The sequence below is a fragment of the Pseudomonas sp. 3MAES_34.3B genome (assembly GCF_058145875.1).
The window spans coordinates 3,873,032-4,096,688 of sequence record NZ_CM176960.1; the positions used below are offsets into that span (position 1 = coordinate 3,873,032).

The following is a 223,657-nucleotide window of genomic DNA, read 5'->3' on the forward strand; positions in this document are numbered from 1 at the left end:
TACGCATCCTTGAGCGGCGCGACATCCTTGCCCACGGCAGGACCTTCACCGCCCACGTTGGAGGTAGTGAAAAATACCGGTTCGATCAGGTCGAAGTCCTGCTCTTCCAGCATCCGCTGCATGAGCACGGAACCGACCATACCGCGCCAACCGATCAGACCTACACGTTTCATCGCAACTACACCCTTGAAAAAAGTGGGCCGCCGCCCTTGCAGACGGAGCGGCGGGCCCGAGAGATTACAGATTTCGCAGGGCCGCGACTACTGCGTCGCCCATTTCCTGCGTACCGACCTTCGTGCAGCCTTGCGACCAGATGTCGCCGGTGCGCACGCCCTGATCAAGCACCTTGCCGACTGCCGCTTCGATGGCTGCGGCCGCTTCGGTTTCGTTGAAGCTGTAACGCAGCATCATGGACACCGAGAGGATGGTGGCCAGCGGGTTGGCGATGCCCTGGCCCGCGATGTCTGGCGCGGAGCCATGGCAGGGCTCGTACATGCCCTTGTTGCGGGCATCCAGGGACGCCGAGGGCAGCATGCCGATGGAGCCGGTGAGCATGGACGCTTCGTCGGAGAGGATGTCGCCGAACATGTTGTCGGTGACCATCACATCGAACTGCTTGGGCGCTCGTACCAGCTGCATCGCGGCGTTGTCCACATACATGTGGCTCAACTCGACCTCAGGATAATCCTTCGCAAGGTCCTCGACCACCTCTCTCCACAGCTGGCTGGACGCAAGGACGTTGGCCTTGTCGACCGAGCACAGTTTTTTGCCGCGCACCTGGGCCATTTCAAAGCCTACTCGAGCGATACGGCGGATTTCGCTCTCGCTGTAGGGCAGCGTGTCGTAGGCCTGGCGTTCGCCGTTTTCCAGCTCACGGGTGCCGCGAGGGGCGCCGAAGTAGATGCCACCGGTCAACTCACGCACGATGAGAATATCCAGCCCGGCGACGATTTCCGGCTTGAGCGAAGAGGCATCGGCCAGTTGCGGATAGAGGATGGCCGGGCGCAGGTTGGCGAACAGGCCCAACTGGGCGCGGATTTTGAGCAGGCCACGCTCCGGGCGAATGTCCCGCTCGATCTTGTCCCACTTCGGGCCACCCACGGCCCCTAGCAACACGGCATCGGCCGCGCGGGCGCGCTCCAGGGTTTCGTCTGCCAGCGGTACGCCGTGGCGGTCGATGGCGGCGCCACCGATCACGTCTTCGGTCAGGCTCAGGTCGAGGTTGAAGCGCTCGTTGGCAACATTAAGCACCTTGACCGCCTCGGCCATGATTTCAGGGCCAATGCCGTCGCCGGGGAGAATCAGGATCTGCTTGCTCATGCGTTCCTCTTCTTATGCAAAACGGCACCCCTCGGGGTGCCGGTAAATGTGTGGCGCCTGGGGGGATCAGCGGAACAGCCAGGGCTGCGCTGCCTTGTGCCGGGTTTCGAAGGCGCGGATAGCGTCGGCATCCTGCAAGGTCAGGCCGATGTCGTCCAGGCCATGCAGCAGGCAATGCTTGCGGAATTCGTCGATCTCGAAGCTGTACGCCTTGCCATCGGGACGGGTAACGGTTTGCGCGGCCAGGTCGATGGCCAGCTGATAACCCGGCTCGGCCTCTACCTGGCGGAACAGTTCATCCACGTCGCTGGCATCGAGAATGATCGGCAGCAGGCCATTCTTGAAGCTGTTGTTGAAGAAGATGTCCGCGAAGCTGGGGGCAATCACGCAGCGGAAGCCGTATTCGTCCAGCGCCCAAGGCGCGTGCTCACGGCTGGAGCCGCAACCGAAGTTTTCCCGGGCCAGCAATACACTGGCGCCCTCGTAGCGTGGCTGGTTCAACACGAATTCGGTATTGAGCGGGCGCTTGGAATTGTCCTGGTAGGGCTGGCCCACATCCAGGTAGCGCCACTCGTCGAACAGGTTGGGGCCGAACCCCGTGCGCTTGATCGACTTCAAGAATTGCTTGGGAATGATCTGGTCGGTGTCGACGTTGGCGCGGTCCAGGGGCGCGGCAAGGCCAGTGTGCTGGGTGAAGGCTTTCATGCTGCGCTCTCCTGGGACAGTTCACGGACGTCTATGAAGTGGCCAACGACGGCGGCGGCGGCGGCCATGGCCGGGCTCACCAGGTGAGTACGGCCACCAGCGCCCTGGCGCCCTTCGAAGTTGCGGTTGGAGGTGGAAGCGCAGTGCTCGCCCGATTCCAGGCGGTCCGGGTTCATGGCCAGGCACATGGAGCAGCCGGGTTCGCGCCATTCGAAGCCCGCTTCGATGAAAATGCGGTCCAGCCCTTCCCGCTCGGCCTGGGCCTTCACCAGGCCGGAGCCGGGCACTACGATCGCCTGCTTGATGGTGGCGGCGACCTTACGGCCCTTGGCAACCTCCGCGGCGGCGCGCAGGTCTTCGATGCGCGAGTTGGTACAGGAACCAATGAAAATACGGTCCAGGCGAATATCAGTGATCGGCTGGTTTGCCCGCAGTCCCATGTACTTGAGGGCCCGCTCGATCGAGCCACGTTTTACCAGGTCGGCCTCGGCGGCCGGGTCTGGAACAGCCTGGTCCACCGCCAGCACCATTTCCGGAGACGTGCCCCAGCTGACCTGCGGCTTGATCTCGGCGGCGTTCAAGCGCACCACGGTATCGAAACGGGCGTCGTCATCAGACTTCAGCCCTTGCCACTCGGCAACGGCTTTTTCCCAGTTATCGCCGCTCGGGGCGAACGGGCGACCTTTCACGTAGGCGATGGTTTTTTCGTCGCACGCCACCAGGCCCACACGGGCGCCGGCCTCGATGGACATGTTGCAAATGGTCATGCGGCCTTCAACCGACAGGTCACGGATGGCGCTGCCAGCGAATTCGATGGCATGCCCATTACCGCCTGCGGTGCCGATCTTGCCGATCACCGCCAGCACGATGTCCTTGGCAGTCACGCCGAACGGCAAGGTGCCTTCGACCAGTACCTGCATGTTTTTCATCTTCTTGGCGACCAGGCACTGGGTCGCGAGCACGTGCTCCACTTCCGAAGTGCCAATGCCATGGGCCAGCGCGCCGAACGCACCATGGGTAGAGGTGTGGGAGTCGCCACACACCACGGTCATGCCCGGCAAGGTCGCGCCCTGCTCCGGGCCAATCACGTGAACGATACCCTGGCGCTCGTCATTCATCTTGAATTCGGTGATGCCGTATTCATCGCAATTGTCGTCGAGGGTTTGCACCTGCAGGCGCGACACCTGGTCGGCGATGGCCTCGATGCCGCCCTTGCGCTCGGGGGTGGTAGGTACGTTGTGGTCGGGGGTAGCGACAATGCTGTCCACGCGCCACGGGGTACGGCCGGCCAGCCTTAGCCCTTCGAAAGCCTGGGGTGAGGTCACTTCGTGAACGATGTGGCGATCGATATAGATCAGCGCCGAGCCATCGTCCCGCTGCTTGACCAAATGAGCATCCCAAAGCTTGTCGTAAAGCGTTCTACCGGCCATCGATCGGTTCCTCGTCAGGCTATGACTTGTGGCAGTGGCATGGCGGCGTTTTGTCGCTGCTCGATTGAGGTGCCTCTGCTTGTGATAGGGATGCTATGGCGTTAGATTGAATAACTCAAATTCATAATTTTTATGTTCTGGATAACAACAAGGAATTTCACCGGGTGGATCTGGCAAACCTAAGCGCGTTTATCAGTGTGGCCGAAACCGGCAGCTTCTCTAATACAGGCGAGCGCCTTCATCTCACCCAGCCGGCCATCAGCAAACGTATCGCCGGGCTGGAAGCACAACTCAATACACGCCTGTTCGATCGGCTGGGCCGCGAGGTCAGCCTGACTGAGGCCGGGCGGGCCTTGCTGCCACGGGCCTATCAAATCCTCAACGTGCTGGACGACACCCGCCGGGCCTTGAGTAACCTCAATGGCGAGGTCACCGGCCGGCTGACCTTGGCGACCAGCCATCACATTGGCCTGCACCGGTTGCCGCCGCTATTAAGGGCCTTTACCCGCCGCTATCCCAACGTGGCGCTGGATATCCAGTTTCTGGATTCCGAAGTGGCCTACGAGGAAATTTTGCACGGCCGTGCCGAACTGGCGGTGATCACTCTGGCACCCGAGCCGTACGGGCTAGTGAAGGCTGTGCAGATCTGGGACGACCCACTGGACCTGGTGGCCGCGCCAGAGCATGCGCTGGCGCGTCAGGAACAGGTATCACTCCAGGATATCGCTCGCCACCCGGCGGTATTCCCGGGGGGCAATACCTTTACTCACCACATCGTTCGGCACCTGTTCCAGGCACAGGGGCTTACTCCCAATATCGCCATGAGCACCAACTACCTGGAAACGATCAAGATGATGGTGTCCATCGGGCTGGCCTGGAGCGTGCTGCCGCGCACCATGCTGGATGACCAGGTGACAAGGCTGTCACTTCCGGGCGTGCAACTGAACCGCAAGCTAGGCTACATCGTGCATACGGAAAGAACGCTCTCGAACGCCGCGCGCGCGTTCATGGCATTACTGGAAGCAGAAACTGTCTCTGAATGACAGACACAGGCAATTGCCCGATCAAGGAAGCCCGGCCTCATGCCCAAGAGCCTCAAAGCACGTGCCCGTTTGCCGCGAATACAGGCGGCCGACCCTCGGGAAGCGGAAGCGTTGTGGGAAAGTGCATCGCAACTGCTCGCCGCGCTCAACGGCGCCCGGTTGGGCGCATGGTATTGGGACATCGAGGAAGGGGTGATCAATTGGTCCCGGGGCACCCAGGCTCTGTTCGGCTTCGACCCCCAAGTTCGGCTTGCACAAGATATCGACTACCTGGACCTGCTGCCTGAGGAGGACCAGACCCGCACCCTGCAAGCCTTCGAGGCTGTGCTGCGCGGCGAACCGTTGGACCAGGCCATGCGCCACCGGATTCGCTGGCCGGACGGCAGCCTGCATTGGATAGAAATCAGTGGCAGCCTGGTCAGTGGCCGCGACGGTCGCCCGCACATGGTGGGTGTGGTACGTGAAATTACTCAACAGCGCGAGCGTGAAGCTGCGCTGATCGCGTCGGAAAAACGCTTCGCCACGCTCTTCCAGCTCAGCCCGAACGTGGTGATGCTCACCCGCCGCAGCGACGGGTTGATCTACGAAGTGAATCATCACTTCGAAAAGGTGCTCGGCTGGCCCGCCGACCAGGTGATCAACAAGACCACCGAGGAACTGGCGCTCTGGGCCGACCCGCCAGAACGCACGGAGCTGATGCTGGCGACGCTTTCCAGTAACGAACCCATCGTCACGCAAGTGCGCTTGCGCGCCGCTACCGGGCAATTGCGTCAAGGCATCCTTTGCAGCCAGAACATCGACCTGGACGGGCGCGCGTTCCTGCTCAGCACCTTCGTGGACACCAGCGAACGCATCCGAGCCGAACAATTGCTCAAGGACAGCCAGGAGCGCCTGGACCTGGCGCTGGAATCCGCCCGGCTCGGCACCTGGGACTGGCACATCCCAAGCGGCATGCTCTATGGCTCGCCGCGGGCCGCTCAACTGCATGGGCTGCCCGCCGCGCCCTTCCACCAGAGCTTTGCCGTGTTCTTCCGGCACATCAATGCACAAGACCGCCGGACCATGCGCCACCTGTATCGCCAACTGATCGCCGGGGGTGGCAGCGAGTATCAGGTGACCTACCGCGTGGACGCAGGCCAAGGGGCTATCCGCTACCTGGAAACCCGCGCCCGGCTGCACCGCGACGCAGACCACACGCCACTGCGCATGGCGGGCACACTGCTGGACATCACCGACCAGGTTGAGCGAGAGCAGCGGCTGCTGCATTCCGAAGATAAATTCGTGCGGCTGTTCCAGGCCAGCCCTTACCCGGTGTGCGTGAGCGAGCAGGCCACGGGCCGCTTCGTTGAGGCGAACCCCACGTTCTGCGAGACCTTTGGCTGGACCGCCGGCGAAGTGATCGGGCGCACCGCCGAGGAGCTGGGGCTGTGGAGTGACGAGCATCAACAGGCGATGCTCAAGGAAGAGCTGAGGCGGTTCGCCCGCGTTCGCCATCGAGAAATCATCGCACGGCGCAAGACCGGCGAGCCGCTGATCCTGGAGATCACCCTCGAACCCATCACCCTCGACAACACCCCATGCATGCTGATGACGGCGCGTGACGTAAGCCAGCTCAAGAACGCCCAGGCGCAGATCCAGCACCTGGCATACCACGACCCCCTCACCAACCTGGCTAACCGGGCCTTGCTGATGGACCGCATCAGCCAGCAGGTGACGTTGCTCAAGCGGTATAACCAGCGCGGCGCGTTGCTGTTCCTCGACCTGGACCATTTCAAGCACATCAACGATTCGCTCGGGCACCCCGTGGGCGATACGGTCCTCAAGATTGTCACCGCCCGGCTGGAAGCCAGCGTGCGGCTGGAGGACACGGTGGCACGGCTGGGCGGGGATGAGTTCGTGATCCTGGTGGGCGGGCTGGAAGGTAGCCGCAGCGAGGTCACGGCCGAGGTGCGCGCCCTGGCCGATACGCTGCGCGAACTGCTAGCCGAGCCAATGTCCCTCGATGGCCATCGGCTACGCGTGACACCGAGCATCGGGATGGCGCTGATCCCCGACCACGGCACCAGCCCGGCGGACCTGCTCAAGCGCGCGGACATCGCCCTGTACCGCGCCAAGGATTCCGGCCGCAACACCGCGCAGATGTTTCATAGCGCCATGCAAAAGGCCGCCAGTGAACGACTACGCATGGAAAACGACCTGCGCCTGGCCCTTAGCCGGGGTGAACTGCACCTGTACTTCCAGCCGCAGGTCGATGCGCGCGACGACCGTATCATTGGCGCCGAAGTGTTGCTGCGCTGGATGCATCCGCAGCTGGGGCAGCAATCGCCGGCGCAGTTCATTCAGGTGCTGGAAGAAAGCGGGCTGATTCTGGATGTGGGCAACTGGATACTGGACGAAGCCTGCGGTGCCTGCGCCAGGCTGCTGCAGGCCGGGTTGATCAATGCCAGCGAGTTCAGCCTGTGCGTGAACATAAGCCCGCGGCAATTTCGCCAAACCGATTTCGTCGCCCGCATCGAGCGCAGCCTCAGCCACAACCAGTTGCCGTGTAGCCTGCTCAAGCTGGAAATCACCGAAGGCATCGTGATCCAGAACCTGGAGGACACCATCAGCAAGATGCGCGCGCTGAAAAAATTGGGCGTGAGTTTTGCGATGGATGACTTCGGCACGGGGTATTCGTCCCTCACCTACCTGAAACGGCTGCCGGTGGACACGTTGAAGATCGACCAATCCTTCGTGCGCGATTGCACCCACGACCCCAACGATGCCGAGATCATCCGCGCAATCGTGGCCATGGCCCGTAGCCTGGAGCTGACCGTGATTGCTGAGGGTGTGGAACTGACCGAGCAGCTGGATTTCCTCGACGGGCTGGGGTGCCATTACTACCAGGGCTACCTGTACAGCCGCCCGGTGCCGCTGGAGCAATTCAAGGAGTTGCTGGTGGGCGCGTAGGAGGCCTTTTGCCCCGCCGCTTCCTACAGAATGTCGTCGGTTAATAAAAAAGGGGCGCCCCACCAGGCGCCCCTTTTCACTTCTCGCGTCGAGCGATCAATGTTCCAGCACAGGCTGCGTACCACCGATCGGGATGCGTTTTGGCTTGGCCTCTTCCGGCACTACACGCAGCAGGTCGATGTTCAGCAAACCATTCTGCAGGCCGGCCGCCTTGACCTCGATATGGTCAGCCAGGCGGAAGGACAGCTTGAAGGCCCGCTGGGCAATGCCCTGGTGCAGGTAGGTGATGCTGCTGGTGTCGCCCTCGCGGTTCTTGCCGCCGGTGACGGTCAGCACGCCTTTCTCGACCTGCAGGTCGAGGTCCTGCTCATGGAAGCCTGCCGCGGCCACGACGATGCGGTATTCGTTATCGCCATGTTTCTCGACGTTGTAGGGTGGGTAGGTGCTACCCGACTCATTGCGCAACGCCGACTCGAACAGATCGTTGAAACGATCGAAGCCAACGGAATGACGGAACAGTGGAGCCAAGGAAAATGCAGTGCTCATGACGATCTCCTGAGATTTCAGCGAGTAGTTGATTCCGCGACCCGACTTCGGCATCGCGTACCTAACAGATAGGGGCTCACTTAAAGCTTTCAAGACCGTTCGTCGGCTTTTTTTTACGCGGCTACGGGCGCCTCGAGGCCAAGCATTTCGCTGATGCGCGTGCAGTCGGTTTCCTGCCGCAGCGCGGTGAACAGCTCTACCGCGGCCGGATAAGTGCGGGTGAGCATGGCCACCCATTGCTTCAACCGCCCTGGGGCATAACGGGGCGAAAGCTTGGCGGTGGCCTGCAGCCAGAAGTCTTGCAACAGGGGCAGCAGATCGTCCCACGTCATGGGTACTACCGCCTTGCCTTGCGCCGCTGCAGCGATCTGCAGGGCCAGATCAGGCCGGGAGACCAGCCCGCGCCCCAGCATGAAGTGCTGCGCGCCGCTAACCTCACGGCAACGCTGCCAATCCTCTACGGTCCAGATTTCGCCGTTGGCATACACCGGTACCTTCACCGCATCCTGTACCCTCGCCACCCATTCCCAATGCGCCGGCGGCTTGTAGCCCTCCAGCTTGGTACGGGCATGCACCACGATGCGCTCCGCGCCACCATCGGCCAACGCGCGAGCGCAGTCCATGGCGCTGGAGGGGCTGGCGTAACCCAGGCGCATTTTCGCTGTGACGGGAATGTGCGAGGGGGTGCTGCGGCGCACTTCGCTGACGATCGCGTGCAACAACTCGGGCTCGTTGAGCAACACAGCGCCCCCGCGAGAGCGATTCACCGTTTTGGCCGGGCAACCGAAATTCAGGTCGATCACCGGCGCGCCCAGTTCGCTGGCCACGGCGGCGCTGTCGCCCAGCAGCACGGGATCGGAGCCCAGCAGCTGAACGTGCAACGGCGTACCGGCGCGGGTCTGGCTGCCATGGGCCAATTCGGGCGCCAGCTTGAGGAAGGACGACGGCGGGAGCGCGCGGTCGGACACGCGGATAAACTCGGTCACGCACCAGTCGATGCCCCCCACACGGGTAAGCACGTCGCGCAGGATGTTATCGACCAGCCCTTCCATAGGCGCCAGGGCGAGTTGCATAGGTTCAGTTCTCAGGTGTGGCAGGGGCCGGCTGGATGGCACAGCCATAGCCGTCGATGAATTCGCTCGGCATGCGCTTGGGCCGGCCAGTCGATAGCTCGATGCACACGAAGGTGGTTTGCGCACGCAACAGCGTGGCACCGTCGGAAGGGCGAATGAGCTGGAAGCGGCGGTTCATCTTCAGGCGCTGGTCCCAGTCGATGATCCAGGTGCCCATTACGAGTTCGTCGTCTTCGTAAGCGGCGGCCAGGTAGTCGATTTCGTGGCGTAACACGGCCATGGCGCGGTCCAGCCGACGGTATTCGACCAGGTCCAGGCCAAGATAGCCCGAATGGCGCCAGGCACAGCGCTCGAGCCAGGAAACATAGACGGCGTTGTTGGCGTGGCCGAGCCCGTCGATGTCGTCGGCGCTGACACGGAGGTCGAGGGTAAAGGGTGACGGCAGATCCCAGTTCATATGCTCTCCTGCGCTCACCATAGGGCCGGAAAAACAAAAGGCCCATTCAATAATCGAATGAGCCTTGATTCCCGGAGATCGGGGTAAACGTGGCGTCCCCTAGGGGACTCGAACCCCTGTTACCGCCGTGAAAGGGCGGTGTCCTAGGCCACTAGACGAAGGGGACGCAAACCTTCGAGCAGGCCCGCCGTAGCAGGCCCTGGCAAAATGGTGGAGCTAGACGGGATCGAACCGTCGACCTCTTGCATGCCATGCAAGCGCTCTCCCAGCTGAGCTATAGCCCCGATTTTACGCCTGGCGGCGTGTAACGCCGAAGCGATACAGGTGAAAATGGCGTCCCCTAGGGGACTCGAACCCCTGTTACCGCCGTGAAAGGGCGGTGTCCTAGGCCACTAGACGAAGGGGACAGACCTTCTTTCCGGCCGGTCTGGTAACCGGCCTGCCCGAGGTTTACAACACCTGGGGCGAGGAATTTGGTGGAGCTAGACGGGATCGAACCGTCGACCTCTTGCATGCCATGCAAGCGCTCTCCCAGCTGAGCTATAGCCCCACAGCGCGGCGCCTTGTTTCAGCACCATGTCGTGGACGGGGCGCATATTAAGACGACACCCCTACCCTGTCAAACTAATTTTCAGAAATTTTTAAAAAATTATTCCCGGCATTCAAAGGGTTAGGGTCGCGCCTCGAATTTACGGGGCGAAGGGGCCGCAAGCGCAGCGCCCTTCCCTCCCGTGATCGCGACCCCAGGCTGTCAGCCGATGTCAGCCAGCAGTTTTTCCCACTCCTTGTTTTCTTTCTTCGACACGCCGCCCAGCAGGTCCAGCGCCTGGCGCAAGCGGTAGCGGGTAAGGTCCGGGCCAATGATTTCCATGGCGTCCAGCACCGACACCGAGCTCGCCTGGCCGGTGATGCTGGCGAACATCAGCGGCATGGCGTCGCGCAGCTTGAGCTGCAGTGCGTCTACCACGGCCTGGATACAGGCGGTGATGCGATCCTTCTCCCACTGCCGCAACCCTTCCAGCTTCCAAAGGATCAGCTGGATCACCTGACGAACCTGGTCTGGGGTGAGCTTCTTGGAAGCGAACAGGGCGGGATCCGGGCGCACGCCACCCTCGAAGAAGAAACCACCCAACGGAGCGACCTGGCTGAAGGTTTCTACCCTGCCCTGCACCAGCGGTGCGATCTTCATCAGGTAATCCTGATTGAAGGCCCATTTGCGCACGCGCGCGGCGAACTCTTCTACCGGCAGCTCGCGCAACCACTGGCCATTTAGCCACGACAGCTTTTCGATATCGAAGATCGGCCCGCCCAGCGATACGCGGGACAGGTCGAAGTGCTCGACCATTTCGTCGAGGGAGAACTTTTCGCGTTCGTCCGGCATGGACCAGCCCATGCGCCCCAGGTAATTGAGCATGGCCTCAGGCATGAAGCCCATACGCTCGTAGAACGTGACGGAGGTGGGGTTCTTGCGTTTGGAGAGCTTGGACTTGTCCGGGTTGCGCAGCAGCGGCATGTAGCACAGCTGTGGCTGCTCCCAGCCAAAGTACTCGTACAGCTTCATCAGCTTGGGCGCGGACGGTAGCCATTCCTCGCCACGCAGCACGTGGGTGATGCCCATGAGGTGGTCGTCCACCACGTTGGCGAGGAAGTAGGTGGGCAGGCCGTCGGTCTTGATCAGCACCTGCATGTCCATGCGGTCCCACGGGATTTCCACGTCGCCGCGGAGCATGTCCGGCACCACGCACACGCCTTCGCTGGGCACTTTCATGCGGATCACATGGGGCTCGCCCGCAGCCAGGCGGCGCTGCACTTCTTCCGCGGACAGCAACAGGGCGCGGCCGTCATAGCGCGGGGTTTCACCACGGGCCATTTGCTCGGCGCGCATCTGGTCCAGCTCTTCGGCGGTGCAGAAGCACGGGAAGGCATGGCCGGCGTCTACCAGTTGTTGGGCGTAGCGCTTGTAGATCTCGCCACGCTCGCTTTGCCGGTACGGGCCGTGCGGGCCACCGACGTCCGGGCCCTCGCTCCATTCGATACCGAGCCAGCGCAAGGCGTCGAAGATCTGCTGCTCGGATTCGCGGGTGGAACGCAGTTGGTCGGTGTCCTCGATCCGCAGGATGAATTCACCGCCGTGCTTTTTGGCGAAGCAGTAGTTGAACAGGGCGATGTACGCCGTGCCAACGTGGGGGTCGCCAGTGGGCGAAGGCGCGATTCGGGTGCGAACGGTGCTCATGGAGGGCTCTCGGACAGGACAGTACAAAGCAGGGAATGGTAGCAGGCTGGGCGGGTGGCCCCAAGGGGATACAGAAACGCGAAGGCCGGCCGATCAGCCTATCCCGTGGGAAGCGGGCGCAGTGAGGCGCGCCCTAGAAGTTGGACATCCATCCAACCTCTGGGGTGTATTCATGAGCAAGTACAGTACGCAGTTCAAGCTTTCAGCGATCGGCGCCTTCCTCTCTGGGGCCTACGGTTTTCGCCGCGTTGGCGCCGACTTCGGCGTTGATCCCACGCTGCTGCGCCGCTGGATTGCGGCCTATAGGCAACATGGCGAACAGGGTGTCACGCCGCGTGCGCGCCAGTCGTACACCACCGAATTCAAGCTGATGGTACTGCAAACGAAGTGGCGCGATCACCTATCGCTTCGAGAGGTCGCGGCCCTGTTCAACCTCGGCTGTTCCAGCCAGGTGGGCAGATGGGAGCGTGAGTACTACAGTAGCGCCATCGAAGCCCCGCGCCCGGGGCCCCAGGAATTGCCTGTTGTCATGTCCAAGCCGAAATTTCCAAAACCCCAGACGCCCCTTCCATCCGAGTCGATCAAGGATGAAGACCTGACCCATGACCAGTTGCTGGCCAGGCTGTACCAGGCTCGGGTGGAGAACGCTTACCTAAAAAAGTTGAAGGCGTTAAGGGAGGAAAAGGAAAGGCAGGCGGCAGCCGGGAAGAAAAAGCCCGGATAGTCACCGCGCTGCGGTCGGACTTTGACCTTGATGCGCTGCTCAAGGCGGCCGGGCTGGCGCGCAGCACCTACTACTACCAACTCAAGGCGATTGCTGCCGGGGACATGAGCGCCCCGCTGAAAGCTGCGATCCAGAGCATTCAGGATCAGCACAAGGGCCGATACGGCTACCGCCGCGTGACCGCGACCCTGCGTCACGACGGGCAGCTGGTCAACAGCAAGAAAGTGCGTCGGCTGATGGGCGAGATGGGGCTTCAATGCAAGGTACGACCCAAGCGGTACAAGTCGTACAACGGCCTGATAGGGGTAGCCGCGCCCAACCTGCTGGCCCGGAATTTCAAGGCCGAGGCGCCGAATCAGAAGTGGGTGACCGACGTGACCGAGTTCAAGGTGGGCAGTGAAAAGCTGTACCTGTCGCCCGTGCTGGACTTGTACAACGGCGAGATCGTGGCCTATCAGCTCGCCGAACGCCCACAGTATGCGCTGGTGGGGCAAATGTTGGAGCAGGCTCTGAAGCGCTTGCCGGACGGTGCCACGCCGCTGCTGCACTCGGATCAGGGCTGGCACTACCGCTATCAGGAGTACCGCGACCGGCTACAGGCAGCGGGTCTGGAACAGAGCATGTCGCGCAAAGGTAACTGCTTGGACAACGCGGCCATGGAAAGTTTTTTCGGCACGCTCAAGACGGAGTTCTTCTACCGGGAGCGCTTTACCAGCATCGATCAGCTATGGACGGCGATTGAGGAATACATTCACTATTACAATCATTACCGCATCAAGATGAAGCTCGACGGCCTGAGCCCTGTGGCGTACAGGACCCAGGCCGCAGCAGCCTGATTTACTCGTCCAACTTTATGGGCGCATGCCACAGCTCGCGAAGAGGTCAGGCCAGATTAAAGAAGGTCACCGTCCGGCGCTTCCCGGCGGGTATCCACGCGTATCAGCACGTCATTCTGGAAGCGCCAGTATTTCCAGGCGCCGCCATTGGGGCCGTATACCAGTACATCGGTTTTGGTCGCGCCTTTTCTCGGCACCCCGTTTGGGCGCAGCGCGGGGGGCTGGCTGGCCTGCGCCGCGGGTGGCCCGCAGCGGCTCAGCACTTCACCGAGCCTGGCGCCAGGATTGATCAGTTCCCTGCCGCAGCGGGTGCTCGCTTCGGCAGCGGGGATACAGGCAAGCGCCAACATCCCTATCGCAACGACTCTGATCATATCGCCTCCTTCGACACCTGCCAGCTACCCGCAGGTTACACCGCCAGCAACCGCTCGCGCAGCTTGCCGATTTCATCGCGGGTTTGCGCCGCGGCTTCGAACTCCAGGTCCCGGGCGAACTGGAGCATCTTCTCTTCCAACTGGCGGATGCGTTTGTTGATCTCGCTCGGGCTGCGCAGCTCGGCTTCGTATTTGGCGCTCTCTTCGGCAGCCTTGGCCATGCCCTTGCGCTTCTTGCTCTTGCCGCCGGGGATATTGGCGCCTTCGAGGATGTCGGCGATGTCGCGTACAACCCCCTTGGGCACGATGCCGTTGGCTTCGTTGAAAGCGATCTGCTTTTCCCTCCGCCGCTCGGTTTCGTTGATGGCCCGTTCCATGGAGCCGGTCATGTTGTCGGCATAGAGGATCGCCCGGCCGTTGAGGTTACGCGCGGCGCGGCCGATGGTCTGGATCAGCGAGCGCTCCGAGCGCAGGAAGCCTTCCTTGTCGGCATCCAGAATGGCCACCAGGGCCACCTCCGGCATGTCCAGGCCCTCGCGCAACAGGTTGATCCCCACCAGCACATCGAAGGTGCCCAGGCGCAGGTCGCGGATGATCTCCACCCGCTCCACCGTGTCGATGTCCGAGTGCAGGTAACGCACCCGCACATCGTGATCGGCGAGGTAATCGGTAAGGTCTTCGGACATGCGCTTGGTGAGCGTGGTGACCAGCACCCGTTGATCTAGCGCCACGCGCTTGCGAATCTCGGACAACAGGTCGTCCACCTGAGTAGAGGCCGGGCGGATTTCGATCTGCGGGTCTACCAGGCCGGTGGGGCGAACCACCTGCTCCACCACCCTGCCGGCGTGCTCCTGCTCATAGGGGCCGGGCGTGGCGGAGACGAAAATGGTCTGCGGCATGATCGCTTCCCACTCGTCGAAGCGCATGGGGCGGTTATCCAGCGCGGAAGGCAGGCGGAAGCCGTACTCCACCAATGTTTCCTTGCGGGAGCGGTCACCCTTGTACATCGCCCCGACCTGCGGAACGCTCACATGGGATTCGTCGATCACCAACAGCGCCTCGGGCGGCAGGTAGTCGTACAACGTGGGCGGTGCCGCGCCGGCGGGCCGACCGGAGAGGTAGCGGGAGTAGTTTTCGATGCCGTTGCAGTAGCCCAGCTCCAGCATCATCTCCAGGTCGAACCGCGTACGTTGCTCCAGCCGCTGAGCCTCTACCAGCTTGTTGGCGCCGCGCAGGTATTCCAGCCGCTCTTCCAGTTCAACCTTGATCTTTTCAATGGCCCCGACGATGGTTTCCCGAGGGGTTACATAGTGGGTTTTCGGGTAGAGGGTATAACGCGGCAGGCGCTGGATGATCTCGCCGGTGAGCGGGTCGAAGGACGAGATGTTTTCGATCTCGTCGTCGAACAGCTCGATGCGGATGGCTTCGAGGTCGGACTCGGCCGGGAATACGTCAATCACATCGCCACGCACGCGAAAGGTGGCACGGGCAAAGTCCATTTCGTTGCGGGTGTATTGCAACTCGGCCAGCCGCCGTAGCAGCTCGCGCTGGTCGAAGCGGTCACCGCGGTCCAGGTGCAACACCATGCGTAGGTAGGTTTCCGGGCTACCCAGGCCGTAGATGCACGACACCGTGGTCACGATGATCGCGTCCTTGCGCTCCAGCAACGCCTTGGTGGCGGACAGCCGCATCTGTTCGATGTGGTCGTTGATCGAGGCATCCTTCTCGATGAAGGTGTCCGAAGACGGCACATAGGCTTCAGGCTGGTAGTAGTCGTAGTAGGAAACGAAGTACTCCACGGCATTGTTCGGGAAGAATGCCTTGAACTCACCGTATAGCTGCGCCGCCAAGGTTTTGTTGGGCGCCAGTACCAGCGTGGGGCGTTTTATCTGCGCGATCATGTTGGCGATGCTGAAGGTTTTGCCCGACCCGGTCACACCCAGCAGCGTCTGATGGGCCAGGCCTGCATCGATGCCTTCCACCAGTTGGCGAATAGCCTCAGGCTGGTCGCCGGCGGGCTGGTATTGGGTCACAAGCTGGAATTCGGACATGGGCTACCTCAATCGCCCCGCAGGGCTGTATCCATAAACAGTACTGGGGTGCTATACAGGCGTCAAATATCACCTTACATACGGGTGGCAGTGAAATATGATTATCCGTGTTAAGGGGTGTAAAAAAAAACGAACAAATCGGACACTAGCTGTCGCGAACCCGCGCAACCCTCTCTATACTCATCGACCGTTGGCGCACCGCGTTGGTGCGGATTTTTTCACCCTCCTTTACAGAGCCACGGTCCCTAATGAGCCTGTTTTCCGCTGTCGAATTGGCGCCCCGCGATCCTATCCTCGGCCTCAACGAAGCCTTCAATGCCGACCCCAGGCCTGAAAAGGTCAACCTGGGTGTAGGCGTTTACTACAACGAAGCAGGCAAGATCCCGCTGCTGCGCGCGGTCATCGAAGCGGAGCAGGCACGGGTCGCCCAGCATGCCGCCCGTGGTTACCTGCCGATCGAAGGCATCGCCGCTTATGACAAGGCCGTGCAAACCTTGCTGTTCGGTGCCGAGTCGCCGTTGCTGGCCGAAGGCCGTGTAGTCACCGTGCAGGCCGTAGGCGGCACCGGCGCGCTCAAGCTGGGTGCCGACTTCATCAAGCGCCTGCGCCCCGAGGCGGTAGTAGCAATCAGCGATCCAAGCTGGGAAAACCACCGTGCCCTGTTCGAAACCGCCGGCTTCCCGGTACGCGAATATCGCTACTATGATGCGACCAGCCATGGTGTGAACCGTTCCGGCCTGCTGGAGGACCTGAACGCTCTGCCAAGCGGCTCGGTAGTGGTGCTGCATGCGTGCTGCCACAACCCGACCGGGGTAGACCTCACCCGTGAGGACTGGCAACAGGTGCTGGACGTGGTTCGCGCCAAGGGCCATGTGCCGTTTCTGGACATCGCCTACCAGGGCTTCGGCGACGGCATCCCCGAGGACGCCGAAGCCGTGCGGTTGTTCGCCGAGGCAGGCCTCACCTTCTTCGTCTCCAGCTCGTTCTCCAAGTCCTTCTCGCTGTACGGCGAGCGCGTGGGCGCGTTGTCGATCGTCACCGCCTCGAAAGACGAGAGCACCCGAGTGCTGTCGCAGATCAAGCGAGTGATCCGCACCAACTACTCCAACCCGCCCACCCACGGCGCGATGATCGTGGCCACCGTGCTCAACAGCCCGGAGCTGCGCGCCATGTGGGAAGCGGAACTGGCAGAAATGCGCAGCCGCATCCGCGACATGCGCCTGGGTATGGTCGACCGCCTGGCTGCCCTGGGCACCGCGCAGGACTTCAGCTTCATCAAGCAACAGCGCGGGATGTTCTCCTACTCGGGCCTGACCACTGCACAAGTGCATCGCCTGCGTAACGAGTTCGGCATCTATGCCCTGGACACCGGCCGCATCTGCGCCGCGGCGCTTAACCAGAGCAACCTGGGCGCGGTGACCGAGGCGATCATCAAGGTGTTGTAACGCCTTCAATGCTCCGCGTGTAGGAGGCCTCTAACTCTGTGGGAAGCGGGCGAAAGCTCGCGAAAAAATGACCATTCGCGAGCTGTCGCCCGCTTCCCACAAGGGTCCGCATCACCCTCGCGTCCCGTTGACTTCCTCAACGTTATCAGTAAGATAGCCACCGTTGTTCCGCGATAGCTCAGTCGGTAGAGCAAATGACTGTTAATCATTGGGTCCCTGGTTCGAGTCCAGGTCGCGGAGCCAATCAATGTTTCAGAGGCTGCTGTGCTCGCCTTTGAATCCCGAAAAACCCGCCCTTTGTGGCGGGTTTTTTCGTTTTACGGGGCGGGCACCCTGGGCCGCGCCCTCACCCCTTCCAATATTCGAAGGCTGAGCGCACGGCGTCCACGATACGCTCCGCCCGGCGTTCATCCTCAAGTTGCGGGTACGCCTTTTTCAGCTTGCCGGACACTTGCCAGTGGTTTTCCTTGAGTGAGCGAATGATGCGGTTGGCATCCTGGTCGGGCATTTCCAGCACCTCCTTCATCTGCTCCTGAGCCCGCTGGAAGATCATCAGCACACGCGCTTCCTCGGCCATCTCGGTGCGTACGGTATGGGCGACAACCTGAGCCGTGTACAGCACATGTTCCGTAAGGTCCGGGAAACGCCAGGCAAACAGCGCGTCGGCATAATCATCAAACACCAGGTTGCTCAGCGTTCCGTCTGTGTATTGAACAAGCTCGCCGAAGCGGTATGACCCCGCGTAGCGATGCATGAGCGGCCGGGAAAAGACCTCAAGCGTACGGTCATACCGAGCCCGAAAATCAATAGAGCTGATAATTGTCGCCGACACCGGGAGAATCACGCCGTCGGGCACTGCCTTGTCACGGATCAACGTATCGTTGATCAGAAAACGATGAATTCGGCCATTGCCGTCCCGCATGGGGTGGATATACACAAAGCTGAAGGCCAGCGCTGCCGCACGCACCAATGGTTCAGCGCCGCGGGTGACCTCTTCGAATTGTTTGAGCCCTTCCAGAAGCTGCGGGACCTGTTCGAACCCTGGGGCTACGTAATGCACAATGTTCTCGCGCAACGTTGCTTGCCCCACGAAGACCGGTGACCGCCGCAGCCCTAACCCGATTGCATCATGGCCAAGAATACCTGCCTGCAACGTATGCAGGCTGCTGTCGCTCAAGGGGCCTTCGATGTGCCCGCAATACTGGGCGATGACATGGGCAAATCGCTGGATTCTATCGGCCTGATCCGCTTCCTTCTCAATGAGAAAGCTGGCGCGGGACTCCTTGAACGTCAGCCAGCTGGCTGTGCGCATCAGAATGTCGGGCCCGAAATTACGGTTCAGCTCGCGTAACGCTTCGCCCACATCAAACTGCAGTGCTTCCTGAACGGCAATAGTGCGGCGAATCAAAGGGCAGAACCGAGGCGTGCCTGGAAGGTTGTCCTTGATACGCCAGCGCTGTACACGTACCGGCTTGGACCGGGTCAGATAAAGCTCGGACGAAACAGCGTCAACGTAGCTACCGTTGGAAATATCGGGCACATTCAAGCGTTCTTCCGTCAGCCATTCATACAAAAACCCGGCGCGGCGCGCATATTGCCCGAAGGGCGCCTCCCGGCACCATGCCTCGATGGGCCCAGGGCCGGTGACCGCGAACAAGCGGGCAAGGAACTCCAGATGAAGCTCTTCGTACTTGAGCCCAAACTCGAAATGGCCAGAAAAGTCGTCAGTGGGCTGGTAGCTGGAAGGGTAGGTGTTATGAAGCTGCCTTTCGCTTTCACGAACCATACGTGTGGTGCCGATGACGGATTCAACCCGCAGAGGCTGTACAAGGTCGATACTGTACCGATCAGCGAGGGCCTTGAAGCCTACCTGCATGGATGCGTCTCCTACGGACAGCGAAGCGATGAACAGACACCGATGGTAAGCGAAAAATGGTGACTGAGAGATCGAAAACGCTACCGGCCTCGCGAAAACACTACTAAAACGCGGTTTTCCAACGAAAACGTTAACGGACCGCTGCGTTTTCCTGTTGTGCACTGTCCCTCAGGCGGGAATCATAAGCCTGCCCGCGACAATCGCGACGCATGCCTCGCCCTACCTCACAACAGGAGCGCTCCATGAAACGTATCGGTACTTCCGCACTGCTCGCCCTCGCCTGCCTTGCCGGCGTGGCGCAAGCCGCCGGGCCCGCGACTACGGCGAACACCGCCAGCGGCCCTGCATTGGCCGACAGTAAAGGCCAGGTGCTGTACACCTACGACCAAGACATGACCGGTATGTCCATGTGCAATGGCAAATGCGTGGAAAACTGGCCCGCGTTCGTGGCCGAGGATGGCGCCAAGGCCGAAGGCGACTGGTCGCTGGTCAAGCGCGACGATGGCCGCCAGCAGTGGGCGTATAAAGACAAGCCGCTGTACACCTGGAAAAACGACGCCAAGCCAGGCGAGGCCGGTGGCGATAACAAGGGCGGGGTGTGGCACGTGGCCAAGCCCTGACGGTTACGGGGCCTCGCCGAGCGAATAGAACTCGCCGTCGCTCCATACCCCCAGCAGGCGCTGGCCGTTCACCTCTCGGGTAATGGCCAGGTCCACCAGCTGGTAGAACACGTTACGGTGGATCAAGGCTTCGAGGTTGCCCCGCACCGTGATGTAGGGCGCGGGTTCGCCGGTAACGTCGTCAGTGACTACCCGCAATGGGTGCTCGGGCCCTGCGGTAAAACGGTTCTCGACGTTGTCGGTAAAGTGCAGGCGTTGGTGCTCGCCCTCCCCTTCAACCTCCAGGGTAACCGCCACGAAGGGCGCGTCTTCCACGGTGATCCCGACTTTCTCCACCGGGGTCACCAGGAACCATTTGTCCTCGTCCCGTCGCAGAATGGTCGAGAACAGCCGAACCATCGGTTTGCGGCCGATCGGCGTACCGAGGTAATACCAGGTACCGTCGCGGGCGATGCGCATGTCGATGTCGCCGCAAAAGGCCGGGTTCCACAAATGAACCGGGGGCAGCCCCTGCGCCCTGGGGATCTGCCCCAACAAATCATTGACCGTTGCCGCGCCGCTCATGGCGCCTCCTTACTGGCTCATTCCCAACAAGCGCTGAGCGTAGTCCTCGAACGGTGGGCCAAGCAAATCTTCCGGCTTGTTGTTGTGCAGGGTGAGCAAGCCGCCACGGCTGCGAATGGTCGCGGTATCGATCAGGTAGCGGGTGCTGGTTTCGATCAGCATCATTTGAACAACGCCGCTGTCGATGCCCAGGCGGTCGACGGCTTCCTGGTCAGACCACTCGTCCAGGTTACCAATGCGGTCATCGGCACGGGCGAAGCGGGTGTACAGCACATAGTGGGCGCCCACGCCCCGCGCCTCGCTCAAGGCTTGCTCCAGCCCTTCAGGCTGTTCGGCGCGGCGAACCATCGGGAAGTATTCCACGAAGCCACGGAAGGCCTCTTCAGCCACCACATTGGGCCGCGGGTAGGCGCCGCCTGGCGGGACGAACGAGCCCTGGGCGATGTAGATGAACGAGTCGGGCTGCAGCCGGAAATTGGTGGAACGGCGGGTCTGGCTATGATCGAGCACACCGGCATCGCTGAGCTGGTCCCGGGCCACCACGCCCATGTCGCTGACGCTCATGCACCCGCCCAACATCAGCAGCATTACTACTACACACAACCTTTGCATCGTTCTCTCCGAAAGCCGCGACGGAAACCCGGCGAATACTGGAGCCGATGCAGCTTTTGCGCCAGTTCGGGCAAGCCGCTCAGGGTTTGGAAACCAGCGCCGCTTCTCGCACGGAGTGAAGGTGAAAAATACCCAGCAGCAAAATCTGCGTACGGTCCAGCCACCGGTGTGAACGGGACTGTAGCCGCCGGTTGAAAATCATCATTTGGGCGATGTGCAGCAATAGCAGGAAGGCCCCGGCAAGGTTGACCCAGGCCGAAAAAGGCTTTGGAAAAGGAGACAGCAGGTTCAGCACCACCAGCCACCAGAACACCAGTGTGAGGGCTTTGGCGATGCCGACGGCAAGCCCGGCGGGTGAAGTCATTGAGCGTAGCCTCGCGGCGTATCCAGTAGAGCGCTCACTCTACTAAAAAAGCCGCGAGGCGTCCCCTCAGCGGTTCAGGTGCAGTTCCACACGACGGTTCTGCGCACGGCCTTCCGAGGTGCCGTTATCGGCAACCGGCCGGCTTTCGCCGAAGCCTTCGCTGCTGAGCTTGGCTTGAGACACGCCATGCTCGGTCAGGAAGGTCACCACGCTGGCGGCGCGGCGCTCGGACAGCCCCTGGTTGTAGCGATCCGTACCTACGCTATCGGTATGGCCGTCTACCTTCACGCTCACGATGTCCGCCGCTTTCAACCGATCCAGCAACCCGGTCAACTGGCTTTGGGCCTCGGCCGTCAGGTTGGACTTGTCGAACTCGAACAGCACGTCGCCGGCATCGCTCAAGGTAATCACTTCTTCCTTGGGCGGTGGTGGTGGCGCAGGTGGCTCCACGGCCGCTGGCGCCGGCGCTGCCGGAAGCGGGCAACCGTTGTGCGACACGGGCGTACGTGGCGGTGTGCCCGGGCAGCGATCACGGCGGTCGAATACCCCGTCGCCGTCTTCGTCGCCGTCATGTGCGTAACAGATCAATCCTCCGGCGATAGCGCCGGCCAAACCACCGCCGGCCGCCCACGCGCCGCTTTCCAGCGCGCCCAGCCCCGCTCCTGCTACACCCCCGATGGCACTGCAAATGGGCCAGTTCCCTTGGTTGAGCGGCGCAGTACCATCACTGCGCGAAGCACAACCGCTGAGAACACTGCTGACCAGAAGAACGGGCAACAATGCCCGCACGATCATTCTCATCGTTGAAACTCCTGTGTCTCCGGCTGCTGCCGGTATGTGGATTAAAGCCCAAGGCAGTTCACTCTGCCGTAATACAGGCAGATTGATTGCGCACTAGGCGTTAAGGTTCCGGAAGGCTAGTCTTTGTTTCTTGAAAGAGGACCTGAAGCAATGACCGTTTCGACCCATACCCCCCAGGAAGCGCTTGCTGCCCTGCTCGATGCGCAGCAGCCCGCGCGCCTGTTGGTGGTCGCCGCCAGCCGGTTCCCGGCGCTGGATGCCTTTATCGAAGCCCACCCGAACACGCTACTGGGCTTCGCATTGCCGGGGGCTTTGCCGGCGGAACTGGCCGCGGAGCGCTTCGACCTGGCGGTTGTGGTGGACTGCCTGGAACACCTGGATCGCCGCGCGGGGCAGGAGTTGCTGGGCGGCATTCGCAACCTGAACGCAAGCCGGCTGGCGGTACTGGCGGACCTCGCGGCCAGCCCTTGGCGCGAAACCGACTTCTATGCCCTGGCCTTGCAAAAAACCGCCACGTTCAAGCGGGGGGAGCAAACGCTGGGGCTGTTCACCTATGATCTGCGTGAATATAAACAGGCGCCGGATTGGCTCAACGCTCGCTTCTGGGCCAACCCGCAGCACTTCGGTAAATACTGGTGGTAAACAAAATGATAGCGGTATGCCCATGCGGCAGCGGAAGCGTTCTGGACGACTGTTGCGGGCGCTTCCATGGGGACTTCTCGGCGCCGGACGCCCAGCACTTGATGCGCTCGCGCTACACCGCCTACGTGTTGGGCCTGGTGGATTACCTGATCGCGACCACCCTCCCTGCCCAGCAGGCCGGGCTTGATCGCGCAGCCATGGCAGCCTGGAGCGCGCAGGCCATGTGGTTGGGGCTGGAAGTGGAGAATGCCGAGGTGATCGGTGGCAAGCCCGAACACGCGTTCGTGACCTTCACCGCGCGGTGGCACGACGCCGAGGGCGAGCATAGCCACCGTGAGCGTTCGGCGTTCGTGCAGAACGACGGCCGCTGGTATTTCATCGACCCTACCGTGCCGTTGAGCAGTGGCCGAAACGATCCATGCCCGTGTGCAAGCGGGGAGAAATTCAAGAAGTGCTGCGCGGGTTATCTCAGGGGCTGAGCCACTAGGGCGCGAGCTTGAGGTGCGAGGTATCTGGCGGCGGCGGTGCAGGCTGCGTGCTACCTCCACTGCCCAGGTCTGCCCCCACCGGCGCCAGGCTCATCTGGCTGAGGTCTACCCTGGGCGCTGCGGCAGGCGGGGCTTCAGGCTGCATTCTGGCGCCGGCTTCGGCGATGTCGTACGCCGGAGCGTCCACGTCGACAAAGGCCGCCATGTAATTATCCCGCGGGGTTACCTTGGCCCTTGGGCCACGATCAGGCGCTGCAGCTGGCGGCGGTGCCAGGTCGACCGTTTCTATAGCTTCAATCGCACACACCTCGGCCACAGCCCCTGCGCGTTCCAATGCCTGGCGGAAACGCTCCGCGCCCGCAGCATCCAGCTGGCTTTTAAGTATCAGCCGCCGGCCCGAGAACAGTAACTGAACGCGCTCGGCGTCGGCACGGAACAACTGTGCGACGTTGGCCTTCACGGTTTCCACGGACGTACCGGGCAGGCATTCGCCGCTGAAGGCAATTTCGTACAGCGCCATGTTATGTTCTCCTTCAATTGGGCACGGTGTTTCCTGACAGGGTAGCCTCGCACCAGCATTCGTGACCGGGGTTTTGGGCGGATGCACACACCACCGGAGGCAGTAGATGCGATACGCGCACCACACGCTACGGTTGTTTCTGCTGGCCTTGATGCTTGGGCTTGGAGGCTGCTCCACCTGGCTTACCGGCAATTATGACGATCCCGAGGTGCATCTCAAACAGGTTGAGGTGGTGAAGGCCAAGTTGCTGGAGCAGCGCTTTCGCCTGCATTTCGTGATCGACAACCCCAACGATGAAGACCTCCCCATCCGGGGGCTGACCTATAAGGTGAGCCTGGAAGGCCTGCTGCTGGCCGAAGGTGACGATGACAGCTGGTTCAGCGTACGCGCCCACAGCCGCGCCATTCATGTTGTGGAAGTGCGCACCAACCTGTGGGAGCACCTCAAGCCACTGGCGAAATTACTGCGCCACCCGGACCGCCCACTGCAGTATCGGCTGGAGGGGGAACTGCGCACCGGGGTATTATTCGGCCACAACCTTTCCCTGCGGCGAACCGGTGAGATCACCCCCGCAGGCTTGCTTTCGGAGTAGTAGAAATGTCGCAACAACCTCACGTACATGGCCCGGATTGCAACCATGACCATGACCATGATCATCACGCGCATGACCACGGCCATGTGCACGGCCCGCACTGCAACCATGAGCCGCAAGAGCCAGTACGCAACGCCCTGAAGGATGTAGGCCGCAACGACCCTTGCCCCTGTGGCAGCAACAAGAAATTCAAGAAGTGCCACGGCGCCTGAGCTTTGGCGTGACCCTGCTCCGGCTTTGCCAGGTTCCCCAGGGTGAATCACCAACAAGCTGAACCCCAGAAAACACAAACCCCTGCTCATCGGCAGGGGTTTGTTTTACTCGAGCGCGGGTTTTACTCGGTTTTGCTTTGCACCGCGCCGGCGGTGTTGTCCATCAGGCTCTTGGTGGCCGTCTGGATGAACGCGTCCAGCTTGTTGCGCAGCGCGGGAACGTCCGCGGTTTCCGGGATGACCTCAGCCTTGGGATCGTGGCCCAGCGTATAGCGGTAGAGCTTGGGCTCCATGTCGCGGGATTCGATCAGGATGCGGTCGCCGGTCACGATGGCCACGCTCTGCTCGCTGCCCGAGGGCTTGATCACGCCGAAGCCCTGGTCACCCTGTTGCAGGTTGAGCAGGTCCCGGCCCCAGCACTGGTGCTGCGCTTCGCCACCCAGGCGGCCCATGATGGTGGGCACGATGTCGATCTGGGTACCAACGGTGTGGTTGACCGCACCGAACTTGTCCTGGATGCCAGGGGCGATCAACAGCAAGGGCACGTTGAAACGGCTCAGGTCCATCTCGGTCAATTGGCGCTCGTTGCCGAAGCCATGGTCACCCACGATCACGAACAGCGTCTGGTTGTAGTACGGCGACTGCTTGGCTTTCTCGAAGAACTGCCCCAGGGCCCAATCCGAATAGCGCATGGCGGTGAGGTGCTGGTCCAGGTTGCCGCGCCCGGTTACAGGCTCTACTGGAAGGTCTTTGGGCAACGCGTACGGCGTGTGGTTGGACAGCGATTGCAGCAAGGCATAGAACGGCTTGCCCTGGGCGGTCAGCTTGTTCAGTTCTTCGTTGCCTCGGGCAAACATGTCCTGGTCGGACACGCCCCAGGTAGGGTCCGAGAACACCGGGTTCACGAAATCATCGCGGCCGATGAAGGTGGTCATGCCCTGATTGCTGAAGAAGCCCGACTGGTTGTCCCAGGCGAAGTCCCCGTTGTACACGTAGACGTCGTTGTAGTCCCGGGCGCTGAGCATGGCCGGCAAGCCAGAGAGCTTGTGGCTGCCCTCCGGGGTTTGCATCAGGTATTCAAAGCCCGGCAGGTTAGGGAAGCAGCCCATGGTGGCGAACATGCCCTGGTGGGTATGGGTGCCGTTCGAGAAGAAGTGGTCGAACAGCAGGCCTTCCTTGCTGAGCTTGTCGAAATACGGCGTGATGTTGGCGTCGCTGCCCAACGCGCCTACCGAATGCCCGGCGAAGCTCTCCAACAGGATGACCACCACGTTGCGGATCGGCAAGGTATTGCCCGCAGGCGGGGTGAACACCCGGCGAACCGCAGCGCTGTCGGTGTCTACCAGGCGCTCGTTGGCGGTTACCAGCATGTCGCGCACGGTCCGCGTGGCTTGAGCCTGGGGCAGCGTCGCTTGCCAGATATTGTCACGATCCTCCGACATCCGGCTTTTCGCCGCCGTCGCCAGCGTAAGGGTACCGTTGAGGCCCAACTGGTTGGCGAAGTTCGAATCCGTGGTGTAGGCGTCACCCCAGCGCAGGGGTGGGCCTTGGCGCAGCGTGCCGCGCGCGGCGACCACCGCTACCAGAAGCACTACCACGAACACTGCAACGCGCCCGTACCAGGGGGCGCTGGCCCGTGCCATCAGCACAGCGCCGCGAGGGCGGGTAATGCGGTCGATCCCTTTGAACACCAGGCTGAGCAGCCAGGTGACCAGAGCCCAGGCCAGCAGGTAGCGCACCACCGGGTAGCCGTACCAGATCATGCTCATGACCGTTTTAGGGTCTTCCTTCACGTACTGGAACACCAGCCCGTTGAGGCGCTGGTGAAACTCGCGGTAGAAGTCCATTTCCAGCAGCCCGGCGAACAGCACCAGGCTGGAGGTGATGGTGAGCCAGGCCCGGAACACGCCCCGCGCCGCCATCGCCCTGGCGCTGAGGATGGCGAGCAGCAGCGGCACCAGCAGGTACACCACCACGCGAAGGTCGAAGCGCAGGCCGTTGAGGAAGGCTTCGACCAACGCAGACGTGGAGGCGTCGCCTGCGGACTCGAGGTTGTACGCCAGCAGCGCCGCGCGCAGGCCGCTGAGCAGCACCATGATGGCGAGGCCGCTGAGCAGCGTGTAGGCAAGGTGGGATTTCAAGGAAGGGCGCAGTGAGCGCGTGCTCGCGCGTTCCGGGCTCTGGGCATCCAGGGTGGCCATGTTTCGTCAGGTATCCGTACAGGTGGGCGATTAAGAAGCGAGACGGGCGCGGATTTTGCGGTGAAACAGGTGAAAATTCCGTGCAGGCGCGCGCCCGTTGCCGTGGGGCCGCGCCTGCAGGGTCAGCAAAACCCGATCAACCTTTGCCGTTCAATCGTTGCTCGGCTTGTTCACAGCCTGCAGCACGTACTGCGGCAGCGCGAACGCGCCAAGGTGGATCTCCGGGTTGTAGTAACGGGTGACGATGCCGCTGCCGGCGAAGCGAGCCCGCAGGGTTTCCAGCGGCAGCTTGCGGTATTCCGGCCGGGTGGCACCCCACGCGAAGGTCATTGCCCCACCGATATAGGTAGGAACAGCCGCGTGGTAGAAGTGCCAGTCGGTGAACAGCCCGCGCAAGCGGCCAGCGGTGGTACGTACGCCATCCAGCTGCATAAAGGGAGTGCCGTTCTGAGTGACCAGAATCCCGCCTTCGTTCAGGCAACGATGGCATGCCTGATAAAAGTTTTCGGTGAACAAAATTTCACCCGGCCCGATGGGGTCGGTGGAGTCCGAAATGATGACGTCGAACTTTTCTTGAGTGGTGGCCACGAAACGCATGCCGTCGTCGATCACCAGGTTCAGCCGAGGGTCTTCAAACGCGCCGCTGGAGTGGTTGGGCAGGAATTCCTTGCACATCTCCACCACGGTGCCGTCGATTTCCACCATGGTGATGTGTTCAACGCCGGGATGCTTGGCCACTTCGCGGAGCATGCCACCGTCGCCACCCCCGATGATCAGCACCCGACGCGCCGCGCCGTGGGCGAAGATCGGCACGTGAGTGAGCATTTCGTGGTAAATGAATTCGTCGGCTTCGGTGGTCTGGATCACGCCATCCAGGGCCATCACACGGCCCATCACCGGGTTCTGGAAGATCACCAGGTGCTGATGCTCGGTGCGCACCTCGTGCAGCAGCTTCTCCATGCGAAAACGCTGGCCGTAACCTTCGTATAGGGTTTCCTGGTATTCGTTCATATGCATGCCCCCTGCAAATCGACGGCGGCGCGTGGCCGCCGCAAGAAAGGGGCGCATTCTACGACGTAGGCGCCGGCATGGCGAACGGGAGATCTTAGCGAAGATTTCCCCGTGGGCCGAGGATGGCCCAGATGATCAGCCCCAGCACCGGCACGATAGCGATGAGCAGAACCCACAGCACCTTGATGCCCACCTCCTCGCCGCTTTTGAGAACGTGAAGAATCGCCCAGATATCCAGGGCCAGAACGATTAAGCCGAACAGGCCATTGAATGTTGCGCCCATGATCCACTCCGCGGGAAACGTACCGCCGTTAGGTCGCTTCCTGCGGCTGCGGTTCCGTCACTGCGTGGCAGCGCCTGCCTTGAGTGCTTCCAGCGCCGGCGCCGCATGGATACAGGCTTCCTCGCACAGGGAAAGCACGCGCTCGAGGTCGTTCTTGTAGACCAGCACGGCCTGCAGCTCGGTATCCAGCACGCGGCTGAAGTTCAGCAGCACGTAGCCGCCCATCTCGCGGTTCATGCTGGAGAGCTGGACCTGAATCCGGTTGAGGGCAACCAGCGGCTCGACCTTGGCCAGTTGCTTGGGCTTGATATTGAACGGCACGTCTGGCCCGAAAGACCCCATGATCTGCTCGAGCAGTTCCTGATAGCTGTCGGCCTGGAACAGTACGGTATCGGGAAGGCTACCCACTACTACCCATTCGCCGAGCGGGATCGGGAAGCTGTCGTCGTAGTTGATATCCGGGTTCGCCGTCAGAAACGCGTCCGGGTCCGCGTAGGCTTGCGCCGCCTCGGAGGCGATACGAGCGATGTCCTGTTCGGTCATGCAGCCGGAGCTGATGCAGGTGATGAGTTCGGTCAGAAGGCTTTGCATGGGAGGTTCGACTGGGTGGCAAAGCGGCGCAGCATAGCATTTTGGCCCCACTCCGGGGGCCGACCACGCCGCATCCCACAGCCTACATCAGCGACGACAGCTGGGCGATGGTCTCCTGGGCGCCCATGGCACGGGCGGCGCCGAGGGCGTTAACCCCGGCGATGTCGCGGGCATGCAGGTCCGCACCCTGCTCCAGCAGATAGGTGACGAAGGCGGTGCGGTTGAACATGGCAGCCATCATCAGGGCGGTACGGCCATCGGCCGCAGCACCGTTCACCTGGGCGCCATGGCTCACCAGCAACTGCGCCATGTCGAGGTTGCCCTTGAAGGCCGCGCCCGCCAGTGGCAGCTGGTTCTTGTCGTTGGGGATGTTGGCATCGGCCCCCGCTTCCAGCAGCACCCGGGCAGCAGCCAGGTGGCCGTGGTAGCTGGCCAGCATCAGCAAGGTGTCACCATTCTGATTACGCAGGTTGGCAGGCAGTCCTTTTTCGAGAAGCTTGTGCAATGTGTCGGCATCACCATTGCGCGCCACATCGAATACCTGAGCGGCAAATTCGGCGGCTTCGTCGTCGGTCATGACCTGCGGTTGAGTAGTTTCGGACATTACAGGCTCCAGCTGAACAGTGGCTTTAGTGTTCCTCACCGCCAAACCACCGGTCAACAGCCAGTGTAAATAAGGGTTCAAGACGGAATTAATGGGCAAAATGATGTCAAAGGTTGTACGCCCCGCCAAACTGTGATGTCCATCACGCAAAATGCATCGTGCACCAGGCCCTACCTTGCAGTTTGCACGATCACGTAAAAATCCTTCCTAGCGCAAGTGCCTGAAAAGCAAGGCTTTTTGATTTAATTCAAAGTTGGCACATTCACTGCAACCTCCTCTGCATAGCCTGCCCATTGGATATGCCAAGGAGTCGCCAGATGGAATTTCTCCAAGAAAAATTCGCCAGCCTGTTTTCCGAGTATGACGTTGTCACCCAACCCCGCCCGGACGGTGCCGTACTGCTCACGCTGCGCGGTGCTGACGGCCGGCAAACCCGCCGTTCCATCTCCTATTCCCAGCTCAATACCCCGGAACAGCTTTCCTGGGTGATCAGCGCGATCCGCCGCGATCTCGCCGGTGAAGTTAGCCAGCTGCCAGACATTCACCTGCTGCAAAGCCAGAACCGCTTCGCGCTGCCGACTTACCATTCGGTCTGAAACACGCGCTCAAGCGCTATCGAATTTCGCCGCTGACCTTCCCAAAGCCATGTATTAGTGGGAAGGCCAACGGCGAATTTATGTGTGCGGCAATCAGTATGCCGCCACGTCGATACGGTCGAAGCTGTTGACTACAGGGTGATCTGCTTCCAGCGCCCCTTCCCGCGCCAGCCCACAGGTGGCCATCCCAGCTTCGCGCGCTGCGTCCAGTTCAGCGGTTACATCTGACAGGAAAAGGACTTGTTCCGGCGCCACGTCGATCGCGCTGGCGATGGCCCGGTAGCTCTGAGCATCCCGCTTGCCGCCACTGGTGGTGTCGAAATATCCGCTGAACAGCCCGGTAAGGTCGCCCGCTTCGGAACAGCCGAAGATCAACTTCTGCGCCTGGATCGACCCCGATGAATAGACATACAAGCGGTAGCCCTCGGCATGCCACTGCTTCAGCGCAGCGACAGCATCCGGATACACGTGCCCTTTGAGCTCCCCGCTTTCATAACCTTTCTGCCACACCTGCCCCTGCAAGGCTTTCAGCGGCGTGGCTTTGCGGTCCTCGCGCATCCAGCCAAGAAGGATGTCGATGACCCGGTCGAGGTCGGCACCAGGTTCGCCCGCCTCCGCACGAACGGCTTCGATCTGCACGGCCACTTCGGGGGCCGCCTGGTGTTCGCGGATAAAGCCGGGCAAGCGGCTGGCGGCGAAGGGAAACAGCACGTCATACACAAAACTGACTGCGCTGGTGGTGCCCTCGATGTCAGTGAGGATGGCCTTGATCGGCATGTGAGAAAGATCCTTGTCAGTCATCCAGGCGAGGGAAGCGTTGGGCAATAGGCTCGCCGGTGAACTTCGCCACCCAGCCTTCGGCATTGTTGAAGAGGCGGATCGCCACAAAGTGCGGATGCTCGCCCATGTCGAACCAGTGCGGGGTACCGGCAGGTACCGAGATCAAATCATTCTTCTCGCACAGCACGGCGTACACATAGTCGTCGATATGCAGGGTGAACAACCCGCGCCCGGCCACGAAGAAACGCACCTCGTCTTCGCCATGGCGGTGCTCTTCGAGAAACTTCGCGCGCAAGGCAGCCTTGTCGGGGTGGTCGCTGTTGAGGCTGATCACGTCCACCGTGATATAGCCGCAATCGGTCATCAGCCGGTCGATCTGCTCCCGGTAGGCCTCGACGACCGCTTCCTGGCTGGCGCCGGGCTGGATCGGTGCCGAGGCCTGCCAGCGCTCGAAGCGCACGCCGTGCTCGGCCAGGGTGGCGGCGATGTCCTCAATATGGGTGAGCACCTTGTTCGGAATGTCCGGGGTACTTTCGTGGTAAACGGTCAGGCAGCTCATCAGGCGGCTCCTCGCAACGGCGGTATCAACGCACCGCGCGCAGTTTCAATTCACATTCGAACAGGAACTCGAACGCTTCCACCTGGCGCAAGGCGTCTTGCATGCTCGCCCCCCAGGTATACAGGCCGTGGCCACGGATCAGATAGCCAACGCAATCGGGGTTCGCGTCCAGCCAAGGCTGCACCTTCGAGGCCAGGCGGGCGATGTCCTGGTCATTCTCGAACACCGGCACCAGCACCCGGCTTTCGTGGGTGGCTATCCCGCTGAAGGCTTTTTGCAGCTCGTAGTCCTCGAACACCAGGTGTGGCCCCTGGGTAATGCGCGAGAGCACGGTGGCGTTTACCGAATGGGTGTGCAACACGGCATTGATGCGCGCGTCGCAGTTGTACAGCTGGGTATGGAGCAGGGTTTCCGCCGAGGGGCGCTTGCCAGGTTCCAGGCTGTTGCCCTGCATGTCGGTCGCCAGCACGTCTTCCAGGCCCAGTTGGCCCTTGTGCTTGCCCGACACGGTAAGCAGCGCCTCGCTGGCCGAAAGCCGGGCCGAGTAGTTGCTGCTGGTGGCGGGAGACCAACCACGGGAATAAAGGAAACGGCCGGCGTCGATGATCTGCCGGGCCAGGGTATCGCGATCCGGGATCATACCGGCTCCTTATGCGTGAATAGAACGATCATAACCGCTGCCGCCACCGCGGCGATGCTGGCCAGTGCAAAGGTGCCAAACGGCCCGATGGCTTGCCAGGCATAACCCGAGTACACCGCGCCCAACGCGCCGCCGACCCCGGCGAGCGCCGCATACAACGCCTGCCCCTGGCCTTGGTAACGCAAGCCGAAGGTAACCCGTACCTTTTGCACGGCGGCGGCATGGAAGCTGCCAAAGGTGGCGGCGTGCAACACCTGGGCAACCAGCAGCACCCAGAGCTCACCCGCCAGCCCACCCAGCAGCAGCCAGCGAACCGCGGCCAGGGCGAAACTGACAGCCAGCACCGTGTTCACCGACCAGCGCGCCAACAGCCGAGCCATGGCCAGGAACATCAGCACTTCGGCCACCACGCCCAAGGCCCAGCACAGCCCGATGGCGACGGCGCTGTACCCCAACTGCGCCAGATGAATACTGAAGAAGGTGTAATAAGGCCCGTGGCTGAGCTGCATCAGGCCCACGCAGAGGTAGAAGGTAATCACCCCGGGTTGGCGTAGCCGAGCGAGAAAGCCATCGCCCGGCGGTGGCGCGCTGGTTTCATCCGCCTCACGTGCCGGGGCCGGGACCCAACTGCTGGCCAGGAGAATCCCGGCCATGATGATCATCACCGTCACCGGGTAGCTGCCCATGCCGCGCAGCTCGAACCAGCGCCCCAGCAGAATGACCGCTGCGATAAAACCTACCGAGCCCCACAAGCGCACCTGCCCGTAACGGGTAGGCTGTTGCCGCAGGTGGGCCAGGGTAATCACCTCGAACTGCGGCAATACCGCATGCCAGAAAAATGCATGCAGGGCCATGACCAGCGCCAGCCATGCGTAACTTTGGCTCACCAGCACCAGGCTGAAGCCCAGCAGCGTGGCCGCCGCGCCCAGCCGTACAATTCGCAGGCGATGGCCGCTGCGGTCACCCAGCCAGCCCCACAGGTGTGGCGCGATGCAGCGCATCACCATGGGAATTGCCACCAGTTCGCCGATGCGTGCTGGGGCGAACCCCAGGTAGGCGAACCAGGGTGCCAAGAAGGGCGCGGTCGCCCCCAGCAACGCAAAGTAGAACAGGTAGAAGCCGGACAACCGCCAGTACGGCACCGCCACGCCGGTCACGCCCGACCGGCCGCCTGAGGTGACGTCATGCGTTCTGGCCCAGCACCGGCGTGCTCACCTGTACGTCAGCGTTCTGGCCACGGTGGCGCAGCAGGTGGTCCATCAGCACGATAGCCATCATGGCTTCGGCGATAGGCGTGGCACGGATGCCCACGCAGGGGTCGTGGCGGCCTTTGGTAATCATGTCCACCGGTTGCCCGCTGGCATCGATGGATTGGCCCGGCGTGGTGATGCTGGAGGTAGGCTTGAGCGCCAGGTGCGCGATGATCGGCTGGCCCGAGGAGATGCCACCCAGGATGCCACCCGCGTTGTTGCCTACAAAACCTTCCGGGGTGAGCGCATCGCGATGCTCGCTGCCGCGTTGGGCCACGCTGGCGAAACCGGCGCCGATTTCCACGCCTTTTACGGCATTGATGCTCATAAGGGCATGGGCAAGTTCGGCGTCCAGGCGATCGAAGATCGGCTCGCCGAGCCCTGGCATCACGCCGTCGGCGACTACAGTGATTTTCGCGCCGATGGAATCCTGGTCACGGCGCAGCTGGTCCATGTACGCCTCCAGCTCCGGCACCTTGGCGGGGTCGGGGCAGAAGAAGGCGTTCTGCTCCACCGCATCCCAGCTCACGAAGGGAATCTCGATGGGGCCCAGCTGGCTCATGTAGCCGCGCACCTGAATGCCCCGGGTGGCGAGGTATTTCTTGGCGATGGCGCCGGCGGCCACGCGCATGGCGGTTTCCCGCGCCGAGCTGCGACCGCCCCCACGGTAGTCGCGCACGCCGTATTTATGGTGATAGGTGTAGTCGGCATGGGCTGGACGGAACACGTCCTTGATGGCCGAATAGTCCTTGCTCTTCTGGTCCGTGTTGCGGATCAACAGGCCAATCGGCGTGCCGGTGGTTCGGCCTTCGAACACGCCGGAGAGGATTTCCACTTTATCGGCTTCCTGCCGCTGCGTCGTGTGGCGGCTGGTGCCGGGCTTGCGGCGGTCCAGGTCCTGCTGCAGGTCGGTAATGTCCAGCGGCAGGCCTGGTGGGCAACCGTCGACAATGGCCAGCAAGCCAGGGCCATGGCTTTCGCCTGCGGTGGTAACGGTGAACAGCTTGCCGAAGGTATTGCCAGACATGCGAGACGCTCCGCGAGATGAATCTGGATGAAACATGGGGCCGGCCAGTATACGCAGGGTGGCAAGGCAGTTCACCCTCTCACGAACCCTGCCGGGCCGCTTCGGTCCAACCTTCCTCCTGCCCATATGGTTGATGAAGTTGCGCTTTCCTATCCTCCTTGCTGCCCTGTTCACCTTCTTCGCCCATGCGGCGTCCGGCTCCATCCTGCAACGGCCTATCGACCTGGACACCGGCAGCGGCACTTTGCATGGCAGCCTGCTGCTGCCCCGCTCCACCAGCCCGGTACCGGTTGTACTGATGATTTCCGGCTCTGGCGCCACCGATCGGGACGGCAACAATGCCGACGCCGGGCGCACCGACAGCCTGAAGAAGCTGGCCTGGGCCCTGGCCCGCGCCGGGATTGCCAGCGTGCGCTACGACAAACGCGGCGTTGCCAGCGGGCTGCCCCTCGCCCCTGACGAACGCAGCCTGAGCGTTGAAGGGTACGTGGCGGATGCAGTGGCCTGGGCGCGACAACTCTCCGCTGACCCGCGTTTCGGCCCGCTTACCTTGCTGGGCCACAGCGAGGGAGCACTGATTGCCACGCTGGCCGCCCCGAATACCAAAGCAACAGGGTTGATCTCTCTGGCGGGCAGCGGCCGGCCTATCGACCTGGTGCTGCGAGAGCAACTGCGCGAGCGCCTGCCGCCGGACCTTTATGCCCGTAGCGAACAATTGCTCGACGAACTCAAAGCCGGCCAACTGGACGAGCAAGTGCCCGCGCCTTTGCAGGTGGTGTTCCGGCCTAGTGTTCAGCCTTATCTGGTATCGCTGTTCCGACAGAACCCGGCCCAGGCCTTTGGCGCGCTGGAGATCCCCGCCCTGGTGGTGCAGGGGGAGCACGATATTCAGGTGAGCGTGGCCGACGCCGACGCCCTGGTTGCGGCCAACCCGAAGGCGCGCAAGGTGCTGATCCCTGGCATGAACCATGTGCTGCGCATCGTCCCCATGGACCTGAAGCAGCAGGTTGCCTCGTATGACAACCCCGACCTGCCGCTGGCAGCCGGGCTGGCGCGGGAGCTGGCAGGGTTCATCAAAGCGAACCGCTGAGTGATGCTTCAGGATTTGTATCGGTGGCCGATACCTTGCCAAGAGAGAGGATCGCCGATATGTCTGAAACCCTTTTATCCGAGGCAGCGGCCGCTGCCGATGCCGCCCCGCCCGCCGTGGAAATGCCGTGGGGCGAGGTCGCCACCGAGCACCATGAACTGCTGCGCCTGGCCGCCTTGCCAACCGACCGCACCACGGGCCCCCGCCCCCTGCGCTTCGTACAATACGGCTGGGCCGAGCGCCACAGCGAACGCTGCAGCCTGTTGCGCCTGAGCATCGCGCTGCCCGGCCAGCACGTACGCAAGGAACAGAACTGCCTGGATGTGTGGGCGGACCACCTTGAACGGCGCGTGTGGAGCATCCCGGACGTTCTCAGCACCGAGCCGGCAAACCGCGGCCTGGGGCGCTTCATGCTGGCGCAGGCGGCTGCCTGGGCCAAAGCCCGCTGGCCTGAATACCGTATCGACAGCGCAGAGTTGCCCAACCGCGATGCCTTGGTGGAAGGCACTCGCCTGCGCCGCGATCACGTGCTGCGCACCCACGGCCTGGACGTGGAATACGCCGATGCCCAGCACCTGAAGGGCAGCTACAAAGCCACCCGCGTGAGCGCCCTGCTCACCGACTGGAATGGCGACAAGCTGCAGCGGGTGAACGTGATGGAAAGCGCAACAATGCTGCAAATGGCCGACAAGGCCCTGCAGGAGCAAGAGGTGAAGCTGCGCAAACAGGAAGAGCGGATCGGCAAGTACCGCCGTGAAGATGGCAGCCTGCGTTTCACCATTGCCTGCCTGATTGCCTTTGCCGTGTTCCAGGCCGCGTTGCTAATCTGGATTGCTACCCATCGGTAGCCATGTGGCGCGCTCTTCGCGAGCTACGCCTTCGGCTTCGCCCGGCTCCTATGTATGGACTCGCCCCCACTGTCTACCCGCTTTTAACATTCTGCCCGGCTGCATCTATGTATCAGGCCTTTCGAGGAAGCCGGCTTCGGCTTCGGGCCAACATTTGGTGAGCACGCGGTATGCCGATTACATTCAGGCCTCGAAGGCCGGTAGGAGCCAAGGCATCTATCCGCGTCGGTCTGACCTGGGGTAAATGTTTGTCAGCAGGGACAGGCGCTTGCGCGCCGCGGTGGCAGAACTCGGTGGATCAGAGACTTGCCGCCGCGTGCTGGCTTGTGGCCGGTTGGCGGCAGTAGGTCTGTTCATTCTGTAGCAGCACCCAGAGGATGCGCAGGTTGCGGTTGGCCAGGCGCACCGCCGCCTCCTTCTGGCCCAGGCGGCTGAGCCAGTTGAGCAGGCGCCGATCATCCGGGTGGGGCGAATCTGGCTTTATCTGCCTGAGCACACTATGTGAGCCCTGGATCATCAGGCTGCGCAGGTAGCCGTCGCCGCGCTTGTTCATCTTGCCCAGGCGCACTTTCTCGCCGCTGCTGCGCTGTTCCGGCACCAGGCCGAAATAGGCAGCGAACTGGCGCGCATTGGCGAAGCGTTCAGGTTCGGTCTGCTTGGCCAGCAGCGCCGTGGCGATGATCGGCCCCACGCCGCGCACCGTCATCAGCCGTTTGGCCGTCTTGTCCGCGTTCGCCGCCGCTTCCAGGCGCCCGGTGAGGACGTTGATGCGCTCGCCCAGGTGTCGCCATTCAGCCAGCAACTCGTCGATCAGCTCACGCAGCAGGTCAGGCAGCGGTTGGGTGGCATCCTCCAGCACCAGCGGGACCTTCTGGCTGATCGCCGCCTCGCCCTGGGCCAGCGCCACGCCATGCTCGAGCAACAGCCCCCGCATCTGATTGCTCAGTGCCGTACGCCGGCGGATGTAACCCTGCCGGGCGCGGTGCAGTGCCTGCATGGCCAGGGCGGCGGCGCTTTTGATGGGCACGGCGTGGATGTTGCTGTCGCGCCCGGCGCGCAGGATGGCCAGCGCGTCGTTGCGGTCGCTCTTGGCGCCGCTACGATGGTTGGCCACCAGCTTGGCCGGCAGGATTCGCGCCAGATTGCCCTGCTTTTGCAGCTGCAGCGCCCAGGCCTGAGCGCCAGGGCCGGTTTCCACCAGCACCGTGACGTGCGGCGACAGCTGGCAAAGGAAAGCATAAAAGGCTTCGCGCGATTTGATCCGCTGTTCGAAGCGCACCTGCCCCAGGGCGTCTTCCCCTGCCACCTGGAACACCCGCTTGGCCAGGTCGACCGCCACGGTGGTACAGGCGGACCAATCGGTGGAAGACAAAGGTTGTGGGACCGTCGTATGCTTTTTCATGGACTCGCCCTCGCTGTCGTTGGCTGTTTAGACTGCCACCGTGGCGCACTGACGCCTCGGCCAGGGCGAGTCCATGAAATTACACCCGCACTGTTCAGCCTGTGGGAAGCGGCGGGGCCGGCCACCCGGCGAAGTGAGGCGCGCCCTAGAAGTTGGACATCCATCCAACCTCTGGGGTGTATTCATGAGCAAGTACAGTACGCAGTTCAAGCTTTCAGCGATCGGCGCCTTCCTCTCTGGGGCCTACGGTTTTCGCCGCGTTGGCGCCGACTTCGGCGTTGATCCCACGCTGCTGCGCCGCTGGATTGCGGCCTATAGGCAACATGGCGAACAGGGTGTCACGCCGCGTGCGCGCCAGTCGTACACCACCGAATTCAAGCTGATGGTACTGCAAACGAAGTGGCGCGATCACCTATCGCTTCGAGAGGTCGCGGCCCTGTTCAACCTCGGCTGTTCCAGCCAGGTGGGCAGATGGGAGCGTGAGTACTACAGTAGCGCCATCGAAGCCCCGCGCCCGGGGCCCCAGGAATTGCCTGTTGTCATGTCCAAGCCGAAATTTCCAAAACCCCAGACGCCCCTTCCATCCGAGTCGATCAAGGATGAAGACCTGACCCATGACCAGTTGCTGGCCAGGCTGTACCAGGCTCGGGTGGAGAACGCTTACCTAAAAAAGTTGAAGGCGTTAAGGGAGGAAAAGGAAAGGCAGGCGGCAGCCGGGAAGAAAAAGCCCGGATAGTCACCGCGCTGCGGTCGGACTTTGACCTTGATGCGCTGCTCAAGGCGGCCGGGCTGGCGCGCAGCACCTACTACTACCAACTCAAGGCGATTGCTGCCGGGGACATGAGCGCCCCGCTGAAAGCTGCGATCCAGAGCATTCAGGATCAGCACAAGGGCCGATACGGCTACCGCCGCGTGACCGCGACCCTGCGTCACGACGGGCAGCTGGTCAACAGCAAGAAAGTGCGTCGGCTGATGGGCGAGATGGGGCTTCAATGCAAGGTACGACCCAAGCGGTACAAGTCGTACAACGGCCTGATAGGGGTAGCCGCGCCCAACCTGCTGGCCCGGAATTTCAAGGCCGAGGCGCCGAATCAGAAGTGGGTGACCGACGTGACCGAGTTCAAGGTGGGCAGTGAAAAGCTGTACCTGTCGCCCGTGCTGGACTTGTACAACGGCGAGATCGTGGCCTATCAGCTCGCCGAACGCCCACAGTATGCGCTGGTGGGGCAAATGTTGGAGCAGGCTCTGAAGCGCTTGCCGGACGGTGCCACGCCGCTGCTGCACTCGGATCAGGGCTGGCACTACCGCTATCAGGAGTACCGCGACCGGCTACAGGCAGCGGGTCTGGAACAGAGCATGTCGCGCAAAGGTAACTGCTTGGACAACGCGGCCATGGAAAGTTTTTTCGGCACGCTCAAGACGGAGTTCTTCTACCGGGAGCGCTTTACCAGCATCGATCAGCTATGGACGGCGATTGAGGAATACATTCACTATTACAATCATTACCGCATCAAGATGAAGCTCGACGGCCTGAGCCCTGTGGCGTACAGGACCCAGGCCGCAGCAGCCTGATTTACTCGTCCAACTTTATGGGCGCATGCCAAAGCTCGCGAATAGATTTCGCCCTTATTCGCGAGCTACGCCTTCGGCTTCGCCCGGCTCCTATGTATGGACTCGCCCCCACTGTCTACCCGCTTTTAACATTCTGCCCGGCTGCATCTATGTATCAGGCCTTTCGAGGAAGCCGGCTTCGGCTTCGGGCCAACATTTGGTGAGCACGCGGTATGCCGATTACATTCAGGCCTCGAAGGCCGGTAGGAGCCAAGGCATCTATCCGCGTCGGTCTGACCTGGGGTAAATGTTTGTCAGCAGGGACAGGCGCTTGCGCGCCGCGGTGGCAGAACTCGGTGGATCAGAGACTTGCCGCCGCGTGCTGGCTTGTGGCCGGTTGGCGGCAGTAGGTCTGTTCATTCTGTAGCAGCACCCAGAGGATGCGCAGGTTGCGGTTGGCCAGGCGCACCGCCGCCTCCTTCTGGCCCAGGCGGCTGAGCCAGTTGAGCAGGCGCCGATCATCCGGGTGGGGCGAATCTGGCTTTATCTGCCTGAGCACACTATGTGAGCCCTGGATCATCAGGCTGCGCAGGTAGCCGTCGCCGCGCTTGTTCATCTTGCCCAGGCGCACTTTCTCGCCGCTGCTGCGCTGTTCCGGCACCAGGCCGAAATAGGCAGCGAACTGGCGCGCATTGGCGAAGCGTTCAGGTTCGGTCTGCTTGGCCAGCAGCGCCGTGGCGATGATCGGCCCCACGCCGCGCACCGTCATCAGCCGTTTGGCCGTCTTGTCCGCGTTCGCCGCCGCTTCCAGGCGCCCGGTGAGGACGTTGATGCGCTCGCCCAGGTGTCGCCATTCAGCCAGCAACTCGTCGATCAGCTCACGCAGCAGGTCAGGCAGCGGTTGGGTGGCATCCTCCAGCACCAGCGGGACCTTCTGGCTGATCGCCGCCTCGCCCTGGGCCAGCGCCACGCCATGCTCGAGCAACAGCCCCCGCATCTGATTGCTCAGTGCCGTACGCCGGCGGATGTAACCCTGCCGGGCGCGGTGCAGTGCCTGCATGGCCAGGGCGGCGGCGCTTTTGATGGGCACGGCGTGGATGTTGCTGTCGCGCCCGGCGCGCAGGATGGCCAGCGCGTCGTTGCGGTCGCTCTTGGCGCCGCTACGATGGTTGGCCACCAGCTTGGCCGGCAGGATTCGCGCCAGATTGCCCTGCTTTTGCAGCTGCAGCGCCCAGGCCTGAGCGCCAGGGCCGGTTTCCACCAGCACCGTGACGTGCGGCGACAGCTGGCAAAGGAAAGCATAAAAGGCTTCGCGCGATTTGATCCGCTGTTCGAAGCGCACCTGCCCCAGGGCGTCTTCCCCTGCCACCTGGAACACCCGCTTGGCCAGGTCGACCGCCACGGTGGTACAGGCGGACCAATCGGTGGAAGACAAAGGTTGTGGGACCGTCGTATGCTTTTTCATGGACTCGCCCTCGCTGTCGTTGGCTGTTTAGACTGCCACCGTGGCGCACTGACGCCTCGGCCAGGGCGAGTCCATGAAATTACATCTCACTCCCAACCTGGTAATCACGCCCGCTCGGCAAACAGCGCCTGGTGATCGCGGCACTGCTGGGCGGTGAGGCCAAATACGCCGTGGCCGCCGTGCTCGAACTCGAACCAGGTGAAATCCACTTCCGGGTACAGGGCCTGCACGTGCACCTGGCTATTGCCCACTTCCACCACCAGCAAGCCTTGCTCGGTGAGGTGGTCGGCGGCTTCGGCCAGCATGCGCCGCACCAGGTCCAGGCCGTCATCGCCGCACGCCAGGCCCAGGGCCGGCTCGTGGTGATACTCCGGCGGCATGTCGGCGAAATCCTCGGCATCCACGTAGGGCGGGTTGGAGACGATCAAGTCGAAACGCTGCCCCGGCAACTCCTCGAAACCATCGCCCTGCACGGTGAACACCCGCGCGTCCAGCTCATGCCGCTCGATATTCTGATTGGCCACTTCAAGGGCTTCGAAGGACAGGTCGGCGAGCACCACTTCCGCAGCCGGGAACGCCTGAGCGCACGCGATCCCGATGCAGCCCGAGCCAGTGCACAGGTCCAGGATGCGCGCCGGCGTTGCCGCCAGCCAAGGCGCGAAACGTTGGCCGATCAGCTCGGCAATTGGCGAACGCGGAATCAATACACGTTCATCCACCACGAACGGCATGCCGCAGAACCACGCTTCGCCCAGCAGGTAGGCGGCGGGGATGCGGTCCTTGATACGCCGGCGCAGCAGGTGCTGCACGTGGCTGAGCTCGTCGTCTTCCAGGCGGCAGTCCAGGTAGGCGTCGCTGATATCCCACGGCAGGTGCAAGGCGCCGACAACCAACTGCCGCGCTTCGTCCCAGGCATTGTCGGTACCGTGCCCGAAGTAGAGCCCTTCGGCATGGAAGCGGCTGACGGCCCAACGGATGTGGTCGCGCAGGGTGCGCAGGCGGGTGGTAATCACGGCAGGCTCCTCGAAAAAAGTGCCGTGGATTCTATCAGCCTGCGCTCAAGCCAGCGTGACTTCGCATTACAGTGATTCCCTTAACGGCTTCGGCAGTGGACAATACGCAAAAGCCCTATCCAAAGGAGCCCCTGATGCCCGATGTCAAGACGATGTTCCAACTCAGCGGTCGCGGCTATCCGCCGTTCACCCTGAGCAATGCCACGCTGATCATTATCGATGCGCAGAAGGAGTACCTCAGCGGCCCTCTGGCATTGTCGGGCATTGACGAAGCCGTCGATCACATCGCCCTGCTGCTGGACGCCGCGCGCAAGGCCAACCGGCCGATCGTGCACGTCAAACACCTGGGTATTCCCGGTGGCCTGTTCGACCCTCAGGGCGAGCGTGGGCGCTTTATCGACAAGGCCGCGCCGCTCGAAGGCGAGCACATCATCGAAAAGCGCATGCCCAACGCATTCAACAATACCGGCCTGCACGACCTGCTGCAGAGCCTGGGCCATGTGGACCTGATCGTGTGCGGTTTCATGACCCATTCGAGCATCAGCACCACTGTCCGTGCTTCCAAGGACTACGGTTACCGGTGCACGTTGGTAGAAGACGCCTGCGCTACCCGTGACCTGCCCTACAAGGACGGTGTGCTGAGCGCCGAACAGGTGAAGCAGGTAGGCATGGCCACCATGGCGGACAATTTCGCGGCGGTTACCGTTACCTCGAATGTGATCTAGTTCACAACCCGCACCGCCTGTCGATCAACCCGGCCACCGCAAGCCAATTGCCAGCCATGTCGGAACCCGAACCGCTGAAGCGGGTCGAAGGGCCGATATTCACCTGAGGAACTCCCGATGAAGCTATCCGACGACGGTTTTGACGCCCGCCGGCTTCGCCCTCGCGGTCCAAACCGGTGGCGGATGCGGTTGGGTGCAACCTTCGCGGCATTGCTGGCCACCTTTGGCATCCTGCTGGGCATGGCCGGCGCGGCCAGCCTGCTGGGCCGCCCACCCGCCCTTGAAGGCCTTGATACCAGCACCACCGGCGCCATCATCCAGGTGGTGTTCGGCCTGCTGTTCCTTTACCTGGGGATCATCGTGTGGCGGCGCTGCCGTCGGCGGATGCGGCGCACACAGGACCTGAACCTGGCGCCACACCTGATGAAAAAGCACGACTGACTCGCGTAGACTGGCCTCCTGTTTGGAGGCAACGATGCAAGACGACGATTTTTCCCTGTTCCAATCGGAAGTCCGGGGGGTAAAGCCCATCCGCCACGACCGCGCGGACACCGGCAAGCCACGCGCCGACCGCCAGCGGGTGCAAACTCTGCGCCAGGCGGCAACCGTACGCCAGGACGTGAAGGTCGTGGACGGGCTGTCCGATCAGTTCGTGATCGACGTAGGCCCCGAGGATGCGCTGGACTGGGCGCGGGACGGCGTGCAGGAAGGCCAGATGCGCAAGCTCAAGCTGGGCCAGATTGCCTTCGAAGGCAGCCTGGACCTGCACGGGATGCAAGTAGAAAAGGCCCGGGAGATCCTCTGGGAATTCCTTGCCGAAGCCACCCGCCTCGAGATCCGCTGCGTGCGGGTAACCCACGGCAAGGCTTCGCGCCTGGACGGCAAGCGGCCGATGATCAAGAGCCACGTGAACACCTGGCTGCGCCAGCATCCTCAGGTACTGGGCTTCACCTCGTGCCAGCCCCGCCACGGCGGCACCGGCGCGGTGTATGTGATGCTGCGGCGCACCATGCTCGAAGGGCGGGACGAATAACCGCACCCGCGCCGCCCAAGGCAGACTTGCGGCGCCTCATTGGCGGCCTTACCCTACGCGCCTGCGAAAAATTTTCTTACAGGTAATTTCATGTCCCTGGAACAGCAATACAGCGCCATTCTCGGTCAGATCGGCGAGGACATCTCGCGCGAGGGCCTGCTGGACACGCCCAAGCGGGCCGCCAAGGCCATGCAGTACCTCTGCCGCGGCTACGAGCAAACCCTGGAAGAAGTCACCAATGGTGCCCTGTTCAGCTCCGACAACAGCGAAATGGTGCTGGTGAAGGACATCGAGCTGTATTCCCTGTGCGAACACCACATGCTGCCCTTCATCGGCAAGGCTCACGTCGCTTACCTGCCTAACGGCAAGGTGCTGGGCCTTTCCAAGGTAGCGCGCATCGTGGACATGTATGCCCGCCGCCTGCAGATCCAGGAAAACCTCAGCCGCCAGATCGCCGACGCGATCCTGCAGGTCACCGGCGCCGCCGGCGTGGCCGTGGTGGTTGAAGCCAAGCACATGTGCATGATGATGCGCGGCGTGGAAAAGCAGAATTCCACCATGATCACCTCGGTGATGCTGGGCGAATTCCGCGACAACGCCGCCACCCGCATGGAATTCCTCGGGCTGATCAAATAATAATCAGAGCCACTGCCTAACTTTGTGGGAAGCAACTGCCTTGAGCTGTTTTTTTAGGCTCTTATTCGCGAGCTACGCCTGCGGCTCCGCCCGTCTCCCACAGAGTTCATCCTGACACCCCGCGGGCTCGCTCACACTTGTGGGAAGCGGCGGGGCCGGCCGTCCGGCGGAGCTCGCGAATAGGCGATTAATCCTGCATATGGCCTTTGAACCCATTCGCTAGCTTTGAGGCGCGCCCTAGAAGTTGGACATCCATCCAACCTCTGGGGTGTATTCATGAGCAAGTACAGTACGCAGTTCAAGCTTTCAGCGATCGGCGCCTTCCTCTCTGGGGCCTACGGTTTTCGCCGCGTTGGCGCCGACTTCGGCGTTGATCCCACGCTGCTGCGCCGCTGGATTGCGGCCTATAGGCAACATGGCGAACAGGGTGTCACGCCGCGTGCGCGCCAGTCGTACACCACCGAATTCAAGCTGATGGTACTGCAAACGAAGTGTCGCGATCACCTATCGCTTCGAGAGGTCGCGGCCCTGTTCAACCTCGGCTGTTCCAGCCAGGTGGGCAGATGGGAGCGTGAGTACTACAGTAGCGCCATCGAAGCCCCGCGCCCGGGGCCCCAGGAATTGCCTGTTGTCATGTCCAAGCCGAAATTTCCAAAACCCCAGACGCCCCTTCCATCCGAGTCGATCAAGGATGAAGACCTGACCCATGACCAGTTGCTGGCCAGGCTGTACCAGGCTCGGGTGGAGAACGCTTACCTAAAAAAGTTGAAGGCGTTAAGGGAGGAAAAGGAAAGGCAGGCGGCAGCCGGGAAGAAAAAGCCCGGATAGTCACCGCGCTGCGGTCGGACTTTGACCTTGATGCGCTGCTCAAGGCGGCCGGGCTGGCGCGCAGCACCTACTACTACCAACTCAAGGCGATTGCTGCCGGGGACATGAGCGCCCCGCTGAAAGCTGCGATCCAGAGCATTCAGGATCAGCACAAGGGCCGATACGGCTACCGCCGCGTGACCGCGACCCTGCGTCACGACGGGCAGCTGGTCAACAGCAAGAAAGTGCGTCGGCTGATGGGCGAGATGGGGCTTCAATGCAAGGTACGACCCAAGCGGTACAAGTCGTACAACGGCCTGATAGGGGTAGCCGCGCCCAACCTGCTGGCCCGGAATTTCAAGGCCGAGGCGCCGAATCAGAAGTGGGTGACCGACGTGACCGAGTTCAAGGTGGGCAGTGAAAAGCTGTACCTGTCGCCCGTGCTGGACTTGTACAACGGCGAGATCGTGGCCTATCAGCTCGCCGAACGCCCACAGTATGCGCTGGTGGGGCAAATGTTGGAGCAGGCTCTGAAGCGCTTGCCGGACGGTGCCACGCCGCTGCTGCACTCGGATCAGGGCTGGCACTACCGCTATCAGGAGTACCGCGACCGGCTACAGGCAGCGGGTCTGGAACAGAGCATGTCGCGCAAAGGTAACTGCTTGGACAACGCGGCCATGGAAAGTTTTTTCGGCACGCTCAAGACGGAGTTCTTCTACCGGGAGCGCTTTACCAGCATCGATCAGCTATGGACGGCGATTGAGGAATACATTCACTATTACAATCATTACCGCATCAAGATGAAGCTCGACGGCCTGAGCCCTGTGGCGTACAGGACCCAGGCCGCAGCAGCCTGATTTACTCGTCCAACTTTATGGGCGCATGCCACTTCGCCAGCTTCCTACAGGGTGAACGGCAACTGGCTACTGTATCGCTCAATGTTCCCCTCGCTGTACGGCTTGAATCCGGCAAGGCGGCGGTACCCTTCGTGAACCACACGCAAGGATCCGCCCCCATGCTCAGCGCAGCCCCTCCCCGCCTCCGACCGCTTGCCGACACCTCTGTATCCGCCGTAGTGGCAGGCTTCATTGCGATGATGACCGGCTACACCAGCTCGCTCATCCTCATGTATCAGGCTGGCCAGGCCGCCGGGTTGAGCGCGGGGCAAATTGCTTCGTGGATCTGGGCGCTGTCCATCGGCATGGCGCTGTGCAGCATCGGCTTGTCGCTACGCTACCGCACGCCAATCACCGTGGCCTGGTCCACGCCCGGCGCGGCCTTGCTGATCACCAGCCTGGGCGGCGTGAGCTACCCCGAGGCGATCGGCGCCTATCTCACCTGCGCGGCACTGGTAACGGTATGCGGCGTAACCGGTACGTTCGAACGGCTGGTGCGGCGCTTGCCAGGTTCGCTGGCTGCGGCGCTGCTGGCCGGCATTCTGTTCCGCATCGGTAGTGAAATCTTTATCGCGGCTCAGCACCAGACGCTGCTGGTGCTGGGTATGTTCTTCGCCTACCTGGTATGCAAGCGCGCCTCACCGCGCTACGCGGTGCTTGCGGCCTTGCTGGTGGGCCTGGCACTTGCAGCGGGCTTGGGTTTGCTCAACTTCAGCGGCGTAAGCCTTCAGCTGGCTGTACCCGTGTGGACCACGCCGGCCTTCTCCCTTGGCGCCACCATCAGCATCGCCATACCCCTGTTTGTGGTGTGCATGACCTCGCAGAACATGCCAGGCATGGCCGTGCTGCGCGCCGACGGTTATCAAGTGCCCGCCTCCCCTCTGATCACGGTCACCGGCATCGCTTCCCTGCTGCTGGCGCCCTTCGGCTCCCACGGCATCAACCTGGCGGCCATCAGCGCCGCCATCTGTACCGGGCCCCAGGCCCACGAGAACCCGGCGAAGCGATACACCGCGGCGGTGTGGTGCGGCGTGTTCTATGGCGCGGCCGGCACGTTCGGTGCCACGCTGGCTGCATTGTTTGCGGCCTTCCCGCGCGAGCTGGTGCTCTCCATCGCCGCGCTGGCGCTGTTCGGCTCCATCGTCAACGGCCTTACCCAGGCCATGGCCGAGCCGCGCGAACGGGAAGCCGCGCTGATCACCTTCATGGTCACTGCCTCGGGCATGACGCTGTTTTCCATCGGCTCGGCGTTCTGGGGCATCGTCGCAGGCGTGCTTACCTTGCTGATTCTGAATGCCAACCGGCGCGCAGCCTGAGCCGGGAAGCATAAAGGCGGAACCCTGCTCTTGCGGCGCTCTCAGAAAATGAGCCATTCATTTTTCAGGAGCTGGGCATGTTCAGGTTTGTCGACAAGGTTGTAATCGTTACAGGCGCCGGCTCTGGCATCGGGGCGGCCACCGCGCAGCGGTTCGGTGCGGAGGGCGCGCTGGTAACGCTGGTTGGGCGGGACAAGTCCAAGCTTGAGCGCATCGCCGCGCTGCTGCCGGAAGATAAAACCCTGGTAGTGGCAGCGGACGTCTCGTCCTGGGAAGCCGTGCAGGACGTGGTAAACCAGACCGTGGAGCGCTTCGGCAAACTGGACGTGCTGGTAAACAACGCGGGCGTGGCGCCTTCGGGCTCCCTCACCGATACGCCGATCGAAGACTGGCACAACGTGATGAGCATTGACGTGAACGGCGTGTTCTACGGCTGCCGCGCGGCAATGCCTCATCTGATCGAGAGCAAAGGCTCGATCATCAACCTGTCTTCGGTATCCGGCCTGGGCGGGGACTGGGGCATGAGCTTCTACAACGCGGCCAAGGGCGCGGTGAGCAACTTCACCCGCTCGCTGGCGCTGGAATACGGCCGCCAAGGCGTGCGTGTGAACGCCGTGTGCCCCGCGCTCACCTGGAGCGACCTCACGGCAGAGATGAAGAACGACGAAGCCCTGATGGCCAAGTTCGAAGAACGCATCCCCATGGGCCGCGCCGCCGAGCCTCAGGAGATTGCCGACGTGATTGCCTTCCTCGCCAGCGAGGACGCACGGTTCGTGAACGGCGTAAACCTACCGGTGGACGGCGGGCTGCATGCCTCGAACGGGCAGCCGCCACAGGCGTGAGGCTAGAGGGCCTATTTCTGGCTGGCGGCGGTTGTAGGACCTGCGGGGCCGGCCATCCGGCGTAAGCCAGGGAATGGACTGCCCGATCAGCCCTTGAGCTCAGCCACCACCCGCGCCAAGGCCTCGGCCGGGTTTGCCGCCTGGCTGATCGGGCGGCCGATCACCAGGTAATCGGAACCGGCATCCAGCGCCTGCCGCGGGGTGAGGATGCGGCGCTGGTCGTCCTGGGCGCTGCCGGCGGGCCGGATGCCGGGGGTAACCAGTTGCAGGCCTGGGTGCGCGCCTTTGAGCGCCGGCGCTTCCAGAGCGGAGCACACCAGGCCGTCCATCCCGGCTTTCTCGGCCAAGGCAGCCAGCCGCAGCACTTGCTCTTGCGGGTCTACATCCAGGCCGATGCCGGCCAGGTCTTCGCGCTCCATGCTGGTAAGCACGGTCACGCCAATCAACAGCGGCTTGTGGCCGCCCTTTTGCTCGAGCACTTCACGGCAGGCGCTCATCATGCGCAGGCCGCCCGAGCAGTGTACGTTCACCATCCATACGCCCATCTCGGCAGCCGCTTTCACCGCCATGGCCGTGGTGTTGGGGATGTCGTGGAATTTAAGGTCCAGGAACACTTCGAAGCCACGGTCGTTCAGCGCTTCGACGATGCCTGCCGCGCTGCTGGTGAACAGTTCCTTGCCCACTTTAACCCGGCACAGGGCAGGGTCCAGGCGATCCGCGAGTGCCAAGGCGGCTTCGCGGGTGGAAAAGTCCAAAGCGACAATAACGGGCGACTGGCAGGCAGGCATGTGAGCTCTCGGCGGCAAACAGGAAAACGGCGCGCATTGTAGCGGATTTGCTTCCCCGAGGGAGGGCATTTGGGCGGGAGTACATGCGCCTCGGGCCCTATACTGGAACCAACGCCAGGCGGCGTTACTCGAAGCGGTAAAGGAGGCTCTTATGCCCTGGTATGCGTGGTTGATCCTGTTGGTGGCTATCGGCTCTGTGGTCGGTGGCTTGATGGTATTGCGCCAAAGCGCACAAAAGCTGCCCTTGAGCGAAGCGCAGCTCAAGCGGGTGCATGAGCGGAATGCGGAAATGGACGCGAAAGAGGCGCGCGATCGCTAAGCCATAGCCGCTCAGGGTGATAGAATGTCGCATAACATTTCATCACCCTGGAGCCCTTATGCGATATTCCCAGGACCACAAGGCACAAACCTATCAGCGCATCCTGCGTGAAGCCAGCGCTCGCTTTCGCCGCGACGGCATTGCCGCCACCGGCCTGCAGCCGCTCATGAAAGCGCTGGGGCTTACCCATGGCGGCTTCTATGCACACTTCGCGTCCAAGCAGGCATTGGTAGAAACCGTACTGCGCGAAGCCACCGCTGAAATGGACACGGTGGTCGCCGAAGCTGCGGCCAATCCCACCCCAATCGAAGCCCTGATCGACCGCTACCTGAGCGAAGGCCACCGGGACCACCCGGAACGCGGTTGCCCCTTCCCCACGCTGGCTGCAGAGCTGGGCCAGCGCGGAGAGCCCAGCGAAATCGTGGATGAGGCTATCGAGGGCCGGCTGGCCTTGATTGCCAAACTGCTACCAGACGGAGACGCCGAGGCCCGTGCAACCGTGCTGTGGTCGTCGCTGGTAGGTGCCTTGGTGCTCGCGCGAAGCGTAAAAGATCCCGCCCTTTCCACCCGCATCCTCGAGGATGCGAAACGCTCGCTCAAGGCCAGTTATACCCAACGGTAGTTATCCAGCAAAACCTTGTGTCAACGTGTGGAAAAGCTGGGGGGCGAGCGCTGGAGGCCGCAGCGCTCGTGGCTTTGCAGCCATTGAGCAGTTTACGATCAACTGCTTCAGGGTTGTACACAAAGCGCGGGGACGCTTGTGTGGATAACCGTTGCACAACACCCTGGAAGCCACGGCTGGCATGGCTTGCGGCGATATGATCAATTTTTGATCAGCCAAATCCGCTGTTCATGAGTTATACAGCGATTGCCCTATGTGATTGTAAACCCGGCACTTATCCCTCTAAAACTTGCATGGCGCTGTGCATAAGCTGGGGGAACACCCCGCAAACCCACGGCTGGCGCGGGCTTACGGCAACTGATCAAAAACTGAACAGCCCTGTAGAATTAGTCCATCCAGCGGCGGAAGATTACGCTGGCGTTCACCCCACCGAAGCCGAACCCATTGGACAACGCATAGCTTGTGGATAGCGGTGTAGGTTCGTCCGGCCCCGCTACGTTAAGCGCACCCACTGCCTCATCCGCTTCACAGTAATTTAGCGTAGGCGGCGCTAGCTGATCCCTCAGCGCAAGCACGGTGAAGATAGCCTCCAGGCCACCCGCAGCGCCGAGCAAATGGCCCGTAGCGGATTTCGTGGCCGAGATGGTCAGCTCCGGCGCATCCCCGAACACCGCCTTCACCGCCTGTAGCTCCGCACGGTCGCCGACCGGCGTGGAGGTAGCGTGCGCATTGATATGCCCGACCTGCCGGGGTTCGATGCCTGCCTGGGCCAACGCCGCCTGCATCGCACGCTGCGCGCCGTTTCCGTCGTCTGGTGCTGCCGTGAGATGGTAGGCATCCGCCGAGGTGCCATAACCTACCAGTTCTGCCAACGGCACCGCGCCACGGGCTTGGGCATGCTCGAGCGTTTCGATTACCAGCAGCCCAGCGCCCTCGCCCATCACGAAGCCGTCTCTGTCTTTATCGAAGGGGCGGGAGGCCTCGAGGGCTACGGCATTGGGTGACACCGCCCGGGCAGCAGCAAAGCCGGCAAGGCTCACGCGATCGATGGCCGCCTCTGTTCCGCCGCACAGCGCGATATCCGCTTCGCCGGCGCGAATCATCCGCGCAGCATCCCCTATGGCTTGAACGCCCGCCGCGCACGCCGTTACAGGGGCGCCCAACGGTCCGCGAAAGCCATAGCGGATCGAGACGTTACCCGCGGCCAGGTTAACCAGGAACGATGGAATCGTGAACGGAGACAGCCGCCGAGGGCCGCGCTCGTCCGTGGTGCGCACCGCCTCGGCAATGGTGCCGAACCCGCCGATGCCTGAACCGATCACTGTTGCAGTGCGGGCACGAGCCTCATCATCCGCCGGTGCCCATCCCGCCTGCTTCAAGGCCTCTTCGGCAGCGGCCAAGGCATACACAATGAATGGCGCCATTTTCTTCTGGTCCTTGCCGCTTACCACGGATTCGGGATCGAAGCCGGCGGTCGGGTCTTCATCCCGCGAAGGTATACGCCCCGCTACCGCCACGGACAGCCCTTCCACTGTAGCGGGATCAAGCGGCCGAATGCCCGACTCCCCGGCAATCAACCGGGCCCAGTTGGCTGCTACACCAGCACCCAGGGGCGACACCGCGCCCATGCCGGTTACCACAATGCGAGGCGCGTTCATGGGCGGCCTCCACGGTGCAAGCGAATAAAGTGCAGTGCACGGTTGCAGGTTTCAGACAGGGACATGAAGGGCTCTCCACAACGCTTGGATGACAGTTATCATGCAAAGAGCTTGCGATGCGCAGGCTTAAGATGTCAACCAGCATTTAAAGAGCGGTAGGCCTGCCCTCCTTCATTAGCGAGGGCAAGGCTTGCGGAGCGGTTATTTAACAGCGAGGCGGTCGCGGTTCTTGTCCAGCAGGGATTTCCCGATCCCTTGCACCTCAAGCAGCTCGTCAACTGACGTAAAGGCGCCGTTCTGTTCACGGAACGCGACGATGGCTTGGGCTTTGGCCGCGCCAATACCGGCCAGCTCCTTCTGAAGGGTAGCGGCGTCTGCCGTGTTCAGGTTGACCAGGCTCTGGGCCATGGCCGCAGCGGAAGACGCGGGCGTGGCGCTGGTGGTATTGGCCTGAGCGGCGAGCGGAGTGATAGCCAGTGCAGCGAGGAGAATGGAAGAAAGGATTGTCTTGCGCATGGAATGCTCCTTGACAGGTTGCACGGCACGTCATGAGCCGTGCACCTACCTTAGCGGAGCTGAAATCGAATACCAGTGTATAGCTGTTAGCGAAGTTTTCCGTGTTACGGAAGCACCTCGATCCACAGCGCGCCATCCCCGGATGGGGCCTCGCTCACGCGGGTGATCTTGCCGTGTGGATGAATGCGATAGGTACCTACCACTTTGCTCATCTCACCACAGGCAATCAGCCACTGCCCGTTCGGCGAGATAGCAATATTGCGCGGCTGCTTCTCTTCGAGCTTATGGTTGTCGAGGTATTTCAGCTGGCCACCGTCTGCCACTTCGAACACGCTCACCGAACTGGTGGTGCGCTCGGTGATGTAAAGCAGCTTGCCGCCGGGCACTAGGCGGATGTCCGCGCACCACACGCGGGGCGTGGGGTCATCGGCCAAATTGTTATTGCGGTTGTCGCGCACAAGGCCTTCGCTCAGGTTGAGCGAAGCAGGGATGCCGCTTTCAACGCCAACCTGGGTGAGCGCACCGGTTTGCGCGTCGATAGCAAAGGAGATCACCGTGCCGCTCATCTCACCGACCACGAACATGTAACGGCCATCTTCCGAGAAAGCCATATGCCGTGGGCCGGTGTTCTCATCGACAGTTACAAACCCTTCTCCGATTGGCTGCAGTTCGCCCTTCTGATCGTTCAGGGTGTATTGCAGTACGCGATCGACACCCAGTACGCACGCGTATACGAAGCGGTTGCTTGGGTCTGTACGCACCGAGTGCGCATGCAGGCCGCTGGGGTACTTGCGGATCGACTCAAGTACCTGGAGCTCGTCGTCGATGGGCTGCAGGGTTACCACGTCCTCCCCGTAGGAAGCGCCGAAGAGGAAGCGACCTCGGCGATCGGTGGCCATGTACGACAACCCCGCGCCAAGCGGTGCCTCGGCACGGCGTGTGAGCTTGCCGCTGCCGGCGTCCACGCTGAAGCTCACCACCTGCGGTGGCTGGCCGCGCAGCGCGCCGTACAGGGTGCTGCCGTCCGGTGAAAGCGACAGTGCGTTCACCTTCTCCCCCGCTTCAACCTGCTCAACCAGGCTCAGCTCACCGGTTTCGTCATTGAGGTGGTAATGAGTGATCAGCCCATCGTTGGGGCTGGAAATGTAGGCATAGCTCATGGCGGTCCCTCGGCAGGCAGTCAGATAGGCAGTCATCCTATGACCACTCGGCAACGCACTCAACCTCTGCCGCTGATCCGGGGCGTGTAACAGAAGGTGACGTTTCCATTGCACCACTTTGCAAAGGGGTGTCTAAAGTGAAGGAGAGCGCTAGCCGAAACCAGAACAAGGCCTACCGAACGCCGCTGATTGACGGAGATTCCCCATGAACAACGACATCTATTTGCTGATCGAGCACGGCCGGGAATACGGCGAAGCCTACGTACTGGGCTGGTTCGAGAACGAAGCCACCGCCAGGGAAGCGGCGTTGAAGATGGAATGGGACGCCTACCGTGCCGAGCTGAGGCACCCTTCGGGCTGGTTCAACGAAAAGCCCGTGCCGCCTAGCGAGGCGGATTACAAACGTTACTGGGTGAAGCCGTTGAGCAAGTTTGCGTATGCGCCGGTGGAGATTCCGGCGCAGGTGCATTGAGCCTATCGGCCTGATTCTGAGGAGCTCTAAGGCATGCGAGTGCGCCTTAAGGGGGCTCCTCCTTGCTAAGGGTATGAAAGGTCTCTACTCCTGCAGCGCCTTCAAAACACTACCCTCAACTAGGCATAGCAGGCATAGTGCTGTCATTTTACTGATGAGACGCGGGAAAGATGGACGGCATTATCAAGCAGAGGGCACTAAGCCCTGGATGGCTATTTGTTATTTCGCTCTCGCTGGTCGCCTTGAATTTCCTATGGCAGGGCCACGATGGCTTCAACTTATGGGATGAAGGGTATCTTTGGTACGGGGCCAGGCAAATCAATGCGGGCGAGATCCCGCTTCGCGATTTCATGGCCTACGATCCTGGTCGATACTACTGGTCGGCCGCCTTTCTCGCTTTGGGCAATGATAGCGGCATAATCGCACTCAGAGTGTCAGTAGCGGCCTTCCAGGTTCTCGGGCTTTGGGCGGGCCTATGGACAATTGCACAAAACCTGAAATGGCCAAAACTCCAACAAGTTGTTTATCTATGTATTGCAGCCATTGCCCTTATGGGCTGGATGTACCCACGCCATAAGATTTTTGATATATCCATCTCTATGATGGTTGTTGGAGTACTGGCGTACATGCTGAATCGCCCCGATCGCGGGCGGTGCTTTGTAGCTGGTTTAACCGTTGGGCTTGCTGCAGTCTTTGGGCGAAATCATGGCGTATATGGGGCATTAGCCAGCATATTGGCGATCGCGTGGCTAACTGTTCCAGAATGGCGAACGGAGCCAATTCGTCATCGGCTGGCTGCCTGGGCAACAGGTGTGTTTGTGGGTTTCCTCCCAGTATTGCTGATGTGCCTGATCATTCCGGGGTACGTGTCAGCGTTTCTCGACTCAATTGTTTTCATGCTTGGGCAAGGGAACACGAATCTTCCACTACCTGTCCCTTGGCCTTGGACAGTGGGATGGGGGACAGCTGGAGCTGTGATCGAGGCCAGATGGTTTCTCATCGGGCTATGTTTCATTGCCCTTATCCTGTTTGGAACGGTCTCGCTCATCTGGGCTTTCCGTGCACGGATAAAGGGGTTGGAGGTTAACCCGTCACTGGTAGCAGTTGCCTGTGCAGCGCTTCCCTACTCTCACTATGCCTTCGCAAGAGCCGACGTAGGTCATCTTGCTCAAGGGATATATCCGCTGTTGCTGGGTATATTTCTGATTGCAGCGACTTTGCGTCTGAACATAACCCGCATGGCTACCGCTCTGTTAACTGCTGGGGTAAGCATGTTCATACTTGCGGCTTGGCACCCAGGTTGGCTAGCACGGACCCAGGCGGGTTGGGAACCAATAGATGTTGGTCAATCGCACTTGCGAATGGACCCAAGCACAGCCGAGGCTGTGAAATTGCTGCGAAGCCTGACCGCAGAATACGCGGCTGACGGAAGGTCTGTGCTGGTGCTGCCTTTCTGGCCGGGCGCTTATCCACTTCTGGACCGCCACGCGCCCGTGTGGGAGATATATGCACTGTCTCCCAGAAGCGACGACTTCCAGCGACAAGAGATCGAGCGTATCCGACACGCCAACCCGGGATTTGTCTTGGTTTTCGACATGGCGATGGACGGGCGAGAGGAACTAAGATTTTCAAACTCGCATAGGCTCATAAACGAATATATCATTCAAAACTTCGTGCAGACAGAATCATCACCGGACCCGGCATACAAAATATACAAGGCCCGGAACTAGCCGGGCATGCATTAATCAACTGGGATCTGGGGCTTTCGACGGGCCAGCAAGCATCGGGGCTCGTCTGGAGCCCACGGTGGCGGCCAGAAATACGAAAACAACTACCAAGATGACGACCGTCTGGTAGGAGTCCAAAGACATCCATGGGCCTTGCCGACTGAAATAGTATTGCCAATCATGCCCCTGCAGGCTAGTCCCCGCGGCATACGCTTTATCCACATGCTTTTTCAGACTGAACATTGGCAGCGCAATAATAATTGCTGCGCCGAGCGTCAAACTTCGCTGCAAGACAGACCATCGTTGGAGCGCGAAAAGCGTGACGATAGCGGGCAATATGACAATCCACTGCCTGCTTTCCGAGCCGAACAGTATGAATGGCAGGAACGCAATCACCGCTGATGACAACCCTATTTGCGCAGCGCTTGTGCTTCTCGACAAGAGCCCCCACAACACGAGAAGCACCGCAGGCGTGAGTCCGACAAAATGTGCGATCAATGGCTTAGCGGGAAGGGCCAGAGACTGGTAGCTCATGAATTCTACCAATGGAGGTCCAGTATACCCGCTCGACCAGTTCACTAAAAACGACACAAGATAAGCGCCCAGTGCCGCGACAAAAAGGCCAGCTATCGCAAGCTTGACCCGTAGTGATTGCCAGACCTCCCCGCCTACTAAGCGAGCACAAACGATCCAGGCCAAAAATACGAATTGAAGAACCACCATGGCCGTGGACAACTTCCTCAATTCGATCAGGGAAGTGACACCATTCAGTTGGCTGCTGTGCTGGCTGATAGAGATATCAGGTATGTTCTCCAGCAGTGGCAGGCCCATCCGGGCGGCCACACATACAACTACCAAGGTGAGCAGTACCCTGCAAGCGGTTATCCAGTGACGTCCTTCATTCAATGGCGACAGGGCTACCCCAGGTTTGAATGCAAGCAGCGCCAAAGGCACCAAAAAAACACCCGGCATGATCCAGAATGAAGCTGGAATCAAGAACCACAACAGTAAATCTTTTCGATGAGCCCAACTCCAAATGGCCAGACAGCCCATAAATACGGCTGCATGGTCCGTTAACAGCGGATAATAAGATGGAATTACGAGCACTGGCCAAGCCAGCGCATAAAGCGCAAGAGATATACGCGCGGCGCGCTCTGCCACTTCAAGGCGAATCATGGCGGTGTACAGCAATACCGCGCTCAACGAGATCAGCACCATATTAAATACGGCCTGCCCGAACAGTATCGCGTGAGGGGAAAAACTGGCATACCCTAGAGCCAACCCGAATGCGAGGCCAGGAAGACGAATAGTATGATAAGGGTCAGCAGCAATAGAACCGCCGTTTGCAAGTATGCTAATCAGCCTTAGGTATCCGGCCCCATCCCAGCCCGCCCCGTCATTCACTGGAATGCTACCGCAGACCAAACGACTTACAATCTGCGAAAAAAACACTATCACAAAAACCGAAACTTTCTTTGAAGCATTCATAGGCAAGCTTACTACTCGGCCGAGGAGTCCTATCCATCAGGGTCGTCCTGATTGGTGTTTTGCAAATTATTACGCCCGACATAATCAGTAATAGAAGTTGAAAAATCAAGTCCAACCAGCCGAAACCGGATGAGAATCGCGCTAACACCCTTGGTGCGCTACACTCGCGCAGGACAGCGGCAGACGCCGGCCTTTCTGTAGCCCTTGGAATTTCGACGTGATCAACCTAAGCAGACTCTTCAAGCGGCCCTCGCCGCCGCCCGTAGATACATCACCGTGGGACAGGGACGGCTTTTTGAAGCTGCCCGGCTTTTATTCGCATGCCGAGATCGACCAAGCCAGGGAGGCCCAGGAGTCTGCCTGGCGTGAGCGGCACCCTCGCATTGTCGTTGACGACCTGGTAACCGGAAAAAGGCTCAAGCTTCGGGACGTGGACACCCAAGCCGCGAAAACGCATCGTTTCAAGCTCAATGACCTCTACCTGGAAATTGACGCTATCCGCGGCCTTGCGCTCAATGACCGAATATCTCCGCTACTGAACAAGTTACTTGGAGAGAAGGTTGTTTTGTGCAACTCCCTAAGCTTCGATCAGGGAAGCAGCCAACCGGATCATGTGGACGCTTTGTACATGACCCCACGCACTCCTCATAGCTTGGTTGCTATATGGGTCGCGCTGGAAGATTGCCATATGGACGCAGGCCCTCTTCGCTACTATCCAGGCAGCCATAAGATCCCTGCGTACCGCTTCTCCAATGGATCACTGCATTTCGTGCCTGACGAAATGAACGCATGGCATGCTCACATGGAGCAGCAGATCTCGGAAAGAAATCTTGAAGCTGAAACGTTTGCAGCCAAGAAGGGTGATGTGTTCATCTGGAGCTGCTACCTCCTACACGGGGGCATGCCAATCGCCGACCCCGCTCGCACCAGAAAGAGTCTCGTCTTCCACTACTACACCGAAAGCGACTGTATTGAGAACGAGTGTACGCTGGTTGAAGACGCCGGTGCGTTCTGGATGCACCGCGCCCATCAACCAACGAACGGGGAGCCAGCAGGAGAGCTGCCGCCGTTGCCTGTGAACCGGTGAGTCACTCTGCATCCGAACGCTGCTGCAAGTGAAACCAGTCGACGATAGTATCCTGCGGTTCATATCCAATTACGGTCTGCCGCAGGATCGTTCGCACTTGCTGGAAATCTTCATTTCTCAGAGCCCCTTGCAGGGCTGCCAGCTTGCGCTTCAATTCATCCCAGGCGATGCTTTCTTCATGCGCACACATGATCATGGGGTGGCGCGTCGGGACCACGTCCTCACCGATCAGCAATTCCTCGTATAGTTTCTCCCCCGGCCGCAAACCAGTGAACTCTATGGCAATATCCCCATGAGGATTTCGCTCGGAGCGAACGCTCATACCGGCTAGGCGTATCATTTTTTCAGCGAGTTCGGCGATCAAAACGGGCGGCCCCATATCCAGTACAAATACTTCGCCCCCCCCTCCCAAGCCGCCAGCTTGAATGACAAGCTGAGCGGCTTCTGGAATAGTCATGAAATAACGCGTTATCTTTGGGTGCGTAACAGTGAGCGGCCCTCCAGCACAGATCTGTTTATGGAACAGCGGTATAACAGACCCTGATGACCCTAGAACGTTACCGAACCTGACCATCGCAAACCGTGTTCGATTGACCTGGGCAACATTGGAAGGATCTTCAAATAGAACCGGGGCCGCTTCGCGGCTAAGTCCCTGAAGAATCAACTCGGCCAACCTTTTGGTGCTACCCATGATATTCGTCGGCCGCACGGCTTTATCGGTTGAAATCAGTACAAAGTTAGACACGCCTGCTCGAACTGCTGCCTGGGCCAGATGCAAGGTCCCAAAGACATTGTTCAGTACCCCTTCGGAAATATTTTGCTCTACAATCGGAACGTGCTTATAAGCTGCCGCGTGATAGACCGTTTCCACGCGCCAGGCTTGCAACGTTTGGCGAAGCTTGCCTGAATCCCTTACCGATCCCAGGATCGGAACAACCCGCGTATTCAGGGAATGCCTGATCAGCAATTGCTCGAGCTCCCCACTGATCGCGTAGAGGTTGAACTCGCTGTGATCGAACAGCAGCAGCTGCAACGGCTCCAGAAGAAGAATCTGCCGGCACAGTTCTGAGCCGATCGACCCACCTGCACCGGTCACCAGTACAACCCTTCCACTCACGCACTGCCTCAGTAAATCAGGCTGTGCGGGTACAGGATCGCGGCCAAGCAGATCGGCAACGTCGACTTCCTGAATGTCCTCCACTTTCACCCTGCCACTTGCAAGGTCAGAAAGATTTGGCACGCTGCGAACGTGGAGCGGGAAGGATTCTAAGTATTCAAGGATTTCCCTACGCCGCCCGCGGCTCAATGAGGGTAATGCCAGCAGGACTTCGGTGGCTCCTGTTTCCTCTATCATTCTCTTCATGTGCCTGGGCTTATAAACCTGTAGCCCCGCAATGACTCGCCTGGTCAGGCCTGGATCATCATCAATAAAAGCTACCGGCCGCATGGCCTTGCCCATTCGCAGCGCGGAAACCAACTGGTTACCCGCTACACCCGCACCATATATCACAACCTTGGTATAGCTTTCGTCTCTACCCAGGAATGGTACGTGGCTGGCCCCGGTAAACCAGTCACCGAGAAAGAACTGTCGCATTGCCAATCGAAGCCCACCTAGAATCACAAGGCTGAGCCACCAATAGTTGAAAATAATTGATCTTGGGACGACGGCTTTGTGATTACTGAACCAGAATATTACCAATGCCAGAACAAGTGCGGCGAGACTGACAGCTTTGAATATCGTGACAAGGGCGTCGTTACCAAAGTAACGCATCACCGCACGATACATTCCCAGACGTATGAAAAGCGGGATCGACACAAGGGGAGCGGCGGCAAAGAGCCAAAGATAGTCCCCGACCGGATTGATAAGGTCTTCGATTCCCAGGCGAACTACAAACGCCATCCATAACGCCAGCCAGACAAGCCCGATGTCCACTACTACCTGAATAAGGCGTTTTTGTCGCCTTGGCAGCGCCAACAAAAGTCTTCTTAGTCTGTCCACCAGCGCCCCTGCAATCAACTGTAACTATTTTTGGAACCATTCGGGCCCGGCATTGTCTGCATGCGGTTACGCCCCGATTGGCTGCGAAGAGCACGTCTGTTATGGTGCCCCCGCTTCGAATCACCACGGTCAACACAGACTATGCCAGAAATACAGCCGACGGAAGGCGCGGGTATGCCTCAATGATACAAATCAAGGGAAAGGCGGAATTCGATACGGCGGCCCAGATGACGCCCCAGCCCGCGGGAGAGGCTATCCAGGCTACAACCGGGCCGCAGTCTTCGAGCATTGCAATCTTGATGTGTACCTATAATGGGGAACGCTTTCTTGAGCAGCAGCTCGATTCGATTATTGGTCAAAACCATACAAGATGGCATCTTTATATTTCAGATGATGGCTCGACTGACGCCACCCTTTCGATACTGCAACGCTACTCCTCCCTCCTCCGGGATCGATTCACATTATTTACTGGCCCCAGGATGGGGTTCGCTGCAAATTTCCTGTCCCTGATGCGTAGGGATGAGGTGTATGCCGACTATTACGCATTCAGCGATCAGGATGACATTTGGTATACCGACAAACTGAGCCGGGCGCTTGTGGCCCTATCCGATTGTTCGCAGGGGGCTCTGCTGTACTGTGGTAGAACCCGGCTCGTGGACGAACGCGGCGCCGTGCTTGGTGAGTCTCCTGCCTTCGTCAGGCCGCCCAGGTTCTCCAATGCCCTCGTACAAAGCTTGGCAGGGGCTAATACGATGGTGTTCAACGAAACGACCCGTCGCCTGATAGGCCGAGTAGGCGAAGGCTCAAAGATCGTCGCTCACGACTGGCTCGCTTACCTTCTGGTATCAGCGGTAGGTGGGACCGTCCTCTATGACCCGCGACCTTGCCTGGACTATCGCCAGCACGACGACAACCTGATTGGTGGAAATGCCTCCATCATGGATCGGGTCCGGCGATTGTCCATGATGCTTTCCGGCCGCTTCGCTCAGTGGAACACTGTGAACATCGAGATACTCTCCACGATTGATGAGTTGATAACCTCTGAAAACCGGCAGACTCTAGCGCTTTTTGTCGCTGCGCGCGCCAAAGCGGGCTTGGCCGCTCTGCTGCTGCTCAGGCGCGCAGGCGTCTATCGACAGACCTTCCTTGGAAATATGAGCCTGGCTGTTGCAAGCCTGATAAAACGCGTTTAAAAACAACCCCCTGCCGCAGCGGCAAAGCTGGCAGCTTCGGGCGTACTTGCCCTGACGGGAGGGGTCACGGGAAGTGATAGTGAATATTTCTAAAGGAATGGGTTCCGGCCCCGCAGGTTTCTTGCGCAGCTTCTGGTTGAATCGAGAGCTGATCATTCAGATGACTCGCCGCGAAGTGGTCGGCCGCTACCGAGGTTCGGTGATGGGCCTGGCATGGTCTTTCTTCAACCCGATCCTGATGCTTGTCGTTTATACCTTCGTTTTCTCCGAGGTGTTTCAATCCCGCTGGGCTGGGCAGGAAGGCAAGGGTAACTTCGCCATCCTTCTGTTTGTGGGCATGATCATCCATGGCCTATTTGCAGAATGCGCGAACCGCGCACCCTCATTGATCCTGAGCAACGCAAACTACGTAAAGAAAGTTGTATTTCCGCTGGAGATCCTGCCAGTGATCACATTAGGGGCTGCGCTTTTTCACACAGCAATCAGCGTTGCGGTGTTGCTGTTGGCGCAGTTACTTATAAGCGGCACCCTGGCGGCCACGGCCGGGTTTTTCGTGCTTCTGCTGATCCCCTTGTGCCTGGCAACGCTAGGCCTCTGCTGGGGTTTGGCCGCACTCGGCGTCTACCTTCGTGACGTTGGGCAAATCATCACCGTACTGACAACCGTTTTACTGTTCCTGTCGCCGGTCCTGTATCCCGTGTCGGCTCTTCCACCAGCCTATCGCCCCTGGCTGGCACTCAATCCCCTGACCTACATCATCGAGGAGGGCCGAAACGTGCTCATCTTTGGCCTGTCACCCGATTGGTTCGCTTATGCAAGGGCCGTGGCCTTCGGTCTGGTATGCGCCATAGCAGGTTTCTGGTTATTCCAGCGGATGCGGAAAGGATTCGCCGATGTCCTTTGATTATGCAATACGGGTTCAAGACGTTTCCAAGTGCTTTCACACGTATGAAAAACCGGCCGACCGCCTCAAACAGTTTGTGGTACCCCGGATGCAACGCTGGGCAGGTGATCCACCGACGCACTACGGTCGGGAATTCTGGGCGCTACGCGGAATCAGCTTCGACGTAGCCAGAGGAGAAACGGTCGGCATCGTGGGTCGCAACGGCTCGGGCAAATCGACGTTGCTGCAAATCATTTGCGGAACGCTGTCGCCTACCACCGGACACGTCAGCAAAAGCGGGCGGATAGCGGCGCTTCTTGAACTAGGTTCGGGTTTCAACCCCGAATTCAGCGGGCGCGAGAATATTTATCTCAATGGCGCAGTCTTGGGTTTGAGCCGGGAAGAGATTGAAAGCCGGTTCGATGCAATCGTTGCATTCGCAGATATTGGCGATTTCATCGAGCAACCCGTAAAAGCATACTCGAGCGGCATGGCTGTCCGTCTGGCATTTGCCGTGCAGGCTCAAGTAGATCCTGAAATCCTCATAGTCGATGAAGCGTTATCGGTCGGGGACGCCAGGTTCCAGGCCAAATGCTTCGAACGCCTCAAACAACTGAAGGCAACGGGAACCAGCATCTTGCTGGTCACTCACGCCAGCGAGCAGGTGGTAACACACTGCGACCGCGCGGTACTTCTGGATGGCGGACGGCTTGAAATGGTCGACAAACCACGGCCAGTGATAAACCGTTATCTGGATCTGCTATTCGGAAGAGATTCCGAATCCACGCCCTTACCAGATACATCGCCAGCCTTGGACCCCACTGCCGAAACCCCACCTGCTTTCGAACTGGCATCCGATGCGGACAAGTTCTGTACCAGGCCAGGCTATAACTCCCACGAGTACCGTTGGGGTGACGGCGCCGCTACGCTTCTGGACTACCATTTACGAAGCGCTGGACAGGATTTCCCCACGCAGATCAACAGCGGGGACACGGTCGATTTATGGGTCACGGTCCGGTTCAATCGCCAGGTCATCAATCCCATTTTAGGTCTGGCACTCAAAACGAAAGAAGGCGTTACCCTTTACGGTACCAATACGGAACTTCAACGCTGCGCTGCGATGTCCGAGACCGGACAGCCGCATTCCGTAGCGAGGTTTAAAATTTCCTTCGTTGCTCGGTTGGGCTCGGGAGATTTCTTCATATCGCTAGGCCTGGCCTCCAACGAGGGCGAGGCTGTGGTCCCCCATGACCGTCGGTACGACTCCATCCATTTATGTGTCAGCCCTACCCCACAGATGCTGGGGCTCGTGGATTTGGCCGGCAGCATCAACGTAGAGGCCGCCTCATGAACATGCCAGAAACCCACCAATACGTCCTCGATGCCGCGACAGGGGTATGGGCAAGACCCGATTACGCGAGTATCAACTATAGCGATGGCGATGATGCGGAAGATTATGTTGGCGGAGTCATCAGAAACGCTCACGATCTCACAGCCTTGTCACCGGAGCTTTTCAGTCATTGCAGGGACTGGTCCAGCCTTTACCATCTTTCCCCAGCCCGAGGAAACATTCTTCGCCCCTTTGAAGCCTTACTCAAGGGCTCGGTGCTGGAAATTGGTGCTGGATGTGGAGCGATCAGCCGCTTCCTTGGAGAATGCGGCGCACAAGTACTGTGCCTGGAAGGAAGCCTCAGGCGTGCAAGTACCGCAGCCAGCCGCACCCGTGACCTTTCGAACGTAACCGTGCTGGCTGAAAGATTCGACGATTTCACGACATCGGAACAGTTCGATGCGGTGACCCTTATCGGGGTCCTCGAATATGCAAGCATGTTCAGTACGGCACCCAACCCTGCTCTTCACATGCTCAAGAAAGCCGCGAGCTTTCTGAAGCCCGGAGGACGGTTATTCATCGCCATTGAAAACCAGCTCGGCCTGAAATACTTCGCGGGCGCTCCTGAAGACCATTTGGGAGTACCCATGTATGGTATTGAAGGTCGCTACAATGCAGGCCAGCCGCAAACGTTCGGTCGCGCTGTATTAACCAACCTGTTGAAACAGGCGGGCTTCGTATCGACGGAGTTTCTCGCCCCTGTACCTGACTACAAACTGCCTCACACGATCATTACCGAGCAGGGAATGCTTCACCCTCAGTTCGACGCCGCGAGCCTGCTCGCCCAAAGCGTAGGCAAGGATCCGCAACTTCCCAATGACACCCATTTCGACCTGCATCGGGCATGGCCAGAGGTGATCGAGAATGGCCTGGGGATGGAACTGGCCAACTCGTTCCTCGTTTGTGCCACTACGGATCCTGCCACGCCGGCCATTGACCCAAGTCATTTGGCGTATCACTACAGCACAGGACGCAAGCCTGCCTATTGCAAGGAAGCTTGCTTCACTGAAGTGGGCAGCGTAATCCAGGTTCGTTATCGGCCTCTTGCGCCCCTTGAGAACTCGCCGGAAACTTTCATCTACAAGCTGCCGGCTAGCGCACCCTATATAGAGGGCATATTGCTGAGTAACCGCTTCATCGATCTCGCGGCAGAGCCGGACTGGACCATAGAGAAATTCGCAGAATTCTTTGATACCTACCTGCAGGTACTCCGATCGCTGGCAGATGAGTCTGGAAGCCCTTGCTTCGATTTGAATGTGTACAGCGTACTGCCCGGGGAACTCATTGATGCAGTGCCAAGCAATATAATCCTCGAGCCTTCAGGTCGCGCAGTTTTCATCGATCAGGAGTGGTGCAAGCCAGATGGGATAAAGCTGGGCCATCTACTGGTCCGAGCGATATTGCTTCTGCTGGCCACAAAATCGCCACAGCGTCCCGGAGTCACCCGAGGCACCTTCGTCACTGACCTCTTTGCTCATCTGGGCTTGGCAATTTCCTTGGACGAGGTTGACCGCTTCGTGCAAGAGGAAGCCGAGCTGCAGGAGATCGTAACAGGTCGCTCTCGTGAGGAGTTCGTTGACTGGCAGCCCATGACGAGCCTGGGAGAGCATGCAGCTGTAGAGGCAGCGCCCATTAGTGCGGCATTGTATTGGGCGGACAGCAATGGAGGCTTCAACGAATCCCGATGCACCAGTGCCGTTCTGCTTCCCGAAACCAACACACTGACGCTGACAGTACCTTACCCGATCTCGGTCGACTGCAGCCTGCTGAGATTCGATCCGGTCGATCAGCCGAGCCTTTTCCGCATCGACAGCTTGGTATTGAAAGATGGTGAGAACGAGCTTTGGTCGTGGGACGGCGAATGGCAACACTTGACGGCGATCTCCGGATTAATGAAAGTAGTCGCCCCTGATGGAACAGACGCACTATTAGCCACTGATTCGGACCCCAGTTTTCATATCAGCTTGCCCGCGGGCAGCAAGCCTTCCGACAGCTTGCACCTCGTGGCGCGCATCACATTAGGCTCTGCATTGCGCCCAATGCACGTGCCGTTGGAAAACAGCCCGCCCGTTTCATCTCTCGAAGACATCGTTGCGGACGAAAAGGAATTCAATATGGCGCCTATGGATAGCCAAGCAGCTCTACCCCTCGTTACCGATATTACGCATACCGAGTCACCGCCGGCGGCCAATGACAGCGTTTCGATCGACTCACTGAGCACAGAAGTCGCCAGCTTACGCACTGAGGTTGATCGGCTTCAGGAGGCCCTGACGAATCAGCAGATAGCCAAGGACACGCATATCCATAATCTGAACCTCCATATCATGGCGCTTCAGGGCTCGACAAGCTGGCTGGTGACCGCACCGCTTAGAAAGGCAAGTCGGATGGCGCTGCGCGCGCGCAGGATCCTGCGTATTCTTCCTTCAATCATCCGCCGGGGGGGCGGATTGGCCTCGACCTCCCGCAAGGCTCTTAACGTGCTGCGCACCCACGGCGTCGCTGGATGTGTTGCCAGGATCCGCCGGTTCATCCAAATGGGCACTCCTGAATTCATAGGGCAGGAAAGCCGCCCGGTCCCGGACCGGAACGATTACGCACAGTGGGTCGCTTATTACGACACTTTGGACGATGACAAGCGCTGGAGGATGAAAGAAGACATCCGGGGCTGGAAAGACAAGCCATTGATTTCCATCATAATGCCGGTCTACAACCCGCCTCTGGCATTACTGAACGCAGCAGTCGATAGCGTGCGACGCCAGATCTATTCGAACTGGGAACTGTGTATCGCTGACGATGCTTCCAGCGATCCTGAGGTGTCTCAGGCGCTTCGCGGCCATGCAGCCCAAGACCCTCGTATTAAAGTTGTATTCAGGGAGCAGAACGGCCATATCTCGGAAGCGAGCAATAGCGCATTGCAGCTTGCGAAAGGTGAGTTTATTGCCTTGATGGATAATGACGACCTATTGGCCGAGCATGCCCTGTACTGGGTAGTGAAATCCATCAAGGATCATCCGGATGCGGCGTTATTGTATTCCGATGAAGACAAGATTGATGAGGCAGGCCGCAGATCTTCGCCTTACTTCAAGCCATCATGGAACAAGTTCCTCTTCCGATCCCAGAATATGGTTTGTCATCTGGGCGTCTACAAAACATCTCTTGTTCGCGAGCTACAGGGTTTCCGCGCAGGATACGAAGGCTCTCAAGACTACGACCTCGCCTTACGCTGCATGGACCGAATTGATCCAGCACAGATTGTGCATATCCCGCGTGTGCTCTACCACTGGCGCGTGCACCAGGGCAGTACAGCCCTTGCAGGCAACGAGAAACCATACGCGGCTATCGCCGGCGTGCAAGCGCTTGCCGACCACCTGAAGCGGAGCAGCTGCACGGGCGACGTGGAATTGTTACCAACCGGCATGTATCGGGTGCACTATTCGCTGCCAGAGATCGCCCCGCTCGTTTCCCTGATCATTCCGACGCGCAACGCTCATCTGCTGGTAAAGCAATGCATCGACAGCATTATTGAACTCACTACCTACCCGCGTTACGAAATCATCTTGATAGATAATGGGTCCGATGACCTGGCTGCCTTGGCCTATTTCAGCAGCTTGGAGGCACTGGATAACGTCCGCGTCATCCGCGACAGCCGACCGTTCAATTATTCTGCCCTTAACAATCGAGCGGTCGAGATTGCCCGAGGAGAATTAGTCGCCCTTATCAACAATGATATCGAGGTCATCACGCCAGAGTGGTTGAATGAACTGGTCGCGGTGGCGCTGCAACCTGGCGTGGGCGCAGTCGGCGCCCGACTGTGGTATCCCGACGACCGCCTGCAACACGGCGGAGTTATAGTAGGCGTAGGGGGCGTGGCTGGTCATTCCCATAAGTACCTGCCAAAAGGGGATCATGGATACTTCTGCAGAGCTGAGCTCATTCAGGAATTTTCTGCCGTTACCGCTGCCTGTCTCGTTGTAAGAAAGGTAGTGTTCGAAACAGTCGGTGGCCTTGACGAAGAGCATCTGGTCATTGCCTTCAATGACGTGGATTTCTGCCTGCGTCTCCAAGAGATGGGCTATGTAAACGTCTGGACGCCCTACGCGGAGCTTTATCATCATGAAAGCGCTACGCGCGGTCTGGAGGATACGCCTGAAAAGAAAGCGCGTTTCGCTTCCGAAGTCGCGTACATGAAGCGTCGCTGGCCACGTATACAGGAAGACTACGCCTATAATCCTAACCTGACCCTGGACCACGAAGATTTCGGATTGGCATGGCCGCCTCGCGTGAAAATATGAGGATCGGAGTGGATACCCCTTCGCAATCTCGGGCGATATTTGCCGCTGTTGGCTTTTTCCTGCTAGTCATCGCCTGGTCGGCCATTATCGCCTTCCATGGCGCACCGGATGAATCGACCCATTACTTTTTGCTGGACTACCTTTATACAACGCACCATTTGCCTGTCACGGCTACGATCGACCAACCGTTCCACGGAAAGCTCAGTGGCCATACTTGGCAGCCCGGGGACTTCTGGTATCACGGCCTCCCGTTTCCACATGTTCTCGGTGCGCTGACCACATCTTACTTGCTGTCTGCGCTGCTTCCCCCCGACCTTGGGTTTCTAGCCGGGCGTGTGTTCAACTGGATACTAGCACCGGTCTTTCTCCTCTCGATCTATCAGGTCGCGATGGCTGTCTGTGCCAAGCGGCTAACCGCATTGATAATTGCAATAGCTGTTTGCCTTATACCTCAGGTTACATTCATATTTTCTTACTTCAACAGTGACGCGTACGGGATTACAGCAGTAGCGCTCAGCTTGGCGGCATGCCTCAGGTTTCTGGAGAAACCCAACCTCGGGAGGGCAGTGTTGCTGGGCCTTTCGATCGCCCTGCTACTGCTCGCGAAGTTGTACTTTCTACCTGCGATCGTATTCATCGCCATACGCGTAGTCGCAGAGTGCGTGATCGGACGGAGATACTCACCGCGAAAGCTTGCGATCATTTGCGGGGCAGCATTCATCGCGGCTGCGCCCATGTTGATTGTGACTTATATGAGCTGGGGCGAAATCACGGGCGTATCAGGCCAGGCAGCGTTCGTGGAAATGCACCGAAACGATCCCGGCTCGCTCGCAGGGACGTGCTATGTGGGGTGTCCGGGAGCAGTGGTAAATGTCGCGACATTAGCCCCTTGGCTGAACCTGTCTCTAAAGAGCTATTTTTCAGTCACCGGCTGGATGAACGTTTTCATACCCGGTTTCAATTACACTGTTGCAGCACTTTTGTTCGCGGTGCTGATAGGCATGGCCATGGTTATGGCCATAAAGGCGCTCCCGGGTCAGCCTCGTTCTGCGTATGTCCTTGACGACGCCCTTCCGATATTAATGGCTATAGGCATTTTCCCTGCCATTTTGCTCTTCAGTATCCTTGGCTCCCAGCTCAGCATGCCCCAGCCGCAGGGGCGATATCTTTTCGTCACGATCCCTTTTATTGCGTTCCTGGCCGCCTATGTCGCCGGTAAACGAGTAGATCGACAACCGCGAGTGCTCATGAGCGCTGGTAGTTACCTTGCGACTGGAATACTCGTCTGGCTGGCTGTCGCCAACGCAACGGCAATGGGCCGTACCTTGCAAGCCAGCACTGCGCCGGCCAGAACACCGCTGGTCATGGCGCTTGATGCAGGCACTCACGGTGCACTCTTCAGCGCCTTCAGTGCCGATGTAGCAGGGGCCATAGCAGCACCTGGGCGAGTGGTTCATGACGCTGACGGACTAAAGCTGAAAATAACGCCGGGACCTGAAGCGCAGGGGCACATCGACGAAATCACTTCAGAGCCAGCCGCATTTACCATACGTGGCTGGGCGTACGTGAGCGGTAAACGGTCGTTGGCGGTGGTGGCCGTCGATGGCGGAGGTAGGACGACCCTCGGCAGGATAGGTAGCCAACGGCCAGATGTCGCAGCTGCACTGGGCACACGTGCCGCAGAACGCTCTGGCTTCAGCATCCAGCTGTCACCCGCTAACGGCAGTGCCTGCAACAACTCATTCTTTGTTATAAATTCAGACCTCAGCGTATCGAGGATACCCTCGAGCTGCGCGGCAAATACCATGGACGTGAATAAACTATGAGCACCTCACAGGTTCCCCTGTTTTCGGCCAGTAAAGCTAACGCCAACCTTGATCTGGCGGGCGCTGTCAGTGCTGTGATCGAAAGTCATTGGTATGTATTGGGCAACCAGGTCAAACAGTTCGAGGCAGCTTTCGCGCAGTATGTAGGCGTTTCGGAATGTATTTCGGTAGCCAATGGCTCCGATGCCTTGGAGCTGGCCCTCAAGGGTGTGGGCGTTCAGGCAGGTGATAAGGTCGTTTGTGTAGCCAACGCTGGCTTCTATAGCAGCACGGCCATACATGCCGTGGGTGCGGTGCCTCTGTACGCTGACATCGATCCAGATACGTTGACGCTGTGTTCGAAGTCACTCGCGTCCCTGATTGGCGATGGCCCCAAAGCGATCATTGTCACCCATCTGTATGGATTACTTGCGGACATGACAGCCATCCTTGAAGTGGCTGAGCGAGCCGGTATTCCGGTCATCGAGGACTGCGCTCAGTCTCACGGTGCCCGCAGAAACGGAAAATCCGCCGGCGCCTCCGGGACCGTTGCGTGCTTCAGCTTCTATCCTACGAAAAACCTGGGGGCGTTGGGTGACGGCGGCGCAGTTGCTACGTCGGACGAAGGCGTCGCCTCCCGCATTCGTCAGCTTCGCCAATATGGTTGGTCGGCCAAATACACAGTAGCAGTCCCGGGTGGCCGTAATAGTCGACTGGACGAGATTCAGGCCGCTATCCTGTCCGTCAAGCTGCCTCACCTCGATGCCTGGAATGCCGAACGTCGTCGTATTGCGCTTCGCTACAATGAAGCGTTCGCCCATCTCCCGATACGCTTGCCAGCGTCGACAGGGGCTGATTACGTAGCGCATTTGTATGTGGTTCGTACGCCCCAGCGCTCCAAGCTGGCCGAATACCTGAAGGGTCAGGGAATCACCAGCGACATTCACTATCCTATCCCGGACCACAAGCAACCCGCGTACCCAGTGACGCAGCGTTGCAGCCTTGAACATACGGAACGTGCATGCGAAGAAGTCCTTTCCCTTCCGTGCTTCCCGGGACTTGGGGATGAAGAGGTCGAGCGGGTCATAGCCGCCGTTCAAACCTTCTTTCACAAGGAATGAAACGTGCTGACCCTGGTTATCCCTGTTTACAAGAATGAAGCTTCCATCCCTGCACTGCTCAATGCAATGACAGAAATGGATCAAGCGCTCAATGGTGACCTTGAAGTCGTCTTTGTGGTGGACGGTAGCCCGGACCGCTGCTTCGAGCTGTTGGAGGCTGCATTGCCAAAGCAGCACTGGCGCTCCAAGCTGATTTTGCTGTCGCGTAATTTCGGCTCATTCATGGCTATCCGAACCGGGCTTGAATACGGTGAGGGAACACGCTTCGCTGTGATGGCCGCAGATTTGCAGGAGCCACCCGAACTGGTATTGGAAATGAACCGTGTGCTGCTGACGGAGCCAGTAGATGTTGTGGTCGGTGCCCGGGAAGCGCGGGAGGATCCGTTGTTGTCGCGGCTAGCATCCCAAGCATTCTGGGGCTTTTATCGGCGTTATGTCGTTCCGCAGATCCCGCCTGGAGGCGTGGACATGTTCGGATGCAACAAGGCCTTCCGCGATACCTTGCTAACCCTTGACGAGCGCCATAGCTCACTCATCGCGCAGATCTTTTGGCTGGGGTATCGCCGTAAGTGCATAACGTACGCCAGACGGGAGCGGGAACACGGTAAATCCGCCTGGACCTTCAAGAAAAAGATGAGCTATTTGATGGATAGCATCTTTTCCTTCACGGACTTGCCGATTCGCTTATTGACCCGAGTAGGTGCAGTTGGAGCTACTCTGGCAGCACTAATGGGTATCATCGTGATAATCGCGAAGCTGCATGGCGCTATCGAAGTTCCAGGTTATGCCATGATCATGCTAGCTATTACCTTCCTTGGCTGCGCCAATCTCATGGGGCTTGGAATAGTTGGCTCATATGCATGGCGCACCTATGAAAACACCAAGCAGCGGCCGTTGGCGATTCCGATGCGCGTGCATGATTACGGAGTAAAACCATGACAGATTCAGATAAAGATTACTTCGTGCACAGCCACGCTCTTTGCGAAAGCAAATCTATTGGTAAGGGGACCCGCGTGTGGGCTTTTGCCCATGTCCTGCCAAAAGCTCGGATCGGTGAAGACTGCAACATTTGCGATCAGGTGTTCATCGAGAATGATGTAATCCTTGGCAACCGGGTAACCGTCAAGTGCGGAGTTCAAATCTGGGATGGCATTGAAATAGAAGACGACGTTTTCATCGGCCCCAACGCTACCTTTACCAATGACCGCTTTCCTAGGAGCAAGGTATATCCGGATGAGTTTTCCCGGACGGTAATCCGCCAAGGCGCGTCGCTCGGGGCTAACTGCACGATATTGCCGGGCATTACGATTGAGCGAAATGCCATGATCGGAGCTGGCGCGGTAGTAACCCGCTCTGTGCCTCCAAATGCAATTGTAGTAGGGAACCCGGCCAAGATCATCGGGTACGTGAATGCCAAGCCTGAGGCTGCCAGCAAGCACCTGAACGAGCCCGCAAAACTCGGCGCAGGGGCAAGCAAAGTGGCCGGGGTGTCGCTGCATGTGTTACCTGAAGTCACCGACATGCGCGGCAATTTATCTGTCGGCGAATTCGAGCGCCAAATCCCATTCAAGGCGCAGCGATACTTTCTCGTCTACGACGTACCCACTGCCGAAACTCGAGGCGAACATGCTCACAAGGAATGCCACCAGTTTTTGCTGGCAATCAAGGGAACTGTGCATGTAGTTGCTGATGACGGGAGCAATCGAGAAGAGTTCATTTTAGACAAGCCAAATGTTGGGCTACACTTACCCCCAATGACTTGGGGTATACAGTATCGCTATTCCAGCGATGCAGTCTTGCTAGTGTTTGCTTCACACTATTACGATGCTGCCGACTATATTCGGAAATACGACGAATTCATTCAGTTGAAAAGCCGCTAATGGCAACACGCATTCTTAAAATGATAAGCCGTTTCAGCCTTGCTAGATTTCTGGTGTCGGGTGGCTTCAATACCGCCCTCACCTATCTGGTATACCTGATCGCTTTGAATTGGCTGAACTATGCCTGGAGTTACTCGCTCGCTTATGCCCTTGGCATTGTGCTGGCGTTCATTCTTAACAGGTCCTATGTCTTCAAAAGCGACAGGGGATGGAGATCGGTCATCCTTTTTCCATTTGTATACCTCGCTCAATACCTGATCAGCATGGTGGTACTGAGGGTCTGGATTGATCATTTAGGCTGGCGAGCGGAGCTTGCTCCACTTATGGCAATAATCGTTTCACTCCCGGTTACGTATCTGCTTTCCCGGCTGGTATTTGGCTATAAAAACGATCTATGACCAGCTTTGGCCCAAATTGCTAGAGCGACAAGGGGAGCGTACGCCAGGAGCAGTCCTTGCCAAGCTGCGAAGCTGGCGGTCCCGCTTGTAATTTCCCACCCCACCGGCAATAACCACACCAAATTGATCACCGCTACCGCCGCCGTCACCTTCCCATGCCCCCACCGCTGCGCCGCATGCTGATACGCATGGCTGCGGTGGGCCTCATACACCTTCTCACCCCTACGCAACCTCACCACAAGCGTCCAGGTCGCATCGACAACAAACACTCCCATCAGCACCAACCCTGCCCAGAATACCTGTGGCGCATGCGAGGCTATCTTCAGCCATAGCAGCCCAATCACCAGCCCAAGAAACCCACTACCCGCATCGCCCATAAAGATCTTGGCGGGCGGGAGGTTCCAGCACAGAAAGCCTGCGGAAGCGGCGGCTAGAAGCAGTGCCAAGCCCACGTCAGCAGGCGTGGCGTACAGGTAGCTCAGCCAGGCCAACCCCAGGCACACCGTCACCGCTTGCACCCCGGCAATCCCGTCGATACCGTCCATGAAATTGTAGAGGTTGAGCAGCCATACCAACCCAACCACCAACGGGATCACGAGCCACAGGCCACTCAGGTATACAGACCCGTACAGCGGCACAATCGGCCAGTTGGCCAGCAAGGCGAGGCCAAGCCCCGCGGCGATAAAGTGGCCCAGCAAGCGCCAGCGGGCGGCGATATGGCCATGGTCGTCGGCGAACCCTATGGCGGCAACGCCCAGGCCGGGGATAGCCAGTACGCTTGCATCAGCCGCCGTAAGCAGCCCTAGGTACACCGCAACGGGTAGCCCCAGCAAGAAAGCGCCCACTATCCCGACTCCGCCGCCACGCGGCGTAGGCACCGTGTGTGAGCTACGGTCATTAGGCACGTCCATCAGCTGCTTGCGCAGTGCGTAGTTGCGTACGGCCCCCGTGAGCAGCGCCGACAGCAGGAATACGCCGAGGCAGAGAACTACGGTCACTTCAGCTCCCCTTGGTACGCCTTCGCCGCCAGGCGCAAGCCTTCGCTTTGCGGCAACGGCGGTGTCCAACCTAACCGGACGGTGGTGTGCTGCAAATCCACCTCCAGTGGATCGCATAATCGGCTGATCACCGCACGCTTGCCAACGGCCGTACCGGCGAGGCGCAACCAGTCGGCCGGCACGGGTAGCAGCATTGGCTTTCGGCCGAGCGCTTTCGCCAGCGCGGCCATCAGCTGCGTGGTGGTGGGTTGTTCAGCATCGCGGGCGAGGAATATCCCCGTAGCCGCAGGTGCGTTGGTGCAATGCACGGTAAGGTCCGCCAGGTTTTGCACAGCGATCATGCTCCGGCGATTGTGCAGCGCACCGAAGGGCAATGGCCAGCCCCGGCTGAGCGCTCTCATCATTGCCCGGAAGTTGGCTTTTACGCCTGGCCCGTATACCAGCGGCGGGCGAATGATAGCCACCTCAAGCTCCCCCCTGCCCGCGAGGCTGAGCAGGGCTTGCTCCGCTTCGAACTTGGATTGGCCGTAGGGGTCCTGTGGCGAGGGCACGTCGTCAGGGGTAAACGGGCCACGGCCACATGTGGTTTCGCCGTTCACCTTGATGCTGCTGAGGAACACGAAGCGGCGGACGCCACAGGCGGCAGCATGCGCTGCCAAGCGCGTTGTCGCTTCGGCATTAGCGGCACGGTAGGCCTGGAGGGGACTTTCAACGGTATCCGCCATTACATGCACGCGAGCGGCGCAGTGGATTACGGCGTCTATGCCAGCAAGGTTGGGTAAGCCCTCCGCGAGCAGGTCATACGCCACCGCCCTCCCCGGCCCTGCCCAACGCTCGGGATGACGTACCGCGGCGATCGGGTGTACGCCTGGCAACTGCGCCAGGCGGGCCATCACCGCCGCGCCTACGAAGCCAGTGGCGCCAGTAACCAGTACGGAGCGGCTCATGTGCGCGTACCTGCGGTGATGGCCTGCAGCACGCAAAGGGCAGCGAAGTAGAACCGGTCACGAGGTCGGCGGCGGCAGTGCCGGGCATGAGTCGCGAGCCAGAGCAAGCCTCGGTGGCCGTTATCGAGTTGCTTGCGCAGCGGTGGAGGGCAACCTACCAACCGGGCGATCAGGTGGATTTGGGTAAACCACCAACCATCACGGATGCGCCGAAGCCTGGCGAGGGACTGGCGCATACCAACGTTCGCCCCAATCAGGTTGCTGGCATGCTGCCGATAGCGCATGCCCGGTTCGGCATCGATGAACCACGCCCGCCCGCTGGCACGCACGAGTGCGTACAGGTACCAGTCCTGCAACGTGATGCCGCTCAAGGCTTCGCGCTGCTCTTGCACCTTCGCCTTCACGTAGCCGGCCAGCGCTTTGGTAAAGACATAGGTGCACCCCGGCCCGGCTGCTTCGAAGTAGTGGTCATAGGCTACTTGCGGCTGTGCTTTGTGCAGCAGCTGCGTGCGCCCATCGGGCCAGAAGGCGGTCACGTTCGAGGAATAGGCCTCACAGCCCTGGGCTGGCAGTTGCTGCGCGGCACGCTGCAGCTTATGAGGCAGCCAATGATCGTCCTGGTCACTCAAGGCCACGAGATCGAAGCTATCGAACGGGACCGTTGCCAGAAGGTGAAAGAAGTTCGCGGCGGCACTACCAAACCGCCCACTCACCGGCAGCACATGAACCCGCTGATCGGCGGCGGCGCGCTGGCGGCAGCGCTCGAGCGTGTCGTCCCCGCTCGGGTCTACGCTGATGAACAGCTCAACGGCAACGTCGCGCTGCGCCAGAATGGTATCGATCTGCTCGTCTATCCATTGGCTACCGTTGAACGCGGCCATGAGGACAGCGACGCGCTCACCGCTCAACGTTCAAGCCCTGCACAGGCGTTACAGCGTGCTTTCACTGGCAATCTTCAGCAAATACTGCCCGTACCCCGTCTTGGCCAGCCGGCGCCCTTGCTCCATCAGCGATTCCTTGGGAATCCAGCCGGCATGGAACGCGATCTCTTCCAGGCACGCCACCTTCAGCCCCTGCCGGTGCTCGATGGTATGCACGAAGTGGCTGGCTTCGAGCAGCGACTCGTGGGTGCCGGTGTCCAACCAGGCGAAGCCACGGCCCAGCAGCTCTACGTTCAGCGAGCCTTGCTCCAGGTACACGCGGTTGAGGTCGGTGATTTCCAGCTCGCCCCGCGGCGACGGCTTGATGGCTTTGGCGATCTCCACCACTTGGCTGTCGTAGAAGTACAGCCCGGTCACTGCGTAGTTGGACTTGGGCTGGGCGGGCTTTTCTTCAATGCTGAGGGCGCGGCCCTGTGCGTCAAATTCCACCACGCCGAACCGCTCCGGGTCTGCCACGTGGTAGCCGAACACGGTCGCGCCATGCTGCTGGCTGGTGGCAGCGTGAAGATTGTCGGAGAAATGCTGCCCGTAGAAAATGTTGTCGCCCAGGATCAGGCAGCTGGGCGCGCCTGCGAGAAATTCTTCGCCGATGAGGAATGCCTGAGCCAACCCGTCCGGGCTGGGCTGTACGGCGTATTCGAGCTTCAGCCCGAACTGGCTGCCATCGCCCAGCAGCTTGCGGAAGGAAGGCAGGTCGTCTGGCGTGGAGATGATCAGAACCTCCCGCATGCCTGCCAGCATCAGCACCGACAGCGGGTAGTAGATCATCGGCTTGTCGTAAACCGGCAGCATCTGTTTGGACGTGCCCAGGGTGAGCGGGTGCAGGCGGGTGCCGGAGCCGCCAGCCAGAATGATGCCTTTGCGAGGTGTTGCCATGGTTACAGATTCCTTTTGCATGCCATAGCCCTGGGGCCGGCTTTCCATTGATGCCTCACAGGCAGTGCCTGGAGACGCGGACGTATTGAGGCCGGGTACTCGCATGGCTGCGTGACCCGGAAACAATACCAAATACAAGGAGATAAATCCTAGAATCAGCAGCAGGAGGGGCTGTGTCAGAATGTGTTCGCACCGCTTCTAATGGTCGGTCACCACCTGCATCCCCGCGTATGCGACTCGCATCGCGCCGGCCAATGCCGCCTTGGCCTTCGCTTCTCCGTGCACCAGGCGCACCACGCTCGGCGCCGAAGCGATACCTGCCACAAACGCCAGCAGCCCTGCCTGGTCGGCATGGGCGGAGTACCCTTCGAGCGTGGCCACACCAGCGCGAATGTCATACCGCTCGCCATCCAGGTCAATGCCGAGAAAGCCTTCAGCGCCCTCCGCCGCCTGGATGACTGCACCGGGGGTGCCTTTGGCCTGGTACCCGGAAAACAGTACGTTATGCCGAGGATGCCTGAGCATGGCCTTGAGGTAATTCACGATCCGCCCCGCCGAGCACATTCCATTGCCTGCAATAACGATGGCCGGGCGCAACGTGCTGCTCAGGTAGTTAACGGTACGCAGGTGTTGCTCGTGGTTGTCGATGGTAATCAGCTGTGGGAACGCCAACGGCGATTGCCCGGCCTTGGCACGCGCTTGCGCTTCTTCGTTCCACCATGGCTGCAGATCGCGATAGGCCTGGGTGATTCGGCTTGCCAGTGGCGAATCTAGGATTACCGGCAATTGCGGCCAGTCCACGATGTCTGGGGCGTTTCCCCCGCCCTGGCTTAGCGCCTTGTTGCGGAGGATGGTTTCGATATCGGCCAACAGCTCCTGCGCACGCCCGAGGCTGAAAGACGGAATAAGGATAGTGCCCTGGTCTTCGAGGGCCTTTTCGATCAGCCGGGTCAACCGGGGCACGCGATCTTCGCTCCCCCCATGCATGCGGTTGCCATAGGTGCTTTCCAGCACAAGCACATCGGCGCGCTCTGGCGGCAGCGGGGGCCTGAGCAGTGCAGAGCGGCCGCTGCCAAGGTCGCCGGAGAATACAACCCGGGTGCTACCCGGCTTGTCCGGCTGCTGTATATCGAGCTCGACGTAGGCAGACCCCAGTACATGGCCGGCCCGTTGCAGGCGCAACCCACAGCCTGGGTGGCCTGGCAAAGCGCTCCACTGGCCGTAGGGCAGGGCCACTGTTCGCCGGGCGACCAGGGCGAGGTAGCGCTCCACTTTCGCCTTATCCCGGGAGAACATCAGTTTGAAGGCGTCTTCGAGCATCAGCGGCAACAGCTTTGCCGAGGGCTCGCTGCAGTAGATAGGCCCATCGAACCCAGCCGCCAGCAGCCAGGGAATACGGCCGATGTGGTCCAGGTGTACGTGGGTAATCACCAGCCCGGCGACGTTTTCTACGGGAAAGTCGATTGCATTGCTGCGGCCGTCGGCTTCGCGCCCCTGGAACAGGCCGCAATCCACGAGAAGGCTTCGGCCATTGCCTAGCTGAATCTGATGGCATGACCCGGTAACACCTTTATGGGCACCGTGGTGGGTAATATCTGGATACGGCACTGGCTCCATTCCTTTGTGCGATGGGGAGCGGGATTTAGCCGTGTATCAATCCGGAAACCCTATAGGCGCTGATCCGAAATACTTCGTGAATCGTTGATTCGTAAACAAAGTTTTCTACGCTTTGGGCGTTGTTTGAGGTAGGTTTGGGGTATCAGGCCGTAGCCGCCGATACAGGGCGGACAACTACGTATAAAGCCTAACAGCCATGGGCAACGCACCCGGGCAATGATCATAAGGGTGGGCATGAAACGTTTTCTGGTGGCGATAGCGGTGCTGGCGTTGTGTGGGTGTGCGGCGGATTCACAGTCCCAGATCCGGCAGGGGAAAAAGGGCCTCAACATCAGTTGCTCGGGGCTTACCTCCTCGTGGAACCGCTGCTACAAGCGAGCGGAGAAAGCCTGCGGCGGGGACTACAAGGTGCTTGCCCGCTCAGGGCAAGACGGCGAAGACGCCAGCGAGTACCCATTCGGCATCAACCCTGCGGGCTATACCAGCCGCAGCATGATTGTGTTGTGCCGCTGATGCTGAGGTATGCGCAATGAGCACCGCGCTGCTTATCATCGACATGCAGCAAGGCATGCAGGCGCCGCACCTTGGCCGCCGCAACAACCCCAACACCGAACGCAATATCGCCACGCTTCTCGCCCACTGGCGCGAGAAGGCCTGGCCGGTGGTACACGTTCGGCATATTTCCCGGTCACTTGGGTCGGTGTTCTACCCCGGCCAGCCAGGCTGCGAATTCCAGCCCGCGCTTGCACCTTTGGCGAGCGAAGCGGTATTCGAAAAGAACGTGCCCTGCGCCTTTACCGCCACCCAGCTGGAGCGCTGGCTGCGGGTTCGCGGTATCGACGATGTGGTTGTGGTTGGCGTTATAACGAATAATTCGGTCGAAGCTACCGCCCGGACCGCAGGCAACCTGGGCTTTGCGGTAACCGTGGTCGAGGACGCGACCTATACCTACGATCAGCGAGACCTCAGCGGGCGTTTGTGGCCGGCCGAGGACGTGCATGCGCTGTCCTTGAGCAACCTGGCGCTGGACTACGCGGCAATCGCTACTACGGCAGCGCTACTGGCCTAGGCCTGGCTGGCAGGTGCACTGTTTACCTTCTGCCGGATGGCTGCCCGGCGCAACCGCCGACGGCCGCGCATGGCGATGAACCATCCTATCAGCGGCCCCACTGCCAACCCGGCCAGCAGCGCGAGCAGCACCACCACCGATAGCGGCCATTCAGGGCTTGTGAACCCAAGGAAGCTCAAGGCGACCTTTTGCGGGTTTTCCAGTACGAACAGCAGGCATACCGCCGCCACGACCAGAACAACGACAACTTGCAGCAGGCGCGTGAAGCTACGCACGGGCTTTCCTCCAGAGGTCAGGCGCTGTCGCGCTCTTCGTCTTCATTCACCCGGTCACGCAGCTCCTTGCCAGGCTTGAAGTGCGGAACGAACTTGCCGTCCAGGGTAACCGACTGGCCGGTCTTCGGGTTTCGGCCCACCCGCGGTGAGCGGTAGTGCAGCGAGAAACTGCCGAAGCCGCGGATTTCAATCCGGTCTCCTGTAGCCAGGGACTGGGACATCTGCTCGAGCATGGTCTTGATCGCCAGCTCTACGTCTTTCGACGACAACAGGCCCTGATGCGTGACTATGCGTTCGATCAGTTCGGACTTCGTCATGTTTTTCCCTTCTTTATCAAGAAGCTAGGAAACCGCAAGAAAGGTTGTAGCACGGTGAACCGGGTTTGAACAGCCCGCATCTTGACTTTTTGGAAATCCGAGCGGAAGCGCTGCCAGCCTATAAAAACAGGCATCAATTTGTTGACGCCGCCGCCTCGCTTCATAGAGAACCTCTCTAAGTACATAGCAATTTTCTCCCACTATATGGGATTGACCATCATATATTGAGCGCACTTTAAAACTGCTTTAGGGTGGGCTCAGCTCCTGTGCGCTCATAACAACAACAGCCCGAGGTTCCCATGGCCCAACCGAACCTGGACGCCGGCCTCCACGCCAGCACCATCAAACGCCTCAACCTGAAGCTCATCCCGTTTCTGATGCTGCTGTACATGGTTGCCTACATCGACAAGTCCAATATCTCAGTAGCAGCGCTACAGATGAACGCCGAACTCGGCCTTACCGCTCGCATGTATGGCATCGGGGTGGGCTTGTTCTTCCTTACGTACATCCTGCTGGAGGTGCCTAGCAGCCTGATCCTTACCCGGGTAGGCGCGCGCCGTTGGATTGCCCGCATCATGATCACTTGGGGGATAGTGGCGGCCGGCATGAGCCTGGTGCAAAGCGCCAACCAACTCTATGGCATGCGGTTGCTGCTGGGCGCGGCGGAGGCGGGTTTCACGCCGGGGATCATCTACTACTTGTCGCAGTGGTACCCGCGCACCGACCGGGCCAAGGCCATGTCCTTCTTCTACATCGGCGCCGCGCTGGCCTCGGTGATCGGGTTGCCATTGTCCGGCGCTTTTTTGCACCTGGACGGCTACTTCGGCGTGAGCGGCTGGCGTTGGTTGTTCCTTCTCGAAGGCCTGCCGGCTGTGGTACTGGGCGTGGTTGTGTTGCGTTACCTGCCCGACACACCCGAGCGCACCCACTGGCTGGAACCCGCCCAGGCCACCTGGCTAAGCCGTACCATCGCAGCGGAGCAGGCCAGCAGCCCTATTTCACACCACGTGGGCTGGCGCAAAGCCTTCCAAAGCCGGCAAGTATGGCTGCTTAGCCTCTTCTGGCTGTTGCAGGCCTTCGGCACCATCGGGATTACCCTCTTCCTCCCTCTGATCGTCAAATCGGTCTCCGGCCAGGCTTCGTTCACGGTAAGTGTACTGTCGGCACTGCCTTTCCTGTTCGCTTGCTTATTCATGTATTTCAACGGCACCCACTCAGACCGCAAGGGCGAACGTGCCAGGCACCTGGGCGTGCCGTTGATGCTGGCAGGCGTGCTGCTCGCGCTGGCAGTGGTATCAGGCAACCCGTGGCTCGCTTATGGGTTGCTGGTGACTGCGGTTGGCTTGAATTGGGCAGCTACGCCGGTGTTCTGGGCCACCACCACCGAGTACCTGTCCGGTGCGGCTGCCGCGGCCTCCATTGCGCTGATCAACTCCATCGCAAATATCGCAGGGCTTGGGCTGCCGCCGGTGATGGGCTGGATCAAGGACAGCACGGGTAGCTATGACTACGCCCTTCTCCTGGTGGCCGGGGCGTTGTTGGCGGGGGGTGTGCTAGGGCTGTATCTGGCTCGGGCACCTAAACCGGCGGCGAATGGCGAGGGGGTTGGTGCGAAGGCGGGCTGAATAAGGTGGTGCAGTCCATTCCGAAAATATTCATTCGCGAGCTATCGCCGGACGGCAGCCCCCGCCGCTTCCTACCGGATCGGCGAGGCTGCGCGGGCCATGTAGAAGCAAGCGAAGCCGAAGGCGGAGCTCGCGAATAAGGCTGCCAGCAACATGCAGTAAGGAAAAACCGGCTGAAAAACCATTCAAGATTATTTTACGCTGCGGCCTGATTTACGCCTTTACGAGTCTCTCGACCAGGGATGACAGACTCTTGCATGGATATGTCCCGCTTGAACAAGTGACAACCGCACATGGCGATCAGGCTAGAGCTACACACCGAGGATCCGGAAGAGGTCGCGTTTATCCAGCGTTACTGGGCCACGGATGGAGACGGGGCGTTTATCGAGAAGGTGAACGAGCTCGTTCCCTTCAGGGAGATTACACAAGGTGGCGCCATTGCCGCTTTCGTGCGGCAACGGTGCACGGCGTACGATGAAAACCAGCCCTGCAAAACCTGCGGGGAACCCATCGAAATATCCAGCCGTTCGGAATTCAGGAAGCAGCCGCCGGTGCGTGCATTTGCAACGTGCAATGCATGCCAGCAAGCGGCGACGGCACAGCGGCGGGAACGAGAAATCGAAGCCGCAGCCGAACTCGCCGCCCGCCTGGCCGACTATGCTCAGGCGCTTAGCGACCAAACCTGTGACTACCGAGCGCTTGGGGATGACCTGGCGCTTGTGCTGCTGGCGCTCGAGGCCGCCATCACGCCCCGGCTAACGACCGGCACGTTCTCTGTAGGGGATTGCGAGGCACTGTGCGCCGGTGAAGCCGGGCCGTACCTGCAGCGCTTGCTACAGGCCGGGGTGCTGATGGAACGCCCCTTGGAGGCGGAAGCCGGCACCTATTACCTCAAGGACGACAGCTTATGGATCCGGCGGGCTCAGGCGGTTTATGCCTTGGCGCCGGACCCCGACCTGGCCCCGGCAACTTCCGTACTTGAGGTAGTTTCCAACCGGGAGCTCACCGACGGCCACGCCCTCGCTCAGCTGTGGCTCGACTATGCCCTTCAGGACGTGATGCATTACTTCATGAGCGAATGCCACACCTACAACCATGAGCTCTGCGCCGAGGAACTGCTGGATATCCAGAGCAGCTTTCGCAGCGCATTGAGTACCTATAGCGTCGCGCAGCTGTGGTCCGTGGCCTGGCGGGTGGTGCGGGATGCTGCCAGCCTGGCAAACCGCACCTACTACAACCGGGAAAAGGCGGCGGCCACGCTGCCGGGCAAGGTGCGCCGTCACATGGAGAAAGTGGACCGCGAAGCAGTGCCGCTGCGCGCCTGGGCGCGTCGTGAGGAACATCCGGCGGGTACGCTGGGCATGGTGTTCTGGGAGTTGTTCGAGATTGACGAAAACACTACCGGTGCCGACGCACTGCAGATGTTTTCAAGAATAGGCTTGCAGACAGAGGTGCCTGCTTGCGAAGCGGCCATGCTGGCCCCTGCTACCGAGCTGATGCAGGCTGCCGTGGCGGAAAACAGGGTGCCGGAAATACTGCTGGAGTTTGCGGCACTGATCGAGCGCGGGATGGACGTACCGGGAGCGATCCGGTCGATCAGGGAAAACCACCCGGCGCTTATCGACAAATAAAAAAAGGGGTGACCGAAGTCACCCCTTTTTTTCAACGGTAGACAGAACTCAGTTCTGCTTTTCCATTTGAGCGCGGAGCAGATCACCCAAGGTGGTCGGACCGGCGCTTTCCGAAGCTGGCTTGTCGCGCAGGCTTTGGATGGCTTCTTTCTCGTCTTCAACGTCTTTCGATTTGATCGACAGTTGGATAACACGAGATTTGCGGTCGACGCTGATGATCTTGGCTTCGACTTCTTCGCCTTCTTTCAGAACGTTGCGCGCGTCTTCAACGCGGTCACGGCTGATTTCGGAGGCTTTCAGGGTAGCTTCGATGTCATCGGCCAGGGTGATTACAGCGCCCTTGGCGTCAACTTCTTTAACGATACCGCGGACAATGGCGCCCTTGTCGTTAACTGCAACGAAGTTGGAGAACGGATCGTCTTCCAGCTGTTTGATACCCAGCGAGATGCGCTCGCGCTCAGGATCAACGGACAGGATAACGGTTTCCAGCTCGTCGCCCTTCTTGAAGCGGCGAACAGCTTCTTCACCGGCTTCGTTCCAGGAAATGTCGGACAGGTGAACCAGACCGTCGATGCCGCCGTCCAGGCCGATGAAGATACCGAAGTCGGTGATCGACTTGATGGTACCGCTGATGCGATCGCCCTTGTTGAACTGGCCAGAGAAGTCTTCCCATGGGTTGGACTTGCACTGCTTGATGCCCAGGGAGATACGACGACGCTCTTCGTCGATGTCCAGAACCATGACTTCCACTTCGTCGCCAACCTGAACGACTTTCGACGGGTGGATGTTCTTGTTGGTCCAGTCCATTTCGGAAACGTGCACCAGGCCTTCCACGCCTTCTTCCAGCTCTGCGAAGCAGCCGTAGTCGGTCAGGTTGGTAACGCGTGCGTTCACGCGGGTGCCTTCCGGGTAGCGAGCCTTGATAGCAACCCATGGGTCTTCGCCCAGTTGCTTCAGGCCCAGCGATACGCGGTTACGCTCGCGATCGTACTTCAGAACCTTGACGTCGATCTCGTCGCCAACATTGACGATCTCGGAAGGATGCTTGATGCGCTTCCAGGCCATGTCGGTGATGTGCAGCAGACCGTCCACGCCACCCAGGTCGACGAATGCGCCGTAGTCGGTGAGGTTCTTGACGATACCCTTGACCTGCTGGCCTTCCTGCAGCGATTCCAGCAGCGCTTCGCGCTCGGCGCTGTTCTCGGCTTCCAGGACGCTACGACGGGAAACGACAACGTTGTTGCGCTTCTGGTCCAGCTTGATGACCTTGAACTCGAGCTCTTTGCCTTCGAGGTGAGTGGTGTCGCGCACTGGGCGCACGTCGACCAGGGAACCCGGCAGGAACGCACGGATGCCGTTGACGTCGACAGTGAAACCACCCTTGACCTTGCCGTTGATGACGCCCTTGACCACTTCTTCGGCAGCGAAGGCAGCTTCCAGAACGATCCAGCACTCGGCGCGCTTGGCTTTTTCACGGGACAGCTTGGTTTCGCCAAAGCCATCTTCCACCGCGTCCAGCGCGACGTGAACTTCGTCACCGACCTTGATGGTCAGCTCGCCAGCTTCGTTGAAGAACTGCTCGAGCGGGATGACGCCCTCGGACTTCAGGCCAGCGTGTACAGTCACCCAGTCGCCGTCGATATCGACAACGGTACCGGTGATGATGGCGCCAGGCTGAAGATTGAGGGTTTTCAGGCTTTCTTCAAAAAGTTCTGCAAAGCTTTCGCTCATTTTAATTCCTGTAGATTGAGCCGGAGACCGGCCCACAACCACGATCCAGTTAACGTGGGCTGCGTTCAAGTAAAGGAAAGCCTTCCGGGGTAGCGGCCATCGCCGCTTACGCTGGAACCCCGTGAGCCTTCCGGGTCAGGCGAGATCGCGTTGTGCGACCTCGCTCATGATTCGATCAAGCACCTGTTCGATGGACAACTCGGTGGAATCGAGCTGTATGGCGTCGGCGGCCGGCTTGAGCGGGGCCACCGCGCGTTGGGTGTCGCGCTCGTCGCGCACACGTATCTCATCCAACAGACTCGCCAGACTAACATCATCGCCCTGGGCCTTCAACTGCAAGTAGCGGCGTCGGGCACGCTCCTCCGCGCTGGCGGTGAGAAAAATCTTCAGCGGCGCGTCAGGGAATACCACGGTTCCCATGTCGCGCCCGTCGGCGATCAGGCCTGGCTGGTCGCGGAATGCCTTCTGCCGCTCGAGCAACGCCTCGCGCACGGCGGGAATGGCGGCAACCTGTGAAGCGCCGGCACCGACCTGCTCGTTGCGAATGGCCTGGGACACATCATCCCCTTCAAGGATGATGCGGTCCAGCCGATGATCCGTCGCCGCGACGAATTGCACGTCAAGGTGCCTGGCCAGCACCACCAGGGCCGCTTCGTTGCTCAGGGCCACCCCGTGATTGCCGGCGGCGAAGGCCAGCAAGCGGTAGAGGGCGCCGGAATCGAGCAACTTCCAGCCGAGCTTTTCAGCCAGCTTGCTGGCAACAGTGCCTTTGCCCGAGCCGCTTGGGCCGTCGATGGTGATGACCGGAGCTTGAAAATTCACAACGTTCCCTCTTTTGACGCCTGCATTCCCGTGCGCGTGGCGCCCGAGGAATACGCAAATGAAATGGTGGTTGCCCGACCGCTACCGCTGCTGCGGCGCATGATACCCGATCTGTGTTGCGAGAAAATTCTGCAGGGGCACCTCAAACCGGTAGGAAGCGGGCGAAAGCTCGCGAATGGGTTGCCCTTTTCGCGAGCTTCGCCCGCTTCCTACAGGGAAAAATGCGTTATTCGGCACCCTGGTAGGGTTTGGCCTTGGCGCGCTTGGCGAGGATTTCGCCGAAGTGTTCACGTGCCGCGCGCGCCTGGGTGAACGTGCGCAGGAGCTCTTCGCTGTCGCGCCGGTCCACGGCTTCGCGCAGGGCGTCCAGGTCTGCCCGGTAGATGTCCAGCTGGCGCAACACGGCGTCACGGTTGGCGAGGAAGATGTCGTGCCACATCACCGGATCGCTGCCCGCAATACGAGTGAAGTCACGGAAACCGCCAGCGGCGTAGCGGAAGATCTCCAGGCTTTCGTCGCGCCGGGCCAGTGAGTCCACCAGGTTGAACGCCAGCAGGTGCGGCAGGTGGCTGGTGGCAGCCAGCACTTCATCGTGGCGGTCCACAGCCATGTGCTCCACATCAGCCCCAAGCGCTCGCCATAACGCGTCCACTACGGCCAGCGCGGCGGGCTCGGTTTCGGCCAAGGGTGTGAGAATGACCTTGTGGCGCTGGAATAACGCACTGTTGGAGGCCTCTACCCCGCTCTGCTCCGACCCTGCGATGGGGTGGCCCGGCACCAGCCGGTGAAGCCTGGCAGGCATTGCCGCCCGGGCGGCCTGAACGATGCTGCCTTTGGCGCTACCCACATCGGTGATGATCGCATTGCCCAGGTCGAGCTCGGCGAGCATGCCAAGCACACGCTCCACCGCCAGGATCGGCACCGCCAGTTGAATCACATCAGCGCCGATGCAGGCATCAGCCAACGCCGCCACGCAACGATCGGTCACGCCCAGTGCCACGGCGCGCTCTCGCGAGGTGGCATTGAGGTCCACGCCTACTACTTCGGCGCACAGGCCGCTCTCACGCAACCCTTTGGCGAAGGAGCCGCCGATCAAGCCCAGGCCTACTACCACCAGGCGACCGATGAGCGGCGCAGCGCCGTTGGAGTGTTCATTCAACATGAGGAGGTCCGGGAAGCCTTGGCCGCGGCGGCAACCGCCGCGTACCGGGTTAAACACTGCGGCCTTCGCAAGGCCGCGGGCACGGAGGGCTTAGAGCACAGCCTTGGGATACGAGCCGAGAATTTTCAGCGCCACGGACTCATTGCTGATCTGCTCCAGCACTGCCTTGATCAACGGGTCGCGGTGATGGCCCACGAAGTCGATGAAGAACACATACGTCCACTTGCCGCTACGTGACGGGCGGGTTTCGATCCGGGTGAGGTCGATGTTGTTCTCGTGGAACGGCATCAACAGCTCATGCAGCGCACCAGGCTTGTTCTGCATCGACACGATGATGGACGTTTTGTCATCACCGGTGGGCGGCACTTCCTGGCTACCGATGATCAGGAAGCGAGTGGAGTTGTCGGGGCGGTCCTCGATCTTCTCGGCCAGCCGGTCCAGCCCATACAGGCTGGCCGCCATGTCGCCGGCGATGGCGGCGGAATTCCACTCACCCTTCACCCGCTTGGCGGCCTCGGCGTTGCTCGAGACGGCGATGCGCTCCACGTTGGGGTAGTGCGCGTCCAGCCACTTGCGGCACTGCGCCAAGGACTGGGCGTGGGAGTAGATACGCGAAATGCTGTCGGTCTTGGTGTTGCTGCCGATCAGCAAATGGTGGTGAATGCGCAGCTCCACTTCGCCGCAGATCACCATGTCGTGTTCGAGGAAGCTGTCGAGGGTGTGGTTGACCGCACCCTCGGTGGAGTTCTCCACGGGCACCACGCCGAAGTTCACGGCGCCGGCCACCACTTCGCGAAACACCTCGTCGATGGCCGCCATGGGCTGGCTGATCACCGCGTGGCCGAAGTGCTTCATTGCAGCGGCCTGGGTGAAGGTGCCTTCGGGGCCCAGGTACGCTACTTTCAGCGGCTGCTCGAGCGCCAGGCAGGTGGACATGATTTCGCGGAACAACCGCGCCATCTCTTCGTCACCCAGCGGGCCCTGGTTGCGATCCATCACCCGCTTGAGCACTTGAGCTTCACGCTCAGGGCGATAGAACACCGGGGCTTCCCCCTCGCCCAGCGCTTCCATTTTCACTCGCGCCACTTCCTGGGCACAGCGGGCGCGGTCGCTGATCAGTTCGAGAATCTTCTCGTCAAGGCTGTCGATGCGCAGGCGCAGCGCCTTCAGTTCCTGATCAGACATCAGCCATTTTCCTTCTCGAACTCAGCCATGTAGGCCACCAGCGCGTCGACCGCGTCCAGGCCCAGGGCATTGTAGATGGAGGCGCGCATGCCACCCACCGAGCGGTGGCCCTTGAGGTTCAGCAGGCCACGGGCGTCGGCGCCAGCGAGGAAGGCCGCGTCCAGGCGCTCGTCCGCCAGGCGGAACGGCACGTTCATCCAGGAGCGCGACGCCAGCGCGATGGGGTTGCTGTAGAAATCGCTGCCGTCGATGAAGCCGTAGAGGCGATCCTTCTTTTCGCGGTTGCGCTGTTCCATGGCCGGCACGCCGCCCTGCTCTTTCAGCCACTCGAACACCAGGCCCGAGAGGTACCAGGAGTAAGTGGCGGGCGTGTTGTACATCGAGCCGTTATCCGCGGCGACCTTGTAGTTGAGCATGGTCGGGCAGCTGGCGCGTGCGTTGCCGAGCAGGTCTTCGCGAATGATCACCACCACCAGCCCGCTGGGGCCGATGTTCTTCTGCGCGCCGGCGTAGATCATCCCGTAGTCGGCAACGTTGATTGGCCGCGACAGGATGTCCGAGGACATGTCCACCACCAGTGGCGCATCGGTTTTCGGCACCCACTGGAATTGCAAACCGCCGATGGTTTCGTTGCTGGCGTAGTGAACGTAGGCAGCGTTGTCGCTCAGCTGCCACTCGGCCTGTGCAGGCAGGTCGAGGAAATCGAGGCTTTTGGCGCTGGCGGCGACGTTGATGGTGCCGTAGCGGCGCGCTTCGTCGACGGCCTTGCCGGACCAGATGCCGGTATTGATGTAGTCGGCCACACCGCCTTCAGGCAGCAGGTTCAGCGGAATTTCCGCGAACTGCTGGCTGGCGCCGCCTTGCAGGAAGAGCACTTTGTAGTTGGAAGGGATGGACAGCAGGTCGCGCAGGTCCTGCTCGGCCTTGTGCGCAACGGCTTGATAGTCGTCGCTGCGGTGGCTCATTTCCATCACGGAAAGGCCCTTGCCATGCCAGTCGAGCATCTCCGCCTGGGCGCGCTTCAGAACGGCTTCAGGAAGCGCGGCAGGGCCCGCGCAGAAGTTAAAGGCTCGGTTGCTCACATCCAGTCTCGCTCTACAAAGGGCTGATTGTCTTTGCCGGTTCGGGTACAACAAGCGCCTTGCGCGGCGCTCGGCGTGCTTGTTGTACTGAACCCATCTTCCACGTGTACCTGTTGCCTGTCACTCTTCGTCGAGCGGCTCGTCGCCGGTATCGCCCAGGGTCTCGGCCGGGGTTTCAACGCCGTCTTCCGGCGCCTCGATCAGCTCCTCGACCATGCTCTGTGCGAGTGCATCCTCGCTCTCGAAGATTTCGACTTCTTCCTCGGACGGCTCCTGCACCCGCTCCAGGCCCACGAGTTTCTCGTCGGTGGCCAGCTTGATCAGGGTAACCCCTTGGGTGTTGCGGCCCAGGCTGGACACTTCGCCCACGCGGGTACGCACCAGGGTGCCCTGGTCGGAGATGAGCATGATTTCCTCACCTTCCAGTACCTGCACGGCGCCCACCAGGCGGCCGTTGCGATCGTTGCTCACCATGGCGATCACGCCCTGGCCACCGCGGTTGTACTGCGGGAACTCGGCGATGGCGGTGCGCTTGCCGTAGCCACGCTCCGACGCGGTGAGGATCTGGCTGCCCTCCTCCGGAATGATCATGGAGATCAGGCGCTGGCCTTCACCCAGGCGCATGCCGCGAACACCGCGGGCGGTACGGCCCATGGGGCGCACGTCGCCTTCGTTGAAGCGGGTGACCTTGCCGGCATCGGAGAACAGCATCACCTCGCGCTCGCCGTCGGTGATGGCCGCGGAGATCAGTACATCGCCTTCGTCCAGCTCCAGCGCGATCAGGCCAACGCTGCGCTGACGGCTGAATTGCGGCAGCGGCACTTTCTTCACGGTACCGTTGGCGGTGGCCATGAAGATGAAGTGGCCCTCCGTGTATTCCTCTACCGGCAGCATGGTGGTGATGTACTCACCCTCGCCCAGCGGCAGCAGGTTCACCAGCGGGCGGCCACGCGCGGCGCGGGAGGCTTCGGGGATTTCATAGGTTTTGAGCCAGTACACCTTGCCCTTGCTCGAGAACAGCATGAGCGTGGTGTGGCTGTTCGCGACCAGCAGGTGCGAGATGTAGTCTTCGTCCTTCACACCAGTGGCGGACTTGCCCTTGCCACCGCGACGCTGGGCCTGATAGGCAGCCAGCGGCTGGGTTTTCGCGTAGCCACCATGGGAGATGGTGACCACACGGTGCTCTTCGGGGATCATGTCGCCGAGGGTGAGGTCCAGGCGCGCATCGAGGATTTCGGTGCGGCGAACGTCGCCGTATTCGGAACGGATAAGCTCGAGCTCTTCGCGGATCACTTCCATCAGGCGCTCGGCGCTGCTGAGGATGCGGATGAGCTCGCCGATCTGGTTGAGAATTTCCTGGTACTCGGCCAGCAGCTTCTCGTGCTCCAGGCCGGTGAGGCGGTGCAGGCGCAGGTCGAGGATCGCCTGGGCCTGTTCGGGCGACAGGAAATACTTGCCGTCGCGCATGCCGTATTGCGGATCGAGGTTCTCGGGGCGGCAGGCGTCGGCGCCGGCGCGCTCGACCATGGTCATCACCGCTGAGGATTCCCACCCGGTGGACACCAGGGCTTCCTTGGCTTCGGACGGGGTAGGCGACGCCTTGATCATGGCGATGACCGGGTCGATGTTGCTCAGCGCAACGGCCTGGCCTTCGAGGATGTGGCCACGCTCACGCGCCTTGCGCAGCTCGTACACGGTACGGCGGGTAACCACTTCGCGGCGGTGACGCACGAACGCTTCGAGCAGGTCCTTGAGGTTCAGCAGGCGCGGGCGGCCATCAATCAGGGCCACGATGTTGATGCCGAACACCGCTTGCAGCTGGGTTTGCGCGTAGAGGTTATTGAGGATCACCTCCGGCACTTCGCCGCGGCGCAGCTCGATCACAACGCGCATGCCGTCCTTGTCGGACTCGTCACGCAGTTCGGTGATGCCTTCGAGTTTCTTTTCCTTCACCAGCTCGGCGATCTTCTCGATCAACCGGGCCTTGTTCAACTGGTACGGAAGCTCGGTGACCACGATCTGCTGGCGGCCACCGACCTTGTCGATGTCTTCCACCGTGGAACGGGCGCGCATGTAGATGCGGCCACGGCCGGTGCGGTAGGCCTCGATGATCCCCTGGCGGCCATTGATGATGGCGGCAGTGGGGAAATCCGGACCCGGGATGTGCTGCATCAGCTCGTCGATGGTCACATCCGGGTTGTCGATCAGCGCCAGGCAGCCGTCGATCACTTCACCCAGGTTGTGCGGCGGAATGTTGGTGGCCATGCCAACCGCGATACCGCTAGAGCCGTTGACCAGCAGGTTGGGAATGCGCGTGGGCATTACCGCCGGGATCTGCTCGGTGCCGTCGTAGTTGGGCACCCAGTCGACGGTTTCCTTGTGCAGGTCGGCCAGCAGCTCGTGAGCCAGCTTGGTCATGCGTACTTCGGTGTAACGCATGGCCGCCGCGTTGTCGCCGTCCACCGAACCGAAGTTGCCTTGGCCATCTACCAGCAGGTAGCGCAGCGAGAACGGCTGCGCCATGCGCACGATGGTGTCGTAGACGGCGGTGTCGCCGTGGGGGTGGTACTTACCGATGACGTCACCGACCACACGGGCCGACTTCTTGTAGGGCTTGTTCCAGTCGTTGCCGAGTTCGCTCATGGCAAAGAGAACCCGCCGATGCACTGGCTTCAAGCCATCGCGGGCGTCGGGCAATGCACGCCCCACGATTACGCTCATGGCGTAGTCGAGGTACGACTGCCGGAGCTCGTCTTCGATATTGACCGGTAGGATTTCTTTGGCCAGTTCGCCCATGAGAAGCCTGATTCCTTATGTAATGAAACTCAGCCGGGCCCGCTACGGCCCGTGACACACCTGACGACTTGCGTCTCATAAAAACCGGGGCGGCGCTTCATGAAAAGGCCAGCCTCTGAACCGCCGGATGTTACCACAGAGCGCGTGTGAGGCCTATCCTGATGTGGGCTTTGGAGGAGAAGGCAGGCCACATAAAACCGCTCACAGCCCACCGTAGGAAGCGGGCTAGTGTGGGACCGGGTGAAACCCGGGAATTTCCGGTTATTCACCAGTCTGTGCAGTGCCTGGGGATACCTGTTTCCCGGGCTCCGCCCAGTCCCACAATTTGCCGCAGCGCCCATAGGGAAGGTTCAATGCAGGCGCTTGCGGCACATAAGTTGGTTCATCTTGGCGGTGTCGGGCCGTTCGACGATGCCTTTCTCGGTCACGATCACGTCGATGAGGTCGGCGGGGGTAACGTCGAACACGGGGTTGAAGGCATCGACGTCAGCACCGAAACGGGTGCCGCCTACTTCGAGCAGCTCACTGCCGGCGCGCTCCTCGATCGGGATGTCGTCGCCGCTTTCCAGCGACATGTCGATGGTGGAGCTGGGCGCGACCACCATGAAGCGCACGCCGTGATGCATGGCGTTTACCGCCAGCTGATAGGTGCCGATCTTGTTGGCCACATCGCCGTTGGCGGTGATGCGGTCCGCGCCCACGATCACCCAGGTAATGCCCTTGGTTTTCATGATGTGCGCGGCGGCGGAATCTGCGTTCAGCGAAACCGGAATGCCTTCGTTGGCCAGCTCCCAGGCGGTCAGCCGCGAGCCTTGCAACCAGGGCCGGGTTTCGTCCGCGTACACGCGCTCGACCATGCCTTCGAGCCAGGCGGCACGAATCACCCCCAGCGCAGTACCGAAGCCACCGGTGGCCAGCGCGCCTGTGTTGCAGTGGGTAAGCAAGGCCTGGACGTTGCCCTGATGCTTGCGAATGAGGTCCACGCCCAGCTGCGCCATGGTGAGGTTGGCTTCGCGGTCGCTTTCGTGAATGTTCACAGCTTCGGTTTCCAGGGCGGCCACCGGGGCCTCGCCTTCGCGCAGCCGCGCCATGCGCTCGCGCATGCGGTTCAGCGCCCAGAAGAGGTTGACCGCGGTGGGCCGTGAATCGGTCAGCAGCGCGATGTCGGCGGCCACGGCGGCTTGCCAGTCGCCACCTGCGGCCGTACGCCGGGCCGCTGACAGCACCACGCCATAGGCCGCGGCGATGCCGATTGCTGGCGCCCCGCGTACCACCATGCTGCGAATGGCCTCGGCCACCCCGGCGGCATCGTCGTAGCGCAGCCAGGTTTCGGAAGCAGGCAGCAAGCGCTGGTCCAGAAGAAACAGGGCCCCATCGCGCCAGTCGATCGCCTTTACCTTCTCTGCTGCCAAAAGACGATCGCGCATGCCCCACCCCACTCAAGCGTTCAAAACCGCCGATTATACCGCTCCCCCGGGAAACACGCTCGGGTATACTTCGGCAACTCATTCCTCTTATCGGAAGGCCTCCATGCCCCAAGCCCCCACACTCGACCTTTTGTTGCTGCCCACCTGGCTGGTGCCGGTGGAGCCAGCGGGTGTGGTGTTCAAGGATTACGCGCTGGGCATCCGCGACGGTGTGATCGAATTCATCGGCCCCCGCGCCGACGGCCTGGCCCGTTCTGCGCTGCAAGTGCGCGAACTGCCGGACTGCCTGCTGGCCCCCGGCATGGTCAATGCCCACGGCCACGCCGCCATGAGCCTGTTCCGCGGGCTGGCCGACGACCTCCCCCTGATGAGCTGGCTGCAGGATCATATCTGGCCGGCAGAAGGCCGCTGGGTAGACGAAGCCTTCATCCGCGACGGGCTGGACCTGGCCATTGCCGAGCAGATCAAGGGCGGCATCACTTGCTTTGCCGACATGTACTTCTTCCCCAAGGTGGCTGCCGACCGGGTACACGAAGCCGGTGTGCGGGCGCAGATCGCCATCCCGGTGCTGGATTTCCCCGTACCGGGCGCGCGAGACACCGACGAAGCCTTGCGCGAAGGTATCGCGCTGTTCGACGAACTGCGTGAGCACCCGCGCATCAGCCTGGCGTTCGGCCCGCATGCACCCTACACCGTGGGTGATGAAAACCTGGAGAAGGTACGGGTGCTGGCCAACCAGCTCGACGCGCCCGTTCATATGCACGTGCATGAAACCGCCCACGAGGTGCAGGAGGCGGTGGAGAAAACCGGTGAACGGCCACTCGCCCGCCTGGCGCGCCTGGGCCTGCTGGGCCCGCGCTTCCAGGCGGTGCACATGACCCAGATCGACGAGAGTGACCTGGCGCTGCTGGTAGAGAACAACTGCAGCGTGGTGCATTGCCCTGAGTCCAACCTCAAGCTGGCCAGCGGCTTCTGCCCGGTGGAGCGTTTGTGGCAGGCGGGCGTGAATGTGGCCGTGGGCACCGATGGCGCGGCCAGCAACAATGACCTGGACCTGCTGTCCGAAACCCGCACCGCAGCGCTGCTGGCCAAGGCGGTCTCCGGTTCGGCCACGGCGGTAGATGCCCATCGTGCCCTGCGCATGGCCACCCTCAACGGCGCCCGCGCCCTGGGGCTGGACGCCTGCATCGGCTCGCTGGAAGTGGGCAAGGCCGCAGACGTTGTAGCCTTCGACTTCTCTGGCCTGGCCTTGCAGCCGGTGTATCACCCGGTATCTCAACTTATTTATGCCGCGAGCCGCGAGTGCGTAAAGCACGTATGGGTCGCGGGCAAACCTTTGCTGGAAAACGGCCAGCTCACAGGCTTCGACGAGGCAGCGCTCATCGCGCAGGCCCGCGCCTGGGGCGAGCGCATTGGCGCCGCCGATGCCCGCTGAACCCTCCCGGCCAGCCACCCTTTTTCATCTTTATTCAAGGACCGCCCATGAGTAACGTCGACCACGCTGAAATCGCCAAATTCGAAGCCTTGGCTCACCGCTGGTGGGACCGGGAAAGCGAATTCAAGCCGTTGCACGAGATCAACCCGCTGCGGGTGAACTGGATCGACGAACGCGCGCACCTGGCCGGCAAGAAGGTGCTGGACGTGGGCTGCGGCGGCGGCATCCTCAGCGAGGCCATGGCCTTGCGTGGTGCCACCGTGACCGGCATCGACATGGGCGAAGCGCCCCTGGCCGTGGCACGTCTGCACCAGCTCGAATCCGGTGTAGAAGTGGACTACCGGCAGATCACCGCCGAGGCCCTGGCCGAGGAAGCCCCTGGTGCCTATGACGTGGTGACCTGCCTGGAAATGCTCGAGCACGTGCCAGACCCCTCCTCGGTGATCCAGGCCTGCGCGCGCATGGTCAAGCCCGGCGGCCAGGTGTTTTTCTCCACCATCAACCGCAACCCCAAGGCCTACCTGTTCGCCATCGTGGGCGCGGAATACATCATGAAGCTGCTGCCACGCGGCACCCATGATTTCAAGAAATTCATCCGCCCTTCCGAACTGGGCAGCTGGGCCCGCGCCGCCGACCTGCGGGTACGGGACATGGTGGGCCTGACCTACAATCCATTGACCAAGCATTACAAGCTGGCCTCGGATGTGGACGTGAACTACATGATCCAGACCGTACGGGAGGGTTGAACATGCGCCTGGACGCCGTGCTGTTCGACATGGACGGTACCCTGCTGGATACCGCCCCCGATTTCATCGCCGTGTGCCAGGCCATGCTGGCCGAGCGCAACCTGCCGGCGGTCAACGATCAACTGATCCGCGACGTGGTGTCCGGTGGCGCTCGCGCCATGGTCAGCGCGACCTTCGCGCTGTCGCCCGAGGCCACGGAATTCGAAGCGCTGCGCCTGGAGTTTCTCGAGCGCTACCAGCAGGCATGCGCGGTGCATACCCGGCTTTACGACGGCATGGCCGAGTTGCTGGCAGACATCGAAAAGGCCGGGCTGATCTGGGGCGTGGTCACCAACAAGCCGGTGCGGTTCGCCGAGCCGATCATGCAGCAGCTGAACCTGGCCGAGCGGTCCCGTGTGCTCATTTGCCCTGACCACGTGACCCGCAGCAAGCCAGACCCGGAGCCGCTGATACTCGCCTGCAAAACCCTGGGCGTGGACCCGTCCCGGGTGCTGTTCGTGGGTGATGACCTGCGGGATATCGAGTCGGGGCGAGACGCGGGCACTAAAACGGCGGCAGTGCGTTACGGCTATATTCATCCCCATGACAATCCCAATCACTGGGGCGCGGATGTGGTCGTGAGCCACCCCCAAGAGCTGCGTGAAGTGCTGGACCGCGCGCTCTGCGGCTGCTGACCTTACCCCGCCCGCGGCAAGGAGACGCGCGATGTTCGATTATCAGGCACCCCCGAACCTGCTGGCTGACCGGGTAATCCTGGTCACCGGTGCCGGCCGCGGCATCGGCGCGGCGGCCGCACAGGCGTATGCCAGGCATGGCGCGCAGGTCATTCTTTTAGGTAAAACCCGCTCCCATCTCGAGAACGTGGCCCTGCGCATTCGCCATGCCGGCCATGGCACGCCGATGGTGTATACGCTGGACCTGGAAACCGCGAGAACGGCGGATTACGAACAGCTGGAAGTGGCGATCGAAAAGCAGTTCGACCGCCTGGATGGATTGCTCCACAACGCCTCGATCCTGGGGCCGCGGGCCAGCCTGGACGAAATACCCGACGCCGATTTCATCCAGGTGATGCAGGTGAACGTCAACGCGACCTTCATGCTCACCCGGGCCATGCTGCCGCTGCTGCACCGCTCCAAGGACGCCTCGGTGATATTCACCTCCAGCAGCGTGGGCCGTAAAGGCCGCGCACAGTGGGGGGCGTATGCCGTGTCCAAGTTCGCCACGGAAGGCCTGATGCAAACCCTGGCGGATGAATCCGATGGCAGCTCGCTGATCCGCGCCAACAGCCTGAACCCGGGAGGCACCCGCACCGACATGCGCGCCCAGGCCTACCCCACCGAAGACCCTAGCCGCAACCCTACGCCGGAAGAGATCATGCCGGCGTACCTGTACCTGATGGGGCCTGACAGCGCCGGCGTGAATGGCCAGGCGCTGGATGCGAGGTAACGCGCTTATTCGCGAGCTCCGCCTTGCGGCTGCGCCCGGCTCCCACCAGGTTCGGTACGGTTACACCACCGCTTCGGGCTCGCGGCGCACGGCCTTGTGCTCCAGCTCCATGCAACGCTCCAGGAACAGGAACATGTAGTCGTAGCTCTTGCAGATGGCCTTGCGCAGGTCGTTCTGCAGGGCCTGGGGCGGGTTGTTGCCGGCCAGGGTGCAGATGATCTCCAGCGCTTCCCACGGGTGGGCGTCGTCGTACTGGGCGTGCATTTTCAGCCACTTCATGGCGCGCTTGCGGGCTTCTTCCGGGAACGCATTGGCGTACACGTCGCTGGAACACACCACCGCGGACCACTCACCGGTGGCACCTTCGATAGCGTAGTTGGTGGCCGCCATGGCGATCACCAGCGGGTCGGTAGCGCAGGTTTGCCAGCACCAGTGGCTCAGGGACTGTAGCTCTGGCGGCACTTTTTGTGCCTGCAGGTCTTCCAGGCTCACGCCATGGGCGGCGCACCAGTTTACCCAGTAGTCGGCATGGTTGAGTTCCACGCGAATGTTGCGCATAAGCCAACGGCGGGCCATGTCTTCGCCCGGGTGGCGGCCGAAGCGGGTTTTGGTGAGGTTCTGGGCCATGTACAGGGAGAACTGCTCAACCACCGGCCAGCCGCCGATGAGGTACTGCCGCATGGTCGCGGCGCTGAGCTTGTTATCACGCATCCGCTGGTAAAGCTCATGCTGCACCACGCGCCGTTTGGCAATGCTGCAATCGCGCAACAATTGCTGGGCCCATGCCGGGTAGCTACTGGCCTCCATCAGTGGCCCGGTGCGGGTGAAACCTGAGTCTGCTACATCATTCATCGACAACTTCCTTTCTGTTGGTGAAAAACTACCGCATGCATCCACAACGATTCACGGCGTAACACGGGCCTTTGCCGCGGTCCTGAGGCTTTCGCAGGTAAACAAGCGAGGGCGCTCGATCAGGTAACCCTGGGCGTAATCCACCCCTATCTCCATCAAGGCCTGCTCGATCAAGGGCGTTTCAACGAACTCGGCGATGGTGCGCTTGCCCATCACATGGCCGATGTGATTGATCACTTCCACCATTGCCCGATTGATCGGGTCGTCCAGCATGTCCTTCACGAAGCTGCCGTCGATCTTGAGGAAATCCACCGGCAAATGCTTGAGGTAGGCGAAAGACGACATACCGGCACAGAAATCATCGAGCGAGAACAGGCAACCCAGTGCTTTGAGTTCATTGATGAAACGGATGGCGCTGCCGAGATTGGAAATGGCGCTGGTTTCAGTGATTTCGAAGCAGATCAAATGCGGCGCAATGGCGAACCGCCGGAATTGTTCGCGCAGATAATCAAGGAAATCGTCGTCCCCGATACTGATCCCGGACAAGTTAATGGCACATACGGCCAACGGTTCGTCGCCTCCCTGATCCATGGCCTGGCGAATGATCCCGAACACGCTCTTTACCACCCACCGGTCCAGGGCCGTCATCAGGCCGTAGCGCTCCGCCGCGGGAATAAAGGTGTCTGGCAGGATCATTCGCCCGCTCTCGTCGTGCAGGCGCAGCAGGATCTCCACATGCCGCGCGTGGCCTGCACCGCGGTGCTCGTTGCCCAACAAGGCGATTTCCTGCGCGTAGAGGGTGAAGCGGTCCTCTTCAAGCGCCAGCCGCAACCGTTGTATCCAGGCCATTTCCCCGAAGCGTGTGGACACCTCGGAATCGTCCGCGTGGTACACCTGTACCCGGTTACGGCCTTTTTCCTTGGCCATGTAGCAGGCCATGTCCGCGGCGCGCAGAGAAAGCTCCAGGGTGGCCGGCAGCAGGTTGAGGTGCACCAGGCCAATGCTCACCGAGGTCATGAAGGGCCGGCCCTTCCACACGAAGTGCAGGCTGTGCACGCTTTCGCGCAGGTATTCGGCGATGCGCTCGGCCTGCTCGGGCGGGCAGTCCTCCAGCAGCACACCGAATTCGTCGCCACCCAGGCGCGCCAGGGTATCGGTTTCGCGCAGGCCGGAGGCCAGCACGGCACAAATGTGCCGCAGCAGCTCATCCCCCGCCGCGTGGCCGCAGGTATCATTCACCAGCTTGAACTGATCCAGGTCCAGGAACATCAGCGAGTGACGGCCCTTGCCACTGGCCATGCGGGTGAGGGCCTGTTCCAGCCGCAGCTCGAACTCACGGCGGTTGGCCAAACCGGTCAAGGCGTCATGGCTGGCCTGCCAGGACAGGTTGGCGATGTATTGCCGCTCCTGGGTCATGTCGTGCAGCACCAGCACCGCGCCGCTGATCCGCCCCTCAGTGCGAATAGGCGCGCCTACCAGGGTTACCGAGACCGTGCTGCCATCCAACCGCTGGATCAACTTGGCATGCTCGCTGCCGCCCTTGAGCTGCCCACCCAGGATGCGCTCGATCAGGGTGAAGCTGTCCTGCTCGGCGTTTTCGTCCAGCAGGTTGAACAGCGCCGCCAGGGGCAAGCCCGCCGCCTGCTCGGCTTTCCAATGGGTGAGCTGCTCGGCCGCCGGGTTCATGTAGGCAATGGCGCCGGTCACGTCCGTGGCGATCACCCCGTCGCCGATAGACGCCAGGGTCACCTGGGCGCGTTCCTTCTCCAGCTGCAGCGCGGCGGCCATGTTATGGCGCTGGATGAGCAGCTTGCGGGTGATCCACAACGCCAGGCCGATCAGTACGAAGGCGGTGATCAAGTTGGTGGCGATCAACAGCCGCTGGAGTACCCGCGACCCCTCGCCCAACGCATCGCTGAATGCCTTGGCCGCGGGGGTCACGGCATCGTTGAGGGCCACGATTTCACCCTTCCAGCGCGTCATGTCTGCGTCGGACGCAGTACCCGCCTCTATTGCCCCATGCATCTGGGTGGCGATGCTGTCGAGCTGGTCGAGGTAGCGGTCGCCAATGGTCCAGAGGTCTATGGCGCGGGAGAAGTAGGAAATGTGACGGAAATTGAGGAACAGCCAGATCACACCGTCGAAGTCATCCGGGTGCGTGCCGCCCTGCAGCAAGCCACGTCGGGCCTGGTCCACATCCGGGTGCGGCTGGTCCAGGGCAAAGCGCAGGTCGCGGCTGCCTTCCGGCACGGCCATGGCCGCGCGGTATTTGTCGAACACCTGCTCGTCGCGGTTATCGGCGTACAGGCTAAGGTAGAAAATGGCGTCTTTCTGGCCCTTGGACCACAGGCTCTCGCCCGCGACGTAACCGCGCACGGCCGACAAGGCATAGAGGCTGATACAACCGAGCAATGCCAGAAGCAGCACAACGGCGATGAATGGCCAGGCAATGCTGATGAGTCTTGGCGTTTCGAGCGTCCGATTCTGCTTCATGTGATCCTTTACAACGCAGAGCCGGGACACACGCGAACCACGTCCCGGCACACATTCAGCGCACCGCGGCCAGCACTGACAGCACCTGCGGCCTTGCTACACCTTAATCCGTGCCCAGGCCGCGCCCGGGGGCGAAGCGACACCGGGGGGACTATAGCGCGGTGGCACGTTCTAGCCAACGTGCCAGCAAGGGCGCCAGTTCCTCCAGTGGCTGGTAGCCATTAGTGAGCAAAGCGAACTGCCGATCGCGTTCGGCAAGCAGTGTGGGAAAGCCAGAGATACCCAACGAATGTGACCAGCTGAAGTCGGCCTGGGTGGCCTGAGCAGTGGCGGCCAGGTCGAAGGTTTCAGCGAAACGGATACGCGAGACGCCGGCGGCTTCGGCCACATCCACAAGGGTGGCGGTGCGGGTCACGTCCTCACCATCGCGATAGAACGCCTGGGCGATACCTCTGGCCATCGGCCAGGCCAGTTGTTCATCGATCCGCCGCACGGCGACCACGGCCCGGCAGGCGGGCTCGGTGTCGTACACAAACCCCGGCGGCATTGCCCCTTCGAAGCGAAAGGGCTGCCCGGTCGTTGCCTCTACACTATGCCAGTGCTCGAGAATGCGCCCACGGGTACCGCTGTCGAGCGCCGTCTGGCCAGTGCGCAGGCCGCCAAGCACCAGGCGGGTATGAATTCCAGCCTCTGCCGCCTGGTCGATGAGCGCCTGCACGGTAGGGGCAAAGCCCCAGCACCAGGAACACAGCGGGTCCATCACATATACCAGACGGCTGGACATGGCTCAGGCCTCGGTTGTTTTGCGGTAGTTGTAGCCGATAGGGTGGGGTTGGTTACGCGCCTTGGCCAGCTCGATCTGCTTCTGCCGGTCGATGGCGCTGCGGCGGGTTTTCTCGCTCAGGCTGTCCCAGCAATGGCCACAACTGATACCGGGCGCATAGTGCGGGGATTGGCGATCCTCGGCGCTGATCGGCATACGACAGGCGTGGCACTGATCATAGTCGCCTTCGGTCAGGTCGTGACGCACCGTTACGCGATTATCGAAAACAAAGCAGTCGCCCTGCCACTTGCTTTCTTCCTGAGGCACTTCTTCGAGGTATTTGAGGATGCCGCCCTTGAGGTGGTACACCTCTTCGAACCCCTCGCCCAGCATGTAACTGGAGGCCTTTTCACAGCGGATACCGCCGGTGCAGAACATCGCTACCTTTTTATGGCGGGCCGGGTCGAAGTGAGCCTTGATGTACTCCGGGAACTCGCGGAAGGTTTCGGTCTTCGGGTCGACGGCGCCCTCGAAGGTGCCGATGGCCACTTCGTAGTCGTTGCGGGTGTCGATCAACAGCACTTCAGGGTCGCTGATCAGGGCGTTCCAGTCCTGCGGCTCCACGTAGGTGCCCACGCGCGTGTTCGGGTTCACGCCTGGCACGCCCAGGGTGACGATTTCTTTCTTGAGCTTGACCTTGGTGCGGTAGAACGGCTGCTCGTCGCAGTACGATTCCTTGTGGTCCACATCAACCAGGCGAGGATCGCTGCGCAGCCAGGCCAGCAGGTTATCGATGGCACCGCGTGTGCCCGACACCGTGCCGTTGATGCCTTCGTCGGCCAGCAACAGGGTGCCTTTGATGTCGTTGTCCAGCAGCACCTTGAGCAGGGGCTCGCGCAGCTCGACGTAGTCTTCGAGGGTGACGAACTTGTATAGCGCCGCCACGACGATAGGGTGGGTCATCTTTGCTTCTCCAGGTGGTCGCCCTCGCAAAGGGCGGACCAGGCAGGTCACGAATACGCGCGCCGGGCAGGCCCGGGCGGCGCGCATTCTAGCAAAGGGACAAGCGCCTGTGTGTTGCCGCGGATCAATGCCCGCCCGCGCACACCGGCGAGGCCGGCGCCACGCCCTGTGCCGCCCACTCCTCAGGGGTGTAGGTGTGCAAGGCCAGCGCATGGAACTCGCCCATCAGCTCGCCCAGCGTGCCGTACACCAATTGGTGGCGCTTCACGCTGTTGAGCCCCTGGAAACGCTCGCTCACCACCACGGCCTTGTAGTGGGTTTGCTGGCCACGGCTGTGCATGTGGCTTTCATCCAACACTTGCAGGTGCTGCGGCTGCAACAGGCCCAACGTGTGCTCGATGCGGGTTTGCATGGTCATGGCGGTTACTTCTTCTTGGCGGGCTCGGCACCCTTCGCCGCATCGTCGGCCTTGGGCGGGGTGATTTCAGCGGTCATGTCGGCAAGCAGCTTGTTTACCACTGGCACGGCAGGCTCCAGGTGTTGCTGGCTCAGCTCCACCGACTGCTGGGTAACCTTGGGCATGGTCTGCAGCACTTTCTGCCCCAGCGGCGATTTGTAGAACTTGACCAGGTCTTTGAGCTCCTGCTCGCTGAAGTTGTCGGTGTACAGCTTGATCATGTCCGGCTTGACCTTGTCCCAGCCAATGGCCTGGTCCAGCGCGGCGTTGGCCTTGGCCTGGTAGCTTTCCAGGGTGGCCTTTTTCGATTCTGGCGCGTTGGCCTGGGCGAAACGCTGGGCAAACATCTGTTGCACCTGCATGTACACCGGCGTGCCGAGCTTGTCCGCATGAGCCATCATCAGGAAGGCTTCCGCGCTGGCGTTGTGGCTGGCGGTATCGGCCATCACCGGCCCGGCGCAGGCCAGAACGGCCGCTGTGCAAAGGGCGCGAACTCGATTCATCGGTTTTCCTTACTATGGCGATTGGGGCAAACCCCGGAGCGGGCCATTCTGCGCCCAACCCAACCGGCCACTCAACCCTCACTGACGAGCGCCAGCCCGGGGCAGTGCCGAAAACAGGGAACCCCGCCCGCTGGAATGCGCCTAAACTGGCTGTCGAACCTGCACGAGCGAGAACGCAATGACCCGCATCGAAACAGACAGCATTGGCCAGATCGACGTCCCCGAAGACTGCTACTGGGGCGCACAAACCCAGCGTTCGCTGATCAACTTCGCCATCGGCGAGCAGCGCATGCCGCTGGACGTGGTGCACGCCCTGGCGCTTATCAAGAAGGCCGCGGCCCGGGTCAACAGCCGCAGCGGCGACCTGCCGCCAGATGTTGCCAACCTGATCGAGCAAGCCGCCGACGAAGTGCTGGCGGGCGAGCACGATACCCAATTCCCTCTGGTGGTGTGGCAAACCGGCAGCGGCACCCAGAGCAACATGAACGTGAACGAGGTGATCGCCGGGCGTGCCAACGAGCTGGCCGGCCAAGGCCGCGGCGGCAAGAGCCCGGTGCACCCCAACGACCACGTGAACCGTTCGCAAAGCTCCAATGACTGTTTCCCCACGGCCATGCACATCGCGGCGGCCAAGGCGGTGCAGAACGACCTCTTGCCCGGGGTAGCGGAGCTTTCAGCAGGCCTGGCCGAGCTGTCGGCGCGCCACATGCAGTTGGTGAAAACCGGCCGCACCCACATGATGGATGCCACGCCTATTACCTTTGGCCAGGAGCTGTCGGCGTTCGTCGCCCAGCTCGACTACGCGCAGCAAGCCATTCGCGCTGCCTTGCCGGGCGTGTACGAGCTGGCGCAAGGCGGGACCGCCGTGGGCACAGGCCTGAACGCGCCGTCCGGGTTTGCCGAGGCCATTGCCGCGGAAATCGCGGCGCTGTCGGGCCAGCCCTTTGTGACCGCCCCGAACAAGTTCGCGGCCCTCTCCGGCCACGAGCCGCTGGTCACCCTCGCGGGCGCGCTGAAAACACTGGCCGTGGCCCTGATGAAACTTGCCAACGACCTGCGCCTGCTGGGCTCGGGCCCACGCGGTGGCTTGGCCGAGGTGCGCTTGCCGGCCAACGAGCCTGGCAGCTCGATCATGCCGGGCAAAGTGAACCCTACCCAATGCGAGGCGCTGTCGATGCTGGCGTGCCAGGTACTGGGCAACGACGTGACCATCGGATTCGCCTCCAGCCAGGGCCACCTGCAGTTGAACGTGTACAAGCCGGTGATCATCCATAACCTGCTGCAATCCATCCGCTTGCTGGCTGACGGCTGCCGCAACTTCAATACCCACTGCATCGCCGGCCTGGAAGCCGATGCCGACAAGATGGCCGAGCACCTGGAACGCGGCCTGATGCTGGTGACCGCGCTCAACCCACACATCGGCTACGACAAGGCCGCGCAGATCGCCAAGAAGGCGTATGGTGAAAACCTGACCCTGCGCCAGGCCGCGCTGGACCTGGGCTACCTCACCGATGAGCAGTTCGACCAATGGGTACGGCCCGAGAACATGCTCGGCGCCGGTAGCCAAGGCTAACAATGCCCTGCCCTGCCCGCCGGTTTGGCGGGCAGGCCACACCTTCGGCTTTCAGTTCGTTCGGAGATCACCATGTTCGGCAAACGCGCAGAAGAACCCGCCCCCGCCACTCACTTTCGCAGTGATCGGTTCACCCTGATCAACGGCAACTTTTTCTTCAGCACCCGGGAAAACACCCTCGAAGGCCCCTTCCCCAGCCGGGAAGAAGCGCTACGGGAGAGCGAGATGTATATAGAGCGTACCGCTGGGCATAGCCGCAATCCGGAACAAGCGCAGAGCGCGTAGCGATTCATTCGCGAGCTGGCGCCGGATGGCCGGCCCCGCCGCTTCCCACAGAGTGAACTGCGAGGGCGTAGGGGATGGGCGAAGCCGCAGGCGGAGCTCGCGAATGAGGGCTACACAGCAAACAACTGGCTCATGTCCTTGAACGCCTTGAATTCAAGGGCATTGCCGCAGGGGTCGAAGAGGAACATGGTTGCCTGTTCGCCCACCTGCCCCTGGAACCGCACATAGGGTTCGATCACGAAGCGCGTTTCCCGAGCGCGCAGGCGGTTGGCCAGGGCCTCCCACTCTTCCCAACCCAGCACGATGCCGAAATGCGGCACCGGCACGTCGTGGCCGTCCACGGCGTTGGTGTGGGCGGCCTCCTGGGAGGCGGTGCGCGGGTGTTCGTGGATCACCAACTGGTGGCCGTAAAAGTTGAAATCGACCCAATGATCGCTGGAGCGACCTTCCGCCAGGCCGAACACTTCGCCGTAGAAGTGCCGGGCAGCGGGAAGGTCGTAAACCGGAATGGCCAGATGGAAAGGCGACAAGCTCATGGTGGTGTCCTTGAACAGTGCTGGAAGCCCATCCATCGCTCAAAGCCAGGCATAAGTCAACGGTGCTTACGGAAAGCCTTCTCCAGGGCGTCGTTGATTGTGCGTAACACCTTCACCCGCGCCCAGCGCTTGTCATTGGCCTCGATCAGCGTCCACGGGGCAATTTCGGTGCTGGTACGGTCCACCATATCGCCCACGGCCTCCCGGTATTGCGGCCATTTGTTACGGTTGCGCCAGTCGTCCTCGGTGATCTTGTAGCGCTTGAACGGCGTTTCCTCCCGTTCCTTGAAGCGCTCCAGCTGGGTTTGCTCGTCGATCGCCAGCCAGAACTTCACCACCACCACCCCGGCGTCGGTGAGCTGCTCTTCGAAATCGTTGATTTCGCTATACGCACGCAGCCAGTCCGCCGGCTGGCAGAAGCCTTCTACCCGCTCCACCAGCACCCGGCCATACCAGGAGCGGTCGAAGATGGTGAACTGCCCCCGCGCCGGGATGTGTCGCCAGAACCGCCAGAGGTAGGGCTGTGCGCGCTCCTCTTCGGTGGGCGCAGCAATGGGAATGATGTGGTACTGCCGAGGGTCCAGCGCCGCCGCTACCCGGCGGATCGCACCACCCTTGCCGGCAGCGTCGTTGCCCTCGAATACCGCCACCAACGCGTGCCGGCGCATGTGCTTGTGACGCAACAGCGTGGCCAGCCGGGCCTGCTCCTCGATCAGTTGCTGCTGGTAGTCGCTTTTGTCCAGGGCCAGGGTCATGTTCAGCGCGTCGAGCAGGGTGCGCTGGTCCAGGCTGTCGCCCAGCGGCGTGACGGCCTGCTGAACGGGCTGCTCCGGCGCGTTTAACCGGGCCTGCAGGCCTTCAAGCAGGATCTTGCCCACGGCCAGGCTGCGGTAATTGCTGTCCTGGCCCTCGATCACGTGCCAGGGCGCGTATTCGCGGCTGGTGCGGCGCAATACACGCTCGCCGTAGCGCACGAAGCGGTCGTAGGTTTTCGATTGCTGCCAATCCAGAGGGCTGATGCGCCAGCTGTGCAGGGGGTCGTCCTTGAGCGACTTGAGCCGGTGTTTCATCTGCTTCTTGGACAGGTGGAACCAGAACTTGAAGATCAGCGCGCCTTCATCGCAGAGCATCTGCTCCAGCCGTTCGGCCTGGTTGATCGCCTGGTCCAGTACGGCGTCCTTGAAGTGACCATGCACACGGCCCTGGATCATCTGGCTGTACCAGTTGCCGAAGAACACGCCCATGCGGCCCTTGGCGGGCAGCTGCCGCCAGTAACGCCATACCGGTGGGCGGGCCAGTTCCTCATCCGTCTGCTGGTCGAAGGTGCGCACCTCGATCAGGCGCGGGTCCATCCATTCGCTGAGCAGCTTGACGGTTTCGCCCTTGCCCGCGCCCTCGATGCCGTTGATCAGCACGATCACCGGAAAGCGGCCTTGCTCCTTGAGTTCGTATTGCGCTTCCAGCAGTGCCTGGCGTAACGCGGGCACCGCGGCCTTATAGGTTTCATCGTCCACGGCATGGCCGATCTCGGCGGATTCAAACATGGGTGACCTCCCTTGGCTGCTTATCTGGACAGCGCCTTGTGGCAGAATGCTGCGCCCGTTCGAAGCCGACCCCTCAAGCCCATGCCCAGCGCTATCACCCCCGCCCAGCTCGACTGGGACGAAAACGGCCAACCGCGTTCCCGCGTGTTTGGCGACGTGTATTTTTCCAGCCAGGCGGCGTTGGAGGAAACCCGCTACGTATTCCTCGAGCAGAACCGCCTGGAGGCCCGCTTCGCTGCGCTGGCTGACGGAGAGCACCTGGTGATCGGTGAAACCGGCTTTGGCACGGGCATGAACTTCCTCGCGGCCTGGCGGCTGTTCGACGCTACTGCCAGGCCAGGCGCGCGCCTGCACTTCGTGAGCACCGAAAAATACCCGCTTACCCGGGACGACCTTCAGCGGGCGCTGGCGCTGTGGCCTGAGCTCGCCCCCTGGGCCACTCAGCTACTGGGGGCTTACCAGGCTATTCACGTAGGTGCGCAGCGGCTGGTGTTCGCACAGGGGCAGGTAACCCTGACCCTGCTGATCGGCGACGCCCAGGCCCAGTTGAGCCAGCTGAGCGCACAGGTGGATGCGTGGTTCCTTGACGGTTTCGCCCCTGCGAAGAACCCGGACATGTGGACCCCCGAACTGTTTGCCGAGGTGGGGCGGCTATCGCAGGAAGGCACCACCGTTGGCACCTTCAGCGCGGCGGGAACGGTGCGCCGGGGACTGATTGCGGTGGGCTTCAAGATGAAACGGCTGCCAGGCCAAGGCAAGAAATGGGAAATCATGCGGGGGGATTTCATCGGCGCTCCGGATGTTGCCGCCGCCCCCACCGCCAAGCCATGGTTCGCTTACCCCCCTACGGTACCGGGCCCACGCGAAGCATTGGTGATCGGTGCCGGGCTGGCCGGCTGCGCCACGGCCTACAGCCTGGCGGTGCGGGGCTGGAAGGTCACCCTGCTGGAGCGGCATGGGCAGATCGCCCCCGAAGCGTCGGGCAATCCGCAGGGCGTGCTGTACCTCAAACTCTCCGCCCATGGCACCGCACTGTCGCAACTGATCGTGAGCGGTTTCGGTTATACCCGCCGCTGGCTGGAACGCTTGCAACAGGGTTGCGATTGGGACGGCTGCGGCGTACTGCAACTGGCAACCACCGCTGCCGACGCCACCCGCCAGCAAGCCCTGGCCGATGCTTTCGCCCCGGGGTTGCTACGCCTGGTAAGCGCCGCCGAGGCCAGCAGCCTTGCAAACGTCCCCCTGCCCTCTGGTGGCCTGTATTTTCCGGAAGGTGGCTGGGTGCATCCGCCTTCCTTATGCGCAGCCTTGGTCGCCCATCCGGGCATCACGGTAAAGCCTCATCAGGACGTGCTGCGCCTGGAACGAGTGAACGAGCGCTGGCAGGCCATGGCCGGGAATGAAGTGCTCGCCAGCGCCCCTGTCGCAGTGCTGGCGTGCGCGGCGCAGGTGCGTGCCTTCGAACACACGGCCGAGTTGCCACTCAAGCCTATACGCGGGCAGATCACCCGCTTGCCCGCTACTGCTCAAAGCAAGGTCCTGAGCACCGTGGTGTGTGCCGAAGGCTACGTAGCACCGGCGCGGCTGGGGGAGCATACCCTGGGCGCGAGCTTCGACTTCCAGCGCCTGGACAACGAACCCAGCTTTGCCGAGCACACGCAGAACCTCGCGCTGCTGGAGGGCATTTCACCTGACCTGGCCCGGCGCCTCGCCCCGGCTGCGCCTGAGCAACTGGATGGCCGGGTGGGCTTGCGCTGCACCAGCCCGGACTACCTGCCCATCGTGGGCCCGGTGGCCGATACCGCCGCCTTCAATCAGGCCTATCAGGCATTGCAGCGCAACGCCCGAGCAGCCTGTGACGCGCCTTGCCCCTGGCTGCCAGGGCTTTATGTAAACAGCGGGCACGGTTCGCGCGGGCTGATTACCGCCCCGCTGTCGGGTGAACTTATCGCTGCCTGGCTTGAGCATGAGCCGCTACCGATACCCAGCAATGTCGCCGAAAGCTGTCATCCGAATCGTTTCAGTGTGCGGAAATTATCCAAAGGCGCCGGCAAAGGTTGACCCGGCGCTGCCTCCGACCGATGGCACCTGCAGGATAGGCTAACGCAGCCGATACGCTGTAGCATGAGAGGGCATTCTGATATCACGGACCCGATCCCCTCGTCCGCAGCGGAAAACACCTGATGATCCAGCCACCGCCGATGCCGATCAACGAAGCAGCCCGCCTGCGTCGTGTAGCGGAGCTCTGCCTGCTGGAGGGCACGCAGGACCCGGTATTCGAAGACATCGTCGAGCTGGTGCAAGACTATTTCAACGCGCCTATCGCCTTGATCTCCATCCTCGAAGAGCAGCGGCAGTGGTTCAAGGCCAGCCGCGGCATTTGCGCGCAGGAAACCCCGCGGGACGTTTCTTTCTGCACGTATGCGATCCTCTCGGACGAGTTGTTCGTGGTCCCTGATGCACACCTGGATGACCGTTTTTGCCAAAACCCCTTGGTTACCGGTACGCCGGGGATCCGGTTTTACGCCGGGATGCCGCTGATTACCGAAGACGGGCTGGGCCTGGGCAGCCTCTGCGTGATCGACAACACGCCACGCCCTCCACTTACGCCACGTGAAGAGGCCGCGCTTCGCCGCTTTGCCGCGCTGGTGATGCAGCGCATCGCTACGCTTCGCGCCTTGAACTTCCACGACCCGCAAACCGGCATGCTGAACCGTGCCCGGCTGGAGCAAGACATCATCAGCCGGCGCGGGCAGGCAGCGCAGTCGCTGGTGGCCATCGACATGGTGTCGCCGCAGATGCTCAACGACATCGTTAAAGCGCTGGGCTATCAGTTCTCCCAGGACCTGATGCTCGCCATGCGTGATGAGCTGGCCGCGGTGCTGCCCGCGCACACGGCCATCTACCGGATCAGCCAAACCCGCTTCGGTTTTTTCCTGGACAGCCACCGTGGCGCCAGCGCCGATACGCTGTTCGCTGGCGTGGTGCAGCGGTTCAAGCGGCCGCTGATGTGCGCCGGCATCCCGATCCAGACGCAGATCGGTATCGGCGCCATTGAACTCACCGCTGCCCAGGCGAGCCTGCCAGACTGGCTACGCATGGTGGTCAGCGCTTCGGACGATGCCCGCACCAAGGGCCAGGGCTGGTGCTGGTATCAACCCGGGCTGGGGCGCGCTCAACAGCGTGCCTTCATGCTGCTGAGCGCGCTGGCCGAAGCCATGCAAAGCCCCGAGCAATTGCGCCTGGCGTACCAGCCACGCTTCGACGCCAATACCGGCGACATGCTTTCGGTGGAAGCCCTGTTGCGCTGGGAACACCCGTTCCTGGGTGCGGTAAGCCCGGCCGAGTTCATTCCGCTGGCCGAGCGCACATCAATGATCCGCCCGCTCAGCCTGTGGGTGATCCGCCAGGCCGTGGATCAAGCCAGCCGATGGCACCGCCTGGGCCGAAGCTTGAAGGTATCGGTCAACGTGTCGGCCGAAGACCTGGACGGTAGCCAGTTCACGGACAGCTTGCTGGCCCTGCTGGCCGAAAGCGGATTGCCGCCCGAGTTGCTGGAACTGGAGTTCACCGAGAGCGCCCTGTGCCAGAGCCCCGAGCTGGTGCGCGAACAGCTTGAGCGGCTGCGGCTGATCGGTATCGACGTGGCCATCGACGACTTCGGTACCGGCTACAGCAACTGGACCTACCTGCGCCAGCTGCCCGCCACTGCCGTGAAGCTGGACCGCTCGTTGATCTGCAACATCGGCAACGACGAACGCGACCGCCGCCTGGTCGAAACCCTGATCGGCCTTGGCCTGCGCCTGGGCTATCGGATCGTGGCCGAAGGCATCGAATCCGCCGACACGCTGGAAATACTGCGCCGCGCGGGGTGCCATGAAGTGCAAGGCTTCCACCTGGCGCGCCCGATGGAGCTCGATGCGCTGGAGGCTTGGCGGCAGGGGCTACAAGCCCTGGGGGCCGGACGGTAGCCTTTCTTTAGCCCATACAGCGCGTGGCCCCGTCGCGGCCAAGGCCGGCTGCTACAGGGGTAAGGCGAACACTGTAGCAGCGCGCCTTGGCGGCGATCGGCCCGGCAGGGGCGCAGGTTTGCGACCGCTTGAGCGGCTGCGGCTGATCGGTATCGACGTGGCCCTCGACGACTTCGGCACCGGCTACAGCAACTGGACCTACCTGCGCCAACTGCCCGCCACGGCGGTAAAGCTGGACCGCTCGTTGATCTGCAACATCGGCAACGACGACCGCGACCGCCGCCTGGTCGAAACCCTGATCGGCCTTGGCCTGCGCCTGGGCTACCGGATCGTGGCCGAAGGCATCGAATCCGCCGACACCCTGGAGATCCTGCGCCGCGCGGGGTGCCATGAGGTGCAAGGTTTCTACCTGGCCCGGCCAATGGAGCTCGATGCGCTGGAGGCTTGGCGGAAGATATCAGCGATGGCGGTGCCAAATTGAATGCCAAGTGACTAACTAGCAGCGATAGGCATGCGCGCTATCACATAAAACAAGTCACGTCATATAGGGCCATTAAAAATTAAAAGCACACTCTAAAACCTTCCATTTTTAATAGCCTTTTTAACATCATCACCATATATATGGTGTCGCATCTTATAAACCTGACGATCGTGCCTTCTTGTAGGATCACTAAACTTTGCCGTACCTCTCCGGGCTCTCGGAAAATTTTTATAAAGCCCATTTTCAAGTCGTGAAAACAGCTCCGGAAGCGGACCTTCTAGATAAAAATTAGCGTTACGACTAAAAACCATCTCCTCATGTACATTTCTAGCCTCCCGAGGGTTCATCCCCGTCAGATGCCTGTATGCGTCAGCGTGCATAGGAAAGTGCTCATCAATAGTCTTCCCAATAACAAGCATATGACTATGCGGATTAAAAAAATCACTAATTACAGGCAAAGCATCAGCCACTTTTTCTGCGGACTGCAAGAACAACTTTTCTCGGATGGGCGAGGCACTGTCGAGCATCACCTTAGACGTCTTACCAAGAGCCTCGACGTCCCAAGGCTTTAAATACTCGGCAAGATTCTTCACAACTCCGTATTGGCTGAATGCCGTTTCAAAGATACCCGCAGCCAAGGCACCTACGGGAGCATGCCCAGTCGGATCTCTGCCATTCACCGGGTCCACACCACAAAACCCATACGCATTGATCCCACCCCGCCCAAACGGGCTCCAACTGTCCGGTGAGTTAAACCTCCTTAGCGATGGGATATAGCCACGATACCCTGCGCCTAACATATACAGCCCGATCCCTTCACCCCGCTCGCCATGCAGCCCGGCACCGGCGAAGCCTCGGGCAGCGTTGCCCCAGGGGCACAAACGCAACGCCTCGGCGCGGCCTCCAGCAGTGAGCCTTTTTTTGACGGTGGTCGAGGAGTCGGTGGCGTAGAGCATGGTGGCACTCCAATGGATATGTGCAGAGACTAACCAAGGTGGAGCAGTTGCCAACCTGGCAGAACTGTGAGGTTGACGGAGGCGAGGCAGGATGCAGGTCGCGGCTAAGGCCGGCTGCTACAGGGGCAAGGCGAACGGAACGATCCGCCCCCTCCCGCCCTCCAACAAGCCAAGCCCCTGCCAGCGCTTCGCCGCCGCAGGGCCCCTGCGCTACTGGCTGAATACGCCGTGCGCGATCTGGCTTGTGCCTGATTTTTCGTTTTCCAGGCGCATCGCCCGCACGTCCCCAGTAGCGCGAAAACCTATAGCAAAGGTTCAAGCTACATGTGTGGAATCGCAGGAGAGTTTCGTTTCGACCGCCAGCCGGCCGACCTTGGCGCCATTGAGCGCATCACCCATCACCTCGCCCCGCGTGGCCCGGATGCGTGGGGTTTCCATAGCCAGGGGCCGATTGCCTTCGGCCACCGTCGCCTGAAAATCATGGACCTGTCCGACTGCTCCGCGCAGCCGATGGTCGACGGCCAGCTGGGCCTGGCGCTGGCCTTCAACGGCGCCATCTACAACTACCCCGAGCTGCGCAAAGAGCTGGAAGCGCTGGGCTACAGCTTCTACTCCGACGGCGACACCGAAGTGCTGCTCAAGGGCTATCACGCTTGGGGCGAGGCCTTGCTGCCCAAGCTCAACGGCATGTTCGCCTTCGCCGTGTGGGAGCGGGACAACCAGCGCCTGTTCCTGGCCCGCGACCGTTTGGGTGTAAAGCCGCTGTACCTGACCCGCAACGGCAGCCGCTTGCGTTTCGCCTCCGCCCTCCCCGCCTTGCTCAAAGGCGGCGATATCGACCCCATGCTGGACCCGGTCGGCCTTAACCACTACCTGAACTTCCATGCCGTGGTGCCCGCGCCCCGCACCATCCTCGCCAACGTGCAGAAATTGCCAGCGGCCACCTGGATGCGGATCGACGCCGACGGCACCACCGAGGAAAAAGTGTGGTGGACCCTGCCCTACGGCCCCACTGCCGAGGAAAGCGGCCTGAACCTGGAAGGCTGGGTGGATCGCGTATTGGATGCTACCCGCGAAGCCGTGGCCATCCGCCAGCGCGCGGCCGTGGACGTGGGCGTGCTGCTTTCGGGTGGCGTGGATTCCAGCATGCTGGTTGGCCTGCTGCGCGAAGTGGGCGTGGAGGACCTCTCCACCTTCTCGATCGGCTTCGACGACGCCGGCGGCGAGCGTGGCAACGAATTCGAATATTCCGACCTGATCGCCCGCCACTACGGCACGAAGCACCATCAGCTGCGCATTGCCGAGGGGGAAATTCTCGACCAGTTGCCAGCCGCCTTCCGCGCCATGAGCGAACCGATGGTGAGCCACGACTGCATTGCCTTCTACCTGCTGTCCCGCGAGGTCGCCAAACACTGCAAAGTGGTACAGAGCGGCCAAGGCGCGGATGAGCTGTTCGCCGGTTACCACTGGTACCCGCAAGTGGATGGTGCCAGCGACCCGTATGCCGCGTATCGCAAGGCCTTCTTCGACCGCGACTACGCCGAGTATGCCGACACCGTGCAGCCGCGCTGGCGCCTGGATCATGACGCCGCGGGTGACTTCGTTCGCGAGCACTTCGCCATGCCCGGCGCCGATGCCGCCGTGGACAAGGCGCTGCGCCTGGACAGCACCGTGATGCTGGTGGACGACCCGGTCAAGCGGGTGGACAACATGACCATGGCCTGGGGGCTGGAAGCGCGCACCCCATTCCTTGATTACCGGCTAGTGGAGCTGTCCGCGCGCATCCCTGGCCAGTTCAAACTGCCAGGCGGCGGCAAACAGGTGCTCAAGGAAGCCGCGCGGCGTGTGATCCCCAGCGAAGTGATCGACCGCAAGAAGGGATATTTCCCCGTGCCGGGCCTCAAGCACCTGGAAGGCGCAACCCTGGGTTGGGTACGGGACCTGCTGATGGACAGCAGCCACGACCGAGGCCTGTTCAACCCTACCCGCATCGATGCCCTGCTGACCGATCCACACGGCCAGCTGACCCCATTGCACGGCTCCAAGCTATGGCAGTTGGCGGCGCTGAACCTGTGGCTCAGTGAACAAGGAATCTAAGTTATGAAAGCCCATCCACATTCCGTCAGCCAGCGCCTGCAACGCGGCCAGCCACCGTCCTATGAACGCCTGCAGGCCATGTGTGCCGAGGACGGCGTGCCGTTGGCCGACAGCCCGCGCCCGTTGCACTGCGGCTGGGGCCGCTTGCTGATGGGCCATACCTGGCCTTCGCCGCAGGAACTGGCGACCGAACTGTTGCAGGAAAGCCCAGGTGAGCGCGACATCGCGCTGTATGTGGCAGCGCCTCAGCAGGTATTGGCCCAGGCCCCGCAACAGCTGTTCCTGGACCCTTCCGATACGCTACGCCTTTGGTTCAACGACTACCGCCCGGCGCAGCGGGTGTTTCGTGGGTTTCGCATCCGCCGCGCCTGCACCGAGCACGACTGGGAAGCGATCAACCAGTTGTACCGCAAGCGGCGCATGCTGCCAGTGGACCCGGCGCTGCTTACGCCCCGCCACCAGGGCGGGCCGGTGTACTGGCTGGCCGAGGATGAAACCGACGGCAGCGTGATCGGCAGTGTGATGGGCTTGAACCATCGCACCGCTTTCCAGGACCCGGAAGGCGGCAGCAGCCTATGGTGCCTGGCCGTGGATCCGCGGTGCACCCGCCCTGGCGTGGGCGAAGTGCTGGTGCGCCACTTGGTAGAGCACTTCATGAGCCGCGGCCTGAATTTCCTGGACCTGTCGGTGATGCACGACAACCGCCTGGCCAAGAACCTCTACGCCAAGCTGGGCTTCCGCACGCTGCCTACCTTCGCGGTGAAGTGCAAAAACAGCATCAATCAGAAACTGTTCCTGGGCCCGGGGCCGGCTGCGGACTTGAACCCCTATGCACGCATCATCGTCGACGAGGCTTACCGTCGCGGTATCGACGTGAATGTGGACGATGCCGAGCATGGGCTGTTCACCCTCAGCCATGGCAGGCGGCGGATTCGTTGCCGGGAGTCCCTTTCCGACCTCACCAGTTCCATCAGCGTGATGCTGTGCCAGGACAAGAGCCTTACCCACAAGGTGCTGGCGGCGGCGGGCCTGTCATTGCCCGCGCAACAACTGGCTGGCAGCGCGGACGACAACCAGGACTTCCTCGAAGAGCACGGCCGCATTGTGGTCAAGCCGCTCGACGGCGAGCAAGGCATGGGCGTGGCGGTGGACCTGCGTACGCTCGAAGACGTGCAGGCCGCTATCGAGGTGGCCCGCCAGTTCGACAGTCACGTGCTGCTGGAGAGCTTCCATGAAGGCGCCGACCTGCGCATTGTGGTGATCGGCTTCGATGTGGTCGCTGCTGCCATCCGCCGCCCCGCGCAGATCGTCGGCGATGGCCAGCACAACATTCGCGAGCTGATCGAAGCGCAGAGCCGCCGCCGCCAAGCAGCTACCGGTGGAGAAAGCCGTATTCCGCTGGACCGGGAAACCGAGCGCACCGTCCAGGCGGCCGGGTATGACTACACCAGCGTGTTGCCCAAAGGAGAAGCCCTGGCGGTGCGCAAGACAGCCAACCTGCACACGGGCGGGCATCTGGAGGACGTGACCGATATCCTTCACCCGGTGCTGCGCGAGGCGGCGATCAATGCGGCGCGCGCCCTGGACATCCCCGTGGTGGGGCTGGACCTGCTGGTGCCGGCCGCCGACCAGCCCGAGTATGTGTTCATCGAGGCCAATGAGCGGGTTGGCCTGGCCAACCACGAGCCGCGCCCTACCGCGGAACGCTTCGTGGATTTGCTGTTCCCACATATACAGCCTGTGCGCTGAAGACGCGCGCCCCTGGCTGCGGGCGCCACCTTGCCCTTGCAGCGCCCGGCAGGGCCTGCAAGCGGCCCTTGCGTATCCTCCGAGGAGAGAACAGATGTCGAAAATCCCCGAACCGGATATGAACTATCTGCGCAAAGTGCTGCTGGAAATGCTGGCGATCCCCAGCCCCACCGGCTTCACCGACACCATCGTACGTTACGTGGCCGAGTGCCTCGATGGGCTGGGTATTCCGTACGAACTCACCCGCCGCGGCACCCTGCGCGCCACCCTCAAGGGCAAGCACAGCTCGCCCGACCGGGCCGTTTCCTCCCACCTGGACACCATTGGCGCCATCGTGCGGGTGATCCAGGACAACGGCCGCCTGGGCCTTGCGCCCGTGGGCTGCTGGTCCAGCCGGTTCGCCGAAGGCAGCCGCGTGAGCGTATTCACCGACAACGGCATCGTGCGTGGCAGCGTGCTGCCCCTGATGGCGTCGGGGCATGCCTTCAACACCGCCATCGATCAGATGCCCATTACCTGGGATCACGTGGAATTGCGCCTGGACGCATACTCAGCCACCCGCGCGGATGCCGAGGCGCTGGGCGTGAACATTGGCGATTTCGTGGCCTTTGACCCGTTGCCGGAGTTCACCGACAGCGGCCATATCAGTGCGCGGCACCTGGACGACAAGGCCGGCGTGGCTGCGGTGCTAGCGGCCCTGAAGGCGATTGTGGACAGCGGTGTTGAACCGCAGATCGACTGCCACCCGTTGTTCACCATCACTGAAGAAACCGGCTCCGGTGCCGCCGGGGCGCTGCCTTGGGATGTGAGCGAGTTCGTGGGCGTGGATATCGCCCCGGTGGCTCCGGGCCAGCACTCGAGCGAGCACGCGGTGAGCGTGGCCATGCAGGATTCCAGTGGCCCTTATGACTATCACCTGTCGCGCCACCTGTTGCGCCTTGCGCAAGACCACGCGCTGCCGGTACGCCGCGACCTCTTCCGCTACTACTACAGCGACGCCCACTCGGCGGTCACCGCCGGCCACGACGTTCGCACCGCCCTGCTGGCCTTCGGCTGCGATGCCACCCACGGCTACGAGCGCACCCATATCGACAGCCTGGCCGCGCTCAGCCGCTTGCTGGCTGCCTATATGCTCAGCCCGCCAGTGTTTGCCAGCGATGCAGACCCGGCGAATGCGTCGCTGACCAAGTTCAGCAAGCAGATCGAGCATGAGGCCCATATGGCGAACGACACCCGGGTGCCGGCCGTGGACGAAATCATTGGCAAGTGACTGTTTGACTGAGAACGATGGTTACAACGCGATGGCGCCTGGCGGTTGCGGTAAGCTAGGCGCCATCATTTTCAACGGTGCACTGCTGTGCTGATTCCTTACGACCAACTCGCTCCGGACACCCTGAACCGGCTGATCGAAGACTTCGTGACCCGGGACGGAACCGATAACGGCGACGAAACCCCTCTGGAAACGCGTGTACTGCGGGTTCGCCAGGCCCTGGCCAAAGGCCAGGCGTTCATCCTGTTCGATGCCGACAGCCAGCAGTGCCAGCTGTTGGCCCGCCATGATATTCCCAAGGAACTGCTCGAGGATTGAGCGGCTTCAACGGCCGGCAGCAGCCAGGCGCTCGTTGCGCTCGAGCACTAGCCGTTTGTAGATCTCGGCCCGGTGGACCTCCACGGAGCGCGGCGCGGCAATACCCAGCCTTACCTGGCCGCCCGTGGACGACAGGATCTTGATGCGAATGTCATCGCCGATAATGATTTCCTCACCGGCGGCGCGGGTCAGTACGAGCATGGTATGCGTCCTTTCATGGGTGGAAACCTGAGCCTGCCTCGGATTGCCGGGCGTTTCAACGCGCCCGGGGATGAATACGCGCTATAACGCGAAAATTGGACTCTTTCCTACAACATTTCGTGCAAATCCGTGCACGTTCTGACCTGCCACTCCCATTCGCGAGCTTCGCCGGATGGCCGGCCCTGCCGCCTCCCACAGAGGTACAAGCTCTCTCAGCGTTTCAGGATGAACCAGTAGGAGCCGGGTGTAGCCGAAGGCGGAACTCGCGAATAGGGGGTTAAGCAAACTGCTCAAGACAGATGCTTCCTATTGGATGTCAGGAAGAAAACCTGGGCCCGAACAGCACCAGGCTCGCACCCAGCAGGCAAATCCCCACCCCGACCCAATCGCTGAGCAGTGGCCGGCTTCGCTCCACGAACGCCAGCCAGCCCAGCGAGGTGGCGATGTACACGCCGCCGTATGCCGCGTAGGCACGGCCGGCATAGGCCGCCTCCACGCGGGTGAGCAGCAGCGCGAAGCAGGTAAGGCTCAGCAACCCGGCAACGGCCCAGGCAGGGCTTTTCCCTAGCCGCAGCCACAGATAAAAACCGTAGCAACCGGCGATCTCGAACACCGCCGCCATGGCAAACCACAGGTAATTGAGCACAGCAGCCCCCTCAATGAGCGAAGCCGCCAGCATACGTCAGCTGCGTGCCTTGGCCCTCATTCGATCCGCCATGTGCGCCATCTCGGCATAGAGCGGCTCGGGGTTTCGGCATTTACCGGCCCAGGCTTCGCGGCCCGCTTCATGGGGCAGGATCATGAACGCGCCCTCGGCCACTTGCTGGTAGAGGTACTCGGCAATGTCGGCAGCACTGATGGGCGAACCTTCCAGCAGCTTGCCCACGGCGGCTTTCATTTCCGGCGTAGGGCCGCGGAAGGAATCGAGCAGGTTGGTCTGGAAGAACGACGGGCACAGCACATGGACCTTCACCCCCTGGCCGCGCAGTTCCACCAGAAGGCTTTCGGACAACGCCACCACGCCAGCCTTGGCCACGTTGTAGTTGCTCATCCCCGGGCCTTGCATCAGCGCGGCCATGGACGCGACGTTGATGATCCGCCCTTGGCTGCGCAGGATCAGCGGCAGGAACGCCTTGCAGCCTTTCACCACCCCCATCAGGTTGACCGAGAGCTGCCAGTCCCAGTCTTCCAGAGACAGCTCCTCGAAAAACCCGCCAGAGGCGACACCGGCGTTGTTCACCAGTACGTCGATGCCGCCCAGTTGCGCTTCGCAGGCTTCGGCAAAGGCGCTCAGCTGGCTGTAGTCCCGTACGTCGCAGCGGCGGATGAAACCGTCACCGCCTTCGGCCCGCACCAGGCGCAGGGTTTCTTCAAGCCGGCGCTCATCCAGGTCACACAGGGCCAGCTGCCAGCCCTCTCGCGCCCAGCGCTGGGCGATTTCGCGGCCCAGCCCAGACCCGGCGCCGGTCACCATCATGCGGTTGCTCATGCTGCGTCTCCTGGCTGCAATAGGAGCAAGCCTAGCCGCGCCCCTGCTACCGGATAAGAATCATCAGCGCGCTGAATGCCGGGACCGGCTTGGCGGTATTTCAAACTTTTTGCGCGCTTCAGGATCGTAGTAACAAGCGGAAGGCAAATGCCCCGCCCCAACCGCGGCACCTGCCGCACAGGGTCCAAAAAAAGGAAATCCGCCATGGGCACCATACTCATCATCATTCTGATTCTGCTGCTGATCGGTGGTCTACCCGTCTTCCCCCACTCGCGCAGCTGGGGTTACGGGCCGTCCGGTATCATCGGTACCGTGCTGATCATCCTGCTGATCCTTGTGCTGCTCGGGAAGATATAGCCCGCTCAGGCCCGGCCTGAAAAAACCAACCCCGAGCGGTGGCCAGCCCTCGGGGTTTTTGTTTGTCCGGGGAAGAAGCACCCCTGATATCAACCTGCCGTAAAAAACGAACCCCCACTCGAAAGCGGGGGTTCATGGTCCGGCAGGGCCCTGCTTACACAGGGCAACGCAGCTCAGGCTCGATCAGTGAGACACCGCCCCACTTGCGCCCAGGCCGGTTTGCGAGCGAACGAACTGCGGGTAGAACCGCGCGCGTTCTTCTTCGCCCGCCGCGGACTTGTCCGTGATGGAGAAGAACCAGATACCGATGAACGCCACGGCAATGGAAAACAGCGCCGGGTATTCGTACGGGTAGATGGGCGTGGCATGGCCGAGGATCTGCACCCAGATGGTCGGGCCCAGGATCATCAGCCCTACGGCCGTGATCAGCCCCAGCCAACCGCCAATCATCGCGCCGCGGGTGGTGAGCTTTTTCCAGTACATGGAAAGCAGCAGCACCGGGAAGTTACAGCTGGCGGCAATGGAGAACGCCAGGCCTACCATGAACGCGATGTTCTGCTTCTCGAACAGGATGCCCAGGCCGATCGCCAGCACGCCCAGGGCGATGGTGGTGATCTTCGAAACGCGGATTTCATCCTTCTCGTTGGCGTTGCCTTTCTTCAGCACCGACGCGTACAGGTCGTGGGACACCGCCGAGGCACCCGCGAGGGTAAGCCCGGCGACCACCGCCAGAATGGTGGCAAAGGCCACTGCCGAGATGAAGCCCAGGAACACGCTGCCACCCACGGCGTTGGCCAGGTGCACCGCTGCCATGTTGTTGCCGCCCAACAGGCCGCCAGTGGCGTCCTTGAAGTCCGGGTTGGTGCTTACCAGCAAGATCGCGCCAAAGCCGATGATGAAGGTAAGGATGTAGAAGTAACCGATAAAGCCTGTGGCGTAGAGCACGCTCTTGCGGGCTTCCTTGGCATCGCTCACGGTGAAGAAGCGCATGAGGATGTGCGGCAGGCCAGCGGTACCGAACATCAGCGCCAGGCCGAGGGAGAACGCCGAGATCGGGTCTTTCACCAGGCCGCCGGGGCTCATGATGGCCTCGCCTTTGGGGTGAACCTTGATCGCTTCGGAGAACAGGGTGTTGAAGTCGAAGTTCACGTGCTTCATCACCATCAGCGCCATGAAGGTGGCACCGGAAAGCAACAGCACGGCCTTGATGATCTGCACCCAGGTGGTGGCCAGCATGCCGCCGAACAGCACATACAGGCACATCAATATGCCCACCAGCACCACGGCAACCGCGTAATCCAGGCCGAACAGCAGCTGGATCAACTTGCCTGCACCTACCATTTGCGCGATCAGGTAGAACGCCACCACCACCAGCGAGCCACAGGCCGACAGGGTGCGGATTTCCATCTGCTTTAGCCGATAGGACGCTACGTCGGCGAAAGTGTATTTACCCAGGTTGCGCAGCCGCTCGGCGATCAGGAACAGGATGATCGGCCAGCCCACCAGGAAGCCAATGGAGTAGATCAGCCCGTCATAACCGGAAGTGAACACCAGCGCCGAGATGCCCAGGAAGGACGCCGCCGACATGTAGTCGCCGGCAATTGCCAGGCCATTCTGGAAGCCTGTGATGCGCCCACCGGCGGCATAGTAGTCCGACGCCGAGCGGTTGCGCTTGGACGCCCAGTAGGTGATGCACAGGGTGGCGGCCACGAACAGCACGAACATGGCGATGGCGGCGACGTTCAGGGGTTGCTTCTGCACCGCCCCGGAGATCGCATCGGCCGCCATGGCTGACGGGGCAAGGGCCGCGCCGGCGAGTATCGCGAACAGGCGACGGCTCATTGCTGCACCTCCTTGAGCAGCGCGCGGTTCATGTCGTCGAATTCGCCATTGGCGCGACGCACGTAAATGGCGGTGAGCACGAAGGCCGAGAGGATCAACCCCACCCCCAGCGGGATGCCCCAGGTGACGGACGACCCTGCGCTCACCGGCGTGCCCAGCAAACGCGGGCCATAGGCGATGAGCAGAATGAATGCAGCGTAGAGGCCGAGCATGATCGCCGAAAGTATCCAGGCGAAACGCTCGCGTTTTGCAACGAGCTCCTTGAAGCGGGGGTTGTTCTGTATTACGAGATAAATGCTGTCGTTCATTGTTTTTGTCTCCGCAGCACGGTTTTAGTGGAACCTTAGCCACTGTATTCCCCGTACTGCAGAACAATAGACGACCTTAGTCGTAAGGGTGGGCTGGGCCGGCCCCACCCTGATCAAGCGTGCGTTACTTACCGGTCCATTCGGCCACACGTTGCGGGTTCTTTTCGACCCATGCCTTGGCCACGGCGTCGGGCTTGCCGCCGTTCTGGATGGCCAGCATCACGTCGCCGATCTCGTTGGCGTCTTTCCAGGAGAACTTCTTCAGGAAGGCCACCACTTCCGGTGCCTTGGCGTCGAGTTGCTTGCTGCCCACGCTATCCACATGCTCGGCGGCGCCATACACGCCTTTAGGGTCTTCGAGGAAACGCAGCTTCCACTTGGCGAACATCCAGTGGGGCACCCAGCCGGTAACGGCGATGGATTGCTGCTTGTCGTAGGCCCGGCCCAATTCGGAAGTCATGGCTGCGCCGGAGCTGGCTTGCAGCTTATAGCCGTCGAGAGCGTAATCCTTGATCGCCTGGTCGGTCTTGAGCATTACGCCGGAGCCGGCGTCGATGCCCACGATCTTCTTGCCAAAGCTGTCGTCGGTCTTCAGGTCTGCAAGGCTTTTCGCCTTCACGTAGTCAGGCACGATCAAGCCAATCTTGGCGTCGTTGAAGTTAGGGCCGTAGTCGACCACCTTGTCCTTGTTCTTTTCCCAGTACTCGCCGTGGGTCACCGGTAGCCAGGCCGAGAGCATCAGGTCCAGCTTGCCGGTGGCAATGCCCTGCCACATGATGCCGGTGGCCACGGGCATGAGTTTCACGTCGTAGCCCAGTTTCTGCTTGATAACCTCCGCCGCGACGAAGGTGGTGGCTACGCTATCCGACCAGCCATCCACATAGCCTACGCTCAGCTCGGTCCTGGCACTGGCCAGGCCCGAGCCCATTGCCAGCACCAGTGCGGCCCCCGCTCCCCATAGTGTTCGCGCTTTCATGTTCGCTCCCCATCAAGATGTAGGCGTGGCTCACGGCGGTGCGCGCTTGCACGCTAAAAGCTCCCCCGCCGAAGCACCCGCGGCCGGCACGCTGCCGACAGGCTGATCATCGGCCTGTGGCCGCTTGCATCCGGTTCTGGGTGCGACCTGCAACGGGCGATCCGCGACAGCAGTTAGCCACCAGCGCAATTACCGCCGCGGCTTCGCCCATTACTTGCATGCTGGATTTGCCGCCCCGCTTGAGAGTGAACACGTTAAGATCAGCGCTTCCTTTTCAGCTCGGCCTGTCCATGCGTTCGACCGACTCCCGCCTCTGCGTCTTCTGGTGGCTTTCCACCGCTTTTGCCTGCTTCGCCTTGCTGGGTTTCTGGTACTTCCAGGGCCGCCCCGTGCCCATGGCCGATGCAGTGGCACCAGGCCAACGGTTGCAGTGCGCCTCCTACTCGCCTTTCGGCAAAGACCAATCGCCATTCGACCAGCCGCTGGCGATTCGCCCGAGCCAGCTTGAAAGCGACCTGGCGCTACTGGGCAAGCGCTTCGCCTGCCTGCGTACCTATTCCATGACCGGGCTGGAAAGCCTGCCGGAACTGGCGCGCAAGCACGGCCTCAAGCTGATGCTGGGCGCCTGGGTAAACAGCAACCCGCAAGACACCCAGAAGGAAGTGGATGCGCTGGTACACGCGGCCAATGCCTACCCCGACGTGGTAACAGCGGTGATCGTGGGCAACGAGGTGCTGCTGCGCAAGGAAGCGACGGGCGAGCGCATGGCCGAGCTGGTACGCCAGGTGAAGGCGCGGGTACAACAGCCGGTGACCTATGCCGATGTGTGGGAGTACTGGAACCTGTACCCCCAAGTGGCGCCCGAGGTGGATTTCATCACCGTGCATTTGTTGCCCTATTGGGAGGACGTCCCACACGGGGTGGACACCGCGCTGGCGCACGTGCAGGCCATCCATGACGACTTTGCCAGGCGCTTCGCCCCCAAGCCCGTGATGATCGGCGAAACCGGCTGGCCGAGTGAAGGCCGGAGACGGGAAACAGCCGAACCCAGCCCGGTGAACCAGGCGCGTTTCGTTCGGGATTTCGTGCACCTGGCCGATCGGCTTGGCTGGCAATACAACCTTATCGAAGCCATCGACCAACCCTGGAAGCGCAACAACGAAGGCGCGGTGGGCGGTTACTGGGGGATGCTCGACGCTGATCGAGAAGATAAGGGCGTGCTATTCGGCCCAGTGAGCGACGTGCCGAACTGGCGGCTGTGGCTGGGCGGCTCGGTGTTGGTGTTGGCGTTTACCTTATTGTTAGCCGGCCGGCCGAGGTCTCGCATGGAGGCGCTGGCCTTGTCCTGGCTTGGCACAGTGGCCGGTGTGAGCCTGGGGTGCTGGGCGCGGCAAACTGACGTGGGGGCGCGCTACCTGGGCGAATGGGTGTGGGCAGCTGGCCTGGGGGTTACAAGCCTGGCCCTGCTTGCCGAGGCAGCGCTGTACCTGGGCACAGGACGCGGATGGCGTTCGCGGATAGGGGGCTTGCTGATGAGGTGGCGCTCCCATCTGGCCCTGGCAGCTGGCTTCGCGACTGCCGTGGAAGCGATCTGGATGGTGTTCGATCCCCGCTATCGCAGCTTCGCCACGGCAGGGTTGCTGTTGCCTGCACTGCTGTTGCTCTGGCGGCCCGCAGCATTGGCGCCCCGCACCGCTCGGCTGCTCGCGGCCGTGTGCATGATGAGCATTCCTGTGCAGTTGGTACGGGAAGGCTGGCAGAACCCCTATGCCTGGGGGTGGGCCATTACTGTCTCTATCATGGGCTGGGCGCTGATTCGCAAGCCTCGGGCAGCGTAAACAGTCATTCCCGGGCTACGCCTGTGGCTCGCCCGGTCCTACAGGTTCATGCCCCACATGCACGCACCGCAACGCAGCCAGCATTACCACCACCCCGGCCAATGATGTGGTGTACAGCACCAACCCCGGCAGCGCCAACACCAGGCCCGATACCGCCAGTGCCCGGCCGCGCACGCCCCGCAGTAACCATCCGCCCAGCGTCAGTACCAGCCCGGCCAGCGGCAGCACATTCCAATGGATCATCAAGCCCATGCCCGCCTTCGCTTGGCAGGCTATCTGCGCAGGGTCCGCGGCACAGGCGCCTACCCAAGCGGTGTACTCCATCAGCCCATAGCGCACGCCATAGGCGGCGCCGATCCAGGCCGCCAACAGCAGCAGCACGCCGCACAATCCATACCGTGGGTTCATCCGTTTCATCCGGTGTTCCGTAAACGTGGCAAACGAGGCGCGCATCAGCGCACAAAAGCATAGGGATACTCTACATCCCCAAGGCTAAATCGGTGTATCGTCTCGCTGCACTCGCCGGCTTCGGTACGGGAGTACAAAAACATTTTCAGGGGGTTGGCAACTAGCCATTACGGCGGTTGTCTAGTCAGCATCTCGTCGTCAGGAAACATCCAAATGCTTCGAACTTTGCGCCTCGCTGCCTTGCTCGGCGGCCTTGTCATGAGCGCGTTCTCGCAGGCCAGGGACATCGACCCGGCCAGCTACGGTTTTCCGCTGACCAACCCGTTCGAGGCCACCATCGCCTCCACGCCCCCCGACCTGCGTCCCAAGCTGCCGCTGGACGACGATATCGACCAGGCCGACTACACGCTGAACATTCGCCCGGAGCGGGAGTTCATCCTGCCGGACAACTTCTGGCCGGTGAAAAAGCTGCGCTACCGGCTGGCCGAGCAAGACCACGCCGCGCCACTGATCTTCCTGATCGCAGGCACCGGCGCGGCCTACAACAGCACGCTCAACGAGTACCTGAAAAAGCTGTTCTATCAGGCCGGGTACCACGTGGTGCAACTGTCCTCGCCCACCAGCTATGACTTCATGAGCGCCGCCTCGCGCTTCGCCACGCCAGGCATCAGCAGCGAAGACGCCGAGGACCTTTACCGCGTGATGCAAGGCGTGCGTGCCCAGCACCCGAAGCTGCCGGTGACCGATTACTACCTCACCGGTTACAGCCTGGGTGGGTTGGACGCGGCCTTCGTGAGCAAGCTGGACGAAACCCGCCGCAGCTTCAACTTCAAGAAGGTGCTGCTGCTCAACCCCCCGGTGAACCTCTACACCTCGATCAACAACCTGGACAAGCTCACCCAGACCGAAGTGAAGGGCATCAACAACAGCACTACGTTCTATGAGCTGGTACTGAAAAAGCTCACCCGTTACTTCCAGCAAAAAGGCTACATCGACCTCAACGAAGCCCTGCTGTACGACTTCCAGGAGTCGCGCCAGCACCTCTCGAACGAGCAGATGGCAATGTTGATCGGTGTGTCGTTCCGCTTCTCGGCGGCCGACATCGCCTTTACCTCGGACCTGATCAACCGTCGCGGCCTGATCATTCCGCCCAAGTACCCGATCCGCGAGGGCACCAGCCTCACCGACTTCATGCGCGTGGCGATGCAGTGCGACTTCGACTGCTACATGACCGAGCAGGTGATCCCCATGTGGCGCGCCCGCACCGACGGCGGCAGCGTGCTGCAACTGATCGACCAGGTGAGCCTGTATGGCCTGAAGGATTACCTCCAGAACAGCACCAAGATCGCCGTGATGCACAACGCCGACGACGTGATCCTCGGCCCCGGCGACATCGGCTTCCTGCGCAAGACCTTTGGCGACCGCCTCACCCTGTACCCGTACGGCGGGCATTGCGGCAACCTCAACTACCGTGTCAACAGCGACGCTATTCTGGAGTTCTTCCGTGGTTAAACATGCCCTGCTCATTGCCGCGCTGTTGTGCGCAGGCGCGGCCCAGGCCGATGACGGTCGCACCCCGACAGACCCGGACGGTTTCAAGGAGCCGCTCAAGCAGCTCAGGTTCAACCCTGGCCTGGACCAGCGGGAATTCGAACGCTCGACCCTCAGCGCGTTGAATGTCTATGACCCGCTGGAATCGTGGAACCGCCGCGTGTACCACTTCAACTACCGCTTCGATGAGTGGGTGTTCTTGCCGGTAATACGCGGCTATCGCTACATCACGCCCAGCTTCCTGCGCACAGGCGTGAGCAACTTCTTCAATAACCTGGGCGATGTGAGCAACCTGCTCAACGCCATGCTGCAGCTCAAGGGCAAGCGCTCGCTGGACATCAGCGGCCGCCTGCTGATGAACACAACGCTGGGCGTGGCCGGCCTGTGGGACCCTGCCACCCACTTCGGCCTGCCTCGGCAGAACGAGGACTTCGGGCAAACCCTTGGCCACTATGGCGTGCCGGAAGGGCCCTACGTGGTGCTGCCGATCTTCGGGCCATCGAACCTGCGTGACACTACAGGCCTGATCACCGACTTCGCAGCCGAATCGCAGATCAACTTCCTCAACGTGTCGGAGGAAAGTGGCCGCCATCCGGAAATCCTCCTGCTGCGCGGCGTGGACCGGCGTTACACCACCAGCTTCCGCTATGGCCAGCTAAACTCGCCGTTCGAATACGAGAAGGTCCGCTACGTGTACACCGAAGCGCGCAAGCTTCAGGTCAGCGAGTAAGCATTGTTCGCGGGCTTCGCCACGCTTGAGTAGGAGCGGGCGTAGCCCACGAAGCCCCAAACGAAAACAAATCGAAAACCCCGATCATTCCCCGCCAAAAGACTCACCCATCCAGCAACCCGGCAGGCATATCATGGCGCCATTGCGCTATGGAGCCTTTGCCATGTCCCTGCTTCGCCAAGTACTTGATGTTCATGTAGGCCAGCCAACGTCCGATGGCGCCGGTGTGCGCCTGATCCGCGTGTTTGGTGGCCCGGGCGTCGAGCGTTTCGACCCCTTCCTGATGCTCGACGAATTCGGCTCGGTAAACCCGAACGACTACATCGCAGGCTTTCCGCCGCACCCGCACCGCGGCTTTGAAACCGTGACTTACATGCTCGAAGGCCGCATGCGCCATGAAGATCACATGGGCAACGTGGGGCTGCTGAGCAGTGGTGGTGTGCAGTGGATGACCGCCGCGAGGGGCGTGATCCACAGCGAAATGCCGGAGCAGGAAGAAGGCGCCATGCGCGGCTTTCAGCTGTGGCTGAACCTGCCGGCCAAGAGCAAGCTGGGCGATGCGGCCTATGACGATATCCAGCCAGAGCGCATCCCCCGCCTGGTTACGCCAGGTGGGGTGACGGTGATCGCCATAGCGGGTGAGTTCGACGACGGCCAGACGCAGCTTGCTGGCGCAGTGCAGCGCCCGGACACCGAGCCACTGTACCTGGACCTTCATTTGCCGGCCGGGGCGACGGTAACCCCCAAGGTACCCGACGGCCATCGGGCCCTGCTGTACGTATACGAAGGCCAGGCGCAGGTCGAAGGCCAGCCGCAGGCCATCGAAGCCGGGCGGCTGGCGCGGTTGAGCGAGCACGGCGACTTACGCCTGAGCAGCGCGAACGGTTGCCGCCTGCTGTTGATCGCTGGCAAACCATTGAACGAGCCCATCGTGCAATACGGCCCGTTCGTGATGAACAGCCGGGAAGAGATCGAGCAGGCGGTTCGCGATTTTCACGCCAACCGCCTCACAGCCTGATCACTTCTTGCGCTTGGGGTACAACCTAGGCGCGCCTTCCGGGCGGGACTTGAACCGGCGGTGCGCCCACAGGTATTGCTCGGGGCAGGCCCGGATGGCTTCTTCTACCCACTGGTTGATCCGTAGGCAATCTTCTTCCACCGTCTCGGCGGGGAAGTTGTCCAGTGGCGGGTGCACCACCAGCCGGTATCCGCTGCCATCGGCCAGCCGCACTTGAGTGAACGGTATCACCCGCGCCTTGCCCAGCCTGGCGAAGGTGCTGGTGGCCGTTACCGTGGCCGCGGGAATACCGAACAGCGGCACGAACACGCTCTGCTTGGCGCCGTAGTCCTGATCGGGTGCATACCAGATGGCGCGGCCCTTGCGCAGCAGTTTCATCATCCCGCGTACATCCTCGCGCTCTACCGCCAGGGCGTCGCGGTTATGCCGCTCGCGGCCACGCCGCTGAATGTAGTCGAACAGCGCATTGCCATGTTCGCGGTACATGCCATCGATGGTGTGATGCTGGCCCAGCAGCGCCGCACCGATTTCCAATGTGGTGAAGTGCGCCGCCATCAGGATCGCCCCCTCCCCCGCCGCCTGTGCCGCGCGCAGGTGCTCCAGCCCTTCGATGTGCGCCAACCGCGCCAACCGGGGTGCCGGCCACCACCAGCTCATCGCCATTTCGAAGAAGGCGATGCCCGTTGAGCGGAAGTTTTCCTTGAGCAGCCGTTCGCGCTCTGCGGCCGGAAGCTGGGGGAAACACAACTCCAGGTTACGTGCGGCGATCAGGCGACGATCGGTGGCGAAATACCCCATCAGCCGGCCCAACGCGCTCCCCAGGCGCAGCAAGGCCGGATACGGCAATTGCACCGTGAGCCACAGCAGCCCGAGCCCCAGCCACAAGGGCCAGTAGCGGGGATGAAGAAAGGCGCGGCGAAACTGCGGTCGTTGCATGGGTATTTCCGGGCAAAGGCAAAGCCGCGCATTCTACATGGGTTGCGCGCGGCTTGCGGCTGGCAAGCGTTCTCGCTATAAGTCACGGCACTTTTTCGCGACAAGGCGACATTTGCCGACCATGAGCCAAACTGAACCTCAGCAGCAGGAAGCCGTATTTCAACTGAAGGGCAGCATGCTCGCCATCACCGTGCTGGAGTTGGCTCGCAATGACCTCGAAGGCCTTGACCGCCAATTGGCCGCCAAGGTTGCCCAGGCGCCGAATTTCTTCAGCAATACGCCGTTGGTGCTGGCACTCGACAAGCTGCCGGCCGATGGAGGGCCTATCGACCTCCCCGGGCTGATGCGCGTATGCCGGCACCATGGCTTGCGCACACTGGCGATCCGCGCCGCGCGCATCGAGGACATTGCCGCTGCCATCGCCATCGATCTGCCGGTATTGCCGCCGTCGAACGCCCGCGAGCGGCCGGTGGAACTGCCCGAAGAACGCAAAGTGGTTGCCGAGCCACCTGCGCCCGTGATCGAAACGCCGCCAGCGCCCGTAATCCAGCCCACGCGGGTGATCACCACGCCCATACGGGGTGGCCAGCAGATCTACGCCCAAGGCGGGGACCTGGTGATCGTGTCCTCGGTAAGCTCGGGTGCGGAACTTCTGGCTGATGGCAACATCCATGTGTACGGCCCCATGCGCGGCCGTGCCCTGGCAGGGATCAAGGGCGACACGCGTGCTCGTATCTTCTGCCAGCATCTGGGCGCAGAGCTGGTGTCCATCGCGGGGCAGTACAAGGTCGCCGAAGACCTCAGGCGGGACCCTCTCTGGGGCAACGCGGTACAGATCAGCCTCACTGCCGATGTGTTGAACATCACCCGTCTTTAACGGATACTGCCGCCATTTTATGCGTAACGTGTTCGGTCGGCGGCGTTTTCGCCAGGTTACGCACATTCATAAGCATTCGATCTTCATCTTCACGTTTTCGAGGACTCAACGTCCTTTTTCTTTAGGGGTGATACACCTTGGCCAAGATTCTCGTGGTTACTTCCGGCAAGGGTGGTGTGGGCAAGACCACCACCAGCGCAGCCATCGGCACCGGCCTGGCATTGCGCGGCCACAAAACCGTTATCGTCGACTTCGACGTCGGCCTGCGTAACCTCGACCTCATCATGGGCTGCGAGCGCCGCGTGGTGTACGACTTCGTGAACGTGGTAAACAACGAAGCAACGCTCAAGCAGGCACTGATCAAGGACAAGCGGCTCGAGAACCTGTATGTACTCGCCGCCAGCCAGACCCGCGACAAGGATGCCCTCACCCAGGATGGCGTGGAAAAGGTACTCAACGAACTCAAGCAGGACTTCGAGTACGTGATCTGCGACTCCCCGGCCGGTATCGAGAAGGGCGCCAGCCTGGCCATGTATTTCGCCGACGAAGCCATCGTGGTCACCAACCCGGAAGTGTCCTCGGTGCGAGACTCGGACCGCATGCTGGGCCTGCTCGCCAGCAAGTCGCGCCGCGCCGAAATCGGCGAAGACCCGATCAAGGAACACCTGTTGCTCACCCGCTACAACCCGGAGCGCGTGAGCAAAGGCGAAATGCTTGGTGTCGAAGACGTGGAAGAAATCCTCGCCATTCGCCTGCTGGGCGTGATTCCCGAATCCCAGGCGGTACTCAAGGCGTCCAACCAGGGCGTGCCGGTGATTCTCGACGAACAAAGCGATGCGGGCCAGGCCTACAGCGACGCGGTTGACCGCCTGCTGGGCAAGGAAGTCGCCCATCGCTTCCTCGACGCGCAGAAAAAGGGCTGGCTACAACGCCTGTTTGGAGGCCGTGAATGAATATTTTCGACTTCTTTCGCGACCGCAAGAAAGGCAGCACCGCCTCGGTCGCGAAGGAGCGTCTGCAGATTATCGTGGCGCACGAGCGCGGCCAGCGGGCTACACCCGACTACCTGCCTGCCTTGCAGAAAGAGCTGGTGGAAGTAATCCGCAAATACGTGAGCATCGACAACGATGACGTGCACGTGGCTCTGGAAAACCAGGGCAGCTGTTCGATCCTCGAACTCAACATCACCCTGCCCGACCGCTGAAGCGGCCCGGGTTTCCCATGTGGTGGCTTCCCTGCAAGCCGCCATGTGCGTTCCAAGAGCACTCCCGCAATGCCTCTGTCCAACATTCGTATCCTGCACCAGGACCCTTCGTTTCTGGTGATCGACAAGCCGACCCTGCTGCTTTCCGTGCCCGGGCGCGCGGACGACAACAAGGATTGCCTGATTACCCGCCTGCAGGAAAACGGCTACCCGGAGGCGTTGATCGTCCACCGGCTGGACTGGGAAACCTCTGGGATCATTCTGCTGGCGCGAAATCCGGATAGCCACCGGGAGCTGTCCCGTCAGTTCCATGACCGGGAAACGGAAAAGGCCTACACCGCCCTTTGCTGGGGCCAGCCTGCGCTGGACAGCGGCAGCATTGACCTTCCCTTGCGCTACGACCCGCCCACCAAGCCCCGGCATGTGGTGGATCATGACCTGGGCAAGCACGCGCTCACCTTCTGGCGCGTGCTGGAACGCAAGGGCGACGTTTGCCGCGTTGAGCTCACACCGGTCACTGGCCGCTCCCATCAGTTGCGCGTGCACATGTTGAGCATCGGCCATCCCCTGCTGGGCGACCGCCTCTATGCTCACGACGCGGCACTGCAAGCTGCCCCTCGGCTGTGCCTGCACGCCAGCATGCTTGCCTTCAGCCACCCGGTCACCGGCGAGCGCGTGCGTTTCGAGTGCCCGGCGCCGTTTTAAGCTTCATGGTGCATTGAAACCATTCACCAGGCGAATGCGCTAGACTCGCGGCATTGCTGCCTGGAGTACCCTGATGCGCGACACTTTGAACCAAGGCCTGATCGACTTCCTCAAGGCCTCGCCCACCCCGTTCCATGCCACCGCTACCCTCGCCAAGCGCCTCGAAGCCGCCGGCTATCAACGGCTTGATGAGCGCGAGCGCTGGAACACCACTCCGGGTGGGCGCTATTACCTTACTCGTAACGACTCGTCGATCATCGCCATTCGCCTGGGCAAGGAATCCCCGGTTACCGAAGGTCTTCGCCTGGTCGGCGCGCACACCGACAGCCCGTGCCTGCGGGTGAAGCCACAGCCGGAATTGCAGCGTCAGGGCTTCCTGCAACTGGGCGTTGAAGTCTATGGCGGCGCGTTGCTGGCCCCCTGGTTCGACCGCGACCTCTCGCTCGCCGGGCGTGTCACCTTCCGCCAGGATGGTCGCGTGGCCAGCCAACTGGTCGACTTCCGCCTGCCTATCGCGGTAATCCCCAGCCTGGCGATTCACCTTAACCGCACCGCCAACGAAGGCTGGGCAATCAATGCCCAGAACGAACTGCCGCCGATCCTGGCCCAGGTAGCCGGTGGTGATCGCTTCGATTTTCGCGCCCTGCTCACCGAGCAGTTGGCCCGCGAGCACGACGTGAATGCCGACGTGGTGCTCGACTACGAGCTGAGCTTCTACGACACCCAGCCTGCCGCAGTGATCGGCCTGAACGGCGAGTTCATCGCCGGCGCCCGCCTGGACAACCTGCTGTCCTGCTTCGCTGGCCTGCAGGCCTTGCTGCGCGCCGAAGGGGATGAAACCTGCGTGCTGATCTGCACTGACCACGAAGAGGTAGGCTCCAGCTCTGCCTGTGGCGCCGATGGCCCGTTGCTGGAGCAAACCCTGCAGCGGCTGCTGCCCGAGGGCGACGATTACGTGCGGGCCATCCAGCGTTCCTTGCTGGTGTCGGCCGACAACGCCCACGGCGTGCACCCCAACTATGCCGACAAGCACGACGGCAACCATGGGCCCAAGCTCAATGCCGGGCCGGTGATCAAGGTCAACAGCAACCAGCGTTACGCCACCAACAGCGAGACCGCTGGCTTCTTCCGCCACCTGTGCATGGCCGAAGAAGTGCCTGTGCAGAGCTTCGTGGTGCGAAGCGACATGGGCTGCGGCTCTACCATCGGGCCAATCACCGCCAGCCGCCTGGGTGTGCGCACCGTGGACATCGGCCTGCCGACGTTCGCCATGCATTCGATCCGGGAGCTGGCGGGCAGCCACGACCTGGCTCACCTGGTCAAAGTGCTGGGCGCCTTCTACGCTGCCCGAGCGCTGCCGTGATCGCCGCGTTACAAGGGCCTTGCCGCCGCTGGGCGCGGGCCCTTGGCTGGCTGCTGTGGTGCGTGCTGGCCGTTGCGCTGCCGGCACAGGCGAGCGGGCTGCCAAGCCTTCTGGGCAGCCCGGCCAAAAGCGAGGCACCCGCCGAAAACCTCGACCAGTCCCTGGACCAGGTGATTGCCACCCTGGAGAACGACGCGCAGCGCGCCCGGCTGCTGAGCGATCTCAAACAACTGCGTGAAGCCAGCCACAAAGCCAAGCCTGCCCAGGAAGAAGGCGTGGTCGGCCTGCTGGGCGGTACGGTGCGAGCACTCGAGCGGCAATTCGCCGGCGAAGACAGCCCGCTGAGCCAGTGGCTGGAAGAACTCACCCTGGCCCGCACCGAGCTGCTGGACCGCGCGAGCACCGTGGTGGACCAAGGCACCGTGGCGCTGGTGTTCATGGCCACGATCCTGGCCTGGGCGCTGCTGGCCTCTCTGCTGAACTGGCTCAGCCAGCGCATGCGCGAGCGCTTCGGCCTCACCGAAGAGCTGCCCCAGCACCCCAGCACCTGGGACTTGCTGCGGTTCGCCCTGCGCAAGATCGGCCCCTGGCTGGTGGCGCTCGGGCTCACACTGGGCATCGGCTATGCCGTGCCGTCATCGCTGGGCAAGGACCTGGCGCTGGTGGTGGCCTACGCCTTGGTGGTCGGGACCTGTTTCGCGGCGATCTGCGTTATCGCATTCTCGCTGCTCGATGGGCCGCATCGGCACCGCGCGCTGTACATCCTGCGGCGTCGCGCCTTCCGGCCCATGTGGCTGATCGGCAGCTTCGCCGCGTTTGGCGAGGCCCTGAGCGACCCTCGGCTGGTCGCCGGCCTGGGCCCGCACCTGGCCCACACCGCAGCCGCCCTGGCCAACGTGCTGGCCGCGCTGTTCAGTGGGTTGTTCATTCTGCGTTTCCGCCGGCCGATCGCGCATTTGATCTGCAACCAGCCGCTGGACCGGCGCCTGCACAAGCGGGCAATGACCGACACCCTGGAGGTGCTGGGCACTTACTGGTACCTGCCGGCGCTGGTGCTGGTTGGCGTGTCGCTGGTGGGCACCTTTATTTCTGCCGGTGATACCAGCACGGCGCTGCGCCAATCGTTGCTGTGCACGGTGCTGCTGGTGGTGTGCATGGTGATCAATGGGCTGGTCAGCCGCCAGGCGCAGAAGCCCAGCCACCGGCCCCGCCGTCAGGAAGCGTACGCCGAGCGGCTGAAAAGCTTCTTCTACACCTTGGTGCACATCTTTGTGTGGATGGTGTTCCTGGAGCTGGGCCTGCGGGTGTGGGGGATGTCGCTTATCCGCTTTACCGAAGGCAGTGGCCATGACTTCAGCCTTCGGCTGTTCGGCCTCACCGGCACGCTGATGTTCGCCTGGCTGGTGTGGATTCTGGCCGACACCGCCATTCACCTCGGCCTGGCACGCTCTCGCAAAGGGCTGGCGAACGCCCGTGCGCAAACCATGATGCCGTTGATTCGCAACGTGCTGTTCGTGGCCATCTTCGTGATCGCCGGGATCGTGGCCTTGGCCAACATGGGCGTGAACGTTACACCGCTGCTGGCGGGTGCCGGTGTGATCGGCCTGGCGATCGGCTTCGGCGCCCAGTCGCTGGTGGCCGACCTGATTACCGGGCTGTTCATCATCGTGGAGGACTCCTTGGCCATCGACGATTATGTGGACGTAGGCGGCCACCTGGGCACGGTGGAAGGCCTGACGATCCGTACGGTGCGCCTGCGGGACATCGACGGCATCGTGCACACCATCCCGTTCAGCGAGATCAAAAGCATCAAGAACTACTCCCGGGAGTTCGGCTACGCCATCTTCCGCGTGGCCATTCCCTACACAGTGGGGATCGACGACGCGATCAAGCTGATGCGGGACGTGGGCCAGAAAATGCACAGCGACCCACTGCTGCGTCGGGATATCTGGTCGCCGCTGGAATTCCAGGGGGTTGAAAGCTTCGAGTCTGGCTCGGCGGTGCTAAGAGCGCGCTTCAAGACCGCGCCGCTGAAGCAGTGGGAAATCTCCCGGGCCTTCAACCTGCTACTCAAGCGCACCCTGGACGAAGCCGGGCTGGACCTGGCCACCCCTCGCCTGAGCGTGCAGGTGACACACGCCGGCCCGCCGGCGCGCTAAAGCTCTTCGGCATCATCGTCGGCGTCCACAGGCTCGTAGGCGTCGGCGGCTTGCTCCAGCAAGGCTTCTTCGTATTCATTCATCGCGTGGCGCTCCTGTGCCTGGGTTTTGCCAGAGGATGCCAGTCAAGGTTTACGCGTGCATGACACTGGCCCGCCTCCATATGACTACACCGTCGCCACCACCCGAATCGCATCATGGCGCCAGTACTCCAGGTCGCAGTCGATCCGCCTGCCCTGGCGGTCGTGGTTGATTCGGGTAATGCGCAGCCCAGGGCTTCCCGTGGAAACCTTCAGCGCGAGGGCGGCGTCGCTGGGCAAGGCGGTGGGTAACAGCTCGAACTCCACCTGCCCATACTCGATGCCATATTCGCGGGCATACAGCTCGGTCAACGGTTGGCTCAGGTCATGGCCGAGCAAGCCGGGAAAACACGCCGGGTTGAGGTAATGCTCCACATACAGCACCAAACGGCCGTCGATACGCCGGGCACGGCATATGCGATATACCGCAGACAACGGCGCCAGCCCCAGGTAGTCGCAGATCGCCGCTGGGGCAGCCTGGGCGCGGGCGGTAATCAACTCGGTCGCGGGCAAACGGCCGTGACGGTTGGCCATGGCATGGAAGTGGCTGCGCTCATTGAGGTCGTAGGTCAGCCGTGGCGGGGACACGAACCAACCGCGGCGGTCTTCGCGGTACACCAGGCCACGGGCTTCGAGCTGCAGCAACGCCTCGCGCAAGGTAATGCGCGTTGTGGCGAACAACTCGCTGAGGGTTCGCTCCGCCGGAAGCTTGGCCCCGGGCTGCAATAGCCCGTGCTCGATCTGCTCTTGCAGGGCCGCGCCTATGGCGGTGACTGCTCGCGGTGCATTCTCTCGCATGCCGGCTTCCTTGTTGGTCTAGACCAGTGCACCGAACGGGCCATGGGGCCCGGTGCAGGTGCGATCAGCCTAGGTCGCCCGAATGAACGATAGATGACAACGCAGCATCGGCCAGCCCTTCACACGCGCGGCCCGCCAAGGGCCACGGGTTGGTCTACGCTTGTTCAGCGAAACGGCAATAGCGGCGCATGGACATCAAAATGTCATGCCGCCTCGCTAGATTGGCCTGCGTATTGCTGACCTAGACCAGCAAGCGACACCTCCTCCCTATGACGTTTGTCTTCTGGAGCTACAGATGAAAAAGCAGCCCACGCTCAAAACACTGTTCATGGCCTCGCTGCTGGGTTCGGCCCTGGCACTGGGCAACTCGGCCATGGCCGCCGATGACCTGGCCAGCCTGGAAGCGGCAGCGAAAAAGGAAGGCGAAGTGAACAGCGTGGGCATGCCGGACGCCTGGGCCAACTGGAAAGGGACCTGGGACGACCTGGCCAGCAAGTACGGCCTCAAGCACGTGGACACCGACATGAGCTCGGCCCAGGAGGTTGCGAAGTTCGCGGCGGAAAAGGACAACGCCAGCGCCGACATCGGTGACGTGGGTGCTGCCTTCGGCCCGATTGCCGCCAGCCAGGGCGTCACCCAGCCGTACAAGCCCAGCACCTGGGCGCAGATCCCCGATTGGGCCAAGGACCAGGACGGCCACTGGATGCTGGCCTACACGGGCAGCATCGCCTTCATCATCAACAAGCAACTGGTGAAAGACAGCGATGCCCCCAAGAGCTGGCATGACCTGGAAAGCGGCAAGTACAAGGTCGCCATCGGCGACGTGAGCACAGCTGCACAGGCGGCTAACGGCGTGCTGGCGGCGGCCATCGCCTACAAGGGCGACGAAACCAACCTGGCCCCGGGCCTGGAGCTGTTCACCAAGCTGGCGAAGCAAGGTCGCCTCTCTCTGGCCAACCCCACCATTCAAACCCTCGAAAAGGGCGAGATCGAAGTGGGCGTGGTGTGGGACTTCAACGGGCTGAGCTACCGCGACCAGATCGACCCCAAGCGCTTTGATGTGTTGATCCCTTCCGACGGCTCGGTGATCTCCGGCTACACCACCATCATCAACAAATACGCCAAGCACCCCAACGCAGCGAAGTTCGCCCGTGAATACATCCTTAGCGATGCGGGGCAGATCAACCTGGCCACCGGCCACGCTCGCCCAATCCGGGCCGACCATGTGAAGCTGCCCCCTGAAGTGGCTGCCAAACTGCTGCCCGCCGAGCAATACAAGAGCGTGAAACCGATCACTAACCCGGCTGCGTGGGAAAAGAGCTCCAAGGCGCTGCCGCAGCAGTGGAACGAACAAGTCATCGTTGAAATGCAATAACCATGAGCGACGCGCCCCGGGGCAAGTGGCTGGCAGCGCTGTTGCTGCTGCCGTTTGCCGTGTTCTTCATCGTGTTCCAGCTCGCCCCGCTGGCGTGGGTGGCGATCAGCAGCCTGCAGAGCGCGGACGGCTGGGGCCTGGCGAATTTCGCCAAGGCCTTCAGCTCGCGTTTTTATCGCCAGGCCATGCAGTTCAGCCTGGAGATCAGCCTGTGGTCCAGCGTGATCGGGTTGGTGATTGCCGTGCTGGGTAGTTACTCCCTGCGCCAGGTGGACTCCCGGCTGCGCAACTTTGTGACCTCCTTCGCCAACATGACCAGCAACTTCGCCGGGGTACCCCTGGCGTTTGCCTTCATCATTCTGCTGGGGTTCAACGGGGCCATTACCCTGTTGCTCAAGCAAAGCGGGCTGCTGACCGACTTCAACCTGTATTCCAAGGTCGGCCTGATCGTGGTGTACACGTATTTTCAGATTCCGCTGGGCGTATTGCTACTGTACCCGGCCTTTGATGCTTTGAAGGACGACTGGCGCGATGCCGCCGCACTGCTTGGGGCCAGCGCCTGGCAATATTGGCGGCGCATTGGGCTGCCGGTACTGATGCCCGCGCTGCTAGGCACCTTCGTGATTCTGCTGGCCAACGCACTGGGCGCGTATGCCACCGTGTATGCCCTCACCACCGGCAACTTCAACGTGCTGCCCATCCGCATCGCTGCCATGGTCGCTGGTGATATTTCGCTGGACCCTAACCTTGCCAGCGCGCTGGCGATCATCCTTGTGGCGATGATGGCGCTGGTCACCGTGGTGCACCAATGGATACTGCGCAGGAGCTACCATGGCCGCCGCTGATCGCGCTTCCGCCCGGCTGTATCACCGCGTGGTGGTGTGGCTGTTGTTCCTGATCCTGTTGCTGCCGCTGGCCGGTACCCTCCTTTATTCCTTGGCCACCAGCTGGTCGGCCACGCTGCTGCCCAGTGGCCTCACCCTGAAGTGGTACCTGGCGCTATGGACCGACGCGCGCTTTCTTACCGCGTTTGGCCATTCCCTGCTGGTGTGCGTGGGGGCATTGGCGCTGGCGGTGGTGTTGATCCTGCCGCTGCTGTTCGTGGTGCATTACCACTTCCCGCGGCTGGACGCCCTGATGAACATTCTTATCCTGCTGCCCTTCGCGGTGCCGCCTGTGGTGTCTTCGGTGGGGTTACTGCAGCTCTATGGCTCGGGGCCGCTGGCCATGACCGGCACGCCGTGGATACTGATCGGCTGTTACTTCACCGTGGCGCTGCCGTTCATGTACCGGGCGATCACCAACAACCTGCAGGCGCTCAACCTGCGCGACCTCATGGATGCCGCCCAACTGCTTGGTGCCAGCCCCTGGCAGGCGGCGTGGCGGGTAGTGCTGCCCAACCTGCGTAAAGGCTTGATGGTAGCGCTGCTGCTGTCGTTCTCGTTCCTGTTCGGCGAATTCGTGTTCGCCAACCTGTTGGTGGGTACCCAGTACGAAACCCTGCAGGTATACCTCAACAACATGCGCAACAGCAGCGGCCACTTCAACAGCGCGCTGGTGATTTCCTATTTCCTTTTCGTGCTGGTGATGACGTGGATCGCCACACGGCTGAACAAGGACACCCACTGACATGGGCTTCATGAGCGTGAGCGCGCTGCGCAAGGATTTCGGCAACACCACGGTGTTTTCCGATATCGACTTCACCATCGCCAAGGGCGAGTTCGTGACGTTGCTGGGCCCGTCCGGGTGCGGCAAATCCACCCTGCTGCGCTGCATCGCCGGGCTCACCCACGTGGACGCCGGGCAAATCCTGCTGGAGGGGAAAAACCTCGTACCGCTGGCCCCGCAGAAGCGCGACATCGGCATGGTGTTTCAAAGCTACGCGCTGTTTCCCAACATGACAGCCGCGCAAAACGTGGCGTTCGGCCTGAACATGCAGAGGGTGAGCGCCGCTGACACCCGCGAGCGGGTTCGAGAAGCTTTGGCCATGGTGGAGTTGGATACCTTCGCAGACCGATACCCGCATCAGCTGTCCGGGGGCCAATGTCAACGGGTTGCCCTGGCCCGTTCGCTGGTCACCCGCCCGCGCCTGTTGCTGCTGGACGAACCTCTGTCCGCGCTGGACGCCCGCATCCGTAAGCACCTGCGTGAACAGATTCGCTCTATCCAGCAAACGCTTGGGCTGACGACCATTTTCGTGACCCACGACCAGGAAGAAGCGCTGACGATGTCGGATCGGATCTTCCTGATGAACAAGGGCCAGATCGTGCAAAGCGGCGATGCCCAGAACCTCTACACTGCCCCTGTGAGCGCCTTCGCCGCAGGCTTTATCGGCAACTACAACGTGCTGGACGCCGAGAGTGCCAGCCGTTTGCTTCAACGGCCGGTAGGCGCTGCTCAGGCGATCCGCCCGGAAGCGATCGAACTGTTTGTGGAACCCGATGGCAGCGCAGAGATTCTCAGCCATAGCCTGTTGGGCAATGTGATCCGCTACCGCGTGCGGGCCCAAGCCGTGGAGGTGGTGGTTGATGTACTGAACCGCTCGGCCGATGACTTGCACCCCAACGGTACTCGGGTACGCTTGCACATTGCCCCCGCCGCCGTGCGTGAAGTGGCTTGACGAAACACAAGGAACGCTTGATATGCCTCTGGCCATTTTCGACCTGGACGAAACCTTGATCGACGGCGACTGCGCCTCCCTCTGGAGCGAGCAGATGGCCCGGCTCGGCTGGGTAGACCCTGAAAGCTTCGTGCGCCGCGACCATGAACTGATGGCCGCTTACAGCCGAGGCGAACTGGCCATGGAAGATTACATGGCGTTCACGCTGGAGCCGCTGATCGGTCGCACCGAAGAGGAAGTCGACCATTTGGTCGGCCCATGGGTGGAGGATGTGATCGAACCACTGATTTTCAGCGACGCCACCCGCTGCATCGCCAACCACCGCGCCGCCGGTGATCGCCTGCTGGTGATCTCCGCTTCGGGCGTACACCTGGTGAAGCCGATTGCCGAACGCATCGGCATCGAAGAAGTGCTGGCCATCGAGCTGGACATCGCCCATGGCGTGTACAGCGGCCACACCCAAGGCACCCTCACCTACCGGGAAGGCAAAGTGACCCGCCTGATGGAATGGTTGCAGGCCGAAGGCGAAACCCTCGAAGGCGCGGCCTTCTATTCGGATTCGCGCAACGACCTACCGCTGCTGGAGAAGGTAAGCCGCCCGGTGGCCGTCAACCCCGACCCCGTGCTGCGCGCCCGTGCTGAAGAGGCCGGGTGGCCGGTGGTGGCTTGGAAGTAGTCAGCAGGGCCGGGGCACGCTGGCTTGCCTGCGACACAGCCATCGCCGAATCTACGGGCCTGCCGGCCCGGTCGCCGCCAAGGCGGGCTGCTACGGTTCAACGCGCTTGTAGCAGCAGGGCTAGCCCGCGACTCCGGTTACCAGCTGCCATAGGGCACACCGTATTTTTCGATGTAAGCCTTGGACACGTCATCGAGCAGGTAATAGTGCCCGTCGGACTGACCGTTGTACGGGCCGGCCTCGACGACGCGGCCTTGAACGCGGGCTATGGGGACAGAGCTCAGGCAGGGGCCGGTGATCCACATGCACACGATGCCGCCAGGCGCCAGGCCGAGCACCACGGCGAAGCGGTGGTCGGTGATCCATTTGCCGTCGAAATCGCAATACACCCGCTCCGCCTGCTTCATGGCCTTGCGGGTGGCAGCGTCCACAGGGATAAAGCCTTCGTAGGTTTGCTGTTCCACCAGCGACTGCCAGCGCACATAGATCCACAGCGGCAAGTCTGCGCCAAGCACGTGCTTGCCGGCCCCCCAGGCGGGATCAATCGGCCAGCCCTTCGGGTCGGCCTTCAAGCTGGCAGGGCTTGTGATTGCCGCCACCCCTGACATCGCCCGCTTGTACACGCGGCCACGGGCATCGGCGACATCCACCGTTTCGATCCACACGTCCATATAAGGGCGTGTGAACAGACCGATCCGCCAAGCATGGTAGGGAAGCCCATGCGGCCCCTTGGCGCAGGCGCTTAATGCCAGCGTGGCTATCATAACGAGCAGCAGGCCCGCCCCGCGACACCGGTTACCAGCTGCCATAGGGCACACCGTATTTCTCGATATAGGCCTTGGACACGTTGTTCAGGTCGGGATATTGGTTGCCGTACCGTCCGCCGTATGGGCCGGCTTCAACCACGTGGCCTTGAACCCGCTTCACGGGCATCGGTAGCGTACATTGCCCACCAAGCCACACCTGAGCGATGCCTCCGGGGGCCAGGCCGATGTTCACGGCATAGGGGTAGTCGGTGATCCATTTGTCATCAAACTCACAAAAGGCCTTTTCACCCGTGACCATGGCCTTGCGCATGGCCGCATCGACGTGAATGAAGGCTTCGTAGGTTTTAGGCTCGACCAGCGACTGCCAACGCACGTAGATCCACAGCGGCAGAGCTGCGCCAAGCACGTGCTTGCCTGCCCCCAAACCAGTGCTCTCGATCCAACCCCTGGGATTGGCGTCCAGCTTGGGAGGGCTGCTCATCGATGCCACGCCGGACACGACCTGCTTGTACACCTGGCCTCGGGCATCGGCAACATCCACGGTTTCGATCCACACATCCATGTAAGGCGGGGCCAGCGCGCCGATATACCAGGAGTCGTAGGGAAGCCCGTTGGGGCCTTTGGCACAGGCGCTCAAGCTCAGAGTTGCGATCAGTGTGAGCCACCGCCACAGGCTATTCATTGGGATATTCGGCACGCCGCCCCCCACTTGCCGGGCGGTTGATAAACAGCACGGACAGGTCGGAGTTGTTCTTGCCGCGGGCGGCGTTCCAGTTGGCGGACAGGTGAATGTAATAGCGGCGCAGCAGGTCCATCTCGGCCTCGGTGAGGGTATCGGGGGCTTCCCCCAGGGCGTAGGCCGTCAGCTTGCGCGAGATGGGTTTTAGCTCCGCTGGCAGGGCCAGTTTGGGTTTGTCCTTGATCGAGCCAAAGGGCACGCCCGCCCGCACGGCCAGCTTGCGCATGACGCGCAAGTAGACCAGCGACAACGCCCCGCGCACCACCCGCTTGCTGACCACCGCGGCGTACACCCGCTTGAGCCGGCGCGCGTCCTGGTGCGGGTTGTACGGCAGGGCGATGGCCCAGGGCTGCACGCTCAACGGTTGGCCGGGCTGGGTGAACGCATTGCCGTACGGTGGCATGTGAGCCTCAACCTGGCGCTTCGCCGTGCGCCAGGCCTGAGATTCCCGGGCCGGTTGCTCATAGGGTATTTCGCTGTGCTCGGGCCGGGTGAGCAGTACGGTCTCCCTGATCGCCGGCGGGTAGCCGCCGCCCAGGTCCGAATGGGCGCCAGGCACGCGAATGTCGTGGTCGCTGAGCATTACCGAGAAGTTGTGGCGGAACTCGTGCTGGGCCACCAACTGCACAATCTTCTTCGCACACCCTGGCGCCAGGCGCAGGTCGAGGCCCGGGTTGTGGCCATCGTGAGGGGTGAAATCACCCCGCAGCGGGTTGGAAATCCCGGGCACCGTGTCGAACAGGCCGATAAAGTTGATGACGAAGTCCTGGCCATGGCGCCAGTTAAAACCTTCGGCCAGCCCTGAACCCCGAACAGGTATCACCTTGGCGAAGCGGCTACGCGATGCTTTGAGCAGCTCATTGGCACAATGACGGGCGGCCGCCGCGCCGCGGCTGAACCCGAACAGGTCTAATTCGAGGCGGCGAATGACGAGGCCGGGGTTATGGCGCCTCAGCTGTCGCAGCTTTTCCACCACCAGCGGCGGCGCCTGCTCCACCCGCGCCGCCGCACCGGTAGCTCCAATCCCCAAACCCTGCCCGTACAGCGAATCGGGTTGGCCGCTGCTGGTACCAATGCCTTCCAGGTATACCTTGACGGCGGCCTCGCGAGCATCGTTCTTCAGCGGCGTATTGGCCTCATCCACGTACAAATCATACAACCGCGCCACATTGCTCGAGGCATTCCCATAACTGCTGTCCGGCACGCCACCGGCGCCGTCAAAGCCTTCCTGGGTACAGTACGCGCTGATTTCCCGTGCCTGTTGTTCGGTATAACCCACGTCGCTCGCCTGGCAGTCGGCGGTGAGTTCGGCGTTAGCCATGTTGTTCCCGGTGCCGTCGAAGAACAGCCCGATCCGCACGATGATGCCTTCGGCAGGTTCTTCCTCTTCTTCTTCCTCGACAAGCTGCTGGCCAAGCGTTGCGGCCGGCGGGGCGGTCACCCGGGTGGGCGATACGACGCCGGGCGTACTTGAACGCGTGGCAGCGGCCCGGTACCGCCCGGCGCCCATCTTCCCCATGCCCACCAAAGGCAGCGAAGACGGGCCGAAGTCATAAGATATGCTGGTCTGGTTGGCGATCAGGGTGGGCGCTGGCGAGCATTGGCATTGGCACTGGTCGCCTTCCAGCGCGCATTGTGCTTTGTCCACGTAAGCATGCCGATGAGGGCCGGTGCACACGATCACGCCCACGGTGCCGCAGGCGGGGCACTCCACCTTGTCGCCTTCGCACGCTATCGGCCGGCCCTCCAGCTTGCACGCGGGGTTGCCGCTGATGACAGTGCCGCCGGCGGTGGTTTTGTCGCCGCGAAAGATGTGATAGCACTTCATGCCCATCGCTCCGGGCAGTGAGAGGCACAGGCGCGAAGAGGCAGTGAAGGCATGGACGGGGCTCCGGAAACAGGCGCAGAACGCGCAGGAGCCGCCATGCTAAGGAAGCGGAACGGGGCTGGATGCCGGAGGATTCTCTATGTGTTGTGGGAAAATTCCATCAGGGCGTTCATTGCCCGTGGTTACGCTGATAGGTCTCTTGCCCCATCGCCTGTATCTGCCCTTCGATCAGTGCGTCGAACGGGGCCAGCAGCGGCTGAAACGAGGCAGGCACTTCGAGCACTTCGAGCGCGGCAACGATCGCCTCCACGGTAGATAGCGCACCTGGCCCCGGGGCCTTGCGCAGCCGGTAGCGGGACGGCGCAGTGTCAATTAGGCATACCCGTGGCAAGGCAGCCAGCGCCGGGTTGAGGTGCAACAGCTTGCGGGCCTTGCGCCAGGTGCCGTCCAGCACGATCAATTGCATCGGCCCTGCCAGCTGTCCGGCCACTGGCGTTGAGCCTTCTCCCGGAAACAGCACATACGCGGGCCCCTCGTGCGCTTCCCACAACGCGGGCGGCACCTGTTCGGTGACCACCAGTTCGCTGTTCAGCAGGCCCAAATGGGCCAGGCGCGCAGTGTTCAGGGCATGGTCCGCTTCGCTGGGGTGCTGAAGGATCAACACCCGCGTGCGGCTGGGCAGCTGAGGGATCAGCGCACACAGGCAATGGCCTTCCGGGCGCTGACAACGAGGGCAATGCAGACGGGGCATGAATATCTCTAAAGCGGATCTAATGACTGAAGCGTTCCGCCAAGCCATGTAAATACTCCGCCATACGCTCCAGCTCATGGCTGATCTGCGCACCCTGCCTGGCCTGGCCGGCGCTATGGTCGCACAACTGGGCGATGCGGGTGATCTGCTGGTTGATGTCCTCCACTACGTGGCTTTGCTCCTCGGAGGCGGTTGCCATCTGCTGGCTCATGTTGGTGATGCGCGCCACGGCTTCTGAAATGCCGCTGAGCGCGCCTTTCACGGCTTCCACGCTGCCCATGCTGGTGTGTGAGATCTGGCTGCCCCGGCTCGCGGTCTGCACCGCACGTTCAGCGCCGGCCTGCAGGGAGCTGATGATCTGATGAATCTGCTCGGTGGAGGTACGGGTGCGCATGGCCAGCGAACGTACTTCGTCGGCCACCACTGCAAAGCCCCGGCCTTGCTCGCCCGCGCGGGCGGCTTCGATGGCGGCGTTGAGCGCCAGCAGGTTGGTTTGCTCGGCAATGGCGGTGATCACATCGGCCACGCTGCCGATGGACTGGGTTTGCTCGGCCAGTGCATTCACGGCCTGGCCGATGTCCGCCACCGCCGCGCCCATTTCTTCCATGGCCATCAGGCTTTGCCGGGCCAGTTCGCCGCCCTCGCCTGCCAGGCGGTTGGCGTCTTCGGCGGCGCTGGCAGTGAGTTGAACGTTCTGGGTCACTTCCTGAATGGTCGCGGCCATTTGCGCGACCGCAGTGGCGGACTGGTCGGTTTCGTGGCGCTGGCGCTCAAGGGAACCGGCTTGATCCTCGGACAAGGCCGAGGATTCGCCCGCACGCGCCTTTACGCTCAGGCCGGCGTCCACCAAACGAGTGAGCGCGGTTTGCAGGCGTGCCTCCTCGCTCACCATGGCAAGGTCCAGTTGCCCCTGCAGGCCGCTGTTGTCGCTGTAGGTCAACGCCACCAAAGGGCTGGTGAAGGCTTTTGGGTGTTCTGCCAGCGTTCGGCGGATGGCTTGCTGCTGCCGGGCTTCGCTCAACGCAAAGGCCACGGCGATCGCCAGCAGCGTGGCGACCACCGCGATACCGGGAGTGAACCAGGCCCAGCCTGCCAGCGCCACCAGCCCGGCCACAAGGAACGGCCAGGCACGGCTGAGCGTTTGCACGGCCCGGGTTTGGGGGGCGATTGCACCCTTGCCCGCGGCCATTCGCGCATAAAGCGCGGAGGCACGGCGCACCTGGTCGCGGCTTGGCAGAAAGCGCACCGACTCGAAGCCGGCGATGCGGCCGTTCTCGTAGATGGGGGTTACATAGGCGCTTACCCAATAGAAGTCGCCATTCTTGGCGCGGTTCTTCACCACGCCCATCCAGGGTTTGCCCTGCTTGAGGGTTTCCCACATATGGGCAAACACCGCAGGCGGCATGTCCGGGTGGCGTACCAGGTTGTGCGGCTGGCCTATCAGCTCTTCGCGCGTGAAGCCGCTGAGCGCAACGAAGGCATCGTTACAGTAGGTAATCCGGCTGTCGAGGTCGGTGGTGGAAATCAGCCGTTGTTCGGCAGGGAACGTACGTTCACGGTCGGTCACAGGCAGGTTGGAGCGCATGAGCAGCATTCCTTGGCAGGGAAAAGACAAAAGCCCTCAGTGGCGCTTAAGGCTAGCAGAGGGAGACGCGGCGGCGAGAAACCGGGATCCATTCAGAAAAGTGTCGGCGCTGCCTGCGAAATCTTTAGCCGCGGCTGCGGTTATCTCGCCAGCAGCTGGCTTTTAAGCAGATCGCGGAACGTCTGGATCAGCGGCTCCCGAGTGCGGCCCCGGCGCAGGATCAACGAGAACGGCGCCTGATAGCCAAAGGTGGCCGGTGACAGCACACGCAGGTCGCCTTTATCCGCCCACGGCTGGGCGTAGTGCTCCGGCAGGTACCCGATGTAGGCGCCGGACAACACCAGAATCAGCTGCGCCTCCATGCTGTCCACGGTTGCTGCGCTGTGCTTGAAGCCATGCCGGGCCAGCTCGGCCTGGCTCCAGTAGCCCCGCCCTACCATGCGCTGTTGGGTAATGACCTGCTCGGGAATGCGCCGCTCGGCATACAACGGATGCCGGCTGCTGCAGTAAAGCCAGTGCTGCTCGCGGTACAGCGGTTGATACACCAGCCCGCTCATGCGCGTGGAGAATGCCCCGATGGCAAGGTCCAGGCGATTCTCCTGCACGCCCAGCTGCAGCTCGTAAGGGCTTTGTACCGCCAGATGGATATGCACCGCCGGGTGCTCCTGGGTATAGGCGCCGATGGCTTCGGCAAACGGCAACTGGCGATCACCTACGGTGGAGTCGATCACGCCCAGGTTCAGCGTGCCGCGTAGCTCGCCCTTGAGCGCGGCGGCATAGCGTTCGAAGCCTTCCATTTCCGCCAGCAGGCGCAGCGCCTCCTGATGGAACAGCTCACCCTTGCTGGTGAGGCTGAAACCGCCGCGGCCACGGTGGCACAGCACGATACCCAGCGCGGCTTCCAGCTGGCTCATGTAGGTGCTGATGGCAGAGGTAGACAGGTTGAGCGCCTGCTGGGCGTTGGCGAAGCCCTGGTGATGCACCACGCTGGTGAAGATACGCAGCAGTTTCAGGTCCGGAAAGGCATTGGCCATGGCAACACTCGGGTCAGGCAAGGGCAAAAAAGCGAGGAACGCAGCATGCCATTACTTCAGAAATACCTGAACTAAGTTTTTCCTCGGCCCGATTCTTCCGGCGCGGGCGGTTGCGCAGACTCCAGCCATCACGCTTTCGCAGAATGAGGCTTACCGTGGACAAGATTCTCCACCAACCCCTGGGCGGCAATGAAATGCCGCGCTTTGGCGGCATCGCCACCATGATGCGCCTGCCCCACCTGGCCTCGCCGGCCGGGCTGGACGTCGCCTTCGTAGGCGTGCCCCTGGACATCGGCACGTCGCTGCGCTCGGGCACCCGTTTCGGCCCGCGGGAAATCCGCGCCGAGTCAGTGATGATCCGCCCCTACAACATGGCCACCGGTGCGGCGCCCTTCGATTCCCTCTCGGTCGCCGACATCGGTGACGTGGCGATCAACACCTTCAACCTGCTGGATGCGGTGCGGATCATCGAAGAAGCCTACGACGGCATCATCGAGCACAACGTGAAGCCCCTGACGCTGGGCGGCGATCACACCATCACGCTGCCGATCCTGCGTGCGCTGCACAAGAAGCACGGCAAGATCGGCCTGGTGCACGTGGACGCCCACGCCGACGTAAACGACCACATGTTCGGCGAGAAGATTGCCCACGGCACCACCTTCCGCCGCGCCGTAGAGGAAGGCCTGCTGGATTGCGACCGCGTGGTACAGATCGGCCTGCGCGCCCAGGGCTATACCGCCGATGACTTCAACTGGAGCCGCCGTCAGGGCTTTCGCGTGGTGCAGGCCGAGGAATGCTGGCACCGCTCGCTCGCGCCGCTGATGGAAGAAGTGCGCGCCAAGGTGGATGGCGGCCCGGTGTACTTGAGCTTCGATATCGACGGCATCGACCCGGCCTGGGCGCCAGGCACCGGCACCCCTGAAGTAGGTGGCCTTACGACCATCCAGGCGCTGGAAATCATCCGCGGTTGCCAAGGCCTGGACCTGATCGGCGGCGACCTGGTCGAGGTGTCGCCCCCCTACGACACCACCGGCAATACCTCGTTGCTGGGCGCCAACCTGCTGTACGAAATGCTGTGCGTGATGCCGGGGGTGGCGCACCGCTGATGTTCCATAGCTGCAAGAAGCAAGCTTTAAGCTTCAAGCGGCAAGTAACGAGATAAGCCTGAGCCCATGAGCGAACAGCTGCAAGCGGGGAGCTTTAACTTGCAGCTTGCCGCTTGCCGCTTGAAGCTTGCCACTAAAAAAGTGATCGGAGCAGATCATGCATAACAACAACGCGAATCAGAGCATCGGCAAGATTGAAACCTATGGGGTGGAGCAGATCCCGGACAAGGACCGTACGGCCACGCCGCTGGACCTGTTCCGGATGATCTTCGGCGGCGCCAATACCTTTTCCACGGCGGTACTGGGCAGCTTCCCGGTGTTGTTCGGGCTGTCCTTCCAGGCGGGCGCGCTGGCGATCATCGCCGGTGTGCTGGTGGGGGCTTTGATCCTGGCGCCCATGGGCCTGTTCGGCCCTATCAACGGCACCAACAATGCGGTGTCCTCAGGCGCTCACTTCGGTGTCCACGGCCGTATCGTCGGCTCGTTCCTCTCGCTGCTCACCGCGATCGCGTTCTTCTCCATCTCGGTGTGGAGCTCCGGCGACGCGCTGGTAGGTGGCGCGCATCGCCTGATAGGCCTGGCGGAAAACGACCTCACCCTGGGGCTGGCCTATGGCCTGTTCGCGATCCTGGTGCTTACCGTGTGCATCTACGGCTTCCGCTTCCTGTTGTGGGTGAACAAGGTGGCCGTGTGGAGCGCCAGCGTCTTGTTCCTGCTGGGCATGGTGGCCTTCGCCGGCCCGTTCGACCCGCACTATGCCGGCCAGGTTGCCCGTGGCCAGGAAGGGTTCTGGGCAGCCTTCATCGGCGCCGCGTTGGTGGCGATGAGCAATCCGATTTCCTTTGGCGCCTTCCTGGGCGACTGGTCCCGTTACATCCCGCGCACCGCTCCACGCTCGCGCATTCTCGGCGCGGTGGTGCTGGCTCAACTGGCAACGCTGCTGCCATTTTTCTTCGGCCTGGTCACGGCCACCATCGTTGCGGTGCAGGCGCCGGACTATATCGCCAGTAACAATTACGTCGGCGGGCTGTTGGCCATCGCGCCTACCTGGTACTTCTTGCCGGTGTGCCTGTTGGCGGTGATCGGCGGCATGTCTACCGGCACTACGTCGCTGTATGGCACCGGGCTGGACATGTCCAGCGTGTTCCCAAGGGTGCTGAGCCGCGTGAAGGCCACACTGCTGATCGGCCTTATGTCCATTGCGTTCATCTTCATCGGGCGCTTCGCGGCAAACCTGGTGCAGAGCGTTTCGACCTTCGCGGTACTGATCATCACCTGCACCACGCCCTGGATGGTGATCATGTTGATCGGCCTGATGAAACGCCGCGGCTGGTATTGCCCGGATGACCTGCAGGTATTCACCCGCGGCCAGCGCGGCGGCCGCTACTGGTTCCACCATGGCTGGAACTGGCGGGGCATGGGCGCCTGGGTGCCTAGCGCGCTGGTAGGGCTGTGCTTCGTCAACCTGCCTGGGCAATTCGTAGGTGTGCTGGGCGAACTGGCCGGCGGCATCGACATCAGCCTGCCGGTCACGCTGGGGCTGGCTGGGGTGATCTACCTCACGCTGCTCAAGCTGTTCCCGGAGTCGCCGGAAGTGTACGGGCCTGCTTCAGCCAAGCTACCAACAGGCCTGGCTGCCGCAGCGTAGATCACCGAAGAAGCTCAGCGGCGAGGCTGGCGCCGCTTGCGGTCGTCCTCGGTGGGAATTGGAACCGGCTGCATGGGCGGAATCAAACCAAGCGCGACAGCCAGGTCATGCAGCCAGTTGAAGAGTTTGTCTTGCATCACATGCCCCCTTGGGACTTGCCCGATACGGCAACTGCGTGTGCCGTTACTGTACAGATCATAAACCCGAGGGCTGGCCAGCGCATCGCCCACGCTGCGACGAATGATCGCAGTGAGGGCTTTGGCTTACCTGTGGCGACCAACGGTAACCCACCAGCGCCCCTGATAATCCCGTTATCGGCAGCCGGAAGCGTTGCTGAAGGGCAGGTCGCTCCCATGCTGTGTAACGGATGACCTTGCGCGGGATTCAGAGGTTCCACCGGGCGAAGGCCGGGTGATCAGGGGGCAACCTGGGCCTTGTCCGCCAGCTCTACAAAGGTCAGCGGATCGAGGGCATCTTCCTGTTCGTCTAGCACGTCCCGCGGGTGTTCACTGTCCGGGATGCTGCTGTCCAGCAGGGCAAGCAAGCGGGCGCCGTTGGTGGTCAGGCGATAGCCTTGCCCTTCGTTCGTTTCGATGAATTTGCGCTCCAGCAGCAGCGCTTCGTAGCGTGCGGCGTCGGCCTTGAGCGTATCCACGGCAACCGGGGTGGCGCCTTCGGCGGCCTGGGTTTGCGCGAGTTCCTCGGCGGAATGATCGCTGTCGAAGGTTTCTCCGGCAGTGCTTTGCACCTTGTGCAGCAAGCGTTCGATCAAGTCCCAGTTATAGGTAGGCATGGTGCGGTAACTCCAGGAATGTGGGAGGGCACAGCATTCCTGGTTGTGACCGGGCCCCGGGGTGACCGTTCGGTCAGCCCCGGGCAAAGTCATTCGGCCTTGCGCTTCTTCAGCGGGGCCAGGCCGTCCTGGCTGGCAAGGCCCGCGCTGTCCGGCTTGCGCGCGTTCGGCTTACGCTTGGGCGTGGCCTTGGCGGCGGGCTTCTTGTCCTTGTCGGTCTTTTTCTTCTTCACCCCAACGGCCTTGCCTGAAGCCTTGAGCTTCTTCGGCCCGCTGTAGGTGCCTTTCACTTCCTTGATCACCCGGCGCTCGAAGTTCTGCTTCAGGTAGCGCTCGATGCTGGACATGAGGTTCCAGTCGCCATGGCAGATCAAGGAAATCGCCAGCCCTTCGTTGCCAGCGCGCCCCGTACGGCCAACACGGTGAACGTACTCGTCGCCGCTGCGCGGCAGGTCGAAGTTGATCACCAGGTCCAGGCCGTCCACGTCCAGGCCGCGAGCGGCGACGTCCGTGGCCACGAGGATCTTCGCAGCGCCCTGCTTCAAGCGCTCGATGGCCAGCTTGCGGTCCTTCTGGTCCTTTTCGCCGTGCAGCACGAATACCTTGAAGTCCTTCGCCACCAAGTGGCCATAAATGCGGTCGGCCATGCTGCGAGTGTTGGTGAACACAATGGCCTTGCGGTAGGTTTCGTTGGCCAGCAGCCACTGAACGATCGCTTCCTTGTGGGCGTTATGGTCCGCGGTGATGATCTGCTGCTTCACCGACTCGCTCAGGTCACTGACGTTATTGACCATCAGGTGCGCGGGATCTTTCAGCACCTTGGCGATCATGTCCCGCAGGCCCGCGCCGCCGGTGGTGGCGGAGAACAGCAGGGTTTGGCGCTGCGCCGGGCACAGGTCGCACAGGCGGTTCACGTCGTCGGCGAAGCCCATGTCCAGCATGCGGTCGGCTTCATCCAGCACGATCACTTCCACCTGGGCCAGGTCGAGGTTGCCGGCATTGAGGTGCTCGAGCAGCCGGCCTGGCGTGCCGATGAGAATATCCGGCACCTTGCGCAGCATCGCCGCTTGTACCTTGAAGTCCTCGCCACCGGTGATCAGCCCTGCTTTGATGAAGGTGTAGCGGGAGAAGCGCTCCACCTCCTTGAGGGTTTGCTGGGCCAGCTCACGGGTGGGCAGCAGGATGATCGCGCGGATATCCACACGTGGGCGCGCCGGGCCGATGAGGCGGTTGAGCAAGGGGAGCAAGAAGGCGGCGGTTTTACCGCTGCCGGTCTGGGCGGTTACCCGCAGGTCACGCCCTTCGAGCGCTGGCGGAATGGCCGCGACCTGCACAGGGGTCGGCTCGACGAAATTGAGCTCGGCCACGGCTTTGAGCAGGCGTTCATGAAGGGCGAATTGGGAAAACACTGGGGTACTACCTCGAAGGAGAACGTGGAACGACGGCATAGGGTAGCGGAGCTTCGGCCTACAAGCGAGCCGCAAGCGCCCGAGCGGGTGCCCGGGTGACCCGCCGACAGGCTCAGGCCAGCGCCGGGCGGCGACGGCTGATCCATACCGAGGCAAGGATAATCGCGCCACCCAATGCCAGGCGGCCGAGCGGTTCGTTGTGGTTCCAGACCAGCAGGTTGAGCAACAGGCCCACCGGCACGTGCAGGTTATTCATTACCGCCAGCGTGGCGGCGGGCACCTGGCTGGCGCCTTTGTTCCAGGCGTACATGCCGAATGCGGTCGCTATCAGCCCAAGGAACAGCAGCACACCCCACTGCAGGGGCGCGTCGGGAAGCCGGGCAAGATTGCCGAACGCCAGGTAGGCCGGCAATGCCACCAGCAACGCGCCAAGGAAGAAATAGCCGAAGCGATGGAAATGCGGCCCGGGCAGTGGTTGCTCGGCAGCAAGGCGCTTGTACAGCACTTGCCCTGCGGCGTAGGTGAAGTTGGCCAGCTGAAGCAACAGGAAGCCACCCAGGAAGTGCCCGGAAATACCGTCGAAACGGATCACCGCCGCCCCCGCCACAGCCACCAGCGCAGCCAACAACGCCCACGCGTTGAAACGGCGCTCGAAGGCATCCTGTAGAAGGGTTACGTGCACAGGGGTGAGGATGGTGAACAGCAGCACTTCGGGTACCGTGAGCACGCGGAAGCTCAGGTACAGGCACACGTATGTCACCCCGAACTGTAATGCGCCGATCAGCAACAGCCGGCGGGCGAAGGCTGCGGGTACCGTACGCCAGCGGGTAAGCGGGAGGAACACCAGGCCTGCGATCAGCACCCGCGCGAGCACGGCGAAGTAGCTGTCCACGTGACCGGCGAGGTATTCGCCGATCAGGCTGAACGAGAAGGCTTGAACGAGGGTAACGATCAGCAGGTAGGGCATGGCGCGCTTCGGGCAAAGCGCGCGACTTTAACACATTCAGGCAGCTGGCTCAGGCAATGTCCGCCAGCAGCGCACGCGCCTGGCCCAAGCCTTTTTCGAGGAAGTCGGCGCCCATGTTCAGGCCTTCGGCGTGGATGAATGTCACATCATGAATACCGATGAACGCCAGTACCTGGCGCAGGTAGGGTTCCTGATGGTCGCTGGTCGCGCCAGCGTGAATACCACCGCGAGCGGTAAGCACATACGCGCGTTTGCCGGTGAGCAGGCCTTGCGGGCCGGTTTCGGTGTATTTGAAGGTTACGCCGGCACGCAGCACATGGTCGAACCAGGCCTTGAGCGTGCTGGGGATTGCGAAGTTGTACATCGGCGCGGCCAGTACCAGCACGTCGGCAGCCAGCACTTCTTCTGTCAGTTCGTTGGAGCGGGCCAACGCCTGGGCTTCGGCAGCCGTATGATCGGCCTCGGGCTTCATCCAGCCGCCCAGCAGGGTCGCGTCCAAGTGAGGAACCGGTTGGCGCGCCAGGTCACGTACCTGGAGGCTGTCATCCGGGTGCGCGGCTTTCCATTGAGCGATAAAGGCTTGGGTCAGGTCCCGGGAAACCGAACCTTCCTGGCGAGCGCTGCTTTCAATCACTTGTACATGGGACATGGCGAACCTCATTGGAAAGATGTGTTGTGGAATGAGCGCAGGTTAGTGGCCAGCCTATCGATTGAAAAGCGCAAAAAATCGCTACAAAACATCAGTTTTCCTGTTTAATAAGCCATCACACTCTTTCAGGTAGCCCCGATGAAGGCACCCCGCGTAACCCTCGATCAGTGGCGTACCCTTCAGGCTGTAGTCGACCACGGTGGTTTCGCCCAGGCAGCGCAGGCGCTCCACCGTTCGCAGTCCTCGGTGAGTTACACCGTGGGGCGCATGCAAGAGCAGCTGGGCGTACCACTGCTACGCATCGATGGCCGCAAGGCCGTGCTCACCGATGCCGGCGCGGTGCTGCTGCGCCGCTCCCGGCAACTGGTGAAACAAGCCAGCCAACTGGAAGACCTTGCCCAGCACATGGAGCAAGGCTGGGAGGCGGAGGTGCGCCTTGTGGTCGACGCCGCCTACCCCAACGCCCGCCTCGTCCGCGCCTTGACGGCATTCATGCCGCAAAGCCGCGGCTGCCGGGTGCGGCTGCGCGAGGAAGTGCTGTCTGGCGTGGAAGAAGTGCTGCAGGAAGGCATCGCGGACCTGGCCATCAGCGGGTTCAACATTCCTGGCTACCTGGGCACAGAGATGAGCGCGGTGGAATTCGTGGCGGTGGCGCACCCGGACCACCCGCTTCACCGGATGAACCGTGAACTCACCTTCCAAGACCTGGAAAGCCAGTTGCAGGTGGTGATTCGCGACTCCGGGCGGCAACAGCCACGCGACGTGGGTTGGCTAGGCGCTGAGCAACGTTGGACGGTCGGTAGCCTTGCCACCGCTGCCAGCTTCGTGAGCAGCGGGCTGGGTTTTGCCTGGCTGCCGCGGCATGTGATCGAGCGCGAGTTGCGCGAAGCACTGCTAAAGCCGCTGCCCCTGGACCAAGGCGGCAGCCGCCACCCGGTGTTCTACCTGTATGCCAGCAAGGAAAAGCCCCTCGGCCCCGCCACCCAGATCTTGGTGGAGCTGTTACGCAGTTTCGACACCGCGCCCCTGGATGCTCCCTTTGCGGCGCCGCCTTCCACCTGAGCCCATGGCGGTGGAACGTCCGCGCCCAGCGGGCATCCATTAAGGGTATCGAGGGCCTTTTGCGGTACCCTGTGAAGCTGCCTCGGCTGAGGCGCCGCAGCGTGCGGCAGTCATTACAAACACTTACACGAAGGAAGCCCTGCCTCCATGTTCAAACAACTCGTTCTTTGCGCCTGCTCCGTGATGTTCGCTGCTACCCTTCAGGCAGCGCCCGCGAACAAGCCCCATGTACTGCTCGACACTGACATGGGCCAGATCGAAGTCGAGCTCGATGCCGACAAGGCGCCAGTCAGCACCAAAAACTTTTTGAGCTACGTGGACAGCGGCCACTACAACGGCACCCAGTTCCATCGGGTGATCCCTGACTTCATGGTTCAGGGCGGCGGCTATGACCGCAACATGAACGAAAAGCCTACCCAGGCGCCAATCAAGAACGAAGCCGACAACGGCCTGAAAAACCTGACCGGTACTTTGGCCATGGCACGTACTTCCGATGTGAACTCGGCCACCAGCCAGTTCTTCATCAACGTCAACGACAACGCCTTCCTTGACCACGGTGGCCGGGACTTCGGTTATGCCGTGTTCGGCAAGGTGGTCAAGGGCATGGACGTGGTCACCAACATCGTGAACAGCCCCACCACCAACCGCGGCGGCATGCAGAACGTGCCGTCCAACCCGATCATGATCAAGACCGCCAAGCGTATCGACTGATCCGTGCCTTGCCACCGCCCGTCCCCCGGGCGGTGTACTGAACTGGAGGGGATGCCAATGCTGTACCGCCGTTTCGAAAAGTGGATCGATGTATTTCGTGAAGCACCCACCGACGCACCGCCTGGCAAGGTCACCTCGTTCTACCTGTATTACCTGCGCCAGGTATGGCCCAGTTTTGCCGCATTGCTGGTTGTAGGCCTGATTGCCGCGCTCATCGAAGTGGCGCTGTTCAGCTACCTCAGCGACATCATCGACATGGTCAACACTACCGCGCCCGATCGCTTCTTCAGCGAGCACTGGGGCAGCCTGCTGTGGATGCTGGTAGTGGCCATGATCATCCGCCCGGTGTTCGTGTGCCTGCACGACCTGCTGGTGCATCAGGCCATTTCCCCGGGCATGACCAGCATGATTCGCTGGCAAAACCACAGCCATGTGCTCAAACAGAGCATGAACTTCTTCCAGAGTGACTTCGCCGGGCGGATCGCCACCCGGATCATGCAAACCGGCAACTCGCTGCGCGACTCGGCGGTGCAGGCGGTGGACGCGCTGTGGCACGTGGCGATCTACGCCGTGAGCTCACTGGTGCTGTTCGCCGAAAGCGACTGGCGCCTGATGATTCCGCTCATCCTCTGGATCGTGGCCTACGTCATTTCTCTGTGGTACTTCGTGCCGCGGGTGAAGGAGCGCTCGGTGGTGTCGTCCGATGCCCGCTCCAAGCTGATGGGCCGGATAGTGGACGGTTACACCAACATCACTACGCTCAAGCTGTTCGCCCACACCAACCTGGAGCAGGAATACGCCCGCGAGGCCATTACCGAGCAAACCGAGAAGACCCAGCTGGCCAGCCGGGTGATCACCAGCATGGACGTGGTGATCACCACGCTCAACGGCTTGCTGATCGTGGGCACCACCGGCCTGGCACTGTGGCTGTGGACCCAGGGCTTGCTCACCGTGGGTGCTATCGCCCTGGCGACCGGCCTGGTAATCCGCATCGTAAACATGTCCGGCTGGATCATGTGGGTAGTCAACGGCATCTTCGAGAACATCGGCATGGTGCAAGACGGCCTGCAAACCATCGCCCAGCCCTTGAGCGTGACGGACACGCCTGATGCCAAGGACCTCAAGGTGGAGCGCGGCGGCATCCGCTTCGAAGCTGCGGAATTCCACTATGGCAAGGTTGGCCGAGTCATCAGCGGGCTGGACCTGGAAATCGCACCCGGAGAGAACATCGGCCTGATCGGCCCATCCGGGGCGGGTAAATCCACGGTAGTGAACCTGTTGTTGCGGCTGTACGACCTCGAAAGCGGGCGCATCCTCATCGACGGCCAGGACATCGCGCATGTACGCCAGGAAAGCCTGCGCGAGCAGATCGGCCTGATTACCCAGGACACCGCCCTGCTCCACCGCTCGATCCGCGACAACCTCTTGTATGGCCGCCCGGACGCCACTGACGAAGAGCTATGGGAGGCCCTGCGCAAGGCCAAGGCGGATGAGTTCCTGGCACACCTCACCGATACCCAGGGCCGAGTTGGCCTGGATGCCCATGTAGGCGAACGTGGCGTCAAGCTATCCGGTGGGCAGCGGCAGCGGATCGCTATCGCCCGGGTGCTGCTGAAAAACGCGCCGATCTTGATCATGGACGAAGCCACCTCCGCGCTGGACTCTGAAGTGGAAGCGGCCATTCAGGAGAGCCTGGAAACCCTGATGGAAGGCAAGACCGTGATCGCCATCGCTCACCGGTTGTCCACCATCGCCCAGATGGACCGGCTGGTAGTGATGGACAAAGGCCGCGTGGTGGAAGTGGGTAGCCACAGTGAGTTGCTGACGCACAAGGGCCTGTATTCGCGCCTATGGCGGCACCAGACCGGCGGGTTCGTCGGGGTGGATTGACCTATGTTTACCCTCGACCTGTTCGGTGACTTGCCCCGCACTGTTGGCGAACACCGCCAATTGGGGCCAGGTGCGTGGCTGTTGGAAGGCTTCGCACTGGCGCGGGCCGAGGCGCTGGTCGAGGCGGTGCGAGCCATCGAAGCGCAAAGCCCGCCACGCCACCTGGTCACGCCGGGTGGCTTCACCATGTCGGTGGCGATGACCAACTGTGGCCGCCTCGGCTGGAACAGCGACCTGAAGGGCTACCGCTATGGCCCGCTCGATCCGCTTTCGGGCAAGCCTTGGCCACCGATGCCTGAGGTGTTCGTGAAGCTGGCGCACGACGCCGCCGAGGCGGCAGGCTATGCCGCGTTCGACCCCGATGCCTGCCTGATCAACAGCTACGCGCCTGGTGCTCGCTTGTCGCTGCACCAGGACAAGGACGAGCAGGACCTCGCCGCGCCTATCGTTTCGGTGTCGCTGGGGTTGCCGGCCGTGTTCCTGTTCGGCGGTGCCCAGCGCAGCGATCCCGTGGAACGGTATGGCCTGCAGCATGGTGACGTGGTGGTGTGGGGCGGCGAGGATCGGCTGCGCTTCCATGGGGTGGCGCCGGTCAAGGCTGGCGAACACCCGCTTACAGGCGGCCGGAGGTTGAACCTCACCTTTCGGAAAGTGACCCGATAATTGGTCTGATCTTCCGTAGGAAGCGGCGGGGCCGGCGCATGCCACAGCTTGCGAACAGTGTTGCCCTTTTTCGCGAGCTACGCCCGCTTCCCACAGAGGTACAAGCTCCCTCAGGGTGTCAGGATGAACTCTGTGGGAGACGGGCGGAGCCGCAGGCGGAGCTCGCGAATAAGGGCTTAAGCAAACCGCAAGACAGTTGCTTTCCACAGAATAAAAGGCTTCTACAAAAATGCTATACCAGGGCTTAGCGTTCCAGTTCCGGGAACAGCACGCTGGTATAGCCAAAGCGGCCGAAGTCGGTGATGCGCGAGGGGTACAGCCGGCCGATCAGGTGGTCGACCTCGTGCTGAACCACCCGGGCGTGGAAATCATGGGCTACCCGCTGGATGCCCTTGCCACGGGCGTCCAACCCTTCGTAGCGGATGTGCTTGTAGCGGGCAACCATGCCGCGCAGGCCAGGTATGGAAAGGCAACCTTCCCACCCCTCCTCCAGCTCCGGGCTCAGCGGCGTGATCAACGGGTTGATCAGTACGGTCCGTTCCACGGCGGCGGCGCCTGGGTACCGGGCATTGTTTTCGAAGCCGAACACCACCACCTGCAGGTCCACGCCAATTTGCGGGGCGGCCAGCCCTACGCCGCCGGCCTCCCCCATGGTTGCGAACATGTCAGCGATGAGCTCGTCCAGCTCATGGCTACCAAACAGTGCTTCGGGAACCGGAGGTGCAACCCGCAACAATCGTTCATCGCCCATCTTCAGGATATCGCGAATCATAGGACCTCCCCGCCCTGCCATCAGGTCTTGGCGCCGCCCAGGCCCGCGCGCTCGTCTTCACTGCCTTCCGACGGCTCGCCAGGGGCTTTCTCGCCCTTGTCCTTGCCCTCGGCGGACATGTGCTCGATCACCGCGTTCATTTCTGCCCCCAGCAGCAGAACGGCCGACGAGATGTAGAAGTACAGCAGCAGGATGATGATCGCGCCAATGCTGCCGTACATGGCGTTGTAGTCAGCAAAGTTCTGTACGTAGTAGGCGAACCCGACCGATGCAAGAATCCAAACCACCACGGCCAGCACAGCGCCGGGCGTAAGGAAGCGGAAGCGTTGATCCACGTCTGGCATCAAGTAGTAGATCAATGCCACGGCCAACATCAGCAACACCACCACAACCGGCCAGCGGGCGATGGTCCAGATGGTTACCGTAATGCTTTCGAGGCCGATCTGCCCGGCGATCCAGTTCATCACTTGCGGCCCCAGCACCATCAAGGCAGCCGCGCACAGCAGCATGCCCGCCAGGCCTATGGTGTACAGCACCGAGAGCGGCAGGCGCTTCCAGGCTGGGCGCCCTTCCGCCACATCGTAGGCTGCGTTCATTGCGCTCATCAGTGAACGCACCGCCGCAGAGGCCGTCCAGAGCGCGGCGATGATACCGAACGATAACAGGCCGCCCTTGGACTGCTGCAGCTGGTCGATCACCGGGTTGACCGAATCCAGCGCCTGGGGTGGCAACACCATGGTCGCCTGCTCACGCAGCCATGAAAAGAAATCCGGAAGATGTAAGAAACCGATCATCGCGATCAGGAACAACAAGAACGGGAATAAAGAGAACAGCATCTGATACGCCAATGCGGAGGCGTAGGTGGACATTTCGTCGTTGGAGAATTCTTTCACGGTGCGGACCAATACCTTGGTCAGCGGTAGTTGCTTCATATCTGGAAAAATCATCTGGCGGGCTCCTGTTATCTATCCCCTTGGCCTGGCCTGGCCAGTCCCTGTGATTTCGCCATGCCTGATAGCACAGCGGCCATCCTGAGATGACCGCCGTAGTATTACGAAGTTTTACTCAGCTTCAGGATCGAGTGCCCTTGGTCACTGTTTCCTTGATGTCGCCCTTGGTTTGCTGAGCTTCACCCTTGATTTCGCGCGCAGCGCCTTTGGCCTTGGTTTCAGGGCTGTTGGTGGCATCGCCTACCGCTTGCTGGGCTTTGCCCGCGAGTTCGTTAGCCTTGCCTTTGATCTTGTCGCCAGTACCGCTCATGAGTATTACTCCTCGGTGTGGATTGAAATGAATTCAATCGGCATAAAGATGGACAAACCGCTCCGCTCATGAGTTTCAACATTTTTTTTGCAAGTCGGCGACCGCCGACGAAGGGTCACGGCGCTAACGAAATGCCGTCCGGGCGGATGACGATTTTCCCGGCCTTGTAAAGCGCGCCTATGGCCTTCTTGAAGTTACCCTTGCTTACGCCGAACTGCTGCGCGATCACTTCGGGCTCACTGCGGTCGCTCAAGGGCAAGCTGCCCCCTGCCTTGCGCAAGGCCTCCACGATCTGCTCCTGCAGGCCTGTGACCGCCTGCTCGCCGATGGGCTGCAGGCTCAGGGCAATCTTGCCATCTTCGCGCACTGCCTTGATGTAGGCGGTTTCGCGCATGCCGCTGCGCAGGAACTTGAACACTTCGTTCTTGTGGATCAGGCCCCAGTGGGCGTTCTCGATGATCGCGTTGAACCCCAGGTCGGTCTGGGCGGCCACCAGCACCTGCACGGGCTGGCCAACCTTGTACGTGGCCGGGGTTTTATCCAGGTAGCGGTCAACCTTGGCGCTGGCCGTAATGCGGCGCGTGCGGCGGTCGAGGAACACATGCACCACGCAGTATTCCCCGGCACGCACCTGGCGTTTTTCTTCGGAGAACGGCAGCAGCAGGTCCTTGGGCAGGCCCCAGTCCAGGAAAATCCCGATGGAATTGATTTCCTTCACCTTGAGGCTGGCAAATTCGCCAACCTGCACCTTGGGCTTCTCGGTAGTTGCCAGCAGCTTGTCTTCGCTGTCCAGGTACACGAACACGTTGAGCCAATCCTCGACCTCGTGCGGGATATCCTTGGGCACGTAGCGGTTGGGCAGAAGAATCTCCCCATCGGCGCCGCCGTCCAGGTACAGCCCGAAATCCGTATGCTTGACCACTTGCAAGCTGTTGTAGCGACCCACCAAAGCCATGACCGACACCTATGTTGACAAGCCGTTAGTGTAACCCACACCAGCGCGACCCTTCCCGGGTTTCGCCTGCGGCCCCAGCGGATGGCCGGCCCCGCCAGTCCTTCTTCAGGGGCGGGCGTAGCCTAGCCAGGGCAAACCGCCCGATCCGGCCAAATCGACGAGTGGCAGCAGATGATGGCCCTTCGAATCATGATCGAAGGTATCCTCTGACCCGTCTAAACCGGGCATCTGCCTTAACCCGACACCGTTGCGAGCACCACGCAGCAGCCTCCGCGCCTTGCGCCAGGGAGAGACGCATGCTCAAACCCAGCCTCATGCTGACCGCAGGCCTTCTGGCCGCACCTCACCTCCACGCCCAAACCCTGCAGCGCGAGTTGGGCGACTTCGACCTCAAACTGGGCACCACGCCAACGCGCAGCATGGCCCAGGGGCTGGTAGCGCCTGGCACCATCGGCTCTTTCCATGGCGGCATCGATGTTACCCATGACAGCGGCTGGTATTTCGGCCAGTGGTCTCCCAGCGTAGGGCTCACGCCAGACAGCAACTTCGAGCTGGACAGCTACCTGGGGTACAAGCGCCGCCTGGTGCCGGATTTCGGCTATGAGCTGGGCGTGATCAGTTATACCCGGCCCGATGTGGCCGACGGCAACAGCCATCAGTTGTATGCCGGCATGCGGGTGTTCGAAAGCCGCTTTGGGGCGGCCTACAGCCAGGCGGTAGACAGCCGCTCCGGCACGCTGTTCGCGGATTTCGGCCAGTTGCCGCTGCTCCACCTCGATGTGTCGGTAAAGGTCAGCCGCTACAGCCTCAGCTCGCCCTATGCGCTGGGTGACGGAGAACTGGTCGAAGGCTTCAGTGACTGGTCCATGCAGGTGTCCCGGCCGCTGATGGGCGTAGACCTCAACCTCATCTACAGCAGTTCCGACCTGCGAGGCGGCGAGTGCGTGGCCTACTCCGGGCACAACTCGGCCTGCGACAGCATGGTCACCCTCAAGGCGCAGCGGGCGTTCTTCTAGGGCCACCGGTTTGCGCCGCTCTCGTAGGCGTTCTACCGTTAAGCGCAGGCAGCGGCAACGGGTACGGGGGAACGATGAGGGGTTGTGCGGTTCATCGAGGATGGTTGGCAGCAGTATTTCTGCTGGCGGTATTGGGCCTCGCTGCCTGTACCCGCATGGACCTTGCCTATCGCAACCTCGATACGTTGATACCCTGGAGCCTCGACGACTACCTGGACATGAACCGGGAGCAGAAGGCCTGGTTCGAGGATCAGCTGGCGGAGCACTTGCGCTGGCATTGCCAGACGCAGCTGCCGGGATATCTGCCGTGGCTGGATCGCCTTCAATCCCTGGTGGCTGCGCAAAACGTAAGCGACGACACCTTGCTGGCGCTCACCCGGGATGCCGAACAGGCCACCAACGCCATCGCCCGACAGATCACACCCTCGGCCGTGACATTGCTGCGCAACCTCACCGACGAACAGGTCAGCGCATTGCGGGAAGCCTTTGCCAGGGACATTGCCAAGCGCCGCCGGGAACTGGTCGCGCCGCCACTGGCGGAACAGATAGAAACCCGCGCCGAAAAGATGCGCGACCGACTCAAGCCCTGGCTCGGCCGAGTCAGCGCAGAGCAGGATGCAGCAATCAGCCGCTGGTCCGCCCAACTTGGCGATCACAACGCGGTGGCGCTGGAGAATCGGGAGCACTGGCAGCAGGCCTTGCTCATGGCCATCGAGCACCGAGCGGAGCCAGGTTTCGAGTCGCGTATCACACAGTTGCTGCAACGTCGCGAGGCGCTGTGGAGCGAAGCCTACCGGGCTGACCGCGCCAACAGCCAGGCGGCGGCCCGGGACCTGACCCAGGCAGTGCTGGCGTCGAGTGACGCCGGGCAGCGTCAGCAACTGACCGAGCAACTGGAAAAACTACGGGCGCGCTTCTCAGCACTGCGGTGCCTGAAAAAACAGTAGCCAAATGCCTCCATTGCATGGGCGACGCCCGGCCTATCGTGCTCTAATCAGGCAGGACCCCTTGATACCTCTGAAGGCTCATGTCAGATCACTACATGCCCCCCGCCCTGCGCTTCATGTTGGCGGCCCGCCGGATCGAACTCGAAGGCCTGGAGAGCCTGGCCTTCACGTGCGACCTGGTATCAGCGCTTAGCCAGCTGGTGCATGCGATCCAGCGAGAACGCGGCTGGTCCAATCTCCACCTGGGCAGCGCCCTGGAAGATCACCTTGACGAGCTGCAACGGCTGGCGGAGGAGTCCCAGGCCATCGAAGAACAGGTACGCGCCTGCTTTGAGGGCATGGACCTCGAAGCTGCGGCCTCTACCGACAGGGCGCGGCTGTTCAATCGCATCGCCTATGTATTGCACGGTTTTGAAGAGCTGCCTGGTTTGCGCCGCCGCGTACGTGAGCGGCGAATTACCGCGGTAGAAGCCACCAGCGCGCTTACGCGGTTGATCGGCGGATTGCTGGCGGTGGTATTCGAAGCCGCAGACACGGCGATCGACCCTGCCATTACCCGGCTGCTGGTGGCGCTGTTCAATTTCATGCAGGGCAAGGAACTGGCCGGGCAGGAGCGGGCCGTTGGTGTCAATGGCTTCGCTATCGGCTATTTCGACGAAGCACTGCGCCAGCGTCTGGAACATCTGGGCCAGGCCCAGGACCGGTGTTTCGAGGTATTTTGCGAGTTCGCCGATGCGGGCGCCCTTACGCTCTGGCAGGCTCAACTCAGCAGCGAAACCCTGATGCAATTACTGCGCATGCGCGCCATGGCACTGCGTACCCATGCCGGCGCCTGCGTGGACCCGGCCCTGTCCCGGGTATGGTTCGACATCGCCACACGGCGTATCGACGCGCTCAAGGATGTGGAAAATCACCTCACCCGCGCCCTGCAGGACGGGTGCCGGCAGAGCATTCAGCTGGCCCGCGCCGACCTCCACAATCACCGCCTGCTGCTGCGTCGGCTGGCCAGCCTGGAAGCTACGGGGCAGAGCGAGCAGGCTCGACTGTTCAGCGTATATGCCAGTGGGCTCGACGCTCCGCCGCAGGATGGCCTCGGCCCGCAGCTGGGGCGCTCGGTGCTGGACCTGCTGCATGCGCAAACCCAGCGGCTGGTAAGCACCACCGATGAGCTGGAGCAGGCGCGCCGTGCACTGAGTGAACGCAAGATCATCGAGCGTGCGAAAAAGCGCCTGATGGACGAGTATCGCCTGAGCGAAACCGACGCTTACGCGCGCCTGCGCCAAGCCGCCATGGAACGCGGCCAACGGCTGGTGGACGTTGCCCAAGCGGTGGTGGACCTGCAAGCGTAGCCGCAGCCGCACGCACTTCGATCGGCCGTAGCAGCCGCGCTTGCGCGCGACCAATGCAACCACGGCTTCCGGGTATCAGATTGCAAACAGCCGTGACGGCGCCTGAGAAAGGCCATACCCCGCACCAGCGCACCCCGCACCACCGCCCAAAGTAAGGCACCAATACTCGGCATCGCCGCGCAGGTCCAACGCCTGGCCCATGCCGATGTGCACAAAGCCCAGCGCTTCATGGATGGCAATGGTTTCGGTGTCGGTGATCGCAAGGCCGGCATATACCGCCAGGTAGCCTTGCTCCTGCAAATGTTCGAGCAGCGAACGGTACAGGGAGCGCAGCATGCCCAGCTCCCGGCCGCGGGGTGTCATGTACACGGTAACGTCCACGGACCAGCGCAACGCCAAGGGCGCCTTGTGAGCACGGGCGTAGGCAAAGCCGACCACTTCATCGTTGCATTCGGCTACCAAAAAAGGGTAGCGGCCAAGGGTCGTTGCCAACAGCCCGCACAGGTCCGGGTCGTTGTCGGCAGGCACGGATACACCGTGTGCAGGGTTTGCATGAACGGCACGCAGCGCCACGCAGTCGCTGATACGCGCCGTTCTTACCAGGCAAAACGTCATAAAACAGACATCCTGAAGAAATTCCCGAAATGCGAGGAATCCATCGCAAGCACCGCTCCTTCTAGGGTAAGCGCGAAGGATGGATCCAACCATCGAGCCCTGCAAGCTTACCCCGATGTGAGGCAGCCCGCTTCGTCAAAAGTGCCGCTCCGTTTCACCAAAGTGCCATCAGGGTATGAATTTGTGACAGGTGTCCCATATTGAGGCCGCATCCGCGGCATCGCGCCGCGAATGGGAAGGAAAGGCTCAGCCGAACAGCCAGTAGCCTAACGCGGTCAGCACCACAACCGCGAGCACAGGGCGCAACACGCGATAGGCCTTGGGATGGCGACGTTTGAACTGCTTCACGCCCGAGCTGGTGCGGTCACTGAAGCGCTTGCTCCAGGCATAGGCCTGGTTGATACCGCCTACACGCTCGTCGTCGAGGTTCTGCGGCGCGGTAGCACGGCCCAGGAAGTCGCTGACGCTGCGGTTGATCCGCGTCATCAGGCGGTTGGAGAGCGGCCGCTCAATGTCGCAGAACAGGATGACGCGGGTTTCATCGGTTTCGTTCTTCACCCAGTGCACGTAGGTTTCATCGAACATCACGTCCTGGCCGTCGCGCCACGCGTAGGGTTGGCCATCCACATAAATGCGGCAGGCATCCGAGTTGGGCGTGGCCAGCCCCAGGTGATACCGCAGGGAACCTGCGAAGGGGTCGCGGTGCGGGTTGAGATGGCTACCGCCGGGCAGCAATGCAAACATGGCGCCCTTCACGTTGGGTATCGCGCTCACCAGCTCAACCGTGCGCGGGCACAGGGCCATCGCCGACGGCAGTGGTTTGTCGTACCACTTGAGGTAGAAGCGCTTCCAGCCCTTCTTGAAGAACGACCCGAAGCCGGCGTCGTTGTTTTTCTCGGCGGCACGAATGTAGCCTTCGTCGAACAGGCGCATCGCTTCCTCGCGAATCACGCCCCAGTTGTCCTTCAATACATCGAGTTCCGGGAAGCGGCTACGGTCCAGGTAGGGCCGGGAGGGCACGCTGGAAAACAGGTACATCAGTGCGTTATAGGGCGCAAACAATGCCGAGTGGTTGACGAACTGGCGCAGCACCGGCAGCCGCGCCTTGCCGCGCAAGTGCACATAGAGCGTGCTGCCGATGAAGATCAGCAACACGAGGGCCTTGGCGGTGAACGAGAGGGTCATGCAGCGCTCCTGGGTTTTGGCAGGCCGCCATGATAAACCCGAAGCCCCGCCGCGCACAGGTCAGCGGCCGGCGGGTATGACGGATGTCATGTTCAGGCCTGGTTTTCCTGCTCGGTGAACAGGTCGCTGAACAGCATGCTCGACAAGTAGCGCTCGCCGGAGTCCGGCAGGATCACCACGAGCGTCTTGCCTTGCATTTCCGGCTTCTCGGCCAGGCGCACCGCTGCCGCCATTGCCGCACCGCAGGAAATACCGCACAAAATGCCTTCCTCACGCATCAGCCTCAGCGCCATGGCCTTGGATTCGTCATCGCTCACCTGCTCTACCCGGTCCACCAGGCTCAGGTCGAGGTTCTTCGGCACAAAGCCTGCACCGATGCCCTGGATTTTATGCGGGGACGGCTTGATCTCCTCACCGGCCAGCGCCTGGGTGATCACCGGCGAACCGATGGGTTCGACCGCCACGGACAAGATCTGCTTGCCTTGCACTTGCTTGATGTAACGGGATACACCGGTAATGGTCCCGCCGGTGCCCACGCCCGCCACCAGCACGTCCACCGCGCCGTCGGTGTCATTCCAGATTTCCGGCCCGGTGGTTTTCTCATGGATAGCCGGGTTGGCCGGGTTTTCGAACTGTTGCGGCATGAAGTAGGTGGCGGGGTCTGCGGTCACGATTTCCGTGGCTTTTTCGATCGCGCCCTTCATGCCCTTGGCCGGCTCGGTGAGCACCAGCTCGGCCCCCAGCGCCTTGAGCACCTTGCGCCGCTCCAGGCTCATGGACGCCGGCATGGTCAGCATCAGCTTGTAGCCGCGCGCCGCCGCTACGAATGCAAGGCCAATACCAGTGTTGCCGGAGGTGGGTTCGACGATGGTCATGCCCGGCTTGAGGCGGCCAGTGGCTTCGGCGTCCCAGATCATGTTGGCGCCGATCCGGCACTTGACCGAATACCCCGGGTTGCGCCCCTCGATTTTCGCCAGGATCGTCACCCCCCGCGGCGCGATGCGGTTGATCTGCACCAAGGGCGTGTTTCCAATGGAGTGGGCGTTGTCGGCGAAGATGCGGCTCATGGGGTGTCCTTGTGTAAATCGGCCGGAAGTCGCCAGAGGGTAAGCCCGCGGGTGCGCAGCGTCCAGTGGAGGGCGGGTCGAACGTCTTGCGCGCAAAACAGTCCACTGACCATATTGATGGAGCCCGCTTCGATGAAACGTCGCTACCGCTGGCCGCTCGTGGCTATCGTTACCCTGGTTGTGCTGCTGATCGTGCTGCACATCGCCCTGCCTTTTATTGTGCGCGATTACCTCAACGACAAGCTGCGCGACATGGGCGCCTACAGCGGCCACGTTGAGGACGTGGACATCGCGCTGTGGCGCGGCGCTTATGTGATCAACGGGCTGAAAGTCACCAAGGTGGACGGCAAGGTGCCGGTGCCGCTGCTCGAACTCCCACGTACAGACATCGCGGTAAGCTGGCATTCGCTGTGGTACGACCACGCGGTGGTAGCCCGGATCGCCTTCCTGCGCCCTGCCCTGAACTTCGTAGATGGCGGCGAAAACAAACAGGCGTCCCAGACCGGTGCGGGCACCGACTGGCGTGCGCAGTTGGAAAAACTCCTGCCCATCACCCTGAACGAAATCCGTGTGGATGACGGCAAAGTCAGCTTCAACAACTTCACTTCCAAGCCACCCGTGAAGCTTGAAGCCACCCAGATCAACGCCAGCCTCTACAACCTCACCAACGTGGAAGACGCCCAAGGCAAACGCGACGCCCGTTTCGACGGCAAGGCCGTGCTGTTCGGCCAGGCCCCGGTGAATGCCACGGCGACCTTCGACCCCTTCAGCAACTTCGAGGACTTCGAGTTCCGCCTGCGCGTGACCGATATCGAGCTCAAGCGCGTCAACGATTTCGCCTCTGCCTACGGCAAATTCGACTTCAACGCCGGCCACGGTGACGTAGTGATCGAGGCCAAGGCCGACAAGGCCAGGCTGAGCGGCTACATCAAGCCATTGCTGCGAGACGTGGACGTGTTCAACTGGCAGCAGGACGTGGAGAACAAGGATAAAGGCTTCTTCCGCTCGGTGTGGGAAGCGCTGGTGGGCGGTACCGAAACCGTGCTGAAAAACCAGCGCAAAAACCAGTTCGCGACCCGTGTAGAGCTGAGTGGCAACGTGCACCGCCAGGACATTAGCCCGCTGCAAGCCTTTTGGGAAATCCTGCGCAATGGCTTCGTTCAGGCCTTCAGTGCCCGCTACGAGCAGGCGCCGCCCACCAAGGACTAAGCCCCGGGGCGATGAATTCCCCCCGGGCACGGGTTATGATCCCTGCAACCAAAACAAGAGGATCGCCGCATGAAATTCGAAGGGACCCAGGCCTACGTCGCCACATCCGACCTCAAGCTGGCGGTCAACGCGGCCATCACTCTGGAGCGTCCGCTGCTGGTAAAGGGTGAGCCCGGCACCGGCAAGACCATGCTGGCCGAGCAGCTCGCCCAGGCTTTCGGCGCCCGGCTGATTACCTGGCATATCAAGTCCACTACCAAGGCTCATCAGGGCTTGTACGAGTACGACGCGGTAAGCCGGCTGCGCGATTCGCAGCTGGGCGTGGACAAAGTGCATGACGTTCGCAACTACCTCAAGAAAGGCAAGCTGTGGGAAGCTTTCGAGGCCGAGGAGCGGGTAATCCTGCTGATCGACGAGATCGACAAGGCAGACATCGAATTCCCCAACGACCTGCTGCAAGAACTCGACAAGATGGAGTTCTACGTTTACGAGACGGACGAGACCATCCGCGCGCGCCACCGCCCGATCATCATCATTACTTCCAACAACGAAAAGGAACTGCCGGACGCCTTCCTGCGCCGCTGCTTCTTCCACTACATCGCCTTCCCCGACCGCGACACCCTGCAGAAAATCGTGGACGTGCACTTCCCCGGCATCAAGGAAAGCCTGGTAAGCGAAGCGTTGGATGTGTTCTTCGACGTGCGCAAGGTGCCGGGCCTCAAGAAAAAGCCTTCCACCAGTGAGCTGGTGGACTGGCTCAAGTTGCTGATGGCCGACAACATCGGCGAGGCAGTGCTGCGTGAGCGCGACCCCACCAAGGCCATTCCGCCGCTGGCCGGTGCACTGGTGAAGAATGAACAGGACGTGCAGCTGCTCGAGCGCCTGGCATTCATGAGCCGTCGCGGCAACCGCTGAACCGCCGCGGAGGCCAACGCCATGCTGCTTAACCTGTTCAATGAAATGCGCGCGGCGCGCGTGCCGGTGTCCCTGCGCGAATGGCTGGACCTGCTGGAGGCCTTGAAGCGCCACGTAGTGTTCGCCGACATGGACGAATTCTATTACCTGTCCCGCGCCATCCTGGTGAAGGACGAACGCCACTTCGACAAATTCGACCGGGCTTTTTCTGCCTACTTCAACGGGCTGGACAACCTGGGCGAGCACCTGGAAGCGCTGATCCCGGAAGAATGGCTGCGCAAGGAGTTCGAGCGTTCGCTCAGCCCCGAGGAGCGCGCGCAGATCCAGACCCTGGGCGGGTTGGACAAGCTGATCGATGCGTTCAAGGAGCGCCTCGCCGAACAGAAGGCCCGGCACGCCGGGGGCAACAAGTGGATTGGTACGGGCGGCACCAGCCCGTTCGGTTCTGGCGGCTTCAACCCCGAAGGCATCCGCGTGGGCGACGCTGGCAAGCGCCAGGGCAAGGCAGTAAAGGTATGGGACCAGCGCGAGTACAGGAACCTGGACGATCAGGTAGAGCTGGGCACCCGCAACATCAAGCTGGCGCTTCGCCGGTTGCGCAAGTTTGCCCGGCAAGGCGCGGCGGAAGAGCTGGACATCGACGGCACCATCGACCATACCGCCCGTGATGCGGGCCTGCTGAACATCCAGCTACGCCCGGAGCGTCGCAATAGCATCAAGCTGCTGTTGTTGTTCGACATTGGCGGCTCGATGGACGCCCATGTGAAAACCTGCGAAGAGTTGTTTTCGGCCTGCAAGACCGAGTTCAAGCACCTGGAGTATTACTACTTCCATAACTTCGTGTACGAATCCGTGTGGAAGAACAACCTGCGCCGTACCTCCGAGCGCACCGCCACCCACGACCTGCTGCACAAGTACGGCGCGGACTACAAAGTGATCTTCGTGGGCGATGCCGCCATGGCCCCGTACGAAATCACTCACCCTGGTGGCAGCGTGGAGCATTGGAACGAAGAGGCCGGCGCGGCGTGGATGCAGCGATTTCGGGACAAATTCCGCAAGCTGATCTGGATCAACCCGTACCCGAAGGAAACCTGGCACTACACCGCCTCCACCACCCTGGTGCGCGAGCTGGTGGACGACAAGATGTACCCGCTCACCCTGGCAGGGCTGGAAGAAGGGATGCGCTACCTGGCCAAATAGTGAGTCCATTCCCGGGTTTCACCGGATGGCCGGCCCCGCCGGTCCTACAAATCTGTAGGACTGAGCGAAGCCCGGGAACATTTGACCCAACCGGCGGATTTTCTACCGCCAACTCTCCGGAATAGGCTTCCTTGGCCGGATGCCAAAGGTATAGCCCACCCCGATCAGCAGCCACTCGATGGCCGCAGCCAGCAGCAGGGCTACGGCAATGCCCCAGGCGATGGCATCCGGTGACAATGGCACGCGGTAGTCGTAGCTGTTGAGGGTTTCTTCGCGGATCTGCTTGTCAGCGGCAGTAGCCACATGCCAGGCGCGTTCATACCAGCGCCCTTGCAGGGCTTGCCATTCGTGCTCCAGCGCCTGCTCCCGCGAAACCAGCCCCGCCACGCTCTGGGCGTCGCTGCGGAACACCGGGTCGTCGCTGTTCTGGTAGTGCTGCACCAGCGCCTGAAGGTCGCCATTGAAGAACTTCTGCGCGGTTTCATTGAAGCCCTGCAAGGCCTTCTGCGCCTCAAGCAGATGCGCCTGCACCCGTTGGGTGTAATCGTTGATCACCCCCGGCACCTGAACCCCTACCAGCAAGCCGACAGCGAACAGTATCAGGCGAAGATAGCTACGCAGCATGGAGCGTCCTTATTCGATGTGGCCTTCGGCGATGCATTCGCCTCCGCGCCATAAGCACCAGCGACCGGGCTCGTGCTGGTGCCAGGTTTCGTCTTCGGTGAGTGGTTCGGTAGCAATCACCGTGACCACGTCGTCTGGGGTGGTTTCTGCCTTGAAGTCCACGATCACGTCCACGTCTTTGAGCCGGGCCGGGCCGAAAGGTGCCCGCCGGGTGATGTGTACCAGCTTGGTGGAACAAAAGGTGAACAGCCAGTCCCCGTCGCTGAGCAGGCCGTTGAACACGCCCAGCCGGCGATAGCCCGCGCAGGCTTCGACCAGGATCGGCACCAGCAACTCTTCCCGGACGGGGTCGGGGAACACGGTACGGATGCGGTTGAGCAAGTCGCAGAACGCGGCTTCGCTGTCGGTATCGCCGATCGGGCGGTAGAAGCCGGGCGCCGGCGCGAAGTTCGCCAACTGGCCGTTATGGGCAAAGCACCAGTTGCGCCCCCACAGCTCACGCACAAAGGGGTGGGTATTGGACAGGCACACCTTGCCTACGTTGGCCTGGCGCACATGGCCGATCACCACTTCGCTCTTGATCGGGTATTGCCGCACCAGCTCCGCCACGCGTGACTCGCAGCTGGGGGCCGGGTCCTGGAACAGCCGCAGGCCACGCCCTTCATAAAAGGCGATGCCCCAGCCATCGCGGTGGGGCCCGGTGCGGCCGCCCCGCTGCATCAAACCGGTGAAGCTGAACACAATGTCCGTGGGAACATTGGCGCTCATGCCGAGCAGTTCACACATGACACGCTCCTGGGAATGACAGTGCTAAAGCCGTGGTTCGACGCGCATGGAGCCACCCTCGGGAGGGCGACGCGGCGCGGGATTGGCCGGGCGGGGTTCGGCATCGTACCGGCCTGCCGCAAGGTTCGGGCGCTCGGGCGCGAAAGGCTCGCTCGCTTCGGCCTCGGCCAGCTTGGCCTGGCGCTGCGTTTCGGCGTCCCGCTCGGCCTGACGCGCGCGCGCGCCGCGCTCGATGGGCCAGCGAATGAACGCAAACACCGCATATACCGCCAGCGCGATCACGCTGTACATGGCCAGGTCCGAAACAGCGCGCCAGGCGTTACCGGCGACCTTGAACAGCAGGTCCAGCGCGGTGATGGCAATCGCGGGAGCGAACTGGTCACGCGCCGGGTCGACTACCGTAGGCGTGAACAGCAGCGCGGCGCCAACCACCCGCAGCGGCTCGCGCAACCAGCGCCACAGCCAGCGGGTAAGGCGAAACCACACCAGCAGGCAGCCAAGGGCCGCGAAGGCATAGATACCCCAGGCAATGTAATAGTCGTTCTCGGTCATGGTGCTCGTGGCAAGGCGGCAAAGTGGCGCTTATGATAACGGCTTTTGGCCGGGGGCGCAGTGCCGCCGGCCAGCGTGGCTACGCCGCGCCATCGAATCGAGGACTTGCGCATGTCACAGCCCACGCCACCTATCGCCCGCAAGGCTGAGGGCAGCGATCCCTACGCCTGGCTACAGGCCCGCGACAGCGATGAAGTGCTGGAACACCTGCGCGCCGAAAACGCCTGGCTCGACACCCAACTGGCCGATCAGGCCGACGTGCGCGAGGCGCTGTTCGAGGAAATCCGCAGCCGCATCCTGGAAACCGACCTCAGCCTGCCCTCCCCTTGGGGGCCGTGGCTGTACTATTCCCGCACCACGGCGGGCGACGAATACGCCCGGCACTATCGCGCACCGCGCCCGGCCGACGGCTCGCTCAACGTAGACCCCGCCCAAGAGCAGCTGCTGCTGGACCCCAACGAGCTGGCCAATGGCGGCTTCCTGTCGCTGGGCGCGTTCAGCGTAAGCCCGGATCACCAGCGGCTGGCCTACAGCCTGGACACCCAGGGCGACGAGACCTACGAGCTGTTCGTCAAGGACCTGGCCACTGGAGAGATCCAGAGCCTCCCGTTCGAAGGCTGCTCCGGCAGCATGACCTGGGCCAACGACAGCGCAACGCTGTTCTTCTCCGTGCATGACGACACCCACCGCCCGTACAGGCTGTATCGCCACCGCCTCGGCACCCAAGGCGCCACGCTGGTGTTCGAGGAAGGCGACGGCCGATTCTTCCTGCATTGCTACCGCACCAGCTCCGAGCGGCAACTGGTGCTGCACGTGAACAGCAAGACCACCGCCGAGGCGTGGGTATTGGATGCCGAGCATCCGCAAGGCGCGTTCGCCTGTGTGGCCGAGCGCCGTGAAGGGCACGATTACGACGTCGACCACGGCCAGTTGAACGGCGCCTGGGCATGGTTCATCCGCACCAACCGTGACGGCCTGAACTTCGCGTTGTACCAGTGCCCGGAAGGCAATACCGCGCCACGGGAAGCCGATTGGCGATCACTGGTGCCTCATAACCCCCAGGTAATGCTCGATGGCTTCAGCCTCAATCACCAGGCCTACGTGCTCAGCCTGCGCGAGGCGGGCCTGCCCATCGTGCAGGTACACCCCGCCGGCGCGGAGGCGTACCGGGTACAGCTCCCCGACGCGGCCTACAGCCTTTATGTGCAAGACACCCTGGAGTTTGCTGGCCACCACATGCGCCTGCGCTACGAGGCATTGAACCGCCCGGGCCAGGTGCGCCAGCTCAGCCTGGCCAGCGGCGAGCAGGTGGTGTTGAAGCAAACGCCGGTGCTTGGCCCGTTCAACCCTGACGACTACCTCAGCGAACGGCTGTGGGCCACCGCGCCGGATGGCACTCAGGTACCGGTAAGCCTGGTGCGCCGCCGTGATCGTATTGGCGAGCCCACGCCGCTGTACCTCTACGGCTACGGTGCCTATGGCGAAAGCCTGGACCCATGGTTTTCCCATGCGCGGCTGAGCCTGCTCGACCGCGGCGTCGCCTTTGCCATCGCCCATGTACGCGGCGGCGGGGAATTGGGCGAGGCGTGGTACCAGGCCGGCAAGCAGGCCAACAAGCACAACAGCTTCAGCGATTTCATTGCCTGCGCCGAGCACCTGATCAGCGTCGGCATTACCGCTTCCGACCGTTTGGTGATCAGCGGTGGCAGCGCCGGCGGCCTGCTGATCGGCGCGGTGCTCAACCAGCGCCCGGAGCTGTTCGCCGCCGCCATCGCCGAGGTGCCCTTTGTCGACACCCTCAACACAATGCTGGACCCGGAGCTGCCGCTTACCGTTACCGAGTACGACGAATGGGGCAACCCCCAGGAGCCGGAGGTGTACGCCCGCATCAAGGCCTATGCCCCTTACGAGAATGTGCGGCCCCAGGCCTACCCGCATCTGCTGGTGGTGGCGGGCTACAACGACAGCCGTGTGGCCTATTGGGAAGCTGCCAAATGGGTGGCTCGCCTGAGGGAGTTCAAGACCGATGACCGGTTGTTGTTGCTCAAGACCGAGCTGGGCGCTGGCCATGGCGGCATGAGCGGCCGCTACCAGGGCCTGCGCGACGTGGCACTCGAATACAGCTTTGTGTTCAAGGTGCTGAATCTGGTGTAAATAACCCTTATAGGCATAGCGAAGATATCCACCATGGCCAACGCCGCTTCACTGAACAATGAAATCCGCATCATGCTGATGGATTGCGGCCTGTTCAGCCAATTACACCCCGATGACTGCGGCGTGGCCGCAGGCTATTTCAGCATTGTTTCCATGGACCAAGGCGCCCGTATCTTCAGCGAGGGCGACGCGGGCACCTTCATGTGCATCATCCACTACGGCAACGTCTCGGTGTCCAAGACCGACGCCGAGGGCAATCAGGTCGAGATGGCGCTGCTGCGCAAGGGGCGTTCGTTTGGCGAGATGGCGGTGCTCGACGGCGAGCGGCGCTCTGCCACCTGCCTCGCGGCCACGGATTGCCAGCTGCTCAGCCTGGGCAAGGACTCGCTGGAGAAGATGATGACCGAGGCGCCCAAAGTAGCCGCCAAGCTGATTCGTGCGTTGGCGATCGCCTTGTCCAAACGGCTGCGTATGGTGGACGGGCAGCGGCTGTCCTGAGCGCGCCTCAGCTTTCCTCCGCGTTGCCCGGCTTGCGCGCTGCCGCCGGGCTTACCGCAGGGGGCTGAGGCACCTGCAGTTCGGGCAAGGGCGCGCTTGGGCTTGCCGGCGGAGCGGCCGCGCCTGGCCCGCCCTGGACGGACGGTGTGGCCGGCGCAACCGCAGGTACCGGAGGTGCCGCGTCCACAGGCGCGGGCGGCTCGGTGGCGGCCCGGGCAACAGCCGTGAGGGTGAGCGACAACAGCAAAAGGTATCGGGTCATGGCGATCAAGCGACGGCCTCTCGTTGCTGGGGCAAGGCATAACGCTATCCCCCTGGAAGCGGGATCACAAGCCCCCCGTCGCGCTTATCCTTGCCCTCACGCCCCCTGCCCCGGATAATCGCGCGTTTTTCAACCAGGGGCCAGCCGTGGCGAACAAGCGATACAGTTGCATCGGGCTGCATAACCCCAAGTCTCCCGAAAACGTGGGCTCGGTAATGCGCGCCGCGGGCTGCTATGGGGTGAACTCGGTGTTCTACACCGGCCGGCGCTACGAACGCGCCCGGGACTTCGTAACCGATACCAAGCGAGTGCATTACGACATCCCGCTGATCGGGGTGGACGACCTGCGCTCGATCCTGCCGCTCGATTGCGTACCGGTGGCCGTCGAACTGGTGGACGATGCCCGGCCGCTGCCAACCTACACCCACCCCGACCGAGCGCTGTATATCTTCGGCCCTGAAGATGGCAGCCTGGATGAAGACCTGCGCCAGTGGTGCGAGGACACGATCTACATTCCAACCCAGGGGTGCATGAACCTCGCCGCCACGGTGAACGTGGTGCTGTATGACCGCCTGGCCAAGGGCAACAACACCCGTTCCGGCCCGCGCTTCAAATAAGGGAACAGCCGTCGCGTTTAGGAGTCAGCTTAGGGAGCCTCACAACTTCCCATGGAGACGCCGAATGAGCAAAGACATCATCACCGAAGCCGTAGAAGCCCTGCCCACGTCCACCGGGGCGGAAACCAACGTACACGGCTGGGAGCGCGCAGGCTCCATTGCTGGCGGCGCGCTGCTGGTAGGCAAGGGTGTGCGCCGTGGCGGCATCTTTGGCTTGATCCAGATCGCCCTGGGTGGCGTAGCCCTGGCCCGTGGCTTCACCGGCCGCAGCAGGACCAAGGCGCTGCTGGCCAAGGGCCGGGAAGAACTGGACGGCCTGCGTGGGAACATCGAACGCGCGGGTGATCAGCTCAAGTCGCTCAAAGACAACGCCGTGGCCGCCACCGAATCGGCGACCGTGACCGGGAATGATTCGCTGGAATCGCCGAAGGTTTAAACCGTGCACCTCGACCGTAGCAGCCGCGCTTGCGCGCGACTGGGCCAGCACCGAGCAGAGCCGGTCGCACGCAAGCGTGGCTGCTACAAGAAATGCGGTAATCCAGGTTAACCGGCGCGGAAAATCAGGTGTTCTTCCCAGTCGTCCGCGGCCACGGCGTTTTCGCTGAGCATGCGGCCGGCCTGGGACACGCGTTGCTTGTGCACCTGATCGCGGTCGCCGCATACAAGGTAGTGCCAGAGGGGCAGGTCCTGGCGCTCGCTGACCAACCGATAGGCGCAGGTAGGCGGTAGCCACTTGAACTCATCGGCCTGGTCAGGGGTGAGCTGGATGCAATCCGGCACCTGGGCGCGGCGGTTGGGGTAGTCGCTGCAGCGGCAGGTGTCGCGGTCCAGCAGGCGGCAGGCGATGCGGGTGTAATACACGCTGCCGTCGTCTTCGTCTTCCAGCTTTTGCAGGCAGCACAGGCCGCAGCCATCGCACAGCGATTCCCACTCCCCCTGATCGAGCTGATCGAGGGTTTTGCGAATCCAGAAGGGTTCTACTTTGGCGGCCATGGGCGTTCCTGATACGAAAGGCATGCCGATGGTGCATCGGCAGAAAGCGGGCGCAAGTCTAGTGGTGCGCGGGGCTGGGGCCAAGCCCCGGCGACTGTCGGTAACCGCTGCTTGCCAGCGCCGATCCGGTTGAGTAGCTTGCTACCTTCTTGAACAGGAAGCGACGCCATGCCCGATACCCCACGTATTGCCGATTACGCCATCGCCGAACACTTCATCAATCGTTGGTCGCCCCGCGCCTTCAACGCCGAGCCGATCGACGAGCAAACCCTGCTGAGCTTCTTCGAAGCGGCGCGCTGGGCACCCTCGGCCTATAACTCGCAGCCGTGGCGCTTCCTGTATGCCCGCCGTGATACCCCGGACTGGGCGCGTTATCTGGAGCTGCTCAACGAATTCAACCGCGCCTGGGCACAACACGCATCGGCGCTGGTGATCATCCTGTCGAAAACCACCTTCACCCCGCCGGGTGCCACCGAAGAAGGCCCGGCACTGTGGCACACCTTCGACACCGGCTCGGCCTGGGCGCACTTCGCTCTGCAAGCGAGCATCAGCGGCTATCACACCCATGGCATGGCCGGCTTCGACCAGGCCAAGACCCGCGAAGCGCTAAAGGTGCCTGAAGGCTATGCCCTGCATGCGGCGGTCGCGGTCGGCAAGCTGGGCGACAAGGCCAGCCTTCCGGAATACCTGCAGGGCCGGGAAACCCCAAGCCCTCGGCGCCCGGTGAAAGAGCTGGCCAAGAGCGGCGACTTCGATTTCAGCTGAACCGAGGTTCAATAGCCGCGGTTGAAATCCACGCTGCCACGCAACGGCTGCCCTGCCTCGAACGCCGCAAGGTTTTCGAGAAACAGGCCGGCCATCAATGCGGGCGATGTGGGCGCCGCGGTATGGCCAGTGAGCAACAGCCCCCAGGCGGTCCAGAACGGATGCTGGCGGGGCAATGGCTCCTGCCGGCACACGTCGATCACCGCGCCCGCCAGGTGGCCGTCGCGCAGGGCCTGCACCAGGTCTGCGTCCACCACGGCACTCCCCCGCCCCACGTTGATGAACAGCGCCTCTGGATTGAAACCGGCAAACAGCCGCGCATCGAACACGTCTCGGGTGGCGAGGGTATCGGGCAGCAGGTTGATCACGAAATCCGCCTCCTGCACCAGCCGTGGCAATGCCTCAAGCCCGGCGACTTCCTTGAACGGCGCCAGCTCGCGCGGGCCGCTGGCAATGCCATACAACTCCACGCCAAACAGGGAAAGGTAATAGGCCACGCTGCGGCCGATGTCCCCTACTCCCACGATCAGCGCCTTGCGGCCGGCAATGCTGGCCACCGGACGGTTGTCCCACTGCCGCTCGACCTGGCTGACCACACGGGTCATCACCTTGCGTTCATGGCCCAGCACGTAGGTAAGCACGTACTCTGCCATCACCTGGCCGAAAATCCCGACAGCGCGCGTAAGGGTGTAATCCCGGGTCAAGCCCAGCGCCAGCAACGGCGTGATGCCCGCCCAGGTGGACTGCACCCAGCGAGGGCGGTGGCCCTGACGCAACAGGCTTGCCAGCAAATCCGGCTGCCCTAGCCATACCGGGCACTCGGCGGCCAGGCGGGAGAGTTCGGCGGAATCGCCACTGGTGTGGATGTGCAAGGCTGGTGCCTTGTCCTGAAGCAGGGCGGTGTAGGCGGCAAAGGCCTGCTCCGCGATAAGCACGCGCATGGTCGAACCTTGAAAGCGACAACGAGGCAAAGGCCGGCAGCCTACAAGAAGGCTACTGGCAGTCCAGTGAAATCGGCACGCCGCGGGCTAGATGGGATCGTTGCGCCGCAGCAGCTCCTCGGGAAGGTGCTCGATGTACTCGGCTTCGGGCGGCGGCATCTGCAGGTGGTAGCCCTGGGCATCAAGGTTTTCCAGCACCTTGTGAATATCCTCGCGGGCCAGCTGCCGCTCGGGGCTGAGCACCAGGTCGAAGGCATGGTGCGGCGCACCGAACGCGGCCAGCAGCCCCTCGGGCACCCGGGCCAGCGCGTCGCTTTTGAGTACGTAGAGGTACATCTCGTTTTTCTTGGGGCTGCGATAAATCGAGCAGATACGTTTCATGGCTGTTCGCCTCCAACGGTGGCCAGGTTATCGAGCAAGGCCTGGCCAAGCCGCTCGCGCCGCCAGCCGCGCAAGGTATCAGGAAGTGTGTAGGGCCCATTCGGGAAACCGCTGCGCAGCAGGGCTTCAAGTACTTTCTTGCGCAATACCAGTTCCGGGGCGATGCCCAGCCGCTCGGCCTCGGCCTGGCCTACCGCGCGCAACTGCTTGAGCACGCCTGCGGCCTCCATTGGCAAAGGCTCGGGCAACGGCGAAGGCAGTTCCTCTTCCGGTGTGTGCGCCGCGTCATGAATAAGCGCAAGCAAGGTTTCGCCATCCTGGCGGATGGTGCGCGGGTGCATTTCGTCGATCTTCGCCAGCGCCGACAGATTATTAGGCTGAAAGCGGGCAAGCGGCCAGAGCGTCTGTTCCTTGATCACCCGGTTACGAGGCACGTCGCGCAGGTGCGCCTGTTCTTCGCGCCAGGCATACAGTTCGCGCAACACCGCCAACTGCACCGGCGTGAGTTTCCAGCCGAGCCGGGCGTCACGGTACAGTTCACGCGGGTCAACCTCGCGGCCCCATTGCGCTACCAACTCATGGCCGTCATCCAGTACCCAGCCAAAGCGCTCATCGCTCAATCGCGGGCGCAGCGCCTGATACACCTCGGCCAGGTGCAGCGCGTCTTCCGCGGCATAGCTCACCTGTAGTTCGGAGAGCGGCCGCTGCAGCCAGTCGGAGCGGGTTTCGCCCTTGGGCAACTCGATTGCCAGTACTTCCTGCACCAGGCGGGAATACCCCATCGAGAACCCCAGCCCCAGGTAGGCCGCCGCCAGCTGCGTGTCGAACAGCGGCGCAGGCAACTGGCCGGTCAGCCGGGCCAGTACTTCAAGGTCTTCGCTGCAGGCATGCAGCACCTTCACCACGCCTGGCGCAGCCAACAGCTCGGCCAGCGGTGCCCAGGCAGAAATGCCGAGCGGGTCGATCAAAAAGGCCGTATGCCCGTCGCTCACCTGCAGCAGCCCGACCTTGGGGTAGAAGGTGTCCACTCGCACGAATTCCGTATCCAGCGCAATGAACGGCAGCGCCTGCCATGCAGCACACTGCGCCGCCAGCGCCTGGTCGTCACGGATCCACTCTATCGCTATGGCCACAAGCCTCTCCTCAAACAATGGGCGCAGTATATATCGCGCCGCTCGAGGACCGTTACAGGCGGGTCATGGCTTGTTGCCACGGCAGCCTGCGAACAGGTCCAGGGCAGGCTCATACACCGACGTGTCGATGGCCAAAAGGCCAAGCATGGAATGGAACAGGTTGTCCTGGCTCAAGGGCTGGCTTTGCCGCTGGCGCAGGCAGGTTGTGTCTACCGCGAAAGCGCTGCGGTAGCCCGTGGAGAACCAGGCGATCAGCGGAACGTGCTTCTGTTGATCGGGCGCCAGCATGTAGGGGGTGCCGTGCAGGTAGAGGTTGTATTCACCCAACGACTCGCCGTGGTCGGACAGGTACAGCATGGCGCTGTCCACACTGCCTTCATGGCTGCGCAGGGTGTCGATCAGGCGTGCGAGCACATGATCGGCGTAGCGCACGGTGTTGTCGTACCCGTTCACGATGCTTTCCCGGGAGCAGGCATCCAGCGCATTGCTGCGGCAAACAGGCGTAAAAAAGTCGAACCCGGCCGGGTAGCGCTTGTAGTAGTCCGGGCCATGGCTGCCCATTTCATGCAGCACCAGCACCGTGTCCTCCTTCAGGGTGTCGAGCATGGCGGGAAGGTCGCGCAGCAGTATGCCGTCGTGGCACTCGTCGTCGCAGTAATGGCCGTCCTTGCTTTGAGCAAGGTTCTGGTAGCTCACCCGGGCGCAGGTACCCTTGCAGCCTGACTGGTTGTCCAGCCAGACCACCTTCACCCCGGCTCGCTGGATCACGTCGAGGAGGCCTTCCTGGTTCTGTGCCCGAACGGCGGTGTACGCCTTGCGCCCCAGGTTCGAGAACATGCAAGGCACCGACACGGCGGTTTCCGTGCCGCACGATTGCACATTGGCAAAGGCCACCACGCCTTTCTCCTGAGCAAGCTCGGGAGTGGTATCGCGCTGATAGCCCAGCAGGCCTACGTTGTCTGCCCGCACGCTTTCGCCCACCACCAGCACGGTGAGCGATGGGCGGGTATGGCTGGCCCAGGCCGTGGCCTTGTGCGCATCGGTTCCCACCTGCTCGAAGGGCTGGCGTACCGAAGCCACCTGTTCATTGACGTACGCCAACCCAGCCCCTATCACATTGCTCGGCACTACCAGCAAACGCAGTTCGTGATGGTTACGAAACAGCGAGGCGAGGCCTTGGTAGTTGCTCAGCGCGATAGCCGCCATAAGCACGGCACTGGCGATCAGGGCGGCAAGTTTGGCGAATAGGCCGCGCAGCCCCTGGCGGTAACTTACAGGCAACTTCCAGATCACCACTGCGGGCACAACGCCGCACAACACCATATACCCTATGAACTTAAACGAAAGCAGGTCACGCACTTCGCTGATGTCCGTTTCCGCAATGTTCCTGAACATGCCAGGATCAATAACGATGCCGTACTTGTTCATGAACCACGCCGCGCCGGCGCTCACGGGGAACAGCACCATCAACACGGGCTTCAGCGTCCAGCGACCGCCCAGTAAAGAGAGCACGAGGTTAAACGCAAGCCCTACGAGCGCGGCGAAGGCAATCGCCAAGCCAGCACTGGTGCTATGGGTGATTTCGCCAAGGTGGTGCCACAACGGAAGGTTGAACGAGGCCAACAGGCAAGCACTGGTCGCAAGCGTTATTACTTCCGGCCGCACCGGTTTGATCGTCGACATATTTTTCACGTTCGCAGAGTTCGCTCGCCAGCCGAGCCGAGCGAACTTTAGGGCGAGGAAAATAAACTTTTCGTGAAAAATATGCTGAGAGTAAGTATTAGCGCCAAGTTAAACGAAACCTTGATGAACCATGAAGGAAACTTTCAGGTTTCCCTCACATAAAGCAGTGGCGCGGCGCGCTCAGGGCTGGCTTCGCCATTTGACATAGGCTTCGCGATCCATGTCGACGATGTCTACGCCCAGCTGCACATCCAGCCCCGGCGGTACGCTGATGCCTTCTTGCAGGGCGGCAAGCAGCCCTTCGGACAGCTTGCGTTTTACCTCGGCCGATCGGCCACTGAGTATGGCGAGCTTCACGTATACGAATGCCCGTTCACCCAGGCCGATGCCTACGCGGAAGTGATCGAGCTGCACGGCCCTGGCCTTGATATCCACTTCATGGGCGAACTGACCACTCGCCATCAAGGAATGGTTCAGCTTGAGCAGGAGCTTCTCAGGTTCGAGGCCAGTCAGGTTGCGGGTGTATTCCAGGTGCAGGTGTGGCATGGAGGTCCTCACATCGGCCGGCCAGGAGTGACCAGTGGTCTCAGCATAGCCCAGGTCAGGGGAACGAACGCCCCGCCTGGAAGGGTCAAACCCGTGAATCAACGGCTATGCTCCGTATAATCCACCAGCCGCGAGGTGAAGCGATGCCAGCTACACATGATCTTTATGCCGACCTGGGCAAAACGCGAGAAGAAGTGAACAAGCTGCAGCAGACCAACAAACTGCTGCAAAGCCTGGTCACCAAATACGAGGACATCGACCGGCAGGTGGTCGATGCCGAAAACGCCTCGGCCGAGGATGACACCGTAAGCGCGCTGAAGAAAAAGCGCCTGGACATCAAGAACAAGATCGTTCAGGAAATCGAATACCCCGGCACCCGGGGGGCGGCGAAAAACTTCTAGATTCACTCAAAGGCTTGGGGCCGGCACAGGGAACCGATGTGTTCGCCGGCTCCGCCGTCTTCTGCACTGGGCAATTGGCTCCCCCGCAAGGCCATGAAAAGTTGTACACCGCCCTTCGCACACAGGCCGTTTCGTTATCACCCCGCCCTGCCCTGTGATCATTGACCGCGAACAGTCCTATCGCCAAAGCCTTTGTTTTACACGCCTGCACGCCTGTACAAACCTCGCACAATAGGATCCAGCTTTACGACGAACGGCGGCTCGATCGGCTAAGGTTATCGGGCCCACAGGGGGATAACCCAGGTACTTGCCCCGCCCGGGGCCGCTGCTCAAGGGTTACCCATGAAGTCCAACGTTCGCGATGTTCATCCTGTCGCCCGTTGCGCGCCTGTGTTGTTCAACGCTGCGGGCGCAGCCGTCTCACTGGCAGTGCTGGCAAGCGCGCCTGCCCTGCCGTTCTGGTTGACCGCGGTTTGTGTCGCTGCGCCCGCTGTAGTGGCCGGCGCGCTGTGCGGCTGGCGCGGCCAGCACCAGGCGGCCGAAGCGCAGGCGCGTGAGCTCGCCAGCCAGGCGCCTGCAAGTGAAGCCCCTCGGGTTGAAGATGCCCAGCGCTTGTGTCTCGCCGCATTGCCGGTATGGATGCGCCAGATCGACACCTCGCGTGACCAGACCGAAGCGGCCATTGGCGCGCTTACCCAGCGTTTCGTAGATATTGCCCAACGCCTCGACCACACCGTGAGCACCTCGCGGCAGGCCGCCGGTGACATGGGCCAGGGAGGCGCAGGCGAAGGCTTGTCCCAGAGCCAGGTTGCCCTGAGCGAAGTGGTCGACACGCTACGTGTGAGCCAGCAAAGCCGTAATGAAATGCTCCATGCCGTGCGCAACCTCACCGACTACACCGGAGAGCTGCGGCAGATGGCAGCGGAAGTCGCCGCCATCGCTCAACAAACCAACCTGTTGGCACTCAATGCCGCCATCGAAGCGGCACGCGCCGGGGAAGCCGGACGCGGCTTCGCCGTGGTGGCCGATGCCGTGCGTTCACTGTCGAGCCAGTCCAGTGAAACGGGCCAGAAAATGTCCGCGAAGGTGGACGTGATCAACAACGCCATCGGGCGCCTGGTAGAAGTGGCCGGTGAGAGCAATGACAAGAGCAGCGACACCGTTGCGCATGCCGAACACACCATCGAAGGCGTACTGGGCGTTTTCGAAGGCATCACCGGGCAACTGCAAAGCGCATCGCAGTTGCTGCAGGACGAAAGTACCGGCATTGGCCATGAGCTTTCCCAGGTGCTGGTAGAACTGCAGTTCCAGGACCGCGTGAGCCAGATCCTCGTTCAGGTACGCGAACGGATGGCGAGCTTGCACCAGCAGTTGGAGCATTGCCAGGCAACGGGCGAACCCTTCCATCTCGATGTGGACGCGTGGCTGGCCGAAACCGAACGCACCTACGCGATGCAAGAGCAGCGCAACAACCATCACGGCCGAGGCAGCGCCAGGCCCGCCGACAGCGCTGTCACCTTTTTCTAGGCCGCTGCCCTTCCGGGCAATGGCGTATTGACCGCTTTTAGTAAATCACCCTTCAGGAGGTTATATGGCCAAGTCCATATTGGTAGTGGATGACTCCGCAAGCATCCGCCAAGTAGTAGGTATCACCCTCAAGGGCCAAGGCTACGACGTGCTGGAAGCCTGCGATGGCCAGGACGCACTGCGCAAGCTGACCGGCCAGAAGATCCACCTGGTGATCAGCGATGTGAACATGCCGAACATGGACGGCATTACCTTCGTGAAAGAGCTGAAGAAACTGCCGGCGTACAAGTTCACGCCGGTGATCATGCTCACTACCGAATCCCAGGAAAGCCGTAAGCAGGAAGGCCAGGCCGCTGGCGCCCGTGCATGGGTGGTGAAGCCCTTCCAGCCAGCGCAGATGCTGGCCGCCGTGGCCAAGCTGATCGCGCCATGATCGTGGCAGAGCGAGCCGGCGACGCGCTGCAGGTCACCTTGCAAAGCGAGCTGACCATTTACCAGGTGGGTGAACTGCACGCCGCCGCGCAGGCCTGGCTCGCCGAAGCTTGCGCCTGGCGCCTGGACCTCAGCCAAGTGGCAGAAATGGACGGCGCGGGGTTGCAGTGGTTGCTGTTCATTCAGCAGCGGCTGCGCGCAGAGGGCCATGACCTGGCCCTCACCGCCGCCAGCGATGCCGTACGTGACGTGCTGCAGCTTTGCCCGGCGACCGGCCTTGCAATGCCTTCGTGATCTTTGACCCTCAGGAACAAACCGGCCTATGAACCTTGACGCTGCACTGCAGACCTTTATCGCCGAAGCCCGCGAACTCCTCCAGGACATGGAACAAGCGCTGTTGCGCCTGGAGAGCGAGCCGGGCGATATGCAGTGCCTGGCCGCCGTGTTCCGCGCGGCCCATACCATCAAAGGCTCGGCCGGGCTGTTCGGGCTCGACCCGCTGGTGAGCTTCGCTCACGTGGTCGAGGACCTGCTCGACCGCCTGCGTAGCGGCAGCCTGGCCATCGACCGTGAGCGTATCGCGTTGCTTCTGGGCTGCAACGATCACTTGAGCGCCTTGCTCGAGTGCGTAGCCGTGGAGCGCCGCGAGCCGAGTGCAGCGCTGTTGGCCAACGAACAACCGCTGCGTGACCGCCTGGCCGCCTGCGGTGGGCAAGCCGCGGCTGCCCCGGCGGCTGCGGTGGAACAGGCTGAAACAAACCCTGGTCGGCTTTGGCAGGTTTCGGTGCGCTTCGGCGAAGACACCTTCCGCCACGGCATGGACCCGCTGTCGTTCCTGCGTTACCTGGACACCCTCGGCGAGCGCAAGGCCCTGGTGCTTCACCAACAAGGCATCAGCGAAGCCGAAACCTTCGACCCGGAAACCTGCTACCTGGGGTTCGACCTTCAGCTGCAGGCCGCGTGCGACGCAGACACCTTGGCCCAGGCGTTCGCGTTTGTAGAGGGCGAGTGCGAGCTGGCGATCAACGAGCTACCCGGCGAGGCCATGAGCGAGCAGTTGCCTGCGGCAGCGGTGGAGCCTGTAGTGACGCCGCCCACGCAAACGGCCACGGCAGAGCCGCGCCCGGCGCAGGACAACCGCCAGGCCTGGGTGCGCGTGCGCGCCGACAAGCTCGAGGCCCTGATCAACCTGGCGGGCGAACTGGTGACTGCTGGCGCCGGTGCGCGCCTGCTGGCCGAACGTGCCGCCACGGGCCGCGCTGACGAGGCCTTGCTGGAAGCGACCGCCTCGGTCAACGCCCTGGTAGAGCAAGTGCTCGAAGGCGCGCTGGCCATGCGCATGGTGCCGATCGGCGAAACCTTCAACCGGTTTCATCGCGTGGTACGTGACGTCAGCCAAGGGCTGGGCAAGGACATCGAACTGGTGGTCAGCGGTGGTGACACTGAACTGGACAAAGCACTGGTGGAGCAACTCGGTGACCCACTGATGCACCTGCTGCGCAACGCCATGGACCACGGCATCGAAACACCCGAGGCACGGCTGGCGGCGGGCAAGCCTGCGCGTGGCCGGCTGCACCTCAACGCGTTTCACGACGCCGGCAACATTGTGGTGGAGCTCAGCGATGACGGTGCCGGCCTGAACCGCGCGCGCATTCTGGCCAAGGCACGCGAGCGCGGGCTGATCGGCAATACCGAGCCAAGCGACCGTGAGCTGCTGGCGCTGATTTTCGAACCGGGCTTTTCCACCGCGGCGGCCGTGACCAACTTGTCCGGGCGTGGCGTGGGCATGGACGTGGTGAAACGCAACATAACCGGCCTGCGCGGCAGCATCGAGCTGTTCAGCCCGGCAGGCGAAGGCACCACTGTGCGCATCCGCCTGCCACTCACCCTGGCGATGATCGATGGGCTGCTCGTGGAAGCTGCGGGCAGCAGTTATGTCATCCCCCTAGGGATGGTGCGCGAATGCATGGAGCTGGTGCCCGGCGAACGCAACGCCTTGCGGGCCAGGGGCCACGTGGACCTGCGCGGGGAGGTTCTGCCGCTGGTGTTCCTGCGTGACCATTTCGAGCTGCACGGCGAACCGCCCCGGCGGGAAAACATCGTGGTGATACGCGCCCACGGCCTCAAGGCGGGGCTGGTGGTGGACCACCTGATGGGCGAATACCAAACCGTTATCAAACCCCTCGGCGCGCTGTTCGGCGGCGTTCGGGGCATCAGCGGCTCGAGCGTGTTGGGTAGTGGCGTGGTCGCCCTGATCCTTGACGTGCCTGCCCTGCTCAAGCACCTGACCGAGCGCGAGAGCGCCTCGCTCAAACTTTCTTCAACGTTTCAGGCTGTCCAGGGTTAGTCCCGAGGTGTTCCAATGAACTGGTTCTATAATCTCAAAATCTCCGCCAAGCTGCTGATTTCCTTCCTGCTGGTGCTGTCGCTGTCCATCGTGCTGGGCGTCTTCGCGATCATGCAATTGTCTGCGGTCAACAGCGCCGCGGTACGCATGAGCGAAGACTCCGTGCCGTCCATCCGCGTGGCCTCGAGCATGCGCTATAACCTCACCCAGTACCGTACCCGCGAGGCACGGCACATCCTGGCCGACACCGCCGCCGAAATGGACGACCTGCGCCAGCTGGGGCAGCAATCGCGCAGCGAGGTCGACAGCAACCTGGAGAAATACAAACCGTTGATCTCCGGGCCAGAAGAGCAGTCGCTGTATGACGCTTTCGTCAGCGACTATCGCCATTACATGAGCGTGAGCGAGAAAATGCTGAGCCTGTCCGCCGAGGGCGACAAGGCAGCGGCAAAAGCTATGCTGGTGGAGTCCAAGCCGGTGTTTGAAAGCGCCGCCGCGACCCTTGGCAAACTGTCGGCACTCAATGACGCCAACGCTCAGGCGGCCAGCGACGCGGCTGCCAGCACCTATGAACGTGCACGCCTGGCCATTGCACTGGTATTGGCTGGCTCGGTGATCCTGGGCCTGTTCCTCACCTGGTTCGTGTCCCGCATCATCTCCCGCCCCCTGCGCCATGCCATGGACGTGGCCACGCGTTTGGCCGAGGGAGACCTGGCGGTGAAGGTGGAAGTGACCAGCCAGGATGAAACCGGCCGGGTACTGGTTGCCATGGAAAACATGGCGGGCCAGCTTGGCCGCATCATTGGCGAAGTTCGCCATGCGGCGGATAACCTGGCCAGCGCTTCGGAAGAAGTGAGCGCCACCGCGCAGTCCATGAGCCAGGCCACCAGCGAGCAGGCTGCCAGCGTGGAACAGACCAGCGCTTCGGTAGAACAGATGACCGCCAGCATCAACCAGAACACTGAAAACGCCAAGGTGACCGATGGCATGGCCAGCAAGGCCTCGCGCGAAGCCGTGGAAGGTGGGCAGTCGGTGCAGGCTACCGTCGACGCCATGAAAAAGATCGCCCAGCGCATCGGGATCATCGACGACATTGCCTACCAGACCAACCTGCTGGCGCTTAACGCCGCGATCGAAGCCGCCCGTGCCGGTGAGCATGGCAAGGGCTTCGCGGTGGTTGCCGCCGAAGTGCGCAAGCTGGCTGAACGCAGCCAGGTGGCCGCGCAGGAAATCGGTGAGCTGTCCACCAGCAGCGTGAGCCTGGCCGAACGCGCCGGCGCGCTGCTGACCGAGATGGTGCCCTCGATCGGCAAGACCAGCGACCTGGTGCAGGAAATCAGCGCTGCCTCCGAAGAGCAGTCTGCGGGCGTTGCCCAGATCAACATGGCAATGGTGCAGCTGAACCAGGTCACTCAGCAGAACGCTTCCAGCAGCGAAGAGCTGGCGGCCACCGCCGAGGAAATGAGCAGCCAGGCCGAGCAATTGCAGCGCGCCATGAGCTTCTTCCGCATGGAAACCGACAACGCCCGCGGCGTGCCGCCAACCTCGCAGCGCAGCCCGGCGCGGCCAGCGGTCGCCACCCCTGCACGCCAGGCCTGGCGCGGCGAGCCGGCTGCGGCAGTGTGTGAAACCGAGTTCACCCGGTTCTGAAGGAGGCGCTGTAATGACTAGCCAAACCCCCGGCACCCTCGCCGATGCGCAGTACCTGACCTTCTCGGTTGCCGGGGACACCTATGCCCTGGCGATCGAAGGGATCAAGGAAATCATCGAGCTGAGCCAGATGACTGTGGTACCGATGATGCCGGCCTATGTGCGCGGCGTGATCAACCTGCGCGGCGCGGTGGTGCCAGTGATTGACCTGGCCGCGCGCTTCGGCCAGCCACCGGCCGAGCTCGGCCGCCGCAGTTGCGTGGTGATCCTGGAAATAAACGCGGACGATGGCGAGAAGCAGGTGTTCGGCCTGCTGGTAGATGCCGTGTGCGCGGTGCTCGACATTGCCGCCGAGCACATGGAGCCGGCGCCGGCGTTTGGCGCGCGCATTCGCGCCGACTTCATCGCCGGCATGGCGCGCCTGGATGCACGCTTTGTAATCGTGCTCGATGCCAACCGGGTGCTGGCCTTGCAAGACCTGGCAGCGATCAGCCACATGGCAGGCGAGGCGGCGGCGTGAGCAACAGCGGCATCAGCGACGCCGACTTCGCGCACTTCCAGCGCTGGCTTTACCAGCGCGCGGGCATCCATATGGCGGCCAGCAAGAAGGCGCTGGTCGCGGGCCGCCTGGCCACACGTTTGCGCCACCATGGCATGAACGATCATGGCGCTTATTTTGCGATGATCACCACGCCCCAGGGCGGGGACGAAGCCCAGATTGCGCTGGACCTGCTGACCACCAACGAAACCTATTTCTTTCGCGAACCCAAGCATTTCGAGTGGCTGCGCGAGCAGCTTCCGCAGCTTCAACGGCCGGGGCGCACGTTCCGCCTATGGAGCGCCGCCTGCTCTTCCGGGGAAGAACCCTACAGCCTCGCCATGCTGCTGGCCGACTGCCTGGGTGAGAAACCCTGGGAAATATTCGGCTCGGATATCAGCACCCGAGTGCTGGAAAAAGCCGCGCGCGGCCATTACCCGATGGAACGGGCCCGCAACCTGAGCCAGGAACACTTGAGCCGGTATTGCCTCAAGGGCATCGGCCGCCAGGCAGGCACGCTGCTGGTGGACAAACCGCTGCGGGATCGAGTGCAGTTTCTCCAGGTGAACCTGAACGATCATTTGCCCAAGCTGGGCGAATTCGATGTGATCTTTCTGCGCAATGTGCTGATCTATTTCGATGTACCCACCAAGCAGCGTGTGCTCGGCCGGCTGGTCCCGCTACTGCGCAGCGGTGGCTACTTCATCGTGAGCCACTCCGAAAGCCTGAACGGCGTAACGGACGCGCTGGCGCTGGTGTCTCCTTCCATCTACCGCAAACCATGAGCCCGCTCGCCATGCCCATCAAGGTAATGATCATCGACGACTCGGCCGTGGTGCGTCAGGTACTGCAAGCCATTCTGGAGCAGAGCCCCGACCTGAAGGTGATCGGTGTGGCCAGCGACCCGTTGTTCGCCATGGAAAAGATGGCCAAGCAATGGCCGGATGTAATCGTGCTGGATGTGGAAATGCCGCGCATGGACGGCGTGACCTTCCTGCGCAAGCTGATGGCCGAGCGCCCTACCCCCGTGGTGATTTGCTCTACCCTGGCTGAAAGTGGCAGCCAGACCGCACTGCAAGCCTTGGCCGCCGGCGCTGCGGATATCATTGCCAAACCGAAAATGGGCCTGAAGGAATTCCTGCACCAATCGGCGGCGGAATTGACCAGCGCGGTACGGGGTGCGGCGAAAGCCAACCTGAACGCCCTGCGCACGCGTTCACCCCTGCCAGCGGTGGCGCCGAAACATACCGCCGATGCGATTTTGCCGCCCGCCGGCGCCCAGGCCATGGCCCGAACCACCGAGCGCGTGATCGCATTGGGCACTTCCACTGGCGGTACCCAGGCGTTGGAGCGTGTGCTCACGGCGCTGCCTCGGGTATGCCCGGCCATCCTCGTGGTGCAGCACATGCCCGAAAAGTTCACCGCGGCGTTCGCCCAACGGCTTGATAGCCTCTGCCAGGTTGAAGTGATGGAAGCCCGGGACAACGACCGTGTGTTGCCGGGGCGGGTACTGATCGCGCCGGGTGGGCGCCACATGTTGCTCAAGCGCAGCGGTGCGCAATATCACGTGCAGGTCACCGATGGCCCGCATGTGAACCGGCACAAGCCGTCGGTGGACGTACTGTTCCGCTCCGTTGCACGCTTCGCCGGCGCCAATGCCACGGGGGTGATCATGACGGGCATGGGTGACGATGGCGCCCGAGGCCTGAAGGAAATGCTTGAGGCCGGGGCCGATACCTACGCCCAGGATGAGGCCAGCTGCGTGGTGTTCGGCATGCCCAAGGAAGCGATTCGCCTTGGTGCTGCCCGGCAAGTGGTTGGGCTGGACCGGATAGCTCAGCTGATCGTGCAAACGTCACGGGGCTGAACCACCGGCCCCTACTTGCCGTTAGCCCATGTTTACCCCATAGCCCTGCGCCAAAGGCTTGAGCCCCCCTGCGTAACCCTGGCCGATGGCGCGGAATTTCCATTCGCCATTGTGGCGGTACAGCTCGGCAAAGATCATGGCGGTTTCGGTGCCGGCGTCTTCGGCAAGGTCGTAGCGGACCACTTCTTCCCCCGTGGTTTCGTTGATAATGCGGATGAACGCACCGCCCACCTGGCCGAAATTCTGCCCACGCTCGCCCGCCTCATGAATGGTCACGGCGAACGCAACCTTATCCACGTCTGCCGGGACCAGCGCGAGGTCTACCTTGATCTGCTCATCATCGCCGTCTCCAGCCCCGGTACGGTTGTCACCGGTGTGCTCGACCGAGCCGTCGGCGCTTGTCAGCTGGTTGTAGAAGATGAAATCCCCCTCCCCTCGGACTTTCCCCATGGCGTTCAGCAGGAAGGCGCTGGCGTCCAGGTCGAAATCCACGCCGTCGGTAGCACGGGGGTTCCAACCCAGCCCTACGACGATTCGCGTGAGGGAAGGGTCGGTTTTGGTAAGCGAAAGGTTGCCGCCCTTTTGAAGGGACAATGCCATGTGAAGCTCCTTGTTTGTGTGAGTGCGCGAGGGGTCAGTTGCGTTCGGCCGGTGAAGGCGCCTTTGCGGGGAAGATCAGGCTGGCGGCAATGCCCACCGCCAGCACGGCCATGACGATCGCCAGGCTGGTATTGGGGGCAATGGTGTAGCCGTGCTCGAACAGATGATGGGTGGCGTTGAGGCCCAGCTTCGCCGCGATGAAAAACAGCAGCGCGATCACGGCTTTTTCCAGGTGCACCAGGTAACGCTTGAGCGCTTCGAGCACGAAGTACAGGCTGCGCAGCCCCAGAATGGCGAACAGCATTGCCGAGTACACGATCAGCGGCTCTCGGCTTACTGCGATAACCGCGGGCACGGAATCGAAGGCGAACAGCACGTCCGACACCTCTACCACCACAAGGCACAGGAACAATGGCGTTGCGAACACAGCGCCCTTCGCTGCGAGCGTGATGCCATGGTTTTCAGGCTTCAGGAGCTGCGCCTCAAGCGCTTGGCGGCTGACGAAGAAACGATTGCCGTGCAGCTTGGGCCAGGTCGGAAACAACCGTGTGGCAACGCGATAGGCAATGTGCCGGGAATAGTCCTCTTCGGCCTCGTCGCTGCCACTACCTTTGAGCATCATGACCGCGGTCCAGGCCACGATCACCGCGAACACCACCTCGACCCAAGGGCCCAGGGCGAGTAACCCGGTGCCGATAAGCACAAAGACCCCGCGGAAAACCACTGCGCCGATCACGCCCCAGTAGAGGACACGATGGCGAAGCTGATCCGGAACCTTGAACCAGGCGAAGATGGCCATGAACACGAACAGGTTGTCCACGCTCAATACTTTTTCAAGGGCGTAGCCGGTCACGAACAAGCTGGCGGTGTGGGCGCCATGTTGCACGAACAGGAAGGCCGCAAACCCCAGCGAAAGAGCAACCCAGAACACCGACCACACCGACGCCTTGGCCAGTGAAACGGGCCGGTCGGCGCGATGGGTGACCATGTCCAGCAGCAGTGCGCCGAGCGCGATGCCAGCGAATACCGCGATGGTCAATGGCGGGAAGCCAAGAGGCGTAGCGTCCATGGGGTACCTCACAAGTCGAAGTCAGCGGGGCTCAGCCCCAGTTCCAGGCAAACTCGGCGACAGGCCGCGCGCTCTTGCTCATCGAAGTGGCCATCGGAACCACCGACAGCGCAGGCAACACGCACCAGCAAGCGGGCCGCGCTGTCGTTGCCCTTGAGTTTGCCAATGATCCTGAGGGCCTCGGCTTCCCCAATCTGAAGGTCGAACTCGAACTTGCTGGTCGAGTTGTTGAACGCGGCCAATACGTCGCTGAGGTTGAATACCTTCAGCTCGGGCGAGTTATTGATAAAACCCGTCATCTTCAGTTTTTCCGCGGCAGTTACTTCGCCATCAGCGGCGGCGATCATTGCGCACGCCGCAGCGGTCGCTTCCATGAATTGCCGATTTCGGAACTTCGCTACTTCAGTGGTAAGCGCTTCCCGCGCCATTGCCGCATTGCTTTTCAACCATCCCAACATCGGGTTCTCCTTGTTTAAGGGCAATTGCCCCCGGCGAACATTCGCACGTTCTGTTAACGCCCTGCCTGCGCCAGGCCGCAATCGACGGGCTTCACGCCGTGCCACTGCGCGCGCTCCAGCGTCCTGACCGCCCAGTTGTAATGCGTGGCCGGTTCAACCATGGCGTCGTCGTGCCTGAACACGGCGGGGCGGGCCCCCTGGATGACCAGCCGGGCACAGTTCAGGTCTTCCATGGGGACCCTCAACCCTTGCTGGATCAGCGGCACCTGGCAGGGATGGATGGCCGTTTTGCCCACTAGCCCATGCGCCACGTCCAGGTGCACTTCCCGAGCGAGCAGGTCTGGCATGGCCAAGTGTTCGAATACGGGCGCCGTAAGCGCGAAACCCTGTGCGCCCAGCACACCGGCAAGCATGGGGATCACATAGCCCATTGGGGTTTCATACAGCGTGCTGGTACGCGGGCGCCGCAGGGCCAGACAACCCAGCAGATCGTTTCCCCCGATGCGGACTGCCAGGATTCGCTGCCCGAATTCGGCCCGTAGCGCCTGGCCCAACTCCGCCACCGCGGCAGGGTTGTAGACCTGTGCAGTTTCAAGGGTGGGCATGAGCGACTGGCTGGGGTCATCCAGCACACAGGCCCAACGCTCAAGAGAGGCCAGGTCGAGCTTGGGAATCACGAAACCATCTATCGCGTGTATTTCCGGCCAGGCCATCAACGTGGCGGCCATGCGTGGGTTTCTAGGGCGAACGAACACCAGGGGGCGGGAGCCATCGGCACCGCCACTGCGGGCAACGCTGGCAAGTGCGCTGCGTAGGCGGGCCAAGGCCGGGGCCGCATCCGACTCGGCGATGGCATCCTCAAGGCACACCACCAGCGATCGCAAGCCGGGAAGTTTCTTCCCCACCATAACCAGGAGAAGGTCCGGTCGAGTTGCCGGCATATACAGGGTACCGCCCAAGGCAAACGGGGAGACGTTTCGCACTAGCTCACCCTCCGGATAAGGGTTGCCGCCCGGTACGGCCCAATGCCGTGCCCGCCTCCTGCACCTCGATGCCGGCCTGCCGAGTGAGATGGATGAGTAATTGCACGTCAGGGTCGCGCCGGTCCCGTACCAGTACCTGGTCAGGAACACGCCTGAACACCGCCCGCGTGGCCTCTGCAATTCCGGGCTTTATTCGATTGAGGTCGTTTGTCTCGAAGCGCTCGCCCAGGTGCTCGAACACTTCTGAAGTAACGGCCTGCAGTGCCTTGGCCTGCGCTGGGGCCCAAGGCACTGCCGCGCTGACGCGTACAGTGGCCCGCGCGGCGTTGATCCGTTCGATAAAGGGGCGCGTGAGGTCGTGCGCCGTCAGGTCATGCTGCACCACACACCCATGCAGCCCGGCATCGGTAGGCCAGACGGAGCGTGAAACCAGCCCGGATACCGTTGCGCCAAGCACACCGGACGGGATGAGCCAGTCCTGCGCAGAGGCTGCCAGCCATGCGCGACCACACGGGTCTGCTAGCACCACCAACCGCGGCACGTCGGGAAAGCGGTGGTCACCTGTGAGGCTGCGCTTGAGCTCGGCTGCAATGGCGCCCTTGCCGGTCCAGCCGTCGATGAATGCGATGTCCTGCGCCCCATGGCGGGCAATGATGTGCTCCAGCGCCACGGTATCGATGCCGCGGCCCCGCACGATACTGATCCCGTAGTGGTGAACATCGTGCCCCTGTTCCAGCAGCGCCCGACGCAGCAACACCCCTGCAGGGAGGCCAGCGCGCACAAAAGATACCAGTACGATGGGGGCCTCCCGATAACGCGCCGCCAGCCCCAACGCAAGGGCTTGTACGTCTGCAGCCATCCTCCCGGCGTTGTTCGCCAGTGCGCGTTTGAAATGGGCCAGGTGGGAACCCGACGGCGCCTCCTCGCGGCTCAGCATTTCGGAATAATGTTTCTGCTGGCGCTGGATGGAACGTTCTTTTTCCAGCACGGCCATGGGTGCAAGTTCCGTGGCGCGAAGCAGGATGTGAACATCGGCCGGCAGATAACTGCCGCTGCCAACGGTTGCCATGGCCAGTGGATCAAGCATGGGTGATTCCTTCCACACACCTGGCGACCTGGCTACCGCTTGGCGTAGCCCAGAAATGGCACAGCTCCATGAAGCCCAGATCCGAAACACTGTCTCCGATACCAAGCAACAGGCGCTCACCGTGCAGCGCGTGATCCTGCGCGAGGTAATGCGCCACTGCGGCCCGCTTGCTCACAGCCAGGGGGAGCAAGGCCAGGTTGTTGCCGTTGAGGTGGGTGTACATGCCCTCGAGGTGGCCCGCGACCAGCAAGGTTTCGCGCAAGCGCACCAACTGGGCATCGGTGCCGGCGTTGTGCTTGATCACGACGCAGTGCCGCTGCCCTCCCTCTTCCAGTACCCAGCCGCGAAGCGACATACCGAGGTCGGCGCCCGCTTGAAGGGCCGCTTCACACACCATCGGCAAACGAGCCTGAAAGGCGCGAAGCCGCTCGGCCATTGCGCCTTGCCAGTGAAGGTCCACCTCACCGCCGGGGCGAAGGATCACTCCGCCATGGGCACACACCGCGCTGCCACCGAACCCCAGCGCCACGCGCCCGAACGCTTCCACACCGCGAGCGGTCACCGGCACCAGATCGCAATCGCGCCGTAGCCAGTGCAGAAGGGTTTTTTGCGCTTCGCTCTGGTAGCCGCTCACCGCGCCTTCCACGTTATGGGAGGCCGGGTAGCGCCGGGCGTGTTCGGGCATCTTGCCGGGGGTTTGAAAAAGGGTATCGTCGAGGTCCAGGAACACGAGAGGCCGATTACTCACCATCGACGATCACCTGCGCATTCAGCGTGTCGATCAGTGAAGCAGGCAGGGCCAGCCGGTGGGTTTCAGTGCACAGCAATACCCGCCCGAACTGCCCCGGCGCGACGTTATAAAGGAAGTTGTCTATGCCCTGCCCATAGTTGTCAGGGAACGCTATTACGCGCTCGATGGCGTGCCCGACGGCAATAGGCGAGCGCGTGGTAGCGCAAAAACGCACCCGCGCGCCGCTGCGCTCCAACCGCTCCGCCAACAGAAACGGCTTCCAGACGAACTCCCCGGTGCCGATCACGAGGATGTTCTCGCCAGGTACCGCCTGGAGGTCACGGCCGAGGGTGTCGGCCACGTTCCGCACACCCAGCCGCCCCCAGTCGTTCGCTGGGTCGATTGGCCACCTGGCCACCGGGGGGAGCCCGCTTCGGGGGCGGCAAGGCACCGCTGAATATGAATTGGCAGTGAAACGGTATGCCCCCCGCAGCAGCGAAACCTGCTCGACTCGCTCGCCAACGGCGGCAGTGATCGCACCGCCAGACCAGTCGGTAAGGACGCAGGTGACAAGCCGCTCGACCCTGTTCAGCCCTGCAGCCAGCAAGGCATTGTAGAGATTGAGCAGGGTTTTGCCGGTGGAGGCTTCGTCGTCCACCAGCACCAGGGAACGAGCACTGAGCATCATCTCCCGCAACGGCGGGGCGGCAGGGGCATGCACAAGGTGCGTACTCGCATGGCTGTGCTCCTCCTCGAAGCAGGCGAACAGATCCTCGGCTACGAAGTGGCGGGTGGTAACGAGGTACATCGAATCAGGCCGGAAACGGCTGTACGCCCGGTGCACGCCGGCCCCAAGCCCAACGGCGGTTTCCGCGAGGCCAATGAATAGCACCGGGCCGGGAAGGTCGCTGGGTAATCGGCTTGCAAGCTGTTCACACGTTTGGGAAAAGCGCGAAGGCGCAACAGGGATGTGCTTGCCAAGTACACGTGAAACGAAAAGAAATGCCCGCCGTGGATTGTGCCGTTCCGCGAACCCGAAGAGGGACGGTGGCGGCACTGAAGAGGCGTGAACGTCGACTTCCAGCACGCCCTGCCGTAACGCAGCACGAAGTTGTGTGGAGCTAAAACTGGTTACACTTGATTCCATGTGTTAATTCCCGCAGACGGCAGAACATCACAACCCAGGCTGGATTACGAAACATAAGCAAGCACTCTGATCGACAGTGCCAAAGACCAAGGCCCGGGTATCGACGAGGCGCGCATTATGCGCAGCCGAGGAATCAAATGCAGCACTTCACGCTGTTACAAGTGTTGCAGCATATGAGATCTATAAGAATCCAGGCAGCCGTCCTACACGGCTTGCAGAATATTCTTATCCAAAGAACTAAGCGGGTGATTTAAAACATTGTATTAAATAGCATCAGGCGCGGCTTTTCAGAGGCACGCGCGTGCGGCCATTACAGTAAACCAACGCCGTGCTAACCCATAAGTTCGCGCACTCGCGCCGTCAGGGTTTCGAGCACGAACGGCTTTGTAATCACTTGCATACCCGGTGCAAGGTGGCCATTCCCGATAGCGGCGTTTTCCGCATAGCCTGTGATGAACAAGGTTTTCAACCCCGGCCGCAGTTCCCGGCCAGCATCGGCCATCTGCCGCCCGTTCATACCGCCGGGCAGCCCAACGTCCGTAATCAGCAAGTCGATGTGCGCATTGGAACGCAGTATGGCGAGCCCGGCAACACTGTCAGCGGCCTCGATCAATTGGTAACCGAGTTCGGAAAGCACTTCCGTCAGTAACATCCGTACCGTGGGTTCATCGTCCACGACCAGAATCGTCTCTCCGGTGTTTTGTGGGAGGGCTGTCAAGGTAGCGACTTCGCGCACATCATCAGCCGCCTCCCCATGATAACGGGGCAGATAAATACAGATCGTTGTACCCAGCGCCACTTCGGAATAGATACGTACATGGCCACCGGATTGCTTGGCGAACCCGTAAATCATCGACAACCCCAGCCCGGTGCCTTGGCCTATGGGCTTGGTGGTAAAGAAAGGATCGAAGGCCTTCGCAATGACGTCTGGCGTCATGCCCACACCGGTGTCGGTGACACATAGAGACAAATATTGGCCTTGGGTCATATCGTAAACCCGGGCCGTTTCGTGATCCATCCAGCGGTTGGCCGTTTCTATGGTGATACGCCCGCCTTGGGGCATTGCATCGCGGGCATTGATGCACAGGTTGAGCAGCGCATTCTCAAGCTGGCTGGCGTCGACCAAGGTAGGCCACAAGCTGGTCGCACCTACGGTTTCCACCGCGACACTCGGGCCGACAGTACGCTGGATGAGGTCGCTCATGCCGTCTACCAGCGCATTCACATTGGTAGGCCGGGGATCCAGGGTTTGACGGCGGGAAAACGCGAGCAACCGATGCGTCAACGCCGAGGCGCGCCTCACCGCGCCCTGTGCAGCAATCATGTAGCGTTCCATGTCCGCCACGCGACCCTGCGCAAGGCGTGCGCTCATCAGTTCCAGTGCACCGGAAATACCGGCCAGCAGGTTATTGAAGTCGTGGGCAAGGCCACCGGTCAGCTGGCCCACCGCTTCCATCTTCTGGGACTGCCGCAGCTTTTCCTCCGCCTGCATCAGCTCCAGGGTGCGGTCCGCCACGCGCTGTTCCAGCGTTTCGGTCAGCGATCGCAGCGCCACCACCGCACGGTCGCGCTCGGCTTCGACAGAGCGTCGCTCTTCCACGTCAATGACCACGCCAGGGAAGCTGAGCGCTGTGCCATCAGCGGCCAGGTCGACCCGGCCGTTCGCTTCGATCCAGTAGTAGTGGCCGTCGGCGCGGCGAACCCGGTATTGATGTGCATAGGCACCTCCTCTGCTCAACGCCTTCTGAATGGCAGCCATCAGGCCGGGCAGGTCTTCGGGATGCACGGCGGCAATCACCTGCTCAAGTGCCAGGCCTTCATCACCCGAGGCGTGGCCCAGGCCCAACGCGGCGGCGAAACCGTCGTCGAAGGTAAAGCGGTTCGTGACCACGTCCCAATGCCAGGTTCCAATAATCGCGCCCGCCGCAAGCGCAAGCTGTACGCGCTCCACGTTGCGCCTCGCCAGCGCTTCACTTACACGCAGGCGATCCTCGGCCTCGTGCCGCTGGGTAACGTCGCTGAAGATGATCGCGATCTGCCGCTCGGCCAGGTCGCCTACGCTTACCGCCCTGACGTCGAACCAGCGCTGGAAGGCCTTGGCGTAGCTCTCGAAGGTGGCAGGCTCGCCGGTCTTGGCCACATGCCCATAGGTATCGAACCAGAACTGCTCCAACTCGGGGGCAAACTCGGTTACCCACTTACCTTTGAGGTTGACCCCGGCCTGCTGCTCGAACGCAGGGTTGGCCTCGATGAATTGATAGTCGATGGGACGGTCGTCGGCATCGAACTTGACCTGAACGATGGCAAACGCCGACTCGATGGTTTCGAGGATCGTGCGAAAGCGCTCTTCACTCCTGCGAAGGGCCGCTTCCCTGGCCAGCAGCCGGGCGATGTCCGGCCGGGTACTGTACTCCCCGTCGATACCCGCCGCGTCCAGGATATACCGCAGCCTTGCATTTTCGGCCTCAAGGTCTTCACGACTCAGGTCTTTCAAGGCTCGTTCACTCTCACATCAAGTCAGGGGGATTTGAGACACACCGGTTCGCATTTGGGCGACGTTCAGCGCCAAAAGTGCCGTATGCATGACGAACGCAGTGACCCTGCCTCGCGATAGGCCTCATGCCGCTGGGCCCAGGCAGCAGGAGTGGACACCCGGCGCATCGCGCAGCCGGGACAACTGTACGCTTACGGTTGGCTGGGACAGGTGCAGGCGCTCAGCGGCACGGGTAACGTTCAGCTCGGCGAGCAACGCATCGAGGGTAACCAACAGGTTGAGGTCCAGCCGACGCAAGCAATTGTCTACTGCAATACCTGGGATTTCGGATATTCATTTCTACTATACGTACATCGCTCCCATCATGCCCGCACGGCCTTATCGGAGCACCACCCTGAATGTGTTGATCGTGTACCCCCACCCGCAATCCCGACTGCTGAACGGCGCCTTCCTACGGCTGCCCCGTATAGGCCTTTTGAAAAATAGCTGCTGACCTCCCGGAGGCTTCTTGGGCAGTGAACGCAATGAGCTTTTCCCTGAGTACCTTCTGCTCGGCCTCTAGCTGGAAGATCCTGGCCTGCTGGTTGGCTATCCGCTGCTGATCGGTGTCGTGCATATTCACCAACCTGGCGATGCGCTTGCGGCAGGCCACCAGTTCGCGGTTGGTTTCGTCCAGTTCATGGCCCAGCAACGTACATTGGTGCTTCCAGGTTTCGAGCAGGGACGGCACACCGAGGGCGAACCTATCGTGGTCGGGAGCTGGTGAAGGCGTAGACGGATCGTCCATGGCAGGAATGCTCTGATACTGGTTATGCGTACAGTATAGGGCAAGGTTGAGGATAAGCGCCAAGGGGAAGGCGCTGAGTGGTCGAGTGCAAGCTGACTAGTGACCTGCCGCACCCCATTCTGACCGCCCGGTCGCATTAAGCCTGAAACAACCCTATTTCTTTTTTTGAAATAGCGTATTCCATTAGATGAATTTACATGCTAATGGCAAACCGCCATTTAACACTTATTTTTGCTAAAAATGAAATGTCAACCATCCTTAAAAAACAATTTCAATCCATTTACTAAACCGCCAGTAAAGTGATAAGGGCCCTCGCCGTCTGTCTCAGGTTAGTTACTAAATGTATCTAAAATAACTAAAGTATCAAAAGGCCATGTCGATAACCCGGACGACCGAGTTTTTAATGGTCATGGGCTTACCTTGCAGGGGTGCAAGCGTGAGTCAAGGATGCCTGCCAATAAATTTATAATCAGGAACGTAAACTCGATGACATCCATCGTCACGTCGTTTTCAACGGCTCAAATCGCCGTGCTATCGACCAAGCAGATCGCCGCACTATCAACGTCTGATATTGCAGCCCTGAGCACCGCACAAGCATCCGCTTTAACCACTAGCCAGATTGCCGTGCTGTCAACGGCAGACGTTGTGTCGCTGAGCACGGCGGCCATCGCAGCGTTTAACGCATCGCAGCTCAATGCACTGAACAACCAGGATGTGGCCGCGCTTGCCGCCGCTCAAGTTGCCGCGCTGACCACTACTCAAGTGGCTGCGTTTTCGACCACCCAGATTGGTGCCATGAGCGCTACTCAGGTCGGCGCACTGGCCAGCAACATGACGGCGTCCCAGATCGGCGCCCTGTCGGCAGTTCAGATCAAGGGTTTGACCACCACCGTGCTGGGCGCCATGGCGGCCACGCCGGTGGCGGCCTTGAGCACCAAGGCCATTGCTGCGCTGACGACCACCCAGATCGGTTCGCTGTCGACCACCGGCGCTGCGGCCATGACCAGCGCGCAGATCCATGCGCTGACCACGCTGCAAGTCGGTACCATCGCGACCAAGCTGTCGACCGCTCAAATCGGCACCTTGACCACCGCACAAGTATCGGGCCTGACCACCACCGCATTGGCCGCCCTGAGCACCGATCAGCTGCAGGCGATCTCTACCGCCGACATCGCTGTGCTCTCGACTGCACAGGTAGCAGGCCTGTCGACCACCGCGCTGGGCAACCTGACCACGGCTCAGCTGCAGGCGATCTCCACCAAGGACGTCGCCGCGCTGTCGACCACTCAGGTCGGTAGCCTCTCTACCGCTCAGGTCGCCGCGCTGACCACCGTGCAGGCTGGCGCCCTGACCAGCACCCAGCTCAGCACCGTGGCCGCCAAACTGTCCACCGCTCAGGTGGGGGCGCTGTCCACCGCGCAGGCTGCCGGGCTTACCACCACGGCCGTGGCGGCACTGTCCACCACGCAACTGGCCGCCGTGTCGACCAAAGACATCGCCTCGCTGACCACCGCCCAACTGGGTGCCATTGCCACCGCAAGCGTCGCCTCGCTGACGACCGCCCAGGTGGGCGCACTGACGACCAACCAGGTCGGCGTGCTGGCCGCAAAAATGTCCACCGGCCAGATTGCCGCGCTGAGCACTGCTCAAGCCGGTAGTTTGTCGACCACCGTGCTGGGCTCGCTGAGCACCGACCAGCTGCAAGCGATTTCCACCAAGGACATCGCCGCCCTGTCGACCGCACAAATAGCCGGCCTGTCCACCACGGCGCTCGGCAACCTGACCACGGCTCAGCTGCAGGCGATCTCCACCAAAGACGTCGCCGCGCTGTCGACCACTCAGGTCGGCGCGCTGAGTACCGCTCAGGTGAACGCGCTGGTGACCACTCAGGTTGCGGCATTGACGAGCACCCAGGTCGGCGTGCTGGCCACCAAACTGGCCACCGCCCAGATCGGCGCACTGTCTACCGTGCAGGCGTCGGGCCTGACCACCACGGCGCTGGCGGCCCTGACCACCGCGCAGGTGGCCGCGATCTCCACCACCGACATCGCCAAGCTGAGCACCACCCAGCTGGGCGGCCTGACAACGGCAGGCGTGGCCGCGCTGACGACCGCCCAGGTCACGGCGCTCACCACCGCGCAGGTGGGTACCCTCGCCGCGAACCTGACCGCCGGCCAGGTTGGCATGCTCACCACGGCCCAGGCCGCCGGCCTGTCCACGACCGTTCTGGGCGCGTTCACCACTGCTCAGTTGCAAGCGCTGTCGACCGGCGACATCGCTGCCCTGTCGACCGTGCAGGTCGCCAGCCTGTCGACCACCGCGCTGGGCAACCTGACCACCGCTCAGTTGCAGGCGATTTCCACCAAAGACGTCGCCGCGCTGTCGACCACTCAGTTGGCCTCGCTGACGACCGCCCAGGTCGGCGCCCTGGTCACCGCACAGGTTGCGGCCCTGTCGGCCACCCAAGCCGGCACGTTGGCCACCAAACTCACCACCGGCCAGATCGGCACACTGACCACCACCCAGGTGGGCGGCGTGGGCACTACCGCCGTGGCTGCATTGACCACCGCGCAAGTTGCCGCGATCGCAACCCGTGATATCTCGTCGCTGACCACCACTCAGCTGGGCGCGTTGGGCACCACCAGTGTGGCCGCGATCACCACGGCTCAGCTGTCTGCGCTGACCCCCACGCAACTGGGCACGCTCACCGCCAAGCTGACCACCGGCCAGGTAGGCGCACTGACCTCTACTCAGATCACTGGCTTGATCGCCGCGAGCATGAGCACGGCGCAGGTGGCGGCGATTTCGACGGCTGATATCGGCTTCCTGTCGACCACTCAAATGACCGCGCTGTCGAGCACCCAGGTGGGTAGCCTGAGCACCGGCCAGGTGGCAGCACTGAAGTACACCCAGATCAGCTCGCTGGGCCAGAACTTCAACGCCACCCAGATCGGCGCCCTCACCACGGCGCAGGCGGCAGGCTTGACCACCACGCTGCTTTCCGGGTTCAGCACCACTCAGTTGCAGGCGTTGTCCACCAAGGAAATCGCAGCCCTGTCGACCGCCCAGGTCGCGGCGCTGTCGACGACCGTGCTGAACAACCTGAGCACCACGCAGGTTCAGGCGATCGAAGCGGCGGATATCGCTGCATTGACCACAGCCCAGGCCGGCGGCCTGTCGAGCGCTCAGGTGACCAGCTTCACCACCAGCCAGATCGCTGCCCTGAAGTACAGCCAGGTCAGTGCGCTGAGCACCAACCTGTCCACTGCACAGGTAGGCCTGCTGTCCACCGCACAGGTGGCGGGCATCTCCACCACAGCATTGGCGGCGTTGAGCACCGCGCAGGTCGCGGCAATCACCACCAAGGACGTTGCCGCCCTGACCACTGCTCAGGTGAGCTCGCTGACCACGGCCCAGATCGGTGTACTGTCGACCTCTCAGGTCAACTCACTGACCAAGGCCCAGATCAGCGCACTGACCGCAACCCAGATGGCCCAACTCTCTACGACCCAGATCCCGTATCTGAACCTGTAAGAGCGTGCGTTGAAATGTGGGGTTCGGCAGGCAACTGCCGGCCCCTGCTTTTCATATGGACGGACCCGGACAGCGGGATCTAGGATCACCACCCCGTTAACGCTTCACCTTTTTTCCCAGCACTGGATATCCGCGGATGTCTTCGTCGCAATCTCGCGATCATTTCTTTCGAAAACGTAGCCCTATGACCCATCCAGAAGAGCGCCTTGCGGCACTACTCGAACAGATCACCAGCGGCCGCTGCGCCGAGGCCCTGCCCGAGCTTGACCACCTGTTGAGCCAGGCGCCGGAAAACCCCGCGCTACTGGGGTTGCGGGCCGAAGCCTTGCGCCTGACCGGGCGCCTGGTCGAAGCTGTGGAAGCGTTCAGGCACGCCGCCAGCAAAGGCGCCGGCGTGCGTAACTGGCTGGCGGCCGGTGTGTTGCTGGCGGCCATGCGCAGCACTGACGACGCCTTGCAGTGCCTGCGCAAGGCCAATGAGGAAGCACCCGATAACGAAGAGGTGCTGGACGCACTGATCACCACCTGCTTCAACGCCAACCGCCAGCACGAGGGCATCGAGTTTGCTCGCCGGCAGCTGACGGTCAGTGCCAACCCACGGCTGTTGACTCACGCGGCCCTGCTACTGCAAAGCAACGACCTCTACGCAGAGTCTTCCGGCGCCTTCAAAACGATCATCGCGCTAGCGCCTGAAGACCCGGCCGTGCGTGGTGCAGCGCTGGTACCGGCGCGTTTCACCTGCGAGTGGGAATGGGTGGAAGCCCTGCAGCAGAAAATCGGCGCCTGGTACGATCAGGGCGCCTTCGACGCGCCGCAGGAATACCCGCTCACGCACCTCACCTGGTGCACCGACGAAGCGCGCAACCTGGGCGTGACCCAAGCCTATGTGAAACGCATGGTCCCGGCCGTCGAGCCTTTGCCCGCGCGGGCGGCGGCTCCAGTGGTGGGCCGGCGAATCCGCGTGGGGTACGTGTCCTGCGATTTTCGCAACCACGCGACCATGCACCTGATGGCCGGGCTGTTCGAGGCCCACGACCGTAGCCGCTTCGAGGTGTTTGCCTACGACTACAGCGCGCCCGATGTTTCGGCGTATCGGCAGCGTTTCACCGAGAGCTGCGAGCATGTGATCGCCATCCACGCCATGACCGATCAACAGGCTGCCGAGCGCATGGCCGCTGACCAGCTGGATATCCTCTTCGACCTGAAACTCTACACCGGCGGCGGGCGGCCGGGGATCATGGCGTACCGGCCGGCATCGCTGCAGGTGGCGTACCTGGGCTATCCGGGCAGCGCGGCGAACACCGACATCGACTACATCGTCTCGGACCGTTTCGTCACGCCAGATAGCAGCACGCCCTTCTACCCCGAAGCGTTCTGCCGCCTGCCGCACACCTACCAGTGCAACGACCGTAAACGCAGCGCCGCCGCGCAGCCGGCCAACCGCGCGGCCCATGGATTGCCGGAAGACAAAGTGGTGTTCGGGGCGTTTAACCAGTCCTACAAGATCGACCGCACGAGCTTTACCGTGTGGCTGCGGGTACTGACCGAAGTGCCAAACAGCGTGCTCTGGTTGCTGGGCCAATGCGACGAGGCGATTACCAACCTCACCCACTACGCGCAGCTGGCCGGGGTTGACCCCCAACGGTTGATCTTCGCCCCGTTCGCCGCGCCCCAGGATCACCTGGCCCGCCTGCAACTGGCCGACGCCGTGCTCGACACACTGGTGTGCAACGGCCATACCACGACCTCCGACGCACTCTGGGCCGGTGTTCCGGTCATCACCTCCCGCGGCCGGCATTTCTCGTCGCGGGTGAGTGAAAGCCTGATCAACGCCATCGAGTTGCCAGAGCTGGTAGGCGCCGACCATAACGCCATGGTGGGTATCGCCCGGCGCATCGGCACCGACGCGGAGTACCGAACGGCGCTGCGTGCCAAGGTAGCGGCCAACCGTTTAAGCACACCGCTGTTCGATACGCTGCGGTTTACCCGCAACTTCGAAACCGCCATCGAGCAGATGGTCCAGCAGCACCGCCCCGGTGTAAAAGGCGCGCATATCGACGTGCGAGACTGCGGGCCGATCAACGCGGCCAACGCCTGCCCGGCCGTCAACGACATCGCCGCAGCGCCGCTACAGAACGCTTACCCCGCCTGCCCGCTGTGCCAAGGCACCAGGGAAACCCTCGGGTTTGCCAACTGCACCGGGCATGAACTGTGGCACGCGGCGCTGCCGCCTTCAGTGGAATGGATGAAATGCACGGCCTGCGGGCACGTGCATACCCGCCAGTACTGGACACCGGCCGGTATTGCCGAAGTGGCACGCAAGGTCGACGCCGCTCGGCTGGCCATTACTGCCGAGCGCTACGACGCCATGCGCAGCGCCTGGGCGCCGGTAGTCGACAAAGTGGTGAGCCTGATGGGCGGCTATCACGCAGCACTGGGCACTGGCCAACCGCCAACCTGGGTCGACGCCCGCTGCGGTGACGGTGCCTTGTTGATGCTCGCAGCCGACTACGGCTTCGCCAGCGCCGGGCTGGATGCAAGGCTGGCGCCCGTGACGCAGATCCGCCAACTGGGCTTCAACGCCGTGCACCAGGACTTCATGGCCCACCCGTTCGACGCTACCTTCGATGTGATCTCGATGATGGACATGCTCGAGCACGTGCCATACCCGAAAGACGCGCTCAGCAAGGCCGCACACCTGCTGCGCGCGGGTGGCCTGCTGGTTGTAGGCCTGCCCGATCTGGGCTCGTCCAGCTGGAAAGTCATGGACGCCAGCGGGGCGAACCCCTACTGGCAGGAACTGGAGAGCTACCACCACTTCAGCCGCGAGCGACTGATTGGCCTGCTGGGTGAATGCGGGTTCGAAGTGGTGGATTTGGCGATTCCGAGTCGGTATCGGGGGCATGTGGAGGTGTATGCGCGGCGGGTTTGAGTGCTCTGGCGTGCTGACGGCTGCCTTCAAGTTTTTCTGGGCGCTGTCGATCACTTCGGTACCTTCCCCGTGCCGAGCCCATGCCATGTTTTCTTTATTCAAACGCCTGAAAAACGAAATAGCTGCCCTGCGTGAAGAGGTGGCCATTTCCCGGCAGGTGCGTGAGGGCTTGGACAAGGAAACCATTCACATGCGGCTCAGCCCTCAAGGGTGCGTGCTCAGTGTGAACGCCAATTTTGAAGCCGTATTGCAATACCGTAACGACGAACTGGTGGGCAAGCCGCTGGAGAGCCTGTTTGTCGAGCACGCCAGGAACGATCCACAGTACGCGCAGATGCGAACCGCCATGCAGCGTGGAGAGCATTTTTTTGGTGTGTGGCGGCTATCGCGTAAAGACGGCCGTGAATCCTGGCTGCGCGTCATCATGCACCCCGTACACAGCACAGACGGCAAGTTGCTCAAGTTCTCGTGCTACGCCATTGACCAGACCAACACTATCGAAACCGCTCGTGCCCATGAGAACTTCATTGAGGCACTCATGCGCTCCACGGCGGTTATCGAGTTCGACATGAGCGGCCATGTGCTTGCCGCCAACGATCTATTCCTGCAGGCGATGAGCTATACCCAAGACCAGATCAAGGGCAAGCATCACCGCCAGTTCTGCAGCAGCGACATCGCCAACTCCAGCGAGTATCAAGCGTTCTGGGACCGGCTGCGCCGTGGAGAATTCGTCGCTCAGCGCTTCAAGCGGATTGACAGCAGGGGGCGAGAGGTTTGGCTGGAGGCCTCTTACAACCCGGTCCGCGATGGCAATGCCAACTTCTACAAAGTGGTGAAGGTCGCGACAGTCATTACTGAGCAAGTAGAGCGTGAGGTGGCCATTGCCCAGGCAGCGACGGTGGCTTATGACACGTCAGTGGGCACTGATGACACCGCACAGCGCGGTGCCGAGGTGGTGCAAGAGACAGTCAAGGTAATGAATGACCTCGCTCACCATATGCAAAGCGCCGCTGAAGGTATCGAAGCCTTGGATCGGCAGAGCCAGGTGATTTCCACCATCATTAAAACGATCAGTGGGATTGCTGAACAAACCAATTTGCTCGCGTTGAATGCGGCCATCGAAGCGGCGCGTGCGGGAGAACAGGGCCGCGGTTTCGCCGTGGTAGCCGATGAAGTTCGCCAACTGGCTTCACGGACCACACAAGCCACCGGAGAAATCGCGACCGTGGTTCAACAGAATCAGAAACTGGCCAGTGATGCAGTAGCCACCATAGGCGCGGGCAAACACAAGGCTGAGTCTGGCTTGCACCTCGCCAATCAGGCTGGAACGGTGATTAACGAGATTCAGGACGGAGCCAAGCGGGTAGTCGGCGCCGTAGAGAGCTTCGCGACTCAGCTTTCGGCTGAGGCCTAACCTGCGATTGGCCACAATGTGGATAGCAGCTGATTGGGAATACGGCACGAACTGATGAGCCGGAGCTACGGTGCGGATTGATTAGTCAGGAAGGTAACGGCTCGGTAGCTAATGTGGTACCCGGTAAGGTCGACCTGCAGTAGAGATTCCAGCCGGGGGTCGCTGGGCTGCAGATGAAGAATTCTATCTAGTCGCCGAAAACTATAAATCGCATGTAGGGTTTTAAAACATGGAAGTCATTATTTTTTTCGTTATCTTACCTATGGGGGCAACCTTCCTTTTCGGGGGAATCCTTATGATTGTGATGCTCGGTGTCCGTGCGTTGATGACTGGGGGTACTCCCGAGATGGACGACATCGACGCAGGGGATAGGGCTTATTGGGCCGGCATGGTCATTATTCCCGCCCTAACATTCCTATTTAGTTTTTCTGCGATCAAGCCGTTTCTCCATGCAGTCATTATACCAATAGGGCTGGCCTATTTTCTGGTGCTCCTGGTTGGTAATGCCCTTATGAGACCGAAAGCAAAATGAAACCGTTGGATTTCTTTTAATATAGGGGCGCCAGTCGAGCTCAAGGGTTCGTTTGTTCAGCGATAGCTTGATAGTGCATATAAGGTCGTCACCTATGGAAGCCATCATCCTCATCATCATCCTGCCCATGGCCCTGACCTTGCTCTGTGTAGGATGACCTTGATCGTCCTGCTTGCCATTCGAACCCTGATGATAGGGCAGGCCTTTAATGCAAAGGACAAGGCATCTGCGAACAAAATCTACTGGATGGGAATGATAGGCATACCACTAATGACCCTATTCTTCGCTTTTCCAACTATTAAGCAATTTATCCACTACATAATCGCTCAAACGATCGTAGCTTATCTTATTGTTATACGGATTGGCTGCGCTATGAAAAATCGCATTGACAATAGTCCAGGCAACGCACTGCAGCGATTCAAGAGGTTCTTCCACCAGAGCCTAAGGGAAGCACTGATATGTTTTCTCGTGGTACCTTGATTGTGGTTCTAGCGGTGATCGTAACTGCTGCGTTTCTCCAAGCAATAAGGCAGTGACGCCACGTTCTGGAGCGATTCCCTTTATATACATTTTTGACTATCGCGCTAATTCGTATGCGGGCAACTTGCCATTCCTGCCCTCCATTACATTTACACCGCGGGGATTGCATGTGGTCGATTGAGACCATGCAGCAGCCGTCCAAGACCGCGCGCGTTCTTCGGCACGTGATGGCCGCTCTCAGCATTCAAACTGAGTGGACAAGGCAGAAACAAAAAACCCCCGCAAGTCGACGACTTGCGGGGGTTTTCTATATATGGCGGAGAGATAGGGATTTGAACCCTAGGTACTGTTGCCAGTACAACGGATTTCGAATCTCTTGGCCTGAAGACCGCAAACCCCCTGTTCAAGGGGAATAACCCAGTGTTTTCAAACGTTTACCCTATTGACATGACCGCCCACGTAAGGCTCCGGAATTGACGGTAAACGATTTTTGAGGGATAATTGAGGGATCACAGAGGATGAGGATCCCGATGAAGCCAACCCTGAAAGATGTTGAAAAGCTGATCAAGCAAGCTGAAGCACACCCCGGAAAACGTTCTCGCATTCCCATCGAAGCCGGCCTTTACTGCCAGATCAACAAACGCGGCACCAGAAGCTTCGTTTCCCGTTACCGCATGAAAGGCGACAAAAACCAAACCGATCTAACGCACATGAATCCTTGTGGGCGTTACCTCACGCTCAAAGAAGCACAAGCCCTCCATCTCCTTGTCATGGCTAAGGTTAAACAAGGGATCGATCCGAAACCCGCGCCTGACCGGGAGGTTGTAGACACCACCCCTACCTTCGGCGACATCGCTGATCGGTATTTCAAATTCCAGCTAGAGCAGGCTGATCCAAAGCGGTGCCTTAGGCCTAGCACTGCTACCGACTATCTAGGTCGCTACAACAAATGGATCAAAGATACCCTTGGCGGCGTCAAGCTCAGCAAAATTGATGAACAACAGGTAGTTCGCTTAATAGCCCGTGTGGGTGACAACGCTGGTAAACACAGCAACAATAAGGGAAATGGCACCAGAACGGCCAGCATCATCTATACAATCCTGAACAACATTTTCAAATTCGCTGCAAAGCGCGGAGAAATGAGTCGCAACGACAATCCGCTTAAGAATTACACGAAGGCTGATCTCGACGTGCAGCAAGAGCATGATCTTGATCACAGGGTGCTTAGCACTGAAGAGATTAAAGCCGTCTGGCAGATGCTCGACGTTTACCGAGACGCTGGCAAAACCTCAAGCGTTGGCACGGCCTGCTGCAAAATTCATTTTCTCACGGGATTAAGAACCCAGGAAATAATCGAGATGCAGTGGAGTGATCTAGAGATCCTCTATCACCGTGACAACAGTATTAACGGTGCCATTTATCACATTCCTGAAACGAGAATGAAGAACGGAAAACCTCACCAAGTATACCTTACGAATTTTGCTCTCAGCTTGGTGAACCCTTATCGCAATGATACGGATTACGTCTTCCCTTCCCCCAAATATAATGGTCAACGGGCAGGCTACGGAACAGCTGGACGGGGGTTCGACAGACTATTTGGACTGCATCATAAAGGGCCGATTCAAAAGCTAACCTTTGAACACTTCTCACCCCATGACGTTCGGCGAAGCTTCGCTACCGGGTTACGTAGAGAGCTAAAAGCAGCAAAGGCATTAATCCATGCAATGATTGCACATACTGAATCAGACATGGACATTGATACCGTGCTCGACCGAATCTATATTAAAGAAGAGGAGCTATTCGGTGATCATGCAGAGATGTGGCAAAAATGGTCGGACTTTATCGAAGACCTGATCTCAAATAAAATTGCACAGACAACCGAGATTTCTATTTACAAATCAAATCGCAAGGAGGTAGCATAGTATCAAATAACAAAGGCTACAGAGATGAGCAAAAGACTACTCACTATCAAAGAGGTTTGCGACAAGGTTAAATTTTCCCATACATTCATCTATGCGCAGATCCGCCTTGGGAAATTTCCTCGACAGATTAGCATTGCAAACAAGAGCCGCTGGCTCGAAAGCGATGTTGATAGCTGGATTGACGAACAAATCTTAGCTTAGACGTAACCGGAGCCCTCGCGCTCATGCTGAACAAGCACTCAAAAAGACGACCGACAGGTCGTTTTGTTTTTTTAAAGCCGCCAGTTTCCTAAGCTATAAAAAATCTCAGTTTGTTGACGTTGAATTTTTTCATCCTATATTTCTTTCAAGTTCACATAGGAGTGAGAAAATGGATGCAAACTCAACTATTGCTGCCGCAGGGCTGGACTACTTTGAGCCGCTGATTGGCCAAGTTAGCAGGGTTACACTGGACCTTTCTGGCCCTTTCCTCAGCTCCCGCGGGGGCAAGTGGTTTTCTCAGATATCAGTCGAAGCAATCCTTGGAGCCTCCAAGTACGAGCTTACCATGCGGTACCATGTTTGCCTGTATAGAGAGCGGATACACGATGCTAACCCTCGGCTATCGCTTCGACCCGCGCAGCTTGAGGACGAGCTGGATGGCGGAGCGTGGCCGATCGAGTGGGTGGCACCCCGTTACCACGCTGAATATAAGGATCGCTTTACAGCAAACGCTTGCATTACCGCTTTGATACTCAAAGACGATGGATCGTTTATCAACAAGCTGAAGAGTGTGTTCCAGGCGGTGTAAAATTGCTTGGAACATGGCGCTCTGTTAGCGTCATGTTACCTACGATCGAAGGGACCGACATGGACGTACAGGCAAAGGTTCGCAAGTGGCTGCTTGAGCAGCCAGATTGGCTTCAGGAGACGGCTGATAGGCTGCTGAAACAGGGCGATCTCACGCAAGATGACGTCAGGGCGATCGCAGCCCTGCTCAAGACGTCAATTGGGCAGGCGGTCACCAAACACCGTCCTTTCGAGGAGCTAACCCATGCTCCAGCCGGGTCATCGCTGCGACTCCTAAGCATTGCTGACGTTACCGGTATCGAAAGCCTCGGGCCTCGAGCGCCACTGGATTTCGGCACCGGCAATCTAACAGTGATCTATGGGCACAACGGCTCAGGAAAGTCGTGCTACACCCGAATCCTAAAAAAGGCGACAGGCAAGACACGTGCGAGCGATCTTAAGCCTAACGTCTTCCAGGCTGCTCCGGCGTCCAGTAAATGCACCCTCAACTTCGATTTGGATCAATCGTCGGGAAGCGTCGAGTGGCACATCACTCACCCACCGATCGAGCAGCTGCGCGAAATCGACATCTTCGACAGTGAAGAAGCCCAGCACTACCTCAAGAGCGAAAGCGCAGCTACGTACAGCCCGCCCATCATGGGACTGTTCGTAAAGCTGGCCGCTGCTACTGACGCGGTCAAGGATATATTGCAAGCAGAACAGGATCTGCTTGTCAGTCAGCTCCCAGCGATTCCAGCAGTCCACCAGGGCACCTTCGCAGGCATAGCTTATCGAAGTCTAAGCTCGATGACCCCTGCGGCAATTGACCAGCTATTGCGCTGGACGCCTGAAAACCTGAAAGCCCTGGAAGCACTCGACAAGCGGCTTAAAACCACCGACCCATCAGCGCTTGCGAGGCAAAAGCGCGACACCAGCGTTCAGGTTACCAGTATCGTAAAAGGCCTCAACGCGGCGGTGCTCGCATTCAGCCCCGAACGACTCCAGGTTATCCGTACCCAGCGCTCGGAAGCGTTCGAGAAGCGACGCATATGGCGCCTGACTTCTACGTCCGGCGGTCAGCAGGCTGTTTCAAATATCCTCATTACACATCGGCGATATTTGCGCTCGCTAAAGCCCACAAATGGGCGGGCGAGACGGGTATGGCGCCTGACTTCTACGTCAGGCGGTCAGCAGGCTGTTTCAAATATCCTCATTACACATCGGCAATATTTGCGCTCGCTAAAGCCCGCAAATGGGCGGGCAAGACGGGGGATGGCGCCTGACTTCTACGTCAGGCGGTCAGCAGGCTGTTTCAAATATCCTCATTACACATCGGCGATATTTGCGCTCGCCAAAGCCCACAAATGGGCGGGCGAGACGGGTATGTCGCCTGACTTCTACGTCCGGCGGGGCGCAGGCTGTTTCAAATATCCTCGTTACACATCGGCGATATTTGCGCTCGCTAAAGCCCGCAAATGGGCGGGCAAGACGGGGGATGGCGCCTGACTTCTACGTCAGGCGGTCAGCAGGCTGTTTCAAATATCCTCATTACACATCGGCGATATTTGCGCTCGCCAAAGCCCACAAATGGGCGGGCGAGACGGGTATGTCGCCTGACTTCTACGTCAGGCGGTCAGCAGGCTGTTTCAAATATCCTCGTTACACATCGGCGATATTTGCGCTCGCTAAAGCCCGCAAATGGGCGGGCAAGACGGGGGATGGCGCCTGACTCCTACGTCCGGCGGTCAGCAGGCTGTTTCAAATATCCTCGTTACACATCGGCGATATTTGCGCTCGCTAAAGCCCACAAATGGGCGGGCAAGACGGGGGATGGCGCCTGACTCCTACGTCAGGCGGTCAGCAGGCTGTTTCAAATATCCTCGTTACACATCGGCGATATTTGCGCTCGCTAAAGCCCGCAAATGGGCGGGCAAGACGGGGGATGGCGCCTGACTTCTACGTCCGCGGTCAGCAGGCTGTTTCAAATATCCTCATTACACATCGGCGATATTTGCGCTCGCCAAAGCCCACAAATGGGCGGGCGAGACGGGTATGTCGCCTGACTTCTACGTCAGGCGGTCAGCAGGCTGTTTCAAATATCCTCGTTACACATCGGCGATATTTGCGCTCGCTAAAGCCCGCAAATGGGCGGGCAAGACGGGGGATGGCGCCTGACTCCTACGTCCGGCGGTCAGCAGGCTGTTTCAAATATCCTCGTTACACATCGGCGATATTTGCGCTCGCTAAAGCCCACAAATGGGCGGGCAAGACGGGGGATGGCGCCTGACTCCTACGTCAGGCGGTCAGCAGGCTGTTTCAAATATCCTCGTTACACATCGGCGATATTTGCGCTCGCTAAAGCCCGCAAATGGGCGGGCAAGACAGGTATGGCGCCTGACTTCTACGTCCGGCGGTCAGCAGGCTGTTTCAAATATCCTCGTTACACATCGGCGATATTTGCGCTCGCTAAAGCCCACAAATGGGCGGGCGAGACGGGTAGCCGAAAGCAGGTCCGCAGTCTGATGTTTACCCTTAGAGCGCGGAGGTGCCACGATCAGTTGCCCATGAATCAGTAGATTTTTGTCAAGAGTACAAATGTACTCCTGCCTATGGTATCTGGGGTCCCCTGCTCAAGGGCTCTAGAGGTAGCGGGATTTTCTCTGGTTTACCGGGAGTGAGATCCTACCAGACCGACCAGTTGGCTCAGCAAATCACAGCTGTTGTTGCCACCTAATACACAGGAGTTCCCAGATGAGAGCACACGACGAAACTGTAAATCAGACCCGACCCTTGCGTGCCTTCTGCATTGGTCCAGATCCGGTATATGCCGCCTATGACGTAGATGGCGCCGTGCAGCTTGCGAATAGCGAATATGGCTACGCGTGCTTCAGCCGGGCTGATGTGACTCGATGTGACACCGCCGCGTTGGTTGGCCCGGCCTACTCCGCCATCGGTATCCGGGTTGGCACCCTATGGCAGCAGCTGGCGCTGGTGCAGACACCAGGTTACCTCTGCGCATGCTCGCCCTGAGCGCCATTGCAAATGGGTGAAATACCCTCCTGGGGTTCCGTCCTCGGAGTCGAAACGCGGCCCTGCTTACAAAACACTCCGCTTGCTTACGGCACCGACGTTTGCTTTGTTTGCCAAACGTAGCCAGATATACATGGCAGTCGTCGGCTTCGGAAGCACGAAACCAGAACGGAGCTTAGTGATCAGGCAGCAATCCATCGGCTGGTGAAAATTTTTTGTTACATTTGATGGCATTTCGCCGGCCGGCAGGTCATTATTTTTAAAAATGCCTGCCCGAATGGACTCAATGATGTGCTGGGATGTATCCGTCACGCTGGACAGTAGCGTGTACTCATTAAGCGTGGCCAAGCGAGTCGCCTATGCCCTCGCCTCGTCACTGACCATCAGTATTCATCGCTCGGAGTCGGTCATTACGCTACATGTCGTACCGACGCTACTAGCGGGTCCCGATTCGCATCTCGCACCAGACGCTGCTCGCGAGCTTGTTCTACGGCACCTCACCGACTTTGCTCTGCGTGAGGAGATCCAGCGCGAAACGTCTGGCTTGCGTGAGATCATTGCAGCTGCTGCGCTCCGCGGAGCGGGCCTCTGATCATGCAGGGGCACCTGATCGCAAAAGATGTTGGATATCGTCTATTGCCCTTTCGCTTCCTGCGTTTGGGAGCCAGTAGTGCTTCCAATATCCTGTTGACCGCCGAGACCGGGGAATATCTGTTTGTGTCCGAACCAAGCCTGCATGCGCTCGTGCGTAGGCAGTTGATCCCTGATACACCGCTCTACAAAGATCTACTGGCTCGGCATTTCATTTACGAGCCTGGCAGCCATAACCCTATTCCTGAGATCGCAGCTCAATATCGAAGCCGCAAGAGCTTCGTCTTTGACGGGCCGGCGTTGCACATCTTCGTCGTAACGCTTCGCTGCAATCACACATGCCAATACTGTCAGGTTTCTCGTGCGCCCTTGGGCGGCTCTGGTCACGACCTTTCGGCCGAAGATGCTGAACATGCCATTGACCGGGTATTCGAGTCATCCTCCCAGGCGCTGACTATTGAGTTCCAGGGCGGTGAACCGCTACTCGCTTTCGAACGCATCCAACAGATTGTGAGGTCAGTCGGGCGGCGAAACGAGACAGAAAAACGAAGCATCCAGTACGTCATCACGACTACGTTGCATCATCTGACCGAAGAAGTCCTGGACTTCGCTTTCGAGCATCAGATCCAGTTTTCCACCTCGCTGGATGGCCCAGCGTTTTTGCATAATTCGAACAGGCCGACGCCCGGGAAAAACTCCTACGAACGAACCATTGATGGCGTGCGCAGGGTTCGTGAACGGCTGGGCCATGATGCGGTGTCAGCCCTGACCACGCTCACAGCAAAAAGCCTCCAGTATCCGGACGAGATCATTGATGAGTATGTGGCGCAAGGATTCAAAAGCGTCTCGCTTCGCCCGTTGAGTCCCTACGGGTTTGCGAAAACATCGGCCAAGCGACTCGACTACACCATGGCTGAATTCATCGCCTTCTACAAAAAGGCAATGGCATACCTCATCTCAGTCAATGCTAGCGGCACCTTCCTGGCTGAAGGCTACATGTCGCTCCTGCTTTCCAACGTGCTAACGCCCTTCTCGTCCGGCTATGTTGACCTAAGGTCACCACTGGGGGCCGGTCTAGGCACCCTCGTTTACAACTACGACGGCGACGTTTACCCCTCGGATGAGTCCCGAATGCTACTCGAGATGGGCGAAAATGGTTTGAAGCTGGGCAGCGTCAGGCAGCCATTAGCTGCCTTGCTCAGCTCACCCGTGATCGAACTGCTGCTTTCTGCCGGGGTCGCCGAGGCGCTTCCAGGTTGCTCCGACTGTGCGTTGGTACCGTACTGTGGCGCCGATCCCATTGAGCAGTATGCAAGACAGGCCGATCCGATCGGACATCGCAGCTTCAGCTCCTTTTGTGAGAAGAACACAGCATTATTGACCTACCTCTTCAACCAGCTGAAAGACGGTGATCGCAGCACCCAAAAGGTATTGATGTCCTGGCTTTCACGCCGCTCGGTATCTGACCTCCCATCTGCCGGATACAGGGGGTGACTATGCTGCGCCGAGATACGCGATATCACATCGAGAATGCGAAGGCACCGAAGCTATTGAAGGTCATAACACCGGCGGAGCTGATCGAAAAAGGAACCGCAGTTTGCGCGGGAAATGCTGATTTTGATGATCTGATTCTTCGGATGGACGACGCGTCGGCAATCCACAACGAGCAGCTCATGTCTCTGCCCGTCGGTGGCTTCCTGTTCTCTCATGATTCAGTGGCGTCTCCTGGATTCCCCGGCCTGATTCTCAGTCGTCCTGCCGATCCGTCAGTAGTGCGCCCTGGAGATGTCATTGCGGTCAGTCCAGATACCGAGGTGGTACGTGTGCTCTACCGCCGTGGAGCGAACAGCAACCTCTTGTTCATGACGGACCGCTGCAACAGTCTGTGCTTGATGTGCTCCCAGCCGCCGAAAGATGTCGATGACCGTTGGCATATCGATGAGAATCTAAGGCTCTTGGATCTGATTGATCCCGGCGTTGAGCAGCTCGGGATCAGCGGCGGAGAGCCAACCCTTTATCGACCCGGATTGCTGTCAATCATCAAACGCGCCAGGGACGTGGTACCGGAAAAAGCGCTGCACATTCTCAGTAATGGTCGCCTGCTAAGTGACATGAGCTGGGTGGAAGATCTCAAAAACTCTTCGCACCCGAACGTCACCTGGGGCATCCCCCTGTACGCGGATAATGCAGCAGACCACGACGAAGTCGTGAATGCACCAGGGGCGTTTACCGAAACCATGGCCGGCCTTTATAACCTTCAGCGAGCCGGGCAGCGGATCGAAATTCGAATGGTCTTGAGCAAGCTGACGGTTACCCGGCTGCCGGAATGGTCTCATTTTGTGTTCAGGAACCTGCCCTTTACGCAGCACATTGCTTTGATGGGCATCGAGAACACGGGGCTGGCTAAGAAGAACTATGACCTTCTGTGGATCGACCCTGCGGACTACCAGGAGCAACTCGCGTTGGCCGCTCATTTTCTCGACATTCGAGGCCTGGCAGTGTCGGTCTACAACCTCCCGTTATGTGTTCTAGAACCGAGCCTTGGAAGGTTTTATCGCCGGAGCATTTCCGACTGGAAAAACGTCTTCATCCCCAGCTGCGAAGCGTGTTCAGCCAAGCACGCTTGCGCGGGTTTTTTCAAATCTCACTCGGTCCGCTGGCAGAGCCGAAGCATCCATCCGCTTTCACCAGAAGAACTAGAGACATTGCAAGGAGCGTTGTATGAAACTGCTTGATCGCTGGAAAGTGCTGATTGGACAATCGATAGCTCTGGCGCCGATGCTCGCCAGTCAATTCGCCGACGCGAGTCAGGCTCCGTTGGCAACAGGTGACTGGCTTCCTCAACCGCACAGTGCGCCACCCGTTTTCAAAAACACCTTGAACGCAAGCGATGCTGTGAACATGTATGCGGCGCATAGTTCTCATAGCTCACACAGCTCCCACAGCTCTCACTACAGCAGCTCGGGCGGCTACAGCTCTCCACGGTATAGTGCTCCGGCTCCGTCGTACTACAGCTCCCCCGCTCCGACCTCCAGCCTCTACCGTTCCGTTACTCCCAGCGCGACATCGGGGACGACTCCTCGAACCTCTACACCCTCAAGCACGGGATCGAACTTAGGGGGGGCTGCCTCAGAGCCAGCCTCCGCCGACCTATCGATGCTTGTGAGAAGAGTTCAGCTGGCACTGATGATCAAGAAATATTACTCAGGACCTATCGATGGCGTGCTAGGCAACGGCACACGGGGGGCGCTCATGGTGTTCCAGGCTGACTCCGGCATCGTAAACAGCGGCAGAATGGACACGCCTACTCTCAACGCGTTGGGGATTGCGATTCCCTGATTGCTTGATAAGAAAACCTGCATTGTGCCAAGTCTCAAAGATATGGTGGACCTATTCCTGGCTGCATGGCGATGGGTGCAAAGCCGGCGAAATCCCGTCTACGCTCAGGCGGCGCGCATACTCAAGACTCTTGATGCGCACGGGGTCAAACGACGCAAATCAACGCTAAGCACCCGGCCGTGCGTGAGTACCTTGAGGCGCACGATGAAGAGGGTCTGGCCGAAACGCTACCGAAGCGCCTGTCACTGACTGATCCTCAAGCCCGTTGGACCGCAGCTCCAAGTGGCTCAGCCATCTACGCCTGCTCCGTTGATGCCTTTCATGCTCACGATCCTGGCGCCTGATAGCGAGTGGAAGGGATATTGACCTTTGCTCAGACTAGCCCATGCCCGAGCAGCCTCACCGGTCTTCTTAAGGAAAGCAATATGATCCGGCTAGCCGAAGCAAGTGATGAGCCCGATATAAGAAATTGCGCTGAACAAGCCTACGCTCGTTATGTGCCAGTGATCGGGCGCAAGCCAGCCCCGATGATTGCCGATTTCATCACTCAGATAGCGGCAGGAGTGGTCTATGTGGCGACGGACAACCAAGCCAGGTTTCAGGGCTTTATTGTGTTCTATGTCAAGGATGGGTATTTCCTATTGGAAAACGTGGCAGTCCTCCCGAACGCAGCCGGACGTGGGGTCGGAAAGACGCTAATTAGCTTTTGTGAAAATACCGCGCGACAGCGTGGTGTGAACGCCATTCACTTATATACCAATGCAAAGATGACAGAAAACCTGTCGATCTATCCCCGGCTTGGTTATGTAAAAGTAGCGGAGCGCACGGAGGATGGTTTCAATCGTGTTTACTTCCAAAAAAACCTTACATAACCTAGGCGGCTTGCCACAGGCCGGCCCAGATGGCGAACCTGCGTGAGGTGGTTTGGCCGGACGTTTACGCTGGAGGGCCGACACGCTCACCTCTCCTTCAATCCAATCTTCCTCGCAGCGACGTATCGCTTTAAAGCAAACGTGGTCGACTTCTATCTGACTGGCGTGCTCACCGATCCGATCGCCATCACTGGTAAGCTGATAAACATGTGCTCGCCTGATCATAGTGATCCGCAATCGGCTATGCAGCGCAGAGCGTCCTCCTTAGGCGGACAGAGGGGACGAAGCTCATAGTGCAGCATTGCAGCAACAGGCCATACACATTCTGGCCTTTCACATGCGACTTTCGAAGCTATACAAGCCCTAAGCAGTGGGCCCCGCCTGTGGCACCTTTGCAACGGTTGTCTACTGTACACAGAGGCATCAATGTTCGTGCTTTCAGCGTCCAGGCTGCGTGATTTCAATGCCGATATGCGTAACCACGTCCATTGGCAAGGAATCAGAACATGAAAATTCTCCGAATGCTGTGCGTTGCCCTCCCTCTTCTGTGCATTGGTTGTGCCTCGAAGCCGCTGGTTTACAAACCCTCTGATGTCACCGGTAAACCTACCGGAGAATTGAGGTCGTTAAGCGACTTGCTGCCTGATAGCACCCCTGTCAGGCTGATATTGGTGCATGGTGTAGGTGACCATTGCCCTCTCTATGCACTCGGCAAACGCAAAGGTTGGTTGAACAAAGATAATGCCGAGGCAATCGGACTGTTCGCGGTCTCAAACGAGATACCCGAGCCGCAATTCATCAAGGCCGGCGTCTATATGGAAGGTGTCAAAGACGGGCGGTCACAGGTCAGCTTCGCAAGAAAAGACTATAGGTTGATGCTGCCTGGCCGGGCAGAAATAAAAGTAGAAGCGATTGAAATCACATGGTCTTCCTTGACCCAATGGATCAAGAGTGACCAGCTTGGATATGATTCACCGTCGATTTTTGCCAGTCGTAACCGCCCGGACTGCCTGCAAAACAGCAGCGACAAATTGCTGCCAACCGTACAAGCGCCTTGGAGGGTTCCGCTAAATAAGACGATCAAGGAATTGGTATTCGATAGAAACCTGGCCGACGCGTTGCTTTATGCAGGCACCTATAGGAAGACGATCGAAGGAGGTGTTGCCGAAGCGCTCTGTCACGCGGTCACCGACACGAAGAACAGTGCAAAATGCGCTTGGCCCTCAGCGCCAGTTAGCGCTCGCCCGACGTACAAAAATATTTTTGTAACACATAGTTTGGGTAGCCGCATAACCTACGATATGTTCATTGACCTTATGTCGAATGCGGAGGTAAATAGAATTTTCGAAAAAGACTATCGAAAGCAAGCGCGGCCATTTATTGAGCACATGCTCGACAATACCCCCGCCTTTTACATGATGGCGAATCAGTTGGCGCTACTTGGCTTGGCAAATGTCCCGCCAGACGTACAGTCGGATAGATCGATTCAGAGACCTTATTCAGTCATTCTGAATCAACCGGCGATATCTCCCACCGGTACAGATAAACCAGCGGAGTCCCCGCTTCAACCCGCCGTGATCGAGAGCGAGCCTGCTGGCGTACCTGAGTCACCAATCACCCAGTCCCAACCATACGTTTTCGGTAATGTCCTGCTCAAGATTGCTGCCATCAAGGACCAGATCGCTAAGGACACACACAAGCCAGCGAGCAGCTTGGAAATCATTTCATTCAATGACACCAACGATCTGCTGACTTGGCACGTGCCGAGGGGATATGTGAGCACTGAGGCTGACGCAATGGGACGGCCGGTAGTAAATGTGACCGATGTATTCGTGCAAAACTCCCCGCGCTGGCTTTTCCTGCTTGAAGGTCCCACCGGTGCTCATGTGGATTATTTCAATAACCCGACCGTGAGAGACATCATTCGCTGTGGCGTCAAAGCCCGTAAACAACTGTGCGCCAAATGAGCCTAGTAAAAACATTTGCCGGGGTAGGCTCTAGCATCGTAACCCGTGTAGGGCCTACAACAACGCCCTCGCATAACCGTTCCATTCAGACACGCTTCGCGTGATCTCCCCGTCCAGCACACGCTTGTCATCATCTGTACTGGGCGCGGTGCTTGGGGTCAGGGAAGGAAGCACTGGCCTGATAGCAATCTCGCCAGTGAAGCCTCTAGCGATGAGCACATCATGCTGCGCTTTGAAATCGGTATGTCCACTCCCGATGCCCCCGCGGGCGGAGGCGGGTATGTGATAGCACACCAGATCGCGAGCGTTTTCTCTCAAAGCCTGCAACGGGTTCTGCTCATCGATGTTCGTGTGAAAGCTATCCAGGATCATCCGAAGGTTGGAGCTTCCTACCTCCCTCATAAGATCCCGGCATTGCGCCGCGGTATGGATGAGCGGGACCTGGTAATGGTTGCAGACTTCATAGAGGGTACCTACTCCCTTCTCGCGGGCGTACGCATCCACAGCTTTGCAGCACGCGATCAGACGCTGCATGGCGGTTTTCGGTCAGAGCAGTTTTTGGACCAGAGCGACAGCCCATGAAGGGTCACCGGCACCCCACCGGTGGCCACGGCAAAATCTACGACCTTCATGTAGTGCTCGATTGCCGCGGCTTCAGAGGCTTGCGATGGATCAGGCGGTGCGGCATTGAAAGGGTCGATAGCGATCATCTTTAGATTCGCTTGTTCTGTAAGCTGACGAAGCCGAACGGGATCTTCATCACGGTGGTCCCCCGCGTATTGAATTCCCTGCAATCCAAGCGCGTTTGCTTTTTCGACCAGGCTTGCCGCATCAGTAGATGCCTAGGGTCCAAGTTACGATGCTGATGTCCATGAATGTTCCTAAAACGATAGGCTTTCCAGGCTGTAAAGACCGGAATAGAGCCTTTCGTATATGAGGATGTTGTACCCTGAACCCTTCAGTCGGATGTAGGGCCTGTCTCCACCGTTGGAATGGGGTCTGCTTTATGGGCGTCGCATCTCGTGCGCTGCCAACCCTCCGAGAACACCAGCCTCCCTACCGCACCGCAGACCTCGCAGGTCCGCATCGAGTGTTGGAGAGCGAAGTTGATCCAGGCCTCGATCTCGGGTGATGACTGATGCATCAAGATTCGAACTGCACCAAATTTTTCCTGCACCCTTCGGATCTTTGCGACCCCGTCGGTTCCACGTAGGTTGCGTTCGTTTACCAGGAAACACAGC

210 protein-coding genes, 5 tRNA genes and 8 pseudogenes (1 of these 223 only partly in view) are annotated in these 223,657 nt (G+C 61.2%); 110 read left to right on the forward strand and 113 right to left on the reverse strand.

Annotation, left to right across the window (positions count from 1 at the left end; all coding sequences use genetic code 11):
• The 4 genes from asd to leuC all read right to left on the reverse strand — a co-directional run.
• Window positions 1-173 carry the start of an aspartate-semialdehyde dehydrogenase gene (gene asd / locus AC3Z8Y_RS17115; protein WP_225772604.1) on the reverse strand. Its footprint begins 940 nt before the window's first position, so only the first 173 of its 1,113 coding nucleotides appear in the window; the start codon lies at window positions 171-173; its stop codon lies off the left edge, out of view.
• A 64-nt stretch (window positions 174-237) separates the two neighbouring features.
• Entirely contained in the window at window positions 238-1,320 is a 1,083-nt protein-coding gene (gene leuB / locus AC3Z8Y_RS17120) for a 3-isopropylmalate dehydrogenase (RefSeq protein WP_225772602.1), read from the reverse strand.
• A gap of 66 nt (window positions 1,321-1,386) precedes the next feature.
• Window positions 1,387-2,025, reverse strand: coding sequence for a 3-isopropylmalate dehydratase small subunit (gene leuD / locus AC3Z8Y_RS17125; RefSeq protein ID WP_490086839.1), 639 nt, complete (start codon window positions 2,023-2,025; stop codon window positions 1,387-1,389).
• Window positions 2,022-3,455, reverse strand: coding sequence for a 3-isopropylmalate dehydratase large subunit (gene leuC / locus AC3Z8Y_RS17130; RefSeq protein ID WP_490086840.1), 1,434 nt, complete (start codon window positions 3,453-3,455; stop codon window positions 2,022-2,024). Before leuC ends, leuD begins: the two co-directional genes overlap by 4 nt.
• Before the next feature lie 164 nt (window positions 3,456-3,619).
• Here leuC and AC3Z8Y_RS17135 point away from each other — a divergent pair, with 164 nt between their 5' ends.
• Both AC3Z8Y_RS17135 and AC3Z8Y_RS17140 read left to right on the forward strand, forming a co-directional pair.
• A complete protein-coding gene (locus AC3Z8Y_RS17135; RefSeq protein WP_490086841.1) occupies window positions 3,620-4,498 on the forward strand; it encodes a LysR family transcriptional regulator in 879 nt (292 codons plus the stop codon).
• A 39-nt stretch (window positions 4,499-4,537) separates the two neighbouring features.
• Window positions 4,538-7,447 carry an EAL domain-containing protein gene (locus AC3Z8Y_RS17140; RefSeq protein WP_490086842.1) on the forward strand — a complete coding sequence of 970 codons (2,910 nt, stop codon included), beginning with the start codon at window positions 4,538-4,540 and terminating at the stop codon, window positions 7,445-7,447.
• Window positions 7,448-7,543: 96 nt separating this feature from the next.
• On the opposite strand, the gene AC3Z8Y_RS17145 is transcribed toward AC3Z8Y_RS17140, so the two are convergent.
• From AC3Z8Y_RS17145 to gltX, 8 genes are all read right to left on the reverse strand, one after another.
• Window positions 7,544-7,993 carry an Hsp20 family protein gene (locus tag AC3Z8Y_RS17145; protein WP_490086843.1) on the reverse strand — a complete coding sequence of 150 codons (450 nt, stop codon included), beginning with the start codon at window positions 7,991-7,993 and terminating at the stop codon, window positions 7,544-7,546.
• Window positions 7,994-8,106: 113 nt separating this feature from the next.
• Window positions 8,107-9,066, reverse strand: a complete 960-nt coding sequence (locus AC3Z8Y_RS17150) for a tRNA dihydrouridine synthase (RefSeq protein WP_490086844.1) — start codon at window positions 9,064-9,066, stop codon at window positions 8,107-8,109.
• Between the two features lie 4 nt (window positions 9,067-9,070).
• Entirely contained in the window at window positions 9,071-9,523 is a 453-nt protein-coding gene (locus AC3Z8Y_RS17155) for an acyl-CoA thioesterase (RefSeq protein WP_181111650.1), read from the reverse strand.
• Between the two features lie 90 nt (window positions 9,524-9,613).
• Window positions 9,614-9,689 (reverse strand) — tRNA-Glu (locus AC3Z8Y_RS17160).
• Window positions 9,690-9,731: 42 nt separating this feature from the next.
• A tRNA-Ala gene (locus AC3Z8Y_RS17165) sits at window positions 9,732-9,807 on the reverse strand.
• 47 nt (window positions 9,808-9,854) lie between these two features.
• Window positions 9,855-9,930: transfer RNA gene (locus AC3Z8Y_RS17170), tRNA-Glu, on the reverse strand.
• 67 nt (window positions 9,931-9,997) lie between these two features.
• Window positions 9,998-10,073: transfer RNA gene (locus AC3Z8Y_RS17175), tRNA-Ala, on the reverse strand.
• Window positions 10,074-10,274: 201 nt separating this feature from the next.
• Window positions 10,275-11,756, reverse strand: a complete 1,482-nt coding sequence (gene gltX, locus AC3Z8Y_RS17180) for a glutamate--tRNA ligase (RefSeq protein WP_490086845.1) — start codon at window positions 11,754-11,756, stop codon at window positions 10,275-10,277.
• Window positions 11,757-11,928: 172 nt separating this feature from the next.
• Between gltX and AC3Z8Y_RS17185 the strand changes: the two genes are divergently transcribed.
• A protein-coding gene (locus tag AC3Z8Y_RS17185) for an IS3 family transposase (protein ID WP_490086846.1) occupies window positions 11,929-13,316 on the forward strand; the annotation gives its coding sequence in 2 pieces (ribosomal slippage) (window positions 11,929-12,445 and window positions 12,445-13,316; 1,389 coding nt in all).
• Between the two features lie 56 nt (window positions 13,317-13,372).
• Here the strand turns inward: AC3Z8Y_RS17185 and AC3Z8Y_RS17190 are convergent.
• Both AC3Z8Y_RS17190 and uvrB read right to left on the reverse strand, forming a co-directional pair.
• Entirely contained in the window at window positions 13,373-13,690 is a 318-nt protein-coding gene (locus tag AC3Z8Y_RS17190; protein ID WP_490086847.1) for a DUF2845 domain-containing protein, read from the reverse strand.
• 35 nt (window positions 13,691-13,725) lie between these two features.
• Window positions 13,726-15,741 (reverse strand): excinuclease ABC subunit UvrB, encoded by a 2,016-nt coding sequence (gene uvrB, locus AC3Z8Y_RS17195; protein WP_490086848.1) that lies wholly within the window; start codon window positions 15,739-15,741, stop codon window positions 13,726-13,728.
• Between the two features lie 248 nt (window positions 15,742-15,989).
• Here uvrB and AC3Z8Y_RS17200 point away from each other — a divergent pair, with 248 nt between their 5' ends.
• A complete protein-coding gene (locus AC3Z8Y_RS17200; protein ID WP_490086849.1) occupies window positions 15,990-17,186 on the forward strand; it encodes an amino acid aminotransferase in 1,197 nt (398 codons plus the stop codon).
• A 167-nt stretch (window positions 17,187-17,353) separates the two neighbouring features.
• Window positions 17,354-17,429, forward strand: a tRNA-Asn gene (locus AC3Z8Y_RS17205).
• Window positions 17,430-17,532: 103 nt separating this feature from the next.
• Here the strand turns inward: AC3Z8Y_RS17205 and AC3Z8Y_RS17210 are convergent.
• The gene (locus AC3Z8Y_RS17210; protein WP_490086850.1) at window positions 17,533-19,062 is read right to left on the reverse strand and encodes a Fic family protein; all 1,530 of its coding nucleotides are present in this window, start codon (window positions 19,060-19,062) and stop codon (window positions 17,533-17,535) included.
• Window positions 19,063-19,304: 242 nt separating this feature from the next.
• On the opposite strand from AC3Z8Y_RS17210, the gene AC3Z8Y_RS17215 reads away from it, so the two are divergent.
• Window positions 19,305-19,682, forward strand: coding sequence for a COG4315 family predicted lipoprotein (locus tag AC3Z8Y_RS17215; protein ID WP_490086851.1), 378 nt, complete (start codon window positions 19,305-19,307; stop codon window positions 19,680-19,682).
• Between the two features lie 3 nt (window positions 19,683-19,685).
• Here AC3Z8Y_RS17215 and AC3Z8Y_RS17220 read toward each other — a convergent pair whose 3' ends face one another.
• From AC3Z8Y_RS17220 to AC3Z8Y_RS17235, 4 genes are all read right to left on the reverse strand, one after another.
• Complete coding sequence (locus AC3Z8Y_RS17220; RefSeq protein WP_490086852.1) at window positions 19,686-20,246, reverse strand: DUF1285 domain-containing protein; 561 nt, start codon at window positions 20,244-20,246, stop codon at window positions 19,686-19,688.
• A gap of 9 nt (window positions 20,247-20,255) precedes the next feature.
• A complete protein-coding gene (locus tag AC3Z8Y_RS17225) occupies window positions 20,256-20,858 on the reverse strand; it encodes a DUF4823 domain-containing protein (protein ID WP_490086853.1) in 603 nt (200 codons plus the stop codon).
• Window positions 20,859-20,937: 79 nt separating this feature from the next.
• Complete coding sequence (locus AC3Z8Y_RS17230; protein WP_490086854.1) at window positions 20,938-21,222, reverse strand: DUF1145 domain-containing protein; 285 nt, start codon at window positions 21,220-21,222, stop codon at window positions 20,938-20,940.
• Between the two features lie 66 nt (window positions 21,223-21,288).
• The gene (locus AC3Z8Y_RS17235; RefSeq protein ID WP_181111640.1) at window positions 21,289-22,023 is read right to left on the reverse strand and encodes a PA1041 family peptidoglycan-binding anchor lipoprotein; all 735 of its coding nucleotides are present in this window, start codon (window positions 22,021-22,023) and stop codon (window positions 21,289-21,291) included.
• Between the two features lie 150 nt (window positions 22,024-22,173).
• Here AC3Z8Y_RS17235 and AC3Z8Y_RS17240 point away from each other — a divergent pair, with 150 nt between their 5' ends.
• Window positions 22,174-22,665 (forward strand): DUF6231 family protein, encoded by a 492-nt coding sequence (locus AC3Z8Y_RS17240; protein ID WP_181111639.1) that lies wholly within the window; start codon window positions 22,174-22,176, stop codon window positions 22,663-22,665.
• A gap of 5 nt (window positions 22,666-22,670) precedes the next feature.
• Window positions 22,671-23,144: a YchJ family protein gene (locus AC3Z8Y_RS17245; protein WP_490086855.1), complete on the forward strand. Its 474-nt coding sequence runs from the start codon at window positions 22,671-22,673 to the stop codon at window positions 23,142-23,144.
• 4 nt (window positions 23,145-23,148) lie between these two features.
• On the opposite strand, the gene AC3Z8Y_RS17250 is transcribed toward AC3Z8Y_RS17245, so the two are convergent.
• Entirely contained in the window at window positions 23,149-23,673 is a 525-nt protein-coding gene (locus AC3Z8Y_RS17250) for a hypothetical protein (protein WP_490086856.1), read from the reverse strand.
• Window positions 23,674-23,779: 106 nt separating this feature from the next.
• Between AC3Z8Y_RS17250 and AC3Z8Y_RS17255 the strand changes: the two genes are divergently transcribed.
• Entirely contained in the window at window positions 23,780-24,265 is a 486-nt protein-coding gene (locus AC3Z8Y_RS17255; protein ID WP_490086857.1) for an LEA/WHy family protein, read from the forward strand.
• A gap of 5 nt (window positions 24,266-24,270) precedes the next feature.
• A complete protein-coding gene (locus AC3Z8Y_RS17260; RefSeq protein WP_181111635.1) occupies window positions 24,271-24,477 on the forward strand; it encodes an SEC-C metal-binding domain-containing protein in 207 nt (68 codons plus the stop codon).
• Window positions 24,478-24,599: 122 nt separating this feature from the next.
• Here the strand turns inward: AC3Z8Y_RS17260 and AC3Z8Y_RS17265 are convergent, their stop codons facing one another.
• The 5 genes from AC3Z8Y_RS17265 to AC3Z8Y_RS17285 form a co-directional block, all read right to left on the reverse strand.
• Window positions 24,600-26,678: an LTA synthase family protein gene (locus AC3Z8Y_RS17265; protein WP_490086858.1), complete on the reverse strand. Its 2,079-nt coding sequence runs from the start codon at window positions 26,676-26,678 to the stop codon at window positions 24,600-24,602.
• A gap of 150 nt (window positions 26,679-26,828) precedes the next feature.
• Window positions 26,829-27,689: a polyamine aminopropyltransferase gene (speE, locus tag AC3Z8Y_RS17270; protein ID WP_490086859.1), complete on the reverse strand. Its 861-nt coding sequence runs from the start codon at window positions 27,687-27,689 to the stop codon at window positions 26,829-26,831.
• A gap of 94 nt (window positions 27,690-27,783) precedes the next feature.
• Entirely contained in the window at window positions 27,784-27,972 is a 189-nt protein-coding gene (locus AC3Z8Y_RS17275; protein ID WP_490086860.1) for a PLDc N-terminal domain-containing protein, read from the reverse strand.
• A gap of 57 nt (window positions 27,973-28,029) precedes the next feature.
• Window positions 28,030-28,563 carry a hypothetical protein gene (locus AC3Z8Y_RS17280; RefSeq protein ID WP_490086861.1) on the reverse strand — a complete coding sequence of 178 codons (534 nt, stop codon included), beginning with the start codon at window positions 28,561-28,563 and terminating at the stop codon, window positions 28,030-28,032.
• Between the two features lie 82 nt (window positions 28,564-28,645).
• Window positions 28,646-29,167, reverse strand: coding sequence for an ankyrin repeat domain-containing protein (locus tag AC3Z8Y_RS17285; protein ID WP_490086862.1), 522 nt, complete (start codon window positions 29,165-29,167; stop codon window positions 28,646-28,648).
• A gap of 317 nt (window positions 29,168-29,484) precedes the next feature.
• Here AC3Z8Y_RS17285 and AC3Z8Y_RS17290 point away from each other — a divergent pair, with 317 nt between their 5' ends.
• Window positions 29,485-29,763 carry a DUF3509 domain-containing protein gene (locus AC3Z8Y_RS17290; protein WP_225772556.1) on the forward strand — a complete coding sequence of 93 codons (279 nt, stop codon included), beginning with the start codon at window positions 29,485-29,487 and terminating at the stop codon, window positions 29,761-29,763.
• A gap of 93 nt (window positions 29,764-29,856) precedes the next feature.
• Here the strand turns inward: AC3Z8Y_RS17290 and mtnC are convergent, their stop codons facing one another.
• The 5 genes from mtnC to aroC are packed head-to-tail and all read right to left on the reverse strand — an operon-like array spanning window position 29,857 to window position 34,019.
• A complete protein-coding gene (gene mtnC / locus AC3Z8Y_RS17295; protein WP_490086863.1) occupies window positions 29,857-30,540 on the reverse strand; it encodes an acireductone synthase in 684 nt (227 codons plus the stop codon).
• A gap of 16 nt (window positions 30,541-30,556) precedes the next feature.
• Window positions 30,557-31,102, reverse strand: a complete 546-nt coding sequence (locus AC3Z8Y_RS17300; protein ID WP_490086864.1) for a 1,2-dihydroxy-3-keto-5-methylthiopentene dioxygenase — start codon at window positions 31,100-31,102, stop codon at window positions 30,557-30,559.
• 25 nt (window positions 31,103-31,127) lie between these two features.
• The gene (locus tag AC3Z8Y_RS17305; RefSeq protein WP_181111626.1) at window positions 31,128-31,742 is read right to left on the reverse strand and encodes a methylthioribulose 1-phosphate dehydratase; all 615 of its coding nucleotides are present in this window, start codon (window positions 31,740-31,742) and stop codon (window positions 31,128-31,130) included.
• On the reverse strand, window positions 31,739-32,899 hold the full coding sequence (locus AC3Z8Y_RS17310) for an MFS transporter (protein WP_490086865.1): 1,161 nt from the start codon (window positions 32,897-32,899) through the stop codon (window positions 31,739-31,741). Before AC3Z8Y_RS17310 ends, AC3Z8Y_RS17305 begins: the two co-directional genes overlap by 4 nt.
• A gap of 25 nt (window positions 32,900-32,924) precedes the next feature.
• Window positions 32,925-34,019: a chorismate synthase gene (gene aroC / locus AC3Z8Y_RS17315; protein WP_490086866.1), complete on the reverse strand. Its 1,095-nt coding sequence runs from the start codon at window positions 34,017-34,019 to the stop codon at window positions 32,925-32,927.
• A 133-nt stretch (window positions 34,020-34,152) separates the two neighbouring features.
• Between aroC and AC3Z8Y_RS17320 the strand changes: the two genes are divergently transcribed.
• The gene (locus AC3Z8Y_RS17320; RefSeq protein ID WP_490086867.1) at window positions 34,153-35,109 is read left to right on the forward strand and encodes an alpha/beta hydrolase; all 957 of its coding nucleotides are present in this window, start codon (window positions 34,153-34,155) and stop codon (window positions 35,107-35,109) included.
• A 59-nt stretch (window positions 35,110-35,168) separates the two neighbouring features.
• The gene (locus AC3Z8Y_RS17325; protein WP_490086868.1) at window positions 35,169-35,957 is read left to right on the forward strand and encodes a hypothetical protein; all 789 of its coding nucleotides are present in this window, start codon (window positions 35,169-35,171) and stop codon (window positions 35,955-35,957) included.
• Between the two features lie 298 nt (window positions 35,958-36,255).
• Here the strand turns inward: AC3Z8Y_RS17325 and AC3Z8Y_RS17330 are convergent, their stop codons facing one another.
• Window positions 36,256-37,359, reverse strand: coding sequence for an IS110 family RNA-guided transposase (locus tag AC3Z8Y_RS17330; RefSeq protein ID WP_490086869.1), 1,104 nt, complete (start codon window positions 37,357-37,359; stop codon window positions 36,256-36,258).
• A 184-nt stretch (window positions 37,360-37,543) separates the two neighbouring features.
• Between AC3Z8Y_RS17330 and AC3Z8Y_RS17335 the strand changes: the two genes are divergently transcribed.
• Window positions 37,544-38,931 (forward strand): IS3 family transposase gene (locus AC3Z8Y_RS17335; RefSeq protein WP_490086846.1). Its coding sequence is split into 2 segments (ribosomal slippage): window positions 37,544-38,060 and window positions 38,060-38,931, totalling 1,389 coding nucleotides; the frame shifts between segments, so codons are not numbered across the junction.
• 340 nt (window positions 38,932-39,271) lie between these two features.
• On the opposite strand, the gene AC3Z8Y_RS17340 is transcribed toward AC3Z8Y_RS17335, so the two are convergent.
• Both AC3Z8Y_RS17340 and prmB read right to left on the reverse strand, forming a co-directional pair.
• Window positions 39,272-40,375, reverse strand: a complete 1,104-nt coding sequence (locus AC3Z8Y_RS17340; RefSeq protein ID WP_490086869.1) for an IS110 family RNA-guided transposase — start codon at window positions 40,373-40,375, stop codon at window positions 39,272-39,274.
• A gap of 104 nt (window positions 40,376-40,479) precedes the next feature.
• Complete coding sequence (gene prmB / locus AC3Z8Y_RS17345; protein ID WP_490086870.1) at window positions 40,480-41,388, reverse strand: 50S ribosomal protein L3 N(5)-glutamine methyltransferase; 909 nt, start codon at window positions 41,386-41,388, stop codon at window positions 40,480-40,482.
• A gap of 134 nt (window positions 41,389-41,522) precedes the next feature.
• On the opposite strand from prmB, the gene AC3Z8Y_RS17350 reads away from it, so the two are divergent.
• The 7 genes from AC3Z8Y_RS17350 (at window position 41,523) to budC (ending at window position 47,643) form a co-directional block, all read left to right on the forward strand.
• On the forward strand, window positions 41,523-42,113 hold the full coding sequence (locus tag AC3Z8Y_RS17350; protein ID WP_490086871.1) for a cysteine hydrolase family protein: 591 nt from the start codon (window positions 41,523-41,525) through the stop codon (window positions 42,111-42,113).
• Between the two features lie 117 nt (window positions 42,114-42,230).
• On the forward strand, window positions 42,231-42,554 hold the full coding sequence (locus tag AC3Z8Y_RS17355; RefSeq protein ID WP_181111619.1) for a hypothetical protein: 324 nt from the start codon (window positions 42,231-42,233) through the stop codon (window positions 42,552-42,554).
• Between the two features lie 34 nt (window positions 42,555-42,588).
• The gene (locus tag AC3Z8Y_RS17360; protein WP_181111618.1) at window positions 42,589-43,146 is read left to right on the forward strand and encodes a Smr/MutS family protein; all 558 of its coding nucleotides are present in this window, start codon (window positions 42,589-42,591) and stop codon (window positions 43,144-43,146) included.
• A 90-nt stretch (window positions 43,147-43,236) separates the two neighbouring features.
• A complete protein-coding gene (folE, locus tag AC3Z8Y_RS17365) occupies window positions 43,237-43,782 on the forward strand; it encodes a GTP cyclohydrolase I FolE (RefSeq protein ID WP_181111617.1) in 546 nt (181 codons plus the stop codon).
• 276 nt (window positions 43,783-44,058) lie between these two features.
• Window positions 44,059-45,446 (forward strand): IS3 family transposase gene (locus tag AC3Z8Y_RS17370; RefSeq protein ID WP_490086872.1). Its coding sequence is split into 2 segments (ribosomal slippage): window positions 44,059-44,575 and window positions 44,575-45,446, totalling 1,389 coding nucleotides; the frame shifts between segments, so codons are not numbered across the junction.
• 158 nt (window positions 45,447-45,604) lie between these two features.
• Window positions 45,605-46,801 carry a benzoate/H(+) symporter BenE family transporter gene (locus AC3Z8Y_RS17375; RefSeq protein ID WP_490086873.1) on the forward strand — a complete coding sequence of 399 codons (1,197 nt, stop codon included), beginning with the start codon at window positions 45,605-45,607 and terminating at the stop codon, window positions 46,799-46,801.
• A 77-nt stretch (window positions 46,802-46,878) separates the two neighbouring features.
• A complete protein-coding gene (gene budC, locus AC3Z8Y_RS17380; RefSeq protein ID WP_490086874.1) occupies window positions 46,879-47,643 on the forward strand; it encodes a meso-2,3-butanediol dehydrogenase in 765 nt (254 codons plus the stop codon).
• Window positions 47,644-47,729: 86 nt separating this feature from the next.
• On the opposite strand, the gene pyrF is transcribed toward budC, so the two are convergent.
• Window positions 47,730-48,431, reverse strand: coding sequence for an orotidine-5'-phosphate decarboxylase (pyrF, locus tag AC3Z8Y_RS17385; protein WP_490086875.1), 702 nt, complete (start codon window positions 48,429-48,431; stop codon window positions 47,730-47,732).
• Window positions 48,432-48,582: 151 nt separating this feature from the next.
• On the opposite strand from pyrF, the gene AC3Z8Y_RS17390 reads away from it, so the two are divergent.
• Window positions 48,583-48,750 carry a DUF2897 family protein gene (locus tag AC3Z8Y_RS17390; RefSeq protein ID WP_181111613.1) on the forward strand — a complete coding sequence of 56 codons (168 nt, stop codon included), beginning with the start codon at window positions 48,583-48,585 and terminating at the stop codon, window positions 48,748-48,750.
• A 58-nt stretch (window positions 48,751-48,808) separates the two neighbouring features.
• Window positions 48,809-49,372, forward strand: a complete 564-nt coding sequence (locus AC3Z8Y_RS17395) for a TetR/AcrR family transcriptional regulator (RefSeq protein WP_490086876.1) — start codon at window positions 48,809-48,811, stop codon at window positions 49,370-49,372.
• A 386-nt stretch (window positions 49,373-49,758) separates the two neighbouring features.
• On the opposite strand, the gene fabF is transcribed toward AC3Z8Y_RS17395, so the two are convergent.
• The 3 genes from fabF to AC3Z8Y_RS17410 all read right to left on the reverse strand — a co-directional run bounded on the left by fabF (window position 49,759) and on the right by AC3Z8Y_RS17410 (window position 52,742).
• On the reverse strand, window positions 49,759-51,030 hold the full coding sequence (gene fabF, locus AC3Z8Y_RS17400; RefSeq protein ID WP_490086877.1) for a beta-ketoacyl-ACP synthase II: 1,272 nt from the start codon (window positions 51,028-51,030) through the stop codon (window positions 49,759-49,761).
• A gap of 201 nt (window positions 51,031-51,231) precedes the next feature.
• Window positions 51,232-51,546: a ComEA family DNA-binding protein gene (locus AC3Z8Y_RS17405; protein ID WP_490086878.1), complete on the reverse strand. Its 315-nt coding sequence runs from the start codon at window positions 51,544-51,546 to the stop codon at window positions 51,232-51,234.
• 104 nt (window positions 51,547-51,650) lie between these two features.
• On the reverse strand, window positions 51,651-52,742 hold the full coding sequence (locus tag AC3Z8Y_RS17410; RefSeq protein ID WP_490086879.1) for a lactonase family protein: 1,092 nt from the start codon (window positions 52,740-52,742) through the stop codon (window positions 51,651-51,653).
• Between the two features lie 169 nt (window positions 52,743-52,911).
• On the opposite strand from AC3Z8Y_RS17410, the gene AC3Z8Y_RS17415 reads away from it, so the two are divergent.
• Window positions 52,912-53,178, forward strand: coding sequence for a hypothetical protein (locus AC3Z8Y_RS17415; RefSeq protein ID WP_490086880.1), 267 nt, complete (start codon window positions 52,912-52,914; stop codon window positions 53,176-53,178).
• 170 nt (window positions 53,179-53,348) lie between these two features.
• A complete protein-coding gene (locus tag AC3Z8Y_RS17420; protein ID WP_490086881.1) occupies window positions 53,349-54,908 on the forward strand; it encodes a hypothetical protein in 1,560 nt (519 codons plus the stop codon).
• Window positions 54,909-54,923: 15 nt separating this feature from the next.
• Here AC3Z8Y_RS17420 and AC3Z8Y_RS17425 read toward each other — a convergent pair whose 3' ends face one another.
• Complete coding sequence (locus AC3Z8Y_RS17425) at window positions 54,924-56,393, reverse strand: hypothetical protein (RefSeq protein WP_490086882.1); 1,470 nt, start codon at window positions 56,391-56,393, stop codon at window positions 54,924-54,926.
• A 217-nt stretch (window positions 56,394-56,610) separates the two neighbouring features.
• On the opposite strand from AC3Z8Y_RS17425, the gene AC3Z8Y_RS17430 reads away from it, so the two are divergent.
• Window positions 56,611-57,480 carry a phytanoyl-CoA dioxygenase family protein gene (locus AC3Z8Y_RS17430; RefSeq protein WP_490086883.1) on the forward strand — a complete coding sequence of 290 codons (870 nt, stop codon included), beginning with the start codon at window positions 56,611-56,613 and terminating at the stop codon, window positions 57,478-57,480.
• A 1-nt stretch (window position 57,481) separates the two neighbouring features.
• Here AC3Z8Y_RS17430 and AC3Z8Y_RS17435 read toward each other — a convergent pair whose 3' ends face one another.
• Window positions 57,482-59,479, reverse strand: a complete 1,998-nt coding sequence (locus AC3Z8Y_RS17435) for a polysaccharide biosynthesis protein (protein ID WP_490086884.1) — start codon at window positions 59,477-59,479, stop codon at window positions 57,482-57,484.
• Window positions 59,480-59,661: 182 nt separating this feature from the next.
• On the opposite strand from AC3Z8Y_RS17435, the gene AC3Z8Y_RS17440 reads away from it, so the two are divergent.
• The 9 genes from AC3Z8Y_RS17440 to AC3Z8Y_RS17480 all read left to right on the forward strand — a co-directional run bounded on the left by AC3Z8Y_RS17440 (window position 59,662) and on the right by AC3Z8Y_RS17480 (window position 72,441).
• Window positions 59,662-60,672, forward strand: a complete 1,011-nt coding sequence (locus AC3Z8Y_RS17440) for a glycosyltransferase family 2 protein (RefSeq protein ID WP_490086885.1) — start codon at window positions 59,662-59,664, stop codon at window positions 60,670-60,672.
• Window positions 60,673-60,832: 160 nt separating this feature from the next.
• Window positions 60,833-61,576, forward strand: coding sequence for an ABC transporter permease (locus AC3Z8Y_RS17445; RefSeq protein ID WP_490090027.1), 744 nt, complete (start codon window positions 60,833-60,835; stop codon window positions 61,574-61,576).
• The gene (locus AC3Z8Y_RS17450) at window positions 61,566-62,906 is read left to right on the forward strand and encodes an ABC transporter ATP-binding protein (protein WP_490086886.1); all 1,341 of its coding nucleotides are present in this window, start codon (window positions 61,566-61,568) and stop codon (window positions 62,904-62,906) included. Before AC3Z8Y_RS17445 ends, AC3Z8Y_RS17450 begins: the two co-directional genes overlap by 11 nt.
• Window positions 62,903-67,237: a glycosyltransferase gene (locus tag AC3Z8Y_RS17455; RefSeq protein WP_490086887.1), complete on the forward strand. Its 4,335-nt coding sequence runs from the start codon at window positions 62,903-62,905 to the stop codon at window positions 67,235-67,237. Before AC3Z8Y_RS17450 ends, AC3Z8Y_RS17455 begins: the two co-directional genes overlap by 4 nt.
• Window positions 67,213-69,063 carry a DUF2142 domain-containing protein gene (locus AC3Z8Y_RS17460; protein WP_490086888.1) on the forward strand — a complete coding sequence of 617 codons (1,851 nt, stop codon included), beginning with the start codon at window positions 67,213-67,215 and terminating at the stop codon, window positions 69,061-69,063. The genes AC3Z8Y_RS17455 and AC3Z8Y_RS17460 overlap by 25 nt, the downstream gene beginning before the upstream one ends.
• Complete coding sequence (locus tag AC3Z8Y_RS17465) at window positions 69,060-70,163, forward strand: DegT/DnrJ/EryC1/StrS family aminotransferase (protein WP_490086889.1); 1,104 nt, start codon at window positions 69,060-69,062, stop codon at window positions 70,161-70,163. Before AC3Z8Y_RS17460 ends, AC3Z8Y_RS17465 begins: the two co-directional genes overlap by 4 nt.
• A gap of 3 nt (window positions 70,164-70,166) precedes the next feature.
• Window positions 70,167-71,102 carry a glycosyltransferase family 2 protein gene (locus AC3Z8Y_RS17470; protein WP_490086890.1) on the forward strand — a complete coding sequence of 312 codons (936 nt, stop codon included), beginning with the start codon at window positions 70,167-70,169 and terminating at the stop codon, window positions 71,100-71,102.
• Window positions 71,099-72,043: a WxcM-like domain-containing protein gene (locus tag AC3Z8Y_RS17475; protein ID WP_490086891.1), complete on the forward strand. Its 945-nt coding sequence runs from the start codon at window positions 71,099-71,101 to the stop codon at window positions 72,041-72,043. The genes AC3Z8Y_RS17470 and AC3Z8Y_RS17475 overlap by 4 nt, the downstream gene beginning before the upstream one ends.
• The gene (locus tag AC3Z8Y_RS17480; protein WP_490086892.1) at window positions 72,043-72,441 is read left to right on the forward strand and encodes a GtrA family protein; all 399 of its coding nucleotides are present in this window, start codon (window positions 72,043-72,045) and stop codon (window positions 72,439-72,441) included. The genes AC3Z8Y_RS17475 and AC3Z8Y_RS17480 overlap by 1 nt, the downstream gene beginning before the upstream one ends.
• On the opposite strand, the gene AC3Z8Y_RS17485 is transcribed toward AC3Z8Y_RS17480, so the two are convergent.
• The 5 genes from AC3Z8Y_RS17485 to AC3Z8Y_RS17505 all read right to left on the reverse strand — a co-directional run bounded on the left by AC3Z8Y_RS17485 (window position 72,423) and on the right by AC3Z8Y_RS17505 (window position 77,811).
• Window positions 72,423-73,439, reverse strand: a complete 1,017-nt coding sequence (locus AC3Z8Y_RS17485; RefSeq protein WP_490086893.1) for an MraY family glycosyltransferase — start codon at window positions 73,437-73,439, stop codon at window positions 72,423-72,425. The genes AC3Z8Y_RS17480 and AC3Z8Y_RS17485 overlap by 19 nt on opposite strands.
• Complete coding sequence (locus tag AC3Z8Y_RS17490) at window positions 73,436-74,386, reverse strand: UDP-glucose 4-epimerase family protein (protein ID WP_490086894.1); 951 nt, start codon at window positions 74,384-74,386, stop codon at window positions 73,436-73,438. The genes AC3Z8Y_RS17485 and AC3Z8Y_RS17490 overlap by 4 nt, the downstream gene beginning before the upstream one ends.
• A complete protein-coding gene (locus AC3Z8Y_RS17495) occupies window positions 74,383-75,294 on the reverse strand; it encodes a glycosyltransferase (RefSeq protein ID WP_490086895.1) in 912 nt (303 codons plus the stop codon). Before AC3Z8Y_RS17495 ends, AC3Z8Y_RS17490 begins: the two co-directional genes overlap by 4 nt.
• Window positions 75,295-75,315: 21 nt before the next feature.
• Window positions 75,316-76,203, reverse strand: coding sequence for a glucose-1-phosphate thymidylyltransferase RfbA (gene rfbA, locus AC3Z8Y_RS17500; protein ID WP_490086896.1), 888 nt, complete (start codon window positions 76,201-76,203; stop codon window positions 75,316-75,318).
• 198 nt (window positions 76,204-76,401) lie between these two features.
• Window positions 76,402-77,811: an MBL fold metallo-hydrolase gene (locus AC3Z8Y_RS17505; protein WP_490086897.1), complete on the reverse strand. Its 1,410-nt coding sequence runs from the start codon at window positions 77,809-77,811 to the stop codon at window positions 76,402-76,404.
• Between the two features lie 243 nt (window positions 77,812-78,054).
• Here AC3Z8Y_RS17505 and AC3Z8Y_RS17510 point away from each other — a divergent pair, with 243 nt between their 5' ends.
• Both AC3Z8Y_RS17510 and AC3Z8Y_RS17515 read left to right on the forward strand, forming a co-directional pair.
• Window positions 78,055-78,333, forward strand: a complete 279-nt coding sequence (locus tag AC3Z8Y_RS17510) for a hypothetical protein (protein WP_225772492.1) — start codon at window positions 78,055-78,057, stop codon at window positions 78,331-78,333.
• A gap of 16 nt (window positions 78,334-78,349) precedes the next feature.
• Window positions 78,350-78,889: a cysteine hydrolase family protein gene (locus AC3Z8Y_RS17515; RefSeq protein ID WP_490086898.1), complete on the forward strand. Its 540-nt coding sequence runs from the start codon at window positions 78,350-78,352 to the stop codon at window positions 78,887-78,889.
• On the opposite strand, the gene AC3Z8Y_RS17520 is transcribed toward AC3Z8Y_RS17515, so the two are convergent.
• Both AC3Z8Y_RS17520 and ihfB read right to left on the reverse strand, forming a co-directional pair.
• Window positions 78,886-79,164 carry a lipopolysaccharide assembly protein LapA domain-containing protein gene (locus tag AC3Z8Y_RS17520; RefSeq protein WP_490086899.1) on the reverse strand — a complete coding sequence of 93 codons (279 nt, stop codon included), beginning with the start codon at window positions 79,162-79,164 and terminating at the stop codon, window positions 78,886-78,888. The two genes, AC3Z8Y_RS17515 and AC3Z8Y_RS17520, sit on opposite strands and share 4 nt — an antisense overlap.
• A 17-nt stretch (window positions 79,165-79,181) precedes the next feature.
• Window positions 79,182-79,481 carry an integration host factor subunit beta gene (gene ihfB / locus AC3Z8Y_RS17525; protein ID WP_181111589.1) on the reverse strand — a complete coding sequence of 100 codons (300 nt, stop codon included), beginning with the start codon at window positions 79,479-79,481 and terminating at the stop codon, window positions 79,182-79,184.
• Window positions 79,482-79,780: 299 nt separating this feature from the next.
• Here ihfB and AC3Z8Y_RS17530 point away from each other — a divergent pair, with 299 nt between their 5' ends.
• Both AC3Z8Y_RS17530 and AC3Z8Y_RS17535 read left to right on the forward strand, forming a co-directional pair.
• Window positions 79,781-81,106, forward strand: coding sequence for an MFS transporter (locus tag AC3Z8Y_RS17530; RefSeq protein WP_490086900.1), 1,326 nt, complete (start codon window positions 79,781-79,783; stop codon window positions 81,104-81,106).
• Window positions 81,107-81,399: 293 nt separating this feature from the next.
• On the forward strand, window positions 81,400-82,737 hold the full coding sequence (locus AC3Z8Y_RS17535; RefSeq protein WP_490086901.1) for a hypothetical protein: 1,338 nt from the start codon (window positions 81,400-81,402) through the stop codon (window positions 82,735-82,737).
• Between the two features lie 48 nt (window positions 82,738-82,785).
• Here the strand turns inward: AC3Z8Y_RS17535 and rpsA are convergent, their stop codons facing one another.
• The 7 genes and pseudogenes from rpsA to mtnA form a co-directional block, all read right to left on the reverse strand.
• Window positions 82,786-84,468 (reverse strand): 30S ribosomal protein S1, encoded by a 1,683-nt coding sequence (gene rpsA / locus AC3Z8Y_RS17540; RefSeq protein ID WP_181119963.1) that lies wholly within the window; start codon window positions 84,466-84,468, stop codon window positions 82,786-82,788.
• Window positions 84,469-84,603: 135 nt separating this feature from the next.
• On the reverse strand, window positions 84,604-85,290 hold the full coding sequence (cmk, locus tag AC3Z8Y_RS17545; RefSeq protein WP_490086902.1) for a (d)CMP kinase: 687 nt from the start codon (window positions 85,288-85,290) through the stop codon (window positions 84,604-84,606).
• Window positions 85,291-85,546: 256 nt separating this feature from the next.
• Window positions 85,547-86,452 (reverse strand): annotated as a pseudogene (locus tag AC3Z8Y_RS17550) (prephenate dehydrogenase/arogenate dehydrogenase family protein); the annotation flags it as partial.
• Between the two features lie 90 nt (window positions 86,453-86,542).
• Window positions 86,543-87,637, reverse strand: coding sequence for a prephenate dehydratase (gene pheA / locus AC3Z8Y_RS17555; RefSeq protein WP_181111582.1), 1,095 nt, complete (start codon window positions 87,635-87,637; stop codon window positions 86,543-86,545).
• Complete coding sequence (gene serC / locus AC3Z8Y_RS17560; protein ID WP_490086903.1) at window positions 87,637-88,719, reverse strand: 3-phosphoserine/phosphohydroxythreonine transaminase; 1,083 nt, start codon at window positions 88,717-88,719, stop codon at window positions 87,637-87,639. The genes pheA and serC overlap by 1 nt, the downstream gene beginning before the upstream one ends.
• A 120-nt stretch (window positions 88,720-88,839) precedes the next feature.
• On the reverse strand, window positions 88,840-91,515 hold the full coding sequence (gyrA, locus tag AC3Z8Y_RS17565; RefSeq protein ID WP_181111580.1) for a DNA gyrase subunit A: 2,676 nt from the start codon (window positions 91,513-91,515) through the stop codon (window positions 88,840-88,842).
• A gap of 350 nt (window positions 91,516-91,865) precedes the next feature.
• Entirely contained in the window at window positions 91,866-92,942 is a 1,077-nt protein-coding gene (mtnA, locus tag AC3Z8Y_RS17570) for an S-methyl-5-thioribose-1-phosphate isomerase (RefSeq protein WP_490086904.1), read from the reverse strand.
• A gap of 103 nt (window positions 92,943-93,045) precedes the next feature.
• On the opposite strand from mtnA, the gene AC3Z8Y_RS17575 reads away from it, so the two are divergent.
• From AC3Z8Y_RS17575 to AC3Z8Y_RS17590, 4 genes are read left to right on the forward strand one after another with little or no spacing between them, the layout of a single operon-like run.
• On the forward strand, window positions 93,046-94,377 hold the full coding sequence (locus AC3Z8Y_RS17575) for a TRZ/ATZ family hydrolase (protein ID WP_490086905.1): 1,332 nt from the start codon (window positions 93,046-93,048) through the stop codon (window positions 94,375-94,377).
• A 47-nt stretch (window positions 94,378-94,424) separates the two neighbouring features.
• Entirely contained in the window at window positions 94,425-95,123 is a 699-nt protein-coding gene (gene ubiG / locus AC3Z8Y_RS17580; RefSeq protein WP_181111577.1) for a bifunctional 2-polyprenyl-6-hydroxyphenol methylase/3-demethylubiquinol 3-O-methyltransferase UbiG, read from the forward strand.
• Window positions 95,124-95,125: 2 nt separating this feature from the next.
• Window positions 95,126-95,797, forward strand: a complete 672-nt coding sequence (gene mupP, locus AC3Z8Y_RS17585; protein WP_490086906.1) for an N-acetylmuramic acid 6-phosphate phosphatase MupP — start codon at window positions 95,126-95,128, stop codon at window positions 95,795-95,797.
• A gap of 31 nt (window positions 95,798-95,828) precedes the next feature.
• Window positions 95,829-96,569: a YciK family oxidoreductase gene (locus tag AC3Z8Y_RS17590; protein WP_490086907.1), complete on the forward strand. Its 741-nt coding sequence runs from the start codon at window positions 95,829-95,831 to the stop codon at window positions 96,567-96,569.
• A 60-nt stretch (window positions 96,570-96,629) separates the two neighbouring features.
• On the opposite strand, the gene AC3Z8Y_RS17595 is transcribed toward AC3Z8Y_RS17590, so the two are convergent.
• From AC3Z8Y_RS17595 to AC3Z8Y_RS17620, 6 genes are all read right to left on the reverse strand, one after another.
• The gene (locus AC3Z8Y_RS17595) at window positions 96,630-97,421 is read right to left on the reverse strand and encodes an iron-containing redox enzyme family protein (RefSeq protein ID WP_490086908.1); all 792 of its coding nucleotides are present in this window, start codon (window positions 97,419-97,421) and stop codon (window positions 96,630-96,632) included.
• Between the two features lie 51 nt (window positions 97,422-97,472).
• Window positions 97,473-99,914, reverse strand: coding sequence for an EAL domain-containing protein (locus AC3Z8Y_RS17600; protein WP_490086909.1), 2,442 nt, complete (start codon window positions 99,912-99,914; stop codon window positions 97,473-97,475).
• A 151-nt stretch (window positions 99,915-100,065) separates the two neighbouring features.
• On the reverse strand, window positions 100,066-100,698 hold the full coding sequence (locus AC3Z8Y_RS17605; RefSeq protein WP_490086910.1) for a DsbA family protein: 633 nt from the start codon (window positions 100,696-100,698) through the stop codon (window positions 100,066-100,068).
• A gap of 3 nt (window positions 100,699-100,701) precedes the next feature.
• A complete protein-coding gene (gene trhO, locus AC3Z8Y_RS17610; RefSeq protein WP_490086911.1) occupies window positions 100,702-101,640 on the reverse strand; it encodes an oxygen-dependent tRNA uridine(34) hydroxylase TrhO in 939 nt (312 codons plus the stop codon).
• A 124-nt stretch (window positions 101,641-101,764) separates the two neighbouring features.
• On the reverse strand, window positions 101,765-102,058 hold the full coding sequence (locus AC3Z8Y_RS17615) for a BolA family protein (RefSeq protein WP_181119981.1): 294 nt from the start codon (window positions 102,056-102,058) through the stop codon (window positions 101,765-101,767).
• 5 nt (window positions 102,059-102,063) lie between these two features.
• Window positions 102,064-102,600: a DUF2059 domain-containing protein gene (locus tag AC3Z8Y_RS17620; RefSeq protein WP_181111569.1), complete on the reverse strand. Its 537-nt coding sequence runs from the start codon at window positions 102,598-102,600 to the stop codon at window positions 102,064-102,066.
• 178 nt (window positions 102,601-102,778) lie between these two features.
• Here AC3Z8Y_RS17620 and AC3Z8Y_RS17625 point away from each other — a divergent pair, with 178 nt between their 5' ends.
• Together AC3Z8Y_RS17625 and AC3Z8Y_RS17630 are read left to right on the forward strand one after the other, a co-directional pair.
• Window positions 102,779-104,173, forward strand: a complete 1,395-nt coding sequence (locus tag AC3Z8Y_RS17625) for a class II fumarate hydratase (RefSeq protein ID WP_490086912.1) — start codon at window positions 102,779-102,781, stop codon at window positions 104,171-104,173.
• Window positions 104,174-104,245: 72 nt separating this feature from the next.
• Window positions 104,246-104,458 carry a DUF6316 family protein gene (locus AC3Z8Y_RS17630; RefSeq protein WP_490086913.1) on the forward strand — a complete coding sequence of 71 codons (213 nt, stop codon included), beginning with the start codon at window positions 104,246-104,248 and terminating at the stop codon, window positions 104,456-104,458.
• Between the two features lie 110 nt (window positions 104,459-104,568).
• Here AC3Z8Y_RS17630 and AC3Z8Y_RS17635 read toward each other — a convergent pair whose 3' ends face one another.
• Together AC3Z8Y_RS17635 and pap are read right to left on the reverse strand one after the other, a co-directional pair.
• Complete coding sequence (locus AC3Z8Y_RS17635; RefSeq protein ID WP_490086914.1) at window positions 104,569-104,994, reverse strand: VOC family protein; 426 nt, start codon at window positions 104,992-104,994, stop codon at window positions 104,569-104,571.
• A gap of 56 nt (window positions 104,995-105,050) precedes the next feature.
• Complete coding sequence (gene pap / locus AC3Z8Y_RS17640; RefSeq protein ID WP_490086915.1) at window positions 105,051-106,538, reverse strand: polyphosphate:AMP phosphotransferase; 1,488 nt, start codon at window positions 106,536-106,538, stop codon at window positions 105,051-105,053.
• Window positions 106,539-106,619: 81 nt separating this feature from the next.
• On the opposite strand from pap, the gene mnmC reads away from it, so the two are divergent.
• The 3 genes from mnmC (at window position 106,620) to AC3Z8Y_RS17655 (ending at window position 110,990) form a co-directional block, all read left to right on the forward strand.
• Window positions 106,620-108,599: a bifunctional tRNA (5-methylaminomethyl-2-thiouridine)(34)-methyltransferase MnmC2/FAD-dependent 5-carboxymethylaminomethyl-2-thiouridine(34) oxidoreductase MnmC1 gene (mnmC, locus tag AC3Z8Y_RS17645; protein ID WP_490090028.1), complete on the forward strand. Its 1,980-nt coding sequence runs from the start codon at window positions 106,620-106,622 to the stop codon at window positions 108,597-108,599.
• 122 nt (window positions 108,600-108,721) lie between these two features.
• Entirely contained in the window at window positions 108,722-110,509 is a 1,788-nt protein-coding gene (locus tag AC3Z8Y_RS17650; protein ID WP_490086916.1) for a sensor domain-containing phosphodiesterase, read from the forward strand.
• A 118-nt stretch (window positions 110,510-110,627) separates the two neighbouring features.
• Window positions 110,628-110,990, forward strand: a complete 363-nt coding sequence (locus tag AC3Z8Y_RS17655; RefSeq protein WP_490086917.1) for an EAL domain-containing protein — start codon at window positions 110,628-110,630, stop codon at window positions 110,988-110,990.
• 92 nt (window positions 110,991-111,082) lie between these two features.
• On the opposite strand, the gene AC3Z8Y_RS17660 is transcribed toward AC3Z8Y_RS17655, so the two are convergent.
• The gene (locus AC3Z8Y_RS17660) at window positions 111,083-111,946 is read right to left on the reverse strand and encodes an RHS repeat-associated core domain-containing protein (protein WP_490086918.1); all 864 of its coding nucleotides are present in this window, start codon (window positions 111,944-111,946) and stop codon (window positions 111,083-111,085) included.
• Window positions 111,947-112,270: 324 nt separating this feature from the next.
• On the opposite strand from AC3Z8Y_RS17660, the gene AC3Z8Y_RS17665 reads away from it, so the two are divergent.
• The 4 genes from AC3Z8Y_RS17665 (at window position 112,271) to AC3Z8Y_RS17680 (ending at window position 117,380) form a co-directional block, all read left to right on the forward strand.
• The gene (locus AC3Z8Y_RS17665; RefSeq protein ID WP_490086919.1) at window positions 112,271-114,043 is read left to right on the forward strand and encodes an N-acetylglutaminylglutamine amidotransferase; all 1,773 of its coding nucleotides are present in this window, start codon (window positions 112,271-112,273) and stop codon (window positions 114,041-114,043) included.
• Window positions 114,044-114,046: 3 nt separating this feature from the next.
• Window positions 114,047-115,792: an N-acetylglutaminylglutamine synthetase gene (ngg, locus tag AC3Z8Y_RS17670; protein WP_490086920.1), complete on the forward strand. Its 1,746-nt coding sequence runs from the start codon at window positions 114,047-114,049 to the stop codon at window positions 115,790-115,792.
• Window positions 115,793-115,886: 94 nt separating this feature from the next.
• A complete protein-coding gene (locus tag AC3Z8Y_RS17675) occupies window positions 115,887-117,062 on the forward strand; it encodes an osmoprotectant NAGGN system M42 family peptidase (RefSeq protein WP_490086921.1) in 1,176 nt (391 codons plus the stop codon).
• Window positions 117,063-117,149: 87 nt separating this feature from the next.
• Entirely contained in the window at window positions 117,150-117,380 is a 231-nt protein-coding gene (locus AC3Z8Y_RS17680; protein ID WP_490086922.1) for a YheU family protein, read from the forward strand.
• A gap of 6 nt (window positions 117,381-117,386) precedes the next feature.
• Here AC3Z8Y_RS17680 and csrA read toward each other — a convergent pair whose 3' ends face one another.
• From csrA to AC3Z8Y_RS17695, 3 genes are all read right to left on the reverse strand, one after another.
• Entirely contained in the window at window positions 117,387-117,581 is a 195-nt protein-coding gene (gene csrA, locus AC3Z8Y_RS17685; protein ID WP_181111559.1) for a carbon storage regulator CsrA, read from the reverse strand.
• A gap of 316 nt (window positions 117,582-117,897) precedes the next feature.
• Window positions 117,898-118,227: a YnfA family protein gene (locus AC3Z8Y_RS17690; protein ID WP_490090029.1), complete on the reverse strand. Its 330-nt coding sequence runs from the start codon at window positions 118,225-118,227 to the stop codon at window positions 117,898-117,900.
• Between the two features lie 36 nt (window positions 118,228-118,263).
• Window positions 118,264-119,070: an SDR family oxidoreductase gene (locus AC3Z8Y_RS17695; RefSeq protein WP_490086923.1), complete on the reverse strand. Its 807-nt coding sequence runs from the start codon at window positions 119,068-119,070 to the stop codon at window positions 118,264-118,266.
• 204 nt (window positions 119,071-119,274) lie between these two features.
• Between AC3Z8Y_RS17695 and AC3Z8Y_RS17700 the strand changes: the two genes are divergently transcribed.
• The gene (locus tag AC3Z8Y_RS17700; protein ID WP_040262120.1) at window positions 119,275-119,427 is read left to right on the forward strand and encodes a DUF3309 family protein; all 153 of its coding nucleotides are present in this window, start codon (window positions 119,275-119,277) and stop codon (window positions 119,425-119,427) included.
• A 183-nt stretch (window positions 119,428-119,610) separates the two neighbouring features.
• Here AC3Z8Y_RS17700 and AC3Z8Y_RS17705 read toward each other — a convergent pair whose 3' ends face one another.
• From AC3Z8Y_RS17705 to AC3Z8Y_RS17715, 3 genes are all read right to left on the reverse strand, one after another.
• Window positions 119,611-121,269, reverse strand: a complete 1,659-nt coding sequence (locus tag AC3Z8Y_RS17705) for a cation acetate symporter (protein ID WP_490086924.1) — start codon at window positions 121,267-121,269, stop codon at window positions 119,611-119,613.
• Complete coding sequence (locus AC3Z8Y_RS17710) at window positions 121,266-121,577, reverse strand: DUF485 domain-containing protein (protein WP_490086925.1); 312 nt, start codon at window positions 121,575-121,577, stop codon at window positions 121,266-121,268. Before AC3Z8Y_RS17710 ends, AC3Z8Y_RS17705 begins: the two co-directional genes overlap by 4 nt.
• Before the next feature lie 124 nt (window positions 121,578-121,701).
• A complete protein-coding gene (locus AC3Z8Y_RS17715; protein ID WP_490086926.1) occupies window positions 121,702-122,553 on the reverse strand; it encodes a glycine betaine ABC transporter substrate-binding protein in 852 nt (283 codons plus the stop codon).
• Between the two features lie 290 nt (window positions 122,554-122,843).
• On the opposite strand from AC3Z8Y_RS17715, the gene AC3Z8Y_RS17720 reads away from it, so the two are divergent.
• Entirely contained in the window at window positions 122,844-124,391 is a 1,548-nt protein-coding gene (locus AC3Z8Y_RS17720; RefSeq protein ID WP_490086927.1) for a glycoside hydrolase family 17 protein, read from the forward strand.
• Between the two features lie 15 nt (window positions 124,392-124,406).
• Here the strand turns inward: AC3Z8Y_RS17720 and AC3Z8Y_RS17725 are convergent, their stop codons facing one another.
• Complete coding sequence (locus tag AC3Z8Y_RS17725; RefSeq protein WP_490086928.1) at window positions 124,407-124,808, reverse strand: hypothetical protein; 402 nt, start codon at window positions 124,806-124,808, stop codon at window positions 124,407-124,409.
• A gap of 204 nt (window positions 124,809-125,012) precedes the next feature.
• Here AC3Z8Y_RS17725 and AC3Z8Y_RS17730 point away from each other — a divergent pair, with 204 nt between their 5' ends.
• The 3 genes from AC3Z8Y_RS17730 (at window position 125,013) to AC3Z8Y_RS17740 (ending at window position 128,098) form a co-directional block, all read left to right on the forward strand.
• The gene (locus tag AC3Z8Y_RS17730; protein ID WP_490086929.1) at window positions 125,013-126,311 is read left to right on the forward strand and encodes an alpha/beta fold hydrolase family protein; all 1,299 of its coding nucleotides are present in this window, start codon (window positions 125,013-125,015) and stop codon (window positions 126,309-126,311) included.
• Window positions 126,304-127,080 carry an MlaA family lipoprotein gene (locus AC3Z8Y_RS17735; protein WP_181111548.1) on the forward strand — a complete coding sequence of 259 codons (777 nt, stop codon included), beginning with the start codon at window positions 126,304-126,306 and terminating at the stop codon, window positions 127,078-127,080. The genes AC3Z8Y_RS17730 and AC3Z8Y_RS17735 overlap by 8 nt, the downstream gene beginning before the upstream one ends.
• Window positions 127,081-127,243: 163 nt before the next feature.
• On the forward strand, window positions 127,244-128,098 hold the full coding sequence (locus tag AC3Z8Y_RS17740; protein ID WP_490086930.1) for a pirin family protein: 855 nt from the start codon (window positions 127,244-127,246) through the stop codon (window positions 128,096-128,098).
• On the opposite strand, the gene AC3Z8Y_RS17745 is transcribed toward AC3Z8Y_RS17740, so the two are convergent.
• Window positions 128,099-129,034, reverse strand: coding sequence for a lipid A biosynthesis lauroyl acyltransferase (locus tag AC3Z8Y_RS17745; RefSeq protein WP_490086931.1), 936 nt, complete (start codon window positions 129,032-129,034; stop codon window positions 128,099-128,101). It abuts the gene before it with no gap.
• A gap of 121 nt (window positions 129,035-129,155) precedes the next feature.
• Here AC3Z8Y_RS17745 and minC point away from each other — a divergent pair, with 121 nt between their 5' ends.
• The 6 genes from minC to AC3Z8Y_RS17775 all read left to right on the forward strand — a co-directional run bounded on the left by minC (window position 129,156) and on the right by AC3Z8Y_RS17775 (window position 135,342).
• Window positions 129,156-129,911, forward strand: a complete 756-nt coding sequence (gene minC / locus AC3Z8Y_RS17750; RefSeq protein WP_490086932.1) for a septum site-determining protein MinC — start codon at window positions 129,156-129,158, stop codon at window positions 129,909-129,911.
• Window positions 129,912-130,048: 137 nt separating this feature from the next.
• Window positions 130,049-130,864, forward strand: a complete 816-nt coding sequence (gene minD, locus AC3Z8Y_RS17755; protein ID WP_490086933.1) for a septum site-determining protein MinD — start codon at window positions 130,049-130,051, stop codon at window positions 130,862-130,864.
• Window positions 130,861-131,115 (forward strand): cell division topological specificity factor MinE, encoded by a 255-nt coding sequence (gene minE / locus AC3Z8Y_RS17760; protein ID WP_181111543.1) that lies wholly within the window; start codon window positions 130,861-130,863, stop codon window positions 131,113-131,115. Before minD ends, minE begins: the two co-directional genes overlap by 4 nt.
• Before the next feature lie 69 nt (window positions 131,116-131,184).
• Window positions 131,185-131,820: an RluA family pseudouridine synthase gene (locus AC3Z8Y_RS17765; protein ID WP_490086934.1), complete on the forward strand. Its 636-nt coding sequence runs from the start codon at window positions 131,185-131,187 to the stop codon at window positions 131,818-131,820.
• A 73-nt stretch (window positions 131,821-131,893) separates the two neighbouring features.
• Window positions 131,894-133,183 (forward strand): M18 family aminopeptidase, encoded by a 1,290-nt coding sequence (locus AC3Z8Y_RS17770; protein WP_490086935.1) that lies wholly within the window; start codon window positions 131,894-131,896, stop codon window positions 133,181-133,183.
• 62 nt (window positions 133,184-133,245) lie between these two features.
• A complete protein-coding gene (locus tag AC3Z8Y_RS17775) occupies window positions 133,246-135,342 on the forward strand; it encodes a mechanosensitive ion channel family protein (protein WP_490090030.1) in 2,097 nt (698 codons plus the stop codon).
• Between the two features lie 167 nt (window positions 135,343-135,509).
• Here AC3Z8Y_RS17775 and AC3Z8Y_RS17780 read toward each other — a convergent pair whose 3' ends face one another.
• The gene (locus AC3Z8Y_RS17780) at window positions 135,510-136,220 is read right to left on the reverse strand and encodes a UTRA domain-containing protein (protein ID WP_490086936.1); all 711 of its coding nucleotides are present in this window, start codon (window positions 136,218-136,220) and stop codon (window positions 135,510-135,512) included.
• A gap of 328 nt (window positions 136,221-136,548) precedes the next feature.
• On the opposite strand from AC3Z8Y_RS17780, the gene AC3Z8Y_RS17785 reads away from it, so the two are divergent.
• The 5 genes from AC3Z8Y_RS17785 to AC3Z8Y_RS17805 are packed head-to-tail and all read left to right on the forward strand — an operon-like array spanning window position 136,549 to window position 140,891.
• Complete coding sequence (locus tag AC3Z8Y_RS17785) at window positions 136,549-137,595, forward strand: ABC transporter substrate-binding protein (protein ID WP_490090031.1); 1,047 nt, start codon at window positions 136,549-136,551, stop codon at window positions 137,593-137,595.
• Between the two features lie 2 nt (window positions 137,596-137,597).
• On the forward strand, window positions 137,598-138,440 hold the full coding sequence (locus AC3Z8Y_RS17790) for an ABC transporter permease (protein ID WP_490086937.1): 843 nt from the start codon (window positions 137,598-137,600) through the stop codon (window positions 138,438-138,440).
• On the forward strand, window positions 138,427-139,224 hold the full coding sequence (locus tag AC3Z8Y_RS17795; protein ID WP_181111536.1) for an ABC transporter permease: 798 nt from the start codon (window positions 138,427-138,429) through the stop codon (window positions 139,222-139,224). The genes AC3Z8Y_RS17790 and AC3Z8Y_RS17795 overlap by 14 nt, the downstream gene beginning before the upstream one ends.
• A gap of 1 nt (window position 139,225) precedes the next feature.
• A complete protein-coding gene (locus AC3Z8Y_RS17800) occupies window positions 139,226-140,215 on the forward strand; it encodes an ABC transporter ATP-binding protein (RefSeq protein WP_490086938.1) in 990 nt (329 codons plus the stop codon).
• A 22-nt stretch (window positions 140,216-140,237) separates the two neighbouring features.
• Entirely contained in the window at window positions 140,238-140,891 is a 654-nt protein-coding gene (locus AC3Z8Y_RS17805) for an HAD family hydrolase (RefSeq protein ID WP_490086939.1), read from the forward strand.
• A gap of 137 nt (window positions 140,892-141,028) precedes the next feature.
• Here the strand turns inward: AC3Z8Y_RS17805 and AC3Z8Y_RS17810 are convergent, their stop codons facing one another.
• The 7 genes and pseudogenes from AC3Z8Y_RS17810 to AC3Z8Y_RS17840 all read right to left on the reverse strand — a co-directional run bounded on the left by AC3Z8Y_RS17810 (window position 141,029) and on the right by AC3Z8Y_RS17840 (window position 147,595).
• Complete coding sequence (locus AC3Z8Y_RS17810) at window positions 141,029-141,700, reverse strand: DUF2931 family protein (protein WP_490086940.1); 672 nt, start codon at window positions 141,698-141,700, stop codon at window positions 141,029-141,031.
• Window positions 141,687-142,340, reverse strand: coding sequence for a DUF2931 family protein (locus AC3Z8Y_RS17815; RefSeq protein ID WP_490086941.1), 654 nt, complete (start codon window positions 142,338-142,340; stop codon window positions 141,687-141,689). Before AC3Z8Y_RS17815 ends, AC3Z8Y_RS17810 begins: the two co-directional genes overlap by 14 nt.
• Complete coding sequence (locus AC3Z8Y_RS17820; protein ID WP_490086942.1) at window positions 142,333-144,225, reverse strand: type VI secretion system family protein; 1,893 nt, start codon at window positions 144,223-144,225, stop codon at window positions 142,333-142,335. The genes AC3Z8Y_RS17815 and AC3Z8Y_RS17820 overlap by 8 nt, the downstream gene beginning before the upstream one ends.
• A gap of 169 nt (window positions 144,226-144,394) precedes the next feature.
• Window positions 144,395-144,976, reverse strand: a complete 582-nt coding sequence (locus AC3Z8Y_RS17825) for a tRNA-uridine aminocarboxypropyltransferase (protein WP_490086943.1) — start codon at window positions 144,974-144,976, stop codon at window positions 144,395-144,397.
• Between the two features lie 19 nt (window positions 144,977-144,995).
• Window positions 144,996-145,973 (reverse strand): annotated as a pseudogene (locus AC3Z8Y_RS17830) (methyl-accepting chemotaxis protein); the annotation flags it as partial.
• Window positions 145,974-146,279: 306 nt separating this feature from the next.
• A pseudogene (locus AC3Z8Y_RS17835) lies at window positions 146,280-146,570 on the reverse strand (PAS domain-containing protein); the annotation flags it as partial.
• A gap of 131 nt (window positions 146,571-146,701) precedes the next feature.
• On the reverse strand, window positions 146,702-147,595 hold the full coding sequence (locus tag AC3Z8Y_RS17840) for a LysR family transcriptional regulator (RefSeq protein ID WP_181111531.1): 894 nt from the start codon (window positions 147,593-147,595) through the stop codon (window positions 146,702-146,704).
• Between the two features lie 155 nt (window positions 147,596-147,750).
• Here AC3Z8Y_RS17840 and speB point away from each other — a divergent pair, with 155 nt between their 5' ends.
• Window positions 147,751-148,701 (forward strand): agmatinase, encoded by a 951-nt coding sequence (gene speB, locus AC3Z8Y_RS17845; RefSeq protein WP_181111530.1) that lies wholly within the window; start codon window positions 147,751-147,753, stop codon window positions 148,699-148,701.
• Window positions 148,702-148,858: 157 nt separating this feature from the next.
• Window positions 148,859-150,349 (forward strand): purine-cytosine permease family protein, encoded by a 1,491-nt coding sequence (locus AC3Z8Y_RS17850; RefSeq protein ID WP_490086944.1) that lies wholly within the window; start codon window positions 148,859-148,861, stop codon window positions 150,347-150,349.
• 14 nt (window positions 150,350-150,363) lie between these two features.
• On the opposite strand, the gene AC3Z8Y_RS17855 is transcribed toward AC3Z8Y_RS17850, so the two are convergent.
• The 5 genes from AC3Z8Y_RS17855 to AC3Z8Y_RS17875 all read right to left on the reverse strand — a co-directional run bounded on the left by AC3Z8Y_RS17855 (window position 150,364) and on the right by AC3Z8Y_RS17875 (window position 154,167).
• On the reverse strand, window positions 150,364-150,486 hold the full coding sequence (locus AC3Z8Y_RS17855; RefSeq protein WP_490086945.1) for a PA1414 family protein: 123 nt from the start codon (window positions 150,484-150,486) through the stop codon (window positions 150,364-150,366).
• Between the two features lie 278 nt (window positions 150,487-150,764).
• Window positions 150,765-151,142, reverse strand: a complete 378-nt coding sequence (locus AC3Z8Y_RS17860; protein ID WP_490086946.1) for a transcriptional regulator — start codon at window positions 151,140-151,142, stop codon at window positions 150,765-150,767.
• A gap of 89 nt (window positions 151,143-151,231) precedes the next feature.
• A complete protein-coding gene (locus tag AC3Z8Y_RS17865; RefSeq protein WP_490086947.1) occupies window positions 151,232-152,551 on the reverse strand; it encodes a DEAD/DEAH box helicase in 1,320 nt (439 codons plus the stop codon).
• 112 nt (window positions 152,552-152,663) lie between these two features.
• A complete protein-coding gene (locus tag AC3Z8Y_RS17870) occupies window positions 152,664-153,518 on the reverse strand; it encodes a carboxylate/amino acid/amine transporter (RefSeq protein WP_490086948.1) in 855 nt (284 codons plus the stop codon).
• A 49-nt stretch (window positions 153,519-153,567) separates the two neighbouring features.
• On the reverse strand, window positions 153,568-154,167 hold the full coding sequence (locus tag AC3Z8Y_RS17875) for an FMN-dependent NADH-azoreductase (RefSeq protein ID WP_490086949.1): 600 nt from the start codon (window positions 154,165-154,167) through the stop codon (window positions 153,568-153,570).
• A 138-nt stretch (window positions 154,168-154,305) separates the two neighbouring features.
• Between AC3Z8Y_RS17875 and AC3Z8Y_RS17880 the strand changes: the two genes are divergently transcribed.
• The 4 genes from AC3Z8Y_RS17880 (at window position 154,306) to alkB (ending at window position 158,493) form a co-directional block, all read left to right on the forward strand.
• Entirely contained in the window at window positions 154,306-155,229 is a 924-nt protein-coding gene (locus tag AC3Z8Y_RS17880) for a PA3225 family LysR-type transcriptional regulator (protein ID WP_490086950.1), read from the forward strand.
• A gap of 147 nt (window positions 155,230-155,376) precedes the next feature.
• Window positions 155,377-155,940: a peptidylprolyl isomerase gene (locus tag AC3Z8Y_RS17885; RefSeq protein ID WP_490086951.1), complete on the forward strand. Its 564-nt coding sequence runs from the start codon at window positions 155,377-155,379 to the stop codon at window positions 155,938-155,940.
• A gap of 57 nt (window positions 155,941-155,997) precedes the next feature.
• Window positions 155,998-157,830 carry an ABC transporter ATP-binding protein gene (locus AC3Z8Y_RS17890; protein ID WP_490086952.1) on the forward strand — a complete coding sequence of 611 codons (1,833 nt, stop codon included), beginning with the start codon at window positions 155,998-156,000 and terminating at the stop codon, window positions 157,828-157,830.
• A gap of 3 nt (window positions 157,831-157,833) precedes the next feature.
• Entirely contained in the window at window positions 157,834-158,493 is a 660-nt protein-coding gene (alkB, locus tag AC3Z8Y_RS17895) for a DNA oxidative demethylase AlkB (RefSeq protein WP_490086953.1), read from the forward strand.
• A 244-nt stretch (window positions 158,494-158,737) separates the two neighbouring features.
• Here alkB and def read toward each other — a convergent pair whose 3' ends face one another.
• The 4 genes from def to AC3Z8Y_RS17915 form a co-directional block, all read right to left on the reverse strand.
• Complete coding sequence (gene def, locus AC3Z8Y_RS17900; protein ID WP_490086954.1) at window positions 158,738-159,265, reverse strand: peptide deformylase; 528 nt, start codon at window positions 159,263-159,265, stop codon at window positions 158,738-158,740.
• 20 nt (window positions 159,266-159,285) lie between these two features.
• Window positions 159,286-160,212, reverse strand: a complete 927-nt coding sequence (locus AC3Z8Y_RS17905; RefSeq protein ID WP_490086955.1) for a YihY/virulence factor BrkB family protein — start codon at window positions 160,210-160,212, stop codon at window positions 159,286-159,288.
• A 124-nt stretch (window positions 160,213-160,336) separates the two neighbouring features.
• Window positions 160,337-160,525, reverse strand: coding sequence for a CsbD family protein (locus AC3Z8Y_RS17910; RefSeq protein WP_181111518.1), 189 nt, complete (start codon window positions 160,523-160,525; stop codon window positions 160,337-160,339).
• Between the two features lie 115 nt (window positions 160,526-160,640).
• The gene (locus AC3Z8Y_RS17915; protein ID WP_490086956.1) at window positions 160,641-161,480 is read right to left on the reverse strand and encodes a CvfB family protein; all 840 of its coding nucleotides are present in this window, start codon (window positions 161,478-161,480) and stop codon (window positions 160,641-160,643) included.
• Window positions 161,481-161,776: 296 nt separating this feature from the next.
• On the opposite strand from AC3Z8Y_RS17915, the gene AC3Z8Y_RS17920 reads away from it, so the two are divergent.
• From AC3Z8Y_RS17920 to AC3Z8Y_RS17930, 3 genes are all read left to right on the forward strand, one after another.
• Window positions 161,777-162,496 carry a TorF family putative porin gene (locus AC3Z8Y_RS17920; RefSeq protein ID WP_490086957.1) on the forward strand — a complete coding sequence of 240 codons (720 nt, stop codon included), beginning with the start codon at window positions 161,777-161,779 and terminating at the stop codon, window positions 162,494-162,496.
• Window positions 162,497-162,651: 155 nt separating this feature from the next.
• A complete protein-coding gene (locus AC3Z8Y_RS17925; protein WP_490090032.1) occupies window positions 162,652-163,443 on the forward strand; it encodes a DUF6279 family lipoprotein in 792 nt (263 codons plus the stop codon).
• Window positions 163,444-163,538: 95 nt separating this feature from the next.
• Complete coding sequence (locus tag AC3Z8Y_RS17930; protein WP_490086958.1) at window positions 163,539-164,792, forward strand: nitrate- and nitrite sensing domain-containing protein; 1,254 nt, start codon at window positions 163,539-163,541, stop codon at window positions 164,790-164,792.
• A gap of 75 nt (window positions 164,793-164,867) precedes the next feature.
• Here AC3Z8Y_RS17930 and AC3Z8Y_RS17935 read toward each other — a convergent pair whose 3' ends face one another.
• The 3 genes from AC3Z8Y_RS17935 to cysK all read right to left on the reverse strand — a co-directional run bounded on the left by AC3Z8Y_RS17935 (window position 164,868) and on the right by cysK (window position 167,659).
• The gene (locus AC3Z8Y_RS17935; protein ID WP_490086959.1) at window positions 164,868-165,407 is read right to left on the reverse strand and encodes a GNAT family N-acetyltransferase; all 540 of its coding nucleotides are present in this window, start codon (window positions 165,405-165,407) and stop codon (window positions 164,868-164,870) included.
• A gap of 246 nt (window positions 165,408-165,653) precedes the next feature.
• Complete coding sequence (locus AC3Z8Y_RS17940; RefSeq protein WP_490086960.1) at window positions 165,654-166,592, reverse strand: aspartyl/asparaginyl beta-hydroxylase domain-containing protein; 939 nt, start codon at window positions 166,590-166,592, stop codon at window positions 165,654-165,656.
• Window positions 166,593-166,684: 92 nt separating this feature from the next.
• Complete coding sequence (gene cysK, locus AC3Z8Y_RS17945) at window positions 166,685-167,659, reverse strand: cysteine synthase A (protein ID WP_490086961.1); 975 nt, start codon at window positions 167,657-167,659, stop codon at window positions 166,685-166,687.
• A gap of 132 nt (window positions 167,660-167,791) precedes the next feature.
• On the opposite strand from cysK, the gene AC3Z8Y_RS17950 reads away from it, so the two are divergent.
• The 3 genes from AC3Z8Y_RS17950 (at window position 167,792) to AC3Z8Y_RS17960 (ending at window position 170,983) form a co-directional block, all read left to right on the forward strand.
• Window positions 167,792-168,868, forward strand: coding sequence for a DUF748 domain-containing protein (locus tag AC3Z8Y_RS17950; protein ID WP_490086962.1), 1,077 nt, complete (start codon window positions 167,792-167,794; stop codon window positions 168,866-168,868).
• A gap of 69 nt (window positions 168,869-168,937) precedes the next feature.
• On the forward strand, window positions 168,938-169,783 hold the full coding sequence (locus tag AC3Z8Y_RS17955; protein ID WP_181120025.1) for an AAA family ATPase: 846 nt from the start codon (window positions 168,938-168,940) through the stop codon (window positions 169,781-169,783).
• Between the two features lie 21 nt (window positions 169,784-169,804).
• The gene (locus AC3Z8Y_RS17960; RefSeq protein WP_181111509.1) at window positions 169,805-170,983 is read left to right on the forward strand and encodes a vWA domain-containing protein; all 1,179 of its coding nucleotides are present in this window, start codon (window positions 169,805-169,807) and stop codon (window positions 170,981-170,983) included.
• 102 nt (window positions 170,984-171,085) lie between these two features.
• Here the strand turns inward: AC3Z8Y_RS17960 and AC3Z8Y_RS17965 are convergent, their stop codons facing one another.
• Genes AC3Z8Y_RS17965 through AC3Z8Y_RS17975 form a run of 3 tightly spaced genes read right to left on the reverse strand, consistent with a single transcriptional unit; the run spans window position 171,086 to window position 172,945 of the window.
• On the reverse strand, window positions 171,086-171,607 hold the full coding sequence (locus AC3Z8Y_RS17965; RefSeq protein ID WP_490086963.1) for a DUF2937 family protein: 522 nt from the start codon (window positions 171,605-171,607) through the stop codon (window positions 171,086-171,088).
• Window positions 171,608-171,616: 9 nt separating this feature from the next.
• Window positions 171,617-172,393 carry a class II glutamine amidotransferase gene (locus AC3Z8Y_RS17970; protein WP_490086964.1) on the reverse strand — a complete coding sequence of 259 codons (777 nt, stop codon included), beginning with the start codon at window positions 172,391-172,393 and terminating at the stop codon, window positions 171,617-171,619.
• Between the two features lie 24 nt (window positions 172,394-172,417).
• Entirely contained in the window at window positions 172,418-172,945 is a 528-nt protein-coding gene (locus AC3Z8Y_RS17975) for an MFS transporter (RefSeq protein WP_490086965.1), read from the reverse strand.
• Window positions 172,946-173,056: 111 nt separating this feature from the next.
• Here AC3Z8Y_RS17975 and AC3Z8Y_RS17980 point away from each other — a divergent pair, with 111 nt between their 5' ends.
• Both AC3Z8Y_RS17980 and AC3Z8Y_RS17985 read left to right on the forward strand, forming a co-directional pair.
• The gene (locus tag AC3Z8Y_RS17980; RefSeq protein WP_490086966.1) at window positions 173,057-175,099 is read left to right on the forward strand and encodes a S9 family peptidase; all 2,043 of its coding nucleotides are present in this window, start codon (window positions 173,057-173,059) and stop codon (window positions 175,097-175,099) included.
• A gap of 33 nt (window positions 175,100-175,132) precedes the next feature.
• Entirely contained in the window at window positions 175,133-175,597 is a 465-nt protein-coding gene (locus AC3Z8Y_RS17985) for a Crp/Fnr family transcriptional regulator (protein ID WP_490086967.1), read from the forward strand.
• 7 nt (window positions 175,598-175,604) lie between these two features.
• On the opposite strand, the gene AC3Z8Y_RS17990 is transcribed toward AC3Z8Y_RS17985, so the two are convergent.
• Entirely contained in the window at window positions 175,605-175,859 is a 255-nt protein-coding gene (locus AC3Z8Y_RS17990; protein WP_490086968.1) for a hypothetical protein, read from the reverse strand.
• A gap of 146 nt (window positions 175,860-176,005) precedes the next feature.
• Between AC3Z8Y_RS17990 and AC3Z8Y_RS17995 the strand changes: the two genes are divergently transcribed.
• The gene (locus AC3Z8Y_RS17995) at window positions 176,006-176,476 is read left to right on the forward strand and encodes an RNA methyltransferase (protein ID WP_181111503.1); all 471 of its coding nucleotides are present in this window, start codon (window positions 176,006-176,008) and stop codon (window positions 176,474-176,476) included.
• 64 nt (window positions 176,477-176,540) lie between these two features.
• Window positions 176,541-176,912 carry a YgaP family membrane protein gene (locus AC3Z8Y_RS18000; RefSeq protein ID WP_490086969.1) on the forward strand — a complete coding sequence of 124 codons (372 nt, stop codon included), beginning with the start codon at window positions 176,541-176,543 and terminating at the stop codon, window positions 176,910-176,912.
• Window positions 176,913-177,019: 107 nt separating this feature from the next.
• Here AC3Z8Y_RS18000 and AC3Z8Y_RS18005 read toward each other — a convergent pair whose 3' ends face one another.
• Complete coding sequence (locus tag AC3Z8Y_RS18005) at window positions 177,020-177,469, reverse strand: YcgN family cysteine cluster protein (protein ID WP_181111501.1); 450 nt, start codon at window positions 177,467-177,469, stop codon at window positions 177,020-177,022.
• Between the two features lie 168 nt (window positions 177,470-177,637).
• On the opposite strand from AC3Z8Y_RS18005, the gene AC3Z8Y_RS18010 reads away from it, so the two are divergent.
• Entirely contained in the window at window positions 177,638-178,234 is a 597-nt protein-coding gene (locus AC3Z8Y_RS18010) for a nitroreductase family protein (RefSeq protein ID WP_181111500.1), read from the forward strand.
• A gap of 8 nt (window positions 178,235-178,242) precedes the next feature.
• Here AC3Z8Y_RS18010 and AC3Z8Y_RS18015 read toward each other — a convergent pair whose 3' ends face one another.
• The 5 genes from AC3Z8Y_RS18015 to AC3Z8Y_RS18035 form a co-directional block, all read right to left on the reverse strand.
• Window positions 178,243-179,175 carry a D-2-hydroxyacid dehydrogenase gene (locus AC3Z8Y_RS18015; RefSeq protein WP_490086970.1) on the reverse strand — a complete coding sequence of 311 codons (933 nt, stop codon included), beginning with the start codon at window positions 179,173-179,175 and terminating at the stop codon, window positions 178,243-178,245.
• An 87-nt stretch (window positions 179,176-179,262) separates the two neighbouring features.
• Window positions 179,263-179,556, reverse strand: coding sequence for a YcgL domain-containing protein (locus tag AC3Z8Y_RS18020; RefSeq protein ID WP_181111498.1), 294 nt, complete (start codon window positions 179,554-179,556; stop codon window positions 179,263-179,265).
• On the reverse strand, window positions 179,553-180,689 hold the full coding sequence (gene rnd, locus AC3Z8Y_RS18025; protein WP_490086971.1) for a ribonuclease D: 1,137 nt from the start codon (window positions 180,687-180,689) through the stop codon (window positions 179,553-179,555). Before rnd ends, AC3Z8Y_RS18020 begins: the two co-directional genes overlap by 4 nt.
• A gap of 63 nt (window positions 180,690-180,752) precedes the next feature.
• Window positions 180,753-182,372, reverse strand: a complete 1,620-nt coding sequence (locus AC3Z8Y_RS18030; protein ID WP_490086972.1) for a phosphoethanolamine transferase — start codon at window positions 182,370-182,372, stop codon at window positions 180,753-180,755.
• Window positions 182,373-182,552: 180 nt separating this feature from the next.
• A complete protein-coding gene (locus AC3Z8Y_RS18035) occupies window positions 182,553-182,918 on the reverse strand; it encodes a 5-carboxymethyl-2-hydroxymuconate Delta-isomerase (protein WP_490086973.1) in 366 nt (121 codons plus the stop codon).
• 143 nt (window positions 182,919-183,061) lie between these two features.
• Between AC3Z8Y_RS18035 and AC3Z8Y_RS18040 the strand changes: the two genes are divergently transcribed.
• The 9 genes from AC3Z8Y_RS18040 to AC3Z8Y_RS18080 all read left to right on the forward strand — a co-directional run bounded on the left by AC3Z8Y_RS18040 (window position 183,062) and on the right by AC3Z8Y_RS18080 (window position 191,680).
• Window positions 183,062-183,319: a DUF465 domain-containing protein gene (locus AC3Z8Y_RS18040; protein ID WP_490086974.1), complete on the forward strand. Its 258-nt coding sequence runs from the start codon at window positions 183,062-183,064 to the stop codon at window positions 183,317-183,319.
• Between the two features lie 864 nt (window positions 183,320-184,183).
• The gene (locus tag AC3Z8Y_RS18045; protein WP_490090033.1) at window positions 184,184-184,846 is read left to right on the forward strand and encodes a methyl-accepting chemotaxis protein; all 663 of its coding nucleotides are present in this window, start codon (window positions 184,184-184,186) and stop codon (window positions 184,844-184,846) included.
• Window positions 184,847-184,910: 64 nt separating this feature from the next.
• Window positions 184,911-185,279 (forward strand): response regulator, encoded by a 369-nt coding sequence (locus AC3Z8Y_RS18050; RefSeq protein ID WP_181111492.1) that lies wholly within the window; start codon window positions 184,911-184,913, stop codon window positions 185,277-185,279.
• Window positions 185,276-185,572 (forward strand): STAS domain-containing protein, encoded by a 297-nt coding sequence (locus AC3Z8Y_RS18055; protein WP_490086975.1) that lies wholly within the window; start codon window positions 185,276-185,278, stop codon window positions 185,570-185,572. Before AC3Z8Y_RS18050 ends, AC3Z8Y_RS18055 begins: the two co-directional genes overlap by 4 nt.
• 28 nt (window positions 185,573-185,600) lie before the next feature.
• Window positions 185,601-187,625, forward strand: coding sequence for a chemotaxis protein CheA (locus AC3Z8Y_RS18060; protein ID WP_490086976.1), 2,025 nt, complete (start codon window positions 185,601-185,603; stop codon window positions 187,623-187,625).
• Window positions 187,626-187,640: 15 nt separating this feature from the next.
• A complete protein-coding gene (locus AC3Z8Y_RS18065; protein WP_490086977.1) occupies window positions 187,641-189,275 on the forward strand; it encodes a methyl-accepting chemotaxis protein in 1,635 nt (544 codons plus the stop codon).
• A 13-nt stretch (window positions 189,276-189,288) separates the two neighbouring features.
• Window positions 189,289-189,795, forward strand: coding sequence for a chemotaxis protein CheW (locus AC3Z8Y_RS18070; protein WP_490086978.1), 507 nt, complete (start codon window positions 189,289-189,291; stop codon window positions 189,793-189,795).
• A complete protein-coding gene (locus AC3Z8Y_RS18075) occupies window positions 189,792-190,598 on the forward strand; it encodes a CheR family methyltransferase (protein ID WP_490086979.1) in 807 nt (268 codons plus the stop codon). Before AC3Z8Y_RS18070 ends, AC3Z8Y_RS18075 begins: the two co-directional genes overlap by 4 nt.
• Before the next feature lie 11 nt (window positions 190,599-190,609).
• Window positions 190,610-191,680, forward strand: a complete 1,071-nt coding sequence (locus tag AC3Z8Y_RS18080) for a protein-glutamate methylesterase/protein-glutamine glutaminase (RefSeq protein ID WP_490086980.1) — start codon at window positions 190,610-190,612, stop codon at window positions 191,678-191,680.
• A 21-nt stretch (window positions 191,681-191,701) separates the two neighbouring features.
• Here AC3Z8Y_RS18080 and AC3Z8Y_RS18085 read toward each other — a convergent pair whose 3' ends face one another.
• From AC3Z8Y_RS18085 to AC3Z8Y_RS18130, 10 genes and pseudogenes are all read right to left on the reverse strand, one after another.
• Window positions 191,702-192,280 carry a TerD family protein gene (locus AC3Z8Y_RS18085; RefSeq protein WP_490086981.1) on the reverse strand — a complete coding sequence of 193 codons (579 nt, stop codon included), beginning with the start codon at window positions 192,278-192,280 and terminating at the stop codon, window positions 191,702-191,704.
• Window positions 192,281-192,314: 34 nt separating this feature from the next.
• Entirely contained in the window at window positions 192,315-193,349 is a 1,035-nt protein-coding gene (locus AC3Z8Y_RS18090; protein WP_490086982.1) for a TerC/Alx family metal homeostasis membrane protein, read from the reverse strand.
• A gap of 8 nt (window positions 193,350-193,357) precedes the next feature.
• Window positions 193,358-193,807: a tellurite resistance TerB family protein gene (locus AC3Z8Y_RS18095; RefSeq protein WP_490086983.1), complete on the reverse strand. Its 450-nt coding sequence runs from the start codon at window positions 193,805-193,807 to the stop codon at window positions 193,358-193,360.
• 53 nt (window positions 193,808-193,860) lie between these two features.
• Window positions 193,861-194,790 carry an HpcH/HpaI aldolase/citrate lyase family protein gene (locus tag AC3Z8Y_RS18100; RefSeq protein ID WP_490086984.1) on the reverse strand — a complete coding sequence of 310 codons (930 nt, stop codon included), beginning with the start codon at window positions 194,788-194,790 and terminating at the stop codon, window positions 193,861-193,863.
• Window positions 194,790-195,877 (reverse strand): annotated as a pseudogene (locus tag AC3Z8Y_RS18105) (cysteine protease StiP domain-containing protein). The gene AC3Z8Y_RS18100 and the pseudogene AC3Z8Y_RS18105 overlap by 1 nt, the downstream one beginning before the upstream one ends.
• A complete protein-coding gene (locus tag AC3Z8Y_RS18110) occupies window positions 195,870-196,628 on the reverse strand; it encodes an HAD family hydrolase (RefSeq protein ID WP_490086985.1) in 759 nt (252 codons plus the stop codon). Before AC3Z8Y_RS18110 ends, AC3Z8Y_RS18105 begins: the two are co-directional and overlap by 8 nt.
• Complete coding sequence (locus AC3Z8Y_RS18115) at window positions 196,618-197,754, reverse strand: phosphoribosyltransferase domain-containing protein (RefSeq protein ID WP_490086986.1); 1,137 nt, start codon at window positions 197,752-197,754, stop codon at window positions 196,618-196,620. The genes AC3Z8Y_RS18110 and AC3Z8Y_RS18115 overlap by 11 nt, the downstream gene beginning before the upstream one ends.
• Before the next feature lie 331 nt (window positions 197,755-198,085).
• Entirely contained in the window at window positions 198,086-200,248 is a 2,163-nt protein-coding gene (locus tag AC3Z8Y_RS18120) for an ATP-binding protein (RefSeq protein ID WP_490086987.1), read from the reverse strand.
• Window positions 200,249-200,357: 109 nt separating this feature from the next.
• Window positions 200,358-200,572, reverse strand: a pseudogene (locus AC3Z8Y_RS18125) (helix-turn-helix domain-containing protein); the annotation flags it as partial.
• Between the two features lie 127 nt (window positions 200,573-200,699).
• Window positions 200,700-201,035: a hypothetical protein gene (locus tag AC3Z8Y_RS18130; RefSeq protein ID WP_490086988.1), complete on the reverse strand. Its 336-nt coding sequence runs from the start codon at window positions 201,033-201,035 to the stop codon at window positions 200,700-200,702.
• Window positions 201,036-201,521: 486 nt separating this feature from the next.
• On the opposite strand from AC3Z8Y_RS18130, the gene AC3Z8Y_RS18135 reads away from it, so the two are divergent.
• The 9 genes and pseudogenes from AC3Z8Y_RS18135 to AC3Z8Y_RS18175 all read left to right on the forward strand — a co-directional run bounded on the left by AC3Z8Y_RS18135 (window position 201,522) and on the right by AC3Z8Y_RS18175 (window position 215,647).
• A complete protein-coding gene (locus AC3Z8Y_RS18135; protein ID WP_490086989.1) occupies window positions 201,522-204,569 on the forward strand; it encodes a beta strand repeat-containing protein in 3,048 nt (1,015 codons plus the stop codon).
• A gap of 184 nt (window positions 204,570-204,753) precedes the next feature.
• On the forward strand, window positions 204,754-207,501 hold the full coding sequence (locus AC3Z8Y_RS18140) for an O-linked N-acetylglucosamine transferase family protein (RefSeq protein WP_490086990.1): 2,748 nt from the start codon (window positions 204,754-204,756) through the stop codon (window positions 207,499-207,501).
• Between the two features lie 190 nt (window positions 207,502-207,691).
• A pseudogene (locus AC3Z8Y_RS18145) lies at window positions 207,692-208,363 on the forward strand (PAS domain-containing protein); the annotation flags it as partial.
• Window positions 208,364-208,477: 114 nt separating this feature from the next.
• Window positions 208,478-208,915 (forward strand): annotated as a pseudogene (locus AC3Z8Y_RS18150) (methyl-accepting chemotaxis protein); the annotation flags it as partial.
• Between the two features lie 229 nt (window positions 208,916-209,144).
• Window positions 209,145-209,447, forward strand: a complete 303-nt coding sequence (locus tag AC3Z8Y_RS18155; protein WP_490086991.1) for a hypothetical protein — start codon at window positions 209,145-209,147, stop codon at window positions 209,445-209,447.
• Window positions 209,448-210,457: 1,010 nt separating this feature from the next.
• Window positions 210,458-211,849 carry a tyrosine-type recombinase/integrase gene (locus AC3Z8Y_RS18160; protein ID WP_490086992.1) on the forward strand — a complete coding sequence of 464 codons (1,392 nt, stop codon included), beginning with the start codon at window positions 210,458-210,460 and terminating at the stop codon, window positions 211,847-211,849.
• Between the two features lie 24 nt (window positions 211,850-211,873).
• The gene (locus AC3Z8Y_RS18165; protein WP_490086993.1) at window positions 211,874-212,050 is read left to right on the forward strand and encodes a helix-turn-helix transcriptional regulator; all 177 of its coding nucleotides are present in this window, start codon (window positions 211,874-211,876) and stop codon (window positions 212,048-212,050) included.
• 648 nt (window positions 212,051-212,698) lie between these two features.
• A complete protein-coding gene (locus AC3Z8Y_RS18170; RefSeq protein WP_490086994.1) occupies window positions 212,699-214,123 on the forward strand; it encodes a hypothetical protein in 1,425 nt (474 codons plus the stop codon).
• Between the two features lie 1,245 nt (window positions 214,124-215,368).
• A complete protein-coding gene (locus tag AC3Z8Y_RS18175) occupies window positions 215,369-215,647 on the forward strand; it encodes a hypothetical protein (RefSeq protein ID WP_490086995.1) in 279 nt (92 codons plus the stop codon).
• Window positions 215,648-215,713: 66 nt separating this feature from the next.
• On the opposite strand, the gene AC3Z8Y_RS18180 is transcribed toward AC3Z8Y_RS18175, so the two are convergent.
• The gene (locus tag AC3Z8Y_RS18180) at window positions 215,714-215,995 is read right to left on the reverse strand and encodes a hypothetical protein (protein ID WP_490090087.1); all 282 of its coding nucleotides are present in this window, start codon (window positions 215,993-215,995) and stop codon (window positions 215,714-215,716) included.
• On the opposite strand from AC3Z8Y_RS18180, the gene hxsD reads away from it, so the two are divergent.
• The 7 genes and pseudogenes from hxsD (at window position 215,937) to AC3Z8Y_RS18215 (ending at window position 222,416) form a co-directional block, all read left to right on the forward strand.
• Entirely contained in the window at window positions 215,937-216,239 is a 303-nt protein-coding gene (gene hxsD, locus AC3Z8Y_RS18185; protein ID WP_490090034.1) for a His-Xaa-Ser system protein HxsD, read from the forward strand. The genes AC3Z8Y_RS18180 and hxsD overlap by 59 nt on opposite strands.
• Before the next feature lie 2 nt (window positions 216,240-216,241).
• On the forward strand, window positions 216,242-217,732 hold the full coding sequence (gene hxsB / locus AC3Z8Y_RS18190; RefSeq protein WP_490086996.1) for a His-Xaa-Ser system radical SAM maturase HxsB: 1,491 nt from the start codon (window positions 216,242-216,244) through the stop codon (window positions 217,730-217,732).
• A gap of 2 nt (window positions 217,733-217,734) precedes the next feature.
• A complete protein-coding gene (gene hxsC / locus AC3Z8Y_RS18195; protein WP_490086997.1) occupies window positions 217,735-218,973 on the forward strand; it encodes a His-Xaa-Ser system radical SAM maturase HxsC in 1,239 nt (412 codons plus the stop codon).
• Complete coding sequence (hxsA, locus tag AC3Z8Y_RS18200) at window positions 218,960-219,577, forward strand: His-Xaa-Ser repeat protein HxsA (RefSeq protein WP_490086998.1); 618 nt, start codon at window positions 218,960-218,962, stop codon at window positions 219,575-219,577. Before hxsC ends, hxsA begins: the two co-directional genes overlap by 14 nt.
• Window positions 219,578-219,753: 176 nt before the next feature.
• Window positions 219,754-219,891: pseudogene (locus AC3Z8Y_RS18205) on the forward strand (IS5/IS1182 family transposase); the annotation flags it as partial.
• Window positions 219,892-220,002: 111 nt separating this feature from the next.
• Window positions 220,003-220,449 carry a GNAT family N-acetyltransferase gene (locus tag AC3Z8Y_RS18210; protein WP_490086999.1) on the forward strand — a complete coding sequence of 149 codons (447 nt, stop codon included), beginning with the start codon at window positions 220,003-220,005 and terminating at the stop codon, window positions 220,447-220,449.
• A gap of 506 nt (window positions 220,450-220,955) precedes the next feature.
• Window positions 220,956-222,416: a hypothetical protein gene (locus AC3Z8Y_RS18215; protein ID WP_490087000.1), complete on the forward strand. Its 1,461-nt coding sequence runs from the start codon at window positions 220,956-220,958 to the stop codon at window positions 222,414-222,416.
• A 54-nt stretch (window positions 222,417-222,470) separates the two neighbouring features.
• On the opposite strand, the gene AC3Z8Y_RS18220 is transcribed toward AC3Z8Y_RS18215, so the two are convergent.
• Both AC3Z8Y_RS18220 and AC3Z8Y_RS18225 read right to left on the reverse strand, forming a co-directional pair.
• A complete protein-coding gene (locus AC3Z8Y_RS18220; protein ID WP_490087001.1) occupies window positions 222,471-222,950 on the reverse strand; it encodes a sugar phosphate isomerase/epimerase family protein in 480 nt (159 codons plus the stop codon).
• Complete coding sequence (locus tag AC3Z8Y_RS18225) at window positions 222,938-223,126, reverse strand: hypothetical protein (protein ID WP_490087002.1); 189 nt, start codon at window positions 223,124-223,126, stop codon at window positions 222,938-222,940. The genes AC3Z8Y_RS18220 and AC3Z8Y_RS18225 overlap by 13 nt, the downstream gene beginning before the upstream one ends.
• Window positions 223,127-223,657 lie beyond the last annotated feature (531 nt).

What these genes read in the sequence shown, in the direction of transcription:
- AC3Z8Y_RS18045 (WP_490090033.1), top strand. Translation starts at nt 184,184, where the DNA reads ATGCTCCATGCCGTGCGCAACCTCACCGACTACACCGGAGAGCTGCGG.
- AC3Z8Y_RS18015 (WP_490086970.1), bottom strand. Translation starts at nt 179,175, where the DNA reads ATGCGCGTGCTTATCGCGGAGCAGGCCTTTGCCGCCTACACCGCCCTG.
- AC3Z8Y_RS17425 (WP_490086882.1), bottom strand. Translation starts at nt 56,393, where the DNA reads ATGAATGCTTCAAAGAAAGTTTCGGTTTTTGTGATAGTGTTTTTTTCG.
- AC3Z8Y_RS18005 (WP_181111501.1), bottom strand. Translation starts at nt 177,469, where the DNA reads ATGGCCGCCAAAGTAGAACCCTTCTGGATTCGCAAAACCCTCGATCAG.
- AC3Z8Y_RS18090 (WP_490086982.1), bottom strand. Translation starts at nt 193,349, where the DNA reads ATGGACGCTACGCCTCTTGGCTTCCCGCCATTGACCATCGCGGTATTC.
- AC3Z8Y_RS17465 (WP_490086889.1), top strand. Translation starts at nt 69,060, where the DNA reads ATGAGCACCTCACAGGTTCCCCTGTTTTCGGCCAGTAAAGCTAACGCC.
- AC3Z8Y_RS18065 (WP_490086977.1), top strand. Translation starts at nt 187,641, where the DNA reads ATGAACTGGTTCTATAATCTCAAAATCTCCGCCAAGCTGCTGATTTCC.
- AC3Z8Y_RS17330 (WP_490086869.1), bottom strand. Translation starts at nt 37,359, where the DNA reads ATGAAAAAGCATACGACGGTCCCACAACCTTTGTCTTCCACCGATTGG.
- AC3Z8Y_RS17320 (WP_490086867.1), top strand. Translation starts at nt 34,153, where the DNA reads ATGAAGTTGCGCTTTCCTATCCTCCTTGCTGCCCTGTTCACCTTCTTC.
- AC3Z8Y_RS17620 (WP_181111569.1), bottom strand. Translation starts at nt 102,600, where the DNA reads ATGAATCGAGTTCGCGCCCTTTGCACAGCGGCCGTTCTGGCCTGCGCC.
- AC3Z8Y_RS18225 (WP_490087002.1), bottom strand. Translation starts at nt 223,126, where the DNA reads ATGATCGCTATCGACCCTTTCAATGCCGCACCGCCTGATCCATCGCAA.
- minC (WP_490086932.1), top strand. Translation starts at nt 129,156, where the DNA reads ATGAGCCAAACTGAACCTCAGCAGCAGGAAGCCGTATTTCAACTGAAG.
- AC3Z8Y_RS17745 (WP_490086931.1), bottom strand. Translation starts at nt 129,034, where the DNA reads ATGCAACGACCGCAGTTTCGCCGCGCCTTTCTTCATCCCCGCTACTGG.
- AC3Z8Y_RS17200 (WP_490086849.1), top strand. Translation starts at nt 15,990, where the DNA reads ATGAGCCTGTTTTCCGCTGTCGAATTGGCGCCCCGCGATCCTATCCTC.
- uvrB (WP_490086848.1), bottom strand. Translation starts at nt 15,741, where the DNA reads ATGTCCGAATTCCAGCTTGTGACCCAATACCAGCCCGCCGGCGACCAG.
- AC3Z8Y_RS17720 (WP_490086927.1), top strand. Translation starts at nt 122,844, where the DNA reads ATGCGTTCGACCGACTCCCGCCTCTGCGTCTTCTGGTGGCTTTCCACC.
- AC3Z8Y_RS17970 (WP_490086964.1), bottom strand. Translation starts at nt 172,393, where the DNA reads ATGTGTGAACTGCTCGGCATGAGCGCCAATGTTCCCACGGACATTGTG.
- AC3Z8Y_RS17875 (WP_490086949.1), bottom strand. Translation starts at nt 154,167, where the DNA reads ATGTCCCATGTACAAGTGATTGAAAGCAGCGCTCGCCAGGAAGGTTCG.
- AC3Z8Y_RS17390 (WP_181111613.1), top strand. Translation starts at nt 48,583, where the DNA reads ATGCCCTGGTATGCGTGGTTGATCCTGTTGGTGGCTATCGGCTCTGTG.
- cysK (WP_490086961.1), bottom strand. Translation starts at nt 167,659, where the DNA reads ATGAGCCGCATCTTCGCCGACAACGCCCACTCCATTGGAAACACGCCC.
- minE (WP_181111543.1), top strand. Translation starts at nt 130,861, where the DNA reads ATGAATATTTTCGACTTCTTTCGCGACCGCAAGAAAGGCAGCACCGCC.
- AC3Z8Y_RS17935 (WP_490086959.1), bottom strand. Translation starts at nt 165,407, where the DNA reads ATGACGTTTTGCCTGGTAAGAACGGCGCGTATCAGCGACTGCGTGGCG.
- AC3Z8Y_RS17765 (WP_490086934.1), top strand. Translation starts at nt 131,185, where the DNA reads ATGCCTCTGTCCAACATTCGTATCCTGCACCAGGACCCTTCGTTTCTG.
- AC3Z8Y_RS17850 (WP_490086944.1), top strand. Translation starts at nt 148,859, where the DNA reads ATGCATAACAACAACGCGAATCAGAGCATCGGCAAGATTGAAACCTAT.
- AC3Z8Y_RS18055 (WP_490086975.1), top strand. Translation starts at nt 185,276, where the DNA reads ATGATCGTGGCAGAGCGAGCCGGCGACGCGCTGCAGGTCACCTTGCAA.
- AC3Z8Y_RS17245 (WP_490086855.1), top strand. Translation starts at nt 22,671, where the DNA reads ATGATAGCGGTATGCCCATGCGGCAGCGGAAGCGTTCTGGACGACTGT.
- AC3Z8Y_RS17415 (WP_490086880.1), top strand. Translation starts at nt 52,912, where the DNA reads ATGAACAACGACATCTATTTGCTGATCGAGCACGGCCGGGAATACGGC.
- rfbA (WP_490086896.1), bottom strand. Translation starts at nt 76,203, where the DNA reads ATGGCAACACCTCGCAAAGGCATCATTCTGGCTGGCGGCTCCGGCACC.
- AC3Z8Y_RS17455 (WP_490086887.1), top strand. Translation starts at nt 62,903, where the DNA reads ATGAACATGCCAGAAACCCACCAATACGTCCTCGATGCCGCGACAGGG.
- AC3Z8Y_RS17350 (WP_490086871.1), top strand. Translation starts at nt 41,523, where the DNA reads ATGCCCGATGTCAAGACGATGTTCCAACTCAGCGGTCGCGGCTATCCG.
- AC3Z8Y_RS17770 (WP_490086935.1), top strand. Translation starts at nt 131,894, where the DNA reads ATGCGCGACACTTTGAACCAAGGCCTGATCGACTTCCTCAAGGCCTCG.
- AC3Z8Y_RS18030 (WP_490086972.1), bottom strand. Translation starts at nt 182,372, where the DNA reads ATGTCGACGATCAAACCGGTGCGGCCGGAAGTAATAACGCTTGCGACC.
- AC3Z8Y_RS17530 (WP_490086900.1), top strand. Translation starts at nt 79,781, where the DNA reads ATGGCCCAACCGAACCTGGACGCCGGCCTCCACGCCAGCACCATCAAA.
- AC3Z8Y_RS17225 (WP_490086853.1), bottom strand. Translation starts at nt 20,858, where the DNA reads ATGCAAAGGTTGTGTGTAGTAGTAATGCTGCTGATGTTGGGCGGGTGC.
- AC3Z8Y_RS17375 (WP_490086873.1), top strand. Translation starts at nt 45,605, where the DNA reads ATGCTCAGCGCAGCCCCTCCCCGCCTCCGACCGCTTGCCGACACCTCT.
- budC (WP_490086874.1), top strand. Translation starts at nt 46,879, where the DNA reads ATGTTCAGGTTTGTCGACAAGGTTGTAATCGTTACAGGCGCCGGCTCT.
- AC3Z8Y_RS18135 (WP_490086989.1), top strand. Translation starts at nt 201,522, where the DNA reads ATGACATCCATCGTCACGTCGTTTTCAACGGCTCAAATCGCCGTGCTA.
- AC3Z8Y_RS18050 (WP_181111492.1), top strand. Translation starts at nt 184,911, where the DNA reads ATGGCCAAGTCCATATTGGTAGTGGATGACTCCGCAAGCATCCGCCAA.
- AC3Z8Y_RS17675 (WP_490086921.1), top strand. Translation starts at nt 115,887, where the DNA reads ATGTCGAAAATCCCCGAACCGGATATGAACTATCTGCGCAAAGTGCTG.
- AC3Z8Y_RS18000 (WP_490086969.1), top strand. Translation starts at nt 176,541, where the DNA reads ATGAGCAAAGACATCATCACCGAAGCCGTAGAAGCCCTGCCCACGTCC.
- AC3Z8Y_RS17340 (WP_490086869.1), bottom strand. Translation starts at nt 40,375, where the DNA reads ATGAAAAAGCATACGACGGTCCCACAACCTTTGTCTTCCACCGATTGG.
- AC3Z8Y_RS18110 (WP_490086985.1), bottom strand. Translation starts at nt 196,628, where the DNA reads ATGGTGAGTAATCGGCCTCTCGTGTTCCTGGACCTCGACGATACCCTT.
- AC3Z8Y_RS17235 (WP_181111640.1), bottom strand. Translation starts at nt 22,023, where the DNA reads ATGAGAATGATCGTGCGGGCATTGTTGCCCGTTCTTCTGGTCAGCAGT.
- fabF (WP_490086877.1), bottom strand. Translation starts at nt 51,030, where the DNA reads ATGAACGCGCCTCGCATTGTGGTAACCGGCATGGGCGCGGTGTCGCCC.
- AC3Z8Y_RS17880 (WP_490086950.1), top strand. Translation starts at nt 154,306, where the DNA reads ATGAAGGCACCCCGCGTAACCCTCGATCAGTGGCGTACCCTTCAGGCT.
- mupP (WP_490086906.1), top strand. Translation starts at nt 95,126, where the DNA reads ATGCGCCTGGACGCCGTGCTGTTCGACATGGACGGTACCCTGCTGGAT.
- hxsD (WP_490090034.1), top strand. Translation starts at nt 215,937, where the DNA reads ATGTGCTGGGATGTATCCGTCACGCTGGACAGTAGCGTGTACTCATTA.
- AC3Z8Y_RS17800 (WP_490086938.1), top strand. Translation starts at nt 139,226, where the DNA reads ATGGGCTTCATGAGCGTGAGCGCGCTGCGCAAGGATTTCGGCAACACC.
- aroC (WP_490086866.1), bottom strand. Translation starts at nt 34,019, where the DNA reads ATGTCTGGCAATACCTTCGGCAAGCTGTTCACCGTTACCACCGCAGGC.
- AC3Z8Y_RS18165 (WP_490086993.1), top strand. Translation starts at nt 211,874, where the DNA reads ATGAGCAAAAGACTACTCACTATCAAAGAGGTTTGCGACAAGGTTAAA.
- AC3Z8Y_RS17785 (WP_490090031.1), top strand. Translation starts at nt 136,549, where the DNA reads ATGGCCTCGCTGCTGGGTTCGGCCCTGGCACTGGGCAACTCGGCCATG.
- AC3Z8Y_RS17360 (WP_181111618.1), top strand. Translation starts at nt 42,589, where the DNA reads ATGCAAGACGACGATTTTTCCCTGTTCCAATCGGAAGTCCGGGGGGTA.
- leuB (WP_225772602.1), bottom strand. Translation starts at nt 1,320, where the DNA reads ATGAGCAAGCAGATCCTGATTCTCCCCGGCGACGGCATTGGCCCTGAA.
- def (WP_490086954.1), bottom strand. Translation starts at nt 159,265, where the DNA reads ATGATTCGCGATATCCTGAAGATGGGCGATGAACGATTGTTGCGGGTT.
- AC3Z8Y_RS17910 (WP_181111518.1), bottom strand. Translation starts at nt 160,525, where the DNA reads ATGAGCGGTACTGGCGACAAGATCAAAGGCAAGGCTAACGAACTCGCG.
- AC3Z8Y_RS17950 (WP_490086962.1), top strand. Translation starts at nt 167,792, where the DNA reads ATGAAACGTCGCTACCGCTGGCCGCTCGTGGCTATCGTTACCCTGGTT.
- ubiG (WP_181111577.1), top strand. Translation starts at nt 94,425, where the DNA reads ATGAGTAACGTCGACCACGCTGAAATCGCCAAATTCGAAGCCTTGGCT.
- AC3Z8Y_RS18010 (WP_181111500.1), top strand. Translation starts at nt 177,638, where the DNA reads ATGCCCGATACCCCACGTATTGCCGATTACGCCATCGCCGAACACTTC.
- AC3Z8Y_RS17480 (WP_490086892.1), top strand. Translation starts at nt 72,043, where the DNA reads ATGGCAACACGCATTCTTAAAATGATAAGCCGTTTCAGCCTTGCTAGA.
- AC3Z8Y_RS17305 (WP_181111626.1), bottom strand. Translation starts at nt 31,742, where the DNA reads ATGATCCCGGATCGCGATACCCTGGCCCGGCAGATCATCGACGCCGGC.
- AC3Z8Y_RS17825 (WP_490086943.1), bottom strand. Translation starts at nt 144,976, where the DNA reads ATGCCCCGTCTGCATTGCCCTCGTTGTCAGCGCCCGGAAGGCCATTGC.
- AC3Z8Y_RS17325 (WP_490086868.1), top strand. Translation starts at nt 35,169, where the DNA reads ATGTCTGAAACCCTTTTATCCGAGGCAGCGGCCGCTGCCGATGCCGCC.
- AC3Z8Y_RS17355 (WP_181111619.1), top strand. Translation starts at nt 42,231, where the DNA reads ATGAAGCTATCCGACGACGGTTTTGACGCCCGCCGGCTTCGCCCTCGC.
- pap (WP_490086915.1), bottom strand. Translation starts at nt 106,538, where the DNA reads ATGTTTGAATCCGCCGAGATCGGCCATGCCGTGGACGATGAAACCTAT.
- AC3Z8Y_RS17780 (WP_490086936.1), bottom strand. Translation starts at nt 136,220, where the DNA reads ATGCGAGAGAATGCACCGCGAGCAGTCACCGCCATAGGCGCGGCCCTG.
- AC3Z8Y_RS17725 (WP_490086928.1), bottom strand. Translation starts at nt 124,808, where the DNA reads ATGAAACGGATGAACCCACGGTATGGATTGTGCGGCGTGCTGCTGCTG.
- folE (WP_181111617.1), top strand. Translation starts at nt 43,237, where the DNA reads ATGTCCCTGGAACAGCAATACAGCGCCATTCTCGGTCAGATCGGCGAG.
- AC3Z8Y_RS17395 (WP_490086876.1), top strand. Translation starts at nt 48,809, where the DNA reads ATGCGATATTCCCAGGACCACAAGGCACAAACCTATCAGCGCATCCTG.
- AC3Z8Y_RS17820 (WP_490086942.1), bottom strand. Translation starts at nt 144,225, where the DNA reads ATGAAGTGCTATCACATCTTTCGCGGCGACAAAACCACCGCCGGCGGC.
- AC3Z8Y_RS17860 (WP_490086946.1), bottom strand. Translation starts at nt 151,142, where the DNA reads ATGCCTACCTATAACTGGGACTTGATCGAACGCTTGCTGCACAAGGTG.
- csrA (WP_181111559.1), bottom strand. Translation starts at nt 117,581, where the DNA reads ATGCTCGTACTGACCCGCGCCGCCGGTGAGGAAATCATTATCGGCGAT.
- AC3Z8Y_RS17255 (WP_490086857.1), top strand. Translation starts at nt 23,780, where the DNA reads ATGCGATACGCGCACCACACGCTACGGTTGTTTCTGCTGGCCTTGATG.
- AC3Z8Y_RS18020 (WP_181111498.1), bottom strand. Translation starts at nt 179,556, where the DNA reads ATGAAACGTATCTGCTCGATTTATCGCAGCCCCAAGAAAAACGAGATG.
- AC3Z8Y_RS17730 (WP_490086929.1), top strand. Translation starts at nt 125,013, where the DNA reads ATGCTTCGAACTTTGCGCCTCGCTGCCTTGCTCGGCGGCCTTGTCATG.
- gyrA (WP_181111580.1), bottom strand. Translation starts at nt 91,515, where the DNA reads ATGGGCGAACTGGCCAAAGAAATCCTACCGGTCAATATCGAAGACGAG.
- AC3Z8Y_RS17445 (WP_490090027.1), top strand. Translation starts at nt 60,833, where the DNA reads ATGACTCGCCGCGAAGTGGTCGGCCGCTACCGAGGTTCGGTGATGGGC.
- AC3Z8Y_RS17960 (WP_181111509.1), top strand. Translation starts at nt 169,805, where the DNA reads ATGCTGCTTAACCTGTTCAATGAAATGCGCGCGGCGCGCGTGCCGGTG.
- ihfB (WP_181111589.1), bottom strand. Translation starts at nt 79,481, where the DNA reads ATGACGAAGTCCGAACTGATCGAACGCATAGTCACGCATCAGGGCCTG.
- AC3Z8Y_RS18070 (WP_490086978.1), top strand. Translation starts at nt 189,289, where the DNA reads ATGACTAGCCAAACCCCCGGCACCCTCGCCGATGCGCAGTACCTGACC.
- AC3Z8Y_RS17695 (WP_490086923.1), bottom strand. Translation starts at nt 119,070, where the DNA reads ATGAGCAACCGCATGATGGTGACCGGCGCCGGGTCTGGGCTGGGCCGC.
- AC3Z8Y_RS17510 (WP_225772492.1), top strand. Translation starts at nt 78,055, where the DNA reads ATGAAACGTTTTCTGGTGGCGATAGCGGTGCTGGCGTTGTGTGGGTGT.
- AC3Z8Y_RS17890 (WP_490086952.1), top strand. Translation starts at nt 155,998, where the DNA reads ATGCTGTACCGCCGTTTCGAAAAGTGGATCGATGTATTTCGTGAAGCA.
- AC3Z8Y_RS17665 (WP_490086919.1), top strand. Translation starts at nt 112,271, where the DNA reads ATGTGTGGAATCGCAGGAGAGTTTCGTTTCGACCGCCAGCCGGCCGAC.
- hxsB (WP_490086996.1), top strand. Translation starts at nt 216,242, where the DNA reads ATGCAGGGGCACCTGATCGCAAAAGATGTTGGATATCGTCTATTGCCC.
- AC3Z8Y_RS17930 (WP_490086958.1), top strand. Translation starts at nt 163,539, where the DNA reads ATGCCCCCCGCCCTGCGCTTCATGTTGGCGGCCCGCCGGATCGAACTC.
- AC3Z8Y_RS17810 (WP_490086940.1), bottom strand. Translation starts at nt 141,700, where the DNA reads ATGGCAGCTGGTAACCGGTGTCGCGGGGCGGGCCTGCTGCTCGTTATG.
- AC3Z8Y_RS17990 (WP_490086968.1), bottom strand. Translation starts at nt 175,859, where the DNA reads ATGACCCGATACCTTTTGCTGTTGTCGCTCACCCTCACGGCTGTTGCC.
- AC3Z8Y_RS18170 (WP_490086994.1), top strand. Translation starts at nt 212,699, where the DNA reads ATGGACGTACAGGCAAAGGTTCGCAAGTGGCTGCTTGAGCAGCCAGAT.
- AC3Z8Y_RS17925 (WP_490090032.1), top strand. Translation starts at nt 162,652, where the DNA reads ATGGACCTTGCCTATCGCAACCTCGATACGTTGATACCCTGGAGCCTC.
- AC3Z8Y_RS17215 (WP_490086851.1), top strand. Translation starts at nt 19,305, where the DNA reads ATGAAACGTATCGGTACTTCCGCACTGCTCGCCCTCGCCTGCCTTGCC.
- AC3Z8Y_RS17955 (WP_181120025.1), top strand. Translation starts at nt 168,938, where the DNA reads ATGAAATTCGAAGGGACCCAGGCCTACGTCGCCACATCCGACCTCAAG.
- AC3Z8Y_RS18080 (WP_490086980.1), top strand. Translation starts at nt 190,610, where the DNA reads ATGCCCATCAAGGTAATGATCATCGACGACTCGGCCGTGGTGCGTCAG.
- AC3Z8Y_RS17190 (WP_490086847.1), bottom strand. Translation starts at nt 13,690, where the DNA reads ATGATCAGAGTCGTTGCGATAGGGATGTTGGCGCTTGCCTGTATCCCC.
- AC3Z8Y_RS17805 (WP_490086939.1), top strand. Translation starts at nt 140,238, where the DNA reads ATGCCTCTGGCCATTTTCGACCTGGACGAAACCTTGATCGACGGCGAC.
- AC3Z8Y_RS17740 (WP_490086930.1), top strand. Translation starts at nt 127,244, where the DNA reads ATGTCCCTGCTTCGCCAAGTACTTGATGTTCATGTAGGCCAGCCAACG.
- AC3Z8Y_RS17975 (WP_490086965.1), bottom strand. Translation starts at nt 172,945, where the DNA reads ATGACCGAGAACGACTATTACATTGCCTGGGGTATCTATGCCTTCGCG.
- AC3Z8Y_RS18130 (WP_490086988.1), bottom strand. Translation starts at nt 201,035, where the DNA reads ATGGACGATCCGTCTACGCCTTCACCAGCTCCCGACCACGATAGGTTC.
- AC3Z8Y_RS17275 (WP_490086860.1), bottom strand. Translation starts at nt 27,972, where the DNA reads ATGGGCGCAACATTCAATGGCCTGTTCGGCTTAATCGTTCTGGCCCTG.
- AC3Z8Y_RS17710 (WP_490086925.1), bottom strand. Translation starts at nt 121,577, where the DNA reads ATGAACGACAGCATTTATCTCGTAATACAGAACAACCCCCGCTTCAAG.
- AC3Z8Y_RS17515 (WP_490086898.1), top strand. Translation starts at nt 78,350, where the DNA reads ATGAGCACCGCGCTGCTTATCATCGACATGCAGCAAGGCATGCAGGCG.
- ngg (WP_490086920.1), top strand. Translation starts at nt 114,047, where the DNA reads ATGAAAGCCCATCCACATTCCGTCAGCCAGCGCCTGCAACGCGGCCAG.
- AC3Z8Y_RS17460 (WP_490086888.1), top strand. Translation starts at nt 67,213, where the DNA reads ATGGCCGCCTCGCGTGAAAATATGAGGATCGGAGTGGATACCCCTTCG.
- leuC (WP_490086840.1), bottom strand. Translation starts at nt 3,455, where the DNA reads ATGGCCGGTAGAACGCTTTACGACAAGCTTTGGGATGCTCATTTGGTC.
- AC3Z8Y_RS17450 (WP_490086886.1), top strand. Translation starts at nt 61,566, where the DNA reads ATGTCCTTTGATTATGCAATACGGGTTCAAGACGTTTCCAAGTGCTTT.
- trhO (WP_490086911.1), bottom strand. Translation starts at nt 101,640, where the DNA reads ATGACCCACCCTATCGTCGTGGCGGCGCTATACAAGTTCGTCACCCTC.
- AC3Z8Y_RS18035 (WP_490086973.1), bottom strand. Translation starts at nt 182,918, where the DNA reads ATGCCACACCTGCACCTGGAATACACCCGCAACCTGACTGGCCTCGAA.
- AC3Z8Y_RS18040 (WP_490086974.1), top strand. Translation starts at nt 183,062, where the DNA reads ATGCCAGCTACACATGATCTTTATGCCGACCTGGGCAAAACGCGAGAA.
- AC3Z8Y_RS17870 (WP_490086948.1), bottom strand. Translation starts at nt 153,518, where the DNA reads ATGCCCTACCTGCTGATCGTTACCCTCGTTCAAGCCTTCTCGTTCAGC.
- speE (WP_490086859.1), bottom strand. Translation starts at nt 27,689, where the DNA reads ATGAACGAATACCAGGAAACCCTATACGAAGGTTACGGCCAGCGTTTT.
- AC3Z8Y_RS17790 (WP_490086937.1), top strand. Translation starts at nt 137,598, where the DNA reads ATGAGCGACGCGCCCCGGGGCAAGTGGCTGGCAGCGCTGTTGCTGCTG.
- mnmC (WP_490090028.1), top strand. Translation starts at nt 106,620, where the DNA reads ATGCCCAGCGCTATCACCCCCGCCCAGCTCGACTGGGACGAAAACGGC.
- AC3Z8Y_RS17700 (WP_040262120.1), top strand. Translation starts at nt 119,275, where the DNA reads ATGGGCACCATACTCATCATCATTCTGATTCTGCTGCTGATCGGTGGT.
- gltX (WP_490086845.1), bottom strand. Translation starts at nt 11,756, where the DNA reads ATGAGCACCGTTCGCACCCGAATCGCGCCTTCGCCCACTGGCGACCCC.
- mtnA (WP_490086904.1), bottom strand. Translation starts at nt 92,942, where the DNA reads ATGCGCGATCGTCTTTTGGCAGCAGAGAAGGTAAAGGCGATCGACTGG.
- AC3Z8Y_RS17265 (WP_490086858.1), bottom strand. Translation starts at nt 26,678, where the DNA reads ATGGCCACCCTGGATGCCCAGAGCCCGGAACGCGCGAGCACGCGCTCA.
- AC3Z8Y_RS18115 (WP_490086986.1), bottom strand. Translation starts at nt 197,754, where the DNA reads ATGGAATCAAGTGTAACCAGTTTTAGCTCCACACAACTTCGTGCTGCG.
- AC3Z8Y_RS17605 (WP_490086910.1), bottom strand. Translation starts at nt 100,698, where the DNA reads ATGTCCAGCCGTCTGGTATATGTGATGGACCCGCTGTGTTCCTGGTGC.
- AC3Z8Y_RS17595 (WP_490086908.1), bottom strand. Translation starts at nt 97,421, where the DNA reads ATGAATGATGTAGCAGACTCAGGTTTCACCCGCACCGGGCCACTGATG.
- AC3Z8Y_RS17650 (WP_490086916.1), top strand. Translation starts at nt 108,722, where the DNA reads ATGATCCAGCCACCGCCGATGCCGATCAACGAAGCAGCCCGCCTGCGT.
- AC3Z8Y_RS17290 (WP_225772556.1), top strand. Translation starts at nt 29,485, where the DNA reads ATGGAATTTCTCCAAGAAAAATTCGCCAGCCTGTTTTCCGAGTATGAC.
- AC3Z8Y_RS17300 (WP_490086864.1), bottom strand. Translation starts at nt 31,102, where the DNA reads ATGAGCTGCCTGACCGTTTACCACGAAAGTACCCCGGACATTCCGAAC.
- rpsA (WP_181119963.1), bottom strand. Translation starts at nt 84,468, where the DNA reads ATGAGCGAAAGCTTTGCAGAACTTTTTGAAGAAAGCCTGAAAACCCTC.
- AC3Z8Y_RS17715 (WP_490086926.1), bottom strand. Translation starts at nt 122,553, where the DNA reads ATGAAAGCGCGAACACTATGGGGAGCGGGGGCCGCACTGGTGCTGGCA.
- AC3Z8Y_RS17220 (WP_490086852.1), bottom strand. Translation starts at nt 20,246, where the DNA reads ATGAGCGGCGCGGCAACGGTCAATGATTTGTTGGGGCAGATCCCCAGG.
- AC3Z8Y_RS17250 (WP_490086856.1), bottom strand. Translation starts at nt 23,673, where the DNA reads ATGGCGCTGTACGAAATTGCCTTCAGCGGCGAATGCCTGCCCGGTACG.
- hxsA (WP_490086998.1), top strand. Translation starts at nt 218,960, where the DNA reads ATGAAACTGCTTGATCGCTGGAAAGTGCTGATTGGACAATCGATAGCT.
- AC3Z8Y_RS17965 (WP_490086963.1), bottom strand. Translation starts at nt 171,607, where the DNA reads ATGCTGCGTAGCTATCTTCGCCTGATACTGTTCGCTGTCGGCTTGCTG.
- AC3Z8Y_RS18085 (WP_490086981.1), bottom strand. Translation starts at nt 192,280, where the DNA reads ATGGCATTGTCCCTTCAAAAGGGCGGCAACCTTTCGCTTACCAAAACC.
- hxsC (WP_490086997.1), top strand. Translation starts at nt 217,735, where the DNA reads ATGCTGCGCCGAGATACGCGATATCACATCGAGAATGCGAAGGCACCG.
- AC3Z8Y_RS17405 (WP_490086878.1), bottom strand. Translation starts at nt 51,546, where the DNA reads ATGCGCAAGACAATCCTTTCTTCCATTCTCCTCGCTGCACTGGCTATC.
- AC3Z8Y_RS17285 (WP_490086862.1), bottom strand. Translation starts at nt 29,167, where the DNA reads ATGTCCGAAACTACTCAACCGCAGGTCATGACCGACGACGAAGCCGCC.
- AC3Z8Y_RS17940 (WP_490086960.1), bottom strand. Translation starts at nt 166,592, where the DNA reads ATGACCCTCTCGTTCACCGCCAAGGCCCTCGTGTTGCTGATCTTCATC.
- AC3Z8Y_RS17240 (WP_181111639.1), top strand. Translation starts at nt 22,174, where the DNA reads ATGACCGTTTCGACCCATACCCCCCAGGAAGCGCTTGCTGCCCTGCTC.
- AC3Z8Y_RS18220 (WP_490087001.1), bottom strand. Translation starts at nt 222,950, where the DNA reads ATGCAGCGTCTGATCGCGTGCTGCAAAGCTGTGGATGCGTACGCCCGC.
- AC3Z8Y_RS17915 (WP_490086956.1), bottom strand. Translation starts at nt 161,480, where the DNA reads ATGGCTTTGGTGGGTCGCTACAACAGCTTGCAAGTGGTCAAGCATACG.
- AC3Z8Y_RS17840 (WP_181111531.1), bottom strand. Translation starts at nt 147,595, where the DNA reads ATGGCCAATGCCTTTCCGGACCTGAAACTGCTGCGTATCTTCACCAGC.
- AC3Z8Y_RS18155 (WP_490086991.1), top strand. Translation starts at nt 209,145, where the DNA reads ATGGAAGTCATTATTTTTTTCGTTATCTTACCTATGGGGGCAACCTTC.
- AC3Z8Y_RS17535 (WP_490086901.1), top strand. Translation starts at nt 81,400, where the DNA reads ATGGCGATCAGGCTAGAGCTACACACCGAGGATCCGGAAGAGGTCGCG.
- AC3Z8Y_RS17980 (WP_490086966.1), top strand. Translation starts at nt 173,057, where the DNA reads ATGTCACAGCCCACGCCACCTATCGCCCGCAAGGCTGAGGGCAGCGAT.
- AC3Z8Y_RS17420 (WP_490086881.1), top strand. Translation starts at nt 53,349, where the DNA reads ATGGACGGCATTATCAAGCAGAGGGCACTAAGCCCTGGATGGCTATTT.
- AC3Z8Y_RS18175 (WP_490086995.1), top strand. Translation starts at nt 215,369, where the DNA reads ATGAGAGCACACGACGAAACTGTAAATCAGACCCGACCCTTGCGTGCC.
- AC3Z8Y_RS17410 (WP_490086879.1), bottom strand. Translation starts at nt 52,742, where the DNA reads ATGACTGCCTATCTGACTGCCTGCCGAGGGACCGCCATGAGCTATGCC.
- AC3Z8Y_RS17155 (WP_181111650.1), bottom strand. Translation starts at nt 9,523, where the DNA reads ATGAACTGGGATCTGCCGTCACCCTTTACCCTCGACCTCCGTGTCAGC.
- AC3Z8Y_RS18140 (WP_490086990.1), top strand. Translation starts at nt 204,754, where the DNA reads ATGACCCATCCAGAAGAGCGCCTTGCGGCACTACTCGAACAGATCACC.
- AC3Z8Y_RS17280 (WP_490086861.1), bottom strand. Translation starts at nt 28,563, where the DNA reads ATGCAAAGCCTTCTGACCGAACTCATCACCTGCATCAGCTCCGGCTGC.
- AC3Z8Y_RS17985 (WP_490086967.1), top strand. Translation starts at nt 175,133, where the DNA reads ATGGCCAACGCCGCTTCACTGAACAATGAAATCCGCATCATGCTGATG.
- AC3Z8Y_RS17630 (WP_490086913.1), top strand. Translation starts at nt 104,246, where the DNA reads ATGTTCGGCAAACGCGCAGAAGAACCCGCCCCCGCCACTCACTTTCGC.
- AC3Z8Y_RS17475 (WP_490086891.1), top strand. Translation starts at nt 71,099, where the DNA reads ATGACAGATTCAGATAAAGATTACTTCGTGCACAGCCACGCTCTTTGC.
- AC3Z8Y_RS17140 (WP_490086842.1), top strand. Translation starts at nt 4,538, where the DNA reads ATGCCCAAGAGCCTCAAAGCACGTGCCCGTTTGCCGCGAATACAGGCG.
- AC3Z8Y_RS17575 (WP_490086905.1), top strand. Translation starts at nt 93,046, where the DNA reads ATGCCCCAAGCCCCCACACTCGACCTTTTGTTGCTGCCCACCTGGCTG.
- AC3Z8Y_RS17230 (WP_490086854.1), bottom strand. Translation starts at nt 21,222, where the DNA reads ATGACTTCACCCGCCGGGCTTGCCGTCGGCATCGCCAAAGCCCTCACA.
- mtnC (WP_490086863.1), bottom strand. Translation starts at nt 30,540, where the DNA reads ATGCCGATCAAGGCCATCCTCACTGACATCGAGGGCACCACCAGCGCA.
- AC3Z8Y_RS17260 (WP_181111635.1), top strand. Translation starts at nt 24,271, where the DNA reads ATGTCGCAACAACCTCACGTACATGGCCCGGATTGCAACCATGACCAT.
- pheA (WP_181111582.1), bottom strand. Translation starts at nt 87,637, where the DNA reads ATGTCTGATCAGGAACTGAAGGCGCTGCGCCTGCGCATCGACAGCCTT.
- leuD (WP_490086839.1), bottom strand. Translation starts at nt 2,025, where the DNA reads ATGAAAGCCTTCACCCAGCACACTGGCCTTGCCGCGCCCCTGGACCGC.
- AC3Z8Y_RS18095 (WP_490086983.1), bottom strand. Translation starts at nt 193,807, where the DNA reads ATGTTGGGATGGTTGAAAAGCAATGCGGCAATGGCGCGGGAAGCGCTT.
- AC3Z8Y_RS17905 (WP_490086955.1), bottom strand. Translation starts at nt 160,212, where the DNA reads ATGATTTTTCCAGATATGAAGCAACTACCGCTGACCAAGGTATTGGTC.
- AC3Z8Y_RS17150 (WP_490086844.1), bottom strand. Translation starts at nt 9,066, where the DNA reads ATGCAACTCGCCCTGGCGCCTATGGAAGGGCTGGTCGATAACATCCTG.
- AC3Z8Y_RS18060 (WP_490086976.1), top strand. Translation starts at nt 185,601, where the DNA reads ATGAACCTTGACGCTGCACTGCAGACCTTTATCGCCGAAGCCCGCGAA.
- AC3Z8Y_RS17490 (WP_490086894.1), bottom strand. Translation starts at nt 74,386, where the DNA reads ATGAGCCGCTCCGTACTGGTTACTGGCGCCACTGGCTTCGTAGGCGCG.
- AC3Z8Y_RS17440 (WP_490086885.1), top strand. Translation starts at nt 59,662, where the DNA reads ATGATACAAATCAAGGGAAAGGCGGAATTCGATACGGCGGCCCAGATG.
- pyrF (WP_490086875.1), bottom strand. Translation starts at nt 48,431, where the DNA reads ATGCCTGCCTGCCAGTCGCCCGTTATTGTCGCTTTGGACTTTTCCACC.
- AC3Z8Y_RS17600 (WP_490086909.1), bottom strand. Translation starts at nt 99,914, where the DNA reads ATGAAGCAGAATCGGACGCTCGAAACGCCAAGACTCATCAGCATTGCC.
- AC3Z8Y_RS17660 (WP_490086918.1), bottom strand. Translation starts at nt 111,946, where the DNA reads ATGCTCTACGCCACCGACTCCTCGACCACCGTCAAAAAAAGGCTCACT.
- AC3Z8Y_RS17625 (WP_490086912.1), top strand. Translation starts at nt 102,779, where the DNA reads ATGACCCGCATCGAAACAGACAGCATTGGCCAGATCGACGTCCCCGAA.
- AC3Z8Y_RS17815 (WP_490086941.1), bottom strand. Translation starts at nt 142,340, where the DNA reads ATGAATAGCCTGTGGCGGTGGCTCACACTGATCGCAACTCTGAGCTTG.
- AC3Z8Y_RS17590 (WP_490086907.1), top strand. Translation starts at nt 95,829, where the DNA reads ATGTTCGATTATCAGGCACCCCCGAACCTGCTGGCTGACCGGGTAATC.
- AC3Z8Y_RS17635 (WP_490086914.1), bottom strand. Translation starts at nt 104,994, where the DNA reads ATGAGCTTGTCGCCTTTCCATCTGGCCATTCCGGTTTACGACCTTCCC.
- AC3Z8Y_RS18160 (WP_490086992.1), top strand. Translation starts at nt 210,458, where the DNA reads ATGAAGCCAACCCTGAAAGATGTTGAAAAGCTGATCAAGCAAGCTGAA.
- AC3Z8Y_RS17855 (WP_490086945.1), bottom strand. Translation starts at nt 150,486, where the DNA reads ATGCAAGACAAACTCTTCAACTGGCTGCATGACCTGGCTGTCGCGCTT.
- AC3Z8Y_RS17145 (WP_490086843.1), bottom strand. Translation starts at nt 7,993, where the DNA reads ATGAGCACTGCATTTTCCTTGGCTCCACTGTTCCGTCATTCCGTTGGC.
- AC3Z8Y_RS17615 (WP_181119981.1), bottom strand. Translation starts at nt 102,058, where the DNA reads ATGACCATGCAAACCCGCATCGAGCACACGTTGGGCCTGTTGCAGCCG.
- AC3Z8Y_RS17795 (WP_181111536.1), top strand. Translation starts at nt 138,427, where the DNA reads ATGGCCGCCGCTGATCGCGCTTCCGCCCGGCTGTATCACCGCGTGGTG.
- AC3Z8Y_RS17885 (WP_490086951.1), top strand. Translation starts at nt 155,377, where the DNA reads ATGTTCAAACAACTCGTTCTTTGCGCCTGCTCCGTGATGTTCGCTGCT.
- AC3Z8Y_RS17210 (WP_490086850.1), bottom strand. Translation starts at nt 19,062, where the DNA reads ATGCAGGTAGGCTTCAAGGCCCTCGCTGATCGGTACAGTATCGACCTT.
- AC3Z8Y_RS18210 (WP_490086999.1), top strand. Translation starts at nt 220,003, where the DNA reads ATGATCCGGCTAGCCGAAGCAAGTGATGAGCCCGATATAAGAAATTGC.
- AC3Z8Y_RS18215 (WP_490087000.1), top strand. Translation starts at nt 220,956, where the DNA reads ATGAAAATTCTCCGAATGCTGTGCGTTGCCCTCCCTCTTCTGTGCATT.
- AC3Z8Y_RS17920 (WP_490086957.1), top strand. Translation starts at nt 161,777, where the DNA reads ATGCTCAAACCCAGCCTCATGCTGACCGCAGGCCTTCTGGCCGCACCT.
- AC3Z8Y_RS17705 (WP_490086924.1), bottom strand. Translation starts at nt 121,269, where the DNA reads ATGAGCCGTCGCCTGTTCGCGATACTCGCCGGCGCGGCCCTTGCCCCG.
- alkB (WP_490086953.1), top strand. Translation starts at nt 157,834, where the DNA reads ATGTTTACCCTCGACCTGTTCGGTGACTTGCCCCGCACTGTTGGCGAA.